Source organism: Polaribacter sp. SA4-10 (genome assembly GCF_002163835.1).
Classification (GTDB): Bacteria; Bacteroidota; Bacteroidia; order Flavobacteriales; family Flavobacteriaceae; genus Polaribacter.
The window spans coordinates 1,698,015-1,928,700 of sequence record NZ_CP019331.1 but is presented as its reverse complement, the minus strand read 5'-3'; the positions used below and the strand labels follow the sequence as shown (position 1 = coordinate 1,928,700).

Genomic DNA, 230,686 nt, shown 5'->3' with positions numbered 1-230,686 from the left:
CTTCAGAAATTACAGTTCCACCAGTTAAAATAGCGATGTCTTCTAACATTGCTTTTCTTCTGTCTCCAAAACCTGGAGCTTTTACAGCAGCAATTTTTAATCCACCTCTTAATTTATTTACAACTAAAGTAGCTAATGCTTGTCCGTCTACATCTTCAGCAATAATTAATAAAGGTCTTCCAGCTTGTGAAACAGGTTCTAAAATTGGAAGAATTTCTTGTAAGTTAGAAATCTTTTTATCAAATAATAAGATATAAGGATTTTCTAAATCAGCAATCATTTTATCAGCATCAGTTACAAAGTAAGGAGATAAATATCCTCTGTCAAATTGCATACCTTCTACAACATCAACATAGGTTTCCATTCCTTTTGCTTCTTCTACAGTAATAACACCTTCTTTACCAACTTTAGTAAATGCAGTTGCAATTAAATCGCCAATAACATCATCATTATTTGCAGAAATTGCAGCTACTTGTTTTATTTTTTCTGAAGAATTACCAACTTTTTGAGCTTGTTTCTCTAAGTCAGCAACAATAGCAGCAACTGCTTTGTCAATTCCTCTTTTTAAATCCATAGGATTTGCACCAGCTGCAACATTTTTTAAACCTTCTTTTACAATTGCTTGTGCTAAAACTGTAGCAGTTGTTGTTCCATCTCCAGCTAAATCATTCGTTTTAGAAGCAACTTCTTTTACCATTTGAGCACCCATGTTTTCTAAAGGGTTTTCTAATTCTATTTCTTTTGCAACAGTAACACCATCTTTAGTTACTGTTGGAGCGCCAAAAGATTTAGAAATAATAACATTTCTACCTTTAGGTCCTAAAGTTACTTTTACTGCGTTTGCTAATGCATCCACTCCGCGTTTTATTCCATCGCGAGCTTCAATATCAAATTTTATATCTTTTGCCATTTTCTTTAATTGTTTAATTGTTTAAAAGTTTAATCGTTACAAATGCTTACTGCAACTATATACTGATTAATCTTAAATGATTGCAAGAATATCAGATTCACGCATCATTAAATAGTCTGTTCCTTCTAACTTTAATTCAGTTCCACCATATTTACCATATAAAACAGTGTCTCCAACTTTTACAGTTAAAGGTTCATCAACTTTACCATTTCCAACTGCAACTACAGTTCCTTTTTGTGGTTTTTCTTTTGCATTATCTGGTATAATTAATCCAGACGCTGTTTTTGTTTCTGCAGGAGCAGGTTCTACAAGTACTCTGTCCGCTAAAGGCTTAATGTTTAATCCCATTTTTATTAATTTAGATTAATTAAATTGTTTTTGTTAAAAGTAAATAGTCAGAAATTATGCCAATGCTATAAAACTGACAATTTTTCTATGATTGAATTTTTTCTTAAATTTAAGGCATAAAAAAATGCCAACGTGTCATTTTCGTTGGCATTTTTTATATGATTCTAACTGATGATTATTTTAAACTATCATTAGTTGTTGGATTTGTATCTGTAGCTGGTATTGTAGTTTCAACTCCGTCTAAAGTATTATCCAATTTAAAATTATTATCTCCACTTCTTGGGATTGCAAAATTTGCTAATAAAATTAAAACAAACATTGCTATTGCTAATGTCCAAGTTGTTCTGTCTAGGAAGTTGTTCGTGTTTTGAACGCCTCCTAAAGATTGTGCTCCACCACCTCCAAAAGAAGAAGATAATCCTCCGCCTTTAGGGTTTTGTACCATAACTATTAATATTAATGCAATGGCTACAATCAAAATTAGAATTAAAAATGCGGTATAACTCATGATTTATTTTTTTGTAAAATTTGTACTCTTTTAATTTGGTCTGCAAAGAAACCACTTTTTTCTGGATATTTCAAACTTAAAATTCTATAAGCTTGTATTGCGTTTTGATATTTTTTTTGTTCGAGATAAACTTTTGCCAAAGTCTCTGTCATTAAAGCTGAATCGTGTGTGTTTTGTGCAACAGGAACCGTAATATTTTTATCCTTCGATAAAGGTTTTATTTTAGGGTTGTTTTTAATAAACGTGTCTATTATTGATGCTTTTTTTATTGTTTTCTCTTCAATCTTTTCAACGGTTCTTGCAATTGGCTTTTGTACGGATAATTGTAACCATTGATTAAATGAATTACTTTCTGTTGTTAAAAATGAAATTGGTTTTCCTATTTCTAATTTTTCTTCAACTTCTTCAATTGTTTCTGTTGGATTTATAACAACGTCTTCAGTTATTTCAAGAGTATTTTCTTTTACAACTTTTTTAGATATTTTTTCTAAAATCTGTTTGTGAATATCTTCTTTTTTAGAATTAAAGTCTTTCGCTGTAATGAAATTAAATAAAACAGTTCTGTCTGAAGTATAGGCTGCTGTAACTTTTAATTCATTATTATATTTAAAACTATTTTGGTTTCTTAAACCTTTTAAATAGAGTGCTCTTGCAGATTGAAAATAAGGAAATTCTTCTACTACAGATTTTAATTCAGCAGTTTCTAATTGCTGAATTTGTTGTTTTTTTTCTAATAAATTTATAAATATTGAAGTTTTCAAATTGTGTTTTTCTAATAATTTATCAATCTAAATAATTACCATTTTGCAACAGATGCATTAAAAATATCTTGTGTAATTCGTTCTAGAATTTCATCAAAAGCATTTTCTAAAACAGATCCAGAAAGTTGCGCATTTGCGGCAAAATCTGAATAAAAAGAAAATTCTTTTTCAAAATCATCTTTTTCATTTAGCTTATTTACAAATCTAACATTTACAGTTATTGTTAACCTGTTTTGTGCTGCTGTTTGATCTGCAGTTGCACTCATTGGTGTAATTCTGTATCTAGTTATTTCTCCGCTAAAATATAAATCTCCATTAGAATTTACTAATGTTAAATTTGTTTGACGTGTAAATAGGTCTTGTAGGTTTTGCGTAAAAGTCTGACTTAAACTTGGCTCAATCAAAGAGGCTTGGTTTTGAAAATAATCTACCTGTAATGTTTTTGCATCACCAGTATTTCCTCCTGTAAAAGAATAAGCTCCACAAGAAATTATTAGTATAGAACTGATAGATAAGAAGGCTATAAATAATAGTTTTTTCATAATTTTAAAAATATTCTCGTTACAATTTTTACAAATCGTATTGTTTAATTTTTCTGTACAAAGTTCTTTCAGAAATCCCCAATTCTTTTGCCGCTAACTTACGTTTATTGTTGTTTTTTTCTAATGACCTTCTAATCATTTCAATTTCCTTTTCTTGTAAGGATAAAGATTCATCTTCTTCTATAGTCTCAATAAAATCATACTCTTTTTCTTTGGAAGTGTTCTGAGGAATATTTAAAACTTCAAAATTATGCCCTTTTTCTTCTTGATCTTTGTATATTTTTTCTATTAATTGATGGTTTTCTTCTTGAACTTCTTCAACATTTCCACTCTTCATTAAATCTAATGTCAACTTTTTTAAATCGTTGATATCATTACGCATATCAAACAATATTTTGTACATGATATCTCTTTCTGTAGAAAAATCATTTTCCTTTTTACCACCAATTACTGCAGGAAAATTACCTTTATTATTAGGTAAATACTGTTTTAACTTAGGTCCCGTAATAATTCTAGTTTCTTCTATTACAGAAATTTGTTCTGCTAGGTTTTTTAATTGACGAATATTTCCTGGAAAACGGTAATTTAACAAAGCAGATATTGCATTTTCATCTAAACGAATAGAAGGCATTCTGTATTTCTGTGCAAAATCTGAAGCAAATTTTCGAAACAATAAATGTATGTCTTCATTACGGTCTCTTAAAGGAGGTAAATCAATTTCTACAGTGCTTAACCTATAATATAAATCTTCTCTAAACCGTTCTTTTTGAATTGCAGCTTGCATATTAATATTTGTAGCAGCAACAATTCTAACATCAGTTTTTTGAGTTTTTGAAGAACCCACTTTTATAAATTCGCCATTTTCTAAAACACGTAATAAACGTACTTGTGTTGTTAAGGGAAGTTCACCAACTTCATCTAAAAAGATAGTTCCTCCGTCTGTAACTTCAAAATACCCTTTTCTGTCTTGTATTGCACCTGTAAATGAGCCTTTCTCATGTCCAAATAATTCACTATCAATTGTTCCTTCTGGAATAGCACCACAGTTTACAGCAATATATTTTGCATGTTTTCTGTGTGATAATGAATGAATTATTTTGGGAATATTTTCTTTTCCAACACCGCTTTCTCCAGTAACTAATACAGAAATGTCTGTTGGCGCAACTCTTACCGCTTTTTCTAAAGCTCTATCAAGATGTACATCGTTACCAATGATTCCAAAACGTTGTTTTATAGCTTGTAAGTTTTCCATAAGTCCCCTTTAATTTCCCCATTAGGGAAAACACTCTTGTGTTATTAACTATATTTTATTTTTTTCTTTTCGCAACAGTTTCCTTCCCTTTGTTAAAAATTAAGGATGGCTTTTAATTATTATCAGAATATCCTAAAGCAATTCCTTTTAAGGTTGCAGAAGTACAATCTTCTACTTTTACCAATACAAAATCACCTAATTTATATGCTCCTTTATCAAAAACAGCTACTGTATTTTGTGTGTTTCTTCCTTTCCATTTATTGGGGTCTTTCTTAGAGGTACCTTCAATTAAAAATTCTTCAGTTTTCCCTAAATGTTGCTGAGTTCTATATAAAGCATGCTTTTGTTGCAAGTCTATTACTGTTTGTAATCTTCGTTTTTTTACATCAAAAGGAATGTCATCTTCAAGCTTTTTTGCAGCTAAAGTTCCTGGTCTTTCAGAATACGCAAACATAAATCCGAAATCATATTTTACATATTCCATTAACTCTAAAGTGTCTTGATGATCTTGTTCTGTTTCTCCACAGAAACCAACAATCATATCTTGAGATAAAGACATTTCTGGAACGATTCTAAAAATATTATCAACCAATTCTTTATATTCTTCTCTTGTATGCTGACGATTCATTGCTTTTAACATTGCGTTACTTCCACTTTGAACAGGTAAGTGAAGGTATTTACAAATGTTTTTATGTTTTGCCATTGTATGAATTACATCTAAACTCATGTCTTGAGGATTAGAAGTTGAAAAACGAAAACGTGTTTTTGGAAATTCTGTAGCGCACATATCTAACAATTGAGCAAAATCTGTTGCAGTTGCTTGAGCCATTTCAGTCGCTTTTTTGAAATCTTTTTTCAATCCGCCACCAAACCATAAATAACTATCTACATTTTGACCAAGTAAAGTAATTTCTTTGAAATTTTGATCAACCATAGATTGAATTTCTTCTAAAATACTCTTTGGATCTCGACTTCTCTCGCGTCCTCTTGTAAATGGAACTACACAGAAAGTACACATGTTGTCACAACCTCTTGTAATTGAAACAAATGCAGAAACTCCATTAGAATTTAAACGCACAGGAGCAACATCTCCATAGGTTTCATCTTTAGATAAAATTACATTTACAGCATCTCTTCCTTCACTAACTTCTTGTAATAAGTTAGGTAAATCTCTATATGCATCTGGCCCAACAACTAAATCTACAATTTTTTCTTCTTCTAAAAACTTCTCTTTTAAACGTTCAGCCATACAGCCCAAAACGCCTACTTTCATTTTTTTATTTACTTTTTTTACAGCATTGTATTTCTGTAAACGTCTTCTAATTGTAGTTTCTGCTTTTTCTCTAATAGAACAGGTGTTTACTAGCACTAAATCTGCTTCTTCTAAAATTTGAGTAGTGTTATATCCTTCTTTATCTAAAATAGCAGCAACAATCTCACTATCATTCATATTCATTTGACAGCCATAGCTTTCTATGAATAATTTCTTAGTGTTTTCTTTTTTATTTGCTGTTACTAGTGCTTTACCTTGTATTTTTTCTTCTATAATTTTCTCTACGGATTCCATGTGTCAATTTTCATTCAGATAGGAGGCAAATATACAACCAAAAAGTAACTCTTGTGACAAATTGGCAGAAAAAATACTGTTGTTATTGTGTTAAATATAGTGGGAAAATCAATCAAATAATTTTTTTTAAAAAAAAACTACATACTTTTGCAATCCAAAAACACATACCATAATTGTGTTAGTTACGACAAAAGAAAGATAAATGGCAAAGAATTTAGTAATTGTAGAGTCACCAGCAAAAGCAAAAACAATAGAGAAGTTTCTTGGAAAAGATTTTCAAGTAGAATCTAGTTTTGGTCATATAGCAGATTTACCATCAAAAGAATTAGGAATAGATGTTGAAGGAGACTTTAGCCCAAAATATATTGTTTCAGACGATAAAAAAGCAGTTGTAAAAAAACTGAAAAGCTTAGCTAAAAAAGCAGAGACTGTTTGGTTAGCAAGTGATGAGGATCGAGAAGGAGAAGCAATTGCTTGGCATTTAAAAGAGCAATTAAATTTAACGGATGATAATACAAAGCGTATTGTTTTTCATGAAATTACAAAGAACGCTATCTTAAAAGCAGTTGATAATCCTAGAGATATTGATTATAATATGGTAAATGCGCAACAAGCGCGTAGAGTTCTAGATAGGTTAGTGGGTTATGAGTTATCGCCAGTTTTATGGCGCAAAGTTAAAGGAGGTTTGTCTGCAGGAAGAGTACAATCTGTTGCAGTACGTTTAATTGTAGAAAAAGAACGTAGTATCTTAAATTTTAAATCAGAAACACATTATAAAGTAGTTGCAGAATTTTCAAACCTTGAAGGAAAAACTTTTAAAGCAATTATTCCAAAGAATTTTGATAGTAAAAAAGCAGCAGAAGATTTCTTAAAATCTTGTTCAAATGCTGATTTTTCTATTGCGGATTTAACAAAAAAACCAGCAAAAAAATCACCAGCAGCACCATTTACAACTTCAACCTTACAACAAGAAGCATCTCGGAAATTAGGTTTTCCGGTAGGTAAAACAATGCAAGTTGCACAACGTTTATATGAGGCCGGTTTAATTACTTATATGAGAACAGATAGTTTAAATCTTTCTGTTGATGCAAGAAATGCTGCCGAAGAAGAAATTACAAATTATTACGGAGCAGAATATAGTAAACAGCGTGTTTTTAAAACGAAGTCTAAAGGAGCTCAAGAAGCGCATGAGGCAATTCGTCCTACAAACATGAAAATGCATTCTATAGATGTAGAATATGATCAAACAAGATTGTATGATTTAATTTGGAAAAGAACAGTGGCTTCTCAAATGAGTGATGCTCAATTGGAAAGAACAAATGTGAAAATAGAAAATTCTGAAAACTCAAAAATATTCACTGCAAATGGTGAAATGATAAAATTTGATGGTTTCCTAAAAGTGTATTTAGAAGGAAATGATAATGAAGATGAAGAGCAAGCAGGGATGTTGCCAAATTTAAAGGTTTCTGAGAAATTAGAGTACACTTTTATGAATGCAACACAACGTTTTACAAGTCCACCTTATCGTTTTACAGAAGCTTCTTTGGTTAAGCAATTAGAAGAATTAGGTATTGGACGTCCATCTACGTATGCACCAACAATTTCTACTGTTCAACGAAGAGGTTATGTAGAGAAAGGTATAAATGAAGGAGTAGAAAGAAGTTATGAGCAAATTATTTTATCAAATGGAACTGTAAAAAGTCAATCATTGACAGAAAAAACAGGTTCTGATAAAAATAAATTAGTTCCAACGGATATTGGGAATATTGTAAACGATTTCTTAGTAGCAAACTTCTCTAATATTTTAGATTTTGGATTTACTGCAAAAGTAGAATCATCTTTTGATAATATTTCTGAAGGTACAGAAGATTGGATTTCTATGATTAAAGAATTTTACAATAACTTTCATGTTACTGTAGAAGATGTAAAGGAAAATGCTGAGAGAGAAAGTGGAGAACGTATTTTAGGAAAACACCCAGAGTCTGGAAAAACTGTTTTAGTTCGTTTAGGTAAATTTGGACCTATTGCTCAGATTGGAGCACCAGAAGATGAAGAAAAAGTATTTGCAAGTCTAAATACAGCCCAAAACCTGGGAACCATAACCATGGAAGAAGCATTAGAGTTGTTCTTATTACCAAAAACTCTAGGAACTTATGAAGGTGAAGAAGTAATTGTTTCTAATGGTAGGTTTGGACCTTATATCAGATTTGGAACCATGTTTGTCTCTTTAGATAAAGGTGAAAACCCTATGGAGGTTGATTTGCCAAGAGCTGAAGAGTTAATTGTTGCAAAACAAAAAGCAGATGCTCCAATTTATCATTATGAAGAATTGCCTGTTCAAAAAGGAGTTGGACGTTTTGGGCCATTTATAAAGTGGAATAATATCTTTATCAACGTAAGTAAAAAGTATGATTTTGATACTCTTTCTGATGATGATATTATTGAGTTAATTGAAATTAAAAAACAGAAAGAAATAGATAAAGTTATTCATAACTGGGAAGATGTTGCTATTCGTGTAGAAAAAGCAAGATGGGGAAGGTTTAATGTTATAAAAGGTAAAATTAAAATAGAACTACCTAAAACAACAGAAATAGAGAAACTATCTAAAGAAGAGGCTGTTAAAATGATTGAAGCTAAAACGCCAAAGAGAAAAGTAGCTAAGAAAAAAACTCCTGCTAAAAAAACCGCAAAAAAGAAATAAGGATTTAGTATATTGGTCGCCTATTAAAAAAATTCATGATCCAAGATTTTTTAAGCCCTATAGAAGAATCGATTGTGGCACATTTAGTGTTGCAGTCACCATTGTCATTGGGTAATAAAACTAGCATTCATACCTTAGAGGAAGGTTTTCCTGATTTAGAGAATGTTAAGATTGCTATTTTTGGAGTTCAAGAAGACAGGAATTCTCAAGATAATTTTGGATGTGGAGAGGATTTGCATTTAATCCGTAGAAAGTTATATCAATTATTTCCAGGAAATTGGCACACAAATATTGCCGATTTAGGAAATGTTTTAAAAGGGAATTCCGTTACAGATACTTATTTTGCAGTTTCAGAAATCATTACTTATTTACTAAAAAAAAATATTATTCCTGTAATTATTGGTGGAGGACAAGATATTACATACGTTAATTACAGAGCGTATGACTCTCTTGAGCAAACAGTAAATATTACAGCAGTAGACAGTCGTTTTGATTTGGGTAATTTAGAAGATGATTTAACTTCTCAGTCTTATTTAAGCAAAGTAATAATGCAAGAACCAAATAACCTGTTTAATTATTGCAATGTTGGGTATCAAACTTATTTTAATTCACAGGAAGAAATTCAATTATTAGATAATTTGTTTTTTGACGCATATAGACTTGGGGAAGCTAAAGTTTTAGAAAATATTGAACCCGCTTTTAGAAATGCAGATATTGTATCAATAGATATTGGTTCTGTAAGGCAAAGTGAAGCACCTGCTAATAATAATGCTTCTCCAAATGGTTTTTATGGTGAAGAAATTTGTGCTATTTCAAGATATGCAGGAATTAGTGATAAAGTATCTTCATTCGGAATTTATGAATTCAATTCTAAGCATGATACTAACAATCAAACAGCACATTTAATTGCTCAAATGATTTGGTATTTTATTGAGGGAGTGAATTTTAGGGTAAAAGATTATCCCTTTACAACAAAGGAAAATTATCAAAAATTTACAGTTTTATTGGAAGATGATGATCCATTAACTTTTTATAAAAGTAATAAAACTGGAAGGTGGTGGATTGAGATAAAAATATTATCGGATAATAAATACAAAAGACATGCGTTAATACCATGTACATACAAAGATTACATAGATGCAACAAAGCAAATTATTCCTGAAAGATGGTATAAGGCTATGAGAAAATTGATGTAATTTTTAAATTTTTAAAAAACAATACGTTAAAATGCAATCTTAACATTGTTTTTTAGCAAAAAAAATAATAGGTTTACGAACTTTATAGTAAAGATATTTTAGAATATGAAGAAAGCAGTAATATATGCACTTTTAATAACAGTTTTTTACAGTTGTGGCTCTAATGATAGAGGAGAATTGGTAGGTGTAAAGGCTAAGAAAAAATGGTTTTCAGAAAAACCATTTGGAACAGCTTTAATACCAGGAGGTTCGTTTACAATGGGTAAACAAGATGAGGATATTATTGGTACGATGAATGCGCCAACTAAAACGGTTACAGTTAGACCTTATTATATGGATGAAACTGAAGTAACCAATAATGAATATAAAGAATTTGTTTTTTGGGTAAGAGATTCAATTGTAAGAACTAGACTTGGTTTTCAAGCAGAATATGCAGCAATGGGTGCAAATCCAGGTCCAGATGGAGTGCCTCTTTCTGGAGGAATTCATGATTATGCTTTTGCAGCAACAGATACTACAGGAGCTAGTCCATATCAAAAATATATGTATGATAATTATTACAGTTTAGGTGCTGGTATCGATTCTATAAAACCTTTAAATAGAGAAACTGATTTGATTTGGGAAAAAGAAGAGTATCCAGATGTAGATTATGTTGAGGTAATGGATTCTTTATATATTAGTAGAGAAGAAGCTGTAGATGGTATTAGAACTTTTAATACAAAGTTTTTAAAATATAGATATTCTTGGTTTGATAGAGATAATGCAGCAAGAGAGGGAGGAGATAGAAAAGATTTCGTAAAAATAGAAATGTTAAATATTTATCCAGATACAACGGTTTGGGTAAAAGATTTTAATTATTCTTATAATGATCCAATGCATCAAGATTATTTTTCTCATCAATCTTATGGAGATTATCCTGTTGTTGGAGTTTCTTGGGGGCAAGCAAATGCTTTTTGTAATTGGAGAACTAAAAAGAAAAATGATTATTTAAGAGGACGAAAAAATGCAACTACGGTTCCAGATTTTAGATTACCAACAGAAGCGGAGTGGGAATATGCTGCACGTGGAGGATTAGAATTTGCAACATACCCTTGGGGAACTGGAGGTACAACAAGTGATAGGGGTTGTTTCTTAGCAAATTTTAAACCTGTAAGAGGTAATTATTCGGCAGATGGAGCTCTGTATACAATGGAAGCAAAATCTTTTAATGCAAACGATTATGGTTTGTATAATATGGCAGGAAACGTTTCTGAATGGACAAATACAGCATACAATTTATCATCATATTACATGGCTTCAACAATGAATCCAAATGTAGAGGATAGAAAAAACAAACGTAAAATTGTTCGAGGTGGCTCATGGAAAGATGTAGCATATTTCTTAGAAGTAGGTTCTAGAGATTATGAATATGCAGACACTGCAAGAAGTTATATTGGTTTTAGAACTGTACAAAATTATATAGGTACAACAAATAATTAATAAAAAAATAATTAATATTCCCCTAAAAAAGAAAATAAAATTATGGCACAATCAAGATCTTATAAAAAAACAATGAACTTCGTTTATGGAATGGGGGCAGCAGTAGTAATTATTGGTGCATTGTTTAAAATTCAACACTTCTCTATTGGGCCTCTTACTGGTGGTTTAATGCTTACAATTGGTTTAGTTGTAGAAGCTTTAGTTTTTGCAATCTCTGCGTTTGATACTCCAGAAGATGATTTAGATTGGTCTAAAGTGTATCCAGAATTAACAGAAGAAGGATTTACATTAGAAAAAGAAGAAGGAGCACAAGGAATGTTATCTCAAAAATTAGATGCTTTATTACAAGAAGCAAATATTGATTCTTCATTAATGACAAGTTTAGGGAATAGTATGAAAAATTTTCAAGGAGCAGCAGAAGGATTATCTGTTGCATCAGAATCTATTTCATCAACTAGCAAATACAATGAACAAGTGTCTATGGCAACTGTTCAAATGGAGTCTTTAAATAGTTTATATAAAGTTCAAGTAGAAAACACTAGCAAACAGACAGAATTAAATAGTGCTGTTGTAGAAAATACTGAAAGATTAAAAGAACAAATGGATACTCTAGCAAAAAACTTATCTTCATTAAACGGCGTTTATGGAGGTATGCTTTCAGCAATGTCAAGTAAATAATAATTAGTTCAACTAAATTTATAATAACTTAAAAAACTAATTAGAATGGCAGGAGGAAAAATGTCCGCAAGACAGAAGATGATAAACTTAATGTACCTTGTTTTTATTGCAATGTTAGCAATGAACATGAGTAAAGAAGTTTTATCAGCTTTTGGTTTTATGAATGAAAAGTTGACTGAAAATAATATTTCAACTACAGCGAAAAATAATGAAGCGTATGCTAATTTGGCAACAAAAGCTTCAGAGCAAGAAGCAAAGTTTGGCCCTTTAAAAATTCAAGCTGATAAAATTAAAAAATATTCAGCAGAGTTTTACAGCTATTTAGAGGAAATAAAAACAAAGATGACTGCAGATATTGAGGATAAAACTGATTTTGAAGCAATGGATAAAACCGCTTTTTTAGATGAGTATTTCTTTAAAGGTGATAAATTTACTACAGAAGGTAATGAGTTTATAGATAAAGTAAATGGATATAGAACAGATGTAACTAGTGTTTTAGGTGCAGATTCTAACTTTTCATCACTATTGAAAAACAGGTTTAATACTGAAGATGATACAAATAGAGATGGAAAAAAGATTAAATGGTTAGAATATCGTTATAAAGGATTTCCTTTAGTTGCTTCATTAACTAATTTAACACAAATGCAAGCTGATATTAAAAACACTGAAAGTGATATAGTATCAGATTTATTAGGAGGAAAATTAGAAGAATCTTTACGTTTAAGTAACTATAAAGGTATTGTCGCATTAGATAAAAACGCCTATTTTGCTGGTGAAAAAGTAACAGGTAAAATTGTTTTAGGTCGTTATGACGCAACGATGGTTCCAGATGCAGTTACCTTAAACAACAGGCCTTATAAAAACATTAAATCAGGACAAGTAATTATAGATATGCCAGCAGGTAATGTTGGGAGTCATGATATTAAAGGGAAAATAGCATTTACTCAAAATGGTGAAATTGTAGAAGTTCCCTTTGAAAGTTCGTATTCAGTAATACCAGAACCTAGTACTGCTGTTGTTTCTGCAGATAAGATGAATGTTGTTTATAGAGGTTTAAATAATCCTATTTCAGTTTCTTTGCCAGGTGTTAGTGATAATAATTTAAGAGTTTCAGCGACTGGAGGAAGTTTATCTGGAGGTAAAGGTAAATATAGTATTAAACCAGGAGCAGCTAAAACGGCTGTTATTAACGTAAGTGCAAAATTAAGTAGTGGTAAAACAGTAAACTCTAAAAAATCATTTAGAATTAAAGACATACCACCAGCAATGGGGTCTGTACGTAATCAATTTGGTACAGTAAGAATGCCAAAATCTGGTTTAGCAAATGCACCAATTGCCGCAGGATTACCTGATTTTGAATTTGATTTAAAAATAGATGTAAAAAGTTTTAAAATTAAAGTTCCAGGACAAATAACAGTTATTGTTAATGGTACAAGATTAAGTGCTGCTGCTAAAAAAGTGTTATCAAAAGCAAAAAGAGGAGATATTATTAATATTTATGATATTAAAGCTTCTGCAAATGGTTATGCACTGAAACAAGTATTGCCAGTTAGTATAGAGTTAACAAATTAGATTAAAAAAATAAAGTATGGTTAGAAATTGTTTAATAGTATTTTTCGCTTTGATAACAACTGGCAGTATAAATGCGCAAGCAAACTTATTGAATGCTCAGTCTGTTAATCAAATAGGAAAGAAAACCGAGCAACAATTGGCTGCAGATAATAATGGGCCAATTCCTTACGGATATGTGGACGATAGAGATGTTTTATGGTCTAAAGTTGTATGGGAGTTTATAGATTTAAATCAGAAAATAAATTTACCTTATTATTTTCCTATAGACACAACAAATATTTCTTTAGACAGAAGATCTTTGTTTGACACGCTTATTAAGGGAATTAAACAAGGTGAAATTAAAGAAGTATATTCAAATTCTTTCTTTACCTCAAAAATTACACAAGATGAGATTGATTCTCGTTTGTTAAATGTTCGTGACGAAAATGGATATTCAGATACATTTAGAATTCAAAGTCAAGATGTAGAAGGATATATGATTAAAGGAATGTGGTATTTTGATAAACGCCAAGGCGAATTAAAATACAGGTTATTAGCTTTAGCACCAATGGGTAAAGATGTGCAAACATTGGGAGTTGCAGATATTGAAGATGAAACTTTATATGAATTATTTTGGGTGTTTTTTCCTTCGGCAAGAGCTGTTTTACATGATGGAAAAGTATTTAATCCTAAAAATATAGCACAACCAATTTCTTTTGACCATTTATTAAATGCAAGGAGATTTGGCTCTGTAATTGTTAGAGAAGAAAACATTTATGGTAATAGAGCCATTGAAGATTATGTTAGAGGAAACTCTTTATTCCAATTATTGGAGGCAAATAAGATTAAAGAAAATATTAGAAACAGAGAAATGGATATGTGGAACTATTAATTAGTTCATCACAAAATTTATATTAAAACGTTTGCGAAAGCAAGCGTTTTTTATTTAGAGCTATTTCCTGCTTTCCACTTTGTCTTTGTAATACTGAAATTTAGTTGACCATAAAAAATGTTAAGAATATTAGTAGATATTTCATGGGTTACAATCAGGGCTAAGCACATTTATTAAATTTTATAAATACAACCATTTTTAAAGTAAACTTATTTATTTTTATCCCATGAGAGTAGAGTATATAATAGTTGGTTTAGGATTGGCAGGTTTAGCTTTTGTAGAAGAGTTAATTAAAGCCAAAAAAACGTTTATAGTTTTTGAAGATGATTCTCAAACATCCTCTTTAGTTGCAGGAGGAGTTTATAATCCTGTTATTCTAAAGAGGTTTACACCCGTTTGGAATGCTAAAGAACAATTAGAAGTTGCACTTCCATTCTATAAAAGTTTAGAAGAAAAACTAAATATAACTATTGATGAGAAGTTTGTTATTAAAAAAGCTTTTAAATCTATAGAAGACCAAAATAATTGGTTTGCTGCTTTAGATAAACCAAAATTGATAGCTTATTTAGACCCTAAAATAGATAGCCAAACTTATAATGGAGTTATGGCTGATTTTAGTTTTGGAAATGTAAATGAAACAGGTAGAATTGATACAAAAAAACTAGTAGAATCTTATAGGAATTACCTTAAAGGCAGGGCGTTAATAAGGTTTGAGAATTTTGAACATCAACAACTAAATCTTGATGAAGAATTAATAACATACAAGGATATTAAAGCTTCAAGAATCGTTTTCTGTGAAGGATATGGAATTACAAAAAACCCATATTTTAATTACTTACCATTAAATGAAGCAAAAGGAGAATTATTAACGATTCATGCACCAGAATTAAATATTGATTTTTTATTAAAATCAACGTTATTTGTGCTTCCTGTTGGAGACAATTTATATAAAGTTGGTGCTACCTTTAATTGGACAGATAAAACATCAAACCCATCTGAAGAAGGTAAAGAAGAGTTGGTAGAAAAACTTAAGAAAGTAATTAATGTTAAATACACTATTGTTTCTCAATCTGCAGGAATAAGACCTACAGTGGCCGGCAGAAGACCTTTGGTAGGTATTCATCCAAAGAACCCTCAATTAGTTGTTTTAAATGGTTTAGGAACAAGAGGAGTTATGATTGCGCCGACAGTTGCTAAAAACCTTTTCAATCACATAGAAAATGGCGAAAAATTAGATGATGAGGTAAATATTAAAAGGTTTAGCAAATAAGTTTATTCATTTTTCATTTCTACTTGTTTTAATGGAGTAAAATATTCTTTTTTTATTATTTTATTTCTAAATTTTTTTTTAAGAATCTAATTTTTACATGTTCATTTTTTACTGAAATAACTTTAATTAATAGCAACAATAAAAAAAGTTGGTACCATTTTTATTTATTTAACTACGGTAATAGAAAAGTAAAAAGTGATACGTATCAATACCTAATTAAATAAATGTTTATTTTTTAAAACCCATGTTAAAAGAGAGCCAGTATCTCGAGGTAAATCTAATTTTAGAATAATTTTACTTCTGTAATTTTCTATAGTCCTTGGAGAGGTAAATAATAGATGACCTATTTCTTTATTTTTTTTATGTTCAGAAATAAGCTTTAAAATTCTTTTTTCAGACATTGTTAATTCTTTAAGAACAGTAACTGATTCTTCTGTAAAACCAATATTATTTTTTAACTCTTTACTAAAATAAGGAATGTTATTAGATACAGACTCGATACAGTTTCCAATCTCTTCAATAGCAAATTCTTTTAAAATATATCCAAAAATTCCTATTTTTTTTGCTCTTAAATAAAAGTCTATTTCTTTGTGAAGGGTAATCAAAATAATCTTAGTTTCAAGATTATTTTTTTTACATTCTTTGGCAATTTCAATACCTGTTTTTAGAGGCATTTCAACATCTAAAATTGCAATGTCTGGTTGTTCTTTTTTAATATAATTTAATGCACTTTGTCCGTCTGTGGCCTTTCCAACAATGTTAATTTTTTTTTCTAATAGTAACTCTTCTAGTCCTTTTAGTAATAAAGGGTGGTCATCTGCTATAAAAATACTTGGTTTCATCTATTTGGGGGATTTGAATTGTGATAGTAGTTCCTTCGTCTTTAATTGAGTTAATCTTTATGGTTCCTTTTAAAAATTTTACACGCTCTTTAATGGTTTTTAAACCTAAACTTTTAAAGTCATTATATTTTTCAAAAAAATCAAAACCTACACCATTATCTCTTATACAAATAGTTACCCAATTTGTATTATTAATAAGTGTTACTTTGGCAGATTCTGCTTTTGCATGCTTAATAATGTTTGATAAACATTCTTGTACAATCCTAAACATGTTTACTTCTTGATTAGGGTTTAAAGATGATTTTAAATCATCAATATCACCAAAAATATAGGTATTTTCATAGCTTTCATCTAATTGACGAATTAGGTTTTCTAAAGCTCTAGTAATTCCAATATCTTCCAATTGAAAAGGATGTAAAGCTCTAGAGATACTTCTCACTTCTTCAATGGCACTGTTTACTAGCTCTTTAGTTTTATCATCACTTGTTAAAGAAACTTTATTTTTGATCAGTAGTAAACTTTGACCTAAACTATCGTGTAAATCTTTAGAAATTCTTTTACGTTCTGCTTCTTGAGAAAGTAATAACTTATGAGAATATTCTTCTTGTATTGCTTTTTTTCTTTTAAGATATATTCTATTTATGAATAAGTAAAAAATTGAGAACATTAAGAGTAAACCAATACTACCAAAAAGAATTAACCCTTTTTTGGCCTCATTTTCTTTTGCTAATAATATAATATATGCTTTTTGAAGATTAATTTCTTTTTCTTTACGCGTTGTTTGATGCAATGTCTCGTAATATAACAGCGCATTTGTTTTAGTTATGTTAAAAATAGAATCTTTAATTTTTGTGTAATTAATATAAGAAGTTAACGCTTTTTCTTTATCACCTATTTTATTATGAATTTCAGAAAGTAATTTCTCACTATCCATAACTCCTTCCACTATGCCATTTTTTATTGATATTTGATTTGCTCTTTCTGCATAGTTTTTAGCTTTGTTATATTTTTTTAATCCAACAAGATAGGTGGCTTTTGCTTTAAAAAATATGTATGAAGACCTGTTTCCTTTATTTAGTTTATTAAATTTTATTTCAGCTTCATCTAGATACTTTTTTGCTTTTATAAGGTTGCTTTGTGATGAATAAAAATTAGAAAGACTACTAAATAATAATACCTCTCTATCATTATTTATAAATTCATCTTTAATACCCTCCTTAACTATTGTATATGCTCTTAATAAGTATTCTTCTTGTTTATGAAAACTATCTATTTTTTTATATGTAATAGATTGATTAAAGTAATCTACATATATATCATTAATAAGGTTTTCTGTAATTTTCTTTTCAATTATTTTATTTCTTTGGTCTATAGCTTTTTGATTAAAACCATTAATACTGTAAATATTTATAATACCTGTAAGAGCATAAAACATATATTGTGTATCCCCTAAGTTTTCATAATATGTAGCTGCTAATTGATGATCTTGTATTGACTTTATATAATTACCAGTATCCAAATATTCGTAACCTCTATTTTGAAGAACATCTGCTTTATAAATAGAATCTTTACTATTGTCTTTGAAGCTATTTATGGCAAGGGTGTAATTTTCTATAGCTTTTTTGTGGTTTTTAGATGTAGAATAAGCATCACCTTTTTTGGAGTAAATATTTCCAATGAGAAAAGAATTAGTAGTTTTATTTTTATATAACGCTACTTTTTCTATAAGATTTAAAGCTCTTCCTTTTTGATTTAGGCGTTTGTCTATAAAGTAAAATGCTTTAATAGCAAAATTAATAGCACTTTCATATTCTTTTAATTCTATCGCTAAATCTACATATTGCTCTGTCCTATTAGCAAATTTTTCAAAGTTTTTTTGATTTTTTAGATCATGAATTAAACTATCTAATGAAGCTAATTTTAATTTCTTGTTTTTAGTTGTGTCAATAACTTTTAGATAGTAATCCTCGTTTTGTTGAGAACAAATTGAAATACTAAAAAACAGCAATATGATAAAAATTATTATAATTTTCATAAATATAGGGGATCACACAAATATCAATAAGATTACCTACTAATACTATAGCACTAATGTATGAAATAATAAGGTAAGTATATAAACAAATTGTTTGCTGCTAACTTACTGTTTTTTAGTGTGTTTAGAGTCGTGGCTCACAAACATATTTATCCAAATAATTCTAGATAAACGTAAATTAACTGGAGCTAAGATTAAAAGAGTAGCAATTATTGCAGAAAAAGTTTGTAGTAAAGTTAAACCAAAAATAAGTTTTGCAACTAAAAAAGTAATAATTGAAAGACCAACAGTAATTCCGTAATTAACATACATAGCTCCATAAAAAAAAGAAGGTTCTATCATGTATTTTAAATTACATTTCGGACAATTATCATGTAATTTTGTAACTTTTGAAGGGTTAAAAGTAAAGCCATATTTAAAGAAATCTCCTTCCTGACATCTTGGACATTTCCCTTTTAAAACGCTGTACAATTTTGTTCCCTTTTTAAACACGAGTAACTGTGATTTTTTAGTTAGTTTTGCAAATATCAAAATTACAATAAATTTATGTTAAACGTACACAACTTAGCAGTTTCCTTTATGGGTACTGATTTGTTTTCGGGAATTACTTTTAAATTAAACAAAGGAGATAGAATTGGTTTAATTGGTAAAAATGGAGCAGGAAAATCTACACTTTTAAAAGTTTTATCTAAGGATATAGAAGCCAGTGGAGGTACAATGGCTTTTGATAAAGATATACAAATGGGTTTTTTACGCCAAGATATAGATTTTGTTGAAGGAAGAACAATTTTAGAAGAAGCGTATCAAGCTTTTGAAGAAATTAAAGAAATTGAGTTAAAACTTGATCAAATTAATGAACAACTTGCTACAAGAACAGATTATGAAAGTGAAGGTTATACGCAATTAATTCATGATTTAACAGACCTTACTGAACGTTATGAACTTCTAGGCGGTTACAATTATCAAGGAGATACAGAGAAGATCTTACAAGGTTTAGGTTTTAAACGTGAAGATTTTGATAAGCTTACAGATACTTTTTCTGGAGGTTGGAGAATGCGTATAGAATTAGCAAAATTATTACTTCAAAATAATGATATTCTACTTTTAGATGAGCCAACAAATCACTTAGATATAGAATCTATTATCTGGTTAGAGACATTTTTAAAATCGTATTCTGGTGCAATTGTATTGGTTTCGCATGATAAAATGTTTTTAGATAATGTAACAAACAGAACTATAGAAATTTCTTTAGGGCAGATTTATGATTATAAAAAACCGTATTCTCAGTTCTTATTATTAAGAGGAGAAATTAAAGAAAAACAATTACAAGCTCAGAAAAATCAAGAGAAAGAAATAAAACAAAAGAAGCTTTTAATAGATAAGTTTAAGGCAAAAGCAAGTAAAGCTTCTATGGCGCAATCTTTAATGAAACAACTTGATAAAGTTGAATTAATTGAAGTAGATCAAGATGACAATCAAGCAATGAATGTTCGTTTTGCAATTTCTAAAGAGCCAGGAAAAATAATTGTTGAAGCAGAAAAACTATGTAAAAGCTATGGTGATAATCACGTTTTAGAAGATGTAGATTTATTAATAGAGAGAAATAGTAAAATTGCTTTTGTTGGTCAAAACGGACAAGGGAAATCTACTTTAGCAAAAATGATGGTTGGAGATATCCCTTTTAAAGGACATTTAAAACTGGGTCATAATGTTGAGATAGGGTATTTTGCTCAAAATCAATCAGAACATTTACCGCCAGAAAAAACAGTTTTAGAAATAATGGAAGACGCTGCAACTGATGGAAATAGAATGCGCGTTAGAGATATGTTAGGATCTTTCTTATTTGGTGGAGATGCTGTGGATAAAAAAGCAAAAGTGCTTTCTGGTGGTGAAAGAAATAGATTGGCATTATGTAAATTATTGCTGTCACCATTTAATGTATTAATAATGGATGAGCCAACAAATCACTTAGATATGGCTTCTAAAACAGTATTAAAAGAAGCTTTAAGAAGTTTTAACGGAACTTTAATAATTGTTTCTCATGATAGAGATTTTTTACAAGGATTAACCTCAACGGTTTATGGATTTAAAGACAAGGTAATTAAAGAATATTTAGGTGATATTGATTACTTCTTAGATCAACATAAAATGGAAAATCTTCGCGAAGCGGAAAAAAGAACGGTTGTAAAAGGTGTTAAATCTACTGATAAAAAAGAAGCATTCCAACTTTCTAAAGAGCAAGAGAAAGAACTTAAAAAATTAAAAAATAAGCTTTCTAATATAGAAGCTGAAGTTGCTGAATTAGAAAAAGAAATTGCAAAGATCGATTTAGAATTGGCTCAAAATTATGATGAAGTATCATCAAGACCAAATTTCTTTGAAAAGTACAAAGCTAAAAAAGCAAAATTAGATACTTTAATGGAACAATGGGAAACTGTTGAAGCTGAAGTTTCTAGTTTTTAGTGTTAACAGTATTGTTTTCTTTAAAATATTTTTAAGATTTTAAAGTTGCTGTATTTTTTATTAAAAAGTCCTAATAAATTAATTCTAGAGATAATTTATTAGGACTTTTTTCTTTTGAAAGAGTTTTTAAACTTTCTACTACTTAAAGTGTATTCACTTTTTTTTTAACTTGCACTTGGACAAAACATTAAGTCAGTAGGATTGTCTACGTCATATAAATACTGATACCCTTTAGATTCTTTTTTACAGAAAGGTTCTATAAGTGCTATCATTTTATTGAAACCGTCTAAAGTTAAAACGCAGAAAAAAGTTTCTTTGTCTTTTGTAAGAATCCCTTCATCAGATTTAAACAACCCAAAAATTAAATTACAATTTCTAGGATATATAAAATCTACCTCAGATAAATCCAATTTTTGTCTTTTTTCAATAATTGTATCTATTAAAAGATCTCTAAACTGAATTGCTTCCGCTTTGTTAAAGTTATACAGTCGAACAATATTTTGTTCATGACCATTTATATCATCAAGATAATCTATTTCCATTCTTTATTTTTAATCTTCTTAAGAAAAACACTTCAACAAACTCAGTGTGGCATTATTAATTTTAGTGTGCTTCCAACCAATTTTCTCCAATTCCCATTTCAACATCTAAAGGAACACTTAATTTAAAAGCATTTTCCATTTCGTATTTTATAATCGGTTTTATAAGCTCTAATTCGTCTTTATGAGCATCAAAAACCAATTCATCATGTACTTGAAGTAGCATTTTAGATTTAAAGTTTTCTTTTTCAAAACGAGTGTGAATATTAATCATAGCAAGCTTTATAATATCTGCAGCAGAACCTTGAATTGGTGCATTTACAGCATTTCTTTCTGCAGCTCCACGAACAACAGCATTTCTAGAATTAATGTCTTTTAAATACCTGCGTCTGTTTAAAACGGTTTCTACATAACCATGATCACGTGCAAAATCTACTAATTTAGACATGTACGTTTTTAGTTTTGGATACGTTTCATAATACGTTTCTATCAACTCTTTTGCTTCACTTCTTGATAAATCTGTCTGATTGCTTAAACCAAAAGCAGAAACACCGTATATAATTCCAAAGTTTACTGTTTTTGCATTACTTCTTTGTTCACGAGTTACTTCACTTAAAGGAACATTAAAAACTTTTGCAGCGGTAGAAGCATGAATATCTTCACCATTTTTAAAGGCTTCAATCATCGTTTCTTCTTCACTTAAAGCAGCAATAATTCTAAGTTCTATTTGAGAATAATCTGCAGCTAAAAGCACATAATTTTCATCTCTGGGAATAAATGCTTTTCTAACTTCTCTACCACGTTCTGTTCTAATAGGAATGTTCTGTAAATTAGGATTGTTAGAACTTAATCTTCCCGTTGCAGCAACTGCTTGCATATATTGGGTATGAACTCTTCCTGTTTTAGGATTTATTTCATTTGGCAACGCATCTACATAGGTGCTTTGTAATTTTTTGTATTGACGATATTCTTGAATATCTCTAATAATTTGATTGTCTTTTGCCAAATAGGATAAAATGTCTTCGCCAGTTGCATATTGACCCGTTTTTGTCTTTTTTGGTTTGTCAACCAATTTCATGTTTTCAAAAAGAACAATTCCTAATTGTTTAGGAGATGCAATATTAAACTCTTCTCCAGCTTGCTCATAAATACTTTTTTCAAGTCTATTTATATCCTCAGCTAAAGCAACAGAAAGTTCTTTTAAGAAATCAGTGTTTAAATTTATTCCTTCAATTTCCATCGATGTTAATACAGAAACCAATGGTAGCTCAACATCATTAAAAAGTTTAGTAACATTTCCTGTTTCTAATTCTTTGTTAAAATGTTCTTTAAGTTGAAGTGTAATATCTGCATCTTCAACAGCATATTCTGTTTGATCTTTTATAGGAACAACTCTCATAGAAAGTTGATTTTTTCCTTTTTTACCAATCAATTCTGTAATAGAAACAGGTAGATAATTTAGGTACGTTTCTGCTAACATATCCATATTATGACGCATATCTGGGTTTATCAGATAATGAGCAATCATAGTATCAAATAATTTCCCTTTTACAGGCATGTTATAGTTTGATAAAACTTTGATATCGTATTTTAAATTATGACCAATTTTCTCAATATTTGTAGCTTCAAAAAACGGGCGAAATTCTTCTAAAATTGTAGCGGTCTCTTCTTGGTTTTCTGGAAACGAAACATAATATCCTTTTCCAATTTCAAAAGAAAAAGCAATTCCAATTAATTCTACTTCCAACGCTTTTAAACCTGTTGTTTCTGTATCAAAACAAACCGATTTTTGTTGCATTAACTTTTTTAATAGTAATTTCCTTGATAAAGGAGAGTCTATATGTTGATAAAAATGACTGGTGTTTTCAATAGTTTTAAATCCTGATGCAACTTCTTCTTCAGTAACGGTTCCAGTTCCAGGAGCAGCAAATAAATCAAATTGGCCCTCAGAATTTGAAGCTGGTTTTTTAGGAGTTGATTTCTCAACTGCGCTCGAAGCAGCAGTTGAAGGTTTTTCAGAAGTTTTTGCAGTCTCATTACTTACTGTAAAAGTTCGTGTAAAATTCACCAACAAGTTTCTAAACTCTAGTTCATTAAAAATTTCTGTAACTTTAGGAATATCTGGTTGATTTAACTCAAAATCTTTCTCGTCAAAAGTTACGGGAACATCTAACATTATTGTGGCTAATTTTTTAGAAAGCAATCCTAATTCTTTTGCTCCTTCCACTTTTTCTTTCATTTTTCCTTTTAGCTCATGCGTATTTGCTAAAAGATTTTCCATAGAACCATAAGCAGCTAAAAACTTTTTGGCAGTTTTTTCTCCAACGCCAGGCAAGCCAGGAATATTATCTGCAGAATCGCCCATCATTCCTAAGAAATCTATAACTTGTAAAGGATCTGTAATTTCAAATTTTGCTAATACTTCTGGAACTCCCCAAATATCATAACCACCACCAAAACGAGGTTTGTACATAAAAATATTCTCAGAAACTAACTGAGCAAAATCTTTATCTGGCGTTACCATAAAAGTTTTATATCCTTCTTTTTCTGCTTGTTTAGAAAGTGTTCCAATTACATCATCTGCTTCAAAACCTTCTTTCACCATAATTGGTATGTGCATTGCTTTTAAGATTTCTTGAATATAAGGAACCGCAAGTTTTATTGCTTCAGGCGTAGCATCTCTATTTGCTTTGTAGGCTTCAAACATTTCAACTCTATCTGCACTTCCACCTTTATCAAAACATACTGCTAAATGATCTGGTCTTTCACGTTTAATAACGTCTAGTAAAGAATTCATAAAACCCATGATTGCAGAAGTATCCAAACCTTTAGAATTAATTCTTGGGTTTTTAATAAATGCGTAATATCCTCGAAAAATTAATGCGTAAGCATCCACTAAAAAAACTCTTTTTTGATCTGACATAGTAAATTATAGTATTAAGAATTTCTGTTCGAGCACAGTAGAGTGTTTTTTCTAACATAGAACTTCATGAGTTCTCGGCTGTGTTCGAACGGACAACGCAAATTACAATATCTTTCAAAAAGAATATAAAATTAAATAGAAAAGAACGTATTTTTACTCAAAATTTATAAGATGAATACTTTTTCAATCGCCATTCATGGTGGAGCAGGAACTTTAGTAAAAGGAATGATGACTTCTGAGTTAGAAGCGCAATATAAAATGGTTTTAAAATCAGCCATAAATGCTGGATATGTAGTTTTGGAAAATGGAGGAACTTCTATTGATGCTGTCGAAAAGGCAGTGGTTATTTTAGAAGATTCGCATTTATTTAATGCTGGAAAAGGAGCTGTTTTTACGGCAGATGAAACCCATGAAATGGATGCTTCAATTATGGATGGAAAAACATTAAATGCTGGCGCAGTCTCTTTAATTTCAGGAATTAAAAATCCTGTTTCGTTATCAAGAGATATCATGGAAAAAAGCGAGCACGTTTTTTTAGCAGGACAAGGTGCAATGCAATTTGCTAAAATGAACGGTTATAAAATTGAAGAAGATTCTTATTTTTATGATGAATTTCGTCATAAGCAATGGTTAGAAATAAAAGATACAGATAGTTTTCAGTTAGATCACGCTACCAAGAAAGATAGTAAATTTGGAACAGTAGGTGCTGTTGCTTGTGATAAGGATGGAAATATTGCTGCGGCAACTTCCACTGGAGGAATGACCAATAAAAAGTTTGGTAGAGTTGGAGATTCACCAATGATTGGAGCAGGGAACTATGCCAATAATAAAACGTGTGCAATTTCTTGTACTGGAAGCGGTGAGTTTTTTATTAGAGGAGTTGTAGCGTATGATGTTGCTTGTTTAATGGAGCATAAAGAGATGTCTTTAGAAGAAGCTTCGAATGAAGTAATCAATAAAAGGATTTTAGAAATTGGTGGAGATGGCGGTTTAATTGCGGTCGATGCTAAAGGAAATATTGCCATGCCTTTTAATACAGAAGGGATGTATAGAGCAAGTAAGTCTTCTAATGGCGAAGTTGATGTTTCTATTTATAAGTAGTTTGTCATTCAGAGGAAAGCATGGCTGAAGAATCTTTAAACTAGAAAGTAAAATTTCTAATAAAAAGAGATTCTTCACTTCGTACCTCGTTCTGAATGACATTTAGGGTTGTCAAGCCTGGTTATATGCTAGAATAACAGGCTAAAACCTTTTTAAATAAAAGGAGCATCAATAGCTAAAACGCTCACTTTTCTATTTTTAATAGAGTACATATCACTATTAGAAAGTACATGAATAGTAAGGTTTGCCATCGTCATAGGCGTGCCTTCATCAAGTATTTTTTCGTTATTGTGTGTTAGTTTATTTCCGTCGAAAACAATCACCATTCCAGAACCAATTACAGTACAATCACTACCGTTTTTAATAATCATTCCCGTATCTTCTGCTAAACCAATTCCAATTAAATTTGGATGTTTTGCAACCGCTTCAGACTGCCTCCCAAAACGTCCACGTCTAATAAAATGAGTGTCAATAATTAATTCAGGAATTAAATTTAGTCCTTTGTACATGGTTACAGCCCCTTTAATAAAAGCTTCAGATGCGCTTCCGCCAGCAATCATTTCATTGGCCATTGCCATTGCACCAGCACTTGTACCGGCAATTACAAAACCTTTTTCGTTTTTATATCTTTCGGCTAAGATTTTATGAATTGTTGTTCCGCCAATTTTTTTTGTGATTTTAGATTGATCTCCTCCAGAAAACATTACACAATGTGCGTTTTTAATCAACTCAATTGAAGCTTCCTTTTCAGAATCTTCTTTGCTTCTAATATCGAGCACAGAAATATTTTTACATCCTAAAGCAGTAAAAGCTTCTATGTAATTTTCTCCAACTTCAACAGGAATACTTGATGCGGTAGGAATTACTACAATATTTGCATCAACACCACCAGCTTCTTCTACAACATGATATAAAATACCTTCGCTAATAAATTCTTGGGTATACTGTTCGTTTTCTTCAATTCCTTTATCCTCATTGCCTCCAATAGGAATTAGTGTTCCGTTTATCATTTTAGTAAAAATCTTGGTGTTTTTTTATAGATGCAAAAATAAAGTAAATTTTACAGTAAAAAATGTATATATTTATAAACTTTCAAACTAATTAAAAGCTATCAAATATGAGAATAAGAGAGATAAATGCAATGAGAGGACCAAATTATTGGTCCGTACGTCGTCATAAATTAATTGTGATGGTTTTAGATTTAGAGGAAATGGAAGAAAGACCTTCTAATAAAGTAGAAGGGTTTTCAGAAAGGTTGAAAGCAATGTTCCCCACAATGTATTCCCACAGATGTTCAGAAGGTTGTGCCGGTGGTTTTTTTATGAGAGTTGATGAAGGAACTTGGATGGGACATATTATAGAGCATATTGCTCTAGAAATTCAAACGTTAGCAGATATGGATACTGGTTTTGGGAGAACCAGAGGGTATGGAGAAGAAGGTGTATACAGCGTTGTTTTTTCTTATATTGAAGAAAACGTTGGTAGATATGCAGCCAAAGCAGCAGTAAAGATTTGCGAAGCTTTAATTGAAGGAGAACCTTATGATTTGACTGACGATATTCAAGAAATGCGAGAATTACGAGAAAGTTCGCGCTTAGGACCAAGTACAGGTTCTATTGTAGCAGAAGCAGAAGCAAGAGGTATTCCTTGGCTTCGTTTAAATAAATATTCACTTTGTCAATTAGGTTATGGTGCTAATCAAAAAAGAATACAAGCTACAGTTACCAGCGAAACGAGTAGTATTGGTGTAGAATTAGCATGTGACAAAGAAGATACAAAATACTTATTAGAGCAAGCGGAAGTGGCTGTGCCTAAAGGAGATATTATTAAAAGAGAAAGTAGTTTAAAGGAGGCTTGTAGATATGTGGGTTATCCTTTAGTGATAAAACCAATTGATGGAAATCACGGACGTGGAATTACAGTAGATATTCAGAATTATGAAGATGCTTTAGAAGGTTTTAAACACGCAAAAAATAGTTCTAAAAGCGGTGCAATTATCGTCGAAAAATTTATCACAGGAGAAGATTATCGATTATTGGTCATTAATAATGTATTAGTTGCAGCTGCTAAAAGAACGCCAGCTCATGTTATTGGAGACGGAAACTCATCCGTAGAAACCTTAATAGATGAAGTAAATAAAGATTCTAGAAGAGGGTATGGTCATGAAAATGTATTGACAAAAATTACAATCAACGAGTTAACTAAGACAATTATAAAAGATGCAGGTTACACCTTAGAATCTGTGCTAAAAAAAGAGGAAATGCTTATCTTAAAAGATACTGCAAACCTAAGTACTGGAGGTACAGCAGAAGATGTAACAGATATTGTACATCCTGCAAATATTGCCATGGCAGAGCGCATTTCTAAAATTATAGATTTAGATATTTGTGGAATAGATATTATGTCAACAGATATTTCTAAACCACTTGCAGATACTGGAGGTGCCGTTTTAGAAGTAAATGCGGGCCCAGGATTTAGAATGCATTTAGCACCAACAGAAGGTTTGCCAAGAAATGTTGCAGCACCGGTAATTGATAAGTTATTTCCTCCGGGATCAACTTCAAGAATACCAATTGTGGCTGTTTCTGGTACAAACGGAAAAACGACCACTACGCGTTTAATTGCGCACATGGCAAAAATGAAAGGGTATAAAGTGGGGTATACAACAAGTGATGGTGTGTATATTCAAAACCGTTTGTTAATGACCGGAGATTGCACAGGCCCGGCAAGTGCAGAGTTTGTCTTAAGAGATCCAACTGTGAATTTTGCTGTTTTAGAATCTGCAAGAGGTGGTTTGTTAAGAGCAGGTTTAGGCTTTAAAAATTGTGATATTGGGATTGTAACAAATGTTGCAGCAGATCATTTAGGTCTAAAAGGGATTCACACTATTGAGCAATTAGCAAAAGTAAAAGCAGTAATACCAGAAACGGTTTTACCAGATGGAACCGCTATTTTAAATGCAGATGATGAATTGGTATACGCAATGCGTAAAAATTTAGATTGTAATGTTGCCCTATTCTCTTTGGATGAAAACAATCCTCATATTAAAGCACTTCAGAAAATAGGAGGAATTTCTGCAATTTATGAAAACGGATACATTACCATCTGTAGAGGAACTTGGAAAATTAGAGTTATAAAAGCAGTAAATGTGCCTTTAACTTATGGCGGAAAAGCAACTTTTATGATTCAGAATGTTTTACCAGCCGTGATAACTGCATATTTAAGAGGGTTTTCTATAGAAGATATGAAAATGTCTTTAGAAACGTTTATTCCATCAGCAACTCAAACTCCAGGAAGATTGAATTTGTTTAAGTTTAAGAACTTCCAAATTTTATTAGATTATGCACACAATGCTGCAGGAATGAGAGCTTTAAAGCAGTTTACAGATAATTTAGAGGCTACGGTCAAAGTCGGAATTATAGCCGGAATTGGAGATCGAAGAGTAGAAGATAACAATGAAATGGGCGGAATTGCTTCAGAAATGTTTGACGAAATTATTATTAGACAAGACAAACATTTACGAGGTAAAACGGAAGAAGAGTTGATTAAGATGCTAAAAGATGGTATTACATCAAAAGACAAAGACAAGAAAATAACAATTATTCCATCAGAAAGAGAAGCTATTTTATATGCGGTTAAAAATGCTAAAAAAGGTGCTTTAATTGTACTGTGTAGTGATGTGGTTCCTGATGCTTTAAATTTGGTAAAAGAGCTCAAAGAAAAAGAGGCAAACGAACTCTATGAGTTTAAGACAGAAGATATTCCTAATCAACATTAAAAATTAAAACTCCCATTTTGGGAGTTTTTTGTTAAAGTCTTATTAAATAAAATCGATACACTTTTAAAAGAGGTAAATTTGTAGAAATATATATTTATGCCACGTTGGATTTTTCCATTAATCATATTAACCGTAGTTATTGTTCTTGTAGAGTTTTATGCTTTTCAAGCCATAAAAACCATCAGTAAAAATAAAATCATACAATTCTCTTGGTTAATTGTTAGTTTTCTAGTGTATGTAAATTTCTTTTATATCGCATTAACGTATTCTAGGAGTGATGGTCAAACTCCGCAGTTTCAATGGGCCGTTGGTTTATTGATTACTTTTTTATTACCAAAAATTGTTCTTTTGCTCTTTATGTTTGGCGAAGATATTTTTAGAGGAATTCAGAAAACAATTTCAGTAGTTTCTAGTAGTGATACTGCCCCACTTGCAGGAAGAAGAAAATTTGTTTCACAATTAGCTTTAGGTATTGCTGCAATTCCTTTTGCCTCTTTTATTTATGGAATTGTTCAAGGAAAATACAACTACAAAGTTTTAAAATATCAATTAAGTTTTAAAGATTTGCCAGCAGCTTTTGATGGTTTTACAATCACTCAAATTTCAGACATTCATTCTGGTAGTTTCACCAACAAAAAGAAAATACAATATGGTGTAGATTTAATTAACCAGCAAAAATCTGATGTAATGTTGTTTACAGGAGATCTTGTAAATAACAAATCTGATGAAATGAATAATTGGATTGATGTTTTTGATAAGCTAGAAGCCAAAGAAGGTAAATATTCAATTCTAGGAAATCATGATTATGGAGATTATATGGATTGGGAAAGTGAAGAAGCTAAAGCGCAGAATTTTCAAGATGTAAAAGAGGTTCATAAAAAAATTGGGTTCGATTTATTATTAGATGAACACAGGTATTTAGAAAAAGACGGACAAAAAATTGCACTTGTTGGTGTAGAAAATTGGGGAAAAGGCTTTAACCAAGCAGGAGATCTAGAAAGAGCATCAGCAAATATTAAAAAAGAAGATTTTAAAATATTAATGTCTCATGATCCAAGTCATTGGGAATACAAAGTAAAAGAGAACGATTTTAATTATCAACTTACCCTAAGCGGTCATACACATGGTTTACAAATGGGAATCGAAATTCCTGGTTGGTTTAAATGGAGTCCATCAAAATACGCATATAAACAATGGGCAGGATTGTATGAAGAGTTTGGAAGATATATAAATGTAAATAGAGGTTTTGGTTATCATGCCTTTCCTGGTAGAGTAGGTATTTGGCCAGAAATAACCGTTATAGAATTGAAGAAAGCTTGATAATCTGTATATTTGTATATTAGTTATTTAATAATTTTTACGCTTCCCCTCTTAAAGATTTTTTATTATGACAAAATTTGGTGAATTAATTAGTGTTGAGAAACCTGTTTTAATCGATTTTTATACAGATTGGGATGAGGTTGAAAACAGTTTAGATACCTTAAGAAATGTTGCTGCCGCTTTAGGAGATAAGGCAAAAGTGATAAAAATTGACATTAAAAAGAATGAAATTCTTGCAGAAGCTCTGCGTGTAAAAGGAAATCCAACGTTTATGATTTATAAAGACGGTGAGATGAAATGGCGTCAAACAGGTTTGCAAGACGCACAAACACTTATAGGTTTAGTGCAACAGTACCTTTAATATTAGAAGCTATTTCCTGCTTTCATTACTCGCTTTTTTGTTCTGCTGAATTTAGTTCAGCACCCCAAAAAGAGCTTAAACATGCCATTCAATCAGGGCTAAACTTGTTTCTAAGTTTTCAGAAATTCCTATAAACTAAAATTATTTTTTAGCAACTATATGTCATTCCTGTGAAAACAGGAATCCATAATGAGTAAATTAATAATCTAAAAATTTGTTATTTTTAAAAGTGAAGTATAGATTCTTGCGTTCGCCGGAATGACAAGGTGCTTCTAAGTTTTCTATGTTCCTATGTGGTAAAATAATTTTTAACTTTGTGAAATTGAATTGAAATCTTCTTCCAACTAAGAATTGCACAAACTAAATCGCTTTAAAAACAACACGCTTTTTTAGCGTACTATTCTAGGACTTTAGATAACGTAAATTTCAATTTTTCAGCAGCTTTTATACTATCATGAAAAACAATAATACTTCCGTTTTTGGTGTTTTTTAAAACATTATCTAAACACTTTTTTTAGCAAGTATATGTCATTCCTGTGAAAACAGGAATCCATAATGAGTAAATTAATAATCTAAAAATTTGTTATTTTTAAAAGTGAAGTTTAGATTCCTGCCTTCGTAGGAATGACAAGGTGTTTCTAAGTTTTCTATGTTCCTATGTGGTAAAGTAATTTTTAACTTTATAAAATTAAATTGAAATATTCTACTAACCAAGAATTGCACAACCTAAATCGCTTTAAAAACAACACCTTTTTTAGCGTAATATTCTAGTACTTTAGGTAACGTAAATTTCAATTTTTCAGCAGCTTTTATGCTATCATGAAAAACAATAATACTTCCGTTTTTGGTGTTTTTTAAAACATTATCTAAACACTTGTCTTTAGAAATAGAGGTATCAAAATCTGCACTTAAAACACTCCACATAATAATCTTATAGTTGTTTTTTATAAGTTCTTTTGCCTGACTCTTTTTTATTTTTCCATAAGGCGGTCTAAATAGTTTCGAGTTCTGAGTTTTAAATTTTGAGTTTTTAAAATTATCAACTGTGCTCAAAATGACATTTTCACACTCTAAAGTGTTTTCAAGAAAAGTGGCGTTATTATTTTTCCAACCATTTAAATGATTGTTTGTGTGATTTCCCACAGAATGTCCATCAGAAATAATTTGATGAAAGATTTCAGGATGCTTTTTTATGTTTTTTCCAATGCAAAAAAAAGTAGCTTTTGCACTGTATTTTTGTAATTGATCTAAAACAAAATGGGTAATTTCTGGCGTTGGGCCATCATCAAACGTTAAGTAGATCTCTTTTTTATCCAAAGAAAAACGCCAAGTATAATTTGAGAAAAATCTCATAAAAATAGCTGGCGTTTTGGTAAAATATGTTTTCATTTAAAACTTAGTCTTCATCTGGCATTAGATGATTAAAAAGTTTTACAGTTTCAATAAATTCGTCTTGTAATTTACTTAAATAATCTTTGTCATTGCCTTCTTTTTCAACTTGACCAATAGCATTTCTGTACATGTACAAAGTAGTATCAATCTCATCAAAAATTAGCTCTGTATCTTCTTCTGCAAAAGTACTTAACCAAACTGCTTTTTCTTTAAATAACCTAATTAAGGTTTCTGCAGTTTGTTTTCCTTTTTCAATATTACCCAGTTTAAAATACATTTCTGGATACCCTAAAGACAAGCTATAATGATCAAAATCTTCAATTGGCATTTTTTTTAAGCTTAGATCTAATACTTCAATTGCTTTTAATGTGTCTCCTTCTTTTGCAAAAGCTTCAGATAAACGCATTAAACTATTACGCATAGAAATAGCATTTCTTTTGGTTTGTTCATCTAAATAAATTTCACCATCATCTATGTTTCTCCAATTCCATTTCTGAATATTTGTATACATTTTTTCTGGGTCAATTCTTCCCATATCAAACAAGCTTCTCTCTCCCATTGGTGTTTTAATAGGTACAAATTTATATGCCAAACCATCTAATTGTAAATAATCTTTTAACCAGATATATTCTTCATCTGCATTTGCGCCACCCGTAAAATAAATAGGATGCTCCCAATTATTATTGGCAATAATATCTAACATTAAAATTCTGTTTTTAAACAGCGCTCTATCATCAATAGTAATATCAATATAATCTAAAATTTTATCAGCATCTTTTTGAGCTACAATTCCGTTTTTTAAGACTTTTTCTTTATCAACAGGAATTCTAATGATATTAGTTGGGTAATATTTTTCTGCAATTCCATTTTCTGTTTCAACATAGGTTGCTTCACTATCAGAAGCAATCCATCTCATAAAGTTTTTAATGGTCATCACAGAATCCTTATATCTTGGATGTTCTACAGAATAGGCAACATCTAGCGTTCCGTATTTGTATTGATCGTGCGTTAATTGCGATGGAATAGGAGCTGCGTCATACGTTTTTCGTTTCATTTGGTCTATATACCAATCGGTCGCAAAAAGGCTTGTATTCACTAGTTTAATATCCGTTCTAATTCCTTCAACTTCTTGCATGTACCAAAGTGGGAACGTATCATTATCTCCAATGGTAAACATAATTGCATTTGGATCGCAAGATTCTAAATAAGCTTGTGCGTTTAAATGGGTTGTATATCTGTTAGACCTGTCATGATCATCCCAATTTTGGGAAGCCATTAAAGTTGGAACTGCTAATAAAGAGATTACAGAAACCGCAATTGCAACGGCTTTTTTATTGGCAAAATCTTTTAAATAGTCATACAAAGCAAGTACACCAAAGCCAATCCAGATGGCAAAAATATAAAAACTTCCTACAATAGCGTAATCTCTTTCTCTTGGCTCAAAAGGTCTAGGGTTTGTGTAAAAAATAATGGCAAAACCTGTAAACGCAAAGAATAAAAATAATGTAAAGAAGTTTTCTTTGTCCCATTTTATTTGATAAAACAAACCAATTAGTCCTAAAATAAGCGGTAGGAAATAGTATTTATTTCTTCCTTTATTTTCAGTTACTTGTGATGGAAGTTTTTTCTGAGAACCTAATCTAGCTTCATCAATAAAGTCAATTCCACTAATCCAGTTTCCGTTAAAAACATCTAGATTTCCTTGTTTATCATTCTGTCTACCCGTAAAATTCCACATAAAATAACGACCATACATGTACCCAAACTGATAACTCATCATAAACCTTATGTTTTCTGCAAAAGTGGGTCTACGTTTACTATTTGCAGGAATTCCAGCAATCGCTTTATACATTTTTTCTGATGCAGGGTTTACCATTCTCGGTATAAACCCCTTGTGCTTATCAGAGTAATTTGGTATTACATTTTTGTAATTGTTAACAATTACATATTTGCCATTTATTTGTTCATACTTAGGTTTATCATCTTTATATGGGTTTTCTGCATTCGGAGTTCTGTCATTAGAATAGTACGTATCATAAAACACATTTGCATCTCCATATTGTTCTCTATCATAATAGGCTAGTAATTCACGAGCACTAGAAGGATTGTTTTCATTAATGGTGGTATTTGCATTTGCTCTAATTGGTAACATCATCCAAGAAGAGAAGCCAATCATAATAAATAAAACAGATAGAATTAATGTGTTTGCTGTAATTTTTTGATGCTTACGTGTGTATTTTAATCCGAAGAAAAATAAGGCAATCAAGATGATAAAAGCAATAACACTTCCAGAATTGTATGGTAAACCAATAGAATTGATAAAAAATAACTCAGATGCACTAAAGAACTTTAATGTAAAAGGAAATAAAAATTTAAAAACAAACATTAACGTAATAACAGAAATTACCGTTGCAATGGCTGTTGTTTTTAGGTTGATGTTTTTATACGTTTTAAAGAAGTAGAGCATTACTATTGCAGGAATTACCAACAAAGAAAGTATGTGCACACCAAAAGATAAACCAACGACAAAACTGATTAATATTAACCATTTATTTCCTCTAGCAGTCTCAATTTCACTTTCCCATTTTAATCCTAACCAAAACAATAATGCCATTAAAAATGATGACATTGCATACACCTCTCCTTCCACAGCACTAAACCAGAAACTATCTGAAAAAGTATAGGCCAAAGAACCCACTAAACTACTACCTAAAATAGCAATATATTTTCCTTCTGAGATTTCTCCTGTTTTTAAAGCTAATTTTTTTGCAAGATTGGTAATTGTCCAAAACATAAACAAAATAGTAAATGCACTTGCTAAAGCAGACATGAAGTTTACCATTTTTGCTATTTCAGATAGCTCAGATGTAAACATTGCAAAAAAGGCACCCAACATTTGAAATAATGGAGCTCCAGGAGGGTGACCAACTTCTAATTTTACAGATGTAGAGATGTATTCTCCACAATCCCAAGCACTAACGGTTGGTTCTAGTGTTAAAGAGTAGGTGATTAATGCTATTGCAAATGCAACCCACCCAAGAATGATGTTCCATTTTTTAAAGTTTATTGATGTCATAGTTAATTAATAATCTGTGGGCGAATTTACTAATAAATCCTAATAAATAAGGGTGTTAACTATTATAATCAGGTATAAAAAATTGTTAAATAAAAAATTTATTAAAAAATGTTTGTGAAATTAAAACTTTGGGTTAAATTTGCACCCGCGTTAAAGCATTGGCCTATGGTGTAATTGGTAACACACCGGTTTTTGGTACCGACATTCAAGGTTCGAGTCCTTGTAGGCCAACAAAAGCAACTCTTAATCATTTGATTATCAGTTGCTTTTATCGTTTATAGCGTTTTGTGTGCTGGTATTGGTGGCGGAACTATTTTATGCTCTACTTTTTACAAACCGACTATTTATTTGATTTAAAAGGAGTTAAGTTAAAATAGCGCTTTATTAGAAGTGCTTAAATTGATTAGTGCTTTAAAAGTTACCGAAAACAAAATAGAATTATTTTATTTTTTTAAGTAGTTTCTCTATTTCTTCTAACTCAATGGCATCTTCTTTTTTGGTTTCTTCAAATTTTCTATTGGTATCAAATTCTGCGTATATTTTTCTAACTTTCTCTTCCATTTGTTTGCTAGAAATACTGCCTAAACCTTTTAAGACTTCTTTATCATTAAATTCTAATACTTTATCTACATTTTGTTTCCAGAAATTCATTGTAATATCGATACGGTTTTTGACTCTTAATTCTGCTGTTTCTAAAAAGATTACTACTAATCTGTTTAAGGAATCTAGTTCATCTTCATTTAGATAGTTTTTTGCAATAAAGATGTCTTGTTTTCTTACTGCATTGCCTTGCCAAGTTGTTAGTGCCATAGTATAGTAGGGTCTGTTGCACTGGCTCTTGCTACTACTAATTCTGTGGCTGTTTTATGTGTAACTGCCAATAGTAATTTGTTTTGTGTTTCGGCAAAAAACATTTGTGTGGCTTTGTCTGTTGCGTCGTAATCGCTGCATAATGCAAATAGGTCTCTTACTTTTTGATAGAATCTTTTTTCTGATGCTCTAACGTTTCTAATACGTACTAATAATTCATCAAAATAATCTGGTCTGCCATCTGGGTTTTTAAGGCGTTCATCATCCATTACAAACCCTTTAATCATGTATTGTTTTAGGTTTTGGTTTGCCCAAATTCTAAATTGTGTACCTCTTTTGCTACGCACTCTAAAACCAATTGCCAAAATCATATCTAAGGCATAAAAAGTTACCTTATACTCTTTACCATCTTGGGCAGTTGTTAAGTAATCCTTAATAACTGAATTGGACGGTAACTCTTTCTCTTTAAGTATGTTAGATATATGTATGCTGATGTTTGGTATAGAGGTGTCAAAAAGTGCTGCTAGCTGACTTTGGTTCATCCAAATAGTACCGTCTTTGGTGTATAAACTTACAGATGCTTTACCATCTGCAGTATTATAAATAATTATGTTTTGTTGGTTATTTTGCATTAGCCTTTCTTTTTTACGTGTTCTTTTTTTTTGCCATAGCAGCAGCATTTTTTTAGATTTATAAATGTAGAAAATTAATAGCTCACTTTAACTGTTTTTCTAGTCTATGATGAATTGAGTCTTTATCAACTAAATAGATTTAAGGAAATAGAAAGGGGTCAAGTTTGCAGGGGTTGGATGAATAATTACCGATTAACAAACATTTATGCTAAACTTAAAAAGTTGGATGAATGGTTGCGAAATAGGTTACGATATTGCATTTGGCATGATTGGAAAAAGCTAGAAAGAAAACGTAAAAAGGGCATTCAATTAGGCATAGAAGAGGGCCAAGCTTATGCTTGGAGTAGAACAAGAATGGGAGGGTGGGCAGTAGCCCAAAGCCCTATACTTAAAACTACAATTACTCTTTCTATACTTAAAAGAAAAGGTTATAAACCAATGATAGATTACATAAATAAGCAGCAAACTTCAATTTGGTGAACCGCCGTATACGAGACCCGCACGTACGGTGGTGTGAGAGGCGCACTGGCTACCTTTTGGCAGTCAGCCGTCTACTCGATTGGCAACTGGCTTTTATAGTGATGATAAATACCATAAATCATTCCTTTTTATTAAACCCATTTTCTCAAGTTTATTAGAACTTAATCCATATGCAAATTCAATGATTGCTGAATTACCATTTATTTTAATGTCTCCAATAATTCTCCCATTTTTGAACATATCAATTAGTTGCTGTTTTTCTTTTTTTCGTAACATTTCAGCAAAACAGATTTGATTTACATCTCTGTCATTTTCTCCATAAGGGTCACATAAATTTCTAAAATCCTCAAAGTTTTCCTTTTTTGCAGATTCGAAAATATATTCCATTACACTTCTTGGTTTTTTTTGAAATTCAAATGTTTTTAAATATTCAGATTGTGCAATTTCATTTTTTAGTTTCTTTTCATATTCACGTATTTCATTTAATTCCTGATATGCTTCTCTTAACTGTTTTTCCTTCGTTGATTTTGCACGACCAATTTGGAACATTTTTATTTTTTCAATATGTTTTTCTACTTTTTCATAAACATTTGGAAACCTCTGAAGTTTCATAGACAATTCGGTTATTTTCTTTCTTTTTCCAACATTTACCTTTTGTTCGTGAATTTTTTCTAATTCAATTTTTTTTCTCTCATTTTCAATTTTTAACTCTAATTTTTCTTTTTCAACCTTAATTTCTTTTTCGCTTTTTCCGCAAGAATTTAATGTTAAAATTATTACTAAAGTTAAAATGTAATTTATTTTCATAGTTATATTTATTATTCGTTTTTGCTTGTTGCCAACGGCTAGTATAAGAATAGTAGCCGAAAGCGGGCGACTTTCCTGTCAAGTTACAAGAAAGTTGAAGCGGGCTACAACCTTTGAAATTACTACTATCTCGGCTATTATTTTTATACATTGTTAGCGTTTCGTGCTTTATTGTTCATTATTATATTTAGAAAATATTTATTGTTTGTGCTTTTGGTTGCTCTCCTAATTTAATCCAATTATCGAAAATTATATATTTGAGAGATTCTTCAATCACAAAGAGCTTTTCTCCTAACCCAGATGTTGGAACTTTTTTTATGAAAGGATAAATGGTTAAATATTCAGCTCCAGCATATGAATTCGGAGCATATTCACTTCTAGATACAGGTATAATTGCACATTTATTTGTGTTTCCATCAACATATCCTAATTCCCACGGCATCCATTTCGAAACGGTAGCATTAGTTGAAATTGCAAGTAATAATGATCTAGAAATTTTTAATCTATTCTGAATTAATTTTGCAGATGCTTTTGTCACATTTGTTCTATCTAAATGAGGGTCAATAATCCAATCAACATAGACAGAATAACCTTGGTTAGTTAATTCAATATATAAACCTTCGACTTCATCTTTATCAAGAAAACTATGTGAAAGAAAAATATCAAAACTCGTATGAGTCTTTTTACTTTCATTCAGCACTTGTTCACTAAAAAGTACTGTCTTTCGTTGAGATAGATTTTTTAAATAATTACTTGTATATATAGACATAAAACATTTTTATTCTTTAATATTTATTACACTAATAAGCCATCAATTTCATAAGTGGGTTCTTGATCAAGTAAGGTATCTTCAAAACTTCTGATTTGGACTTCCTCCAATTTTAGAATTGTTGGTTTGACATTCTCATGACAATCAATGGCATCTTGAAACTTTAACTTTGTGAGTTCTTCTATTAAAGAAACGGGAACTTGATAATTCTCATCCTCCTTAAATTCAAGAAATGGTTTGAGCGAAGATATTTTCTCTTCTACTCCAAATTCTCGAAAACCAATTTCATTAATCAGATCGTCTTTTTTTAATGGATTAATTTGTCCCATAAGAAAACCTGCTTTATAAAGTTTACTATCATCCTTTAAATAATAGATTACCTTCCAAAATAAAATGGGGATTTTAAATATTGTTCCATCATGAAGCTTTACTTTGAATTCAGGATCTAAATTATCCAATACTGGGCCTGTAAAAACTGAGACTTTTGCAGGATTAGGAACTCGACCTTTAATAATAACTGAGTTTTCTAAATATTTCCAAGGTCCATTGTTTAAAGAATCATGTTGGGGAGCTGCATTAGGATAAAAGAATGTACTTATTGCTGCTTTTTGTGCATCCTCTTCAACTCCTTTTAAATCCCATTGAACATCTTCTCTTTTTGTCATGTGGCCTTTTTCAATGGCTGCTGCTTTAATTGTATTAAAACGCTTATAGTCGTTTGACGTTAGTTGCTCTCCGTCATTCAGTCTATTATCTTTCTTAAAATTACCCGACCTGTCAACTTTTCCGAATTTAGTTCTATAAATGTTACTAGCACTAATAATAGGAACCCTTCTGCTTTTACTCTGTATTACACTGTAATAGATATAATCTAATTCATATTTTGAAGTTTCATTATTAATTGCAATGTCATCAATAAACTCCTTGTAATCAGGCATTTTGACCACATTCCTCTCTCCCAAAAAATAAATATTATACCCCTTCATGTTTTTATATTTATATTCTATTTTCACTAACTAATCTCCAATAATGATGTCCTAAAGAAGTGAGTTTACACTTTTTAGAGTGCATCGCTGCAAAATACATATGCTCTTCACCAACTGGAACTATTAAACCTACACCTTCTAATTTTTGAAGATTTTTAAAAATTGCTACATTCTCTGGTTTAGCGAAAGGTTCTATTACTTTATGCTCAACATCATTTGAGTTGGTATCCTCAAATGAGGGATCTAATTGCAAGTTGTCTGAAGGAGAATGAAAATATTCAGTTAGTTTTCGAAGAGTGCTGAGTGGAACTTGAGGGATTACACTTCTTAATTCAACAAACTCAGTAACATTAGTTTTAAAAACAGGTCTTTGCTCGTGGGCACCTAGAGCCTGATCAATATATGCATACAAACCACCAGGGGAAATATGTCCTCTAACATCTGCTGCACCTCCTTTTAAGCCCTCTATTAAAAGATTCGTGAAAACACCATGACCATTTATTTCTTTTGATGGCTCATTTTTTCTAGAGGAAGTAAGTATTGTTGTTCCTGTTTCAATTGGTGTAATACTACCATTTTCATTAGGGTCTCCAAATTTTCCGGATTTACAACAATCAAGGATTATCACCTTGTTTCTTATTTTCGACTTGTTAGCAAAACCTAAAATATCATTCATAGCTATTCCTTCATTATAGCTTTCATGATCTGGTGTTACTATGAAGCCACCTAATTCATTTACATAACCATGACCTGCAAAATACAAAAGGCCCATATCTGCTTCAATATTAACATCAAAAAAAGCTACAATAAGTTTCATTAGCTCACCCCTTGTTTGAATGTCATCATAAAACTTTACTTCGAAATTCTTAGAATCAGTCCCATTAGTCTTTAGAAGGTTTGAAATATCTTTTGCGTCATTTATGGCCCCTTTGAGTGGTGCTGTTGGGTAATTGTTTATTCCTATTACTAGCGCTTTTTTCATATCTATTTATTTTTTCCTTCGGTCATACATTGGTCTATAGCAGCTGCGATTTTTGCCCAATCCCAAGCAATTGTTCTATTTCTTTGTAATCCTGTAGGCAAATTTGAAGATGTGCTAGCGCCATCAACATAAACTCCAAAAACAGGCACATTATGTTCCTTTGCAAAGGAAATTTCTTTTGCCACACCAGTAGCGGTGGACATACTTTTTCCAACTAGTACAATTAACATATTACAGTTGTTAATTTTTCCGTGAATTAACTTTTCCCATTCTTTTTGAGGTAGATGTGTTTTAGAACTCCAATCTTCTATGTTAAAAGGTGTTTTGGAATTTTTTGATTGTCCAACAAAATAAAGTTTTTGTCCACTATTATTGTCAAAATCAAAACTGATAAATGCTCTAGGGTTTGCCATAGTTCAATAGGTTATAATTGGTTAATAAATTTTTCTAAGTTATTCCAGTTCCATTCAATTACTCTTTTGCCTTTTAATTCTGTAGGAATAGCTCCTTTGTTATTTTTAAAAATATGCATTCCTATAATTTTTACTTCTTCTTCTCTAGCGCATTGAATTTCCCATCTTGCACCTCCAGCAAGATGTGTTTTTTTACTTAACAGTGCGATTACACCATCACATTGCTTAATTTTTGTTCTACATCTCTTCTTCCATTCACTTTGTTTCCAGGCTTTTTTTGCTGACATATCAATGAAGTAGAAGGGTGAGTTTTTCTTTTTTGCTTGTTCAACTAAATAATTTCTATATTGAATATCCTCAATGGCAAAACTTATAAAAACTTTTTTGCGCCTCTCATTGTTATTTTCTTCGGCTCCAAATAGCCATTCTAACAGTCCCATCTATCGTTTATTCTTTATCCAATCATTGTTACAGAGTTTCTTCGCATGAACGCTAACGTCTCGGCTATGGTTAGTGCGGGAATTAAAAAGCAATTAATTTCCGATTAAGCACTTAGCCAAAACTTTTTATTTTATCTTTTTTATTTCTAAAGCCAAATCAAAAGATTTGGCGGACTTGGTTAAAAGCACTAAACTTTGGGTTAAGCACCAAAACCCGTATTAATTATAACCATTGTTGTAGCTAGTTTTTTTTGTAAAAAAGGGTCAAATTGCTGGATGCCGTTTATGCCATTCTGTGGCTTGTTCAAATTCATAACCCAATCTGCATAAAATAGATTCACTAAATGGAGCTCCCATTAGTTGTAAACTATGAGGATATCCTTCATTCGATTTTCCACATTGAAATGTAATTGCAGGAGTTCCTGCAAGATTAGCAGGTGTAGCAAAGTGCATATTACCAGCTGCTTCATAAGGACTAAAAGCTTCCATACCTCCTCTTTGAATTTCATGAGTAATCCCTTCTGGTAAAGTTCCTGCAGGAGCCACTATAACATCAACATTATTAAATATTTTTAAAAATTCCTTCTTAAATGTCTCTTTAGCTAATTTGGCATCTTCGTAATCTTTTTTAGATACAGATTTACCATAAGCAAGGAAATCACGAAAATACGGTCCATACAAATCTTCTTTTGATGGATAATTAATTTTATGAGCAATCACAGCCTCTGGTGTGCAGACATTAAACCAAATTCCACCCAGAGCATTTTTGTCCCAAGGAATTTTAAATCTTACAATTTCTGCACCTAATTCCTCTAATTTATCAACTGCATTCAATATGCTGTCAACAATCTCCTTATCAACACCATCGGCAATATAACTTTCATCCAATCCTATTCTGAGGCCATTTATTCCCTTTGTTAGTTCAGCACTTAAATTTGAAGCAGGTTTATTTATAGAGTTTGGATCTTTTTCGTCATAACCACTAATTACATCAAACATAATAGCCGTGTCTTTCACACATCGAGTAAGTGGACCAACATGATCAAGAGAATCACTTAAAGGTAAAACACCATATTTACTAACTCTGCCAAAAGTTGGTTTGAGTCCAACAACGCCATTTGCCATTGAAGGAAAACGAATAGAGCCTCCAGTATCTGTACCAAGTGAACCAAAACATAGTCCAGCAGCAGTGGCTACACCAGAACCGCTTGAAGAAGCACCAGCCCAATGTTGCTCTTCCCACGGGTTTATGGGAATTTCAAAGTCACTATGATATCCTGCCATAGCACCTTCAGTAAGATTTAATTTACCCAGAATTATAGCTCCAGCGTTCTCTAATTTTTCAAAGACAGTTGCATTATATTCAGGAATAAAGTCCTTATAAAAAGAATGACCTCCAGTTGTTGGGGCATTTTTTGTAAAGATTAAATCTTTTACTGCTATTGGAACACCATGTAAAGGACCTTGATAATTCCCTTTTAATAACTGCTCATCAGCCATTTTAGCTCTTTTTAATGAATATTCACTCATAATAGTAATATAACTATGCAATCTTTTATCAATACTTTCTATACGATCTAACATTAATTGAGTCAATTCAACTGAGCTAATTGTTTTATTTTTAATAAGATCGGCTACCTCATAGAGGTTTTTAAAATGAATATTTGCTAAATTGAAATTCTTAGCTGAAGACATGCAACCAAAAGGAAGTGTAAGCCCAACAATACCTAATCCAATTAAGGAACACATTTCTCTTCTGGAAATACTATTTTTCGAATTATTCATTAGAAATTTAAATTTTAAGGTTAGTTTTTATTGTTTTTCATCAAATTAGCTACAACGTGCTTGTGTATGATTAGTAGGGGCTAAGTATAGTCTAATTGTTCAGAAATGCGAAATGATAAAAAATAATAATAATTTTAAAGTTAACAATACCTCCCCTATTAATTATACACGGTGTTGTGTTTAGTACTTATGGCAGACGATGTTTCAGTTTCAAAATTCGATATTATAATAGGAAAAACTAAATTAAAAATAGCTAAAATTCAAAATAGCTTAAATATTATTAATAAAGAATTAATAAATCTAAATAAACTTTGTGATGATGTCCGAAATTAGGTTTTCAAAAATTACAATACTTTGTTTATCTAACAGTTCTTTATCTTCATTAGATTTTTGAATTAAATCTTGTATTTCGTTTCCTAAAGGTTTCAATTTTAAATCAATCATTGATTCGAGTTCAAATAAAGATTCTATTGATTTTTCTAAATCTGTTCCAAAATTAAATTTAGGTTCTAGTTCTTTAATTATCTCTTGTTTACTTGTTTCGCACTTTTGCTTAATTAATTAAATTGTTTTCATAGTTTAATTTTTATTTATGTTTAAAAAATTTATTAGATAATGAATCAACTTGTTTTAATTTTATTGGTTTTATGGAGTTTTCCTTTTGTAATTCTTTATTTTCTTTTTCCGTTATTGATAAAGCTCCAAATAGACAAAGTGAAACTACAGAAAGAAAGAAAGAAACGTACAAAGTTTTGGTTGTTTTCTCGAAGAATTTCCCGAAAGGCACGAAGATGTCTTTGGCATTATCATTGTTTCCGTCCTCAATTAATTTTCTCCTTTTTTCAAGAGCCAGAATCCCATTATCTAAATTCTTTATTTTCTCGTACCAAACGATTAGAGAAAGTAGGATATTCAGTCCAAATAGAAATATTGAAGATATCAAAAGGAGGTAATGACCTTTATTCTCAAAAAATTTATTAAAAGCAATTGTTAAACCTAACAAAGTTGTAGATAAAACTAGAATTTGTTTTATAAAACTAAAAAATTCAGAATTTCTTTCTATTCTAATTTCGTTCTGTTTTTTATTTATAAAATCTATCATTTCCTTACTCATAATTTCCTTTTCACTCATTCCTTCTTCTTACTTAGTTACCTCTTCTTGTATTAAACACAACAATTGTATATGCGTATTGTTGATATATCACATATATGTTGTACGTTTTAAAATTATCTTTATTTGCTATTCGTAATTATTAATTGTTCGTGTGCTATTTCTAATGTATCAACAGCAACTTCGTTTCCGTCCGACTTAAGATCTGTGCTTGTAATTTTTGTAGGCCAAGCATTATTTAATTGCCATTGAATCGTTACTTTCCCATTTTCATCTAGTAACTTAATAAGAACTGTACGTCGCTTAATAGTATTCATTGAAATTTCTTTATGCCATTCCCAAAAAGTATTATCATTTACAAAAACGCCTCTTTTCATAGTAATATTTCCATATTTTACTATTCCTGGCATTTTTTCTGTAGAAAAAAGTTTGCTGTTGCCTTTGCGATATTCAATTATTTGATTTTCAACATCCATCCCAGAAAGTTCTTGAAAGGCAACGCCCTTGAGTTCAATTCCTAAGTCGACTTCAAACCTAAATTTAGGCATCGGCCATATTGCATCTTCATTACTACCATCGTCTGCCATAATAATTATTTTTTTTATTAGTCTAAATTGTTGCCAACAATTGTATATGCGTATTGTTGATATACGGCATATCTGTTTTACGTTTTAAAATTAACGTTTGTCAGCATTATGTTATGTCAGTATACTTAACCTATTTGGCAGGACATACTGATGTTTTACGCTTTATAACAATTTGTTTTATTAAAGCAATTATACATGTGGATTACCGCAAATATTCCTATTTCTTTTAAAGTGTTTTATGCTCGCGTTCCAAATGGAGCTGTTTATACTTAAAAAAGCAATAAGCCAAGTTACTCGTTTTAAGTATGAAAATATAGCGTATTAATACCTGTTTTAATGATGTAGATTTTAAAAAACACTGCTATCATTAATAGGTTGTTCCTTGCTATAATTGTCTAATGGTATGTTTTTTTTAATTTTAAAACTTCATCTAATGAACCCTTATAAGAATAGCGTTTTTTGTTTTCAGGAAACAAGGTGCTTACATCTAAAGAGGGGTGTGTTTCTTTTGTTTTAGCCGCTTTAATAGGTGAAAAACTTTCTAAAAACTCAAATATGGGAATTTCTTGTCTTTGTAGCCAACAAAAAAAAATCCTAACAATATAAATTGTTAGGATTTTTTACTTTTATAGAAGTACCGCATTTGATTATTTCATCAAATAAGCCTTTAAATTTTTAGACTTGGTAATTTTTATGGCGACCTTTTTATTTTTTTTTAAATCTTCCATAAAGACAATAATTTAAGTCTCTTTTTACACTTATTTACAAGCTCTTGGTGCTGTATTTTTGTCATTTTTGAAACCCAGCATTGTGTAATAATTGGAAGAAAATATGTTTACCTCGTATTGGAAAATCTTCCGCTACCGAATGGAAATAAACCTTTAGCACTTAATTTTTAAACAACAATGAGTATTATTGCTGTTTCAATTTAAATTTTATAATCAACCAGATTCCTTTATTTAAGATTACATTTACCGTAAATTTACCGTAAATTTACCCTAAATTTAGGATGTTTCTACCTATTCGAAGTTTAAATAGAATTAGTGCATACTAATAAAAAAAATACCCCAATAAAACACTCATAAATTAACGAAGTGGTCTCATTCTTCTTTATAAGAGTTGTTTATTTCACCAAGAACTATTATGAAGAAAATTACTTTTCTGCTCTTACTTTTTGTAATTCTTTTGTATAACCCTTTTGCTTTTTCTCAAACTAGTGTATCAGTAGATACGAGTGGAATAAATGCAACAAAAATCACAAAAAATAGCCAGGCTCACAGCTATCAATTATCAAAAAAAACAGCCTCATTGGTCCGTTTATTACCTCAAGTTTCAACAGCATCAGAAAGAGTACTAATTTTAGAAAATCTAAAAAACGAGAAATCAGCGAATAGCATACAAGAGCTAAAAGTTCAATTGACCAAAGTAGCGGGAGATGAAAGATTGGAAATGAAATTGAACGAAAGATTAGGTAGAGCGTCTAAATGGGTAAAAAATATAAATGATGCCTATCAATATTACACGAGGACTCTTTACTTGGCAGAAAAATTGCAAGAGAATAGGACCATCGCTATCGCATGTTTCGAAATTGCCAACAGCATCCGATTGGGAAATATAATAGATCGCCCATATGATTCTTATTTTTTAAGGGCCATCGAAATATTTGAAACCTTAAAGGATCCACTCAGTAAATCTTATCTGCTTTATGCAAAACTTCTGCTGGAAAAGGAGGACAACATAAGATTAACATATGCTAAAAAAGCTGTTGAGTTATTAAAACGGAATTTAAGCAGGTCTGATACATTGATGATGGAGTCCTTAGCGCGACATTTAAATGCAGTTGGTCTGTATCAGGAGGACGAGAAGGAAATTGAAACATTTAAAGAAGGTTTATTGATAGCCAAAGAAAGTGGTAATTATTTACTACAGGCCTATATCTTAAATAATATGGGGTATCATTTTCGTATGAAACAAGAATATGATAAAGCCATTCCATACCATTTAGAAGCACTTGATATTTCTATATTTGCTGGAATTAAGGGGTTAGCAGCGAACTCGTTTAATAACTTATCTGTTTGCTTTAGAAATAAAGGTATGTATAAAGAGGCACTGGAATTTTATCATTGTTTCTTTTTTTTTCAGTCAGAGATTAATAGCAATAATTTTTATGAAAACTTAGCGGAAGTACAGGTTACACATCATGTGAATAGCGTGGAATTAAAAAACGATGTATTACGTGCTGAACAAAAATTTCAGGGGAAACAAAGGTTGATTTTGAGCGTCACCTTATTTTTACTGCTACTGATTGTAGGGCTCATTTTTTGGAGCCGAAATAAAATCACAAAAACGAATAAAAAATTAGAAGCCTTAGACAAAATTAAATCCAGGTTTTTTGCGAACATCTCTCATGAACTAAGAACCCCTATTACTTTAATTAATGGTCCAATAGAAGCAGTGATTATGGGTGAGCATGGAAAAATTAATGCTGCTGTAACCAATCAGTTGACGGTGGTGAAGAACAATGGAAAAAATTTATTGAATTTAGTAAACGAAATTCTTGACTGGACAAAATTAGAGGCAGGCAAGCTAGAACTTGTCGAAAACCCTGTACAAATTTACTCATTTTTAAATGAGCTATTCGCAGCATATCAATCAGAGATTCATAGCAGAAAAATTAATTTCCATGTGGATTGCAGCTATGAGAAGGAGCTGTCAATAGCTATCGATGAATTGAAATTTGCTAAAATCATGAACAACCTTTTGTCTAATGCTTTCAAATTTACAGCAGACAATGGTAAAATCACCGTTTGTATAAAAGAGGAGAATGAAAAAATGGTTATTAGTGTAAAGGACTATGGACAAGGTATTCATCCCGATGATGTGCAGCATGTTTTCGAAAGATTTTATCAATCAGCACAATCAGATATTAAAGCCAGTGGAGGAACAGGAATTGGACTGGCGCTAGCACAAGAGTTGGCAAAGCTTCATAAAGGATCTATATGTGTAGTTAGTGAATTGGGTGTTGGAAGTGAGTTTATTTTTTCATTTCCACTCAAAAATGTAATTTTAGGGACCGCTGAAATCGTTGTTGATAAAGTAAACGTTCACATAATCAAAAGTAGTCTTGGTAACAGCATCACGAAATATGCAGCTATTTTCGAAATAGAAAAGCCAGTCCTGTTACTAACAGAAGACCATAAAGAGATGCGAGCATTTATTATATCGATAGTGAAGCCATTTTTTAGAGTACTTGAGGCTACAAACGGTTTAGAAGCACTAGAAATACTCGAAAACAACACCATTGATATTATTATTTCTGATGTGATGATGCCAAAAATGGATGGATTTGAATTGCTAAAAAATATAAAAGGTGACAAGAGATTCAAAAATATTTCCATGATCATGCTAACAGCAAGAGCATTAGAAGAGGATAAATTGTTTGCACTTAGATTAGGAGTAGATGATTACCTCACAAAACCTTTTAGTCCAGAAGAACTACTGGTGAGAACAAGGAATATTTTGGAGAATAGGATTGTTAGAAAGCAAGCAGTGGAAGAATTACCTTTAGATGTTGATAACAGAGATACTGTGGATGCAACATTCATTAAAAAATTAAAAAATCTAATAGAAAAGTATATTGACAGCGATGTATTAAATGTTTCATATTTGGCATCAGAAACGTTGCTCAGTGAGCGCCAATTGCTAAGAAAAGTAAAACTTCTTACCGGTTATACACCTGTGCAGTTCATTAAGGAAATACGCTTAATAAAAGCAAAATCATTCCTAGAAAACCGTCAAGTAAGTTCTGTAGCAGAAGCTGCTTATAAAGTTGGCTTTACTAAAGTTCAATACTTTTCAAATCAATATATAAAGAGGTTTGGGGAAAAGCCCTCTGATTCTTTTTCTACATAAACAAAATAACCAATTAAGATTAGGAATTTATCCTTGGGAAACGTGAAATATCTAATAAATTTGTCACTATTTTCTTAAGCTATATTTTTATTGTTTTTAATTATTAACGCTGTTTCCATTTCTACTGGCTATTTATAACCTAAGGCAGAATGTAGCCTCTTATAATTATACCATTTAATCTATAGGTTACTCTTGGATATTTGATAGTAAGAGGAGAAAACATCGTTTTCGGGTGGTTTGCTTACCACCTTTTTTAAGATGTCACGTTCCATCATTCCATTCTTTAATTCTTCCTTTAGTGCTTTGAGCTCTTGACCTGCTAGAGATGCTTCCTTCTTTTTAGAAAAATCTTCAGATTTTAACTTGTATTCTCGTTTCCAATGCCCAACCATACCCAAGCTTAAGTCATAATCCTCACCAACTTGTTTTGTTTTAATACCTGAATTTAACAGTTCTACGATTATAACTTTAAGTTCATTGTCATACTTTTTTACCATAAGTCAAATATAAAATTTATAAGCTCATAAAAATCGTCATATCAAAGGTAGACACTCCAACGAGACACTCTTTTTTGGAGGCAATTAATTAGGTCATGCAACACAAACCCGATGACAAAAAATAAAGTAAAATATATTTCCTCTTCATCTAGTAGTAAAAGAAAGTTTTGGTCTAAGAAAATAATTCTTTAAAAACTTCACTTTTTATCTTACAAAAAGATTAAAATGTCTGATTTAGGGCACAAGTTGGTCTGATTTGGGTACTATACTTGTCTTTATATTTGCAGTATCAGATAATTAAACCGCATATTTTTTTTTGGTCTAATTATGTATAACTCATTTTTTTTATAAAACAAATTAAACGATTATGAAGAAAGTTACTTTTCTATTTTTATCTAAAACTTTACGCAAGTCCTGTTATAAGGTTTTTATCTGCCTTGTGTTGTTCTCTCATTTTGCAGAAGTCAATGCTCAAACGCTTCCTACTATTAGTTCATTTACTCCATTAACAGGAGATGCAGGAGAAACGGTAACAATTACTGGAACCAATTTTAACACAATACCTGCTAACAATATTTTGTTTTTTGGAGCTACAAAAGCAACGGTTTCAGCGGTAACAGCCACTAGTTTAACGGTTACAGTTCCTGCTGGAGCAACTTACGGACCTTTAACACTTGTCGATTTATCTGTTAATAAGACTATAAATAGCAAAAAGTTTTTTACTCCTACTTATAGCCCTAGTAAAGGGGTTCTTACCCCTGCAGATTTTAGCACCGAGCAGAGTTTCTCAACAGGAACAACCGAGCCGAGCAAGATTGCTGCTACTGGAGATTTAGACGGAGATGGTAAGCCAGATATAATTATCGCAGAAGGTAGCGGAACAAATATAATGTTGATACTACGCAATACCGGAGGTAATGGTACTGCAAGTTTTGAAACTGCTCTTGGTATTAATACTGGCGGTTATAATACGAGTCTTGCAGTAGGAGATATAGATGCAGATGGAAAATTGGATATTGTAGAAGTCAATTATAATAATAACAGCTATGTGAAGGTTTATTTAAATACCACTGCAGCGATAGGCTCTATAAGTTTTGCAGATCCTATCAATTTGATTACGGGAGTTTCTGATTATAAACTTCAGAATGTGGCAATTAGCGATTTGGATGGAGATGGCAAGGCAGATATTGCTGTTGTATATAATGATAATACAAGTAATGATACAAGTAAAGTATTCCTGTTTCGCAATACTGGGAGTGTTGGAACAGTTAGTTTTACCAAATTTGAATTTGGTGCAGGAATTGGACCGAAAGGAATTATGATAGGTGATATAGACAGTGATGGCCTACCTGATCTTGCAATTACTTCAAAAGGAACTTCTATTCGAGTATTACGCAATACAAGTACAAGCGGTACTTTAAACTTTGTAAATAGTGGAGATTTTACAATCGGTGGTACTGAGCCCACTGATTTAGCATTAGGTGATTTAGATGGTGATGGTAAATTAGATATAGCAACAGTTAACTTCTATGGTGAGAATGTATCTGTATTGCTTAATACGAGTACAAACGGTACCGTTAGTTTTGCAAATAAAACAGATTTTGCAATCGGAAGTAGAGCAAAAAAAATTGCACTAGGAGATCTTAATGGAGATGGCAAACTAGATGTGGTTGTAACACAGAGTGGAGCAGCGGTGTTTATTTTAACGAATACAACAACTACAGCTGGAACAGTAACTTTTGATCCTAAGATAGATATTTTAAGTACGGGAACTTCACTACAAGCAATGATACTTGATTTAGATGGAGATGGTAAGACAGACTTTGCAACTGGAGGAAGTAAAAAAATAGTAGTATTTAGTAATGGAGATCCTCTTAAGAATGCAGATTTAGAGGCCTTAAGTATTTCAGAGGCTACATTAAGTCCAACATTTACACCAAGTACTACAGCCTATACGGCCTCCTCTGTAAGTAATACAATAACAAGCATTACAGTTACCCCAACCCAAACACAGTCAAATGAGACTGCAACCATACAAGTAAGAGTAAATGATGAAGCGTACACTGCCGTAGCATCTGGTGCTGCATCAGACCCTTTGGATTTAAATGTGGGGGCAAACACAATAGATGTAAAAGTTACATCTCCAGATGGTACAACTATAAAAAATTATGGGATCACCGTAACTAGAGAATTGCCTGTCCCTTCCTATATGGTTTCTGGTGCAGGTACGACAGCAGTAAATGGTCTATACGTATATTTCGGGAAAAACAACAGTAACAAGCAGGTTTGGCAATATGGTTCTTACTATTTAACAAGTAATGGTTATAATGCTTGGATAGGTACTAGTACTTCTTCCTATTATAGTTCACAATACTCTGCGAATGCTTATAATAAACCTTCTCCACTTGACTGGAATATGTCAAGAAATTATGGCGCTGATCCAGCTCCAATAATTGAATTAGCTGCACCAAAAGTAACGTACGCTTCTTCTACATTCATAGAGAATAGTACAAATAACGGTGCGGTTACTGCTACAACCACCATAACACATAATAACTACGAAAGCGCAACATTTACCGGTGCTGATGGTGAAGATTTTGTTACTTCTGGTAAGGCAGTGGTTACTGGAGTTCCAACAGGATTAACAGCTGTAATTACAAGAGACAATAACTTACAACTTACTTTTTCCTTGACAGGAAATGCAAGTGCTCATGCAAATGCTAATGACTTAAATAATCTTACTATTACTTTTCAAGATGCTGCTTTTAGCGATAGTGACGCTGCAAATACCACTAATTACGCTACAAACCTTAGTATAAATTTTATCGAGCAAATAAACGTTGGAAGTGGTGAAACTTATACTACCATTCAAAGTGCAATAGATGCTGCGGGTAATGGAGATGTATTGCTATTGGCGGCACAAACCTTTACGGAACAGAATATTACGATAACAAATAAGTCGCTTTCAATTATTGGTGTGAGCCCTGCGAGTACGATAGTACAAGCGCATGCTGTTGCTGGATCGGCAACGGATAGAGTTTTTAATATTACGCATAGTTCTTATGCTGAAACTAATTTTAATAGCTTCGAAAAACTAACAATTAGACACGGGAATGTTGCTAATAGCAATGGTAATGATAGAGGTGGAGCACTGTTTGTCTATCACACAACGTTAAAGTTAAAAGATTGTGCCATTGAGTCTAACAGAGTTGGAACTACTGGTTGGGGTGGATACGGTGTAGGTGGAGCAGGTGTTTATGTGCAAATATCAAACTTTATATCGGAAAATTCTACCTACTATGACAATCACCATACTTCTGAAAGTAGACCAGGAGATATGATGGGTGGAGGAGCAATCGCTTTTTTCCCTAACGATCAAGTTAATTACATGGAAATTACCAATTCCACATTTAGTGATAATAGCAGTGGTAATGCTGGAGGTGCTATTATGAATAGACCAACAGTTACAAATGACATTAGAATAACGAATTCTACTTTTGTAGGGAATTCTGCTCCATATGGTGGGGCTTACATGCAAATGGGATCTGGCGCTAATCCGCAGCCAATTTACCTAACAAACTCATTGTTTTATGGTAATACAGCTCCTTTAGGAGGGTCTCAAATGTACTCTGAACAAGCCACTAATTGGACGGTGAATAACTGTTTAATAGAAAATACTTCTTCTGGTGGCCTCGCTGGCGTATATACAGATTGTATTGTTGGAGAGGATCCATTATTGGGTACTTTAGCAGATAACGGAGGCTTTACAAAAACCTATAGTATCGGCGCTGGAAGTCCAGCAATAAATAGTGGTACAACAACAAGTCTGCTTTTAGACCAAAGAGGGTTTTCAATTGTGGGTACCAGGGATATAGGATCATACGAATATAGTGCTAGGGAGTCAAACACTTTTACTGCAAATGGTAATTGGTCTGAAAATGGTAATTGGTCAAATGGAAATCCATCTGAAAACCAAGATGTTATTATAGCAGATAACGTAAGTGTTACCCTAGATGTAGATGATATATCTATGTATAATTTTACTTTAAACACAGGAGCCTCTTTAGTAATTCCTAAAGACAAAGAATTAACAATACTCGGAAATTTTACAACGAATGGTTCTCTTTCTTTAGAGTCTGATGGCGCAGATAGTGGTGTTTTGCTTATAGAGGGTGCTACTTCAGGAACCATCACGTATAAAAGAGGTGGTTTGTTAGCAAATAAATGGAGCATTGTTTCGCCACCAGTTTCTGGTCAAGAGATACTTTCTTTTGCAGAAAATGCAGATAACAATATACGAACCAATACAACTGTTGCTCCTGTAAAATATGCGATTGCAAGCTATGATTCATCACAAAGTAACGATGCATGGAAATATTATACAGCAGCGACACCAGCAGCAGAAGAGTTTTTACAAGGTGAAAGCTATTCTATATCTAGAGTTACAGATGGTGAAGTTTCTTTTACTGGATCATTAAACATAAATGATATTTCTAAAAATTTAACGGCAAATCGCTGGTCTGCCATAGGAAACCCTTATACGACCTATTTAGCTGCAAACAAAAATGGAAATTCAAGTTTTTTAAATGATAATTTAGCTTCTTTACATGATACTTTTAAGGGTATTTATATTTGGGATAACGCACAAGAAAAATACATTGCTGTAACTGAGGTAGATACTAATAATAGATCTTTTGCACCAGGGCAAGGTTTTTTTATAAAAATGAAAGAAAATCAAAGTAATATTTCTTTTAATAAAGATAAAAGACAGTTGAAACCCGCTACAGGAACAACAGTCTTTGAAAAAAATCAAACGACAGTACCAGAAATAGTTGTAAGCGTATCTAACAGCAGTGTTACGGTAAAAACAAACATCAAATATTTTGATACGGCTACTACCGGTTTAGATCCTGGATATGATATTGGTAATTTTAACGGTGCTTCTTTAGATATTTTTACACACTTAATAGAAGATGGAAATGCTGTAAATTATACGATACAATCTTTACCAAAATATGGTTTTGAAGACGTGATTATTCCGTTAGGTATTAAAACGGATGCGGGAACGGAGCTTACATTTACTGCAGATTCTATTGATTTACCAACTGATTTACAGGTTTTTATAGAAGACCGCGTCTTAAATGTATTTACAGCATTAAATGACACTTCATCATATACCATAAATATTGATAGTGATATGAACGGTATCGGAAGGTTTTATATCCATACGGCCAAAACGGTATTAAGTACTAATAATGCGTTTGGATTAAATAATGTAATGCTCTATGTAAAAGATGCCACTACTTTAAGTGTTTCTGGTTTGACAGGTGGGCAAACAAAATTAAAATTGTATTCGCTTGTAGGAAAACAAATTTTAAAGACCACTTTCGAAGGATCTGGGGAGCGTGAAGTTTCTATACCAAGTCTATCTGTGGGTGTTTATCTTGTGCAACTGCAAACGAAAGAAGGGAAATTAATTAAAAAAATTATTTTAGAATAAATCAATACATAGTATGCAACAAATAAAACAGAGTACCGAAGCTATTTCAAGAAAAGAAGCTATAAAAAAATTGGGTAATTGTGGCAAATATGCAGCGCTAACAGCATTGGGAACATTTTTAATCTTAAGCCCGCTAAGTGCGCAAGCATCGTCACCAATAGCACCTGGGGAAGGTTTTTAGCCATTCTTTAAAATTAATAAAAAACAGTTTATTAATTTGTATAACAGCAAAAAAATCCTAACAATATAAATTGTTAGGATTTTTTTCTTTTATAGAAGTACCGTATTTGATTATTTCATCAAATAAGCCTTTAAATCTTCGTAACTAGTCGCTTTTATAGCCACTTTAGTATTGTCTATTATTTTTTTAATTTGCTCAGGGATTTCTACTTTAACGGGTAACGTTTTTTCTACAACATCTAAAAATTTTACGGGATGCGCTGTTTCTAGAAAAACACCAAACTCATTTTCTTTTAATCCGTATTTTTTTAAACCTAAATAACCAACAGCTCCATGAGGATCTGCAACGTAGCCAGAATTGGTGTAGATTTTTTTCATTGTTTCTCGCGTTTCATCATCCGTAAAACTATAAGAAGAAAAAGCCCTTTTAAGGGTTTCTAAGTCGTTATTAAACAATTCTTGTATTCTAATGAAGTTACTTGGGTTACCAACATCCATCGCGTTAGAAATAGTAGCTTTAGATAGTTTTGGTTTGTAGATTCCATCCACTAAATAATTAGGAACGGTATCATTTATATTTGTAGCTGCTACAAAGTGTTTAATAGGTAACCCTAATTTCTGTGCCATAATTCCTGCACAAATGTTTCCGAAGTTTCCACTAGGAACCGAAAAAATTAACTCTTTGTGTTTTTTATGTAATTCTTTATACGCAAAGAAGAAGTAAAACATTTGTGGCAACCAACGTGCAACATTTATAGAGTTTGCTGAGGTTAATGTTTTTGTAATCTCTTCATCTAAAAAAGCGGTTTTCACCATTTCTTGGCAATCATCAAAAACGCCATCAACTTCTAGCGCAGTAATATTCTGACCTAAAGTTGTTAATTGTTTTTCTTGAATATCACTTACTTTTCCTGAAGGATATAAAATAACAACCTTTACGCCTTTTGCTCCTAAAAATCCATTTGCAACAGCGCCTCCTGTGTCTCCAGAAGTAGCTACTAAAACAGTAACTTCGTCATCACTATCCTTATTGAAGTACTCTAAACATTGTGCCATAAATTTAGCGCCAACATCTTTAAAAGCCATTGTTGGTCCGTGAAACAATTCTAGAGAAGCGATGTTATCATCAATCTTTACCAAAGGAAAATCGAAAGAAACTGTTTTTGCAATAATGTCTTTTAGTTTTTCAGTCGGAATTTCATCACCTACAAATTGCTTGATTACTTCGTAAGCAATTTCATGATGTGTGTATTCAGAAATATTCGCAATAAATTCTTTTGAAAGTGGCGTGATATTATCTGGGAAATAGATACCTCTATCTTTAGCTAAACCTTCTACAACTGCGTTTTTAAAAGTTGATATTGGTGATTTATGGTGTAAACTGTAGTAGTTCATTCTTTAGAGTTTTTGGTTTTGAGTTTTAAGTTGCAGTGGAAACTAACCACTAAACATTTAAAACTAATAACTATTTTTAATTTTTATTCCTTCGTGATTTACTTTTGAAATAAACATTTCAAAATCAATTCCAGTATTTTTATAACTTTCTTCAATGCTTTTGTAAACGGTATTAGCAACTTCATCACCTTTACATAAGGCAAAAATTGTTGGACCAGAACCGCTAATTCCAGCACCTAAAGCTCCCGCTTTTAGTGCGCTATTTTTAACGTTATCAAAAAACGGAATTAAGCCTTTACGAGCAGGTTCTGCAATGATATCTACTAAAGAATTACTGATTAAGTTGTAGTTATCAGTATATAAACCACTAATTAAACCACCAACATTTGCCCATTGCGTAACTGCGTCTTTTAAGGCAATTTCTGTGGGTAAAACATCTCTGGCGTCTTTTGTTTTTATTGCTATTTGTGGATGAATTGCAACCACTCTCAACTCACTTGGTACAGGTAGTTTTATAATTTCTAAGGGTTCGTAACTTCTTACTAAAACGAAACCACCATAGATTGCTGCAGAAACATTGTCTGCAATAGGAGCTCCACAAGCAACTTCTTCCCCAAACATGGCAAATTTTGTCAACTCTAAATCAGAATATATATTTCCTAATAATTGATTTGCACCAAAAGCAGCACCAGCAGCACTTGCCGCAGAACTTCCTAGTCCGCTTCCGGGTGAAAACCCTTTATGAATTGTAAGTTCAATTCCGAAATCGGCATTTGCTTCATCCAAAACCTTTTTAACAACTGCACTTGCTGCATTTTCATCAACATTATAGGTTAAATCAGCACCCGTAATATTGGTTATTTTCACGCCTTTTTCAGTTGTTTTTGTAAACGTCATTTCATCTCCAATTGCATCAACAGCAAAACCAAGAGAATCGAATCCGCAAGAAACATTAGCAACCGTTGCAGGAGCGAAAATTTTTAAATAATCCATAATTTCAGTATTCAGTATTTAGTGCTCAGTTTTCAGTGTTTAGTTTTCAGTTTTTAGTGTTCAGTGCTCAGTGTTTAGTTTTCAGTTTTCAGTTTTTAGTGTTCAGTGCTCAGTCAGTTGTTAACTGCTTACTGCTACTGCCAACTGTCTACTGCCAACTGCGACTGCGACTGCGACTGCGACTGCGAAATGCCAACTTATTTATTCGCTATTCTAATTACATCTGCAAAAATACCAGAAGCAGTAACATCTGCACCAGCTCCAGCGCCTTTTATGATTAAAGGGTTCTCTGGATACCTGTCTGTAAAAAACAATACAATATTATCACTTCCTTCTAAATTATAAAAGGGATGATCTGAAGGAATGTGTTGTAAACCAACATTGGCTTTTCCATCAACAAATTCTGCCACATATTTTAAGCGACACTCTTTGTCATTTGCTTCTTTAAAAATGTTTTGAAAATGCGCTTCGTTCTTTGTAAGTGAAGCGTAAAAAGTGTCATTAGTATCAGTTTTTAAGCTGTCTTCAGGTAAAAAAGCATTGTTAGCAATGTCTTCTAATTCTAATTGATAACCACTTTCTCTCGCTAAAATTAAAATTTTACGAGCAACATCAACACCGCTTAAATCAATTTTAGGATCTGGTTCTGTGTATCCTTCTTTCTGCGCAGCTGCAACAACATCATGAAAAGTTGAATTTTCATTAAAGTTATTGAAAACAAAATTTAAACTTCCAGATAAAACTGCCTGAATTTTTTGAACGCGATCTCCAGAATTTATTAAATTTTTAAGGGTGTCTATAATTGGTAAACCTGCACCAACATTTGTTTCAAACAAGAAAGATGCATTGTATTTTCTAGAAACGTGTTTTAAAGTTTTGTAATTATCAAAACTAGAAGCACACGCTATTTTGTTACAAGTTACTACAGAAATACTATCGCGTAAATAGCTTTCATACACTTCAGAAACTTGCTGATTTGCAGTATTATCTATAAAAACACTATTTCTATGGTTTGCTTCTTTTACTTTTTGATAAAAAAGAGCTAACGTTGTAGGTTCTCCGTTTTCTAATGCTTCTTTCCAATTATTTAGATCGATACCATGATTGTCAAAAGCCATTTTTCTGGAATTTGCAATTCCGATAACTCTAATATTTAATTTCAGGTTTTCTTTTAAGAATTTCTTTTGTTGGTGTAATTGTGCTAAAAAGCGCTCACCAACATTTCCTACACCCGTTACAAATAAGTTTAACTGTTTTGTTCTTTCTTCAAAAAATTGCTCATGTAAAATGTTTAAAGCTTTTTTTGCATTGTATTTATTGATGACAGCAGAGATATTTTTTTCTGATGAACCTTGCGCAATTGCTCTAATATTTACATTATTCCTTCCTAAGGCGCTAAACATTTGTCCGCTTAAACCTTGATGGTTTTTCATGCTTTCACCTACAACAGCAATAATTGCCAAATCATTTTCTACAATAATTGGCTTTATTTTCTTCCTGTCTATTTCTATGCTAAAAGTTTCGTCTAAAAGTTCTTTTGCTTTTTTTGCATCGTTTTCATAAACACCCACACAGATAGAATGTTCTGAAGAAGCTTGCGTAATAAAAACGACATTAATTTTTTGAAGAGAAAGTGTTTCAAACAAACGTTTAGAAAAACCAGGAATTCCAATCATTCCACCACCTTCTAAAGTAATTAAGCTAATGTCTTCGATGTGAGAAATTCCTTTAACTTCATTTCCGTTTTCAGGATGCTTACAAATTAAAGTTCCAGCGCTTTCTGGGTCAAAAGTATTTTTAATTCTGATAGGGATTTCTTTTCTTAATGCAGGTTGAATTGTTGGTGGATATAAAACTTTTGCACCAAAATGAGACAATTCCATTGCTTCTTCATAAGAAATTTCTGAAATAGGATACGCTTGTTTTACAACTCTTGGGTTTGCAGTATACATGCCACTAACATCTGTCCAGATTTGTAATTCATCAGCATTTAAAGCAGCTGCATAAATGGAAGCGGTAAAATCAGATCCACCTCTTCCTAAAGTAGTTGTTTCTCCTTCAATATTAGAAGAAATAAACCCACCTAAAATAGTAACTTGATGTTTGTTTTCTTTAAAAAATGAAATAATATTTTTATTAGTAGCTTTAAAATTTACTTGTGCATTTAAATAGTCATCATTGGTAATTACTAAATCCCTACTTTCTTTATGATTCGCATCAAATAACTCTTTTGCAGCATTTGCGATGATGTAGGAAGAAAGTCTTTCGCCAAAACTAGAAACTTTAGCCAATGTTTTGTCAGATAATTCTTGTAATAAAAAAATACCTGAGTAAATAGACGCTAATCGATCAAATAAATAAGTAACCTCTTTATCAACTTCTTTTATGTTTTTGATAATTAAGTGATCAATTACTTCAAAGTGTACTTCTTTAATTGAATTTAAGGTTTTTTTAGCGGATTCAATATCTTCTAAAGCTTCAGTAGCACCCGCTAATAAATTATTTGTTGTTTTTCCAAAAGCAGAAACTACAACTGCAACTTTTTGGCTTTTTGAAGCTTTAGAAATGATGTCTAAAACCTTTTTTATGTTTTCTGAGTTTGCGACTGAAGAACCGCCAAATTTTAATACTTTCATCTTATTAATGATAAATAGTTACTGAAATTAATTTTTATATGCTTGTTCCGATGTTGTTTCGAAACAATAAGTGACCTAATTTTATATAAATAGAAATAACCCCTAAAGGGTGATCGTAGTAGATGTGCGAGTACTATTTTCCATAGAAATACCAACTATAGTACTAGTTTTAGAAGAATTTGTATTTAAATTTGAAATAATCACAAGGCAAAAATATTATTATTATTTAATTAGAAGACTTTAATTAGTCTTTATTTTGACTTACATGTTAATTTATATGATTTTAATGGAAATAATAGTGTTAAAATGTTAATTATCTATTTTTTACGCGCTCTATTCGATTTTTCTTTAATAATTAAAGCAATTGGTTTGTTTTCAATTTTACTTTCTAGCCAAGATAAAATATCTAAATAAAGAAAAGCTCTTTTTTCATACGGGTGGTTTTCGAATTTTTTTAGACGAGTATGTATTTTTTTAAATTCTTTTTTTATTTCATGCGGAAAAACATCACTTAAAGCTCTAATAGAGGTTATAAATTCTTTTTGAACTTCTTGTAAGTTCTCCATTTTTAATAAGAATTTATAAGTGTCTATAAACTGTTTTTCTAAATCATAATCTAAACCACACTCATAATGAGCAATAAGGTTTAAAACACGTGCAAAACATTGTAAATCTTCTGCAGAACCAAGGTTTTTAGAGCGTATTATTTTTTGTAAATAAGTAATACATAATTGGTTTTTACCCATTCCAAAATACAAACAAGCTATTTTATAATAGAGCATTACAACATAATGGTCGTCTAATCTATTCTGATATTTATTTATTTTATCGTTAATAATAGCAACCAGGTATTCTCCTTCAGAAAAAGTGCCTTCTAAGAAATGTAAATGGAGTTTATTAGAATATAAATAAAGGAAAATTAGTAGCTCTGTATTTGTATTTAAAGGTATTTTATTTTGCTCAATTTCACTTTCAAAATAAGCCAATTCATGTTTAAAAGTAGAGGATTTATGAACAAAGAAAGAAGCTTCTAATAAGTAATTTATCCCTTTTAAATAAAAAACAGGATGTAAAACAATAAGCTTGTTGTTTTCCTTAAATAAATCCACCCATTTTTTTGCATATTTATAACTCTGTAAAAAATCTTGCGTTAAAAAACTGAACCACAGATGTGCTTTATATAGCCATAATTTTTCTCTAAAACCCAGTGTTTTAAAATCGTATTTTGGCAGTTTACTATAGAAATATTCGTTAACAAATTCAAGTTCCTCATTATTTTTAACATAGCCGTTTTGTAATAAATGACTATATAATTGAAGAGATAAATTAGAGAGTTTGCTTGCAATTACATTTTGCTGACTTAATTCTTTTGCTTGTATAGAGAGTTGGCCCGCTCTATTGCTTAAACTTCTTGTAATATATTGTGTTTCAATTACTTTTTCGAGTTCAACAATTTCATAAGCAATGTTTTTTTCTTCATTATCTAAAGCCATATTTTTAGCTTTATCTAACAATTTTAAACTCTGTTTGTATAATCCTTTTTGGTATAAAACAGTTGCAAAATCTAATTGTTCTCTTATCTGAATTCGTATATTTTTATGCGCAGGATTTAAACGAAGACTAATTAAAATCTGTTTGTATAAATGTGCCTTTAGATTAGAAAGTTGTTGTTTAGAAACAATTCCACTACCAATAATTACTTTTTCATCATATACTTTTAGTTTTTCTAAAAACTTAAATAGTGAAAAGAATTTAGCGTCAATATTTCCACCTAACCTACCAACATATAAGTTAAATTGTCTCTTTTCAGACTTGGTTAAAGACTTAATTAGAACAAAAAGAGCATCATTTTGTTGATTGGCTGATGTAATGATTTTGCTCATAATAAACTGATTATTAGGTGATTATATTTTTTAAAAGTGAACTAGAAATCGTATAGACAACTAGGATAAATATACTTATTGAGTAAGCAATATATACATTTGAATTTATTATAAAGATAATCTTTTCAGAAATTATGCAAGACAATAAAGTACAAATATTTGATACCACTCTTAGAGATGGTGAACAGGTTCCGGGTTGTAAATTAGATACAACTCAAAAATTGGTAATTGCTGAAAGATTAGATTTACTAGGTGTAAACGTTATTGAAGCAGGTTTTCCGGTTTCTAGTCCAGGTGATTTTACTTCGGTTTCAGAAATTGCGAAAATTATAAAAAATGCGACAGTTTGTGGGTTAACTAGAGCTGTAGAAAATGATATTAAAGTTGCAGCAGCCGCTTTAAAATATGCAAAGTTTCCAAGAATTCACACGGGTATTGGTACAAGTGATTCGCATATAAAATTCAAATTTAACTCTACTAGAGAAAAAGTAATAGAACGTGCTATTGGTGCAGTTTCTTATGCAAAATCTTTTGTAGAAGATGTTGAGTTTTATGCTGAAGATGCAGGGAGAACTGATAATGAATATTTAGCAAGAGTTTGTGAAGAAGTAATTAAAGCAGGTGCAACTGTTTTAAATATTCCAGATACAACAGGATATTGTTTGCCTGAAGAATACGGAGCAAAAATAAAATATTTAAGAGAAAACGTGAGAGGAATAGAAAATGTAATTCTTTCTTGTCATTGTCATAATGATTTAGGAATGGCAACAGCAAATTCAATTGCAGGCGTAATTAATGGAGCACGTCAAATAGAATGTACCATAAATGGTATTGGAGAACGTGCAGGAAATACAGCTTTAGAAGAAGTTGTAATGGTTTTAAAACAACACCCTTATTTAAATTTAGAAACAAGTATTAATACAAAATTATTGTACGATACAAGTATATTGGTTCGTGAAAGTATGGGAATGCCAGTGCAGCCAAATAAAGCAATTGTTGGAGCAAATGCATTTGCTCATAGTTCAGGAATTCATCAAGATGGCGTTATAAAAAATAGAGAAACCTATGAAATTATGGACCCTGAAGATGTTGGTGTTACAGAAAGTGCAATCGTTTTAACAGCAAGAAGTGGTAGAGCTGCTTTGGCTTATAGGTCTAAGAAAATTGGTTACGAGTTAACTAAGGTACAGTTAGATGTTGCTTATTCAGCTTTTTTAGAAACTGCAGACAAGCAAAAAGAAGTAAAGGATGATGATATTCATGCTATTATGCACGTAGTAAATAAAATTTCAAAAATTGCTATAGCGTAAGTAAATAGCTTAAATTATACCTTTTTCTATTATTTCTGACAAACTTAAAGTCAGTGAATTAAAGTAAATAAATGAACTCTTTTCGTTAAAAAGAATTTAAATTTGCCCTTTTAAGGTAACATTTTAAAATATGAAATATACAATTGCAGTAATTCCAGGAGATGGAATTGGCCCTGAAGTAACAAATCAAGCAAAAAAAGCACTAAATGCCGTTGCGGATGTTTACAATCATGTTTTTATATTTAAAGAAGCTCAAATGGGTTCTTGCGCAATTGATGAAACAGGAGATCCATTACCAGCCGCAACTATAAAAATATGTAAAGATGCTGATGCCATTTTATTTGGAGCAATTGGCGATACTAAATATGATAACAATCCTTCAGCACAAGTAAGACCAGAACAAGGTTTATTAAGGTTGCGAAAAGAATTAGGTTTGTATTGTAATGTTAGACCAGTAAAAGCATATGAGCAGTTAATAGATAATTCTCCGTTAAAAAGAGAGGTTATTACAGGAACAGATATCGCTATTTATAGAGAGTTAACTGGAGGAATTTATTTCGGAATAAAAGAGTTAAGTGAAGACAAGCAAACTGCTTTTGACGGATGTACTTATACGGTAAAAGAAATTTCTAGAATTACTCATTTAGCATTTAAAGCAGCACAAAACAGAAAGAAAAAAGTAACCTTAGTAGATAAAGCAAATGTTTTAGAAACTTCTCGTTTATGGAGAAAAACGGTTTCTGAAATAGCAAAAGAATACAAAGATGTAACCATAGAATATATGTTTGTAGATAATGCTGCAATGCAAATGATTTTAAATCCAAAACAGTTTGATGTAATCCTTACAGAAAATTTGTTAGGAGATATTATCTCTGACGTAGCAAGTGTTATGGGAGGTTCAATAGGAATATTAGCATCTTCATCAATAGGAGACGAAAACGCTTTGTTTGAGCCAATTCATGGTTCTTTTTCACAAGCAGCAGGAAAAGATATCGCAAATCCGATCGCATCAATTTTATCAGCAGCACTGTTATTAGAACATTTAGGTTTGCATGAAGAAGCAGATGCAATTGAAAGAGCCGTAGAAAAATCATTAGTTTTAGGAATCACAACAGAAGATATAAAAGGTAAAACTTCATTTTTTGCAACTACTTCAAAAGTAGGCGATTTTATTGCAGATTATATAATGCATCAAGATGACAGTAATATGAATTTTAAGAATATTCATACCGGACAAAGTACTATTATATAGTGTTTTTTTAGAAGCTATTTCCAGCTTTCAGTACTCGCTTTTTACCTCTTAAAAAAGAGATAAAAGAGCTCAAACAGCCCCTTCAATCTGGGCTAAACTAGTTTGCCAACTAGAATAAATAAAAAATTTAAACTTTCAATAGTTGTAGACCAAATGAGAAAACAAATTTTAAATAGTATTTCATTTATTGTCATCGTAATAATTACGACAGGATAAGGAGGTGATATTTTTAATTTTAAATAGTACCTTCCTGTAAAAAGGAAGGTTTTTTTATGAAATTATTTTAGGGATTGAACATCATTTTTAAATATATTTAATTAATTGTTAATCAGTATTTTAAGATACTTTTTTAACACATGAGTTTAAAGCGTTTTATAAAAAATAGGTATTAAAAAAAAGGAAACAAACTAATTTAGTCACTTAAAGTAGTAATATATAGATGAATTTAAATAAACACAGTCGTAGATTAACTCAAGATGAATCTCAGCCAGCATCACAAGCAATGTTGTATGCAGTAGGTTTAACTGATGAAGACATGCAAAAAGCGCAAGTAGGAATTGCAAGTACGGGTTATGATGGTAATCCATGTAACATGCACTTAAACAACTTGGCTGCAGAGGTGAAAATTGAAAGTAAAATTGCAGGTTTAGTTGGTTTAGGGTTTAATACTATTGGTGTTTCAGATGGAATTTCTATGGGAACTTCTGGAATGAATTATTCATTAGCATCAAGAGATATCATTGCAGATTCTATAGAAACAGTTATGAATGCACAAAGTTATGATGCATTAATTTCTGTTGTAGGTTGTGATAAAAATATGCCAGGAGCAGTTATTGCTATGTTGCGTTTAAACCGTCCATCAATTATGATGTATGGTGGTACAATTGCATCAGGAAATTACAAAGGAAGAAAACTAAATATTGTTTCTGCATTTGAAGCTTTAGGGCAAAAAATGGCAGGAGAAATTGAAGAAGACGAATATAGAGAAATTATAAAAAGAGCAATTCCAGGAGCTGGAGCTTGTGGAGGAATGTACACTGCAAATACAATGGCTTCTGCTATAGAATGCATGGGCTTTTCTTTGCCTTATAATTCATCAATACCTGCAGAAAATCCTAATAAATTATCTGAAGCAGAAAGAACAGCTGCAGCAATAAAAAACTTATTAGAATTAGATTTAAAACCGTTAGATATTATTACTAAAAAATCTTTAGAAAATGCAATTGCAATTGTAAACGCTTTAGGAGGGTCTACAAATGCAGTATTACACTTTTTAGCAATAGCACACGCAGCAGACATTGAATTTACGTTAGAAGATTTTCAAAAAGTAAGTGATAGAACTCCGTTAATTGCAGATTTAAAACCCTCTGGAAAATACTTAATGGAAGATGTTCATGGAGTTGGAGGAACGCCTGCAATTATGAAATATTTATTAGACAATGGCTATTTACATGGAGATTGTATGACGGTTACAGGTAAAACATTGGCAGAGAATCTAGCAAGTGTTGAAGCGATGGAGTTTGATCATCAAGATGTAATTTATCCAAAAGATAACCCATTAAAATCATCAGGTAATATTCAAATAATATACGGAAACCTTGCAACGGAAGGTGCAGTAGCAAAAATCTCAGGAAATGAAGGATTGCTTTTTGAAGGAAAAGCAGTTGTTTATGATGGAGAACAAGCAGCAAATACAGGGATTTCAAACGGAGAAGTAGCAAGAGGAGATGTGGTCGTCATTCGATATGTTGGACCTAAAGGAGGACCAGGGATGCCAGAAATGTTAAAACCAACTTCTTTAATTATGGGAGCAGGTTTAGGTAAATCAGTTGCTTTAATTACTGATGGTCGTTTTTCTGGAGGAACTCATGGTTTTGTGGTCGGGCATATTACACCAGAAGCACAATCTGGAGGCACAATTGGTTTATTAGAAACGGGTGATACCATTAGAATTAGCGCAGAAGATAATTCAATAAATGTTTTAATTTCTGATGAAGAATTAGCAGAAAGAAAAGCAAGATGGGTTGCTCCAGCATTAAAACATAAAAAAGGAATTTTATACAAATACGCAAAAACAGTTGCATCTGCTTCAAAAGGATGTATTACTGACGCTTAATAATATATAGATATATGGAAACGCAAACCATAAAAAACACAAAAAAATCTACTAAAACTACAGAACGTATTTCTGGTAGCGAGGCAATTGTTAGATGTCTTATAGAAGAAGGAGTTAAGATTTTATACGGGTATCCTGGAGGGGCAATTATGCCTGTTTATGATGAGTTGTATAAATATCAAGATAAAATTCATCACGTATTAACACGTCATGAACAAGGAGCAACACATTCGGCCCAAGGTTATGCACGTATTTCTGGTAATGTTGGAGTTGCAATGGCAACTTCTGGACCAGGAGCAACAAATTTAATAACAGGTATTGCAGATGCACAGATAGATTCTACACCAATGGTGTGTATAACGGGTCAAGTTTCTTCTCATTTATTAGGAAGTGATGCATTTCAAGAAACAGATATTGTAGGTATTTCTACTCCAGTTACAAAATGGAACTGTCAAGTAACAAGAGCTTCTCAAATTCCTGAAGCAATTGCAAAAGCTTTTTACATTGCAAAAAGTGGAAGACCAGGACCTGTTTTGGTTGATATTACAAAAGATGCGCAATTTGAAGAGTTTGATTTTTTATATGAAAAATGTACTAAAGTAAGAAGTTATGTGCCTATTCCTAAAACAGATATAAAATCTGTTGAAGCAGCTGCAAAATTAATAAATGAAGCAAAAAAACCATTTGTGGTTTGGGGGCAAGGTATTATTTTAAGTGAAGCTGAAGAAGCACTTAAAGCCGTAATAGAAAAGGCAGGAATTCCTGCTGCTTGGACAATTTTAGGGGCTTCTGCTATTCCTACTTCTCATCCTTTAAATGTTGGTATGGTTGGTATGCATGGTAATTATGCGCCAAATGTGTTAACAAATGAATGTGATGTTTTAATTGCAATTGGAATGCGATTTGATGATCGTGTTACTGGTAAATTAGATGAATATGCAACACAGGCAAAAGTGATTCATTTTGAAATAGATCCTTCAGAAGTTGATAAAAATGTAAAATCGGATGTTGCTGTTTTAGGAGATGCTAAAGCAAGTTTAGAGTTAATTTTACCGTTAATAAATGAAAATTCTCATACAGAATGGCATCAAAATTTTAAAGATTTATATGCCATTGAATATGAAAAAGTAATAAAGGGCGACTTGTACCCAACCAAAGAAGGGTTAACAATGGGGGAAGTTTTAAAAGAAATAAATATTCAGAGTAAAGGTGAAGCTGCAATCGTATCAGATGTTGGGCAGCATCAAATGATTGCTTGTAGATATGCAGAATTCAACCAAACAAAAAGTAATATTACTTCTGGTGGATTAGGAACTATGGGCTTTGGCTTACCTGCAGCGATTGGTGCTAAAATGGCAGCTCCAGAACGTGAAGTAGTTTCAATTTCTGGTGATGGAGGTTACCAAATGACAATTCAAGAATTAGGTACAATTTTTCAGCAAAAAGCAGCTGTAAAAATAGTAGTTTTAAATAACGACTTTTTAGGAATGGTGCGTCAATGGCAACAGTTGTTTTTTGATAAACGCTATGCATCAACAGAAATGGTAAATCCAAATTTTGTTGCAATTGCAGAAGGGTATTATATAAAAGCAAGAAAAGTTACAAAACGTGAAGATTTAGCAGAGGCTGTTGCAGAAATGATGGCAAGTAAAGAAGCGTATTTCTTAGAAGTTTGTGTAGAGAAAGAGGGTAATGTATTTCCAATGGTTCCTTCAGGAGCAAGTGTTTCAGATATAAGATTAGAGTAATATGAATACAGAAAAACAATTATTTGCAATATCTGTTTATACAGAAAATAATATTGGATTGTTGAATAGGATTTCAGCAATTTTCCAAAGAAGACACATCAACATAGAGAGTATAAATAGTTCTCCATCAGAAATTGAAGGCATTTCTAAATTTACAATTGTTGTAAGTATGACAGAGGTAAATATTAAGAAAATTATTGGTCAAATAGAGAAGCAAGTAGAAGTTATTAAAGCCTACTATCATGATCTAGATGAGGTTATCTATCAAATTTCAGGATTGTTTAAAATTAAATCTGAATTATTGTTTGAAGAACGTCAAATTCAAAATATAATTAAAGAAAGTAATGCTAGAATTGTTACTGTAAATAAAGACTTTTTTGTTCTAGAAAAATCTGGTAAAAAAGAAGAAATAGTAGCGTTATACAATCAATTAAGTATTTTTGGTATTATGCAATATACCCGTTCTGGTTTAATTGCAGTTACTAAAGAAGAAATGAAAATATCAACATTGTTAGAAACATACAACAACTAAATAAATAGAAATGTCAAATTATTTTAACACATTAACATTAAGAGAGAAATTAGGTCAATTAGGGAAATGTAGGTTTATGGATGCTTCAGAATTTGAAGATGGTGTAAACGCATTATTAGGAAAGAAAATTGTTATTGTAGGTTGTGGTGCCCAAGGTTTAAACCAAGGTTTAAATATGAGGGATTCTGGTTTAGATATTTCTTACACGTTAAGAAAAGCAGCAATTGACCAAAAAAGGGAGTCTTTTATGAATGCTTCTTCTAATGGATTTACAGTTGGTACGTATGAAGAGTTATTGCCAAGTGCAGATTTGGTGATTAACTTAACACCAGATAAGCAACACACAAATGTTGTAAAAACGGTAATGCCATTAATGAAAAAAGGAGCAACATTAAGCTATTCTCATGGTTTTAACATTGTTGAAGAAGGAATGCAAATTCGTAAAGATTTAACGGTAATTATGGTGGCACCAAAATGTCCCGGATCTGAAGTTAGAGAAGAATATAAAAGAGGATTTGGAGTACCAACTTTAACTGCAGTTCACCCAGAAAATGATCCTGAAGGAAAAGGATGGGCACAAGCAAAGGCATATGCAGTTGCAACTGGAGGTAACAGAGCAGGGGTTTTAGAGTCTTCTTTTGTTGCTGAAGTAAAATCTGATTTAATGGGAGAGCAAACTATTTTATGTGGTTTGTTACAAACAGGAGCAATTTTATCTTTTGATAAAATGGTTGAAGAAGGAATTGAGCCAGGTTATGCTGCTAAATTAATTCAATATGGTTGGGAAACGGTAACTGAAGCTTTAAAGCATGGTGGTATCACTAATATGATGGATAGATTGTCTAATCCTGCTAAAGTTGAAGCTTTTAGATTATCTGAGGAATTAAAAGATATTATGCGTCCATTATTTCAAAAACATATGGATGATATTATGACAGGTCATTTCTCTCAAACAATGATGGAAGACTGGGCTAATGATGATAAAAACTTATTAACTTGGAGAGCTGCAACAGGAGAAACTGCATTTGAAAAACAACAAGTTACAAATCAAGAAATTTCTGAACAAGAATATTTTGACCATGGAACTTTATTAGTTGCTTTTGTAAGAGCTGGTGTAGAATTAGCTTTTGAGGCTATGACAGAATCTGGTATTATTGAAGCTTCTGCTTATTATGAATCTTTACACGAAACGCCATTAATTGCAAATACAATTGCAAGAATGAAATTGGCCGAAATGAACCGTGTAATTTCTGATACTGCAGAATATGGTTGTTACTTATTTGATCATGCTTGTAAGCCTTTATTAACTGATTTTATGAAAACAGTTGATACAAATATTATTGGTAAGAAGTTTACAGATTCTAATGATGTTGATAATAAAGAGTTAATTAGAATTAATGCGATTATTAGAAATCATCCAGTAGAAATTGTAGGTGCAAAATTAAGAGCTTCTATGACAGCAATGAAAGTGATAAAATCTGCATAAATAATAAATTTTAATTATTATAAAAACCTGTCAGATTTCAAAGCCTGACAGGTTTTATTTTTATATTCGGCCCATGCAAACAGAACAAATTTATTTTCCAACTTTAGAAGCGGTAAGAACCGCTTCTGAAAATTTAAAAGGTGTTGCTATACAAACCCCTCTAAGCAAGAATTTTAATTTATCAAAAGAATTGGAAGCAACTATTTTGTTTAAAAGAGAAGATTTACAAGTTGTTCGCTCTTATAAAATTAGGGGTGCATATAATAAAATGTCTTCTTTAAGCGATAATGAAAAACAAATAGGAATTGTTTGTGCAAGCGCAGGAAATCATGCGCAAGGAGTTGCTTTATCTTGTAAGCTATTGCAAATTAAAGGAACAATTTTTATGCCTTCTCCAACACCAAATCAAAAAATTAATCAGGTAAAAATGTTTGGTGAAGATTTTATAGAAATTGTTATTGAAGGAGATACTTTTGATGATGCTTTTAATGCAGCAAAATTAGAATGTGATGCAAAAAACAAAACGTTTATTCATCCTTTTAATGATGAAAAAGTAATTGAAGGCCAAGCAACAGTTGGGTTAGAAATTTTAAATCAAACTGATAAAAAAATAGATTATGTTTTTGTTCCAATTGGAGGAGGAGGTTTGTCATCAGGATTATCAACTGTATTTAAAGAAATATCACCAGAAACAAAAATTATTGGAGTAGAACCAGAAGGTGCACCTTCTATGCAAACATCAATAAGAAATAAACAAAATACCACTTTAGAAAAAATAGATTCTTTTGTGGATGGAGCAGCAGTTAAAAGAGTGGGCGATTTAAACTTTGCTATTTGTCAGCAGAACTTAGATGAAGTAATTACGGTTCCTGAAGGTAAAATTTGTCAGACAATTTTAGATTTATATAACAAAGACGCAATTGTAGTAGAGCCTGCAGGAGCATTAAGTATTGCTGCTTTAGATTTATTTGCTGATAAAATTAAAGGTAAAAACGTAGTTTGTGTTGTAAGTGGCAGTAATAATGATATTACAAGAACAGCAGAAATTAAAGAAAGGGCATTGTTGTTTGCGAATTTAAAACATTATTTTATTATAAAGTTTCCTCAAAGAGCCGGAGCTTTAAAAGAATTTGTAGCAGAAATTTTAGGTCCTAATGATGATATTACACACTTTGAATATACTAAGAAAACCAATAGAGAAAATGGTGCTGCAGTTGTTGGTTTAGAGTTAAAAACTTCTCAAGATTTAGCCCCTTTAATTAAAAGAATGAAAGCGCGTAATTTCTTTGGCGACTACTTAAATGATAAGCCAGATCTATTTCAATTTTTAGTTTAATCTTTTTTATCAATTAATAGTAACCAATTTTTTCCGAAATGCTTTTCGTGATTTAAAAAACTTTTTAAAGTAATTTGGTCTTATTTTTTGTTAATTTGAACTAGGTATTTTAAAATAAATTTATGAATCAAGTTCTAGTGTTTAGAATGAGATATAACAAAACAATTTATGAAAAAACAATTTACAGAGATTCCAGAAGTATATAAAATAAAATCACTTTTACATCAAAAAACGTATTTAGTTAATGGTGAGTTAAAAGAGTGGAAAGGTGATGTTACAGAAGTGTATTCTACAATTTCATCAACTAAAGAATACAAGCCAACTTTATTAGGTACTGTGCCAAACTTAACTGAAGACCAAGCTTTAGAAGCATTAAGTTCTGCTTATAAATCTTATGATAAAGGGCAAGGTTTGTGGCCGACAATGAGGGTTGTAGATAGAATTGAATGTATGGAGGAGTTTGCAGAGCAAATGAAAACCAAACGTGAAGAAGTTGTAAAGTTGTTAATGTGGGAGATTGGAAAATCGTTGCCAGATTCTGAAAAAGAATTTGATAGAACTGTAGAATATATCTACGATACGATTGAGGATTACAAGAAAATGGATAGAAATTCTGCTAAGTTTGAGAAAAATAGTGGAGTTCATGCACATATTAGACGTGGCCCCTTAGGCGTTGTGTTGTGTTTAGGACCTTATAATTACCCGTTAAATGAAACTTTTGCATTGTTGATTCCTGCTTTAATTATGGGAAATACGGCTGTTTTTAAACCAGCAAAACATGGAGTTCTATTATTATCTCCTTTAATGGAAGCTTTTCAGAATAGTTTTCCAGAAGGTGTAGTAAATATAATTTATGGTAGAGGTAGAGTTTTAGCTACACCTATAATGAAAACAGGTAAAGTAGATGTACTGGCTTTAATAGGAAACAGTAAATCTGCAAATGCTATTCAGGAAAATCATCCTTTTAAAAATAGATTACGTTTAGTTTTAGGTTTAGAAGCTAAAAATCCAGGAATTGTTTTACCAGATGCAGATTTAGATTTGGCTATTGATGAATGTCTGTCTGGAGCAACTTCTTTTAACGGACAACGTTGTACAGCTTTAAAAATATTGTACGTTCATGAGCATATTGTTGATAAATTTAACAAACGATTTGCAGCAAGAGTTGATGCATTAAAATTTGGAAACCCTTGGGAAAAAGACGTAAAATTAACACCTTTACCAGAACCAGGAAAGCCTGCATATATTCAAGAATTAATTGATGATGCCACTGCAAAAGGTGCAAAAGTAATTAATAAAAAAGGGGGTGAAACTACAGATAATTATATTTTTCCATCAGTTTTATATCCGGTATCTAAAGATATGAGAGTGTTTCAAGAAGAGCAATTTGGACCAGTCACTCCAATTGTTTCTTTTAAAAATATTCAAGAGCCTTTAGATGATATGGCAGAATCGAACTACGGACAACAAGTAAGTGTTTTTGGAAGTGAAGTAAAAACGTTAGCACCATTAATAGATACTTTAGTTAATTTAGTATGTAGAGTAAATTTAAACACTGCTGCACAAAGAGGGCCAGATGTATATCCGTTTACAGGAAGAAAAGATTCAGCAGTTGCTACCTTAAGTGTGCATGATGCTTTACGTACCTTTTCTATAAGAACTTTTGTAGCTTCTAAAGATACTCCTTATAATAATGCAATTTTGGCAGAGTTATTAGAAAAGAAAACATCTAATTTTATTAGTACAGATTATATTCTTTAAAAAAAAGAACTTATATAAATAAAAAAATCTCCATAATACACTGCCCTCAAAAAGTTAGATACTATTTGGGGGTATTTTTATGAAGTTTTGGGAACGTTAACGGTGATATGATGTCTGTTTTAATGGCTTATATCAGTAGTTGGTGTAGTTCTCGGTAAATAATTTTAGAAACAAACTAAACTATTTTCTAGACTTTAATGGTTAACATTGGTTTTAAAGCATTTTTAGATAGGCTTTTAGTAACGCTACCAGTAAATAAATGAGACAAGCCACTTCTACCATGTGTACATAAAGCAATTAGATCTGAATTAATGTCTCTAGAGAAATTTAAAATCCCTTTTTCTACAGAAGTATCATTGTAAATATTTATTGTGTGTTTAGGTAAATTATAGTCTTTAATAAAATTTTTCACCTTTTCTTGAGCATCATGTGTGCTTTCAAAATTTGAAGGAGTATTTACTTTTAATAAATGAATTTTACTGTTAAATTGGTTCGCAAAATCAATAACCTTATTAAAAACATCTTTATTTTCTTTTTTAAAGTTGGAAGCAAAAACCAAGTTTTTTAATTTGAATTTTTTATCATCTCTTTTTACTACAATTACAGGTATTGTAGAGGTTCTTACTACCTTTTCTGTATTAGAACCAATCATTATTTCTTCAAATTCTGATTGACCTTTTGAGCCCATTACAATAAGGTTTGCTTCAATTTTAGCGGCATATTTTTGAATGCCTTCAAAAGGGTTTTGTAGTATAATAGCGTATTGAATATCTATGTTTTCTGAAAAAAATTGCTCTTTAAACTCTAATACACGTGCTTTTATTTTTCTTAAATATAACATGCTTTCAGGAATGCTAAACCTGCTTGCTGTACCCATACCTACAACACCGTTAGGTAGTTCTATCATATGCAAAAGATATATTTTACTCTCAGATTTTTCAGCAATTCTTGCTGCCATTTTTGCTGCATATTCAGATGTTTTAGAAAAATCGATGGGAACTAGTATTTTATTCATCTTTTAAAAATTTTAAATTAAAAAAACTACATATCTAAAGTTACAAAAAAAAAATGAATAACACTCGTTTTGATAAACCATAAACATTTAGTATATTTGCACCGAAAATCACAATAAATGAAGAAATGAAGGGGACCGAAAGTCCCCTCTTTTTATATTTTAAGATGAACGAAACTAAGGTAAGAGATTTTATTGACGAGGCGTTAGCGCTTAATGAGTCATTGTATTTGATAAATTTTGAAATATCCACTAATAACAAAATTCAAATTGTTGTAGATGGAGATAATGGTGTTCCTTTAAGTGAGTGTATTAGGATTAGTAGAAGCGTAGATAGTAATTTTGATAGAGAAGAAGAAGATTTTTCACTTGAAGTTTCTACACCAGATATTGCACATCCCTTAAAAGTGAATAGACAGTATGTAAAAAATATCAACAGAATTCTAAAAGTTAAAACTGCAGAAGCAGAATTTGAAGGGACTTTGGTAGAAGCAGATGATGAAAAGATAGTTTTAAATTGGAAGGCTAGAGAACCAAAACCAATAGGTAAAGGAAAAGTTACTGTAAGTAAGGCAGCAACTATTTCATATAAAGAGATTATAGAAGCAAAAGTGAAGATTGTATTTTAAGCAAAAAATGTAATGGAAAATATAGCGTTAATTGATTCGTTTTCAGAATTTAAAGATAATAAGAGTATAGACAGAGTAACTTTAATGTCTATTTTGGAAGAAGTTTTTAGGGCTGCCTTAAAGCGTAAGTTTGGATCTGATGATAATTTTGATATTATTATTAATCCAGATAAGGGGGATTTAGAGATTTGGAGAAATAGAATTGTTGTTGCAGATGGTTTTTCTGAAGATGATAATGAAGAGATAGAGCTTGCTGAAGCAAGGTTAATTGAGCCAGATTTTGAAATTGGTGAAGATGTTTCTGAAGAAGTAAAATTAATAGATTTAGGAAGAAGAGCTATTTTGGCATTACGTCAGAACTTAATTTCTAAAATTTACGAACACGATAGTACAAATATCTTTAAGCAATTTAAAGAGTTAGAAGGAGAGTTATATAGTGCAGAAGTTCATCACATTCGTCATAATGCAATTATTTTGTTAGATGATGATGGGAATGAAATTGTATTACCAAAAAGTGAGCAAATTCGTTCAGATTTCTTCAGAAAAGGAGATTCTGTTAGAGGCGTTATTAAATCGGTAGAATTAAGAGGAAATAAACCAGCAATTATACTTTCAAGAACATCACCTTCTTTCTTAAACAAATTGTTTGAACAAGAGATTCCTGAAGTTTTTGATGGTTTAATTACTGTTGAAGGAGTTGCAAGAATTCCTGGTGAAAAAGCAAAAGTAGCGGTAGATTCTTATGATGATAGAATTGATCCTGTTGGAGCTTGTGTTGGGGTAAAAGGTTCAAGAATACACGGAATTGTACGTGAATTAGGTAATGAAAACATTGATGTTATCAATTATACTAAAAACGAACAACTATATATTTCTAGAGCATTAAGTCCGGCTAAAGTAACTTCTATGGAAATAGAAATGTACGATGAAGAAAAGAATGGTAAAAAAGGACGTGTAAGCGTGCTTTTAAAACCAGAAGAAGTTTCTAAAGCGATTGGTAGAGGCGGTGTAAATATCCGTTTGGCAAGTGAGTTAACAGGATATGAGATCGATGTTAAGAGAGAAGGTTTAGAAGAAGAAGATGTTGAGTTAACAGAGTTTGTTGATGAAATTGAAGATTGGGTAATTAAAGAATTCAAAAAAATTGGTTTAGATACTGCAAGAAGCGTATTAGAAACTAATGTTGAAGAGTTAGTTAAAAGAACTGATTTAGAAGAAGAAACTATTTTAGATGTTCAGAGAATTTTGAAAGAAGAATTTGAAGACTAATCTAGGTTATATAGGAGTATCGTAAAAAAGTATATTTTTACAAATTAAAGGCTAAAAAATAATATATGTCTGAAGGCAAAACAATGAGGCTTAATAAGGTTTTAAGAGAATTAAACATTTCTCTTGATAGAGCAGTAGAATATTTAGGAACTAAAGGTCATGAAGTTGAAGCAAGACCAACAACTAAAATTTCTGGTGATGTCTATCGAGTCTTACTAGATGGTTTCCAAACAGATGCTAGCAAAAAAGCTGCATCAAAAGAAGTTGGAGAAGAAAAACGTAAGGAAAAAGAAGCAATTCGTCTTGAGCATGAAGCTAAGTTAGAAAAGAAGAGAGCGGAAGAAGAGGTTAAGAGAGAAGTAGTTCTTAAAGCCAAAGCAGATAAATTAGAGTTTAAAACTGTAGGTAAAATTGATATTGATAACATTGGTGATAAAAAACCAGTAGTTAAAGTAGAAAAACCTGTCGTAGAAACTCCAAAGCCATCTCCTGTTTTAGAAGAAACGAAACCTGAAGAACCAAAAATTGAAGAAACTAAACCTGAAGAGCCTAAAGTTGTTACACCTGTTGTTAAGAAACAAGTAGAGCAGCCTAAAGTTGTAAGACAAGTTTCTGGTATAGAAAAAGAGGCTTTTAAAATAACAGAAAAACCTGTTGTTAAAAAAGAAAGTTTTTCTAAAGGTGAAAAAGCAACTGAATTACCAGATGAGGTTATTTCAGAAAATGCGGAAGCTATAAAGACGCAGTATAAGAAATTAGACGGTCCTAGAATTACAGGGAAAACAATTGACTTAAAGCAATTTGAAAAGCCAAAGAAAAAGAAACCTGAGGTTAAGAGAGATGCAAATGCTGACGCTAAAAAGAAGCGTAAACGTATAAGTAAGCCAGCAGGAGCTGCAGGAGCTAAAGGTAGACCAAGTCAAGGAGGAGGAGTTGGTAGGCCAGTCCAAGCAGGTAATAGGTCAGCTCAAGGTAATAGACCTGGATTTAGAGGAAAAGGAGCTCCAAGACCAGCAGTTGTTAAAAAAGAAGAACCTACAGAAGCAGATATCCAAAAACAAGTAAGAGAAACCTTAGAAAAACTTCAAGGAAAATCTTCTAAAGGTAAAGGTGCAAAGTATAGAAGGAATAAAAGAGATGCTCGAAGAGAACATTCAGATGCAGAGTTAGAAGCTGAAGCATTAGATAGTAGAATTTTAAAAGTGACAGAATTTGTTACCGTAAGTGAGGTAGCAACGATGATGGAGGTTCCTGTTACTAATATTATTTCTGCATGTATGTCTTTAGGTATGATGGTAACAATGAATCAGCGTTTAGATGCAGAGACATTAGTTATTGTTGCTGAAGAGTTTAACCACAAAGTAGAATTTGTTGGAGCAGAAGTAGAAGAGTCTATTGAAGAGGTAATTGATAAACCAGAAGATTTAGTAACACGTGCGCCAATTATTACAGTAATGGGGCATGTAGATCATGGGAAAACTTCGCTATTAGATTATATTAGAAAAGCAAATGTTATTGAAGGTGAAAGTGGAGGAATTACACAGCATATTGGTGCATATTCTGTAAATGTAGCAGGTCAAAAAATAGCATTTTTAGATACACCAGGTCACGAGGCCTTTACAGCAATGCGTGCACGTGGAGCTCAGGTAACAGATTTAGTTATTATAGTAGTGGCAGCAGATGATGACGTAATGCCACAAACAAAAGAGGCAATTTCTCATGCGCAGGCAGCAGGAGTTCCAATTATTTTTGCTATCAATAAGATAGATAAACCAAATGCAAATCCAGATAATGTAAAAACTCAATTATCTTCAATGAATTTATTGATTGAAGAATGGGGTGGAAGCATTCAATCACAAGATATTTCAGCAAAAACAGGAGAAGGTATTCCTGAATTGTTAGAAAAAGTTTTATTAGAAGCAGAGATTTTAGAGTTAAAATCGAACCCTAAGAAAAATGCAGTTGGTGCGGTAGTAGAAGCGCTATTAGATAAGGGTAGAGGTTATGTGTCAACAATATTAGTTCAAGCAGGAACTTTAAAAATTGGAGATTACTTGTTGGCAGGTAAACACAGTGGTAAGGTTAGAGCAATGTTTGATGATCAAGGAACCAATTTAACGGTTGCAGGTCCTTCAATGCCAGTATCTATTTTAGGTTTAGATGGAGCGCCACAAGCAGGAGATAAATTTGTTGTCTTTGATGATGAAAGAGAAGCAAAACAAATTGCTTCTAAACGTTCTCAATTACAACGTGAGCAATCTGTAAGAACTCAGAAAACATTAACATTAGATGAAATTGGACGTAGAATTGCGTTAGGAGACTTTAAAGAATTAAACATTATCTTAAAAGGAGATGTAGATGGTTCTGTAGAAGCTTTAACAGATTCTTTCCAAAAATTATCAACAGAAGAAATTCAAGTAAATATTTTACATAAAGGTGTTGGAGCCATTACAGAAAGTGATGTGTTATTAGCAACAGCTTCAGATGCAATTATAGTTGGCTTTAATGTTCGTCCGCAAGGAAATGCAAGAGTGGTTGCAGATAGAGAAGAAGTAGATATTAGAACGTATTCTATTATTTATGACGCTATTAATGACCTTAAAGATGCAATGGAAGGAATGTTATCTCCTGAAATGAAAGAAGAAGTTTCTGGTAATGTTGAAATTAGAGAAGTTTATAAGATTTCTAAAGTTGGTAACATTGCAGGTTGTATGGTGATTTCTGGTAAAATCTTTAGAGATTCAAAAATTAGAATTATTAGAGAAGGAATTGTAGTTCATGACGGAGAGTTAACATCATTAAAACGTTTTAAAGATGATGTTAAGGAAGTTGCAAAAGGATACGATTGTGGTCTTCAACTTAAGAACTTTAATGATATTGAAGAAGGGGATGTAATTGAAGCTTATAAAGAAATTGCTGTTAAAAAGAAGTTGAAATAAAAAGCTTTAATAGTAAAATTTAGAAGTATAGGTGTAAATAAGATTACCTTATAAAATAAAGAAAACCAAAGTGTAAAATTAATTTATACTTTGGTTTTTTGTTGTTTTATACTTGAGTGATGTATGTTAAATTTTGCTTCCACACCTATATAAAAACCATACAAAATTATTTTTCTCCCAATATTTTATGATATTTAACTTACATTAGTAACCAAACAACCTAATATCTTGAATACAACAAAATTAAAAGTAGTATTAATCTGTTTAGTTTTTTTTTCTAAACTCGTAATAATCGGACAAGAGTTGCCTCCTGTAAATGTTTTTACAACAAAGCAATATGGAGCAGAGAAGCAAAATTGGGCTATTTCTCAAGCTGAGAATAAATTTATTTATGTAGCTAATAATAAAGGTTTATTGGAGTATAATGGTGCTAATTGGCAACTTTATGAGACACCCAATGAAACAATAATGAGATCTGTAAGAGTTGTTGGGGATAATATATTCACAGGGTTTTATATGGATTTTGGGTTTTGGAAGAAAAATAATTTTGGAAGCTTAGAATACACGTCTATTGTAAAAAACAAGAATATAAAAATGCTTGAAGATGAGCATGTTTGGAATATCTTAGAATTAGATGGTTGGGTACTTTTTAAATCCTTAGAGAGAATTTATTTATATAATTTAGAAACGAATGTTATAAAGATTATTAATGCAGATAATAAAATAACTAAAATTTCTAAAATTGATGATGTTATCTACTTTCAAGAATTAAATAAAGGAATTTTTAAGATTGAAAATGGTATTCCAAAATTAATTTCAGAGAATAAGATCTTAAAAGAAAACATAGTAGTTGAAATTTTTAAAAAAGAGGATACTCTTTTATTTTTAACTCAAAAGAAGGGCTTTTTCTTTTTAAGAGAGAATAGGGTTGTTAATTGGGTTACACCTTCAGATGCAAACATTCTTAATAAAACAATCTATAGTGCAAAACAATTAAAAAATAAAGACTTTGTTCTTGGAACAATATCAGATGGTATTATCTATTTGAATAATAATGGGGAAATAAATTATAAAATTAATCATGTTTCAGGTTTAAGTAACAATACTGTGTTATCAGTTTTTGAAGATATCGATGATAATATATGGTTAGGTTTAGATAATGGAATAAACACTATTAATAATACATCACCGCTTAAAATAAGTAGCAATAAGAACCACTTTCTAGGAACTGTATACACCTCTATTGTTTTCGATAACACCTTGTATTTAGGAACTAATCAAGGATTGTTTTTTCAAAAAATGGACACAGATATGCCATTTAAACTTATTGAAAATACAGAAGGACAAGTTTGGAATTTAATACAGATTGATAATTCTCTTTTTTGTGGTCATGATTCTGGTATTTTTATAATAGATAAAGAAAAAGCGAATAAAATATCTAATATTCAAGGTGTTTGGGATGTTAAAAAATTAAACGAAACTACTTTAATTTTAGGTAGTTATGATGGATTATATGTTTTAACGAGGGCGTTTAATAATTGGAAAATTGCTAATAAAATAAAAGGATTTACGAACTCTAGTAGGTATTTTGTAATTGAAGATAAATTCAAAATTTTTGTAAATCACGAATACAAAGGAATTTTTAAATTAACTATAGATAAAAACTACCAGAATGTAATTAATATAAGTAAAGAAGAGTCGATAAAAAGAGGTACTGCTACTAGTTTAATTAAGTATAAACAGGATATTTTTTATGCTAGTAAAAAGGGTATATTTAAATATAATAAGCCAAAAGATACTTTTGTTATTGATACTATTTATAGTAAGTTAATTTCTAATGAAAATTTTTCTTCTGCAAGACTAATTTATAATGCTGTAAATGATAAATTATGGTCTTTTTCTAAGCAAGATGTAAAATTTTTAACTTCTGGTAAATTAAGTTCGAAACCAATTATAAAAAGTATCCCAATTTCAGAATCTTCGCCAAAAGGGGCCACGGGTTTTGAGAATATTATCCATTTTAAAAATAAGAAACAACTTATAGGTACTTCAGATGGTTATATAACTTTAGACTTAAATAAGATTAAAGAACCTAAAGACTTTATTATAGGGATTAATAAAATTAATAGTTTTAAACTAGGTCAACCTAAAAATCGAATTAATTTATCACAAAAAATTGAATTTGAAAATAAAGAAAATAATATTGAGTTTTCTTATAGTGTAACTAATTACAATAAAATTTTAACTTCTAAATATCAATATCAATTATTAGGTCAGAAGAAGCAATGGAGTATTCCATCTGAATCAAATTCTATACTATTTGAAAATATATCTTATGGAGATTATACTTTTAAAGTAAGGGGTATTGTAGGTAATAAGTTAAGTACTAATGAAGCTGTCTTTAGTTTTAGAATTCATAAACCTTGGTACCTTTCTAATTTTATGGTTACCATTTATGTTTTATTGTACTTATTACTTTTTTACTTGATACATAATATTACTAAAAGATATTATAGAAGACAAAGAGAGAAGTTGTTAGAAAATGCAAAAAAAGAGTTAGATATTAAAGAATTAGAGAGTTCACAAAAAATTATTAAATTAAATAATGATAAGTTAAGAAGTGATATAGAAAGTAAGAATAGAGAATTGGCTTCTTCTACAATGAGTATAATTAAAAAGAATGAGTTTTTAAATACCATAAAAACAGAGTTGATAAAAGGAGGTGAAATGAATATTGTAAAAGTTGTTAGAATTATTGATAAAGACTTAAACAATACAGATGATTGGGCTATGTTTCAAGAAGCTTTTAACAATGCTGATAAAAAATTCTTAAAAAAGGTAAAATCGAAACACCCAGAACTAACTCCAAATGATTTAAGACTCTGTGCATACCTTAGATTAAATCTATCTTCAAAGGAGATAGCTCCTTTGCTTAATATTTCTCCAAGAAGTGTAGAGGTTAAGAGGTACAGGTTAAGAAAAAAAATGGGCTTACCTCATGACTCTAACTTAACAAATTACATCTTAGAAATATAACTCCCCAACATTGATTTATTTTACCACTACATTACTACAACAAGGTTAAATATGTATACTTTTTAGTTAATTATTTACATGTTGTAAAGCCTTGTGTTTATTGTTGATCTGTTGTTTTTATTATATTTTTTTTTCCATGTATACTTTTTGTATTGGTTGAATTTATGATTTAATTAAGAATTAAATCTAATTTTAATAAAAAATACTAAATGGATAATTCATGAGAAAAAAAATCACATTATTACTCCTTTTACTTTTAACTTTTTGTGTTAATGCACAAACAATTAATGTAAAAGGTGTTGTTAAGGATTCTAAAACAGGTGACCCGTTGCCTGGAGTTAGTATAATAGTTAAAGGAACAATTGTTGGAGCTGAAACTGATTTTGACGGACTTTACAGTCTTTCAAAAGTAGAACAAGGTGCAACACTTGTATTTAATTATTTGGGTTATGCCCGAAAAGAAGTGATCGTTAACCAAGACACTATGAATGTGTCTTTGGAGGAATCAGCTGAGTCTTTAGATGAGATTGTTGTAGTTGGTTATGGGAAGCAGAAAAGAAAAGATGTTACAGGTTCTGTTTCTATTGTTGGGCAAGAAACTCTAGAGGTTTTAAAACCTATAGATGCAACAACTGCATTACAAGGAACAACATCTGGTGTAGCAGTAAACCTTTCTTCAGGTGCACCTGGTGCAAAAGTAAATATTTTAATTAGAGGTGTTAGTTCAAACACTAACAACCAACCTTTAACAATAGTAGATGGTTATGAAGGTGATTTAAATAGTATTAACCCAAATGATATTGAATCAATTACTGTATTAAAAGATGCGCAAGCAGCTATCTATGGTATAAAAGGAGCTAATGGTGTTGTTTTAGTAACTACTAAAATTGGTAAGAAAAATAAGAAAGCAACTGTTAAATATGATACATATGCTGCTTTTCAACAAACAACAAAAAAATTAGATTATTTAAATGCTACTGAATATGCTTTGGTTTTAAATGAAGCATATGCAGCAAGTGGTCAAACATTACCTTTTAATAATGTTGGTTCTTTAGGTAAGGGAACTAATTGGCAAGATCAATTATTTAATGATGCATTGTTAATGAATCATAATATTAGTGTCTCTGGTGGAGGTGAAAACTCTAGATATTTTATAAGTGCATCTCGCACGGAACAAGATGGTATTATTGCTAAAGAGAAATCTAATTTTATTAGAAATAACATCAAATTAAATGTAGGAGTTGATATTAGTGATAAACTAAATTTTTCTATAATTGCCAACTACTTTACAAGTGCCTCACAAGGGTTTGATGGTTCTTTACTATTTAATGGTTTAAATTATGCACCAACTTTTGGTTTAGAAGAAAACGATACAAATAACTTTTTAGGAATTGAAGTTGTAAATCCTTTATCATTACTAAAAAATACGTTTGGTGAAAATAATGGAAACGGAATAGAAGGAAATTTTAAATTAGAGTATAAACCAATTGAAGGTTTAAACGTAGTTTCACGTGTTGGATATAAAATTTATAATGAAAAACAACGTTCATTTACTCCAATACAAGAGTATGGTTCTAGTAAAGTATATAACAAAACACAAAGTTCTGTATATCAATTCAAAGCTACTTCTACAAGAGTAAATTGGGAAACATTTGCTACGTATCAAAAAACATTTTCACAAAATCATAATACAAGTCTTACTTTAGGAACAAGTGTGCAAAACGATTTATTTGATGGTATTTACACAACTGGTTTTGATGTACCAAACAACTTATATGAATTTGCAGATATTAGTTTAACAAATTCTCAAAGTGAACAAAGAAGTTTAAATACAGGAAATGGTGACATAAGACTTACTTCATATTTTGGTAGAATTCAATATGATTATAAAGGAAAATACTTGTTTTCTGGATTAGTAAGAAGAGATGGAGCTTCTGTGTTTGCAGAAGATAAAAGAGTAGATAATTTTTGGTCTGTAACTTCTGGTTGGAAAATTTCTGATGAGGAATTCTTAAAAGACAGTGATGTTATTAATTTCTTAAAATTAAGAGCAAGTTATGGTACTTTAGGAAACTTGGTTGGAGATAATTTATATAGATCTCTATTAAGTGGAGAAGGAACTTATGTTTTAGGAGGAGTTTTAGTAGATGGTTCCGCACAAGGTGGTTTGCCAAATCCAAATGCAACTTGGGAAACTGCTGAAAAATTAGATATTGGTTTAGACCTTAATTTATTTGATGATAAAATAACGATTGTTGCAGATTATTTTGAAGAAACAAGAAAAGATTTATTAATTCAAAATTTTCCAGTTTCTGGATTATTAGGTTCTGGTGCTCCAGGAGGTGCAAATCCAACTGTTAATGCGGGTACTTCTAAAAATACGGGTGCTGAATTAGCAATTAATTATAAAGCATATTCATCAGATGATCTTACTTTGAATTTTGGATATAATGTTACGTATATAAAAAATAATGTAACAGATGTTTTAGATGGTGCTTTTGTTGAAGGTGGTGGATTTGCAATTGGTAATCTTGCTCCATCAAGAATGGAAGTAGGACAACCAATTGGTTATTTTTTAGGTTTGGTAACTGACGGAATTTTTCAAACACAAGCAGAAGTTACTGCACACCCTTCTCAATCTGGTTTGGGTGCTTCTAGTACATCACCAGGAGATATCCGATATAAAGATATGAATGGAGATGGAGTTATAGATTTTGACGATAGAATTAATATTGGAAATCCACAAGCAGACTTTTATATGGGATTCAATGTTTCAGCAAAGTATAAAAACTGGGATTTTACAACCTATTTATATGCAGAATTAGGTAAAGACATGGTTAGAAATTTCGAACGTTTCTTACCTAATGTTAACAAACCTGCTTATTATTTAGATAGATGGACAGGTGCAGGAACAAGTAACTCAGTGCCAAGGTTAACAAATGATGCAACTAACAATAAATTGTTTTCAGATTTTTTTGTAGAAGATGCTTCATTCTTACGTGTGCAAAACATACAAATAGGGTATAATTTTACACAAGAATTATTAGAAAAAGTAGGGCTGTCTAAGTTAAGATTATATACATCAATCAATAATTTATTCACTTTTACTAATTACACAGGTTTTGACCCAACAATTAATGGGGGTGCAATTGGAGCTGGTATTGATTCTGGGAACTACCCATCTGCAAGACAGTTTTTATTAGGTTTAAATGTTACATTTTAAAAAATAAAAGATGAGAAATTACAATCAAAAAATAAAATTAGGATTCATCTTTATGGCAAGCTTATTTATATTAAGCGCATGTTCAGATGATTACTTAAACAATTCTAAAATTTATGCTGAAGATTCTGAATCTTTTTTCAATTCAGAAGCAGATTATTACAATGCCTTAGTGGCAGCTTATGATCCTTTACAATCTACATTTATTAATGTATTAATGGGAGAAATTGCATCTAACAACACACTTTGTGGTGGTGAAAGTGCAACAGATGTTCCTGGTTATCAACAAGTAGATGATATGACACATTCACCTATAAATGCACAACTTCAAAATCTTTGGAGCTGGATGTATGGAGGTGTAAATAGGGCAGCATATATTATAGAGTTTGAAGATAAAACCTTCTTTGAAGGTAAAGATATTATAATTGCAGAAGCTCGTTTTTTGAGAGCATACTATAATTTTGAATTGGTAAAATGGTTTGGAGATATTCCTATTAAGCCAGAAGGTCGTTTTGTTTTAGGTGATGAAAAAACAATTCCAAGATCGCCAAAAGCAGATGTGTATGCTTTAATTGAGGCAGATTTGCAATATGCAGTTGCTAATTTATCTTATACAGCTCCTCAACTAGGAAGAGCAACAAAAGGTTCGGCACAAGCTTTATTAGGGAAAGTATATTTATTTCAAGATAAGTTTGATGAGTCTGCTACTGTTTTAGAAAACTTAATTAACAACGGACCTTATATTTTAGAGTCTGACTATAATAAGATTTTTGAATTTGATGGAGAAAATGGTACAGGTGCAGTTTTTGAAGTTCAGTATACAGATATTGAAGGAGCTGGTTTTGGATGTTTACAATGTAGTGAAGGTAATGTTGCTGTAGGTTTTCAGGGAGTTAGAGGTTACCAAGGAACTTTATATACCTCAGGGTTTAGTTTTAATGTTCCTACTCAAGAAGTAGTAGACGAATTTGAAGATGGTGATAATCGTAAAGATGTTGCGATTTTAGATATAAACGCATGGTCAGATTCTACTGGTGCAGCTTTTACAACAGGTTATGAGCATACAGGGTATTACAATAGAAAATATATTCCAAGAGTAAGAAGTACAGATGCAGCAGGAGATTTAAACTTAACAAATCCTAATAATTATAGAGCAATTCGTTTTGCAGATGTTTTATTAATGGCAGCAGAATCTTTTAATAGAAAATCTAGTCCAGATGATACCAAAGCTAAAATTTATTTAAATAGAGTTAGAGAAAGAGCATTTGGTAATGCAACAAATAATATCACTACAAGTGGTACTAATTTAACGGCGGCTATATACAAAGAACGTAGAGTTGAATTAGTTGGAGAAGGTCATCAATTTTTTGACTTGGTAAGAACAGGAAGAGGAACTCAAATTGCAGGATTTGCATCTGGTAAGAATGAAGTGTTTCCAATTCCTCTAGAAGAAATACAATTTTCTCAAGGAAATTGGTCACAAAATCAAGGATATTAATATATATAAGTATGAAGAAACTTAAAACAATATACAAAGCATTAATAATTCTTTTTATTATTAGTGCATGTACAGAAGAAGATAGAAGTTTAGACTTCTTAGCTACTATGGTAGCTCCAACAAATGTTGCTGCAGTATATACGATTACGCAAGACAATACAGGTTTGGTTACAATAACGCCAACTGCAGATGGGGCAACATCATTTGATATCTTTTTTGGAGATACAACTACAGATCCAGAAAATATAGAAGCAGGTAAAAATGTACAACATACATATACAGAAGGAACTTTTGAAATTAAGGTTGTAGCATATAATACCAAAGGAGATACAGCAGAAGCAACACAAGCTTTAATTGTATCGTTTCAAGCGCCACAAAATTTAGTTGCTACTATAGAAAATGATAAATCAACATCAAAGAAAGTAAATATTACTGCAACTGCAGAATTTGCTTCTGTGTTCGAATTTTATTCTGGAGAAACAGATATTGATCAACCAGTAGCAACTGCTAATATAGGAGAGGCTGTTTCTTATCAATATACAAATCCAGGTACGTATTCTGTAAAAGTGATTGCAAAAGGTGGTGCTATTGAAACTACAGAATACACAACAGAATTTGAGGTGACTGAAATTTTAGCACCACTAAGCGCTGCAAATACACCTCCAAATAGAGAGGCTACAGATGTAATTTCTATTTTTAGTGATGCGTATACAGATGTAACTTTAGATGAACTACCAACAGAATGGTCATCATCAAATTTTGAAGCTACAACCGTTGAAGGCAATAATGTTTGGTTACTAACAAATTTAGATTTTGTAGGTATGGTAACAAATTATGCCAATGGTATAGATGTGTCAACTATGGAAAAATTACATATTGATTATTGGGTACCAGATGGAACTACAACTGAATTGTTTATAAAAATTGTAAACACAGTAGATGGAGGAGAAGATATTGAGTCTTTAGGAGCTACAGTTGGTGGTTCTTGGAGAGGTATAGATCTTGATATGACTGGTTTTGATGGAGGAGATCTTACTAATAAGGAAAAAATAACTCAAATATTAATAGATTCTGATGAAGTTGCTGGAGTAGTTTATATAGATAATTTTTATTTTTATAAAACGGCTTCTTCAACAGGTACACCAATTGTTTTTGATGACTTTGAAGGAAATGGAAATATTACTACTTGGGCAGGAGATGATTGCGGAATGAATACTGCTTTTGCAAATCCATTTAAAGATGGGTTAAATGATTCTGATACAGTTTTAGAGTATAATGATACAGGTGGTACGTATGCAAATGTGCGTTTTGATAAAGATGCTGATTTTGATTTATCTGGAGGTAATAGTGTATTTACATTAAAAATTTATGTGCCTTCTTCAAGTGTTACTGGTAGTCAAATCAATCAACTGTCTTTAAAATTGCAAGATTCAGATGCTAATCCTTGGGAGAGACAATCAGAAATTATTAAAACAATAGCTTTAGATACTTGGCAAACACTTTCTTTTGATTTTGAAAATGATGATGTATTAGGAGTTACCGATCCATTAAGTATTACTAATTTTAGAAGAGTAGTTTTACAGGTTAATTCAGAAAATAATAATGACAATGTTATTGCTTATTTAGATGATTTATCTTATGGTAATGAAATAGCTGGGGATACTGCTCCATTTGTAAAAGATAGTTTTGAAGGAGATGGTACAATTACAACGTGGGCAGGAGATGATTGCGGAATGAATAATGCATTTGCAAATCCATTTAAAGATGCTTTAAATGATTCTGATACAGTTTTAGAATACACTGATACAGGTGGTACTTATGCAAACGTTCGTTTTGATATTACACCAAATTACGATTTAACTGCAAAATCTAAATTTTCATTAAAAATTTATGTGCCGTCAACTAGTTTATCAGGTAGTCAAATAAATCAAATTTCTTTAAAACTTCAAGATGCAGATGCTAACCCTTGGGAAAGACAATCAGAAATCATTAAAGAAATTGCATTAGATACTTGGCAGGAAGTTACTTTCGATTTTGCAAGTGATACTGTATTAGGCGTTACTGATGCTATAAGTATCACTAACTTTAGTAGAGTTGTTCTACAAGTAAATTCAGAGAATAATAATGATACTGTAGTTGCTTACATAGATGATATTAATTATTTTAAATAAAATAGTACAAAGATGAAAAAATTTAAAAATATTTATATAATTCTATTTTCTTTAATGACTGCCTTTTACGGGTGTCAAGAAAATAGTTATCAATTTGGAGATGTAGTTTCTCCTTCAAACATTGTAATTAACGCAGAAATTGTTGGTGTTGATGCAGACAATCCTTATGGAGATGGAAGTGGTTCAGTAAATTTTACTGTAAGTGCAGATAATGGTTCTTCTTATGTTTATTATTTTGATGGAGCAGCAGAAGCTTCACCATCAGGAATTTTATCAAAGAGATTTTCAAAAGTAGGTGTAAATGTGTATACTGTTGTTGTAAAGGCAAATGGTACAGGTGGTGTTTCATCAACAAAAACAATAGATGTAGAAGTTTTTAGTTCTTTTTCTGATGTTGAAACTGAAAACTTTTTAAGTGGTGCTAATGTTGGCGACAGTAAAAAATGGTATTGGCAAGCAGATATAGATGTACATGTTGGTTTAGGCCCGGTTACAGATGATTATGGAAATGGAGAATTTGCTTATGAAGCATGGTGGAATGGTATTAAAGCATGGGATGCTGAAAAGGGATGTATGTATGATAATGAATTTGTATTTACAAGAACTACAAATGGTGTAACATTTGAGCAAACTGTAGGTCCTGCTTTTGTACCTGGTACTTATGCAGGAGACTTAGGTGTTGCAGGAGACCAATGTCATGATGAAACAGTTGCTACTTCAATGTTTGGGTTAAAAACAGTTTCTTTTGGTCCTTCAGTTTCAAAAGCAGCTTTAGAGGGTTCTTATGACGAAGAGCCATATAGAGGTACAACTTTCGAAATTTCGGAAGGTGGTTTTATGGGATGGTTAGTAGGTTCTAGTACTTATGATATAATTTCTATTTCTAATGATGAACTTGTGGTTAGAGTTATTCAAGCTGGAGATGGTTTTGCATGGTATCATAAATTTACTTCTACAAAACCTGTACAAGGTGCAAGTTATGAATTTAACACTTTAGCTTGGTCTGATGAGTTTGAAACAGATGGAGCACCAGATGCTACAAAATGGACATATGATCTTGGAGCTAATTCAGGCTGGGGTAATAATGAATTACAAACCTATACGGATACTGCAGAAAATGCTAAAGTAGAAGGTGGTTCTTTAATCATTACAGCGAAAGCTGATGGTAGCGGAGGATATACTTCTGCTAGGTTAAAATCTCAAGGTTTATATAACTTTACTTATGGTAGAGTAGAAGTAAAAGCAAAGTTACCAGCGTCTCAAGGTACTTGGCCAGCAATTTGGATGTTAGGTTCTAATTTCACTTCTGTAGGTTGGCCTCAAAGTGGTGAAATAGATATTATGGAGCAAACAGGTGGTGATAAAAACACAACACTTGGTACTTGTCATTGGTTTGATTCAGCAAGTTCTAGTAATGCAAGTTATGGTGAAACTACTTCAATAGCAAATGCATCTTCAGAATTTCATTTATATACTGTAGAATGGACGGAAGAAGCTGTAAAGATTTTTGTTGATGATATTAAGTTTTATGAGTTAACAAATGATTCAACTTTACCATTTAATGCAGACTTTTTCTTAATTCTTAATGTTGCAATGGGAGGATCTCTTGGAGGCACTGTAGACGCATCATTTACAGAAGATACTATGGAAATTGATTACGTAAAAGTATTTAAATAATAAGAGAACTTAGAAGAAAGAAAGAGGGTGAATTTTTAATGTAGTTCACCCTTTTTAATTTATAATACATATCCCTATAAATTTTTACTTATCAAGAAAAAAACATTAGAATTATTTACAATAGAAAGGTTTTAAAATTGACAACATTAGGTTAATAACCTATACATTGATACAACATTATTTAATACGGAAGTTTTTTTTAAAAGTATTGATAAGTATAATTTAACCTATTGTTAATAAAACACTTCAAAAATAATGATGTATACTATTTGTAGCGGTGTTTATTAATAATATCAGAAGTATATCTGCTTAAGTTTACAAAAACCTAACATAACTAACATAAAAAATTATGAAACACACCTTTTTAAGATTATTACTTTACTTATTTGCGTTAAATTCTTTCGCACAAGCAGATAAAGTTTCTGTAATTGATAATGAACAAGGAATGAAACTTGTTGTAAATGGTAAAGATTTTATGATTAATGGTATGAATTGGGATTATGTTCCAATTGGTACCAATTATGCATATAGCCTTTGGAACCAACCTGAAGAAGTGATTAAAGGAGCTTTAGATGAAGAAATGGGGTTATTAAAAAATATGGGTGTTAATACCATTAGAGTTTATACTGGAATTCAACCCAAATGGATAACCTATATATATGAAACCTATGGTATTTATACCATGTTAAATCATTCTTTTGGTAGGTATGGTCTTACGTTAAATGGGGTTTGGACACCAGTTACGGATTATAGAGACCCAGAAACAAAAAAATTCTTACTATCAGAAGCAACTGAATTGGCAAATACCTTTAAGAATACTAAAGGGTTACTTTTATTCTTACTAGGAAATGAAAATAATTATGGACTTTTTTGGGCAGGTGCAGAAACGGAAGATTTTCCAGATGAAAAGGAAAAACAGAAGGCGGTAGGAGAAAAGAGAGGAAGACCCATGTTTAAGTTAATGAATGATGCAGCAATTAAGATGAAATCTCTAGATGCTTCGCATCCAGTAGCAATCTGTAATGGAGATGTTTTATTTATTGATATTATAGCAGAAGAGTGCCCAGATATAGATATTTATGGTACAAACATGTATCGCGGTAAATCATTTGGAGATGCATTTAAAGTAGTAAAAGACAAATTAAATAAACCAATTTTGTTTACAGAATTTGGTGCAGATTCTTTTAATGCTCTAACCAACCAAGAAGACCAAAAAATGCAGGCCTTTTTTATGGTAGAAAATTGGAAAGAAATTTATCAAAATGCAGCAGGATTAGGAAAATCAAATAACGCTATAGGTGGTTTTACATTTCAATTTAGTGATGGATGGTGGAAATTAGGACAAACTAAAAATTTAGATGTTCATGACAATGGAGCTTCTTGGTCTAATGGAGGGTACTATTTAGATACAAAGAATGGAAGTAATAACATGAACGAGGAATGGTTTGGTATCTGTGCTAAGGGACCAACAAATTCTAATGGTTTATATACTTTATATCCAAGAGCAGCATATTATGCATTAAAAGAAGCACATGAAATTAATCCTTATCTATCAGGAATAAATTTAAATAAAGTTACCAATCATTTTGAGAACATTCAATTAATGGATGCAGTTCTTAGAGCTCGAGGAGATAAAGCCGCGCTAAACGGCGGTGGTGATAAAATTCGTTTAAGTAATTTAAGAGCAGAGTTTACAACATTTAATACTGGTGGTAGTTTAATTACAACACCTAGTACTGCAAATGAACAACAATCAAGCTACCCAAATCAATTAGGTTTTGATCATATGCAATCCTATTTTATAGGTATAGAAGGAAACCCTGCTCCTAATATGCGTGCAAATGTAAACTTTAACGTTCTTGGAAATGTAGCAGAAAATCCAATAGATGAAATTTTCTATGAAAATAGAGGCCGTTCTTATACTGTGAATACAGATCAAGGTAATGTTCAAATAACAGACCCTAATAGAGTTCAAGTATATAATTCAGAATTTGAATGGAATGCAGATAATTTTGATATGAGAGGTTTTTATAGAACTGGTCATTATCATTGGGGTGATGAAGGCGATTTCTTTGGCTTATACCCAGAAGCTAATTATGGACCTAATTTAGATACGTATAATGGAGAAATTTTAGGTATTGAAATTGATGGTAAAGGTGCTTTAAATGGTTTGAAAGCTGCTTTTGGACCTCAATTATGGTGGGGAGCAAACCCTACAGCCTTGTTAAAATACAGTAGAAATTTTGGAAAATGGGGTGTTACAGGTATTTATCATAGAGATTTAGATACAGATATTAAAATTGATCCAGAAACTGGCCGTAGAGTCTTAGATGCAAATCAATTAAGATCAGGTATTATTCCAGCATTTCCTACAGAGAGGTTTGCCCTTGCAATTGAAAGAAGTTTTGGTAATTTTAAATTTAATGTAGGTGCTCTTTGGTCAGGTAGCCCTTTAAACGGCAGCACATTTCAGGATGCTAGAGGTACTTCTGGTAATTATATTATATATAAAGATAAAATAAATTCAGAAGACAATTGGGGTAGTAAAGCTAAAATTACTTATCAGAAAGGACTTTTTAACTGGTATTTGCAAAGTGCTTATATGGGGTTAGTAGCTAATGGAGGAGCAGATCTAACAAAAACATTTACAGGTTGGAAATTAAAAGATAATGGAAGCGGAAATCAGGTGAATATTTTAACAGGTGCTACCTATACGATCTCAAACCTTCAGATAGCACCTAATTTTATATATCAAAAACCATTAATTGGAGCAATGCCTAATGACGTGGGTGGTACAGGTAGATTAAGAAATGTAATTGATGATCCTTTTGCTGTAAGAAACAACAGAGAAACTTTGGGAATGGAATGGTTGTTTACTTATGATCCTACTCCAGGAACTTGGATGTATGAATGGGACAATGACAGGACAGAAGATGCAGTATTCGCTATGAATTTAGGGTTTGTATATAGACACTTGCCAACAACACAAGATGCACATATTGGGTTTTTAGCAGATCGTTCATTCTTTGCTTTTCCAACGGCTGCTCCGGCAGAAGATTTATGGGAAATAAGTTCAAGAGTGGTGTCTAAAGTAAGTCCTAGTTTTGGGTTTATTGGTAATTTCTTTTATGGAAACGGACAAGCAAACGGGAATGATGAAAGATTGATTAAACGTTTTGGAGGAGATGTTAGAATGATCTTAAATAAATTAAAGGTTACTGCACAAGCAAAGTTTAATGATTGGGGGCCTTTTGACTACCACAAGGATTTTAACTTAACATTTCCAACACAATTAATGTTAGATGTATCTACTACTTTAGGAAAACCAGGTTGGTTTATTTTACCAAATACGAAGGTAGGACTCCGTGGTACATGGAGGTCATTAGATCAATATTCTCCAAGATATAGTCCTAGTATAGTTGAGGAATTTGCTACCTCACCAACAATTAGTCCTGTTGGGTTTCCTAATGGTTCAGAGTGGGAAATAAGAACTTACATTCACATTAATATTGGTAAATAATTTATAAAAGAGATATCATGAATACAATAAAAAACAAATATCTAAAATTAACATTTTTACTAATTTTAATGTTATCGATTGCTAGTTGTGAGAGAGAACTTTCAGAAAATGTTGAATTCACAAACTTCGGAACAACTGGAGAGATATACACAGATAATTTTATAGGAATGGGAAGTGATTTTTATTTCCCTTACGGTTCAGACGCAAACAATCCAGTTGGATCAAAACCAACAGCATGGTCTGTAGATACTAATGAGGGGTATGAAAGTGAATCTTCTATGCGTATTGATGTGCCAAAGGATACAGATCCCTTAGGGAATTATGCAGGGGCAATTTTAAGAATTGATGGTGAAGGTCGTAATTTATCAGGATATGATGCCCTAACTTTTTGGGCCAAGGGATCACAAACAGGAACTATTGGAGAAATAGGTTTTGGAGAAGATTTTGGTGAAAATAAATATTTAGCCACTATTACGAATGTAGATTTATCTACCAATTGGGTAAAGTATATAATTCCAATTCCAGACCCCTCTAAATTGATTAATGAAAGAGGGATGTTAAGATATGCAGTAGCAGGAATTAATGGTCTAGGTTTTACTTTTTGGATAGATGATTTAAAGTTTGAAAAATTAGGTAACCTTGGCCAACCACAACCGGAAATGGCAAATGGAGAAGATACAGAGGAAGGAAATTTTGTAGGAAACTCTTTTAACTTGTCTGATTATGGTTTAACACAAACATTTAATTTGCCTTCTGGGTTCAATCAAACAACGATTACGGCTCCTATGTATTTTGACTTTGAGTCAAGTGATATAGAGGTAGTTAGAGTTAGCGAAACGGGTATTGTATCTATCGTTGGTCCTGGTATAGCAAAAATAACAGCTTCTATTGCTGGAGTTAAAGCGAAAGGGTCTTTAACAATTTCTGCTTCTGGAGCTTTTCCGCTTGCACCTACTCCTCAAGAAAGTGATAGTAATGTGATTTCAATATTTAGTGATACCTACACGAATGTTCCTGTAGATTTTCATAATGGCTATTGGCAACCTTACCAAACAACATTGGGAGGAGAAACGATCATAGATGGTCAGAATATTTTAAATTACACGAACTTTAATTTTGTTGGAACTCAGCTTACAGAAGCGATAGATATTACAGAGATGACGCATTATAGTGTAGATCTTTTAATGTTAGAATTACCAGCAGACCTTGTTAATATAGATATTTTAATTACACTGAAGTCTGTAGATGGTACTTTTCAACAAAACCGTATTGGATCAAATTATCAATTAGATCCAAGAGCTCCAATTGTTTATCCTGCATCTTCATTAGTTGCAAGTGAATGGCAATCAATAAAGATTCCAATCAGACCAACTTCAGAAACTGGATTAAATAAATCAGCAATTAATATTATTATTATAGAAAACATAAAGTCTTCTCAGATAGAAACTTTTTATATGGATAATACATATTTCTATAAGTAATAATATAAAAACAAGAAAAAATGAACAAAACAAATAAAATCTTATTGGGTAAAAATGTAGTTTTATTAAAAACGCTCTTTTTAGGAATCCTTTTTATATTGATTGGTTGTAATCCAGATGAAACACAAACCGTTGCAGAATTTAAAAATATTGTGTTGTCTGATGAATTTGATACAGATGATTTTATAGATGGTGATATTTGGACTTTTGATATTGGGAATGGTACCAATGGATGGGGTAATAATGAAGAACAATTTTATACAAGTCGCACAGAAAATGTTTCTGTACAGAATGGTATATTAATTATTAAAGCTCTTAAAGAAGACTATAATGGTTCTGATTATACCTCTAGTAGAATTTTAACCAAAGGTTTAAAAGAACAAGCTTATGGTCGTTTTGAAGCGCGCATACAATTACCAACAGGTCAAGGAATGTGGCCAGCATTTTGGCTTTTAGGAGCTAATTGTGGTGATGGAAATAACGGTACTGAAGTTTGGCCAAATTGTGGTGAAATAGATATCATGGAATACCGAGGACAAGATCCAACAGTTGTTCATGGCAGTGTTCATGGTCCTGGTTATGCTGCAGGCAATGCGATTACTAAAAGTTATGCACTAGAAAACGATCGTTTCGATACTGGTTTCCATGTTTTTGGAATAGAGTGGGCTCCAGAATATATTAATTATTATGTTGATGATGTTTTATACAATCAAATTACACGCCAACAGGTGGAAGAAAAAGGAACTTGGGTATTTGACCAACCTTTCTATATTATTATCAATCTAGCAGTAGGTGGAGATTTTATAGGCGCACCAAATGAAGAAACTGTTTTTCCACAAAAAATGCTCATAGATTACGTAAGAGTATATAACAAATAATAAACATTTACAAACACACACATAAAATTATAAATATGAAATTAGTATTAAAAAACAGTAAACTTATTGCTTTCTTTCTTATAGCAATAACATACGTAGGTTGTTCAGAAGACGTTGTTAAACTACCTATGATTACTTCAGGTTTTACGTATACTTTAAATGAAAATACAGGTACGGTAGAATTTATTAATATTTCTGAGAATGCAACTACCTATTCTTGGGATTTTGGAGATGAAATACCAGTAGTACCCGCATCAACTTCTTCAGAAATTGATCCTATTAAAAGTTATACTAACGGTACCTATACCGTTATATTAAAAGCAATGAACGAGGCAGGAGCAATCTCTTACTTTGAAGATATCATTGTTATAAACATGCCGTTGCCTTTGGGTTTACCAATGACTTTTGATAACGATAATGTAAATTATAGTGCAACAGCTTTTGATGGTGCAGCCTATGAATTACTAGAGAACCCTGCACCAGGAGGGTCAAACGATGTATCTTCTATGGTAGCTTCTATTACAAATAGCGGGGCTACTTATGAAGGCCTGTTTTTTGAATTAGAAAAAGCAATTGATTTAACAACAAACAATACGATTAAAATGAATTTCTGGTCGGATGCGGCAGTAACTATTTTAGTAAAATTAGAAGAAGGAACTGCTTTTACAGAAGTTTTGGCAAGTCATACAGGTTCTGGATGGGAAGAGTTACAGTTTACGTTTTCCGATATTGCTAGCTACTCTAAACTAGTTGTTTTTGTAGACGGCGCTGGTACCACAGCAGGAACTTTTTATATGGATGATATTATTCAAATATCTTTAGGAGATGCTCCAGTGATCACATTAATTGGAGATGAAACAATTTCTTTAACAAAGGGAGATGCATATACAGAACAAGGAGCAACTGCTTCAGATACTGAAGATGGCGATATTTCTGGTGCCATTGTAATTGGAGGTGATACTGTAGATGTTGATACTTTAGCAACTTATGAAGTTACTTATACCGTTGTAGATTCAGACGGAAACATAACAGTAGCTACTAGAAGTATAGAAGTTTCATTAGGTGATGTACCTGTAATTACATTAATTGGAGACGCAAGTATTCGTTTAGCACAAGGAGATACGTATACAGAACAAGGAGCAACTGCTTCAGATACCGAAGATGGTGATGTTACAAATACTATTGTAATTGGTGGTGATACTGTAGATACGAATACTCCAGGAACTTATGCAGTAACTTACACGGTTATAGATTCAGATGGTAATACAGCTGTTGCAACCAGAAATGTAGAAGTATATGAACCAGGTGCTTGTGATTCAGAAACTACAGAATCTATGAGTGCAACAGATCTAAATGTAACTTTTATGTCAGACCAAACCGCAAATATAAGAAATGATAATGCTACTTTTGAGTATGTAGCAAATCCAGATTCTGATAATACAGTAAACAATTCTTGTTTTGTTGGTAAAGTGACAAAAGGCGGAGTTAACCCTTGGGATAACAATCAAATTGATTTTAATACTAAATTTGATTTAACTGCTAATGGTGGTTTTAAAATCAAGGTGTATTCGGCTATTCCAGGTTATAGCGTGTTATTAAAACTTGAATCAATTGCTGACCCAGGTCTTAATACTGAAATTGATTTAACAACTACCAAAACTAATGAATGGGAAGAGTTAACTTTTAATTTTAGCACGAATCATGATAATAAATATGACAGAATTGTATTAATTTTTGATTTAAACAAGTCAGCAAGTACCAATACATATTACTTTGATGATCTTAAGCTTTTTGAAAGAACAAGTGGCGGTGGAAATGGCGGTGGCGATATTCCTGCTGATGGAGATATTGCAAGTAATGGTGGTTTTGAATCTGGAGATCTTGAAGGTTGGACTTTATATGATAACGGTGGAACAGCTACTTTAGACAATACGGAAGCACAAACAGGAGATTGGTGTGTGAAGTTATTTGCAAGTGCTCCTAATGGATTAAATCCAACGTTGAAGCAGGAAAGAAAAGCTGCTGGCTCAATAGTAGTAGGAGATAAAGTACAAGTTACATTTAGCTATAAAGGATCACTAACAGGAGAGTCTGGTGCGGTCTCAATACAATCATTTGTGGAAGCTACAAACGGTGCGAGTCAAGTTGAAACTTTTGATGTGACCCCAACAGGTACATGGCAAACTTTTACAACTACTTATACGGTAACAGGAGCTATGCAAGGTGGTGATGTTAGTGGTGGTATAACTATGGAATTTGTTGCTATTTGTGGAGGCGTTGCAGGTTGTACTTCAACATTGTATTTAGATGATATTTCGTTAATAATAAATCCATAATAAAAACACAACACAAACTACAATATTGTAACATTGTAGTTTGTGTTTATTTATATAGTAACTATTTTTAGTTATCAATAAAGCTCAAAGTATAATAATAAGCCTCTTTAGAATAAATATAGAGGTTAAAAAAGGTTACCAATTTAATGACAAATAAGACCATTTTTTTAGGAAAAAATAAAGCAGACTTTCAAACGCAAGAAGTGAAAGGAGAAATGATAAATTTTGATAATGAAGTTTATTATAAAATTGCGAACAGTAATGAAATGAGACCATTTTTTATGAGTATTGTTTCAGACTCAAATCATTGGATGTTTATTTCTAGTAATGGAGGGCTTACAGCTGGTAGAAAGAATAGTGAGTATTCACTTTTTCCTTATTATACAGATGATAAAATTACAGAAGCTGCAGATGTAACTGGTAGTAAGTCTATTTTTCAAGTTTCTAAAAATGGAAATATTTATTTATGGGAACCTTTCTCTCAAAGACAAATTGGATTATATAAAACAAGACAAAATTTATATAAAAATAGTTTTGGAAACAAAGTTATTTTCGAAGAAGTTAATGAAGATTTAGAAGTAACCTTCAGATATCAATGGAGTTCTACGGATAAATTTGGTTTTGTAAAAAAATCAACATTAATTAATAATTCTTCAGATAAAATACAAATTACATTTTTAGACGGTTTACAAAATATTCTTCCTTCGGATGTAGAAACAGATTTACAAAACTCTCGAAGTAATTTAGTAGACGCATACAAGAAAAGTGAATTACAAGCAGAAGCTGGTTTAGGTATTTATGCCTTAAGTGCAATTATTGTTGATAAAGCAGAACCAAGTGAAGCTTTAAAAGCAAATATAGTTTGGTCTTTAGGTGTTGAAAATCCAACGTATTTATTATCATCATTACAATTAGATAATTTTAGACGAGGAAAAGAACTGCATCAAGAAGTAGATGTAAAAGCAGAAAAAGGCGCTTATTTTATTAGTACTGATTTAAACTTAGCAGCAAACGAAGCCAAAGAATGGAGTTTTATTGCGAATGTAAATCAAACTATTGGAGATATTCAAAGAATTTCTAAAGCAATTCTAAATGATAAAAATTTAGCTAAAAGTATTCAAGAAGATATTGAATTAGGAACTAAAAAATTAATTGCTTTAACGGGTGCTGCAGATGGTTTGCAAGTAACAAACGATCCTTTAGTGAATACAAGACACTTTGCAAATACACTTTTCAACTTAATGAGAGGCGGTACTTTTGATGATGATTATAAAATTGAAAAAGAAGATTTTATAAAATACATTGCAAAGGCAAATAAAAAAGTCATTAAGAAAAAAGAGGAATTGTTAAATGAGTTACCAAAGTTATTTACATTAAATACAATTCTTGAAATTGCAGAGAAAGATGAAGATAAAAACTTTAAAAGACTTTGTTTTGAATATTTACCATTAAAATTTAGTAGAAGACATGGAGATCCAAGTAGACCTTGGAACAAGTTTTCTATCAATACAAAAAATGAAATTGATGGTTCTAAAATTTTAGATTACGAAGGTAATTGGCGTGATATTTTCCAGAATTGGGAAACATTAGCACATTCATATCCTGAGTTTATAGAAAGTATGATTCATAAGTTTTTAAATGCAACAACTTTTGATGGTTACAATCCTTACAGAGTAACAAAAGATGGTTTCGATTGGGAAATTATTGAAGAAAATGACCCTTGGTCTTACATTGGTTATTGGGGAGATCATCAAATAATTTACTTATTAAAATTCTTAGAATTTATAGAAAACCATTATCCTAATCAATTAGAAAAACGTTTTTCTGAAGACATTTTTGTGTATGCAAATGTGCCTTATAAAATAAAAGACTACAAAAGTATACTTTTAAACCCTAAAGATACTATTGATTTTGACCATGAATTAGATGCTAAAATTCATCAAAAGAGAGAGGAATTAGGAGCAGATGGCGCTTTACTAAGAGATGAAAATTTCTTTATTTATAAAGTAAATTTAATCGAAAAATTATTAGCAACTGTTTTAGCAAAAGTATCTAATTTTATACCAGAAGGAGGTATTTGGATGAATACACAACGTCCGGAATGGAATGACGCTAACAACGCTTTAGTTGGTAATGGTGTTTCTATGGTAACGTTAAATTACTTAAATCGATTTATAAATTTCTTCGAAAAAGTAGTGACTAAATCTGCAACCGAAGAGGTTGAGATTTCATCAGAATTGGCAACGTTTTTTAATGAAGTTGTGGCAACTTTTAACCAAAATAAAGAGATCCTTTCAGGAAGTGTTTCAGATACAGAAAGAAAAACAGTTTTAGATGGTTTAGGTGAAGCAGGAAGTGTATTTAGAACTGCAATTTATGAAAACGGATTTTCTAGTGATAGAAGTACAATTTCTAAAACAGAATTATTAGCATTCTTTACAATTACAAAGCAGTATTTAGAGCATACGATTAAAGCAAATAAACGTTCAGATAATTTATACCATTCGTATAATTTAATGACGATAGAGAATGATAAAGAGGTATCTATTTCTTATTTACCAGAAATGTTAGAAGGGCAAGTTGCTGTTTTAAGTGCCGAATATTTATCACCAAAAGAAGCTTTAAAAGTTTTAGACGCAATGAAAGCTAGTGCGTTGTTTAGAGAAGATCAATACAGTTATATTTTATATCCAAATAAAGATTTACCACGTTTTGATAAGAAAAATGTAATTTCTAAAGCGGCTGTAAAAAACTCTAAATTATTAACACAATTGGTTAATGATGGAAATACTCAAATCATTAACAAAGATGTCTTAGATAATTATCATTTTAATGCAAACTTTAATAATGCAAATAGCTTAAAAGAAGCTTTTGAAGAATTACCAGCAACCTATTCAGATTTAGTAGAAAACGAATCTAGTTTGTTACTGGAAACTTTTGAAGAAGTTTTTAATCACAAAGCATTTACAGGTCGTTCAGGAACTTTCTTTGGTTATGAAGGTTTGGGTTCTATTTATTGGCACATGGTTTCAAAATTATTATTAGCGGCTCAAGAAAATTGCTTGTTAGCGGTAAAAAATAATGAAGATGAAGCTGTAATTGGTCAACTATTAGATCATTATTATGAAATTCAAGCAGGTATTGGTGTTCATAAATCGCCAGAATTATATGGCGCATTTCCAACAGATCCTTATTCTCACACACCAGGAGGAAAAGGAGCACAACAACCAGGAATGACAGGTCAGGTTAAAGAAGATGTGTTGAGTAGAATAGGAGAATTAGGTGTTTTTGTAAAAGAAGGAAAAATTAATTTTAATCCGAGATTATTAAGAGAAAGTGAGTTTATTAAAGCTCCAAAAACTTTTAAATATACTGCGATTAGCAAAGAAGAAAAATCAATTGATTTAAAAGAAGGTTCACTTTGTTTTACTTATTGTCAAGTACCAATTGTCTATAAAAATTATAAAGAAGAAGGTATAAAAATATTTTTTACTGACACACGTATTGAAGAAGTAAAAGATTTAATACTTGATACAAATATTTCAAAAATGATTTTTGAAAGAACAGGAGAAATAAATAAAATTGAAGTTTCAGTAAAAAAATAACAATGATTAATGACCAATAGCTTTCATAAGTATAAATTTTTTATTCCTTTATTATTTACTCTTTTTAGTTGCAAAAAAGCTGTAGAAACTAAAGTAGATAAAGAAATTATTATTGAGAAAAAAGTAGATTCTCTTTTAAAGTTAATGACTTTAGAAGAGAAAATTGGTCAAATGTCTCAAGTAAGACATTTTTGGGATATTTCTAAAAATGATGTTGCTACTAAGTTTATAGGTGCTGTTATTCATACACAAGGAGTAAATCCTGGAGAAACTGCTAAAGAATGGCAGCAGAAATTTATCAAATTACAAAAGCAAGCACTTTCTACACGATTGGGTATTCCGTTGTTGTTTGGTGTTGATGCAATTCATGGACAAAATACGTTTAATGGAGCAACCATTTTTCCACATAATATTGGTTTAGGAGCAACTGCAAACCCAAAATTAGTTGAAGAAGCTGCAGCAATTACTGCTATAGAAGCACAAGCAACAGGTTTTAATTGGGTTTTTTCACCATGTGTTGCAATTCCTTATAATGAAAAATGGGGGAGAGTTTATGAAGCATTTTCAGAAAGTACTGAGTTAACCTCTATTTTAACCAAAGCTTCTATAAAAGGGCATCAAGGAGACTTATCCGATGCTAAAACGGTGATGGCAACAGCCAAACATTTTATTGGAGATGGCGCTACAGAATTTGGTGTGGAAGGAGGAGAAACATCGCTATCTAATGACGAAATAAACAAAAGATTAATGCCTCCTTATAAAGTTGCTGTAAATGAAAAAGTTGGAGCTGTAATGGCATCATTCAATACTTTAAAAAGGAAACCAATGCATGCTAATAAAGTATATCTCATAGATACTCTAAAGCAGAAGATGAAGTTTGATGGTATTGTGGTTTCTGATTGGAAAGGGTATTCAAGATTTGGTAGAAATAATATTATTAATGCTGGTGTAGATATGATAATGGCTGTTGATGGTGATTTAGATTATTTTCAAAATAATTTAAAGAAGGCTGTTGATTCTAGTTATGTTTCTGAGGTAAGAATTAACGACGCAGTAAAAAGAATTTTAAGACAGAAGTTTAGGTTGGGCTTATTTAAAAATCCATTTCCAGATGCAACATTAGTTTCTGAAATAGGAAGTAAGACGCACAGGAATAAAGCAAAACAAGCGGTAAGAGAATCTTTAGTTTTATTAAAAAACGAGCATACTATTTTGCCTTTATCAAAAGAAACAAAGAAAATTGTGGTGGTGGGTGAACATGCAAATAATGCTGGTTTACAATCTGGAGGTTGGACAATTAATTGGCAAGGAACTTTAGAAAATTATAAAGGAGCTACCACTATTTTAGAGGGAATTAAAAAGCAATCAAAAGGTGATGTTGTTTATGATAAAGAGGCAACAGGAAACCATTTTGATGCAGATGTTGCAATTATAATTGTTGGCGAAACTCCTTATGCTGAATTCTTTGGCGATATTGGTCATGAATCAAATATTAGAAAACTAACACTTACCAAAGAACATAAAAAATATATAAAAACGTATTCAGAAAAAGGAATTAAAACGATTGTTGTTTTAATTTCTGGAAGACCTTTAGTGGTAACTAAACTAATAAAAAAATCAGATGCATTTGTTGCAGCTTGGTTACCAGGTTCTGAAGGAGATGGAATTGCGGAAGTTTTATTTGGTGATTTTAATTTCTCTGGAAAATTGCCTCATTCTTGGCCAAAAACAGTAAAAGATTTAAAAGGAAAATATGGACCTAATTTTTGGGACAAAAGCATAAAACCATTGTATCCTTTTGGATATGGTTTAAAGTATTAAATAATAGTAAAAAGAGTAAGAATATGAATTTCAAATTTAAAATTTTAGTAACGATTTTAGTATTGTTTATTGGTTTTGGATGTAGCTCTAAAAAGGAAAATAAATCAGTAAAGAAAGAAATTAAAGAAGAAATGACAGCAGCCAAAATTTTAGGAAACCCAGAATATTTAGCCATTTCTTATGGTGGATATAGAGAAAAATCAAGAGAAGATAATCAACCTACAATTCCACAGTTAAAAGAAGATTTAAAGTTGATGCACGCTATGGGTATTCGCATTATTAGAACCTATAATGTACAACCAAAGTTACCTCATGCAGCAAATATTCTAGAAGCAATAAGTCAGCTTAAAAAAGAAGACTCAAGCTTTGAAATGTACGTTATGTTAGGTGCTTGGATAGATTGTGTAAATGCTTGGACAGACAAAGAACCTAATCATGAAACTGAAAGCGAACAAAATGAAGGTGAAATTGATAGAGCAGTAGCTTTAGCAAACAAATATCCAGACATTGTAAAAGTTATTGCTGTTGGTAATGAAGCAATGATTAGATGGGCAACTAGTTACTTTGTGAGACCAAATGTTATTTTAAAATGGGTAAATCATCTTCAAAATTTAAAGAAAGATGGAAAGCTTTCTAAAGATTTATGGATTACATGTTCAGATGATTATACTTCTTGGGGTGGAGGAGATCCAAGTTATAGAGTAAAAGATTTAGAAGACTTAATTAAGGCTGTAGATTATGTTTCTATGCATACGTATGCGTATCATAACTCTCATTACAATCCTGGTTTTTGGAAAGTGCCAGATAGTGAACAGCATTTATCAGACAAAGAAAAAATAGATAATGCAATGTTACGTGCTTTAGAGTTTGCTAAAAGGCAATTTAAAGATGTTTCTGATTATGTAAAAAGTATCGATGCTACTAAAACAATTCATATTGGTGAAACGGGTTGGGCAACTATTTCTAGCGGTCATTATGGCAAGAATGGTTCTAGAGCAACAGATGAATATAAGCAAGGACTTTATTATAACCATTTAAGAGAATGGACGAATAAAGAAGGGATTTCTTGTTTTTATTTTGAAGCTTTTGATGAACAATGGAAAGATGCTAAAAATGCAAATGGTTCTGAAAATCACTTTGGATTATTCACTTTAAAAGGAGCAGCTAAGTATCCTATTTGGAATTTAGTTGATAATGGAAATTTTAAAGGTTTAACGAGAAATGGAGCGCCAATCATAAAGACATTTAATGGTGATAAAGAAACACTTATGAAGCTTGTTTTAGTACCTAATACAGACTATAATAGATAAAAATTAACACAATGAGAACGAACTATTTTTTTTCAATCCTTTTTTTATTAGTGATAATGAGTTGTAATCAAGTTGATAATAAATTGGTAGTAGCTGTTTATGAAACTTCAGAAAGTGGGAATAAACTAACAAAAATAACTGCATTTTTTTCTGATGAAAATACCTCAACAATTAAGCTGAATCCTAATGAACAATTTCAAAATATTACTGGTTTTGGAGGAGCTTTTACAGAAGCATCCGCTTATTTACTAAATAAAATAAGTAAAAAAAATAGAGATACTATTATACAAGCTTACTTCTCAGAAGAAGGCGCAAATTATTCGCTTACAAGAACACACATGAACTCTTGTGATTTTTCTTTAGGCCAGTATTCATATTCTCCTGTGGCAGATGATGTCAATTTAGAACATTTTACAATTAAAGATGATAAAGATGATTTAATTCCGATGATAAAAGATGCCATGAAAGCATCTAAAGATGGATTTAAAATATTTGGTTCACCTTGGACCGCTGCTCCTTGGATGAAGGATAATAATAAATGGGTTGGTGGAAAATTATTACCCAAATATTATGATACTTGGGCATTATTCTTTTCAAAATATGTAGATGCTTACAAACAAGAAGGAATTGATATTTGGGGTTTTACCGTAGAAAACGAACCTATGGGTAATGGTAATAATTGGGAAAGCATGCATTTTTCTCCAGATGAAATGACAAATTTTGTTCAGAATTATTTAGGACCACAATTAGAAAAAGACAAACATGATGTTAAAATTTTAGGGTATGACCAAAATAGAGAACATTTAAAGGAATGGGTAGATTCACAATTTCTAAATGAAGAATCTTCAAAATATTTTGATGGTACAGCAATACATTGGTATGCTAGTACGTACGAGGTTTTTTCTGAAGAATTACAATATGCGCATCATAAAGCTCCAAACAAATACTTAATTCAAGCAGAAGCTTGCGTAGATTCTCAAGTTCCTGTTTGGCAAGATGATGCTTGGTATTGGAAAAAAGAAGCTACAGATTGGGGTTGGGATTGGGCTCCTGAAAAAGACAAGCATTTACATCCAAAATATGCTCCAGTAAATAGATATGCAAGAGATATAATTGGTTGTCTAAATAATTGGGTAGATGGTTGGGTAGATTGGAACATGGTTTTAGATACAAAAGGAGGTCCTAACTGGTTTAAAAATTGGTGTATAGCTCCTGTAATTGTCAATCCAGAAACAGATGAAGTGTATTTTACGCCACTTTATTACACAATGTCTCATTTTAGTAAATACATAAGACCAGAAGCAAAAGTAATTGGTTTAGAAAATTCTGACAAAGAATTACAAGTTACTGCTGCACAAAATATAGATGGATCTATTGCTGTGATTGTTTTTAATGAAGGGAAAACAAAAAAGAGTTTCAAATTACTCTTAGGAGAAAAAGAAACACTTGTAAATATAAATGCACAAGCAATACAAACAATTATGGTATCAACCACTAAAAACTAAAAACTATGTCTAAAGTAAATACGTCTTCTAAAGTTCCTATGGGACAAAAAATTGCTTTCGGATTAGGAATGTTAGCAAATCAAATGTTTCCAGCTGCCATGGGTATTTTTATGGTAGTTTTAATTCAAGACTATGGTTTATCAACTTTGATGTGGGGGATTTTATTTTTTCTTCCCCGTCTTTTTGATTCCTTTACAGATCCAATAATGGGATTTATTTCTGACAATACAAGATCTATTTGGGGCAGACGTAGACAATATGTGCTCTTAGGAGCCCTCATTATGGGTATCGCATTTTCCTTTTTATGGCAATTATATATAGAAGATGGTGTAAGTTATAATTTCACATACTTTTTAATATGGTCCTTACTTTTTTATTTAGGACTTACTATTTTTTCTGTGCCTTACGTAGCTATGGGGTATGAAATGAGTGACGACTTTCACGAACGTACAAATATTATGGCAGTTGCGCAGTCAATAGGGCAATGGGCTTGGGTTATTGCACCTTGGTTTTGGGTGGTAATGTATGATGATAGTTGGTTTGGTACAACAACCGATACGACAAGAACTTTAGGTGTTTGGGTAGCTATTATTTGTGCTCTTTTAGCAATGGTACCTGCTTTTTTTATAAAAAGTAAGTCAACAAAGGATGATGAAAGTTTAACGCCTTTAACCTTAAAGACATTGGGAGGAAGTTTAAAACAGATTTTAGAAAATTTTAAAGAAGCTTTCAAGATTCCAGTTTTTAGAAAATTATGTTACTCAACCTTTTTAATTTTTAATGCTTTTAATGTTGTTGCTGGTTTTTCATTTTTTATTGTGGTCTATTATTTATTTAATGGTGATGCAGGAGCTGCAGGTCTTTGGCCTACATTATTAGGAAGTATAGGGGCTTTAGCAACAACTTTTATGGTAATACCTATAGTAGCTAAGATATCTAAAACAATGGGTAAAAAGAATGCTTTTTTAGTTTCACAAGGTATTTCTATTTTAGGATATATTATGCTTTGGTTCTTATTTATCCCTGGTAAACCCTATATGTTTTTATTTGCATTGCCCTTTTTCTCTTTTGGGATTGGAAGTTTATTTACACTAATGATGTCTATGACTTCAGATGTTATAGATATCGATGAGCTAAATACAGGTAAAAGAAGAGAAGGTGTCTTTGGTGCTATCTATTGGTTGATGGTGAAATTTGGTTTTGCATTTGCAGGCTTAGCAACAGGAGCTATTATGGCGTTAGTTGGGTTTGTACCGGATACAGAAAATACAGAAGCTTCAATTACAGGAATAAGAATATTCTACTCTGGTTTACCAATAGTTGGTACACTTACAGCAATGTGGATTATGCGTAATTATGATCATACAGAGGAAAAAGCTTTAGAAATAAGTGCAGAATTGGCAAAACGAAAAAAGAAAAATAAAAAGGCGTCTTCCGCTTATGGAGCGGGTCATTTAACTTCAATCTCGAATAGTAATTTAAAACTTGAAAATTTCACTGAAATTAATTTTACAGACAAAACTTTATCCGAAGTAAAAGGATTATTCAAAGAAAAATTGAAGAATAAAACACATGGACTTTGCTTTAGCCCTTATGTTGAAGGTCAGGACATAAATGATATTCTTTCTGAATCACAAATACGTATACGTATGGATATTATTTCACCTTATACAAAATGGGTGAGATCGTTTTCATGTGTAGAAGGAAATGAATTAATACCAAAAGTTGCTCATGATAAAGGACTAAAATCAATAGTTGGTGCTTGGATTAGTGATGATAAAGAACGAAATGAAAGAGAAATTAACAAGTTGATTGCACTTGCTAAGTCTGGTAAAGTTGATATTGCTGCTGTTGGTAATGAGGTATTACTTCGTGGAGAAATAACAGAGAAAGAGCTTATAGAATATATTAATAGGGTAAAAGAAGCGTTGGCAGGTTTAGAGATACCAGTTGGTTATGTAGATACTTATTATGAATATTATAAGCGTCCAGAATTAGTAAATGCTTGTGATGTTATTTTAGCGAACTGTTATCCTTTTTGGGAAGGATTTGGTATTGAAGATTCATTAACACATTTAAGAGAAATGTATGAAATTACGAAACAAATATCAAAAGGGAAGAAAATTATAATTGCTGAAACAGGTTGGCCAAGTCAAGGGCAAACTGTTGATGATGCACATCCATCTCAATTAAATGCTATGAGATACTTTATTCAAACTCAAGAATGGGCAACTGCTAAGAATATAGAAATATTTCATTTCTCTTCTTTCGATGAATCATGGAAAGTGCGTATTGAAGGAGAGTTAGGAGCTCGTTGGGGAATTTGGGATAAAAACGAAAAATTAAAATATTAGTAAATGTCATATAGAAACCAAGAATATCATATTTACACTGGTGTAAATGATGAAGAACAATCAGGAATTAATTTTGAAAAATATTCTACAATAGAATTAAGGCTTCTTTGGAAAGAAAGGCTTCAAAAAGGAATGCATGGAATCTGTTTTAGTATGTATGAAGATGGTCAAGAACCAGGAGATACTATTACAGAAGAACAGGTAGAAAGAAGAATGAACATTCTAAAACCATACACAAAATGGATTCGTTCTTTTTCTTGCATAGAAGGAAATGAACACATACCAAGAATTGCTTATAAACATGGGTTAAAAACAATGGTTGGTGCTTGGTTAGGAAATGATTTAGAAAAGAATGAAGAAGAAATAGATGCACTAATTAAACTTGGGAAAGAAGGATGTGTAGATATTGCCGCTGTTGGGAATGAAGTTTTGTATAGAAATGAATTATCAATAGAACAACTAATAGCATATATAAATAGAGTAAAAGACGCATTACCTAATGTTGAAGTTGGGTATGTAGATGCCTATTATAAATTTTCAACATATCCAGAACTAGTAGAAGTTTGTGATGTTATTTTAGCAAATTGTTATCCTTTTTGGGAAGGATGTCCTATTGATTACTCATTAAATCACATGCAAAAAATGTTTAAGCAAGCAAGTGATGTTAGTCAAGGTAAAAAAGTAATTATTACAGAAACTGGTTGGCCAAATCAAGGGGATAGTGAAGGAGGGGCAGGTTCATCAGATGAAAGTGCAATTAAGTATTTTATTAATACTCAAGTTTGGGCTTCAAATGAAAATATTGAAACCTTTTATTTTTCTTCTTTTGATGAGTCTTGGAAAGTTGGAGATGAAGGAAGTGTTGGTGCTTATTGGGGGCTTTGGGATAAGAATGAAAACTTAAAGTATTCATAATTTTAAAAAGGTTTCATATATGAAACCTTTTTTATTACCTTTATTTTTCATTTTTTTTTTAATTGACTCTAACAAATAAAATAGTAACAAAAACATGAAATTTAATAAATATATTTTTACGTTTTTTTTAAGTATTATACTCTTTAACTCTTGTAAAAAAGAACAAAGAGATAATAATCCCCAAGAGTTAATTGGTGGATTAGAATTACTTTCTTCAGATCAAACAGGGGTAGATTTTAATAACTCTATTAAAGAATCTGAAAAGGTAAATCATATTTATTACAGTCAAATTTATAATGGAGCAGGAGTTGCAGTTGGAGATATTAATAATGATGGTTTAGCGGATATTTTTTTCTGTGGAAACCAAGTGACCGATAAACTTTATTTAAATCAAGGAGATTTTAAGTTTAAAGATATTTCTAAAGAATCTAAAATTACCAGAAGTCCAGGTTGGTCTTGGGGTGTAACGATGGCAGACGTTAATAATGATGGTTACTTAGATATTTATGTGAGTAGAAATGGTGCGTCTATGAATACTTCAGACAGAACCAATAAACTTTTTATTAATAATAAAGATTTAACTTTTACAGAATCAGCGAAAGAGTATGGTTTAGATGATGCAGGATTTTCTTCGCAAGCTGTATTTTTTGATATGGATAATGATGGCGATTTAGATATGTATCAAGTTAATCAACTTCCAGATTCTAGATTATTTCAACGATATAAAAACATACCTAAAAAGAGGTTTCAATTGTATAAGGATAAATTGTACAAAAATGAAGTTGGAAAATACATAGAAGTATCAAAAAATTCCGGATTAATAGATAGACATACCTATGGATTAAGTGTAAGTGCCAGCGATTTAAATAACGATGGTTTCACAGATTTATATGTTGCAAATGATTATGACGATCCTGATTTTATGTATTATAACAATGGAGATGGAACTTTTACCAATGTAATTAATTCAAAATTAAAGCACATTTCTAGATTTAGTATGGGGTCAGATACTGGAGATATTAATAATGATGGAAACATCGATTTAATTACCTTGGATATGGCTGCAGAAGATCATTATCGTTCTAAAACCAATATGAAATCTATGAACCCCATAGAGTTTCAACAAATGATTGATAAAGGAGATCATTATCAATATATGTTTAACACTTTACAGATTAATAATGGACTTGGTGCGTTTTCTGATATTGCAAATATTGCAGGTTTAGGAAAAACAGATTGGAGTTGGGGAGGGTTATTAGTAGATTTAGATAATGATGGTTTTAAAGATATAGTTATTAGTAATGGTATCAAAAAAGACATTAGAAATAATGATTTTTTAACAGGTTTAAATAAAAAACTAAAAACTACTTCACAAGATTTTTACAAGATGGCAAAATTGGCGCCTTCAAACCCTTTGCCTAATTATGTTTTTAAAAATAAAAATGGTTATGAATACGAAAACGTTACAAAAAAATGGAGTTTTGATACGCCTACTTTTTCTCACGGTATTTCTTATGCAGATTTAGATAATGATGGAGATTTAGATATTGTGATAAATAATATGGAAACTTCTGCAGCTATCTATAAAAACAAAGCCAATGGTAATTTTTTAAAAATTAAATTTCAAGGTTCTGATAAAAATAAATTTGGATATGGTGCAAAAGTAAAAATTTATTATGATGATAATAAATCTCAAATTGCAGAAAACACCGTTACTCGCGGTTATTTTTCATCTATAGAGCCTAAAGTGTTTTTTGGTTTAGGTAAAATAAAAACAATTGATAAGGTAGAAATTACATGGCCTGGTGGTAAACAAAATACTATAGAAAAAGTAAGAGTAAATCAAGAATTAGTTGCTAAATATTCATCAGCAAGTAAAATTCAAAAAATTCAATTACAGCCAAAACCGTTTTTAAGTTTATTGAATGCTGAAGAATTAGGGATAACTTATAAACACAAGGAAAATGTTTTTGACGAATTTAAAAAAGAGATATTATTACCACACAATCTTTCTCAAAACGGTCCATTTACAGCAGTAGCAGATGTAAATGGAGATGATTTAGAAGATGTTTTTATTGGCGGAGCTTTAGGGCAAGAAGGTGTTTTATATCTTCAAACTAAAGAAGGTCAGTTTTATAAAAGTAACTCTCAACCCTGGATTAATGATAAAGCATCAGAAGATTTAGAAGGGTTGTTTTTTGATGCTGATGGTGATAAAGATTTAGATCTTTATGTTACAAGTGGCGGTAGTGAATACAACCAAGGTAATGTTTTACTAAAAGATAGATTATATATAAATGATGGATTAGGTAATTTTACTAAAAAATCAACAGCGTTACCAAATATTTACCAAAGTTCACAGACAGTGAAAACGTCTGATATTGATGGTGATGGAGATTTAGATTTATTTGTGGGTACACGATTAATTTCGGGAAAATATATTTTTCCAGCTACAAGTTATTTATTAATTAATGAAAAGGGAAACTTTAAACAAGCAGTTAAAAAAACGGCACCAGATCTCGAAAAAATAGGTATGGTAACAGACGCTGTCTTTTCTGATATAGACAAAGATGGCGATGATGATTTATTAGTGGTAGGTGAATGGATGAAAATTATAATTCTAGAAAATAACAATGGGAATTTTAAGGATAGTTCAGCGAAATTCGGAATTAAAGATGATAGTAGAGGTTTGTGGTGGTCTATAACTGCTAATGATATAGATAATGATGGAGATGATGATTATATCATAGGTAATTTAGGAAGAAACAATAAGTTTAAAGCCTCAATAGAACATCCTTTTAAGGTTTACGCCAATGATTTTGATAATAATGGAACAAACGATGTTGTACTAGCAAAATACTACAAAAATGATTATGTTCCTATGAGGGGAAAAGAATGTTCTACACAACAAATGCCTTATCTATCAAAGAAATATAAAGATTATCATAGTTTTGCTTCTTCAACCTTAATAGATATTTTACCTAAAGATAAACTAAATGATGCAGTTGTATATGAGGTTAGTAACTTTGAAAGTATAGTTTTAATTAATGAGAATAATATCTTAAAAAGAGTAATTTTACCTATACAAGCACAGGCTAGCCCAATAAAAGATGCGTTAATTGAAGATTTTAATAGAGATGGCTTTAAAGATATTATGTTAGTAGGTAATCATTATGGGGTAGAAGTAGAAACCACTCGGTATGATGCGGGTTCCGGATTATTACTTCTTGGAGATGGTGAAAATAATTTTAAAGTTACTTCTTTAGAAAATAGTGGGTTACATCTTTCTTTAGATTTTAGATCGCTAAAGATTATAAAAAGAAAAGTTGAAAAGGATAACTTAATCATTGTTACTAGTAACAATGATTCCTTAAAAGTAATGTCATTTTAAAACAGTTGTACCATTTTTTAATCAGCCCCTGGTGTTAAAAATAATATTTGAAACTAAGTTAATTAATTGTTTTGTGAATTATTTCTTTTAAACTATGTATAATGAAAATTTTGCATAGTTTTTTTATTTAAAACTTTACTTATTAATCTTACAGTATAATGTCTTCGATTAATAACAATACATTACCTATACATAATTAATAGTTAACCTTTTTTTTAAAAATAAAAAGAGTCTTACATCCTATTATTCATCGGTTTCTTTTAATAACTTATCGTTAATTTTAAAATGTATGTTTTTTGTAGTGGTATCACCTGGTTAATTTTATATATAATAAAGTTAATATTGTTGCATAACTTTAAATACACGGTCACATGAAAAAAATTACTTTATTATTTACGCTATTTTTAGCAACAATTGGGTTCTCTCAAACCTTACCCTTAGATTTTAGTGACGCTAGTCAGGCATTTCAATGGGATGCTTCAGGGGGAACAGGTGGAGATGCTATTATAAATACAACCTCAGAAAAGTTAGAAATTTTTGGTAATGGTAATGCATGGGATAATGCTTTTATAACTTTTTCAGGTACAGATGTAGTAGATCTTTCTAATGATGCTGCAAATACAATTACTTTTACAATACAATCAACAACAGCTTCAGCAGGTGAAGTGCATACTCATTTAATGAAATTGACGGGTGCAGGTGTTTATGAAACGGACTTTACTACTACAGGACAAGAAGTGAAAACAGTTTTTATTAATCCTCCTGCTTTAGGCGATTTAACAGAATTAAGAATTTTTGTAGATAAAGGTAGTGCTGATGGTGGAACCTATTTAGTAGATGATATTTCTCTTTTTGCAGATGCTGAAGCGCCTACAGCTTTTACAGCTACAGTAGGAACTATTGGAGCGTATGGAGTAGAACTGTTATTAAATGCAACAGATAATTCTGGATCAGTAACCTATGATATCAGTTATAATGGTGGAGCAAATACTGTTCAAACAACTGGTACTTCTGGGGTTGAAAAATCTTTTACAGTTTCTGGGCTTACCCCAGAAACAGCTTATAGTTTTGAAGTATCTGCAAGTGATGGTACAGGAAACGTGGCAGCTAATAACCCTATTACTGGCTTAGATGCTACAACAATAGCAGATACAAGTAATGAATGTGAAGGGTTTACTTCTGAAGCTCTTGAGGGATCATTTTCTGTTGGGATTAATTATTCATTTGTAACAAGTGGTACAGATGTGACCATTACATTTGAAATGTTAGATACCGATAAACCGGGTCTTAATCCTGAAGTATATATAGAGCCTTCTACATTTATAGCTATGGATCAATCTAATGCGCCAACTTATACAGCGACTTTAACTGATCAAACTCCTGAAGCAGATATCAGTTTTTCTTTTAGAGCTGCGTATGCTGGAGGTCTAGTAAGATCTAAAATTTTTACTTACACCGTTGGTGAAGATTGTGGTGGTTCTTCAGTAGACACTACTTTAGAAGACGCTACTTTAAGTAATTTAACAGTAAGTGACACAACAGTAAGTGGTTTTTCTGCAGGTACATTAACTTATGACATAGAATTGGCTTATGGTACTGTTGCAGTTCCAACGGTTGTAGGTACTCCTACTCAGTCAGCTCCTGCTAATGCTGTTACTACAGATGCTGCAGCATTACCAGGAACAAGTACAGTACTTGTAACTGCTAAAGATGGAACTACCACAAAGACCTACACTTTAAACTTTACCGTTGCAGGTCCTTCAGTAACCTTACCATTAGATTTTAGTGACGCTAGTCAGGCATTTCAATGGGATGCTTCAGGGGGAACAGGTGGAGATGCTATTATAAATACAACCTCAGAAAAGTTAGAAATTTTTGGTAATGGTAATGCATGGGATAATGCTTTTATAACTTTTTCAGGTACAGATGTAGTAGATCTTTCTAATGATGCTGCAAATACAATTACTTTTACAATACAATCAACAACAGCTTCAGCAGGTGAAGTGCATACTCATTTAATGAAATTGACGGGTGCAGGTGTTTATGAAACGGACTTTACTACTACAGGACAAGAAGTGAAAACAGTTTTTATTAATCCTCCCGCTTTAGGCGATTTAACAGAATTAAGAATTTTTGTAGATAAAGGTAGTGCTGATGGTGGAACCTATTTAGTAGATGATATTTCTCTTTTTGCAGATGCTGAAGCGCCTACAGCTTTTACAGCTACAGTAGGAACTATTGGAGCGTATGGAGTAGAACTGTTATTAAATGCAACAGATAATTCTGGATCAGTAACCTATGATATCAGTTATAATGGTGGAGCAAATACTGTTCAAACAACTGGTACTTCTGGGGTTGAAAAATCTTTTACAGTTTCTGGGCTTACCCCAGAAACAGCTTATAGTTTTGAAGTATCTGCAAGTGATGGTACAGGAAACGTGGCAGCTAATAACCCTATTACTGGCTTAGATGCTACAACAATAGCAGATACAAGTAATGAATGTGAAGGGTTTACTTCTGAGGCTCTTGAGGGATCATTTTCTGTTGGGATTAATTATTCATTTGTAACAAGTGGTACAGATGTGACCATTACATTTGAAATGTTAGATACCGATAAACCGGGTCTTAATCCTGAAGTATATATAGAGCCTTCTACATTTATAGCTATGGATCAATCTAATGCGCCAACCTATACAGCAACCTTAGCTGATCAAACTCCTGGAGCAGATATCAGTTTTTCTTTTAGAGCTGCTTATGCTGGAGGTCTAGTAAGATCTAAAATTTTTACTTACACCGTTGGTGAAGATTGTGGTACTTTAGGAACAAATGATTTTGATTTAGCGTCATTTAGTGCATACCCTAACCCAACTCAAAATAGTTGGACGGTTAAAACACAAAACGTTAATATGTCATCTATAAAAGTTTATGATGTACTTGGTAAAAATGTTTTATCATTATCTCCTAATTCATCTGAAACTGTAATTGATGGATCTAATTTAAAAACTGGATTATATTTTGCACAAATAAAAACAGAAAAAGGTGTTCAAAGAATAAAACTTGTAAAAAACTAGTTTAGTTTATTTAAAATGTTTAGAAAAGTGGGGTTTTATAATCCCGCTTTTTTTTTATGGAATTTTTTTCAAACTTGCTAGTATATATCATCTTTTAGGTAATATAGTAAAAAGTGTTACAATTAATAAAGTAAGTGCTTATATTCATATTTCAACTTTAAACTCGGGTATTTATAAATTAAAATATAACGTAAATAATATAGTAGGTACAATGAAATTCATAAAGAATAATTACAGAAACTTAGAATTTTTAAAGCACTCAAAATTTAATTTCGAGGGCTTTTTTTATTTACAGATATAAGTGGAATCAAATGAAATTAATATCTTTATAAAATAAAATAAAATAAAATAAAATCATATTCATATTGAAAGCTGCTACTAAAATTCTTCCTGTTTTATTATTAATGTTATTTATAATTAATAGTTGTAGCAAAAAGAAAAGCCTTAATGATAAAAAAAGTAATGCTTTAATTCATGAGACAAGTCCGTACTTATTGCAACATGCTTATAATCCTGTTAATTGGAAAGCTTGGAATACTAAAACATTAGAACTTGCGAAAAAAGAAAATAAGTTACTTGTTATTTCTGTTGGTTATTCTGCTTGTCATTGGTGTCATGTAATGGAAGAAGAAAGTTTTGAAAATGATTCTATTGCTAAAATTATGAATGATAATTTTATTAATATAAAAGTAGATAGAGAAGAAAGGCCAGATGTTGATAAAGTGTATATGAATGCTGTTCAATTGATGACAGGTAGTGGAGGTTGGCCTTTAAATTGCATAGCGCTTCCTGATGGAAGACCCATTTTTGGAGGGACTTATTTTACGAAAGAGCAATGGTCTAAAGTTTTAACCAGTATTTCTAAATTATATAATGAAGAACCAGAGAAAGCAATAAAATTTGCAGAAAATTTAACCAAAGGAATTCAAGAATCTGAACTTATTACCTTGAATAAAGAGGTTCCTAGTTTTAGTGATAAAGAAGTAAGTTTATCAATAGAAGTATGGAAAGAACAAATAGATACTGTTTTTGGTGGATTTAAAGGTGCTCCAAAATTCCCAATGCCAAATTCTTTAGAATTTTTATTAAGATACAGTCATCAATTTAATGATAAAAAAATAGAAGATTATTTAAATACTACACTTACCAAAATTGCTTATGGAGGAATTTATGATCACGTTTCTGGTGGGTTTTCTAGATACTCTGTAGATGAAAAATGGCACATTCCTCATTTTGAGAAAATGCTATATGACAATGCACAACTTGTTAGTTTATACTCAAAGGCTTATTTAAAAAATAAGAATGAGTTATATAAAAATATAGTTTTTGAAACTTTAAATTTTATAAAAGAGGAATTAACGGCAAAAAACGGAGCGTTTTATTCGTCTTTAGATGCAGATAGTAAAAATGAACTGGGCGTAAAAGAAGAAGGTGTTTTTTATGAATGGAAAGTTGAAGAATTAAAAAAGCTACTCGGCAGTGATTTTAACCTTTTCAAAGATTTTTATAATATAAATGATTACGGATTTTGGGAAAATGACAAATATGTTTTGATTAGAAATAAATCAAAAGTAACATTTGCAAAAGAACAAAAAATAACCATATCAGAATTAAATAGTAAAGTATCAAAATGGAGAAAAATTCTAAAAAATGCAAGAAATAAAAGAAGTAAACCCAATTTAGATGATAAAGTGCTTACTTCATGGAATGCGTTAATGGCGCAAGGGTATATTGATGCTTACAGAGCTTTTGGTGATGAAGAATTTTTAACAGCAGCATTAACAAATGCAAACTTTCTACTAAAACATCAATTAAAAAAAGAGTACAGTTTATATAGAAATTTTAAAAATGGCAAAAGTACTATTAATGCATATTCAGAAGATTATGCTACAGTAATAAATGCTTTTATATCTTTATATGAAGTTACTCTAGATGAAAAATGGTTAACATCAGCTAAAAACTTATTAGATCATTTATTTGTTAATTTCTTCGATAAAAAAAATAAAATGTTTCACTTTACTTCTAAAGAAGATGAAAATTTAATAGCTAGAAAATATGAAGTTGTAGATGGAGTAATACCTTCATCTAACTCAATAATAGCAAATAGTTTATTTAAATTGGGACATTATTATTCTGATAAAAATTATTTAGAAACTTCAGAACAAATGCTTAATAATTTAAAAGATGATGTTCAATTGAACCCTGCTAATTACAGTAATTGGTTAAACTTAATGACAAATTTCGTAAAACCTTATTACGAAGTTGTAGTTGCAGGAAATAATTCTTCAGAAGTAAATAAAGAGCTCATTAATAATTATTTTCCTAACATTCTAATAGCTGGAACTGCGTTAGAAAATAGTACATTGCCATTGTTATCATATAAATTTAATGAAGACAAAACTTTAATTTATGTATGTGTAAACGGTACTTGTAAAATGCCAGAAACAAATATGAAAAAAGCGTTAGAAAATATTAAGAAATAAAAGAATATTACTTCATATTATTAGGGTTTTATTTCCCCATAGAAATTACAATAATACCAATAAACTCTTTCTTAAACTTTATTAAAGCTTTGTCTGCTTCAAGTCTTGTTTTGTAATTACCAACTTGAACTTTCCATTCTGGAGTATTGTAGGTTAATTTTGAGTAAATACCTGGAAATTCAATTTTAAAGCGTTCTTGGTAACTTCTTGCTTTTTTTTCAGTACCATTATATAATTGAATTCTATATCCAAAACCATGAGTCTGATTATAAGACCTTTTTTTTGCTATTAAATTTTTAATTTGTGCGCTGCTGTTTGTGTTGTTCTGTGCAGAACAATTTGTAATACCTACATAAGATGTTAGTATAAAAGCAATTAAAAATAGTCTAATATTCATAGTATATAATCTTTCTGCAAAAATAACGACTTGTATCAGAATAAATTGGACAAAAACCTTATTTAGAATTATTATAAATTGAATTTAACGCTCTATTAGCTTTTTAAATTTTGAGAAGAAGTGGTACTTTTGTCAGACGAAAAAAAATGACTTTTATCATTTTATATTAGATATTTTTAAACAAAGTTTAAATATGAAAAGTGTAGAACTGCACAACAGACTAACCACGAGACTTTTAAGAAGTTTTATTTTTTTCTTAATTTTTGCATTTAGCTTATCTTCTTATTCACAAGATATAGATGAAGCGCGTCAAAAAGAAGGAAAAAAATTATTTAAATCTTTATGTGCTTCTTGTCATAAATTAGACAAGAAATTAGTAGGTCCTGCATTAGGTGGGATTGAAGAGCGTAGAGAGAATACTTGGTTAAAGGCATGGATTAAAAACAATGCAGAATTAAGAGCTTCTGGAGATTCAGATGCAAATGCGATCTTTGACGAGTATAACGGTTCTAATATGACTGCTTTTCCGCAGTTAACAGACCAGAATATAGATGATATTTTATATTACTCTACCGTTGGTGAAATCAAAAAGGTTCCAGCTCCTGGTCAAGTTTTAGCTGGTGGTCAAGTTTTAGAAAAAACGGGCCCTCCAGATTGGTTGATTTATTTCTTAGCAGGAGCAATTATTGTGGCGTTTTTAATGATTGCTAGTTTATTAAAACAAGTAAACGAATTAAAAGGGAATAAAAGACCAGATAATAATTCGGATTTAAGAAGAGATCTTCAAGAACTTTGGGTGGGTATTAAGAAGAATACTTTTTTGAAAGTGTTGGCAACAATATTTTTAGTCTTAATGGGTATTTATATTGTTTTTGGAATGATGTTTACTGTTGGTGTAGATCAAGGGTATCAGCCAATCCAGCCTATTGCATTTTCACATAAAATTCACTCAGGAGAAAATAAAATCGATTGTCAATATTGTCATTCATCAGCAAAACATAGTAAGCATTCAGGAATACCTTCTGTAAATGTTTGTATGAATTGTCACAAAGCGATTGCTGAAGTTGCTGAGGGAACTGAGATTCAATGGGATGGACAAACGTATGGTAAAGAGCAATTAGATCAAGAAATTGCAAAGGTTTATGATGCTGCAGGATGGGATCCAGAAGAGTTAGAATATACAGGTAAAGAAAAGCCAGTAAAATGGATTCGTATTCACAATCTTCCAGATTTTGTATACTACAATCACGCGCAACACGTAACAGTTGCAGGTTTAAAATGTCAGAAATGTCATGGTCCTGTTGAAGAGATGGATGAAATGTATCAATATTCTCCACTAACAATGGGTTGGTGTATTAACTGTCACAGAGAAACAAAGGTAGATTTAAAAGGAAATGAATATTATGCTAAAATTCACGATCAATTAGCGAAGAAATACGGAGTAGAAAAAGTTACTATTTCTCAGCTAGGTGGATTAGAGTGCGGTAAGTGTCATTACTAATTGAAGAAATAAAAGATTCAAAAATTAAAAGGTCTATAAAATTGAGATATTCAATTTTTAAAATCTTTCAATCATTAAATAAAAAAGTATAAATGGCTTCAAACAAAAAATACTGGAAAAGTGTTGAAGAACTAAAAGGTAGTTCTGTTGTTGAAACGCTGAATAAAAACGAATTTGTAGAAAATATTCCTACAGATGATTTTTTAGGTGATAAAGAAACACTTGAGAACTCCTCTACTTCACGTAGAGATTTTTTAAAGTATGTTGGCTTTACAACAGCAGCAGCTTCATTAGCTGCTTGTGAAGGACCGGTTATTAAATCGATTCCTTACGTTGTAAAACCAAACGATATTATTGCTGGTGTTGCAGATTGGTATGCTACTTCTATGGCAGATGGTTATGACTTTGCAAGTGTTTTGGTTAAAACACGTGAAGGTCGTCCGATTCAAATAATGCCAAATAAAGAAGCAAACGGAACAACAAGCGCTAGAGTGCAAGCCGCGGTTCTTTCTTTGTATGATGAGCAATTACGTTTAAAAGAACCAACTAAAAATGGTACTGCTATTTCTTGGGCGGAAGCTGATACAGAAATAGGACAAAAATTAAATAGCTTAAAAGAAGCTGATACTAAAGTTGTTTTATTAACAGGTACAATGGCGAGTCCATCAACAGATAAAATTGTTGGTGAATTTTTAGCGACGTATCCAAATGCAAAACATGTTGTTTATGATGCAATTTCTGAAGATGCTTCAGTAGATGCAATGGAAACAATGTACGGTAGAAGAGCTTTACCAAATTATAAATTAGAAAATGCAGAGACAATCGTTTCTTTTGGGGCTGATTTCTTAGGTGATTTTCACGGAGGTTTTGAAAAAGCGTATGTTGCTGGTAGAAAACCAGAATCAGGTAAAATGTCTTACCATGTTCAGGTAGAAAGTAACATGTCTCTTACTGGAGCAAATGCAGATAAGCGTATTGTTGCAAAACCATCTGATGTAGTTTTTGCTTTATTGAATTTATATAAAGAAATTACTGGAGAGTCTATAGCTTCTAATGCTACACCTATTGATGCAGAAATTAAGAAGTTAGCAAAATCACTTAAAAAAGCAGGTTCGAAAGGAGTTGTAATGACAGGTGTTAATGATAAGAACGCACAGTTAATCTCTTTAGCAATTAACAATGCTTTAAGTAGTGAGATTTTAGATACTAAGAATTCATTAAATATTCGTCAAGGTAATTTTGAAGAAGTTCAAAATGTAATTTCAGATATGAAATCTGGAAATGTTGGTGGTATTTTTACTGTGAATGTAGATCCATCATATTCATTACCAAATGCGGCTGAATTTACAGAGGCATTAGCAAAGGTAGATTTAAAAGTAGCTTTATCAGTAGAAAATAGTGATACAGTAGCTGCAATGGATTATGCATTGCCAGCGCCACACTTCTTAGAGTCTTGGGGTGATACTCAGTTTTCTGAAGGGGATTATGGTTTAATTCAACCTACCATTCAACCATTATTTAAAACGCGTCAAATTCAGGATACGTTATTAAAATGGTCAGGAAGTTCAACTTCATATTATGATTATTTAAAATCTTTCTGGTCTACAGAAGTTTTAGATGGATCTTCTTGGAACAAAGCTTTACATAATGGTTTTTACAATAAAACTATTTCTGAGACTAGAAATGCTATAAGTGAAATTTCAATTTCAGAAGTAGCATCCGCATTAAAGAAAAGTACAGCAACTTCAGGAATGGAGTTGAATTTATATATTAAAACTGGTTTAGGAGACGGTAAGCAAGCAAACAATCCTTGGTTACAAGAATTCCCAGATCCAATTACTAGAGCTTCTTGGGATAATTACTTAACCATGTCTATGGCAGATGCTAGAGAGTTAGGTTTTTCTAATCCTGTGAAAGATAATGGTGCTATTAATGGTGATTATGCCAAAGTATCTTTAAACGGCGAAGAAGTTGTTGTTCCAGTAATGGTGCAACCAGGTCAGGCAAAAGGTTCTGTAGGATTGGCTTTAGGTTTTGGAAAGACTTTTGGTTTAAAAGAAGAAATGCAAGTAGGTGTTAATGCATATCCTTTATATAAAGGGGGGAATAACATTCAATATAATGTTGCTATAGAGAAAGTAGCCGGAACGCATAAGTTTGCTTGTACACAAGTACAAAAAACAATTGCAGGACGTCACGATATTCTAAAAGTAGCAACTTTAAAAGAATACAATACAGTAGCGCCTAAAGATCATGACAATGGTTGGAACAAGCCGGCGTATGTGTCTTACGACCATAAAGAAGTTGAAGCTAAAACAATTGATTTATGGGAGGAGCACAACAGAGAAATTGGCCATCACTTTAATTTATCTATAGATTTAACATCTTGTACAGGTTGTGGTGCTTGTGTTGTTGCATGTCATGCAGAAAACAATGTACCTGTTGTAGGTAAAAATGAAGTTAGAGTTGGTAGAGATATGCACTGGTTGCGTATTGATAGATACTATTCTTCAGAAGTTGAAACTCGTGAGGAAGCTAAGGAAATGGGGCTAAGTGGAGGAGACTTATATAAAGCTTTAGAAACGGAAGCAGAGAATCCTGAAGTTACTTTTCAACCAATGATGTGTCAGCACTGTAATCATGCTCCTTGTGAGACGGTTTGTCCAGTAGCAGCTACATCTCATGGTCGTCAAGGTCAAAACCAAATGGCATATAACAGGTGTGTAGGTACAAGATATTGTGCAAACAACTGTCCATATAGAGTTCGTCGTTTTAACTGGTTTCAATATTCAGATAATAAAGAGTTTGACTTTAATATGAATAATGATTACGGTAAAATGGTGTTAAATCCAGATGTTGTAGTTCGTTCTAGAGGAGTTATGGAAAAATGTTCTATGTGTATTCAAATGACACAAGCAACTATTTTAAAAGCTAAAAAAGAAGGAAGAGCTGTAAACACAGACGAATTTGAAACAGCTTGTTCATCAGCATGTACAACAGGAGCTATGGTTTTTGGAGATATAAATAACGATAAAGACGAAGTAGCAGCATTATCAGAAGATAAAAGGGCTTATCACGTATTAGATTATCTACAGACAAAACCAAATGTAGTGTATCAAGTGAAAGTTAGAAATACAAACCAAGCGTAATTAAAATTTAAGCTATAAAAATATGTCTCATTACGAAGCACCCATAAGGGAACCTTTAGTATTAGGTGATAAAAGTTACCACGATATTACCGAAGACATTGCGAAACCTATAGAAGGTCAAGCAAATAAAAACTGGTATATCGCATTTTATATTTCTTTGGCAGCAATGCTTTGGGGATTTGGATGTATTTTCTACACGGTAGGAACAGGTATTGGAGTTTGGGGATTAAACAAGAACATTGGATGGGCTTGGGATATTACCAATTTTGTATGGTGGGTAGGTATTGGTCATGCAGGAACATTAATCTCTGCAGTACTTTTATTATTCCGTCAAAAATGGAGAATGGCAATTAACCGTTCTGCAGAAGCAATGACAATCTTTGCTGTTTTTCAAGCTGGATTGTTTCCAATTATTCACATGGGACGTCCATGGAATGCATTTTGGGTATTACCGCTTCCAAATCAATTCGGATCATTATGGGTGAATTTTAACTCACCTTTATTATGGGATGTTTTTGCAATTTCAACGTATTTATCTGTATCATTAGTTTTCTGGTGGACAGGTTTATTACCAGATTTTGCAATGATTAGAGATAGAGCTGTAAAACCTTTTCAGAAGAAAATATATGCTTTATTATCATTCGGTTGGTCTGGTAGAGCAAAAGATTGGCAACGTTTTGAAGAAGTATCATTGGTACTTGCAGGTTTAGCAACACCATTAGTACTTTCTGTACATACAATTGTATCTATGGATTTTGCTACTTCAATTAACCCAGGTTGGCACTCAACAATATTTCCACCTTATTTTGTAGCTGGAGCAATCTTTTCTGGATTTGCAATGGTACAAACCTTATTAGGAATTATGAGAAAAGTTACTAATATGGAAGATTATATTACACGTATGCACGTAGAATATATGAATATTGTAATTATCCTAACTGGTGGAATTGTAGCTGTGGCTTATGCAACAGAATTTTTCATTGCTTGGTATACAGGATCTCCTTATGAGAACTATACGTATTTATCTGTAGGTGCTGCAACAGGACCTTATGCATGGGCATTTTACTCGTTATTATTCTTTAATATCTTAACACCACAGATATTATGGTTTAAAAAGATTAGAAGAAGTTTTATATGGTCTTTTATCATTTCAATATTTATTAATATTGGTATGTGGTTTGAGCGTTTTGATATTATAGCAATTGTATTAAGTAAAGGTCACTTACCATCAACTTGGTGGCGTTTTGAACCAACATTTGTAGATGTAGGTATTTTTATTGGTACGATAGGATTTTTCTTTGTATTATTCTTATTATATGCAAGAACGTTCCCTGTTATCGCGCAAGCGGAAGTAAAAACAATATTAAAATCTTCAGGTGAATATTACAAGAAGAGAAGTGAACAAGGAATCCCAACTAAACCTGCAATTGTTGTTTTAAATGCAGAAAGTAAGAAGGAAGATTCTGATAACAATTTAAACGGATAATTATGGAATCATCAAAAGTTATTCACGCGTTTTATAATGATGACGAAATTTTGTTAGATGCAGTAAAAGCTGTGAAAGCAAAACATCATCATATTGAAGAAGTATTTTGTCCTTTTCCAGTTCATGGTTTAGATAAAGCCATGGGATTAGCACCAACTAGACTTGCTATTACAGCATTTTTCTACGGAATTACCGGTTTAGCTTTTGCTATCTGGATGACAAACTACATGATGATTGAAGATTGGCCACAAGATATTGGTGGTAAACCAAACTTTTCATGGTGGACAAATATGCCTGCCTTTGTACCAATTATGTTTGAATTAACAGTGTTTTTTGCAGCGCATTTAATGGTACTTACTTTTTACATGAGAAGTAGAATTTGGCCATTTAAAGAAGCTGAAAATCCAGATCCAAGAACTACAGATGATCATTTTTTAATGGAAATCCCTGTACATAATAATGAAGAGGAATTAACATTATTATTGTCTCAAACAGGAGCAGTAGAAATTAATATCGTAGACAAGCACTAATATATAGATAATGAAGAATTTTAAATTAATTATCGCTTTAGTAGTTTTTGCAAGTAGTATATCTTGTAATGACAAAAAAATAAGACAGTTACAATACATGCCAGACATGTATGAATCTGTACCTTATAATGCAGATGGCGCAGAAGGTTTAGGTGGCGAACCTGTAAATAGTAAACCTGTTACTGGTACAATTGCAAGAGGAGGAACTCCAGCTTATGATATTCCAGATACTACGGAAGGTTATGAGGAAGCTAAAACAACTTTAAAATCACCTTTAGATGCTACTGAAAAGAATTTAGAAAATGGTAAGAAGATGTATGCAATTTATTGTGTTTCTTGTCATGGTAAAAAAGGAGATGGAAATGGTTATTTATCTACCTCAGATAAATTTTTAGGAATTCCGAATTATAAAGACAGAGATATCACAGAGGGAAGTATTTATCATGTATTAATTCATGGTAAAAATTTAATGGGCTCGCACTCATCTCAATTAACGTACAAAGAACGTTGGCAAGTAGTACAATACGTAGAACAATTACGTATAGATTTATTAAATTAATTAATTACAAAAAGATAGAATACGAAAGATATGTATCAATTCTCAGGTAAATTAAAAACAGTATCATTAGCACTAATTTTATTAGGTGCTTTAGGTATAGCCTATAGCTTTTTATCAGCACCAAAAACAATTGAAGACGCTAAAGAAATTATAGCGAATCAAAGTTCCCATGGAGATAGTCATGGAGCATCTCATGCTGATGTAACTATAGAAGAACATAAAATCGAAATGGTTGAAGAAGCACATGCTAATGACAAGGATAGTCATCAAGAAGTAGCTGATGAAAATCACGGTGAAATAAAAGAAGCTCATACAGAAGCTGGTTCTCATGATGTAAATCATGAAGATGAACATGCAGAACATGTATTACATCAATTACAAAATAAACCTTGGTCTGCTTTGTATGTAGCATTGTTTTTCTTCTTAGGAATCTCTTTATTAGTACTTGCTTTTTATGCATCACAAAGAGTAGCACAATCAGCTTGGTCTGTTGTTTTATTTAGAGTAATGGAAGCAATAACGGCTAATTTAGTACCAACATCTATTGCAATGTTGTTTGTAATTGGTGCAGCAGTTATGCATTACAATCATATGTTTCCTTGGATGGCAGATGGAATTTTTGATACTACAAGTCCTAATTATGACGCAATAATAGACGGTAAATCTTGGTGGATGAATGTACCAGGTTGGGCTATTAGAAGTGTTGTATATTTAGCAATATGGAATGCTTACAGATTTATTATTCGTAAAGGTTCTATTGCAGAGGATACTGCAAATGATGAAAATAAGACGTACAAAAGAAACTTTAATGCATCAGTTATTTTCTTATTCCTTTTTATGATTACAGAATCATTAATGTCTTGGGATTGGATTATGGGGTTAGACCCACACTGGTTCTCTACATTATTTGGATGGTATGTTCTAGCGAGTTTATTAGTTAGTGCATTAACCGTAATTGCATTTGTAACAATCTATTTAAGATCAAAAGGGGCTTTACCTTTAGTAAATGATAGTCATATTCATGATTTAGCAAAATTTATGTTTGGCTTCTCTATATTTTGGACCTACTTATGGTTCTCTCAATTTATGTTAATATGGTATGCAGATATTCCAGAAGAAACTACTTATTTTGTAGCTAGATTTAATGAATATAAATTACCTTTTTTAGCAATGGTTGTTATGAACTTTGTTTTTCCAATATTATTACTACTTAATAGTGATTTTAAAAGTATTCCTTGGTTTATTGTAATTGGTGGTTTGGTAATATTAGGAGGGCATTATGTAGATGTTTTTGTAATGGTTATGCCTGCAACTGTTGGTGCTCAATGGTCATTTGGTATACCAGAAATTAGCGGCTTATTGTTTTTCTTAGGTATCTTTATTTATACCGTATTTAGTGCATTTGCAAAGGCGAATCCTGCACCACAAGGAAATCCATTTTTGAAAGAGAGTGCGCAATTTCACTATTATAATATTGAACACAGAGGAGAAGGATCAGTAGATCATTAATAAATAATTAAATTAAAATAATTAAGACGAGATAAATATGCTAGCTCTATTTTATATTTTTATAGGTGTCGCAATCGGTGTAAGTTTCTGGCAATTAACCAGAATAATGAACTTAAGAGGCGTAATTGCTACTGATCAGGATAATGCAACACAAGGAAAATTTGCCCTTGCTTTTTTGGCTTTTTTCTACGCAATAATGGTTTATTGTTTAATAGCCATGAATGTTATTATGTTACCAGAATCTGCTTCTATTGAGGGAGAACATGAAGATAAATTATTTAATATTACATTTTGGTTAATTGGTATTGTACAATTTTTAATGCAATTTTTTATCTTTTACTTTACCTTTAAGTATAGAGGTTCTAAAGATAAAAAAGCAAAATTTTATGCAGATAGCCATAAATTAGAGCTTATCTGGACGATTACTCCAGCAATTGTTTTAGTTGTTTTAATGGGATATGGCCTATGGCAATGGAATAATATAATGGATTTATCTGATGATAAAGAAGCTGTTGTAATAGAAGTATATTCTCAACAATTTAGATGGGATGCGCGTTATGCAGGTGAAGATAATACCTTAGGTTTAGGAAATGTAAACTATATCGACATCAACAGCTTAAACACAATGGGTGTTGACATGACTGATAAAAACTCATTAGACGACATACAAGTAACTGAGTTGTATTTACCTAAGGGTAGAAAAGTTCATTTTAAATTCCGTTCTCAAGACGTATTGCATTCCGCATATATGCCTCACTTTAGAGCACAAATGAATTGTGTTCCAGGGATGGTTACAGAATTTGGTTTTACACCTAAATTTACTACTGAAGAAATGAGACTACAACCCGAAGTGATTGCAAAAACAAAGGGTATTAACAAAATAAGAAGCGCTAAAGGAGAAGACCTTTATGAGTTTAATTATTTGTTATTATGTAATAAAATTTGTGGAGCGTCACATTACAACATGCAAATGAAAATTACTGTTGTAGAAGAAGACGAATACAACAAATGGATTGCAGAGCAACCAACATTGGCTTCAGTTATTAAAAAAATTAATTAAGATACTACAAATAAATATTATGTCAGAACATCATCATAAAGAAACATTTGTAACAAAATATATTTTTACCCAAGATCATAAAATGATTTCCAAACAGTTCTTAGTAACTGGTATGTTTATGGGAATTATTGGTGTATTTATGTCTATGTTATTCCGTATGCAAATTGCATGGCCAGAAACATCGTTTTCTATTATAGAAGCTTTTTTAGGGCACCATCAAACAGATGGAATAATGAACCCAGACATTTACCTAGCAATTGTAACAATTCATGGTACAATAATGGTATTCTTTGTTTTAACTGCAGGATTAAGTGGTACATTCTCTAACTTATTAATTCCATTGCAAATTGGAGCTAGAGATATGGCTTCTGGTTTTTTAAATATGGTTTCTTATTGGTTATTCTTCTTATCAAGTATAATCATGGTTATTTCATTATTCGTTGAAGCAGGACCTGCATCTGCAGGATGGACAGTTTATCCTCCATTAAGTGCATTACCACAAGCAATTCCAGGTTCTGGAGCAGGTATGACTTTATGGTTGGTTTCTATGGCCATATTTATTGCTTCTTCTTTAATTGGATCTTTAAACTATATTGTTACTGTTTTCAATTTAAGAACAAAAGGAATGAAAATGACAAGATTGCCATTAACAATATGGGCATTCTTTGTTACAGCAATAATTGGTGTTGTTTCGTTCCCTGTACTATTATCAGCTTCTCTATTATTAATTTTTGATAGAAGTTTTGGAACTTCATTTTACTTGTCAGACATTTTTATTTCTGGTGAAGTATTGCATTACCAAGGAGGATCACCGGTATTATATGAACACTTATTCTGGTTCTTAGGACATCCAGAAGTATATATTGTATTATTACCAGCTTTAGGTATTACATCAGAAATTATATCTACAAATTCTAGAAAACCAATTTTTGGATATAGAGCAATGATTGGTTCTATTATAGCAATTGCATTTTTATCTACAATTGTTTGGGGTCACCATATGTTTATCTCAGGAATGAATCCTTTCTTAGGATCTGTATTTACATTTACAACACTATTAATTGCAATTCCATCAGCAGTAAAAGGATTTAATTATATTACTACTTTGTGGAAAGGGAATTTACAATTAAACCCGGCAATGTTATTTTCTATTGGATTAGTTTCAACATTTATAACAGGAGGTTTAACAGGATTAGTTTTAGGAGATTCAGCCTTAGATATTAATGTTCACGATACGTATTTCGTTGTTGCACATTTCCACTTAGTAATGGGTGTTTCTGCAATTTTTGGAATGTATGCAGGTATTTATCACTGGTTCCCAAAAATGTATGGTAGAATGATGAATAAAACATTAGGATATTGGCATTTCTGGATTACTATTATTTGTGCTTATGGAGTATTCTGGCCAATGCATTTTATCGGTTTAGCTGGTTTGCCAAGAAGATATTATACAAATACAAACTTTCCAATGTTTGATGATTTAGCAGATATTAATGTTGTAATCACACTATTTGCATTAGTAGGAGGAATTGCTCAAATTATATTTATTGCTAACTTTTTTATCTCTATTTATAGAGGACAAAAAGCAACGAAAAACCCATGGAACTCTAATACATTAGAATGGACAACTCCTGTTGAGCATATTCATGGAAACTGGCCAGGTAAGTTACCAGAAGTTCATAGGTGGGCTTATGACTACAGTAAACGTGTAGACGCTAAAGATGATGATAGTGATTATTTACACGGACAAGATTTTGTTTTACAAACAACTCCTTTATTAGAGGGTGAGGAGCCTTCTTAATATAAAAAAAATATAATTAATATAAAAACCTTTCCATTTTCGGAAAGGTTTTTTACTTTGTAACAAAACTTACAAAAAATGTAATTTAAAATCATTTATCTTTGTAGTTATGAACGAAAACTTGAATCCTGAAAATAGTAACTTTACAAATGAAGAATTAGATGTAGAAAAAAAATTACGTCCTCTTTCCTTTGATGATTTTACTGGACAAGATCAAGCTATTGATAATTTAAAAATATTTGTTGAAGCTGCAAATCAACGGGATGAAGCATTAGATCATACACTTTTTCATGGACCTCCAGGATTAGGTAAAACAACTTTAGCTCACATCTTGGCAAATGAATTACAAGTAGGAATTAAGGTTACTTCTGGTCCTGTTTTAGACAAACCAGGAGATTTAGCTGGTTTGCTTACAAATCTAGATGAGCGTGATGTTTTATTTATTGATGAAATCCATAGATTAAGCCCTATTGTAGAAGAATATTTATATTCTGCAATGGAAGATTACAAGATTGATATTATGATTGAGTCTGGCCCAAATGCTAGAACAGTTCAAATTAATTTAGAACCATTTACTCTAATTGGTGCAACAACTCGTTCAGGATTGTTAACAGCACCAATGAGAGCTCGTTTTGGAATTAGTAGTAGATTACATTATTATAAAACAGAATTACTAACTACAATTATACAAAGAAGTGCTTTTATTTTAAAAGTAGCAATTTCTATGGAAGCTGCAATTGAAATTGCAGGTAGAAGTAGAGGAACACCAAGAATAGCAAACGCTTTATTACGCAGAGTTAGAGACTTTGCACAAATAAAGGGAGACGGAAACATTAGCATAGGAATTGCAGAATATGCTTTAAAAGCGTTAAATGTAGATGCCCATGGTTTAGATGAAATGGATAATAAAATCTTGTTAACTATTATAGATAAATTCAAAGGCGGACCTGTAGGATTAAGCACAATTGCAACTGCGGTTAGTGAAAATACAGAAACGATAGAAGAAGTGTATGAACCTTTCTTAATTCAACAAGGTTTTATTATGAGAACACCTAGAGGAAGAGAAGTAACAGAATTAGCATACAAACATTTAGGAAGAACAAAAGGTAAAAATCCAGGAGAACTTTTTTAAGTACATGAAAATAAAAAAAATAATACCAATTTTAGAGTGGCTTCCAAACTACAATTCATCTCGTTTTAAAGGAGATTTTGTTGCTGGGGTTACGGTTGGTATCATTTTAATTCCACAAGGAATTGCCTATGCTTTAATTGCAGGTTTGCCGCCAATTTATGGTTTGTATTGTGCTTTAGTTCCTCAATTAATATATGCTATTTTTGGTTCCTCAAGACAAGTAGCAATTGGTCCTGTTGCAATGGATTCTTTAATTGTAGCAACCGGAGTTTCTACGTTAGCTTTAGCAGGTTCTGGTAGTTATATTTCTATGGCTATTTTATTAGCGTTAATGGTTGGAGCAATTCAATTTTTAATGGGAGTTTTTAGCCTAGGTTTTATTGTTAATTTTTTATCTAAACCAGTAATTACAGGTTTTACATCTGCTGTAGCTTTAACTATTGGTATAAATCAATTCAGAAATTTATTAGGCGTAGATTTTGTTCAAAGTGATCAAATACAAATTATTTTAGAAGATGTTTGGTTTCAAATTTTAGATTTTAATGAGCATACAACTATTATAGGATTCATATCTGTAGTTGTAATTATTATCTTTAGAAAAATTAATAAGAAGATTCCAAATGCACTTATTGTAGTAATATTTGGAATTTTAACTATGAAATATTTTGGAAAAAGTTTTTCTGATGTTTCAATTGTAAAAGATATTCCTTCAGGTTTACCAAAATTTGGCATTCCAGAATTTGACCTCGATCAAATTAGAGAATTATTACCAATTGCTATAACTTTAGTAATGGTTGGTTATCTAGAAACCATTTCTATTGGTAAATCTTTAGAAGCAAAACAAGATGAATACAGAGTAAGACCAAATCAAGAATTAATAGCTTTAGGTTTAAGTAATATGGTAGGTTCTTTGTTCAAAGCATATCCTACAACATCTAGTTTTTCGCGTTCTGCAATCAATCAAGAAAGTGGAGGAACAACTGGTATGTCTGCATTAATTTCTGTTTTAATGGTGGTTTTAACACTCTTATTTTTAACACCTTTATTTTATCATTTACCAAAAACAGTGTTAGCAGCAATTATTATAGTTGCAGTATTTGGTTTGATAAATTTTAAAGAAGCAGCATTTTTATGGAAAGCTAATAATTTAGATTTTTGGTTAATGATGGCAACTTTTCTTTCAACTTTACTATTAGGAATAGAATATGGAATTATAGTTGGAGTAGGGTTATCATTAATAATTTTAATCTTTAGAACATCTAGACCCTATGTTACAGAATTGGGAAAAGTTCCTGAGTCTGATTTTTACAGAAATAAAAATCGTTTTAATGAGGTTTTAATTGAAGAAGATGTGTTGGTTTTTAGGTTTGATGCACAATTATTTTATGCAAATTCTAATTATTTTAGAGATAAATTAGACGATATGGCAGCAGAAAAAGGAAAGGCATTAAAATTGATAGTTCTAGATTCAGAAAGTATTAATAGAATTGATAGTACAGGTGTAGAAATGCTAAAAGAACGAATTAAATATTATCATAAAAGAGGAATCTCATTTTATTTTGCGGGAGTTAAAGGGCCTGTAAGAGATTTATTGTTTAAAGGTGGACTTTTAGAGATTATAGATATTAATCATTTTTTTATGCGTGATAATGATGCAGTTAATTTCTATAAAACGGGTAATAGAGACCATCAAGAGAAATACTCTAAGTATATACACCAATCATACAAATAACAAATAATAGTCATGATTATAGAACAAATTTATACAGGATGTTTAGCACAAGGTGCATATTATATAGAAAGTAATGGAGAAGTAGCAATTATAGATCCATTAAGAGAGGTACAAGATTATATAGATAGAGCAGAAAAAAATAATGCAAAAATAAAATACATTTTTGAGACACATTTTCATGCAGATTTTGTGAGCGGACATGTTACACTTGCAGAAAAAACGGGAGCTAAAATTATTTTTGGTCCAACCGCAAAAACAAATTTTGATGCTATTATTGCAGCGGATAATCAAGTTTTTAAGGTAGGCGATATTACAATAACAGTTTTGCATACTCCAGGTCATACGTTGGAGAGTTCTTGTTACTTATTAAAAGATAAAAATGGTAATGATTATGCTTTATTTAGTGGCGACACCCTTTTTTTAGGAGATGTTGGGCGTCCCGATTTAGCTCAAAAAGGAGCTGTTTCTGAAGAAGATTTAGCGGGTTATTTATATGATAGTTTGCGAAATAAAGTGATGACTTTAGCTGATAATGTAATTGTATATCCTGCTCATGGTGCAGGTTCTGCTTGTGGAAAAAACTTAAGTAAAGAAACTGTGGGTACAATTGGTAATCAAAAAGAAACTAATTATGCCTTAAGAGCAGATATGAGTAAAGAAGAATTTATTAAAGAAGTTACTGATGGTTTACTTCCTCCACCAGCATATTTCCCTCTTAATGTAAAATTAAATAAAGAAGGATATAAAGATATTGATGATGTTATTAAAAATAGTGCAAGACCTTTGTCTGTTAAAGATTTTGAACTAATTGCAAATGAAACTGATGCACTAATATTGGATGTAAGACATCAATCAGAATTTGTACAAGGATTTATTCCTCAATCAATTTTTATAGGTTTAGGAGGAACATTTGCTCCTTGGGTTGGCGCATTAATTAAAGATATTACACAACCAATTTTATTAGTTACGCCTGTTGGAGAAGAAGAAACAGCGATTACACGTCTTTCTAGAGTTGGTTTCGATAATGTTTTAGGGTATTTAGACGGTAGTTTTAATTCTTGGAAGAAAGCAAATAAAGAAATAGATACTATAAAATCTATATCAGCAGCTGTTTTAGAAGAAGAAATAAAAGAAAATGTACCGGTTTTTGATGTTAGGAAACCAGGCGAATATGAAAGCGAGCATATTAAAGATGCAGAAAGTACTCCTTTAGATTTCTTAAATGATCATATTGCAGAATTCCCAAAAGAGAACACTTTTTATGTGCATTGTGCAAGTGGTTATCGTTCTATAATTGCAGCTTCTATTTTAAAAGCTAGAGGTTTTCATAATGTAATTGATGTTACAGGAGGTTTTGTAGCAATTAAAAATACTGGAATAGAAAAAACAGCTGCAGTTTGTCCATCAACTTTAAAATAAAAAAATGAAATATTTAATAGGTGTAGTTTTAGTGACTTTATTTTTTGTGAATTGTGATAAACAACAAGAACTAAAATCAATTTCTATAATTGAATTAAAAGCTTTATTAGAAAAAGAAAATATTCAGTTGTTAGATGTAAGAACAGAAAATGAAGTAAAAGAAGGGTTTATAAAAACAGCGATTTTCGCAGATTTTTATGATGATAATTTCTACACGAAATCAACAAAGCAGTTAGAAAAGAAGAAGCCAGTTTATATTTACTGCAGAAGTGGGAATAGGAGTGGTAAAGCACTTAAAATATTACAAAAAAAAGGGTATGATGCCTATAATGTTTTAGGCGGATATTCTAAATGGAAAACAGAAAATTAAAAAAAATGAAAACAGATATTCAAATAGAAAATTTAAAATGTGGTGGTTGTGCTGCTACAATTAAAAAAGGTTTATTAGCATTAGATACGATTACTGATGTTGAAGTTGATGTTGAGAACTCAATAGTTTCTATTTCTTCTGAAAGTGATGTTTTAGAAAATGTTAGAGAAAAATTATCGAAACTAGGTTATCCAGAAGTTGGTGAAAAAAACACCGTTTTACACAAGGCAAAATCTTTTGTAAGTTGTGCAGTTGGTAAAATGGAATAAATTGTTCTAAAGTCCTTTAATACTTCTTTATTTAAGAAGTATCCTATTTTTCTACTCCGTCTATTTTACCCCAACCAACCTTCTCTATCTAAACTTCTATATTGTATTGCCTCTGCAATATGATCTGGAGAAATATCTTCAATATTCGCTAAATCTGCAATGGTTCTAGAAACTTTTAGAATTCTATCATAAGCTCTAGCTGAAAGATTTAGTTTTTCCATAGCAGTTTTTAACAATGTTTTACTTTCCTCAGAGAGTTTACAGAATTTCCGAATCTGTTTTACATTCATTTGTGCATTATAATGTACGTTTTCAAAGTCTTTAAAACGCTCAGATTGTATTTCTCGTCCAGCAGTAACACGCTTTCTAATTTCTACACTTCCTTCCCCTTTACGTTCTTCAGAAAGTTTTTCAAAAGGGACTGGTGTTACCTCAATATGAATGTCGATTCTATCTAATAAAGGGCCTGAAATTTTACTCAAATAACGCTGCATTTCTTGTGGAGACGAAGTCATAGGAGAATTTGGGTCGTTAAAAAAACCAGACGGACTTGGGTTCATACTTGCCACCAACATAAAACTACAAGGATAAGTAACTGTAAATTTTGCTCTAGAAATAGTAACATCTCTATCTTCTAAAGGTTGTCTTAAAACTTCTAAAACACCTCGCTTAAATTCTGGTAATTCATCTAAAAATAAAACACCGTTATGCGAAAGGGATATTTCTCCTGGTTGTGGATACTGACCTCCACCAACCAAAGCTACATCAGAAATTGTATGATGAGGACTTCTAAAAGGACGTTGATATAACAATCCGTTATTTTTTGTTTTACCAACAACTGAATGAATTTTTGTTGTTTCCAACGCTTCATGTAAAGTCATTGGAGGCAAAATTGAAGGCAAACGTTTTGCTAACATTGTTTTTCCTGCTCCTGGAGGACCAATTAATATTACATTATGGCCACCTGATGCAGCAATTTCCATACAACGCTTTATAGATTCTTGTCCTTTTACATCAGAAAAATCAAATTCTGGAAAGTCTATGTTTTTGTAAAATTCAGCTCTAGTGTCAATTATAATTGGTTCAATTTTTTTATTCTCATTAAAATGATTAATAACTTCTAGAATGTTTTCAACTCCAAGAATTTCTAAACTGTCTACAATTGCTGCTTCTTCTGCGTTTTGTTTTGGTAAAATAAGATATTTAAAACCTTCTTCTCTCGCCTTAATTGCTATTGGTAAAGCACCTTTTATAGGCTGTAAACTTCCATCTAAAGAAAGTTCACCCATAATAACATACTCATTTATATTGTCAGATTTAATTTGATTTGACGCAGCAAGAATTCCTACAGCCAGTGTTAAATCATAAGAAGCACCTTCTTTTCTAATATCAGCAGGTGCCATATTAATGATTATTTTTTTACCAGGAAGTTTGTAATTATTGTTGTTAAGAGCAGCAGAAATTCTGTAAGAACTTTCACGAACTGCATTATCTGGTAAACCTACCAAATGATAACCAATACCTTTATCAATATTTACTTCAACGGTAATTGTGGTGGCCTCAATACCAAAAACGGCAGAACCAAAAACTTTAACAAGCATACTTTTTTCTTTAAAGATAAAGAAAAAAGTATGAAATGTTATTTGTAGCTTTTAAGCAGAATTTCTACTTGCATTAATATTACCAAATAAAGAACGCATTACAATTTTTTCGTACACTTCTATTTCTTTAATTGACCCATTAGATTTTTGAAGCTCTTGAATTTTTTTAAGAGCATATTGTTGAATTGTTAAAAGGGGTAAAACAATTTTTTCTCTTACTTCAATAGAAGCTTTTCCAACCGGAAAATTTTCCATTAACTCTTTATGACCCGTAAGTTTTAAAAGTAATCTTTTTGTAGTTTCATATTCCGTAAAAATCAACTTCCAAAACGCTCCAAATTCTTCATCATCAGCCATATATGCTGTTAACCCAAAGAAAGATTTTGTTAAACTCATCATACTGTTCTCTAGTAATGTTCTAAAGAAATCTGAAGCGTTGTAAAATTCGATAATTTCATCAAATCTACCAGCATCTTCATATTTTTTTAAAGCTGTACCAACACCAAAGAAACCAGGGACATTTTGTTTTAACTGACTCCAACTACCAACAAAAGGGATGGCTCTAAGTGCAGAAAAATCTAAAGTATCAGAATTTGAACGTTTACTAGGTCTACTACCAATGTTCGTTTTTGCATAGTATTTTAACGTACTCATTTTTTCTAAATACGGTAAAAACCTTGGATGATTTTTGAAATCTACATACGTTTTGTAACTGATAGAAGCCATGTCATCCATTAATTCTCTATGCGTATCATTTAATTGGTCTTTTGTAAAAACCTCGTTTTTAATTCCAGAACTAATTAATTGCTCTAAGTTGTATTGAGAAGAGTTTTTTGTTCCAAAATTAGAACTAATTGTTTGACCTTGAATCGTTAATTGAATTTCTTTATCTTCTATTGTTGGTCCTAAAGAAGCATAAAATTGATGTGTTTTTCCACCTCCACGTGCAGGTGGTCCTCCACGTCCGTCAAAGAAAATAACTTCAATATCAAATTCTCTAGAAACTTTAGTAAGTGCTTCTTTTGCTTTGAAAATACCCCAGTTTGCCATTAAATAACCTCCATCTTTTGTTCCATCAGAAAAACCTAACATTATTGTTTGTTTGTCTTTTCTTTTAGATACATGATATCTATAGGTTTTGTTAGCGTATAGAGTTCTCATTACATCTTCTGCATTTTCTAAATCTTCTACAGTTTCAAAAAGCGGAATTACATCTACTGGTAATTCATTTTCAAATCCACATAAATTTAACATAGCAAATGTTTCCATCACATTTAGAGCCGTTTGATTGTTACTAATAATGTAACGATTTGCTCCACGTTCTCCGTTTCTTTTCTGAATTTCTTTTAAGGCATAAATAGATTCAATTGTTTTAACAGCATCTTCATCAGTTAAAATACTAGGGTCAATAGTTCCTTTTACAACCGCTAAAATTTCTATTTGTTCTTTTTCTGAAAGGCTTAAATAATTTTTAGGGAAGGTAGTGTCTCCTGTTTTATGTAAATCTGCTATAATTTGTGTAAAAGCTTGATGGTGTACTCTACTATCTTGTCTTATATCTAAAGTAGCAAAATGGAAGCCAAATATTCTTACTTTGTTAATAAAATCATTTAACTCTTCTACAAATAAAGATTGATGATTGTTTACTATAATTTCTCTAGCAGCATATAATTCTTCTAATAAGATTTTTTGAGAGAAATTAACTTTGGCATAACTTCTTACAACGTGTTTATATAATCTTTTTTCTATTCTAGCTAAAATTTCATGAACACCGTCAAAAGTGAATCTTCTTTTTAATCGTCTTACATCTCTGTAATAACTTCTTAATGCAGTTTGTCTTAACCTTTCTGCAACATCTAAGGTTATCTTAGTAGTTACAAATGGGTTACCATCTCTATCTCCACCAGGCCAAAAACCAAGATCAATAATTTCATTTTCTATTGGTTTTCCATCATAAATATGATCTTGTATATAGTTATATATTTTAGGAATAGAATGATAAAAAACATGCTCTAGATACCAAACTAAACTAACAGCTTCATCAAAAGGAGATGGTTTCTCTTTTTTGTAAAAAGGGGTTTTTCCTAACTGTGCTAATAATTTTTTTATTAAAAGTAAGTCATCATTCTGAATCGCTTTGTCTAAATCTGTAATAATACCTAAAACGGTACCTGGATAAAATTGAGTTGGGTGGGCTGTTAAAACAATACGTACTTTAAAGTCTTCTAAATGTGCTTTTAGTTCGTCTTTTTTATTGTTTAAGTAGGCAAATTCCTTAGAATTTCTAAGAGTTCCATAGCCATCCATATTATTTACTACAGGATAAGCAGCGTCTTCTACAGCATCAAATAAAACGACTTGACGTTCTATAAACTGAATAAAACGAAAAAGTAAATCTGTTTTCTCTTTTTCTGTAGGATTTTCTTGATATTTTTCAAAAAAATGGTCTACAATTTCTGTAGGATTTTTCTCTAATTGAAAACCTTTCTCACATACTTTGTGCAAAAGAGGTAATAAAACCCCAGTATCATCTATGGTGTCAAATGGAAGCGTTGTGAAAATACTGTTATAAATTTGATATTTAGAAAGTACATTCTCATTAAATCTTTCAAGCTTAGGTAAATTACTCATTTTATTATGGTTTTGCGGATTAAAATTACAAAAAAGCAAAATCATAAAACCTACCTTTTTACGAATAATCTTGTAATTATTTACGAAAACGATAGAAATATTAGCTGTTTTAAAGAGAATGTTTAATTTATCTCTCTACTTGAACTTTTTGTAAGTTATAAATTTTTAAATGGTTGCGATTAGTTTAAAAAATGATGCTATTTTCACCTAGTAGTATTACTTCTTTTTAAAAAGTAATAAACTTTCTTTTAGCCAATTGTAATACGTATCTCTGTCTGTATATTGTTGTGGCACATTTAAAATTTCTAAATCAGCATTCATTAAAACATAATAAGGTTGTGATGCAGTTTTGAAGTTTATTGCTTGAAATGTTGCCCATTTATCACCTACAGTGTTAATTTTTTTAATTTTTCCATTGGCTTTTAAATAGTTGAATTGTTGCTCTTTTGGAAGCTCTTTTTCGTTATCATCTACATATAGAGAAATTAAAATATATTCATTTTTTAATAGATTATAAATAGCTGGTTCACTCCAAACATTCTCTTCCATTTTTCTACAGTTTACACAAGCCCAACCCGTAAAGTCTAATAGAATTGGTTTATTAGCTTCTTTTGCAGCAGCCAAACCTTCATCAAAATCTTTATAACAATTTAAACCTAAAGGACAATCTGATGCTTGCTCGTAAATACTGTAAAATTGCGGTGGTGGAAAACCACTTAATAAATTCTGATTCCATGTTGGGTTTTTCATTACACCAGGTACTAAATAAATTACAAAAGCGATTGTTAAAACGCCAAATGAAATTCTAGAAAATGATAATTTTTTTATTGGTGAATCATGTGGAAATTTTATTTTTCCTAATAAATATAAAGCCAAACCTATAAATATGACAACCCAAATTCCTATAAATATTTCTCGTTTTAAAAGATCCCAATGTCCAACTAAATCTGAGTTTGATAAGAATTTAAAGGCTAAAGCTAGTTCTAAAAAACCTAAAATTACTTTTGTTGTGTTTAACCATCCACCCGATTTTGGTAAAGAATTTAAAAGGCTAGGAAATAGTGCGAATAAAGCAAAAGGTAATGCTAAAGCCATTCCAAAACCAGTCATACCTGCAGTTAATTGCATTGCACCTCCATCCGAAGTTAAAGAACCGGCTAAAAGAGAACCTAAAATTGGACCTGTACAAGAAAAGGAAACAATTGCCAATGTTAAAGCCATAAAGAAAATACCTATTATTCCTCCAATACTAGAAGCAGAATCCATTTTATCTCCCCAAGAACTTGGTAACGTAATTTCGTAAAAACCAAAAAACGAAAACGAAAAGAAAATTAATACTACAAAAAAGAAAATGTTTAGCCAAATATTAGTAGAAATTGTGTTTAAAATTTCTGGATCTAAACTATCTAAAAAATGAAAAGGTAGACTTAATAAAATGTAAATTATTACAATAAATAAACCGTATAAGACAGCATTTGTAATTCCTTTGCTTTTGCTTTGAGATTGTTTTGTGAAAAAGGAAACCGTTAAAGGAATCATTGGGAAAACGCAGGGCGTTAATAAAGCGAGTAAACCACCAATAAAACCTAAAAAGAAAATATTAAAAAGTGTATTTTTAGATTCAGATTTGTCATCAGAATTTGCTTTTAAAAGAGCGGTATTTTTTAAATCTAATTTTAATTTTTTTGTGAGTGTCTTGCTTTTATCATCTAAAATAATTGCTTTTTGTACAACTGTTTTTCCATTTAAAGAAAACGTAAAATCTTCTTCTATTTGAATACAAGCTTCTTTACAAACTTGAGCAAATAAATTTAATTTTACAGTTGTAATCTCTTTATTTGTAAGTTGAATTCTTTGAGTTATTGTTGCTTTTTCTTTAAAGAAAATTTCATCCTTTTCCCAAATTTCGGTATATTCTTTATGAGTTTCACTTTCTTTTGCTTTTCCAATTAAATTAAAGTTATTTTCTTCTTCAGAAATTGAAATAACTAACGGAAGTGAAGCATCTTCTGGATTATATTGAGAATATAAATGCCATTTATCTAGTATTTTTGCAGTAAAAATTAAATCGAATTGAGTGTCGGAAATTTTTTCTACAGATGTTTTCCAAACAACAGGGTTTTCTTCAGTTTGTGCATTAATTGAAATCGTAAATAGTAAAATAAGTAGTGATATAATATTCTTCATTATAAAGCGGTTATTTTTAAAATATTTTTGCTTGTATTTGTTGCTAAAAATCGGTTGTCTTGTCTGTAACTAATTACCCAAATAATTTCGTTATCAGCGTTAGCAAGCAACCAAATGTTCTCTTTATCTAGGAGAGATAATTTTTTGTCTTTAAAATAACGACTTATTTTTTTAGTCCCATTCATTCCTGTTGGGCAAAAATAGTCGCCATATTCCCATTTTCTTACAATTAAAGGAAATTTTAACAAGTCTTTATCAACATAGATAGTCTTGTTATCTATATCTATTTCTTCACTAACAATATTTAAACTTAAAGCAATTGGTTTTTTAATTTTCCTTGTTGATGCTAGGATCTTAAATTGATTTATAGCTTCTAAAGCTGTATTAATTTTTGTTAGAATAATAAACTCTCTATCTTTAATTAAACGATATTCTTTAGAAAATAATTGTTTGCCAGATTGTGCCGTAATTAAATCTACAACATCATTCCATTCTGTAAAACCATAATCTTTTAAAATCTGATATAAATATGCTTTTTTATGGGGTGTTTTATCGAACTCTAAAATGTCAATTTTAAGAATTCCATTTGGGTCTTTTTTAATTATTTTTGATGAAATTTCAGCTACTTTTTCATCAATAATTTGCTGACTTTCATTTAAGTAAGTTAATGTATTCTGAAAAGAACTTAATAAATTTGGATTTATCTCTCTAAGAATTGGAAGTACTTGGTGTCTTACTTTATTTCTAACGTATTTTATAGATGCGTTGGATTTATCTTCTCTCCAAGTAATATTATTTTTTATAGCAAATAATACAATTTCATCTCGAGAAAATGCTAATAATGGCCTAACAATTTTACCATTAATAGGAGGGATTCCTGTTAAACCTTCTAAACCGGTGCCGCGAGATAAATTGATTAAAAATGTTTCTAAATTATCATTGGTATTATGCCCAGTAATAATGTAATCGTATTGGTATTCTTTTATTAATTCTTTAAACCAATTATAACGTAAATCTCTTGCCGCAATTTGTATGGATTTTTTGTTTTCTTTTGCGTAATTTTCTGTATCAAAATGAGTGGTAAAAACTTTTTTGTTAAGTATTTTTCCAAGTTCTTTTATAAAAACCTCATCCTCATCACTTTCATTTCCTCTCAAGTTAAAATTGCAATGCGCAAAAGAAATATCAAAATTTGAAAGATGTAATAAATGACTTAAAACAATACTATCAATTCCGCCAGAAATAGCAATAAGTAATTTTTTGTCGCTTAAAAACGAAAAATCACTATTAATATGTTCTTTGAATTTTTGTAACATTTTGTTTAAAAATAGGTTATTTTAATGTAATTAAAAATGAGGATTAATAGCTTTTGTTATAACGTTAAATGGGGATTATATTTTAGTGTTTAACCAATTAATAATAGCTGCCATAAACTCTTCTTTACACAAGTCATTATGCAATTCATGATAACCACCCTCATATAATTTTAAAGTCGCTTTTTTTGTATTTTTGGCAAATTCTTCAGTTCCTTTATAATCAATAATTTTATCACCAGTTCCATGTAATAGTAACATTGGTGTTTTTAATGAACTTGCATTTTTAATCGCCCAATCTCCAGTATCAATAAATGTTAAAGAAAAATTAGGACTAATTTTATCATGTACTAATGGATCATTAATATATTTTTCAACCTCTTTTTTATCCCTAGAAATATCATTAGGGTCTAATTCATTACCCATCGTAATTGAGGGTGCAATTTTCTGCAATAATTTTCCCATCCCTAATTTCCAAGCTGGTGGCTGAAAAGCCAGTTTTAAAAACGGACTTGTTGCAATCACTCCTTGTAAAGAATTTTCTTTTCTAAGTACGTAATTTAGAACGGCATTTCCTCCCATAGAATGGCCATACAAGAAAATAGGTGTATTAGGAAAAATAGTTTTTGCTTTTTCAATTACTTTAGAAACACTCTCTAAAACGGCATCAAAACTAGGGTTATGACCACGCTTTCCAGAAGTTTTCCCGTGTCCAAAATGATCAAAAGCAACAACGCTAAAATCATTTTTCAATAAATTTGGAACAACAAAATCTGCATATCTTGCAGAGTGTTCTCCCATTCCATGAACTAAAACTACAACAGCTTTTGTGTTTTCTGCTTCCCAAAATTGACCATAAAAATCTGTTTTATAAATAGTAAAAGTAAATTCTTTATGTGTCATGATTTTAGGTTTAAATAATACTGTTTTTCTTTTTTAACCAAACTCTAATAGCTGTTTTTAAGGATTGCTCAGGTCTTGGTAACGGAATCGTTTTACCAAATTGTTTGCTTCTTTTAAATTTAGAAAATGTGATTTTTAGCTTTTTCCATTCTGCAGGATACACTTCTAAAAATTTATTAAACATTGCTTGTTCAGTAATTCTCTCTGTGAGTTGAGAAAGTACATTTTCAAATTTTTCTTCTTGATCTGTAATCATAGAGTAAATATAGTTAAATCTTACTTTGAATTCAATAAAACATGTCTCATTGCTTTGGCTTTAAGCAAACATTCTTCGTATTCTTTTTCTGCGGTAGATTTTGCTGTAATTGCTCCTCCAACGGAATAAGAAATGTATTTTTTTTCTTCGTTATATAAAATGCTTCTAATAACAACATTAAAGTCAAAATCGCCAGTAGGAGTAAAGTACCCAACAGTTCCAGAATATAAACCACGTTTGGTTTCTTCTAGTTCTTCAATTATTTTCATTGCAGAAAATTTTGGGGCACCAGTCATACTTCCCATAGGAAACGTTTCTCTAATAATGTCTATTGGATGTGTATTTTCTTCAACTTCTGAAACCACTGTAGAAATTAATTGATGCACTTGTTTAAACGAATAAACTTTGCATAGTTCTTCCACTTTTACGCTTCCTTTTTTTGCAATTTTAGATAAATCATTTCTTACCAAATCTACAATCATTACATTTTCTGAGCGTTCTTTTTCATCGCGAGACAAATCAAATGCAATTTTATCATCATCAATTGTGCTTATTAATCTTTTTGCTGTTCCTTTTATTGGCTGAGAAATAATTTTTGTTCCTTCTTTTTTGATATACCTTTCTGGCGATGCCGATAATAAATATTGATGTTCCATTTTTAAAAATGTAGCAAAAGGAGGTTCTGAAATTTCATTTAAATGTTGATAAACTTCCAGCGGATTTATGGTTGCATTTTCAGCATAAAATTCCTGACAAAAATTAGCTTCATAAATATCTCCACGATGAATATGTTCTAATACTTTAGTTACTTTTTTATGGTATTCTTCTTTATGAATTCGGAGTTTTATTTTAAGATCAGCTTTATTTTTTAATTCCTTTTTTTCTGAGTGAAAAGACAGCTTTGAAATAACTTCAAAATCATTTTCAATTTCATCATCAACCATTTTTAAGTATTGAAATTCAACAGAATTTCCTTTAATAAAAACAAGTTTTTGTGGTTGAAAGAAATACAAATCAGCAAAACCTAAACCATCAAAATTTTTGGAAGTAAGTTGTTCAATATCATTTTTTACATCATAAGAAATATATCCAAAAATATAATCTTTTGTAATTGTCTGATATTCTTTTAACTTCTCAAAAGCATTAAAATAATCTGTTTTTATAGCGGTAAATTCATCTGCTGCCAAAGCACAGTCAAAAGAAGAGTAACTTTTATTGTATTGGTTAGAATCTAGCCATATAACTGTTTCATACTGTTGTGACCATGTTAATAAATTAGATTTAAATTCATTAATTTTATCAATAGAAAAAGTTTTGATTGTTCTTTGCATAATTTCTACAAAAATACAAATCTTATTATTTAGAAAGCGGAATTTTTAAACTGATTCCAGTTTGTATATCTGGCGCATTATTTACGTATAAATCTTCTTTTATATATAGAGAAAATTTGTAGTTTTTTCTACCATAAGTATATAGGATAGTCCAAGCAGAAAGGTGTTCATATAATTTTTGAAACCCGTATTGCCAACCAGCGTGTATTTTTTTATACAAGCCAATATATTGTGTATAATCTGCTTGTTTTCTATTACTATAACTTGTTTGTCTTTGGTAATTAACACCAAAGGAATGATAATTCTTTTTTTGAGTATATTTTGTGAACTCAATTTGTGGTTCTAAGGTTCCTAAAAAAGTATTATCTCCTAATTCTACAACATCATTAAAGTTGATAAAATTTTTTCTTAAAACGCTAATTCCAAGCCCTAAGCGTACATCGTATTTGTCTTTTATATTCCATTTTTTAATTGCATTTGCAGACAAACCAATATCAATTGATGGATTAAATTTTGAGGTATTTATTCCTAAATGAGAACCGAAGTTCATCTTAAAATCATCATTTTTTTTATTGATGAATTCTGGATAGTAAAAATGGTTAAGCTCAATTCCAGCAAAAATAAAATCGCCATTTTTCAACTCCATTTTACGGCCATTTCTGTCAGTATATTTTACGTTTACTTTATTTAAACCACAATACCTTCTACCATAAGGATCTTCTCCTCCAGCAATATTGCTATGAAACCACTCTAAAGTTTCATCATTTGAAAATACAGAAAAAGGATAATGACCTTGTGTTACTAAATAAGTTCTTAATGAAATTCCTAGCTCGTGATTTTTAGCAATTCTTGTATTAAAATCAACTCTAAAACCTTTAAAAACAGCATCAACAACAATGTTCATATACTCTGCAGGCGTTGTTTGCTGGTCTACAAAATTAAAATTTCTATTGTACCAGGCTAGTTCGCTTAACTGTTGTCTAACTAATTTGTCTTTAGGTAAATAAGCTTCTACAAAAGGATGAAAATTATTACCACTTTCTATTGTAAGTTCTATTGTTGATCTCTTAGGTGGTCTAACTTTAAAGTTCTGATTTATTCTTGCGCTAAAAATTCCAAAATGATGTGTTGTTAGAATACTTTGTTTATCGATACCATTTTTTAATATAATTGTATCTTTTTCTTGAGCATGAAAGAAAATGGAAAATAATAATAAGATATGGAACATTTTTTGTTTCATATTATAAAAATACGCAAAAGTTTAGAAAAAAAAAAGCAATCCAAATAGGATTGCTTTTTTTTTGTGTTGTAAAAATATTACATTTTTTGTAACCAATTTTTTACATCAACTTCTGCTTTAATAATATCTTTTAAATCAGAAATAGCTACACGTTTTTGCTCCATTGTATCTCTATGTCTAATGGTAACACAATTATCTTCTAAAGTGTCATGATCTACTGTAATACAAAAAGGAGTTCCTGCTGCATCTTGTCTTCTATAACGCTTTCCAACAGCATCTTTTTCATCATAAAAAACATTGAAATCCCATTTTAAATCATCCATAATTGTGCGAGCAACTTCTGGTAATCCATCTTTTTTAACCAATGGAAAAATTGCTGCTTTAAAAGGGGCTAAAACTGCTGGTAATTTTAAAACCGTACGTGTTGTTCCGTTTTCTAATGCTTCTTCAACTAAAGAGTTAGAGAAAACTGCTAAAAACATTCTATCTAAACCAATAGAAGTTTCTACAACATAAGGCACATAACTTTTATTTTCTTCATGATCAAAATACTGTAATTTCTTACCAGAAAATTTTTCATGTGCTTTTAAATCGAAATCTGTACGAGAATGAATTCCTTCTAATTCTTTAAATCCAAAAGGGAAATTAAACTCAATATCTGCTGCTGCATCTGCGTAATGTGCTAATTTATCATGGTCATGAAAACGATAATTTTCAGCGCCCAATCCTAAAGATAAGTGCCATTTTAAACGTGTTTCTTTCCATTGATCATACCATTCTTTTTGAGTTCCTGGTTTTACAAAAAATTGCATTTCCATTTGTTCAAATTCACGCATTCTAAAAATAAATTGCCTTGCAACAATTTCATTTCTAAAAGCTTTTCCTGTTTGCGCAATTCCAAAAGGAATTTTCATTCGCCCAGTTTTTTGAACATTTAAAAAGTTCACAAAAATTCCTTGAGCTGTTTCTGGACGTAAATATAAATCCATTGCAGTTTCTGCAGAAGCACCTAATTTTGTTCCAAACATTAAGTTAAACTGCTTAACGTCTGTCCAGTTTCTAGAGCCAGTTAAAGGATCTGCTATTTCTAATTCTTCAATTAATGCTTTTACATCTACTAAATCTTCGTTTTCTAAAGAGGTGCCCATTCTTGCAAGAATAGTATTTATTTTTTCTTGATAACCAACAACTCTTCCGTTAGTAGAAATAAACTCCTCTTTATTAAAAGTGTCTCCAAAACGCTTTTCTGCTTTGGCTACTTCTTTATTAATTTTTCCTTCAATTTTAGCGCAATAATCTTCAATTAAAACATCTGCTCTATATCTTTTCTTTGAATCTTTATTGTCAATTAAAGGATCGTTAAATGCATCTACATGACCAGAAGCTTTCCAAGTTGTAGGGTGCATTAAGATAGAGGCATCAATACCTACAATGTTCTCATTCATTTGAACCATTGCTTTCCACCAATAATCTCTAATATTTTTCTTTAACTCAACACCATTTTGAGCGTAATCGTAAACCGCGCTTAAACCGTCATAAATTTCACTAGATTGAAATACATAACCATATTCTTTTGCGTGCGATAGTACTTTTTTAAATTGATCTTCTTGTTTTGCCATAATGGCGACAAAGATAAACGTTTACACAAGTTTTTCAAGAAAAAGTTAAACGACTTTTTTACAGCGGTAAACAAAAGCTGGAGGAAGGTTTAATGGCTCAAAATCTAAGGAAATAGATTTGTTAAAAACTGTTTTTAATTTTTTAAAATAGGTTAAACTATATTGAAATTGAATATAAGTTCCACCATTTTCTAATACTTGAAACGACTTGTCTAAAATTTCTGATGAAACTACTTCTGGAATAATAGTAAGAGGCAAACTTGAAATAATATGACAAGTTTTTGAAAAACCTAACTTATTAAGTTCTTCTTCTATTTTTTCTGCAGAAGACTTAATAACAATTAGTTGTGTGTGTTTAATTTCTAGTAATTGACTGTAGAAAGTCTCGTTAATTTCAAAACAAATTAAAGTTGCATTTGGTGGTAAGTTGTTTAAAATATGCTTTGTAATAGCACCACTTCCAGGACCTAATTCAACTAAAACTTCAACTTTAGAGAAATCAATTTCTTTTAACATCCTATTCGCTAAAAAACGCGAACTAGGAGTTACAGTGCCTAGTGTTTTAAGGTTTTTTACAGCTTCTTTAAAGAACTTTATCCTGCTTGTCAATTGTAATTCTATTTTTTATTATTTACCTTTCTCAAAAAAACGTGAGGTAAAGATGCAAATTTTAAAAGACTTTTTCCAACTATTCTATCCCAAATTATGTGCAAATTGCCAAAATCAATTAATAATTAATGAAAAGGTTTTATGTACTTTTTGCAGACATGATTTGCCGTTAACCAATTTTGTAAATTATCGTGATAACAAAATTGCGCAAAGTTTTTACGGGAAAATAGCAATTGAAAAGGCTAATTCTTTGCTCTTTTACAGGAAAGAAGGAATTACAAAAAGGTTAATACATGATTTAAAATACAAAGGAAATCAAGAAATTGGAACTTTCTTTGGGAATTGGTTGGGAGAAATTTTGAAAGAAAATAAGCAATTTTCTGATGTTAATTATATTATTCCTGTTCCTCTTCATCAAAAAAAATTAAAACAAAGAGGGTTTAATCAAGTAACAAAATTTGGAGAAGCTTTAAGTAATTTTCTAGAAGTTTTATTTATTGAAGATATATTAATTAGAACTTCTGCATCAAAAACACAAACTTTTAAAGCCCGCTTTGAACGTTTTAATAATTTAGAAACAAAATTTTTACTCAATGATCATTTAATCTTTAAAGACAAACATGTTTTATTAATTGATGACGTTATAACTACGGGTGCAACTTTAGAGGCTTGTGCAAAAGAACTACAAAAAACAGCGGGTATTAAAATCAGTATTTTAACAATGGCGTATACTGAATGAGTTTTATGATTTTTAAATGGAAAATTAATTGTTAATTTGTAACAAATTTGCTTTTGTGAAACACATATTTAGATTCTTTTTTTACACAATTATTTTAGCAATTATTTTTAATTGCGCAAGAACAGGTAGGCCAGATGGTGGCCCAAAAGATGAAGAAGCACCCTTATTTGTTACTTCTAATCCGCCTTATGAAACTTTAAATTTTGATAAAAAAGAAATTAAAATTTATTTTAATGAGTATGTCAAACTTAAAGATATAAATAAGCAACTGGTGGTTTCTCCACCATTAAAAAGTCCTGCATTAATAACGCCTCAAGGATCTGCAAGTAAATTTATAAATATTAAAATATTAGATACTTTAGTTAAAAATACTACCTATATTTTTAATTTTGGAAATGCCGTTGAAGACAATAATGAGGGTATTCCATTAGAGGGGTTTAAATATGTTTTTTCAACAGGAAACTATATAGATTCGTTAAAATCTAAAGGAACAATTAAAGATGCTTTATTAGATAAAACGCCTGATAATATTAATGTTTTATTATATAAAATTGATAGTTCTTTTACAGATTCAATTATATTCAAAAAGAAACCAAATTATGTTACAAATACTTTAGATACCACAAATTTTAACTTTTCTAACCTTAAAAAAGGGAAGTATTTAATGATTGCATTGAAAGAAACTTCAAATGATTACTTATTTAACCCAAAAACAGAAAAAATAGGTTTTTATTCTGATACTATTTCATTACCACAAGATAGTATTATAGAAAAACCAATTATGTTATTTAATGAAATACAGCCCTACAAGTTTAAACGAGGAAAAGAACTTAGTAAAGGTAAAATTGCTTTTGGTTATGAAGGAGAAGTAAAAGATTTTAAAGTTAAAATTCAATCTGAAGTTCCAGAAAATTTTAAAAGCATTTCAAAGTTTGAAATAGATAAAGACACTTTAAATTACTGGTTTACACCTTTTGAACTAGATTCATTGAATTTTATTGTTTCAAATGCCAGTTTTTTAGATACTGTAACAGTAAAACTAAGAAAAAAGAAAATAGATTCTCTAATTGTTAACTCTTCTATAAGTGGCTCATTTCACTTTAGAGACACGTTCTTTTTAAAAACCAATAACCCAATTGTAAAAATAGATACAAGTAAAATTAAATTAACAGATAAAGATACAATTTCAGTCCCTTTTTCTAGTTTTATTTCTTTAAAGGAAAATAAAATAGGGCTTTTTTTTGATAAAAAACAGAAAGACAGTTATAATATTAAAATTTTTCCAGGCGCACTCGCTGATGTTTTTGAGCAACAAAATGATACCTTAAACTTTAATTTAAGAACCAAAGATATTGAAGATTATGGTAGAATTACGTTAAATATTGTAAATACAGATGCTGAAAATTTAATTATCGAACTTCTTTCTGGAAAAGATAAGAGTAATCTTATAGAACGAAGGTTTGTTAAAGCGTCAGAGACATTACAGTTTGACCTCCTAGAACCTAAAGAATATAGTCTTAGAGCTATAGTAGATAGTAATAAAAACAATAAATGGGATACAGGTAATTACCTTAAAAAATTACTTCCTGAAAAGATTATTTATTTTAATACTACTTTAAAATTAAGAGCAAATTACTACTTAAATGAGACTTTTATTGTTATAAATTAACAAGTAGTTTTATTATTAGAGTAATTTTAATATATTTGTAACTTACTTTAAGACCCCTAAATCTTGAGAACACATATTACAATAATTTTTGTAATTGTTTTTTTTCTAGAAGTTAAAGCTCAACATTTTACTCATGACATAGGGGTGTTTGTAGGTTCTACTAGTTTACAAACAGATTACGGACAAAGAGAAAACTTTGGAAGCAACTTTAGAAACAATGGCATGGCTATTTCTGTAGCTCATTATTTGCATTTTTTTAATAAAACTCTTCGTTGGGACCCAAATAATGGTATGTATAATCATATTATGGTAAAAACAGAACTTCAATTTTTAGGTAAGAATAAACTTGAGCATCATGGAATTTATGCCGCTAGTCAAAGTTATTCAGGAGAACAACTAAGAGCGATGAAAGGAACTGCTAGAATGATTAATTTTGGTGTAAACATGGAATACTATTTAAGACCTTTAGAGGAGTTTTTTTATCCTTATTCAGAGATGGTTTTGAATCCATTTTTTACATTTGGAATTAAATACTCTTTCTATACAAACAGTTTAAAATCTGATCTAGGTGATTGGAAGGAAGATAGAAGTGTTTTACCACAAAAATATACTTTAGAAAATTCATTGGCAATAGGTTCTGGTCAAGCTTTTTCTTTAAACCTAGGAATAGGAACAAGAATTAAAATAACTAAAAAGTTAGACATTTCTGCCTCGTATAGTTATGAATATTTCTTTTCTGATAAAATTGATGGTTTACAGGCAAGTGTTGTTGAAAATAAAAGCAATGAATGGTTAATTAATATGCAGTTAGGATTGGTTTATCACCTCAATTTTAATACTCCACTATTCTATTAAGACACCCTTAGATTCGCTGAATAAATCTAATTATTTAGTAGATTTAAAAAGAGAGCCATTTACACTCTTTGTTTGTGGTTAATTTTATCTATTCAAGGCTTGCTCTAAGTCTTTCAATAAATCTTCTTCATCTTCTATACCTACACTTAGTCTAATTAAAGAATCTGTAATTCCTATTTTTAAACGTTCTGGTTCAGGAATTGAAGCGTGTGACATTGTTGTTGGATGATTTGCTAAACTTTCTACACCTCCTAAAGATTCTGCTAACGTAAAAAGATGAGTGTTTTCTAAAAATTTAAAAGTAGCTTCTTTGCTTTTATCTTTTAAATGAAAAGAAACCATTCCTCCAAAATCTTTCATTTGTTTTTTTGCAATTTCATGGTTTGGATGACTTTCAAAACCTGGATAATAAACCAATCCAACTTTTGGGTGATTCTTTAAGAAATTAGCAACTGCTTTTCCATTTTCACAATGACGTTGCATTCTAAGGTGTAATGTTTTTATCCCACGCAATGCCAAAAAAGAATCCATTGGGCCAGCAATTGCTCCTGCAGCAAACTGAATAAAATGAATGTCATCAGCTAATTTTGCATCTTTAACTATTAAAGCTCCCATTATTAAATCTGAGTGTCCTCCTAAGTATTTTGTTGCAGAATGCATTACAATATCTGCTCCTAAAGTTAAAGGTTGTTGTAAATAAGGAGTTGCAAAAGTGTTGTCTACAGAAATTAATATGTCAGAGTTTACGTCTTTCACAGCAGTTGAAATTGCCTCAATATCTGCAATTTTCATTAATGGATTTGTTGGTGTTTCTAACCAAACTAATTTCGTTCTTTCATTAATTGCATCTGTAACATTTGTAACAGAATCCATATCAACAAAAGTAAATTCTAATCCGTATTTTTTGAATAATTGAGTAAACATTCTGTAGGTTCCTCCATATAAGTCATCTCCAGCAATAACCTCATCTCCTGGGTTTAATAACCGTAAAACACAGTCTATTGCAGACATGCCTGATGAAAATGCAAAACCATGAGTTCCGTTTTCAATTGCTGCAAAACTATTCTCTAATGCAGTTCTTGTTGGGTTTGCTCCTCTAGCATATCCATATCCTTTATGTACACCAGGACTAGATTGTGCAAATGTAGATGTTTGAAATATTGGAGGCATTACTGCGCCTGTAGCTTCTTCTGGTTTTTGACCTCCGTGAATTGTTTTTGTGTTGAATTTCATTTTATAAATTGTTAGTCAATCTTAAAATAGATTACATTTTATTAAGTGAATTTTTTTATTAATTTCCCAACTGTTAATCCTTGAATAAGTATTGAAAACACAACAATTATATAGGTCATTACTAAAAATAAATCACGCTCCATTGTTTGGGTTAGGCTCAAAGCTAAAGCAATAGAAATACCTCCTCTTAAGCCACCCCAAGTCATAATTAAATTTGTTTTCGGAACAAAATCTAATTTTTTCGCATAGAGTTTTATTGGTAATAATAACGAAATATATCTTGCAATTAATAATAACGGAATTGTTATAAAACCAGCCAAAATGTAACTTGCATCTAAGGTTAAAACTAGAATTTCCATTCCAATCATAACAAAAAGAACCGTATTTAAAAGAACGTCTATTAATTCCCAAAATTTATCTACATACACTTCTGTAACGTCACTCATAGAAGATTTTCTAACTGTATCTGTACCAATAATTAAACCTGCTGTAACGATTGCTAATGGTGCCGATAAGTGGAGCTTTTGGGCACATAACGTTCCTCCCATAACGGCAGCTAATGTTATAATAACTTCTGTGTCATAATCATCAATGCTTTTTAGTAATCTGTAAGTTACCCAACCAATAATACCTCCAAGAATAATACCTCCACCTACTTCAACTAAAAATAATTCTGCGATATGACTTACAGATATTTCGCTACCACCTTTTGCTATTTGATAGATTGTTAAAAAGATTACAACTCCAACTCCGTCATTGAATAATGACTCTCCAACAATTTTTGTTTCTAATTTTTTTGGAGCGCCAACTTTTTTCATAATTCCTAAAACAGCTATAGGATCTGTAGGTGAAATCAATGCTCCAAACAATAAGCAATAGATAAAATCAACATCAAGATGTATTATTTTAAGTGCGTAAAAAACAAGTATACCTGTTAAAAAAGTAGATATTAAAGTTCCTAAAGTTGCAAAAATTAATACTGGTTTTCGTTGAATTTTTAATTGCTGAAAATTGGTATGTAAAGCTCCTGCAAATAGCAAAAAACTTAGCATAATATCTAAAAGAACTGTTTTAAAATCAATACTTGTAATGAGTTCTCTTTCTTTGATAAGTAAGGTGTCATCAAAATAACTTAAAGCAAAAACGGCTAATGTAAACAGTATGGTTATCAGCATTAAACCTATAGTATTTGGCAGCTTCAAAAACTTTGTATTAATATATCCAAAAGCTGCTGACAGCACTATTAGAACGGTTGCTATTAAGAAATAATCCATAGAAAATTTATACTAATTTTTTTATACACATAATAATTCCTAAATGTATTCCTTCATGAAAATTATTGAAACTAATTGCCGTTTCTATTGAATTTAAAACGAAACCTGTACTTGTTGGGTATTCTGTGTAATTTTCAAAAATACCTGCTTCAAAATCTTCCTCTAAGGTGTCTGGTAAACCAGCTAATAAATCTTTTACTTCTTCAAACTCTTCTTCCGTAAAATTTTTTGTAGGTAAAGTGCCTTTTTTATGTTCTTCAATTAATTCATCTGGACATAAACAGTCTAAACCTGATAATTTATAATGTAATAATTGTTGAGTAATAACTATATGTGCAACATTCCAAGCAATATTGTTTTTAAACCCTGTTGGAATCGCATGTAATTGCTCAATTGTTAATCCATCGATAACTTTTAAAATTAGCGCTCTAGATTTTTTTAAAACATCAAATTGTGTCGTCATTTTTTATCTTTAAATTCGCAGTAAATATACAGATAAATACAATGAAGAAAGTCTACTTTTTACAAACTTGCGATACTTGCAGAAGAATTTTAAAAGAAGTGAATACAGCTGGTTTTGATCGACAAGAAATAAAAGCAAAACCTGTAACTGTAGCTCAATTAGAGGAAATGTATACGCTTTCTAATAGTTATGAAGCCTTGTTTAATAAACGTGCAAAGTTGTATAAATCTATGGATTTAAAAAGTCAAATTATTTCTGAAGCAGAGTATAGACAATACATTTTAGAGGAATATACTTTTTTAAAGCGACCTGTTTTTATCGTTGAGGATGAAATTTTTATTGGAAATAGTAAAAAAGTAATAGAATTATTAAAAGAGAAGATTGGATAAAACAATCTTCTCTTTTAATAATTAATTGGAAGATATATTTATATCTGATGAAGACATCATAGCTGATAACTCATCTTTTGTTATTTTGGTCTTTAAGCCAAATAAAACGAGTTTATCATCATCACTATTTGCTCTTATAATAATTTCTCTTATGTAATTGTTTTTTTTAATAAAATATAATTCAGCTTTACTGTCTTTATCTTTTACTCTAACAAGAGTTTTTAAGTTGTTTTTTCTTTTGAATTTGTTAAAATCTTTTGAGATAGTATGATCTTCATTATTAAAAATCATTAATTTAAAGTCACTAGATTTTTTAATTACATTCATAATATCTCCATCATCTTCATTGTCTAAAAAAGAACCTGCTAAAGAAGCTGATAAATTGATTGAAAAAGTTGATTTGTCTTTATTGGTTTTATAGAATTTGTTAAAAGCTACTTCTTGTGCTGATACATTTACTATAAATGATGCGAAGAAAATTGTTGCTAATCGTTTCATGTTACTAGGTTTTCTTTTGAGACGATTACAAATAGAGTTTGTTACAGTTTGTTATTTTTAAAACCTATTTTGATTGATATACCTTAATTAAGTTTTCTGCTTCTTTTTTTGAACTCCAATTTTTTAGAATTTCTTCTCTAGCTTCTTTTCCTAAGAGAGGAATTTCTTTAGTTATTAATTTTTTTAGCAGTTTTTCTAATTCAGCAATAGTACCAGCTTCAAACAAATAGCCATTTTTTTTATGTGAAATTAAAGAAGAATGAACGCCAACATTTTTTGTTGCAATTACTGAACACCCACAAGACATTGCTTCTGCTGTAACTAGAGAAAATCCTTCAGAAAAACTGGGCACAACTGCAATTTTTGCTGCTTGATAATATGAAATAATATCAGAGGTTTCATCAATAAAATAAACTTGATTTTCTATCGAATACTTTTTTGTAATTTCTTTTAATGCGTTTAAAAAGGCAGGTTTATCAACTTTACCAACAATTACCAGCGCCCAATTTTGATGTTCTTTTAAAACTTTTGCAGCTTCAACTAAAACGACTTGTCCTTTTGCTTTACGCACTCTACCAGCACATAAAATGATGTTTTCTTGCGTAATATTTTCTACGCTAATATTTGCTTTTGGAGAGAATAAATTGACATCTACTCCGTGGCCAACAATTGTGTTTTTAATACCTAAATTTTTACTCATATTTTCTATGAGCGTTACAACTTTATCTGCTTTCTTTAACAGTTTCATTGTTAAGCCAGACGGAACCGTTTCTGCATGGCGCGTTGCAATCAATTTGAATTTTGCTCCTAAAAAACGGAAGAAAAGCATCCTCATTATTTCATTGTTTCTATGACAATGAACAACAACTTCTCTATCAGAAAATAAGATTGATTTTAATTTTGATGTTGTAATTTTATTCCCTTCTACATTATATCCATAAATATACGTTTCATATGTATCGATAAAAAAAGGCAGTACATTTTCTATACTTCTAGTAACACCCGTTCTTCGCTTATGAAAATGCGTATGGATTAAAATAGGTTTCAAATTTTGATTTTTAAGCAAACCTACGTTCAATTATATTCATAAAACGAGCTTCTAGTTCTTCTTGTTTAGACCAATTATAATCTGGCTTTACCATTTTATTGATAAATTTTTTAGCCTCTTTCTCAGTTTTGAATGTGTTTAGTTGAGAAACTACTCTATTAAAGTCTTCTTGACTGCCTTCAAATAAGTTTTTCACAAAAATAATTCTGTCATTTAAACCTATCTGAATATTTGTTTGCAATCTATCATTTAAAGATTTTACAGCAACGGTTTCAAATAAATCAGCCATTACATCAACAGGAATTGTGTCTTTTAACTCTTCTTCTAAAGTAGTTATTTTAATTCCTGCAACATCTTTTACATCGTCTTTAAAACGAGTGCTAGCTTCTTTATTGGCATTTATGATATCTTCTAAATCATCAAAAGGTTGTTCTAAAATTTCTTCTGTTGAAACTTGTAAAGAGTGGTCTTCTAAATTATAAATACCTGTTTCTGCATCTTCTATTTCAATAATTTCCTCAAGAATAGTATTTTTAACTGCTATCGCTTTTTCAACTTTAGAAATTAGTTCTTCTTTGGTCTCTTTTAAATTAGGAGTTGTGTTTACATATTCTTCAACAAACGCTAAAAGAGATAATTTCTCATAAATTTCTTGCGATTTTTCTTTTAAAGCGAGCACATTGTCTTTATTTTTCATCTGTAAAATGCTGTGTGCTAAACTAATTAAATCACTTTCTAGTTTTTTGTGCATAAGTTGTAAGTTGAAGTTAATTTTTCCTAGTTAATTTTAATAAATTTGTTGAAAACCAAAGTAACACATAATTTAAATTATTAAAGCCTTAAAATTACAAAATGTTTCTTGAAAATACAGTAAATCATACAGAACAATTTGGTTGGATAGAAGTAATTTGCGGCTCTATGTTTTCTGGTAAAACCGAAGAATTAATTAGAAGATTAAAAAGAGCACAGTTTGCAAAACAACGCGTAGAAATCTTTAAACCTGCTTTAGATACACGTTATGATGAAGAAGAAGTTGTTTCTCATAATGATAATAGAATTCGCTCTACACCGGTTCCTGTGGCATCGAATATTAGGTTACTTGTAAATGATGTAGATGTTGTTGGTATTGATGAAGCTCAGTTTTTTGATGATGAAATTGTTGCAGTTTGTAATGATTTAGCAAACAGCGGAGTTAGAGTAATTGTTGCAGGTTTAGACATGGACTTTAAGGGAAATCCTTTTGGACCAATGCCCGCTTTAATGGCAACTGCAGAATATGTAACTAAAGTGCATGCCGTTTGTACACATACAGGAAATTTAGCACATTATAGTTTTAGAAAAGCGCAAAATGACAATATTGTTATGTTGGGTGAAACGCAAGAATATGAACCTTTAAGCAGAGCTGCATATTTTAAAGCAAAGCAAAAGCAACAACAAGAAATTACTTCAAAAGAAGAAAAACCTACAGATGAATAATCATGTAACTGTCTTAGAAATTGATGGAAATGCATTATTGCATAATCTAAATTATTTTAAAAAAAAGCTAAAACCAGCAACTAAAATTTTAGCAGTTGTTAAAGCTTTTGGCTATGGAAGTGATGGAGTGCAAGTGGCAAAGTTTTTAGAAGATAAAGTAGATTATTTTGCTGTAGCTTATTCTCATGAAGGTATTGCGTTGCGAGAAGCAGGTGTAAAAACACCTATTTTAGTATTACATCCACTGGTTCAAAATTTACAATCTATAATTGATTTTAAGTTAGAACCAAATTTATACAGTTTTACAATTTTAAATGCTTTTTTAAAATTAGCAGACGAAACTCCGTTAATGAATTACCCAATTCATCTAAAATTTAACACAGGTTTAAATAGATTAGGTTTTTGGCATACTGATATTCCTAAGATTTTAAGTATTTTAAAAGAAACAAATCATATAAAAGTGCAGTCTTTATTTTCTCATTTAGCAGCGAGTGAAGACTTAGAAGAGCAAGATTTTACAATAAATCAAATTAATAATTTTACTGCTATCGTTCAGCAATTTTATAATCATTTAGCGTATGAACCAATGTTGCATATTTTAAATACTTCTGGAGTTGTTAATTACCCAAAAGCACAATTTGATATGGTAAGAATTGGTATTGGTTTATATGGTTTTGGAAATGATAAGTTAGAAACTTCTAAACTTAAAAATACACATAATTTAAAATCTATAATTTCTCAAATTCATACTATAGAACCAGGAGAAACAGTTGGTTACAATAGAGCATTTGTAGCTAAAAAGCAGACAAGAACAGCAACAATTCCTATTGGTCATGCAGATGGTATTTCAAGAAGGTTAGGAAATAAAAAAGGTTATGTAATCATAAATAACCAAAAAGCACCAATTGTTGGGAATGTTTGCATGGATATGATTATGGTAAACGTTTCAAAGATTGATTGTAAAGAAGGTGATGAAGTTATCATTTTTAATAATCAAGAAATGATACAAAATATTGCAGACGTTTCAGAAACAATTCCTTACGAAACACTTACGGCAATTTCTCAACGAGTTAGGAAATTGCTAAAGTAATTTTTTTTTATTATTTTAGTAACCTAATAATTAATTAAAAACACACAAAAATGGGAATGCTTAAAGAGTTTAAAGACTTTGCAATGAAGGGAAACCTTGTTGATATTGCAGTAGGTTTTGTTATGGGTGCAGCGTTTAAACAAGTTGTTACCTCTTTTACAGGAGGAATTGTTTCTCCGTTAATTGGCTTATTATTTAATGCTGATTTTAAAGATTTAAAATATATTGCTAAAGAAGGTGTGGTAGATGATGCCGGAAAGGTTGTTGGTGAAGTTGCCATTTTATATGGAGATTTCTTAACAAATGTAATCGACTTTATAATTGTTGCTTTTGTAATGTTTATGATTGTAAAAGGTTTGAATAGTATGAAGAAAAAAGAAGCTCCAGCGCCTGCTCCAGCTCCAACAGGACCAAGTCAAGAAGAATTGTTAGCACAAATTAGAGATTTGTTAGCTAAAAAATAATAAACGCTTCATAGTGTATTTAAAATCCTGAGCAATTGCTCAGGATTTTTTTTATGAAAATTTTATTCGCTATCTTTTATAGTTAGGCATTTTCTTTTTTTAAGATTGGTTTTTATATTCAAAACAACTAGTGCGTACTGTTTTTTTTTATTGCAGTGTTAAGAATTATAAAGAGTGAAGAACAATGTAATAGTAGTAAAAATAAATTTAAAGAGCTTTTAAAAAATCATTTCTATCAATTTCTCTGGCGCCTAAACTAGCTAAATGTTCATTATAAATTTGGCAATCTATTAATGTGTAGTTCTTGTTTTTTGCAAGATGAATAAAAGCTAATTTAGAAGCATTAGAAACTTTGCTAAACATACTTTCTCCACAGAAAACAGTGTTTATCTCTAGTCCATACAATCCACCAACTAGTTTATTGTTTTGCCAGACTTCAATAGATTTTGCAATTCCTTTTTTATGTAAATTGATGTAAGCTTGTGCCATATCATCCGTAATCCAAGTTCCAAAACCATCACTTCTGTTTATGTTTTTACAGTTGTAAATGACTTCTTCAAAAGCCTTGTTTTCAGTAATTGTAAAATCATTTTTTTTGATGATTCTCTTCATCGATTTTGAAATCTTAATTTCATCAGTAAATAAAACCATTCTTTCATGGGGGCAATACCAAACAATGGGATCTCCTTCAGAAAACCAAGGGAAAATTCCGTTTTTGTAAGCGTAAATTAATCGTTCTTCAGATAAATCTCCACCTAAAGCAATAATGCCGTCATCTGTAGTAAGATCATACGGTGGGAATTCAATTTTTTCTGTGAGCCAAATCATCTTGTAAAAATAGACAACAAAAAAATGGCATCAAAAATTGATGCCATTTATATTCAAAATATTGTTGGCAGAAATTTGATAAATTAATGTGTTTGATACTGCTAGTTCATTAACAGATAAAGTTTTTGTTTTGTAAATCTCAATTTCTTTAAGAAAAAATGAGATTCTTGTTTTAATTGAACACCACCAACTGTTGCTGCTTTTATTAAAATTGTGTGTGAATACTAAAAAGAAATAGTAGAATTAAATAGTTTTTTTTCTTTACAATTTCATTTTAAGACTTGCTTTTATTGAAAGTAATTTTGTTTTCATGAGGCGCTGAATTTGGTAACCTAATCTAGTTAACCAAAAAGTATAAAAAATAATAATACAAAACAAACTTCTAAAAACGTTAATCTAATTTTATTGTAGTCTATAATAACTTTTTAGTTCTTATTTTTGCAATCTGTTTCAAATAATATAGAAACTAAAAATGGCAAGAAAGAAAAGAATAAAAACGAAAGGCGAGAGAGCAAAGTTATTACATAGCTACTTTTCTAGAACTGGGTTTTATATGTTTGTATGGGGAAGTTTAAAAAAAGCTTTTTTTCCCATTACTATAATTGTTTTACTATTATTTTTATTGAACAGGTATGTTTATAATATTAATGATGGATTACAAATTATTACAGAAACATTTTCTAAGTTAGGTGTTTTTACTACTTTCTTTATTTCTGAAACAATCCTTGGATTAATTCCTCCTGAAATATTTATTGCTTGGACAAAAAAAACGGCTGATCCTGTTTTAAATTTATCCATTCTTGCAGCCTTGTCTTATATTGGTGGACTTTTATCTTATTATATAGGTAAAATGATTTTAAAAATTAAAGCTGTAAAAGTTTATTTAGAGGTTAAAATGGCTAAAAATTTAAAAAACACCAGTAAATGGGGTGGTTTTTTAATAATTGGAGGAGCATTACTTCCTATTCCTTTTGCTATCACTTGTATGGCAGCAGGTATGATTAAATACCCTTTTAAAAATGTAATTCTTTTTGGTTTATTTAGATTTGCAAGATTTGCTGTTTATGCTTGGGCAATTTTTCAAGTTGTAGACTAAAAAATAATTACATTTGCAGTATGGGATTAACAAATAACGATATTTTAAAGAAACTTCGTGTGGCGCACAAATTGCGTGATACAGATATTGTAGAAATTTGCGCTTTGGTAGATTTTAAAGTAAGTAAAGGAGAATTAGGCGCTTTATTTAGAAATGAAGAACATCCAAAATATGTAGAATGTGGAGATCAAATTTTACGTAATTTCTTAAACGGATTAGTTATTCACTTACGTGGTCCGATGCCTAAAAAAGAAGAAAAGAAAAAATAATATTTATTTTTATAACAATAAAAAAGAGCGCAAATTGCGCTCTTTTTTATTTATTTAATATCTACTATCTAGAATGGTAAATCGTCTGGCTCTTCATCTGAAACAGATGCTGCTGGTTCAAATTTATCTACTGGAGGTAAATTACTTGGAGCAGATTGTGCTAAACTTTCTATTCTCCACCCTTGAAGCGAGTTAAAATATTTAGCTTCACCTTGAGGGTTAATCCACTCTCTACCACGTATGTTGATAGAAATTTTTACATCTTGCCCTACAGCATAACTATTTAATAATTCACATTTGTCTTGCACAAATTCTATCATAATCATTTGTGGATACTGCTCATCAGTAGTTACAACTACCTCTCTTTTTCTAAATCCACCAGTTCCAAACGTTTGTACTTCTCCTATTAACTTTACTTTACCAATAACTTCCATAATTTCTATTTTAATAAAAGTACTTTCCAAGCACTTTCTACATCGTTTTTACTTAAAAAATCTTTAGCAAATGTATGTTTTTTTGTGAGTTCTAATCCTATAAAGTGTGTATGTTCTTTACCAAAGTTATTAACAGTTTCTGTTGTTGGTAGTTGCTCTACGTTACCCAACATACCTAAATTGTTTCCTGTTAAAACAGTGCTGTTTCTTATTTCTACGGGTATCTTATCAACACCAATACCCAATGTTGATATCGGTTTTGGAATCTCGAAAAAGCCATCTCTAGCTCTGGTGTAATAGCTTCCACCAGCTCTTGCAACCAAATCAATTTTATACTGATCTATGTTTCCGTTTTCGTCTAACACATTTTCAGAAATATGAATTTTCACAACTTCACAAACAATTAAATTACCTGCTCCACCTTTATCACCCGTAAAAATGACATCATTTACTTTACATTCAAACTGTACTGGAGATTCTGCAACTCTAAAAGGTTTTATTTTATCAGATTTTAACATTGTAAAACCAGCTTTTTCAAACTCATTTACACCTTCAGGATATTCTGTACTACTCAAAGACATTTGTTGTACAATATCATAATTTACAACATTTATAACAACCTCTTTCGTTGCTAAAGCATTCTCTAATGTATGTTTTGTGGTGTTATCTCTAACTCTTCGTGCTGGAGAAAAAATTAATATTGGTGGGTTTGAACCAAAAACGTTAAAAAAACTAAAAGGTGATAAATTAGGGTTTCCTTCTGCATCAATTGTACTGGCAAAAGCAATTGGTCTTGGTGCAATTGCGCCTAATAAATAACCATGTAATTCTCCTGTTTTTATTTCTTTTGGATCTATAGAAAGCATTCTCAAAAAATTTAGGTACGTAAAGATACTATGAATTCTACAAATGAGTTATATAGTGGAATAGTTTATATTTGTTTTCATGAATTTTTATACAAACACACTTTTATTTAAACGAATTTCCATACTTGTTTCGTTTATAATAGTCTCCTTAATCTTATGGAATACCTCTGTTTTCTTTCAGAAATTTAAACAAGAAGAACGTATTAAAATGGAAATTTTAGCAACTGCTCAAAAAGAAATTGCTACAAATACAGATTTAAATGCCAATGTAGATTTACCCTTAAAAGTAATTGAGAATAATAACAATATTCCAATGATTTTGGTTGATGAAAACGGTAAAATAGAATATTTTCAAAATCTAGATTCTATAAAGGCTTTAAAATCTGAGTATTTAGAGGAGCAATTGGCGAAAATGAAATCTGAAAATGAACCTATTGAAGTTAGTTATAATAGAAAAAATAAGCAATTTATTTATTATAGAAATTCAGATTTATTAAATAAACTCACCTACTATCCTATTGCTTTAATTCTTATTTTATTACTGTTTTTAAGTGTTATTTATATGTTTTATAGCTCTAATAAAGTTGCGGAGACTAATAAATTATGGACAGGAATGGCAAAGGAAACGGCACATCAAATAGGTACACCTTTGTCTTCTTTATTAGGTTGGATTGCCATTTTAAAAATGGAAAAGGTAGATGATAAATATGTTGAAGAAATTGAAAAAGATGTACATAGATTAAATACGATTGCAAATCGTTTTTCTAAAATTGGCTCAACGCCAGAACTTAAAAGAAAGAACATTGTTGAGGTTACTAAACAAGCTTTTGATTATTTAGAGTCTAGAAGTTCTAAACAGATTTCATTTTCTTTTTCTTCTCAGGAGAATGAAATTTTTACAAAATTAAATGCAGAGCTTTTTGGTTGGGTAATAGAAAACTTAATAAAAAATGCAATTGATGCTATGCTAGGAAAAGGGCAGTTGGCAGTACGTATAGAAAATAGTGAGAAAAAAGTTAAAATTATAGTTTCTGATACTGGAAAAGGAATGCCAAAAAAACTCTTTAAACAGATTTTTAAACCTGGTTTTACGACAAAAAAAAGAGGTTGGGGTTTAGGTTTGTCGCTCTCTAAACGTATTGTAGAAGATTATCATAAAGGAAAAATAATTGTAGAAAAATCAGAAATTGGAAAAGGAACTACTTTTCAGGTTTTGTTAGATAGCGTTTAGTTTTTTTGTTATTCTTGCGAAAGCAGGATTCTATAATTGGTTTTTATAAAACTCTTGTCTTCGTAGTAATCACAAACCTTTTTAAAAAATTTTAGCCCTGATTGAACGGTTTGTTTAAGCTCTTTTTGGGGTGCTGAACTAAATTCAGCAGAACAAAAAAGCGAGTAGTGAAAGCAGGAAATAGCTTCTAAAAAGAAAAATAGTTAAAACGCTATATAAAATTACTAGCAATTCTTTCCGCCAAAGCAGCAAACTCTTCATTTGTCAACTTTACTTTTTTAGCAAATTGAATATCTGCCATTTCATTTAAAGGAATTAAATGTACATGAACATGAGGCACTTCTAAACCAATTACACTCATTCCAACACGCAAACAAGGCACCGTTTTTTCAATTGCTTTTGCCACTTTATAAGAGAAGTCCATCAATTCTAAATATTCCTTTTTAGGTAAATCAAACAACTTGTTTTCTTCCTTTTTTGGAACAACCAATGTATGTCCTTTTGCATTTGGATTGATGTCTAGAAAAGCAATAAAATCATAGTTTTCAGCTACTTTATAACTTGGTATTTCACCTGTAATTATTTTTGTAAAAATGCTCATAGAATAGTTTTTAAAGTTTAGTTGTTGATTTTTAGTTCAAGTACCAATATAAAAAAGAATTCGGATTTTGACAGTGTCAAAATCCGAATTTATAATGAAATAAGTCTTTATTTCTAATTTAATGAAGCAATCTTTTAATAGAAAAAGAGATTACTTCGTTCTTCTTCTTCTTAGTAATTGCGTTATCTAGAAATAGCAATAACTTCAAATTTCATAATTCCATTAGGAACTTGAATTTCTGCAGTATCACCAACTTCTTTACCTAATAAACCTTTACCAATAGGTGAATTTACAGATAGTTTTCCGTTTCTAACATCCGTTTCAGAATCTGCAACTAACGTGTAAGAAAACTCCATTCCGTTTGTGCAATTTTTTATTTTTACAATAGAATGAATTAATACTTTAGAAGTATCTAATTGAGATTCATCTATAATACGTGCATTAGAAATTACATTCTTTAATTTTGCAATCTTAAACTCTAAATGAGATTGCTCTTCTTTTGCTGCATGGTATTCTGCGTTCTCACTTAGATCCCCTTTATCTCGTGCATCTGCAATTTCGATAGTTACTCTTGGTCGTTCAAATTGTTCTAATTTTAACAACTCATCTTTTAATTTCTTTAATCCTTCTGCAGAATAATAGGATATTTCGCTCATAGTTACTATAATTTAAAAATCCCATTACCCTTTACAGGAATGAGATTAGACTACAAATATACAAAATATTTGTAACTTGCAAGCGTTTAAATATAAACGAAAAACATTAAATGATAAAAAAAGTAGTATTTATAATTATTTTTACAACGATACTATCTTGTGAAGATAACACAAGAATTAATGATTGTTTTATGGGCATATCTGTGTCAGAAGTTTTAAATACGAGACTTCCAAGCTATCAAAATTTAACAATAAATGGTACTAGTGACACCTATTTAATTAACGGTAGGTCAATTTATATTATAAGAAATAATGCTTCAAACTTCGTAGCTTTTGATTTAGAATGTCCTGATAGAACTTGTAAAACATCCTTAGATATTTCAAACTTACCAACTATAACGTGTATTTGTCATAATAAAAACTATAATTATTTAGAAGGTGGTAGGTTAATTGGAGAAGAAGGGTGTGGTATGCTAATGTATTCTGTTAACTTAATTAGTAATGATGCAGTACAAATAAGAAATTAATTTTATAGATTAGTTAAAATGAGTTGTGTATTTTTGCTAAAACACAACAATATTCAACGTGAAAAACTATTTTTCTTCAGATTTTAAACTAGGTGTTCTAGGTGGTGGACAATTAGGTAGAATGCTTTTAGCAGAAACTCAAAAATTAGACATTTATACCAGTATTTTAGACAGTAATAAAAATGCACCTTGTGCAGCAATTTGTAACAAATTTATTGTTGGAGATTTATTGGATTTTGATGCTGTTTACAGTTTTGGAAAAACAGTAGATTTACTTACCATAGAAATTGAAAATGTAAATATCGATGCGTTAGATAAATTGGAAGAGGAAGGTTTAACAATTTTTCCGAAGCCAAAAGATTTACGTATTATTCAAAGTAAAGCAAGACAAAAAAATTTCTATGTAGATCATCAAATTCCTACAGCAGAATTTTCTCATTATGCCTATTTAGAAGAATTAAAACATTCTTATGAAAACAATATTGTAAACTTTCCTTTTGTTTGGAAAGCTGCACGTTTTGGGTATGATGGCACAGGAGTTAAAATTGTTAGAACTATTGAAGATCTAGAAAATTTACCAAATGTAGAATGCATTACAGAAAAACTAATTCCGTTTAAAAATGAATTAGCAGTGATTGTAGCAAGAAATGCAGACGGAGAAGTAAAAACATATCCTGTTGTAGAAATGGAATTTCATCCAGAAGCAAATCAAGTAGAATATGTAATTTGTCCTGCAAGAATTGATTTTAAAGTTGCAGAAAAAGCGAGAGAACTTGCATTAAAAGTTGTAAAAGAGTTAGATTTTGTGGGCTTATTAGCTGTTGAAATGTTTCAAACAATAGATGATAAAATCTTAGTAAATGAAGTGGCTCCAAGAGCTCATAACTCTGGGCATTATTCAATTGAAGCAAGTTATACAAATCAGTTTGAACAACATATTCGTAGTATTTTAAACCTTCCTTTAGGGAATACAGATAGTAAAGTTGCTGGAATTATGGTAAACTTGGTTGGTGAAGAAGGTTTTTCTGGTGATGTAATTTATCAAAATATAGAAGAAATTCTAAGTATTGATGGGGTTACGCCACATATTTATGGAAAAAAAGAAACACGCCCTTTTAGAAAAATGGGACATGTTACTATTGTAAATAGTGATATTGATAAAGCGAGAGAAATAGCACAAAAAGTAAAAGAAACAATTAGGGTAATTAGTAAAAATAATTAACAGTGAACAGTAGTCGGTTATCAATGATAACTGATTATTGATAATTGAAAAAATATGGTAGGAATAATAATGGGAAGTGATTCTGATCTTCCAATAATGCAAGAAGCAATTGATATTTTAGAAAGTTTTGATATTCAAATAGAAGTTGATATTGTTTCTGCGCACAGAACTCCAGAAAAATTATTTGAGTACTCTAAAAACGCTCATAAAAGAGGCGTAAAAGTAATTATTGCTGGTGCTGGAGGTGCTGCTCATTTACCAGGAATGGTAGCTTCTATGAGTCCGTTGCCAATAATTGGAGTTCCTGTAAAAAGTAGAAATTCTATAGACGGTTGGGATTCTGTTTTATCAATCTTACAAATGCCTGGTGGTGTACCTGTTGCAACGGTAGCTTTAGATGGTGCAAAAAATGCGGGTATTTTAGCTGCACAAATTATTGGAGCTTCAGACAAATGTGTTCTCGATAAAATTATTGTTTATAAAGAAGGTTTGAAATTGAAGGTAGAACAAGCTTCTAAAAGAGTTAGAAAATAGTTTGCTACTCACAATAAAAAGATAAAAAACGCTCTCTATAAAGCGTTTTTTATCGTGGTAATTAAAATAGCATTTTTTTAAACTATTAATGGTAACTACAAGTAGATATCGTAAGCTGTTTGTTTATAGGTTAGTGGCACTTTTTTGTTATAGGCAGCTATTTCAAAGTAAAACTCACTTCTCTTTTATCGTAGTTTATAATTTAATTCATGGTATTCACATCATGTAAATGCACACGTGCCTCTCCAATTAGTGGAAAGTTGTTAGCGAGTTCTTTTAATTCATATTTTAAAAATGGTTTGAGTTAACCAAGAACTTTACACGCTAATTTTAAAACAACAGAAAACTTAAATTTCAGTATAAATACTGACTTTTTTTAATGTTAAAAACAGGTTCTTTGCATTATTGCATTGTGTATTAATACATTTTGTAATAGAGAACTTCCCCCACACCTTTAAATAAATGAATCAAACTGAATTTATTTAAAGTTAACTTATAAATATATTTTATACTGGGGCCCATGAATTTCTTTAAAAAAAACACGCTTGTAGCGTGTGTCTTATTTGCTACTCAATTCGTACATTCACAAAATGCCATAACCTCTTCAGGAGGTGAAGTTATTAGTGCTGGCGGTACAGTAGTTCACACTATTGGTCAAGTGTTTTACGCCAATTTAACAAGTGACAATGGTATTACAATTCATGAAGGGTTACTACAGCCCTATGAAAAAAAAACCTATACTTTTAACACTGCTTGGTCACCAATCGACCCTACTGCTCTTTCCTTTGCAGAAGATGCCATTGTTGTAACTACAGGAGATGTTACCTTTTCTAATAGCAATACTTACTTCGATACTTTAACGATTGACCCTGGGGCTTCTTTAACAGTAGCTGCCGGTGCTATGATATCTGCTAATAGTGCTACCACATTAAATTCAACATCGAGTTCCTTCTCAAGTCTAATTGTTAAGGGCTCCATTAATGGTACGGTAAACTATAACCGCTACACTGCATTAATTGGCTCAGCAGAGGGCGGTACAAACGATTTAATTTCATCGCCAGTTGTAGGTCAAGTTTTTGGAGCTTTTGCCACTGCAAATACAAATTTAGCAGCTTCCGGCAACTTAAGAGCTTTTGCGCCTTATAATACAAGTGCTGGAGCTTATCAAAATTATGATACTGCTAACAATGCAAACACAATAATATCGTCAGGTATAGGATATAGAGCAGCCACCACAGACGGCAGCACGTTAAAATTTACGGGAACCGTAAGTACAGCTGATGTAAATGTATCGATTTCAGATGACAGTGCAGGAAATGCATGGAACCTTATAGGAAATCCATATCCTTCCTACATTGATTTTAACAGTTTCTTTACTGATAATAAGGGTCAATTTAACACTGACGGTGAATACCAAGCCGTATATGGTTATAATGGTGACGGTACCTCAAATGGTTGGACGGTCTGGAACTCAGCCACCATAGCAGATCCCGCGATTACAGAATTAATAGCACCAGGGCAAGCCTTTTTTGTAAAGGCTAAAACAACAGGAGGTAGTGTTACATTTACAACCGCCATGCAAACCACAGGGAATGCAGATGATTTTATTAATGGAAAGCAAACAAATTTGGAGGTTGCTTTATGTAAGGTTCGTTTAAGCAGTGGAACTGATAAAGCAACTACCGATATTTATTTTATAGAAGGCACCACTAGAGGTTTAGACATCGGTTATGATGCCGCTACGTATTCTCAGAGTTCTTCTGGTTTTTCAATCTTCTCTAATCTGGTGGCTGACAATTCAGGCTCAGCAATGGCCATACAAAGTTTAGACTATGCAGATTTTAATGATGTGGTTGTGCCTTTAGGTATACATGCAAAATTAGCAGCGTTAACCATTAGTATAGATGCGCTTGCTACCACTTTACCAGCAGATATAAATGTGTATTTAGAAGATCGAGTAACAAACACTTTTACCTTGTTAACTAACAAAGAGTACACGTTTACACCTTCGGCAGATTTAGAAGGAGCAGGACGCTTCTACCTACATTATACCGCTAAAGCTTTAGACATAGAAAACAATAACTTTAATTATATACAGATTTATACTACTATTTCTCCAAGAGAAATCATGATTAAAGGAAGCTTAAACTCAGATGCTACCGCCGTTTTATATGATGTAAATGGCCGTTTAGTATTAAGCCAGAAACTAAAACAGACAAGTACTACGCATCGCATAGATGCATCAAGACTTAGTGTTGGTTTGTATCTTATAAAGGTATCTAATGATCAGGAAGTGAAGACTCAAAAATTATTTATTCAATAGAAAACAGCATGAAAGAAAACACAGATAACGACCTTATTTCTCGCAAAGAAGCGGTGTTAAAAATAAGTAAATACGCAGCATTAACCGCTTTGGGTACTTTAATAATTTTAAGTCCACAAAAAGCACAAGCAGGTTCACCACCAGAAGCAGGTGGCGATCCTTTTTAATTAAAATTACAAGAAATTTCTAGTACAATAACATCGTAAAAACAGCTCCATAAATAACTATAAGGAGTATTTAAAACTCTAAGAAAAATCATGAATAAAATAAGATTCACACTTTTAGCAGCCCTATTAATTACAGTAAGTATTTTTGGGCAATCACCAGAACAAATAAGTTACCAAGCGGTTGTACGTGATGCCGCTAATGCCATTGTTGCCAACCAAGTTGTAGCTATGAAAATAAGTGTTTTGCAAACCACGGAAAACGGAACAGCAGTTTATGAAGAATTACAAACACCAACCACCAATGCAAATGGTTTATTAAGTATTTATATAGGTGCAGGGACTACACTTAGTGGGGTTTTCTCTAATATTGTTTGGTCTACCGGATCTTACTTTGTAAAAATAGAGATCGACGCAACGGGGAATGGTCTTTACACAATTACAGGTACCACCCAATTAGTAAGTGTGCCGTATGCTTTGTATGCAAAAGCGACTGCTGCTGGAACATTAACAGGAACTGCCTTAAATGCAACTGTAATAGGTTCCTCTTTAACCTCCGTTGGAACTTTAACCGATTTAACCGTTACAGGGACTTCAGAAACAGGCTTGGTTAAAATTACAGGAGGTTCACCTGCTGTTGGTAAAGTATTAAAATCTGATGCAGATGGTTTAGCAAGTTGGGAAGTAGCACCTGAAGGGCAGTCTTCTGGTACAACAACCGGAGATATGCAATACTGGAACGGTACAGCATGGGTAGTGGTAGCTGCTACACCAAATGAAGCCGCTACACTACAAATGATAAGTGGCGTGCCAACTTGGGTTGGAGGAACACCACCACCACCACCAGCAGTTGGTGATGATTTTCAAGGAGGAAAAATATTTTATATATTCCAAGCTGGAGATACAGGTTATGTTGCAGAAGAAACACATGGTCTAATTGCTGCACCTTCTGATCAGTCTGCCCCTGGTGTTACGGATTGGTTCAATGGCTCAGGAGATTTTACTCTTCGAGGTACTTCTACGGCATTGGGATCTGGAAATGCAAATACCGATGTAATAGTTGCTCATCATGGAACTGGCCCTTATGCTGCTTATTTATGTTATAACTTAACAAGTGATGGATATGATGATTGGTATTTACCTAGTAAGGATGAACTTACTAAATTATACGAGAATAAAGCGGTTATTGATGGAATGTCTGGTAGTGTATACTGGAGTTCCAGTGAACGTCAAGCAGACCAGGCCTATGTAAGAGTTTGGACTGGATATGACGGGTATGACACGAAAAATAGATTGCGTACCGTACGTGCTATACGATCATTTTAACTATTTAATTATTTAATTTAATGCCGCGTAAGCGGTCGATAATAAAAAACACAAAACCACGATCACTTTTAAAAATGTGGTCGTGGTTTTTTTATGTTTAATAAAAATAATTACCGGTCATTACAAGGGAAGTATGACCGAAGTAATCTCATGAAGCCATACAAAAACAAAATAAACGTATTGAGCATATGCCAAAACCTAGTGCAGCAGAAAAGCATTTTTTTTAGAGTTCTTGTTATGCGCCTTGCAAACGATATCGTTTTCAATAACACGCATGCAGCCCAAAAATATTTAGGGTAAAGCAGATGGTAAGATTAACGTTCGTCTGCTTTAAAGGCGCCACGCATGTGCAAAATCCATTGTGCTTCATTCAGCGGCGAAACTCCTTTATAGCTTCTAATTTTGTCTGCGGTAGTGGTGGTTTTTTGATAGCCATCAAGTTTTAGTTTCAGGCGTCCTTTTCCGGAGGTAGTGGCATTAAATTTTATGGCATAATTCATCGCAGCAGTAACAGATACGCTTCCGCGCATCACAAAAAAATCCTCCTCAAAAACGGGCGCAGCGATTGTTGCCTGCATTTGATTTAAATCACTAGAAATAGGTCCTAATAAATCTTGATTTGCTTTAATTTCAAAAGCATACATGGGTTCTAAAAGTGTAGACCCAGCATTTTCTATTCCCCTAAGGACGCCCATCGGTGTTGCCAATAAAAAATCTCCAGGATTTGAGTGCACCGTATGTTCAGAGCCTTCGATAAGTGTAATGGATATATCGGTAACTTCATACCCGTGAATGCCCTGTTTTAAAGACCAAGGAATGGCGCGTTTAACTTCATTCAGATATTTAGTGCTAATATCAGTTGTGCGTACGTTCGATTTAAATGAAACGCCACTTCCCAAGGGTGCCGGTGCTATTAAGAAAGTCATAATTGCCCAACATGGCTTTGGCATCCAATAGCGCACATAGCCTTCTGCCGCTTTGGTAGGTGTTTCTTTATAAATTACCTTGGGTTTGTGAAAGCTTGCTTCAATGCCCCATCGTTGACTTAAATTTTCTTTGAGTACTTCTGTTTGAATGGGACCTAAAATTTTTAAGTGAAACTCTTTTTCTTCTTTAAACCATTTGAAATCTAATATAGGATCTTCAATATTGAGAATTTCTAAAGCTGCTCCTAATTTTTGATATTCTTGAATGTTGGCGGCAATTACCTGCACGTCTAGCACCGCCTCACTAATTTTAGCATAGTGATCTTCTAAGTTTTCTGTACCTAAAACATCTCCAGGAAGTATCATTTCTGACGTGGTGATTACTCCGATTTCTCCGGGATGTAATGTTTTAATTTGGACTAAACTGCCAAGATGCCGTTTAAAAATTTGATTAATTTTAATGTTTTTATCGAGCTGTTGCGATCGAATAAAGTCTTTGCTTTTTAATGGGCTTCCGTAAGATTTTATAGCGGCCAATCTTCCTTTTTTTTCATCAAATGTTACTTTAAAAACTTTTGCAGCTGCCGTTGGAAAGCTATTTTTTGGTGCTGGTATTAATGCTACAATGTTGTTTAATAAGGCTTCGATGCCCAAGCCTAATTTTGCACTTCCAAAGAGCACCCCATAAAGCGCTCTTGCTTTTATTTGTTGTTTTCCTTTCTCTAAAATAGCTGCTAAATCGCTGGTGTCTTCTTCGAGATATTGCGCGAGAAAAGAATGGTCACAGTCGGCTAGGTTTTCTAGAGAGCTGTCTAGTATTGTAGACGTTATATGCGCATCACAATTTATAAAAGGCACCAATTTAGGCGCGTCTGGAAGTGAAATGTCTGGATAATTCAGGGCGAAAAGCTTTGCACCCAAGTCTTTTTGAAAATCTAAAAAAACGGCATCGATTACAACGCCAGCGCGGTCTATTTTATTAAAAAAAATAAGGACCGGTAGTTTGCGTTCTGTCAAGCTTTCCCAGAGGTTTAGCGTATGTGCTTGCACGCCTTCCTTTGCAGAAACTACCAGTATTACGGCATCTAAGATAGAAAGAGATCGATCTACCTCCGCAGAAAAATCGATATGGCCTGGAGTATCTACGAGTTGAAACAAACGCTGTTTCCAAGTAAAATGAACAGCAGCGGATTTTATAGAAATTCCTCTGCTTTTCTCCATGGTTAAGCCGTCTGTAATTGCCGAACCTTTATCTACACTTCCCAATGCTGTTGTGCTTCCTGAATGATGCAGTAGTGCCTCGGTAATTGAAGTTTTTCCGGCATCTACGTGGGCTAAAATACCGATGGTTATTACTTTTTTAGGAGACGACATGTTTTCTGAAGCTGTTTATTTTTAAAGATTTTGTTGTTTTTGCGTTGGCTTTTAATGGACGTATCTTGTGCAGGTTAACCCGCGTTTTTATGCATTAGAAAGTTGCATTTTAAAGCGTTAAAGTTAATAAATAAAGTACAGATAGCAAGCCGGCAAGTAGCAAGCGCTTTTAGTTTTGTAAGTGTTTGAGAACTAGTACGTCATTTTACCTTTGGTTGCAATTGCCTTTTTTTGTGTTTCATTTAAAAGAAGAAAAAGGATAGGACGCTTCCGCTAAGCGCTTTTATTCTTTATACCTTTGGGTCTTGAAAGTACAAAAGCATTCCGTAGTATGAAAATAACCAATGCCTATCAAAATAATCTAAAGAACACCGATGTACTTATTCCTTTAGGCCAAATAATCTATCTTAAATAAACTTTTAAACGCTTATTATTCTTTGTAATTTTGTTTTAGAAACAGAAAGCAATGATTGTACAAGGAAATATAGTTGACATACAGCACAAACGAATTTACAAAGGAGAAGTTTACGTTGAAAACGGGAAAATTGTTTCTGTAAAAGAAACAAATCACAACCAAGAAAATTTTATACTTCCCGGTTTTGTAGATGCACATATTCATATAGAAAGCTCGATGTTGGTTCCATCAGAATTTGCTAAAATAGCGGTAATTCATGGAACCGTTTCAACGGTTTCTGATCCGCATGAAATTGCCAATGTTTTAGGTGTAAAAGGAGTTGATTTTATGATTGAAAACGGAAAAAAAGTTCCGTTTAAATTCAACTTTGGAGCACCAAGTTGTGTGCCTGCAACCTCTTTTGAAAGTGCTGGCGCAATTATAGATGCGGATGATATTAATTTAATGATGGAAAACCCAGACATTAAATATTTGGCAGAAATGATGAATTATCCAGGTGTTTTGTTTGATGATGAGGAAGTGTTAGCAAAAATAAAACACGCAAAAAATAATAATAAACCAGTAGATGGTCACGCTCCAGGTTTACGAGGAGATGATGTTACCAAATATATTGCTGCAGGAATTTCTACAGATCATGAGTGTTTTACTTATGATGAAGCGTTAGAGAAATTGCAAAAAGGAATGAAAGTACTTATTAGAGAAGGAAGTGCCGCAAAGAATTTTGAAGCTTTAATAGCTTTATTACCACAACATTTCGAAAATATGATGTTTTGTTCAGATGATAAACATCCAGATGATTTGTTGGTTGGTCATATTAATCAATTGTGTGAAAGAGCAGTAGCAAAAGGAATTGATGTTTATAAAGTATTACAAGCAGCTTGTGTAAACCCTGTAAAGCATTATAATTTAGAGGTTGGTTTGTTGCAAAAAGGAGATGCTGCAGATTTTATTTTGGTTGATAATTTAAAAGAATTCAACGTTTTAGAAACGTATATAAACGGTGAGTTAGTTGCTAAAAACGGAGAAAGTTTTGTAAAATCGGTTCCTTTTGAAGTGTTGAATAATTTTGATACTGATATTAAGAAAGTAGAAGATTTTAGATTCATATCTACCGCTGAAAAAATTAGAGTTATTGAAGCTTTAGATGGCGAATTAGTAACCAATCAAATAGCAGTAGATTCTTTAATTATAGATGGGAATTTAGTTTCAAACACTGTAACGGATGTTTTAAAAATGACCGTTGTAAATCGGTATAAAAATGCGGAACCTTCCATTGCTTTTATTAAAAATTTCGGAATCAAAGAAGGCGCCATTGCAAGTTCTGTTGGTCATGATTCTCATAATATTATTGCGATTGGGGTTTCTGATGAAATGATTTGCAAAGCCGTAAATTTAATTATTGAAAACAGAGGCGGCGTTTGTGCAGTGACTTCATCTGAAGAAAAAATAGTTTCATTACCAGTTGCAGGAATCATGTCTGATAAACCTGCAGAAGAAATTGGAAAAGCGTATGCAGCATTAGATGCAATGGCAAAACAAATGGGAAGTACATTACGAGCGCCTTATATGAGTTTGTCTTTTATGGCGTTGTTGGTAATTCCGTCTTTAAAGTTATCTGATAAAGGGTTGTTTGATGGAACTTCCTTTAAATTTACTTCTTTGGAAATTGAATAAAACGCATCATTGTGAGAATGCTTTGTCATTCTGACGTTAGGAAGAATCTCATTTTAAAAAAGAAATTTCTCAATTGCTTAAACAAGCTCATTTCGAAATGACAATAGTGCTTTGTCATTCCTTTGAAAAAAGGAATCCATATGAAGTAGATTTTGAGTGCTTTTTTTTAGTGAAAACAAATAGTTAGCAAGTAAATAAGTATAGCCCTGAATGAAGCCGTTCAAACATCTTTTGATATATTGTTATTTTAAACAAGCGTCACTACTAGGAACGAAGTAATCTCTTTCGGATTTAGAGATTTCCACAGTTTACAAAAAAGTAAACTTCGCAATGACAGTAATAAAAAGATATAGCGGAAAGCAGGGAAAAACTTAAATTCAACAACAACGTTTTTTTTATCATCAAAAATCACTTTTTTTTAGTAAAAATAGCAAGTTAGCAAACAAGTATAGCCCTGATTGAACGGTTTGTTTGAGTGTTTTTTTTTATGCTGAAATAAATTCAGTATAAGAAAAAAGCGAGTAGTGAAAGCAGGAAATAGCTTCTAAAACTCAAACTCAAAAACAGCATCTTCTTCATTATCAAAAATTACTTTTTCACCAATATATTTAAAATTAAGGTTCTTTAATAATTTTTGAGAATTCTCATTATTTGGTTTTGTAAAAGCATACACTTTTTTCTGTTTAAACGTATTGCGTACATATTCAATAATTAATTTTGTGGCTTCAGTTGCATAACCTTTTCCTCTAGCTTCTGGTAAAAAACCATAACCAATATCTACATATTCTAATGCATCTCTTTGCAATGCTGTAGAAACACCAATAGCTTCGTTGGTTTCTTTTAAGAGTACCGTAAAAAACCCTAATCCGCCTAATTTTGAATTTTCTGACTTCATTTTCTCTAAATAAGCGGCAGTTTCATCAACTGATTTTAAATTCTTATCAGAAATAAACTTTATCCAATCTGGGTTGTTAAACAATTCAAAATAAAAAGCAGCATCATTTATTCTAATATCTCTAATGATAAGTCTTTCACTTTCTAATTTCATTCGATAAAAATAAACAGATAAAATTAAAAATGTACTTTTGTGCAACTAAAATTTTAAAATGAGTTTACAACAAGATTTAGAAAGTAGAAGTGGAAATAAATGCGAATTATGCGCATCAACTAATAATTTATCAATTTATGAAGTGAAACCAACATCTACAGTTGGTGGAAGTGGAGTAGATGGAAGCTTGTTAGCTTGTGAAACTTGTATAACTCAAATAGAGAACCCAGAAGAAACAGCTGCAAATCACTGGCGTTGTTTAAATGATTCTATGTGGAGCGAATTTAGACCCGTAAAAGTGGTTGTTTGGAGAATGCTTTCTCGTTTAAGAAATGAAGGCTGGCCAAAAGACTTGCTAGACATGATGTATTTAGAAGATGATGAATTACGTTTTGCTAAAGAATCTGGAGATCATTTAGATGAAAGTGAAAAAATTATTCACAGAGATGCAAATGGCGCTATTTTACAAGCTGGAGATTCTGTGGTTTTAATAAAAGATTTAAAAGTAAAAGGTTCTAGCTTAGTTGCAAAACAAGGAACGGCAGTTCGTAGAATTTCTTTAGATCATGAAAACGCTAAACATATTGAAGGCAAAGTGGGGCCAACTCAAATTGTAATTATTACAGATTTCGTTAAAAAAATGGCAGAAAAGGAGTAGTTTTTTGTGAGCGTTACCTTTTAGGTCTCGCTTTATGCACTCGCTTTTTTGTTCTGCTAAATTTAAAACTACAGTTACCTCAGTTAGATAGTTTATTGCAAGAGAGCGTTTAAAATTTAGCAAAGATTCATCCAGTTATTTAAAAAAGGAATTCCAGTAACCACAAAATAGAGACTTCCCATAAGGATATTGGTTAAACACTAATTGTATGTTTTAAACAAAAAGCATTACATTTATAGAATTAGTGTTTTTATAACCCTTAGTATAAATAAATATCAATTAAAATTGATATTCTACATATGAATAACTTTAAAAAAAAAATACAAGGACTTGGAAGCGTTGAAGGTTTTGAGGTAAAGAGTCATAGTTTTCTGTTATTTTTAATTGGTCCTACTTTATTTATTTATTCGTATTTTATTAATAATTATGGGGATGAAACTTTAAGAATAGAAGGAGCCAGAGAAGTTTCTGCCTTGCTGTTTTTAATAGCTAGTATACTGCCTTTTATTTTTAAAAAAACTATAAATTCTTTTTACGGATGGATTGTCTTTTTATTAATGTTGGGGTTTACACATTATTTAATAATTAACTTACACCTTAATAATTTTAGCATTCGATTTATTTTAGGATTCTATGCAGTCGTTTTTGGATCTATTATATTGTTTAGTACAAGAATATTTGTGAATATTTATTTTGTGACTGTATATGCGCATTTATTGCAAAAATTAATGATATCTGAAGTAGATGATATCACTTATAAAACAATTTTAAGCTCTTTTTCTTTAATATTTGTTTTTGGTATGATTCTTCTAAATAACGCTACTAGGTATAGGGAATTTCTTTATCGCAATAATAAACTCTTAGAGAAAGGCAAAATTAAAAGAACTTTAGACTTAAAAAAAAGAGCGAAAGATTTAGAAGAAAAAAATGAAGATTTAGAAGATTTTGCGCACGTAGTTTCCCATGATTTACGGACACCGTTAAGAAACACATTGGCCTTATCTAATTGGGCCAGAGATGATGTAAGAAATAATAATATGACTAGCCTTAATGAACACTTAAGGTTATTAGAAATGCAAGTTGTTAAAATGGATTCTATTTTAGAAGGGGTTTTAAATTATTCTTTGCAGAATAAAGTTTCAAATAGCAATGAGGAGGTAGATACAGATCTTTTAATAAAAGACTTTATCCTTTTAAATAAAAAAAATAATTGTAATATAACAGTAAAAAAGAGGCTTCCATTTGTGAAAATTAATAAATCTCAAATGAGTCAAGTTTTTCAGAATTTAATTCACAATGCAATTAAATATAATGATAAGGATGTTTGCGAAATTGAGATTGACTTTACTCAAGATAACAAGTTTTATACTTTTTCAGTAAAAGATAATGGTATTGGGATTGATAGTAATTATCATGAGAAAATATTTGAATTATTTCAAAAATTAGAAATAAAGAAAGGGGTAGATTCTACAGGTATAGGTTTGTCTTTAGTAAAGAAAATAATTAGTAGAAATAAAGGCAAAATATATTTAGAAAGTAAGGTCAATAAAGGAACTACTTTTTATTTTACGCTACCAGTTTAATTCAACATTCCCTCAAGTGTATCCTTTAATTCTTGCAAACCAATTTCAGTAATAGCAGATATAAATATAGCGACAATACCTTCTGGTAATTCTACTTTTATTTCAGTTTGTAGCTTCTCATCTAACCTATCTGTTTAAGAAATCGCTAATAATTTGTCTTTGTATAATAACTCAGAGTTCTGTTTTTTTAGTTCATCGAATAAAATTTCATATTCTTTGTTGCTATCATCACTATCGGTAGTACCTTCAATAATTCCAGCGATATTGGCAATTACAAATATTTGTTAACTTTTATGTACTGCAGTTCCTAAGTTCGGTTATAAGGTTGTAAAAGCATAATCTGTAACTTTAGGTTTTGCAGATGTTAAAACTGATTATAGAGTTCCTTTACTTCTTTACTTCTTTACTAAAGACATAAAAGTGAGCATCCTACTCTTACTAATTTTTTAGATACAATTTTCAAAAGAGTGTTTCTTTCCTTTATAGAGATTAAGGGAAGCTTATTACAACATTTTTTGTTGTTTTTTATAAAAAGAATCGGCTTGCAATTTCATTAAATCGCGAGCCATTTTTTGTTTATAGGCATATAACTCTTCCTCTTCGGTAATAGTATTATATACTTTTTTGTTGATGTTTATATCTGCTTTTAGCATTTCTTCTCTTTGCTGTACTTGTTGTTGTACCCAAGTTTTTACAGCGGTTTCATTATTTTCTAATTTAAAATCATATTCACCTCTTGGTGAAATTAATTTTGCAAATATTGGAGATGTTTCAATTGCTAAAAACAATAAGAAGATAAAGAACGATGGCAACCACGGTAATTTACCTAAAGCATTTATTCTTGCCATTAAACCGTCAAAATTTGCAATGATGGGTTGTGTTTTTGTTTCGTATACTTCTTGTTTTTTTTGTAAGTCTATAATTGCTGTTTCCTTGGTGCTTATTTTATCTGCATTGCCTTTTTTAAGTTGATTCAATTCTGCTAAAGTAGCATCATGTTTTTCTCTTTTTTCTTTGTAAACTGGTCCTTTTCCTAATAATTTTGTTCCTTTTCTGCCTTCTGCTTCAGAAATATACGTTTCATACAAAGCATTCGTTTTTGCTTCTTGAGTTGTAATTTCTTGTTTCAATACACCAATTTCTGAATTTATCTTAGAAATTTCAGGCGTAAATTGTTCCGCAATCTGCGTTTTATTATCCAACTTCATTTGGTTTTTTTCTGTCAATAAAACCTGATTTATTTCCTTCTCAAATAACTTTAATTCTAAAGGTTTAGAAATAACAATCGCAATAATAACTGCCAAAATAATTCTTGGTGAAGCTTGTAAAAACTCTTTCCATTTAGAATCCGATTTTTTAATTGTAGAAACAATAAATCGGTCTAAATTAAATATTAATAATCCCCAAATACTTCCAAAAAAGATTGCTGCGTACAAATTATCAAAAACAGTAAATAGTGCATAACTTCCAGCAATTGTAGCCATAATAGCGGTGAAAAATATAGTAGCACCAATACCAACATATTTATTTTGTTCGCCATCAGAACAATTATTTAGAATCGTTTTATCTACTCCAGAACAAGTAATAAAGAATTTTTTAAGCACGGTTTTCTATTTGGTTATATAGTTACAACGTGTTTGTACAGAATTTGTTACAAAAAAAAACATCGAAAGCTCGAAGTTTTTTTAGTTGAGGTTGGTTAGATTACTCTTTTTTACTAGTTATATAAACAGATCCAGTGCCATCTTTATTTTTTTTAACATCGACGCTTTTTATGTTTTCAGTGTTCAATTTATCCATTTCTTTTTTTGAAATTATCTTTCCGTCTAAGTAATAAGTTGGTTCCTTTTTTTGTTCTGTATCAATTGCTTTAACGGTAATTGTTTTTTTACTTGATATATAAACAGATCCAGAGCCATCTTTGTCTTTTTTAACATTTATACTTTTTATTTTATCAGGGCTCAATTCTTTCATTTCTTTTTTTGATGTAAGCTTTCCATCTATGTAATAAGTCGATTTTCCTTTTTTATCTGGATCAATTCTTTTAACAGTAATTGGAGGTGGAGGAGGTGGAATTACATCAAAAACATTCTCCACAGAATTTTTTTGTTTTTCAGACATTACTTTATACAAATACTGCATTTTTAGTACATCTTTCTGTTTAAACATTTTATCCTTTTTCCCTTTCGCTAATAATTTGTTGTATTCTCTTATTTCAGATTTTGTAGCAACTATTTTTTCATATTTTATTTCTACATTAGAAGGAATTGTGTCTTTACTTTGTTCTAAATTCAGTTCATTAACTTTTAGGTCAGAAATTGATATTGAATTTTCATTTTTTGCTTCAACTCTTTTAGCAAAGAGGAATATGAAACCTGCTAATAAAGGAATAATAGCGAGTTTTTTTAATACTATTTTTGAGTTTGAACTCTTTGTTGTCATCATTGTTAATCTTTTTTTAGTAAGTGAATAATTCAAATTACTGGCCAAGTAATATTCGTTGTTCCAAGCAGCTTTACCTAATAGTAAATGCTGGTATTGAGATGTGTTTTTATGTTGATTAATAACCTTTTCGTCGGCTATAAATTCATGGTTTAATTGTATTGCTTTTTTAAGAATGATAAATAATGGGTTTATCCAAAAAAGGATGAAAATAAATTCCATTATTAATACATCAATAGTATGTTTTTGAATAACATGCGTTAATTCATGTGTTAATAATTCAGGCTCAATTTTATCTGAAATGTATTCTTCTTTATTGATAAAAATATAGTTTAAAAAAGAATGTGTTAAGATTTTATCATCCACTAAAACAAGTGTAGCATAATCTAGTTTTTGATGTTGATTTCTTTTAATTTTAGTAATTATTTTAAACAAGTTTTTACCAAATCTAAAAGCAAAAACACTTGAAATTATAAAGTATATACTAGTTAATATTAATGTGTAATTTATGCTTTTTTCAATAGGAGTTTCTAATGTAGAAAAGCTCATTGAATTTGTTGATGTTACTATTTTAGGGATAGCTTCAATATAAATAATAAAAGCAGGAGCTAAAAAAGAAAACAAAACACTACCTAACAAAAAGAAACGATTGAATTTGTGCATTTTTTCGCGTTCTAAAACAAAGTGATAGAAAGCAAGCAAAAGCGCTAAACAACCAGCAGATTTTAAAAGATAAAATATCATTATTGTTGTTTTTTAATTTGATTGTCTATTATTTTTTTCAATTCCTCTAATTCTTCATTAGAAAGATTAGTTTCTTTTGTAAAGAAAGAAGCAAACTGACTTGCAGAATCATTAAAGAAGTTTTTAATTAGACCATTTACATGTTTAGAGAAATAATCTGTTTTCTTTATTATTGGAAAGTATTCTCTAGACTTACCAAACAATTTATAATCTATAAAACCTTTATCAGAAATTCTTTTTAGCAAAGTAGCAACTGTTGTTGTTGCTGGTTTTGGTTCTGGAAAATCTTCTAATAATTCTTTTAAAAATGCTTTTTTACGTTTCCATAAATATTGCATTAATTGTTCTTCGGTTTTAGATAATTGCATCGTTTGTCTTTTTTACTCTACAAACATAGAATAAAAAATTGAATTCTACAAACGTAGAGTTAAATTTTAAAACTTCATTGTAGTATATTTGCCCAGTTATAAAGAGAAAACGAACAGAAAAAAATGAAAAATAAGATTCTATTAATAGCAAGTATTGTACTTTTTAGTTCCTGTGCGACTAAAAAATTCAAAGAAAAATGGTTTGCAAAAGAAGCGCCAGTTACTTTTAAAGCACGATTTGAAACTACAAAAGGGAATTTTGATATTGAAGCAATCAGGGATTGGTCGCCAAAAGGAGTAGATCGTTTTTATCAGTTAATAAAATATGGATATTATGATGATGTTGCTATTTATAGGGTCGTACCTAGTTTTGTAGCGCAATTTGGAATTCACAATGATTCTTTAATTAATAAAAGTTGGCAAAAAGGAATTGAAGATGAACCAGTAATTCAAAAAAATGATGCAATGACACTTGCATTTGCAAGAGGAGGAATAGAAACAAGATCGAATCAGATTTTTATCAATTTAAAAGATAACTATCGTTTAGATAAATTAACTTATTCTGGTGTTTCTGGTTTTCCTGTAATTGCAAAAGTAATTGAAGGTAAAGAAAATGTGTTGAAATTTTACAATGGTTATGGCGATAATTTAGGGAGACAACAAGATAAAATTAATAAAGATGGAAATACTTTTTTAAGGGAGAAATACCCAAAAGTAGATTACATAATAAAAGCATATTTAATAAAATAATAAAAGCTGCATTTAATAGCTTTTATTATTTATTTTTTTTGTGTAGATATAAAAATTTGGATCTACTTTTATTTCTGATTTTTCAGATTCTAAATCCATTTCCTTCAGTTCTTCTGTAGGATAAATCCATTGTTCTTTATTATTTATTGTAACTTTTATTGGCATCTTAAAAGCAGCTACAACATTTGTCCATTTGTAATTTAAAACCTTGTTTTTAATAGAATATTCTAATGTTGGTATTTTAATATCTCTTAAATATTGATTAAAGAATGGCGTTAAATCAAAACCAGTTTCTGAGCTTAAAAAATCTTCAATTTGTACAGTTGTAACTGTTTGATGATAAAATGTTTTGTTCATTTTTCTTAAAATAGAACGCCATTTTTCATCGTTATTAATTAATTGTCTTAAAGTATGAAGCATGTTTCCTCCCTTGTTGTACATGTCTCCAGAGCCTTCTTTATTTACATCGTATTGGCCAATAATGGTGTTTTTATTTGCAATAGATTTCCTTAAACCTATTACATATTCTGAGGCTGCTTTTTTGCCGTAGTAATAATCTAAAAATAAATTTTCTGAGTAATTGGTAAAACTTTCATGAATCCACATGTCTGCAATATCTTTGTTGGTAATATTATTAGCAAACCATTCATGTCCAGATTCGTGAATTATAATAAAATCGAATTTTAATCCCCAACCAGTCTCAGACAAATCACGTCCTAAATATCCTTGCATATATTTGTTTCCATACGTAACAGAACTTTGGTGTTCCATCCCTAAATATGGCACTTCTACCAATTTATAACCGTCTTTGTAAAAAGGGTAAGGACCAAACCAATGTTCAAAAGCTTTCATCATTTTTGGCGCATCTTTAAAATGCTCTTTTGCTTTTTCTAAATTGTCTTTTAATACATAATAATCCATATCTAAAGGGCCTTTTTCTCCATAGAAAATTTCAGAAAAATGAGCATAATTACCAATATTTACATTTACACCGTAATTATTAATAGGATTGTCTACAAACCAATTATAGGTTTTTGTAGTTCCATGATCCTCTACACTTTCTAATCTACCATTAGAAATATCCATTAAATTACTGGGTACAGTAACACTAATTCGCATGTTTTCTACTTCATCATACATATGGTCTTTGCAAGGCCACCAGACACTTGCTCCTAAACCCTGACAAGAAGTTGCTATAAAATGATTTCCATTTTTATCTTTTTTCCATGAAAAACCTCCATCCCAAGGAGCTCTAATTGCTTCTTTAGGATTTCCTTGATAATAGACAACAATAGTTTCAGTCTTTCCTATATGTTGATTTTTAATCAATTTTATAAAATGTGCATTTCCATCATGAATCACTTTTAATTCTTTACCATCTTGTGTAACTTTTGTAATTGTTAAAGATGCTTGTAAATCAATTTGCATTGTTTTATAAGCGCTTAAAACTTTGTACTTAATGGTGTTTTTTCCTGAAATGTGTTTTTTATTTGGTGCTACTTTAACTTCTAAATGATAATAGGTTAAATCCCACCAAATTCTTTCTGGTGTAATGGTGCCTCTTAAACTATCTTGTCTTGTAAAGTTGCTTTTCTCACTTAACAATCCTTGAGAGTATGAATTTAAAGAACAGAGTATTGTAAAACAAATTAGAAGGTAAAAGCGATATTTCATGATGATTAAATGTGTTATAAATTGCTTTTTTTACTTGCCAAAATATTTTTTTGACAAGTTGCTTTTTGTAGTTTTTTAGAACTATTATTTCAGTTTAAAATCTTTTGCAGGTTTGGCATTTAAAAGATGTGTTACAAAATAATCCCAACGTTTACGTGTCATGTATTTTGTCATATCTCCATAACCATGTCTTTTATTTGGAAACAAAATCATGTCGAAATCTTTGTTTGCTTTAATCAATGCCTCTACAACCAACATTGTGTTTGAAGGTGGCACATTATTATCCATAGCTCCATGAGTAATTAATAATTTTCCCTTTAAATCTTTTGCAATTAATTGATTTGCTTGATTATCATAATTAGTTGTTCCATCACCTTTTCCTTCTAAGTTACCTTCAACTAAAAGCCCTTGCCATTTTTCTCCCCAATCTGCTTCATAATTTCTATTATCATGATTTCCTGCTCCAGAAACTGCAACATCGTAAAATTCAGGATACGCAAAAACAGCTCTTGTAGAAGCAAAACCACCACCAGAATGGCCCCAAATACCAACGCTCTCAATATCCATTCCTTTATACTTTTGTGCAAGCTGTTTAATTGCAGTAATATTGTCTGGCAAACCATTATCTCCCATGTTTCCATAATAAGCGTCATGAAAAGATTTTGATCGCATTGGAGTTCCCATTGCGTCTACTGCAACGACAATAAAACCTAATTCTGCAACTGCTTGAAAATCTCTCCAAACGGGTCTAAAGTTATAATTACCAACACTACCAGATTGTGGACCTGGATAAATGTAATTTAAAACAGGATATTTTTTACTTTCAACATAATGACTTGGTAAAAATAGTAATCCATATAAATCTGTTTTTTCATCTCTTGCTTTTACAGAGAATTCAACTGGTTTTTGCCAGTTATTCGCCTTTAATTCAGAAATGTCAGCAGTTTCTAAATCCATTATTTTTTCTCCTTTGTTATTTCTTAAAACTGAAATTGGTGGAGTAGTGGTTGTTGAATAAGTATCTATAAGTGTTGAATTATCATCAGAAAAAACAACGATATGTGTTCCTTTACTTGGTGTTAAATTGATGTTATTTGAACCATCAAAGTTTACTTTGTAATAATAATTATGATATGGGTTTCCTGTTTCTTTTCCTCCAGCAGTAAAATAGATTTGTCTATTCTTTTCATCGATACTTTTAATTTGTTTTACAAGCCAATCTCCAGTAGTAATTTGATTTTTTAATTTTTTAGTTTCTAAATCATACAAATAAACGTGTCCCCAGTTTGTTTTTTCTGAATACCAGATAAACTCATTAGAATCAAATAAAACCTTCCAGTTTTCTGCTTTTACTCCAGACTCATAATAAGTATCTACTTCTTCTTTATGAATTGATTTTACAACTCCAGTTTTAGCATTTGCAATTTGTAAATGTGCTACTTTATGATCTCTAGAACCAGAAACAAAAGCAAATTTTGTGCCTTGTTTATTCCATTGTGCGTCTAATAATTCGTTTTTTCTACTTGCAATATGATCTGTTGTTGATCCTCTTTGAAAATCTTTATCCATTTTTAAACGAACCATTTTTGGAGTGGTTCCTAAATGGATAATTACACGTTCTATTGTAAAAATGTTATCATCTCCAGGTAATGGATGTTTCCAAGCTTCTAATTTGGGATGCCCAACATTAGAAGATGTTAAATACATCATACCAACACCTCTTGCATCTTGTTGAAAAGTGGCAATTTTATCTGAATTTGGAGACCATTTTAAAACAGCTCCATCACTTTTGGTCCAACCAGCATTGTTAGTTGCGTATCCATAATTTTGAACACCATCAAAAGTAAGCTGTGTCTTTTTATTCGTTTCTATGCTGCGTACCCAAAGGTTAAAATTGTCTATATATGCCGCTAGCTTTCCGTTGGGGGAAACATTTTCATTTCTTGACGTTTTTTTAAGTTTAGGAGTCACTTTAGATAAGACATTACTCGCTATATTAAAATTAAATATTTGTTTGTGAGTTGTAAAACGAATACTTTCTATATTATCAGTAAACTCAAAATCATAAATGGGTAAATTACTTGCTTTTATTTCTGTATCTAATTCTTTGGATAAAATTTTGGCCAATTCTTGATGATTAAAGGCCTCTTTTTTTGTTTTTGCCTCTATATCAACAAGAAGATATTTTTTACCTTCTTTATTTTTTGTTGAATAAATTAGTTTGTTATTATCAATAAATGTGCTTCCAGAAACTTTATTATAAACTAAATCATATAAATCTCTATCCATATGTTTTGCTGCCGCTTCATACTCTGCAACTGTAAATTGTTTTTGCTCTTTTGTTTTTGAACAAGAAAAAATGAATGTGGTTATGCCTAAAAATACAACAAATTTTAAATAATTTTTTTTCATTTGTACGTTTGTTTTATTTTGATAACTCCGTAAAATATTTATAAAAATTAGGAATGGTTTCAATTCCTTTTAGGTAATTGAAAATTCCAAAATGTTCATTTGGAGAATGAATTGCATCAGAATCTAAACCAAAGCCCATTAAAATAGTTTTGCTTTTTAATTCTTGTTCAAACAAGGCAACAATAGGAATGCTACCTCCACTTCTTTGCGGAATTGGAGTTTTACCAAATGTAGTTTCATACGCTTTACTTGCAGCTTTGTACGCAATATTGTCTGTTGGCGTTACATAACCTTGCCCTCCATGATGAGGTTTTACAACAACGGTAACAGCGTTTGGAGCAATACTTTCAAAATGGGTTTTAAATAATTGGGTAACCTCTCTCCAATCTTGATTTGGTACTAAACGCATTGATATTTTTGCGTATGCTTTAGAAGCAATCACTGTTTTTGCACCTTCGCCAGTATAACCTCCCCAAATTCCATTTACATCTAAAGTAGGGCGAATAGAATTACGTTCGTTGGTAGAATATCCTTCTTCACCAAAAACTTCATCAATTTTTAAAGCCTCTTTATATTTATCTAAAGAAAACGGTGCTTTTGCCATTTCTGCTCTTTCTTCTAAAGACAATTCTTCTACATTATCATAAAACCCAGGAATGGTAATATGATTGTTTTCATCATGTAAAGAAGCAATCATTTTTGTTAAGATATTAATAGGATTTGCAACGGCGCCGCCATACAAACCAGAATGTAAATCTCTGTTTGGACCTGTAACTTCTACTTCTACATAACTCAACCCACGCAAACCTGTTGTAATTGATGGAATGTCATTTGCAATCATTCCTGTATCTGAAATTAAGATAACATCGTTTGCTAACTTTTCTTTGTTCCTTGGCACAAACCACGCTAAACTTTCTGAGCCAACTTCTTCTTCACCTTCAATCATAAATTTCACATTACAAGGTAAATTCCCTGTTGAAGTCATGTATTCTAGTGCTTTAACATGCATATACATTTGTCCTTTATCATCACAAGCTCCACGCGCAAAAATGGCTCCTTCAGGATGAATTTCTGTTGATTTAATCACAGGTTCAAAAGGAGGAGAGTCCCATAAATCAATAGGATCTGCTGGCTGAACATCATAATGACCATAAACAAGAACAGTTGGTAAACTTTTATCGATAATTTTTTCTCCATAAATAATAGGATATCCTGGAGTTTCACAAATTTCGACTAAATCACATCCTGCTTTTTCTAAACTTTTTTTAACAAAATCTGCCGTGAGTAAAACGTCTTTTTTGTAAGCAGAGTCTGCACTAACAGAAGGAATTTTTAAGATTTGGATCAGTTCGTCTATAAACCGATTCTTATGAGTTTCAATATATGTTTTTATGTTTTTCATGGTATAAATTTATTCTGACTCAAATGTAGAAAAATTATAATGAACTGCTTTGAAGTTTGCAAGTATTGTTTATATTTGCATCCCATTAAATTGGATAATTTGCAGGCGTGGTGGAATTGGTAGACACGCTAGACTTAGGATCTAGTGCCGCGAGGTGTGAGAGTTCGAGTCTCTCCGCCTGTACAAAAAAAAGCTTCTCATTTTGAGAAGCTTTTTTAATTTTTAGAAGTTTGTTAAGATTACAAACAGTCTTTAATCATTTTAACTGCCTGTTCTGCCGTAATATCTCTCTGTGGCGATCCAAACATTTCATAACCCACCATAAATTTCTTTACAGAAGCACTTCTTAATAATGGAGGATAAAAACTCATATGCCAATGCCAATGCTTATTTGCATTATCATCTGTTGGTGCTTGGTGAATACCACTAGAATATGGGAAAGAAGTATTAAAAAGTTTATCGTACGCTTTTGTTAAAACTGAAATTGCTTCAGCATATTGCAAAGTTTCTTCTTTATTCATTTCTAAAATGTTAGCCTGATGTTTTTTAGGAACAATCATTGTCTCGAAAGGCCAAATAGCCCAAAAAGGAACTAAAACTATAAAGCCATCATTTTCAAAAATAATACGTTCTTTCTTTTCTAATTCTTGTGCTAAATAATCACCTAATAAGCTAGTTTTATTCTTGTTATAGTAGTTTAATTGTTGTGTGTTTTTTTTATCAACTTCATTTGGTAAAGTAGACTGACTCCAGATTTGTCCATGAGGATGCGGATTGCTACAGCCCATTACTGCACCTTTATTTTCAAAAATTTGAATATAGTTGATGTTTGGATTCGCTCCTAATTGGGTATATTCTTTTTGCCAAGCAAAAACAACTTTTTGAATTTCGGAGGAAGACATATCTGCTAAACTTTTTGAGTGATCTGGACTAAAACAAATTACTTTACAAATTCCTGTTTCGCTTCGTGCTTTTAAAAGTCCGTCATTTACCTTAAATATTGGAAAATCGTTTTGTAAGGCCGCAAAATCATTTGTGAAAACAAACACATCTTTATACGCTGGATTTACTTCTCCATTAATTCTGGTATTTCCTGCACATAAATAACAAGAGGCATCATAAGTAGGTCTTTTTTCGTTATTGATGGCTTCACTTTGTCCCTGCCAAGGTCTTTTAGCTCTGTGTGGAGAGACTAAAACCCACTCTCCTGTAAGAATATTATATCTTTTATGTGAATACTCTTGTAAATTTGTGTTTTCCATTTTACACTATTTTTTAATTCTTACCTTATTAAATGTGTACCTTTTGAAAGCTTAATAAAATAAACAGAACATTCTTTATTAAATTCTTTTTTATATGCTTTAGAAGCTTCTTCTGCAAAACGATTAGCTTTATCTTTAGTGACTAAGTTGATTGTGCAACCACCAAAACCACCACCCATCATTCTTGCTCCTAAAACACTTTTGTTCTCTTTTGCTTGATTTACAAGAAAGTCTAATTCATTGCAACTTACTTTGTATTTAGTCGTCAACCCTTCATGAGATTGATAGATTAAAGCGCCTAAAGTTTCTAAATTTCCATCTTCTATTGCTTTGACTGCTTTAAGTGTTCTTTCATTTTCTTGAATTACATACAACGCTTTTTGATAGTTTGCAGGTATAACTTTATCAATAATTCTTTTTAAATCGGCCTCAGTAGCATCTCTTAATGCTTTAACTCCTAATAATTCAGAAACTCTTTCACAAGCAGAACGTCTGTCATTATAAGCGCTATCAGATAAACTATGTTTAACGTTTGTGTTTATTAACATTAATTGATGCTCCTTAAAATTGATTTCGTAAGGTTTAGATTCTATAGTTCTACAATCTAAGAGTAAAGCATTGTTTTTAACGCCAAACATACTCGCATATTGGTCCATTATACCGCATTTTACACCAACATAATTGTGTTCTGCTTTTTGTGATATCAATATCATTTCATGCTTTGTTAGACCAAGGTTAAACAATTCATTTAAACCAAAAACAACACTGTTTTCTAGAGCAGCAGAAGAAGACATGCCTGCTCCTCCAGGAATATTTCCTTTAAAGACAATATTAAAATTGCCAATAACTTTATTCCTATTTTGAATTTCTGCAACGACACCAAAAACATAATTCTCCCAACTTCCTTCTTTTGATGGTTTTAATTTATCTAGTTCAAATTCTATCGTACTATCTAAATCTAAAGCAACAGCTGTAGATTTTTTTGAATCACTTTTTTGAATTGCTGCTGCAATACCTTTGTCTACAGCTGCAGGAAAAACAAATCCATCATTATAATCTGTATGTTCTCCTATAATATTTATCCTTCCAGGAGAAAAAATAAGCAAAGGCTCCGTTTTAAAAGTATTAATAAATGTGTTCTTGACATCTGTTATTATTGCCTTACTCATTATTGTTTATTAATTATTTTCAAACCCCATTTTATAGTATAAAATTCATCTGGATTTAAAATTTCTAAACCTATTTTATTATTAAAGCTATCAGAAACACCTGTTGTTGGTTCAATAGCGATCGTATTTAATTTAGGAGGCGTATATACTTGAAGAACATTGTTTTTTGCCGATGAATCAATAAATAATTGATATTTTGGAGTATTAAATTGAATTTTATTAGAATTTAAGAGCCAACAATCGTCTAACTGTTTGTCTTTGATTTCTAAATTTTCTTGAACTTTTATTTCTTCAATGCCGGTTGTAATATTTCGTTCTCCTATTATTAATTTTTGATTGCTAACAAAATTTAATTTGCTTTTTTGTAAATTATCACTTAAAAAATAAGGATGCCACCCAATTGTATATGGAAATGCTTCCGAATCTGTATTTTTTACAGAAACAACTAAACTTAGATTGTCTTTTGTAAAAATATATTTTAGTTGAATACTATAGGTAAAAGGAAAACCGATAGATTTATTTTTTTCAATATATTCTAATGTAATTGTTACCCAATCTTTATTTGTCTCCTTATTTATAACACTAAAAATTTTATTATAAACTAAACCGTGTAAAGCATTGTTTTCTTCTTTTTGATTTATTTCAAATTGATAATTTTTTCCATTAAAGGAGTAACTTCCATCTTTAATTCTATTAGCAAAAGGAAATAGAATTGATGATGCATAGGTGTCTTTATAGTTTAATGGCGATAAATCTTGAATTATGACTGTTCCATTTAAAGTTAGTTTTTGTAAGCTAGCTCCATCATTAAGATATATTTTACCATACAATAATTGATTAGAATCTTTAATTTCTAAAATATTTAAATCCTGGTTATGTATAATATTGTACATTAAAATTTAATTGTTTTAAAGAGAGTTTCTAATAATTATATTATTAGGGTTCTCTATTTTTAGTTGTTCTTTATTTAAAATCATTTCCGCTAAACGTTTCCCCATCATTTTAAAATCTGTGGAAATAGTTGTAATACCACCTTCTACAATTTCCTTTAATAGGGTTTCATTATAAGAAATAATACCAATGTCTTTTTTAAGAGATAAACCTTTACTTTTCATTTTTTTTATAACTTGAAGCAAATTCTTATCTTCAGGAATAACATATAATTCACCTTTTTCAAGGTTTTTATTTTCAAGAGAATTTATAACCTCAAAAGGGATGTTTTTTTCTTTGGAAAATAGAATAAACCCATCTTTCATTCCTTTTGGTTGCTTTTCTTCTGAAAAAACTAAAACAAGCTTTTTATAGTTTTCAATAAGATGAAATGCTTTAGTAAGGTTGTTAAAAATAGCTTTTTCAAAATCTTGATAAATGGCAGGATACGTTAATAAATCTTCATGTATTTGATCTAATATGTATACTTTATCCTTAGGAAGGTTTTGTATTATTTTATTTGTATTTTTTAAGTTTGCAGGCATAATTACATAGTAATTGTAATCTCCAGAATTATCATGAATTAATTTATTAAAGCTATTTTCATTAAAGTGGTGAAAGAAAATATCTACTTGAATATTTGATGCTAAGTTTTCTGAAAATGAATTATATAAATCTTCTTTAAATGAGTTTAATTCATCAAAAAGTAAAAATATTTTTTGCTTTACATTAATGTCTTCACTAGAAACATAATACCCTTTACCAACAACAGATTGTATAATGCCTCTGTTTTTCAACTCATTAAAAGCACTTAAAACGGTGTCTCTAGAAAGCGTATGCTTGTTTTTAATAAAGTTGATAGAAGGTAACTGATCTCCTTTTTTTAAGACACCAGAAAGAATAGCCTCTTCAATTGAATTGATGATTTGTTTATATTTAGGAATCCCTATTTTTTTTTCTAATTTGATCATAACTAATACAAATGTATAAATTATAATTAAAAAAACCTACCTCACCCTACCGGTTTGTAAAAACATTTAACATGAAATACATTTTTTTAATTTATATGTTTATATTTGGTAAATTAAAAATTAACTAAACTAATTACAATGCAGATTTTAACATTTTTAGGGTTTACTTTATTGGTGGCCATTATTTCTTATTTTGCTACAAGAAAAACAGAAGAATCTTCTTCCGATGGATATTTTTTAGGAGGTAGGAGTTTAACAGCAGGAGTAATTGCAGGTTCTTTACTATTAACAAATTTATCTACAGAACAGATTGTAGGTTTAAATGGTTCTTCTTATCAAAGCGGTTTATCTGTAATGGTTTGGGAAACTTTAGCGGCGATAGCAATGGTTGTAACTGCGTTGTTTTTATTACCAAGATATTTAAAAGGAGGCTTAACAACGGTACCAGGTTTTTTAGCAAAAAGATTTGATGTAACTACAAAAACGTTAACATCAGTTTTATTTTTATCTGGTTATGTTGTGGTTTTATTACCTGTGATTTTATATTCGGGGTCACTTGCAATTAGCGGAATGTTTAATGTTCCAGAATTATTAGGAGTTACACATACTCAATCTATTTGGATTTGTGTTTGGGGTATCGGAATTATAGGGTCAATCTACGCTGTTTTTGGAGGACTAAAAGCTGTTGCGGTATCAGATTCAATAAATGCTATTGGTCTACTAATTGGGGGTATTTTAATTCCTGTGTTTGGTTTGATGATGATTGGAGATGGTAGCATTATGGACGGATTAAATATATTAACTACAGAAAACCCAGAGAAATTTAAATCAATGGGTGGCCCCACTGATCCAGTTCCCTTTTATACCATTTTTACAGGAATGATGTTGGTTCAATTATTTTATTGGGGAACAAATCAGCAGATTATTCAAAGAGCTCTAGGTGCAAAAAATTTAGAAGAGGGTCAAAAAGGATTATTGTTAGGGTCTTTTATAAAAATACTAGGGCCAATTATTGTTGTTTTACCAGGAATTATAGCTTTTCATATGTTTGAAGGGAATCTAGATAATCCTGATAGTGCTTATCCTATGTTGGTAAACAAAGTTTTACCAGATGCATTTGTTGGCTTTTTTGCAGCTGTTTTGTTTGGTGCAATTTTAAGTTCTTTTAATAGCGTTTTAAATAGTTCTGTTACTTTATTTGGGATTGATATTTACAAAGAACATATTAATAAAGAAGCAGATGAGAAAACAATAGTAAAATATGGTAAAATGTTTGGTATTGTATTAGCAATAGCGGCTATGTTTATAGCACCTTTAATAGCTAATGCAGGAAGCCTTTTTGCTTATTTACAAGAAATTAATGGTATTTATAGTATTCCAATTTTAACAATTATTGTTGTCGGATATTTAACAAAACGTGTTCCAGCAATTGCGGCTAAAATTGGTTTAGTTTCAGGGTGTTTGTTGTATATAATTAGTCAATTTTTTATGCAACCCTATTTTGTTGATACGGCTTTAGAAAGTGCAAAAGCAAACGGTATTACAGATGCTGCTGAATTAGCTTTAGTTGAAGCGCAGGCGTACCCTCACTTTTTAGATGTAATGGCTATTTTGTTTGTATTAAATGTGGTAATTATGTTAATCATTGGAAAGATAAAACCAAGAGCAACTGATTTTGTTCAAGAGTACACACAACAAGTAGATATTAAACCATGGAAACATGTAAAGTCTGCAGGTGTTAGTATTTGTATAATTGTTATTGCTATTTATATTTATTTTGCTTAAATATCTTATTAAACTTAGGTAAAAGAGAACGCTTCTAAAATTAATTTTAGAAGCGTTTTTTTTATAATATCTAAATTAGAGGATTCTAATTTATTGTTTTTTTAAAGAGATGGTTTTAAAATCTTCAGTCTTTTCTGCATAATCAAACATGTCATTTGTTTCTTTTGGAGGAACCGTTAACTTTCTTTTTGTTAAATCGATCCAAGCTCCATACACTTTTATTATTGCAGATAGTTTTCCTTCTTCATTAAAAACTTCATGCGTAAGTTTCCAACGTTCGTTATTTTTAGATAAACCAGATAATTTAAAATTTACAGTGATATTTTCTCCTAAATGGATTTCTTTTCTAAAGGAAGTTTTCTCAGTAAAAAGAATAGGTCCAATATTGTGTTTGGTAAATTCATGTATAGAAAAGTTATGTTTGGCAAAATAACGCACTCTCACTTCTGCAGCATAATCATTATATGCTGTGTGACGCATATGTCTATTTGGGTCAAAATCTGACCATTTTGTGGCAAAGGTTACTTGAAAACTCATATAGTAAAAATAAAAAGCCTGATAGCATAAACAATTCTATCAGGCTTTAATTAAAAATATTCTTTTATTAATTCTTCACAATCTCTGAGGGTGTTTTAAGTTTTAATTCACTTAAAACATTTAGCGCTTCAGAAACATACATGTCTTTAGATAAATTTTTATGCCAAGCAACCCTTTTATCAGCTAAAATAGTGTCCTTTTTTAATAAAGGAAGTTCATAATTTGGTGAAGCAAATGTTAAATCTGACTTATAATCAAAAACAGTTTTAAATTTTTTAGCTTCTTTTTCTTGCGTTTCGCTTTCTTTAGAAAATGATTTATAATTTAAAGAATAAGAAGTGTCGTCTTGATTTTCTTTTAACCATTTTGCATATTCATTTATCAATTTAAATTTAGGGTCTGCAGCAATTCTCTCTTTACTTTTATAAATAACATCACTAAAGTTGATATAAGAATTTGTTTGTAAATATTTTGCTTGTGGTACTTTATCCCAAATTAGTGCGCCTTCTAAATCTTTCTCTCCAAATTTCATGTAACTGTATTTACTTGGTATTGCAATATCAGAATAGACACCTTCAATTTGTGTAGAACCACCATTAATTCTATAGAATTTTTGAATCGTCATTTTTAGGTATCCTAAGTCTTTTTCATACTTTGGATAAAACTGATTAATTGGTAAAACATTCTGAACAGTTCCTTTTCCATATGTTTGATTTCCACCTATAATTATAGCTCTTCTATAGTCTTGCATTGCAGCAGCAAAAATTTCTGATGCAGAGGCAGAAAGCTCATTTACCAGAACAACTACAGAACCATCCCATTGTATTTTTGGGTCAATATCATTTTTTACCATTGGATTTTCTCCTCTGTATTTTACTTGTACTATTGGTCCTTTATCAATAAATAGCCCAGCAATTTCAATAGCAGTTTTTAAAGAGCCACCGCCATTATTTCTTAAGTCTATAATTAACCCAGTAACACCTTCGTTTTTTAATCTTTCAATTTCTTTTTCCATGTCTTTTGCAGAATCACGGTAGCTTTTATCTTGAAAGTCGATATAAAATCTTGGTAAATCAATAATTCCGTATTTTTTACCATTTTTTTCCACAGTACTAGACTTTACAAAAGTTTCTTCTAACTGAACAACGTCTCTAATTATTGAAATTATTTTTGTAGAGCCATCTAATTTTTTCTTTACGGTAAGTCTAACCTCTGTACCTTTTTTTCCTTTTATAAATTTAATTGCATCGTCTAAACGCATACCAACAATATCTAAAGGTTCTTTATCTCCTTGTGCAACCTGAAGAATAATATCTCCGGCTTCTAATTCACCTTGTTTCCAAGCAGGTCCACCAGAAACTAATTCAAAAACGTGTGTATAAATTCCTTTTTTTTGTAAACGAGCTCCAATACCTTCTAGTTTTCCAGACATGTCTTGATCAAAGCGTTCTTTTATTCTTGGTGCCATATAAGTTGTATGTGGGTCAAAAGCACCAACAACACTATTTAAAAAAGTAGAAAACCAATCTTCATGTTCGAGTTCTTCTATTCTTAAATACAACTCATCCATGTTTTTTAGAACTTCTGCTCTTGCTTCTTTTTCTAAAACCCTAAATGATTTATTTTTAAAGTTTTTGTCTTTTTTAACTTTTTCTTCTTGCTGCTTCAATTCTTCTTGAACCCTGCTCAAAGTATTTAGTTTTAATTGCTTACGCCAATAGTTTATTAGCTCGTTTTCATTTTCTGCAAACTTAGCTTTGTCAAAATCAATGTCTATCGTTTCTTTCTTTTTAAAATCAAAAGGTTGTGCTAATAAAGCTCCGTAGTAAGATTTTGCATTTTTAATTTTATCAGAAAAATGGCTATAAACTAAGTTGTAAAAAGAAACATCATCAGCTAATAATTGATTATCAATTTCATATTTATACTTAGAGAATTCTTTGAGATCCTTCTGTGTAAAATAACGTTTATTTGGATCTAAACCATCTATGAAACTTTTAAAAACATGTTCAGAAAAATTATCATTTATGTCTTTTTCAACAAAATGACCTCTTGTTAAAATATTTTTTAATACGTAAATTAAAATTTTATCTTTTTCTGGATCTGGATCAGATTTTGTTGTTGCCTGTGCTGTAAAACTGCTAATTAACAAAATAAGTGCTAAAATAGAAGTAGAGAATTTATATTTTGTGTTCATAGGTTTATTGTCGTTATTTTTACTGAGTCCTAATTTTTTCTTAGTAGCTAATTTACTAAAATTATGCCAAACTTAATTTTAGTACAATGTTACACAAAATTGAAATGAAAAATTCTTTAGAAAATGTTAAAAAGAAAAATCGCTTAAAATAAATTACATTTGTATTTAAAATGAATAATATGCAGGAAAAGCCATTAATTTTAGTTACAAATGATGATGGAATTACAGCTCCAGGAATTAGAGCTTTAATTAGTATAATGAACAAAATTGGAGATGTAGTTGTTGTTGCACCTGATAGCCCACAAAGTGGAATGGGCCATGCAATAACTGTTGATAATGTTTTGCATTGCAATCCAATAACGATAGATGATGGTCCGCAGTTAGAATATACTTGTTCTGGAACTCCTGCAGATTGCGTAAAAATGGCAGTCAGTGAAATTCTAAATAGAAAACCAGATTTGTGTGTTTCAGGAATTAATCATGGTTCAAATTCATCAATAAACGTTATTTATTCAGGAACAATGAGTGCTGCTGTAGAAGCTGGTATAGAAGGAATTCCTGCAATTGGTTTCTCTTTACTTGATTTTAAATGGCATGCAGATTTTAAGCCCTCAGAAGAATATGTAAAAAAGATTACTTTAAACGCCTTATTAAATGGTTTGCCAGAAGGCATTGTTTTAAACGTAAATATTCCTAATTTAAAGAAGGAAGAAATTAAAGGAGTTAAAATTTGTAGACAAGCAAATGGGTATTGGAAAGAAAATTTCGACAAGCGTAAAAGTCCTTTTGGAAAAGAATATTATTGGCTTTCTGGCGAGTTTGTAAATAAAGATAAAGGACAAGATACAGATGTTTTTGCATTGGAAAACGGATACGTTTCTGTTGTTCCTGTTCAGTTTGATTTAACGGCACATCACATGATTCAAAAATTAAATTCTTGGGAACTGTAAAAAAAGACATACTTATTGGAGTTTTAGTTTCTCTTTTTGCAACTTTTGGAGGCATCTTCTTGTATTTAGAATATATTTCTCGTTTCGGATTCTATGAAACAATAGACTTAATAAAAGAAGGGAAATTATATGGAAAAGTGTTGTCTTTAGCTGCAATTCCTAATCTTTTTGTATTCTTTATTTACATAAAAAAGAAACAAGATAACAAAGCAAAAGGCGTCTTATTAGCAACACTATTAATTGCGATTACAACATTAATACTAAAGTTTTTCTAGGATGAAATATTACATTGTTGCTGGCGAAGCTTCAGGAGATTTACATGGTTCTAACTTAATGAAAGCTTTGTATAAAGAAGATACAAATGCAGAGGTACGTTTTTGGGGTGGAGATTTAATGAGTGAAGTTGGAGGTACGCTCGTAAAGCACTATAAAGAAAGAGCTTTTATGGGGTTCATTGAGGTGCTAATGAATCTTACTAAAGTTTTAGGTTTTATTAAGTTCTGTAAGAAAGATATTGCAAAATTTAATCCAGATGTTGTTGTTTTTATTGATAATTCTGGTTTTAATTTACGAATTGCAAAGTGGGCAAAAGAGCAAAATTTTAAAACTAATTATTATATTTCTCCACAAGTTTGGGCAAGTAGAGCAAGCAGAGTAAAAGATATAAAAAGAGATATCGATAAAATGTTTGTTATTCTTCCCTTTGAAAAAGACTTCTATAAAAAATACAATTATAATGTTGAATTTGTTGGACATCCTCTTATTGACGGAATTGCTGATAGAAAACAAGTAAGTTTGACTGCATTTAAAAAAGAACACAACTTAAATGATAAACCAATAATTGCTTTACTACCAGGAAGCAGAAAACAAGAAATCACAAAAATGCTTTCGGTAATGCTCTCTCTGGTTGATGATTTTTCTGACTACCAATTTGTAATTGCAGGAGCGCCTAGTCAAGATTTTTCTTTTTATCAGGAAATTATAGGTAATAGAAAAGTGAATTTCATCAACAATAAAACCTACGATTTATTAAGTGTTTCCTATGCAGCTTTAGTAGCTTCAGGAACTGCAACTTTAGAAGCTGCATTATTTAAATTACCACAAGTTGTTTGTTATAAGGGAAGTACTATTTCTTATCAAATTGCAAAAAGAATTATCACCTTAAAATTTATCTCTTTGGTAAATTTAATTATGGATAAAGAAGTTGTAAAAGAATTAATACAGAACGATTTTACAAAAGCCAACTTAAAAGAGGAACTAACAAATATATTAGAAGAAAAATACAGAGAGAAATTGTTTTTTGAGTATTACGAATTAGAAAAAATTTTAGGAGGAAAAGGCGCTTCTGAACATGTAGCAAAACAAGTTGTTGCTGATTTGAAATTAGTTTAAATGAAAAAAATATTACTTCTTTTTATTGCTTTTTCTTTTGTAATGAGTTCTTGTTCTTCCTCTAAAAAAGTAGTAAAAAATACCACTAAAAGAAAACTTTCTAAAGTTGACAAAATTGTTGCAAATGCAATGAATTATAAAGGTGTTAGATATAAGTTTGGAGGAACAACAAAAAGAGGAATGGATTGTTCTGGAATTATTTATGTTGCTTTTGGAAGTGAAAATGTTCAGTTGCCTAGAATCTCTAGAGATATGGCAAAAAGAGGAAAGAAAGTTTCTTTAAGTACAACAAAAAAAGGTGATTTATTATTTTTTAAAACCAGTAAAAGAGGTCGCGGCATAAATCATGTTGGGTTAGTTGTTTCAGTTAATAAAGGGCTTATAAAATTTATTCATTCAACATCTTCAAGAGGCGTAATTGTTTCTTTACTTTCAGAAAAATACTGGAAAAAAGCTTTTGTTAAAGCAACTAACATTCTGTAAAAAAAGCACTTAAATATTTTTCGCTAACTTTAACCTGCTATGAAAAGGTTATTGAATTATTTACCCTTGCATTTTGTTGTGCTAATGATTGTTGGAATTATAGTTCAATTTCAAACCCAATTTTGGAAATTTGGGTTCTTTACTATTTCCATTTTATCTACTTTTTTAGTTGTACTGTTCTTGTTGATTAAAAATAGAAAATTTACGACAGTTATAAGTTTAGTTCTATTCTTTTTTGTGGGTGTCTTTTCTGTTTTTTTAAATGATGATAGAAATTACAATACCTATTATAATAATTATTTAGAGAACAATTCTTCCGTTATTTTTATGGTGAAAAAAGTTTTAAAACCAGGATTTTATTATGATAAATATGAAGTGGATGTAACGCAAGTGAATGCGAGAAAATCTATTGGTACCGTTTTGTTAAATATTCAAAAAGATAGCTTGTCAGCGAAACTAAAAGTTGATGACAGAATTAGTGCGAAACCACTATTTGAAGAATTAACTCCGCCTTTAAATCCAGGTCAATTTGATTATAAGTTTTACTTGTCTAAACAGGGGATTCATCATCAAATACTCTTAGAAAATAATCAGTTTTTAAAATTAGAAACAAGTAGCGCTTCGTTGGTGGGTTTGTCAGCAAGACTTAGAAGTTTAATTCAAGAATCACTTAAGGAATATCACTTTAAAAAAGACGAATTAGCCGTAATTAACGCTTTATTATTAGGGCAAAGACAAGACATATCTAAAGAACTAATAACGGATTACCAAAGAGCAGGAGCAATTCATATTTTGGCAGTTTCTGGTTTACATGTAGGAATCATATTACTCATTTTAACTCAGCTATTTAAACCATTAGAAAGATTAAAAAAAGGCAAGGTTCTAAAAACGATATTAATTGTTTTGTTATTATGGATGTTTGCATTTATAGCCGGCCTTTCTGCATCTGTAGTAAGGGCCGTTACCATGTTTACTTTTTTAGCGTTTGGACAATCATTTCAAAGAAAAAATGTGGTTGCCTTTTCTTTAATTGCTTCAATGTTTTTTTTATTGATTGTAAAACCAATGTTTTTATTTGATGTTGGGTTTCAGCTAAGTTACCTGGCAGTTTTTGGTATTATTTGGGTGCAACCAAAGTTGTATGAAGTTTGGAAACCAAAATTTAAAATTATTGATAAGTTTTGGCAATTATTTACAGTTTCAATTGCTGCTCAAGTAGGAATATTACCTCTTAGTATTTATTATTTTCATCAATTTCCGGGACTTTTTATTGCTTCAAATTTGGTGATAATTCCATTTTTAGGATTCATTTTAATTGGCGGTGTTTTTGTAATTGTTTTATCGCTTTTTAATTTGCTGCCACAATTTTTTGCAACTTTTTATGGAGCTGTTATTTCTTTGATGAATCGTTTTGTAAGTTGGATTTCTCTTCAAGAAGAATTCCTGTTAAAAGAAATTTCTATTTCTTTTTTGATGATGATTTCATGGTACCTTTTTATTCTTTTAGGAGTGCAGTTTTTTATCAACCAAAAAGCTAGAAAACTTGTTTATTTTCTAATGTCAATTTTGTTAGTTCAGGGTGTTATTTTATTTGAGAAGAGTAAAAATACTCACCAAAAAGAAGTGATTATTTTTCATAAAAGCAGACATGCAGTAATTGGAAAAAGAGTAGGAGGTAAGTTGTTTTTACAACACGATTTAGATAGTTTAAATTTTATAAATGATAGTAGTTTGAAGTCTTATAGAATTGAAGAGGTTAATGAAGTTAAGCAAACAGATTTTAATCATTTATTGCAATTTTATAGCACTACTATTTTACTAATTGATAGCTTAGGAAGTTATCAATTAAAAGGTTTACAAAAGCCAATTGTTGTGTTGCAATATTCGCCAAAGATTAATTTAAAAAGGATGATTAAATTATTAAAACCAACTCAAATTATTGCAGATGGATCTAATTACAAAAGTTCAGTTTTAAGATGGAAAATTACATGCAGAGAAGAAAATGTTCCATTTCATTACACAGGACAAAATGGCGCTTTTATAATTGAAAAATGAAGCTATAAGTTGCTTTTAAAATCGTTATTAAACTCCTTCCATTTCTGTGTTTTATAGCGTTCTTCTGAAAAGTAAACTAATATTTTTTCCATAACATTTTTGTCTAAATAACCAGGAATTCTGTCTACAACTTCTTCTTCTTTTGATAAAAATAGAGTTGTTGGGTAGGATAATTTTCCGTTCATTAAAGTTGCAGAAAGTTGATGATAACCACGTCTTCCTTCCTTTTGAAATTTAAATGTATGTTCATTAAAAATAATATCTTTTTTTCCTTCACCATCTAATTTTACGGCGTAAAAGTTTTTATTTATATAATCTGCAATTGTTTTATTAGAATACGTATTCAAATCCATTTTTTTGCAGTATCCACACCAATCCGTATAGATATCAACTAAAATAGGTTTAGGGTTTTCTTTATTAAGCTTTATAGCTTCTTCAAACCCTAACCATTTAACACTTTCTTGGGCATTTGTACTCAAAGAGTAAAAAATAATTGAAATAAGTAATATAAGTTTCTTCATGTTTTAATTGTAACAATTGTTGTGCCGAATTTACAAAAAATAAAAGCATCGAAAACTCAATGCTTTTATTTTTATAGTAAGGGAATTAAATTTATTTAACTCCGTGCATTAATTTTTTAATTACTGGGTGCATTACTGCAGAGAAAATAGCTAATCCTAATGATATAAATGTTAATAACCAAAAGAAGCTACTGAGCCCTTTTTCTTGAGCAATTGCTTCAGAAGATTCGGCAAATACACCTGCTAATTTCATTCCAATAGCCACGGCTAAGTACCAAACACCAAACATAAAAGCAATCATACGTGCAGGTACTAACTTAGAGACATAAGAAAGTGCTACTGGAGAGACACAAAGTTCTCCCATTGTGTGGAATAGGTATACTAAAACTAACCAAATAATACTTACGGATGCTGTTTTAGCTCCAGCATCAATTCCTCCAGAGCCTATTGCAATAATTGCCATTCCTAGACCTAAAAAACCCATTCCAATTGCCCATTTCATATTCGCATTTGGGTTGTATTTACTTTCCCACCATTTAGAGAACAAGGGTGCTAATGTAATTATGTAAAGTGAATTTAATACAGAGAACCATGATGCAGGGATTTCTGTTTTATCTTGTTGAAATTGTTGTATTAACATTCCAATAGCGATTATCCAAATAATTAGAAAACTGAGTGCTAGAAATAAATTAGACCATTTATATTTTTTAAACGTTTTTTGAAAAAGCAAATATAAGACCCAAGTTATTATTCCAAGAGGAATTAACGTCATTAATGAATTTACAATTTTAAAAATTAGACCTGCACTTCCTTCTAAAACTCTATCGGTATAATCTCTTGCGAAAACGGTTAATGAACTTGGTGCTTGTTCAAAAATAGCCCAAAAGAAGATTGTTATAAATGCAAAGAACATTACGGCTAACATTCTATCTCTTAAAACTGGTGTGTATTTTGGAATTCTAATTATAAGAAGAAGAATAAAAAGAATAAAGGCGGCTATAATTGCTATTGTAGAGCCTGAGTACCCGGCAAATTCGAATGGAAAAACATTGTACTTTCCTTCAGAGATTTTTGAAATAGGATCATTAAAAATCCATAGTAAACCTAATAAAGAAGAAATTGCAATTAATGCTTTTTGGAACCCTGTAAAAGGATTTCTTTTTTCATCATCATTTGTAATTTTGTTAGCGTTAATTAAGGTATCACTAACATCTTTGTCTTTTGGTTTTAAACCAATATCACCAAAAATATTCTGAGCATACCAAAATTGTAACAATCCAAATAGCATAAAAATACCTGCAACACCAAATCCCCAAGACCAACCAATTTTTTCACCTAAATAACCACATAAAAGTATTCCTAAGAAGGCTCCTGCGTTTACTCCCATATAGAAAATGGTAAAAGCACCATCTTTCTTTTCTGGTTTTTCTGCATACATTTCAGAAATAATAGAAGTCATATTTGGTTTAAAAAAACCACTTCCAATAACTAATAACCCAAGTCCTACGTATATAAAAAATGAAGTCTCTAGAGCCATACAAGCATGCCCAAGCGTCATAAGTAAAGCACCAATAACTACTGCTTTTCTAATACCTATTACGTTATCGGCAAAATAACCACCAACCATAGTTGATAAATATACTAAAGAAGTATAGGTCCCAAAAATAGCGAAAGCCCATTCTCTTGGCCAACCCCAACCATCATCTAATAGAGATGCTGTAAAGAAAAGTACTAATAATGAACGCATTCCATAGTATGAAAAACGTTCCCACATTTCAGTAAAGAATAAAACGAATAATCCTGTTGGATGCCCTAAAACTTTGTTTTTAAAAAGACTTTCGAGATTTGTGCTCATAAAATTTTTTTTAGAATTATTTAGTAATAAAAAACCTCATAAAGATTTAGTTTATGAGGTTTTTAATATGTTATTTTTAATTGTCTGCTAATTCAAAACCTTCTGCTTCTTCATTATTAGTTCCTTTCATGTCTTCAGCACCATGTGTTAATCGTTTTAAAGGTTTTAAGACAGCAATAATTAACAATCCAAAAATTGTACAAGTAATTGCTATTCCTGTAAATACCTCAAAATCTCCAGCATTTTCAGAAAGCCCTCCAATAAAACCAGCAACTTTATTACCTAACCCTGTTGCTGCAAAATAGGCACCCATCATTAATGAAGCATATTTTAGTGGAGCTAGTTTTGTTATAAATGATAATGCAACTGGAGAAGCACATAACTCCCCAATAGTATGGAAAAGATAAGCTAAAATTAACCATATCATTGCAGATTTTTCTGCAACTTCATCTCCATTCATAATTACTTCAGAAGCAGCTTTACTCATAAAGAAAAAACCAAAAGCCATAATGATTACACCTATTGCCATTTTAAATAATGAAGAAGATTCTTTTCCTTTACTTTTCCATTTATGCCAAAATCCACCAATAGCAGTTCCTAGTACTATAATAAAAAAAGCATTTACAGATTGAAAAACAGCTGCAGGAATTTCATTCCCGATAAAAGGTAAAGAAAATGATAAAATTCTATTTGTTTTTTGTTCAGTGTATAAACTCATTAATCCCCCTGCTTGTTCAAAAGCACCCCAAAAAACAATAATAATAAGAAATGATAAAAACATAACTAGCATTCTATCTTTTTCAACTTTATTTAAAGGTTTCTTTAATAGATCTTTATTTGGAGAATCAGCTTTTCCAATAAAGTCTCCAACACTTCCTAAGTATTTTAAACCATACATATATACTATTTGACCTAATGCCATTCCAATTCCTGCCAAACCAAATCCATAATGCCAACCATATTTTGCAGCTACAGCACCAACAATTAAGGCTCCTAAAAAGGCACCTAAATTAATTCCAATATAGAAAACGTAAAAACCTCTATCTCTCCTATCATCTCCTTGTTTGTAAAGTCCTCCAACCATAGTTGATATGTTTGGTTTTAAGAAACCAACACCAATAACAATAAAAATAAGACCCGTAAAAAATGCCCATTGTGCATTTACAGCTAAAATTCCATGTCCTATGCACAGCAAAATACCTCCTAACATTACTGCTTTCTTTTGTCCTATAAATTTATCAGCAACCCAACCTCCTGGAATTGACGTTAGATAAACAAACATGGTATAAGTTCCATAGAAAGAAAGAGTTTCACCATTAGACCATCCAAAACCTGATTGAGGATCTCCCATTATAATGGGGGCAGCAAGATATAATGTTAAAATAGCTCGCATTCCATAATATGAAAAACGTTCCCACATTTCCACAAAAAATAATACATACAATCCTACAGGATGCCCAAATAATTCTTTTTCATGGGGTTTTTTTACTAAGTCATTCATAATTTTTATCCTTTTATTTCTATTGATTTATCTTTGTTTTTATTTAAGTTTTCTTGAATGAAGTTTGTCATTTTTGTATATAAATTCAATCGTGTTCCTCTTCCTTCGTAAATTCCGTGAGTTCTGTCTGGAAAAATAGCCAAATCAAATTGTTTATTGGCTGTTACCAGTGCATTTACCATTCTGTATGTATTCTGAACATGAACATTATCATCTCCTGTACCGTGAACTAATAAATATTTTCCCTTTAGTTTGTCTGCATAATTAATTGGTGAATTATCATCGTAACCACTTGCATTTTCTTGCGGAGTTTGCATATATCTTTCTGTATAAACAGAGTCATAAAAACGCCAAGAAGTAACAGGTGCAACTGCAATTGCAGTTGTAAAAATATCATTTCCTTTTAAAAGACAATTTGTACTCATAAAGCCTCCATAAGACCAACCCCAAATACCAATATTGTTATTGTCGATATAACTACGCGCTGCTAATTTTTTTGCAGCAGCAATTTGATCGTCAACTTCATATTTACCTAATTCTTTTTGGGTCACTTTCTTGAAATCTCTTCCTTTTAATCCTGTTCCTCTTCCGTCTACACAAACTACAATTATTCCTGTTTGCGCTAACATGTTATGCCAGTAGTCATTACTTCCGTTCCAGCGATTTCCAACTTGTTGTGAACCCGGACCAGAATATTGAAACATTAATAATGGGTATTTTTTATTATCATCAAAATTTGCAGGTTTAATCATCCACATATTTAAATCGTTTCCATTAATATTAATCGTTGAAAACTCTTTAGGACTCATTTTATATTCAGACATTTTTTCTTTTAAACTAGCATTGTCTTTTATCACTTTTAACATTTCTCCTTCACCAGAATATAAAGCGTAAATTGGTGGAATTTCAGTTGAAGAATATGTATTTATAAAGTAGTGTAAGTTTTTACTAAAAGCAGCGCTGTTTTGTCCAGATTCATTGCTTAAAAGTTGCTTGTTTTTTCCGTCTAATCCAATAGAATATACACCTCTGTTTACTGAGCCATTTTCTACAGATTGATAATAAATTGTTTTCTTATCTTTATTAAAACCATAGTATTTAGTTACTTCCCAATTTCCTTTTGTAATCTGATTTATCAGTTTTCCTGTTGATGAATAATGATAAATATGATTATAACCGTCTTTTTCACTTGTCCAGATAAAACTATGATCATTTAAAAAAGTTAAGTTGTCATGTATGTCTACATAAGCGTTATCTTTTTCGTTTAATAATAGCGTAGAGCTTGTTCTTGATGCATTTACTTTAAATAGTTTTAAATCATTTTGATGACGATTTAAAGTTGTTGCAATTAAAATGTTGTCTTCGTTAGACCATTTTATTCTTGGAATGTATTCGTAATTTCCTAAGCTAATTTTTTTAGAGTTTCCTGCATTTATAGTATACATGTGCAAAGAAACAGTTGCATTTTTTTCTCCAGCTTTCGGGTATTTAAAAACTTCTTGTGTTGGGTAGTTTTCTTTACCAACAATATCCATAGAAAAAGTTGGAACTGTAGTTTCATCAAAACGTAAAAAAGCGATAAAATTACTATCATTACTCCATTTAAAAGCTTTTACAAAAGCAAATTCTTCTTCGTAAACCCAATCTGTTGTTCCGTTAATTATGTGATTTTTTTTACCATCTTTAGTAATTTGAGTAATTGCATTTGTAGCGAGATTTTTAACAAATAAATTGTTGTCTTTTGCGTAGGCAATTTTTAAATTATCTGGAGAAAAAGTGGGTTCTTGAATTTCTTTTCCAATTAAAGAAAGTTTTTTAGAAGCAATGTCATAGGCATAAAAAGTACCAGTAAAAGAATGTCTATAAACCGGGTTAAAATCAGTTCCTAAAATTAATTTTGTTTCATCATTATTAAAAGAATAGGAAGAAAAACCATCTAAATTTTTTAAATCTTGACTATTAACAACCGTTTTAATTTTTTCTAAAGTTTTATAACTATAAACATCTACAGTAGTTAATTTTGTTTCTTTATCAGTATTTAATAAAGAGTAAAAATCACCATTCATAGAATTTAAAGCATTCATTCTTTCTGATGAAAAAGTGCCATTCCAAATTTCTTTTAGCGTAATTTCTTTAGTTCCCGTTTTATAACTTGAAGTTGTTTGTGAAATTGCCACACAACTTATAAATAAAGAAATAGTTGTAATAATGATTGATTTTTTCATGGAATACTCCGTATTTAATAATAGTTTGCCAAGTTTACGGAAAAATCAGTAAAAAACGGCTTAAAAAATGATAAAAATTAAATATACTATAATGTTTTATATGATTGATTTATATTTGTTGTTGATAGTTTATAGAAAGACAGATGAGCAAAATTATTTCGGGGTTTTCAAAGTTGACCAAAGAAGAAAAAATAAAATGGTTAGCAGCAAATTACTTTAAAAATCAACCAGAAAGTGTAGGTATTATTAAGCAATATTGGAATATTGATAATGATTTACAAGAACTTCATGATGATTTTATAGAAAACACCATTTCTAACTTTTACATGCCTTATGGTATTGCACCAAATTTTGTGATTAATAATAGGACATATGCTATTCCAATGGTTGTAGAAGAAAGTTCTGTAGTTGCTGCAGCTTCTTTAGTCGGTAAGTTTTGGAGTACAAGAGGAGGTTTTAAAACAACTGTAATTGGTACTACAAAAATTGGTCAAGTACATTTTATGTTTGCTGGCGATAAAACTGAATTAGAAAATTATTTCAATAAAAATAAAACGGATTTATTTGCCGCAACGGCTTCCATTACTAAAAATATGGAAAAACGTGGAGGTGGAATTCTAGATATAAAATTAGTTGATAAAACGTATAAATTACCAAACTATTATCAACTTCATATAACTTTTGAAACAAAAGATTCTATGGGAGCAAACTTCATAAACTCTTGTTTAGAAGTAATTGCAAAAAAGTTTGAAAGGGAAGACATTGAAATTGTGATGAGTATTCTTTCTAATTATGTCCCAGAATGTTTAGTAAGAGCAGAAGTAAGTTGTAAAATTGAAGAATTGGGTGGTGAAAATCCACAGAAATTTGCAGAGAAATTTTATCAAGCAGTACAAATTGCCGAAGTAGAACCTTATAGAGCAGTGACTCATAATAAAGGAATTATGAACGGAATTGATTCTGTAGTTTTAGCAACAGGTAATGACTTTAGAGCCGTTGAAGCGGGTGCGCATGCATACGCATCTAGAAGTGGAGAATACAGAAGTTTGTCTCATTGTTCTATTAATGATGGGATCTTTAAATTCTGGATAGAACTTCCACTGGCTTTAGGAACCGTTGGAGGTTTAACAGCTTTACATCCAATGGCAAAATTATCTTTAGAAATGTTGCAAAAACCATCTGCTAGCACTTTAATGCAAATTATGGCTGCTGCTGGTTTAGCTCAAAATTTTGCAGCTTTAAGAGCATTAACAACTAAAGGAATTCAGCATGGACATATGAAAATGCACTTGCAAAATATCTTAAATCAGTTAGGAGTAACAGACGCAGAAAAAATAGAAATTACTAATTATTTTGACAAAAGAACGGTTTCTCATAGTGCCGTTGTTACAAAATTTAATGAATTAAGAAAACTAAGAATTCATTGGGTAGATTTTTTAAATATTGATGCGGTTAGAAGCAAATTATCAACGTTAAAAGTTGATGATAAACCTGTTTTCGGAAAAATGAATGGGCAACAAATGGTTGAACATTTAAGCGCCGTAACACAGATTGCTAATGGAAATTGGGACGTAGAAATATTTGTTTCTGATGATAAAACGTCACGTAGAAAACCTTTTTTAAATACAGAAAATGAACTTCAAGCTGGTTTTAAAGCCTCATTTTTGTCTGAAGAGCCAAGTGATTTAAAATTTGAAAGTATAGAAGATGCAATTGATGATTTAATAGGTCAAATTCAGTTTTTTGTAAAAGTTTTTGCTGAAGATAAAAACAACACTGTAGTTCATCCATTTTTTGGTGAATTAGATTATGAGTATTGGAAGAAATTTCAAGTAAAACATTTTACACATCATTTTAAACAATTTAAGTTGGTATAATGAACTTTTATTCAAACGGAAAATTATTATTAACAGGAGAATATGTTGTTTTAGAGGGGGCAAAATCTTTGGCTGTTCCAACAAAATTTGGACAAGATTTAATTGTTGAAAAAATACGTGAACCTCAATTAATTTGGGGTAGTTTTACAAACTCTGGAGAATGTTGGTTTGAAGCAGTTTTTGACTTGCAAAAACTACGTTTGGTAAATTGTAGTTTTAATTCTGATAAAGAAGGAAATGCAGAGTTTATAGCAGAAACATTACTAACAATATTACAAGAAGCTAAAAAGTTGAATCCAGATTTTTTGCAAACTAAAAATGGATTTGTAGTAAAAACAAACTTAACATTTCCAAGAGATTGGGGTTTAGGAAGTTCATCAACATTAATAAATTCTATTGCTTCTTGGGCAAATATAGATGCTTTTAAACTCTTGTGGAATTCGTTTAAAGGAAGTGGTTATGATATTGCTTGTGCTCAGAATAATTCGCCTATTTTTTATCAATTAGAAAATAAAAAACCGATTGTTGAGCAGGTAGCGTTTAATCCATCTTTTAAAGAAAATTTGTTTTTTGTGCATTTAAACAAGAAACAAGATTCTAAAGAAGGAATTGCGAAGTTTAGGGAAACGAAACAGCACATAGAGAAAGAAATAAAAATGATTTCAGAAATTTCTGATGCATTTTTAAGTGTAAAATCATTGGAAGATTTTAATAGATTAATTGTTGAGCATGAGAAAATCATCAGTTCAATTATCAAAGTAAAAACAGTAAAAGAAAATTTATTTCCAGCTTATTTTGGAGAAATAAAAAGTTTAGGAGCTTGGGGAGGAGATTTTGTTTTAGCAACAGGGAACTCAACAACTCCAGCTTATTTTAAAAATAAAGGATTTGAAACAATTCTTTCATATTCAGAAATGGTTTTATGAACAAAGTAATAATTATTGGAGGAGGAGCAGCAGGATATTTTACAGCAATAAATGCGAAAGAAAATAACCCTGAATTAGATATTACAATTCTTGAAAAATCGGGTGATGTTTTACAAAAGGTTAAAATTTCTGGAGGTGGAAGATGTAATGTTACGCATGCGTGTTTTGAACCTAAAGAACTGGTTAAGTTTTATCCAAGAGGAGAAAAAGAATTATTAGGACCTTTTCATCAATTTATGACAGGTGACACTTTTGAATGGTTTGATGATAGAGGAATTCCTTTAAAAATTGAAAGTGATAACCGTGTTTTTCCAGAAGCAAATACAAGTCAGGCAATTATAGATTGTTTTCAAAAAGCGGTTGATAACTTAGGGATTAAAGTGTTAACAAATCACGGAGTAAATTCTGTTTATCAACAAGATAATAAATGGGTTATTAACACAAAAGAGGAAACTTTTAAAGCAGATAAATTGGTAATAGCTGCAGGAAGTAGTAAGAAAATTTGGGAATTGTGTGAAACGCTAGATCACTCTATTATTCCTCCTGTTCCCTCTTTATTTACCTTTAATATAAAAGATAAAAGATTAACAGATTTATTGGGAACTTCTGTGCCAAATGCTACTGTTAAATTAGTGGGTACAAATTTAGAAACTTCTGGGCCTTTACTAATTACGCATTGGGGAATGAGTGGACCAGCAGTTTTAAAATTATCTGCTTTTGGTGCAAGAATTTTAGCAGAAAAAAATTACCAATACAATGTAGAGGTAAATTGGTTGTCTAGATCTACCAATCAAATTGTAAATGTTTTACAAAATTTAAAGAAAAAAGAACCAAGAAAAACGATTATTTTAAAATCGCCTTTTGAAGATATTTCTAAAAGACTTTGGGAACGTTTTGTATTGTATTCTCATATTAAGGAAACTCAAAACTGGGCAGATCTTAGTAATAAACAGATAGAAAGTTTAGCAAACGAGCTTACTAAAGGTGTTTATAATGCAAATGGAAGAACAACTTTTAAAGATGAATTTGTAACTGCTGGAGGAATAGATTTAAAAGAAATTAATTTTAAGCGTTTTGAAAGTAAGCTTCACAAAAATTTATTTATTGTTGGTGAAGTTTTAAATATTGATGCTGTAACTGGTGGGTTTAACTTTCAGAATGCTTGGACTGGTGGTTTTATTACAGCGAAAGCGTTAGCTGAAAATTAGTTAATTAGAAAGAAAATTTTAGATGCTAAAAACCTTGTACAATTTTTTCTAATTCAACTTTGTTGAGTATTGCAATGTTTTTTCCTTTAAACTCTATGATGTTCTTCTTTTTAAATTCTGATAATAATCGAATGGCAGATTCTGTAGCGGTACCAATTAGATTTGCAATTTCTTCACGGGAAAGTTTCAGATTAATAACATCTTCATTTTTATTATGAAATATAGTATTTAATTTTAAGAGAACTTCAGCAAGTCTTTGTTTTACCGTTTTTTGAGCCATATCAACAATAACATTATCTGCTATTTTTAAAGAAGTAGCCATGTCTTTTAAAATGCTTAAAGTAAAATCTGGATTTTTTTCTAAGTCGCTAAGTATTTCTTCCTTTGGAATAAAACAAACTTTCATATCATTTAATGCAACCGCTTTTAGATTAGAAACTTCATCTGAAACTAAACTTCTTTGCCCCAATAAATCTCCGTGTTTAAGCAAGTTTAAAATTTGATTTCTACCGTTTTCACTCATTTTAGAAATTTTACAAACACCTTCTTTAATGCAGTAGATTCCATTTATACGTTCACCTTCTTCAAAAAGAGTTTCTCCTTTTTTAATTTTTCTAGTAGTTTTACAAGAAGATATTCTTATTAACTCCTCTTTAGTGAGGCTGTTAAAGGAATTAAATCGCCGAACAATACAATGTTGACATTTGCTCATAATTACTGTGTGATTTATTGTGCAAAGATAATTTTACACAGAAATTTAAAAGCTGATTAATATCATATTTTAAAGCGAACTCTTATTGGTAATTTGTTGGAGGCAAAATAGTAAATATGAAAGCTACACAATGTTACCACTGTGGCGATTCTTGTGATAAAAATTTAATTCAATTTAACGATAAATCTTTCTGTTGTAATGGTTGTAAGACTGTTTATGAAATTTTTTCTGAAAATGATTTAACGTGTTATTACAATTATCAAGACAATCCTGGAGCAATTCCAACTGACATTCAAGGAAAATATAATTTCTTGGATAATACGGAAATTGTAGATAAACTATTAGATTTTAATGATGGAAATACACAAATAGCAACTTTATACCTACCACATATTCATTGTAGTTCTTGTATTTGGGTTTTAGAAAATTTACATAAATTAAATACCAATATTTCTTCTTCTCAAGTAGATTTTCCTAAGAAAACAGTTAGCGTTACCTATAATTCAGCTACTACATCTTTAAAAGAAATAGTATTACTATTAAGTTCTATTGGCTATGAACCCTACATTAGTTTAGAAGACTATGAAGCTGGAAAAAAGAAAGTTGATAGAAGTTTAATCTATAAATTAGGAGTTGCTGGTTTTGCTTTTGGAAATGTTATGTTTTTATCTTTTCCAGAATATTTTGAAGTAACAGGTTTTTGGATAGAACACTATAAAGGTGTTTTTAGGTGGTTAATGTTTTTCTTCTCTCTTCCAGTAGTTTTTTATGCAGGACAGGATTATTTTATTTCTGCATTTAAAGGAGTAAAGGCTAAAATATTAAATATTGATGTTCCCATTGCATTAGGGATTTCAGTTTTATTTATTAGAAGTACAGCAGAAATTATATTTGATTTAGGAACAGGTTTTTTTGATAGTCTAACAGGGTTGGTTTTTTTCTTGCTTCTTGGGAAATTTTTTCAACAAAAAACCTATAATTTTTTGTCTTTTGAAAGAGATTATAAATCGTACTTCCCCATTGCTGTTACAAGAATTACAACAAATTATAAAGAAGAGAATGTTCAGATTTATGACATTCAAAAAGGAGATAGATTACTCATTAGAAACCAAGAATTAATTCCTGTAGATGGAATTTTAATGAACGGAAATGCAGAAATAGACTATAGTTTTGTTACAGGTGAAGCCGTGCCAGTTAGTAAAAAGTCTGGAGATAAATTATTTGCAGGAGGTAAGCAACTTTCAGGAATTTTAGAAATGGAAGTTTTGGCTTCTGTTTCACAAAGTTATTTAACGCAATTATGGAGTAATGATGTTTTTAAAAAAGACGAAAAATCGCACTTTAAAACAATAACAGATAGCATAAGTAAGCATTTTACGATTGTTGTTTTATTAATCGCCTTTTTATCAACTGCATTTTGGATGTATTTTGATGCTAGCAAAGCATTAAATGTCTTTACCGCAGTTTTAATTATTGCGTGTCCTTGTGCTATTGCATTGGCAGCACCATTTACATTAGGAAATATGTTGCGCATTTTTGGAAAACAGAAATTCTATTTAAAAAATGCAACTGTTGTAGAGCAATTAGCAGCAATAGATACATTGGTTTTTGATAAAACGGGAACACTAACTACGAATAAAGAAAATACAATTTCTTATACTGGTATTGCGCTAAATGAACAAGAAGAAATTATATTAAAAAGTACATTAAGAGCCTCAAATCATCCTTTAAGTAGAATGTTATATGCTTTTTTTGAAGAGGTTGAAACTGTTGTGATTCCTTATTATAAAGAATTTGTAGGAGAAGGGATTGAAGCAAATTATAATAATTTAAATCTAAAATTAGGGTCTTCAGCTTTTGTGATAAAGAAGGAAGAAAATTTCTCATTTGATACTGCAGTTCATGTTCGTTTTAACAATGATTATAAAGGGAGATTTACTTTTAAAAATGCATATAGAGAAGGAGTAAAGCCGCTATTTAATTCTTTAAAAAATGAATATAATTTAGCGGTAGTTTCTGGTGATAATGAAGGCGAAAGAATTTACTTAGAAGAAAATCTTCCAGAAGGAACAGCCCTATTATTCAATCAAAAACCAGAAGATAAATTAAAGATTGTTGCAGAATTTCAAAAGGAAGACAAAAAAGTAGCCATGATTGGAGATGGTTTAAATGATGCAGGTGCATTAGCACAAAGTGATGTTGGTATTTCCTTATCAGAAAATATAAATGTTTTTTCTCCTGCGTGTGATGCAATTTTAGATGCAACAAAATTCAATAAAATAGAGGTTTATATTAAAGCATCAAAAAAAGCGATACAAATTATAAAATACTCTTTCATACTCTCTTTATGTTACAATATAGTTGGTTTATATTTTGCTGTAACGGGTCAATTAATTCCTGTGATTGCAGCAATTTTAATGCCTTTGAGTTCAATTAGTATCGTAATATTCACAACCATTTCAACAAATTTAGTTGGAAAAAAAATCAAATAATTATGAGTGTACATATAGAAGCAAAAAAAGGTGAAATTGCAGAAACGGTATTATTACCTGGAGATCCAATGAGGGCAAAATGGATTGCAGATTTTTTCTTAAAAGAGGTTGTTAAATACAATGATGTTCGTGGAATGTTAGGTTTCACAGGAACTTATAATGGAAAAAAAGTATCGGTTCAAGGAACAGGAATGGGAATTCCATCTACACTTATTTATTGTCATGAATTAATTACAGAATATGGTGTAAAAAACTTAATTAGAGTTGGTTCTGCAGGTTCTTATCAAAAAGAAGTAAAAATTAGAGACATTGTTATCGCAATGGCAGCCTCTACAAATTCGGGTTTAAATACCATTCGTTTTAATGGAGCAGATTATTCTCCAACGGCAAGTTTTAAGTTGTTTAAAAAAGCGATAGAAATTGCTAATAAAAAAGAAATAAAGGTGAAAGCAGGAGGTGTTTTGAGTTCTGATGAATTTTATGCTGATGATTTTGATAGTTATAAAAAATGGGCAGAATATGGTGTGTTGTGTGTAGAGATGGAAACTTCTGGGTTGTATACCGTTGCAGCAAAACATAATGTAAATGCATTGTCAATTTTAACAATTTCAGACAGTTTAGTAACAAGAGAAAGAACAACTGCAGACGAAAGAGAAAGTACATTTAAAGAAATGGTAGAAATAGCTTTAGGAACTTTATAGATGAACAAATCATTAATTCAAAAATACAATATTCCAGGACCTAGATATACGAGTTATCCAACAGTGCCTTATTGGAATAAAGAAGGAATTGATAAAGAAGATTGGATACACTCTTTTCAGAAATCATTTATAGAAAGTAATGCTACAGAAGGTGTTAGTATTTACATTCATTTACCCTTTTGCGAAACTTTGTGTACATTTTGTGCGTGTCATAAACACATCACTAAACGTCATGAAGTAGAAGAAGAATATATAGAAGCCGTATTAAAAGAATGGAAATTATATGTTGATTTGGTTGATGAAACGCCAATTATTAAAGAATTGCATTTAGGTGGAGGAACTCCTACTTTTTTTTCAAAAGAAAATTTAGAATACTTAATGGATGGAATTTTTTCACTTTCAAATAAACATCTAGATGCAGAATTTAGTTTTGAAGGTCATCCAAATAATACAACAAAAGAGCAATTGCAAACTTTGTTTAATTGTGGTTTTACAAGAGTAAGTTTTGGCGTGCAAGATTATAACGAAAAAGTACAAAAAGCCATTCATAGAATTCAGCCCTTTGAAGCAGTTGAACAAGTTACAAGATGGTCTAGAGAAATTGGGTACAATTCTGTAAGTCACGATTTAATTTTTGGGCTTCCATTTCAAACAAAAGAGAACGTAATTCATACTATAAACAAAACAAAAGAAGTACAGCCAGACAGAATTTCATTTTACAGTTATGCACATGTTCCTTGGGTAAAAGGAGTTGGTCAACGTGGTTTTAATGATGAAGATTTACCAAAGAATGATACAAAAAGAGAACTCTATGAAATAGGAAAAGAACTTTTTGCAGAAATGGGTTATGTAGAAATTGGCATGGATCATTTTGCTTTAAAAACAGATAGTTTGTATAAGGCAACCATCAACAAAACATTGCATAGAAATTTTATGGGGTATACTGCTAATAAAACGCAATTAATGATTGGCTTAGGAATGTCTGCAATTTCAGATTCTTGGTATGCATTTGCTCAAAATGTAAAAACGGTAAAAGAATACCAAAAGAGTGTAAATCAAGGAGAACTGCCAATTTTTAGGGGACATTTATTATCTGATGAAGATAGAGTTATTAGAAAGCATATTTTAAATATTATGTGTCATTTTTATACTTCTTGGGAAGAGGATTCAATGAAAATAAATAATCTAGAATCATATTTAGAATTATTAGAAGAAATACAACAAGATGGATTGGTTAAAATTGAAGAAAACTGGTTGTCTGTGCCAGAGAAGGCAAGACCATTTGTAAGGAATATTTGTATGGCATTTGATTTACATTTATTAAAAAATAAGCCAAAAACTCAATTGTTTTCAATGACAATTTAAAGAAATAAAAACAACATGATAATTATCATGTTTTTAGAAAACGACCAATAGTACTTTTGAAAAACTAATTATCAGGCAAGATATGAGCGTAATATACCTATTACTTACACTAAGTATTTTAGTGGCAATCATTTTTTTTATAGCATTTATTTATTCCGTTAAAAGTGGGCAATATGATGATTCATATACACCCTCTGTACGCATGCTATTTGATGATGAGCTCGTAAAAGAAAAAAAAGAAGAATTAACTAGAGACTAAATTTTATTTTATGGAAATGCAACAATTTTATTACGACAATAAAATCGTTAAGAATTTTATCTATGCTACTTTACTATGGGGAATAGTAGGTTTTAGTATCGGATTAATGCTCGCTTTTATGTTTTTATTTCCCAATTATACAGAAGGAATTTCTTGGTTAAGTTTTGGGCGTTTAAGACCATTACACACCAATGCAGTAATTTTTGCTTTTGTTGGAAATGCAATTTTTGCAGGAGTTTATTATTCGCTTCAAAGATTATTAAAAGCTAGAATGGCAAGTAATTTTTTAAGCAATTTTAATTTTTGGGGTTGGCAGTTAATTATTGTTGCAGCTGCTATAACATTACCTTTAGGATACTCTACATCAAAAGAATACGCAGAATTAGAGTGGCCAATAGATATTGCTATTGCAATTGTTTGGGTTGCATTTGGCGTAAATATGATTTGGACAATAATGCAAAGGAGACAGCGTCATTTATATGTTGCAATTTGGTTCTACTTAGCAACTTTTGTAACGGTAGCAGTGCTTCATATTTTTAATAGTTTAGCATTACCAGTAACTTTATTTAAAAGTTATTCTGTTTATGCAGGTGTTCAAGATGCACTAGTACAATGGTGGTATGGACATAATGCGGTAGCATTTTTCTTAACAACACCTTTTTTAGGGCTGATGTATTATTTTGTTCCTAAAGCAGCTAACAGACCGGTATATTCATATAGATTATCAATTGTTCACTTTTGGTCTTTAATTTTCATATACATATGGGCAGGGCCACACCATTTATTATATACAGCATTGCCAGATTGGGCGCAAAATTTAGGTGTTGCATTTTCTGTAATGTTAATAGCGCCTTCTTGGGGAGGTATGATTAATGGGTTATTAACCTTACGTGGTGCTTGGGATAAAGTAAGAACAGATCCTGTTTTAAAATTTATGGTGGTTGCAATTACGGGGTATGGTATGGCAACTTTTGAAGGACCAATGCTTGCTTTAAAAAATGTAAATGCAATTGCGCACTATAGTGATTGGATTATTGCGCACGTTCACGTTGGTGCTTTAGCTTGGAATGGCTTCTTTACTTTTGGTATGTTGTACTGGTTAATACCTAGAATGTTTAAATCAAAATTACATTCAATAGCATTAGCAAACTTCCATTTTTGGATTGGTACTTTAGGTATAATCATGTATACTTTACCAATGTATGTTGCAGGTTTTGTACAAGCCTCTATGTGGAAACAATTTAATCCAGATGGGACTTTAACTTATGGAAACTTCTTAGAAACTGTAAATGAAATTATACCAATGTATTGGATGCGAGCTATTGGTGGTACTTTATATATTATTGGGGCATTTGTAATGTTATACAATGTAGTTATAACAGTAAGGTCTGGTAGTGGAGTAGAAGATGAATTAGCAGAAGCGGCTCCATTAACAAAAGTTTCAAAACACAGAACTAAAGGAGAAGGTTGGCATACTTGGTTAGAAAGAAAACCAATAAAATTAACAATTTTTGCTACAGTTGCAATATTAATTGGAGGTGTTGTTCAGATTGTTCCAACATTACTAGTAAAATCTAATATACCTACTATTAGTAGTGTAAAACCTTATACACCATTGGAATTAGAAGGAAGAGATATTTATATAAGAGAAGGTTGTGTTGGTTGTCACTCACAAATGATAAGACCTTTTAGAAGTGAGGTAGAGCGTTATGGAGAATATTCTAAAGCGGGAGAATTTGTATATGATCATCCATTTTTATGGGGAAGTAAACGTACAGGTCCAGATTTACATAGAATAGGGCAAAAATACTCAGATTCTTGGCACTTAAATCACATGTATGATCCACAAAGTACATCGCCAGGTTCAATAATGCCCTCTTATAAATGGTTAATTAGAGATGAATTAGATACGTCTGATACAGAAGAAAAATTGAAAACGATGGTTCGTTTAGGTGTGCCTTATACTGATGATGAAATAGCAAATGCACAAGAACATATGTTAGCTCAAGGAACAAAAATTGAAGAGAACCTATATTCAGATCCAGATTTTGCAAAAAATTACGAAGCAGATAAAAAGTATGCACAAGAAAATGGTGAAGCTTTTATAGAAATGAAGAACAGAGAGATTGTTGCATTAATTGCTTACATCCAACGTTTGGGTACAGATATTAAGGTAAAAGACGAACAAAAAACATCTAAAAACTAGGAAACATGTTAAAATTTGTAAAACACCATATGGAAAGTATTATTGGCATTGAAATTTACCCAATAATATCACTTCTAATATTCTTTACTTTTTTTGTCGCCTTATTTTGGTGGGTTTTTACCGCAAAAAAAGAATATATAAATTCGGTGAGTCAATTACCCTTAGATAATTAAAATATAATAAAATGAAAAAATATTTTCAATCTACAGCATATGTAATTTTTGTAATTGTTACGTTTTTAGCCCTTGCAAAGTCGTTTATGGTATATGAGAATCCATTAAATATATATGAAAATCCATTGGTTTGGATTGCGCTTATTGGTCTTATTCTTGTAATCGTTTTAAAAGAAATGGTAAGTATTATTTCTATAAGTAAAACACAAGAATTACTAAATGAAAAAAATGGAATAATTGCCGAAGAAAATAAAAATGTTTGGATTAGTAAGCTGTTAAAATCTTGGACCAAAGCAAAAGATATTGAAGAAGAAGGTGAAATAGTTCTTGATCATAATTATGATGGAATTAAAGAATTAGACAATTCTTTGCCGCCTTGGTGGGTATATATGTTCTACGCTACTATCGTTTTTGCAGTTGTTTACCTTGTAAGATTTCAGGTTTTAGATGGAGACACTCAGGTGGTTGAGTATCAAAAAGAAGTAGCTGAAGCAAAAGCAGCATTAACTAAATATAAATCTACAGCTACTGATTTAATAACTGCAGAAAATGTAACGTTATTAACAGGTGAAAAAGATTTAAATAGAGGTAAAGCAGTCTTTAAATTAAATTGTACTTCTTGTCATTTAGCAGATGGAGGAGGTTCAATTGGACCAAATTTAACAGATGAATTTTGGATTTTAGGCGGAGGAGTTAAAAATGTATTTTCAACTATTTCCAATGGAGGTAGAGATGGTAAAGGTATGATTGCTTGGAACAAAATTTTAAAGCCTGCAGACTTGGCAAAAGTTTCTAGCTATGTAATTTCCTTACAAGGTACTACACCAGCAAAAGGGAAAGCAGCACAAGGAGATAAATGGGAAGAACAATAAGTAGTTTATAAAATAGTAAGTTATTTTTACTTAGGCGATTATGGAAACACCACAAAACGAACAGTTTAGAGATAGTATCGCTACCATAAATACTGAAGGTAATAGATCTTGGGTGTTTCCTAAAAAGCCAAGTGGTAAATTTTATAAATATAGATCTTATGTAAGTTATTTTTTACTTGTATTTCTGTTATCTGCACCTTTTGTAAAAATTAATGGAAATCAATTTTTACTGTTTAATGTACTAGAAAGAAAGTTTACTATTTTTGGGTTCCCTTTTTGGCCACAAGATTTTTATCTTTTGGTTCTTTCAATGATTATAGGCGTTGTTTTTATCATTCTTTTTACCGTAGTTTTTGGACGTATTTTCTGCGGATGGATTTGTCCGCAAACAATATTTCTAGAAATGGTCTTTAGAAAAATAGAATATTGGATTGATGGAGATAGAGGGAAACAAATTAGACTAAGTAAGCAAAAATGGAACGCCGAAAAAATTAGAAAAAGAGTATTAAAATGGGTGATTTTCTTTATAATTTCATTTATAATTGCCAACGTATTTTTAGCGTACTTAATTGGTGGAGATACCGTAATTAGTTACATAACAGGTGCTCCTTTTGATAATGTTAAAACACTTATTTCCTTAACTATTTTTACAGCAGTTTTCTATTTTATATTTGCTTGGTTTAGAGAGCAAGTTTGTATAATTGCTTGTCCTTATGGTAGGTTACAAGGTGTTTTATTAGATAATAAAACACTTAATGTGGCGTATGATTATGTCCGTGGAGAAGGTGATAAAGGGAGAGCTAAATTCAGGAAAAATGAAGATAGAGCTTCTGTAGGAAAAGGAGATTGTATTGATTGTAAACAGTGTGTAGTTGTTTGTCCTACAGGAATAGATATTAGAAACGGAACTCAATTAGAGTGCGTAAATTGTACAGCTTGTATTGATGAATGTGATCATATGATGGAGCAAGTTGGGTTGCCAAAAGGCTTAATTAGATATGCTAGTGAAGATAATATAGCAAAAAAGATTCCTTTTAAATTTAATGCTAGAATGAAAGGTTATTCTGCTGTATTATTTATTTTAGTTGGTGTTTTGGTTGGGATGTTATTTTTAAGAAATGATGTAGAAGCTACAATTTTAAGGTTACCGGGAGAATTATATCAACATAAAGAAAACAATATTATTAGTAATGTTTATACCTATAAAGTTATAAATAAAACTACTAAAGATATTGAAGATATAAGCTATAAAATTTTATCTACAAAAGGTGAAATAAAGTTAGTTTCTAATCATAATTTCATTGTCCCAAAACAAGGTTCAGCAGAAGGAACTTTATTTATTGAGATAAATGCATCTGCATTAAAAAAAGATAAAGTAAAATTAGAGATAGGTGTTTTTAGTGGTGATAGATTGATAGAAACTACCATCACAAATTTCTTGGGACCAAGAAGTTATTAATAGAAAAATAAACAGAGATATGAAAATTAATTGGGGAACAGGAATTGTTATTATAATTGTAAGTTTTATGGGGTTTATCTCCTATTTTGTAATTTCTATGAGTATCAAAAAGGAATTTAAACATGATTTAGTAACTGAAAAATATTATGAAAAAGAACTCGGATATCAAGATCAAATAAACGCGACCAAGAATGGATTTGAATTAGAAGAAAATATTACAGTTTTAAGTTTAAAAGAGGGTTTAAGAATAAATTTTCCTAAAAAGTTCATCCCTACAGAAATTCAAGGGAAAGTGTTCCTATATAGACCGTCTAATAAACTTTTAGATTTTGAAATACCTATTTCTTTATCTAAAACATATTTGCTCGTGCCTGAGAAACGTTTATTAGAGGGTCGTTGGAACATTAGTGTTTCTTGGAGCTATGAAAATAAAGAATACTTTTTTAATAAAGAATTGAATCGCTAATGTTTCTTTCTGCATTCATATTTGGCCTTTTGGGTAGTTTTCATTGTATAGGAATGTGTGGTCCAATAGCCTTTATGTTGCCTGTGGATAGACAAAAACCCGTTAAAAGATTTCTTCAAATTACAAGTTACCATTTGGGTAGGTTGTTTACTTATAGTTTAATAGGTTTATTGTTTGGTTTTTTAGGGAAAGGGTTTTATCTCTTTGGCTTTCAACAACAATTATCAATTTTTGTGGGGGCTACTATGATTCTGATTGTCTTATTTCCAAAGTTTTTTAAGCGTATTAATTTTTCTAAAGAAATAAGTAAAATTATTTTTAAAGTAAAAAATGCACTTGGAAAAGAATTAAAAAAGAAGGGAAATGATACTTTTTTTACAATTGGTTTTTTAAATGGATTTTTACCTTGTGGATTGGTTTATATGGCAGTTTTCGGAGCTTTAACAGCAACCAATGCCTTTTCAGGTAGTTTATATATGTTTTTATTTGGATTAGGAACTATTCCTTTAATGACAGCTGTAGTTTATCTTGGTAACTTCTCAAAAGGTAACTTTAGAAAAAAAATCCAAAAAGTCATTCCTGTAGTCGTAGTTTTTATTGGTGTTTTATTTGTTTTAAGGGGTTTGGGTTTAGGTATTCCTTATGTTTCTCCTGCTCCTTTTTTAGATCTAGTTACTTCAAATAATGCCTGTCACTAATTTAAAGTAATAAGAAGCTTCTTCTTATTTGTTTTATCAATGTTAAAACTATATTTAGCGTAGCTTTTTTTATAAAAAAGCAATATATTTGGTATATTAAGAATAATATAATTCCAATGAAAGTCCCTATTATAAAACTCTTTTTTTTGTTTGCATCTTTTTTTGTCTTAAAAAGTTATTCGCAAGAAACTTTACCTATTTATACAGATTATTTATCTGATAATGTTTATTTACTTCATCCCTCTGCAGCAGGAATTGGTAATTCAAGTAAGTTGCGTTTTACTGCTAGGCAACAATGGGCAGGAGTGCCAAATGCTCCAGCTTTACAAACAGTAAGTTTTCATTCAAAATTTGGCGAATACTCTAATGCAGGTTATGGTTTTGTTTTATTTAATGATAAAAACGGTTACCATTCACAAAAAGGTATACAAGGAGCTTATTCTTATCACTTACCTTTAAGTGATGGTGAATTTTTTCAGCAACTTTCTTTTGGTTTAGCATTTACATTTGTTCAGAATCAATCAGACCAAAGAACTTTTACAGGAGATGATAAAGTTGCATCAATAATAGAGAGTACAAGTTATTATAATGCAGATTTTAGTGTTGCTTATCATAGAGGAGGTTTTTCTTCTTACTTTACAGTGAAAAATTTACTGCTAAGTGCTAAAAATAATTTAAATCAATCTGAACCTTTAGATTTAAGAAATTATATTTTTTCTGCTGGTTATTTTTATGGCGAAGATAATTATATTCAATTAGAGCCTTCAGTTATGGTTCAGTTTAAGGAAAGTACTGGAGAAAGAACTGCAGATATAAACTTAAAAGCATACAAAACAATTTCAAAAACAAGAATTTGGGCTGCGGTATCTTATAGAAAAAATTTTGATGTAAATGCAATTGAGAACTCTCAATATATCTCTCCAATTATAGGATTAAACTATAATAACTTAATGTTCTCTTATACGTATACAAAACAAATGAATGACATTGTTTTAATTAATTCTGGTTTTCATCAAGTTTCTGTAGGAATTGATTTATTTACTAAAAAGCCAAGAGGATCAGCTTGTCCTAATATTAATGCTGTCTTTGTAGGGTATTAAAAATCTTCTTCAGAAATTTTTAAATTATTTTTATCACCAGAAATAAGTATTTCTAAAACCTTTTTATTTTTATTGATATAAAATTGGTGCACACCTGCTGTATCACTTTTATTTAATAATTGATTTGTTTCTAAAATAGTTTTTGTCTGTCTTGCTACAGCTTCGCCAGAATCTATAATTTGTATTTTATTGCCAACAAGTTCTCTAATTTGAGGAATTAAATAAGGGTAATGAGTGCAACCCAAAACCAAGCAATCTACTTTTTTATCAATCATTGGTTTTATAAAAGAAGACAATAGTTTTGTCATCTTTTCTGAATTTAGATTGCCGCTTTCAATCAATTCAACTAAACCTTTACCAACTTTTTCTATTATAGTAATTTCTTTATTTATGGTGCTAGAAGTTTTTTCAAATAGCTCACTATTTAGCGTTCCTTTTGTAGCAAGTATACCAATGGTATTTGTTTTTGTTTTTAAAGCAGCAGGTTTAATAGCAGGCTCAATACCAATAAAAGGAATGTCATAATTCTTCCTTAAAAGTTTTATTGCATTTGTTGTGGCAGTATTGCAAGCAATAACTATTATTTTACAATTCTTACTTAATAAAAATTGTGTATTTTTTATTGATAAATCTATAATCTCTTGTTCGCTTTTTTCTCCATAAGGCGCATTTTTGCTATCAGAAAGGTAAATAGTACTTTCTGATGGTAAATGGGTAATGATTTCTTTCCAAATTGAAGTTCCTCCAACACCAGAATCAAAAATACCTATAGGAAACTTGTTTAAACTCATAGATTGTAAAAGTAAAAAAACCTACTTTAAAAAGTAGGTTTTTTATATAATGTTAAAAAGGTATTTTTTTAGAATCCTAATTTTGCTTTTACATCGTTGAATAAGTCTTCTCCTTTTTTTACTAATAATCCTTTACCAACAGAAGCGTCAAGTACATATAAGATACCTTTAGATGCAGCAACACCTTCAATAGCTATTTGAGCTTTTTCAATAATTGGACCTAAGTCATCACTTTGTTTTTTCTGCATTTCTTGATAAGCAACTTGTCTTGCTTGCTCATACTTTGCTCTATCTTGTTGTACTTCTAAAGCTCTCTTTTCATTAGTGTCTTTAGTTTGTGTGTTTTGCTCTGCAGTATATTTTTTCATTTTTGCATCAAGCTTCTTCCCCATACCTTCAATTTCATCTTGGTATGTTTTACCTAATTTTTCAATAGAAAGTTTAAGTGCTTTTGTTTGAGGCATTTCTGCTACTAATTTTTCAAAGTCTATATGACCCATCTTTTGTGCATTTGCAACACCACCAATTCCTAATGTAAATACAGCAATTAATAGTAACGTTTTTAAATTTTTCATTCTTGTTTTTGATTTAATTATTATTCTTGTCTTTTCTTGCTTGTTCCCTTTTCTTTCTTAAAGCTTCTTTTTTTTCTCGTAACACTTTTCTTTGCTCTTCTCTCTTTTTTAATAAGGCTTCTCTCTTATCTAATAAAGCTTTTTTCTTTTCATCAATAGCCTTCTTTTTTAATTCTCTAGCTGACAGTTGTTTTGCTATTTGAGCTTCTTTCTTGGCTAAAACTTGTTTTTGCTTATCTGTAAACTCTTTTTTTGGAGCTACCTTTTTAGCATTCTTTTCGTCTATTAATCTTGTCCTATTTATGATAGATAAAACAAGTTCGCTAATATCGTATTTTTTATTGGAAAATAGCATTACTAATTCACTTGATTTGTCAAAAACAAAATCATATTTTTTTCTTTTCACAATACTTTGTATCGCATTGTAGACTTGGTCTTGTATTGGTTTTACCAATTGCTTTCTAACTGAAAACATATCACCTTTAGGGCCAAAGTAAAGAGATTCTAATCTTCTCAGTTCTTCTTGTTTTATAGTGATCTCTTCTTCTTTCTCTTCAATTAAATCTTTAGTAAGAATTGCTTTTTCGTTTGCTAAATCAGATTTTAAAACTTCTATATGTCTTGCTTGTTTGTCTAAGTTTTTTTTCCACTTCGTTACTTTAGCATTTAAAGTGTTTTGAGCGTCTAAATATTCAGGAACATTTTCTAGAATGTACTCCATATCTATATAAGCAATAGTTTGACCTTTTTGTGACCAAGAAGGTGTTACACTAAGTAAAAGAACGACTACTAAAAATATATTTTTCATTTGTATAATGTATTTAGAAAAAATCGTGCCAAAAAAACTATGACATTACAAATGTACAGTTTTCCTAGAATTGTCTTCCAATAATAAAATGTGTTTGCCAACCAGATTTTACGTTTTGGCCTGGTAAAGGATCAAAACCATGTGCAAAATCAATACCTAATAAACCAAAAGCAGGCATAAATATCCTAACACCTAATCCAGCTGAGCGCTTTAACTCAAACGGGTTAAATTCACTAAAATTGTTATAAGAATTACCAGCTTCTACAAACCCTAATGTATAAATAGATGCTGATGGAGAATCTGTAATTGAATAACGTAATTCCATTTGGAACTTTGTAAAGATTGTTCCTCCATTTGTGTCTGATAATCTGTTGTTTTCATACCCTCTTAAACCAATAGTTTCTCTACCATCTAATTGAAAAGCAGCAATACCATCACCACCAACATAATAACGTTCAAAAGGAGAATGACCTAGCTCTTCATTATAAAAACCTAGATAACCAAATTCAGCATTATTCATTAATACTAACTTATCTGTAAAAGCAGTATACCATTTACCTTTAAAGTTTAATTTGTAGTATTCTAACCATTTATATTTTTCTTCTATATCTAAAGAACTGTAATCTTTTGACTCAAATAAAGAGTATGGAATTGTTGCTTTTACACCTATAGAAAATTCTGATCCATACGTTGGGAAAATTAAACTTGGCCCTGCAGAATTTCTGCTAATATTTGCACTATAAGATAAGTTGTTTAATGTTCCTTGACTTAAGAAATCTCCTCCAACACTAAATCCATAATTGTTTAGTTTAAAACTTTGATATGCTATTGTTTGAGATAACTGAAAATAATCATCAGGCCATTTTAACCT

At 31.0% G+C, this 230,686-nt stretch carries 173 protein-coding genes, 2 tRNA genes and 3 pseudogenes (2 of these 178 only partly in view); 101 read left to right on the top strand and 77 right to left on the bottom strand.

Going from position 1 to position 230,686, the window contains the following annotated elements:
• From groL to miaB, 7 genes are all read right to left on the bottom strand, one after another.
• Nucleotides 1–910: the 5' portion of a chaperonin GroEL gene (gene groL / locus BTO04_RS08275; protein WP_087564053.1), read on the bottom strand. 722 nt of this gene lie to the left of the window's left edge; only the first 910 of its 1,632 coding nucleotides appear in the window; the start codon lies at nt 908–910; its stop codon lies beyond the left edge, outside the window.
• 72 nt (nt 911–982) lie between these two features.
• A complete protein-coding gene (gene groES, locus BTO04_RS08270) occupies nt 983–1,258 on the bottom strand; it encodes a co-chaperone GroES (protein WP_087564052.1) in 276 nt (91 codons plus the stop codon).
• Between the two features lie 175 nt (nt 1,259–1,433).
• Nucleotides 1,434–1,766 (bottom strand): preprotein translocase subunit SecG, encoded by a 333-nt coding sequence (gene secG / locus BTO04_RS08265; protein WP_087564051.1) that lies wholly within the window; start codon nt 1,764–1,766, stop codon nt 1,434–1,436.
• Complete coding sequence (locus tag BTO04_RS08260; protein ID WP_087564050.1) at nt 1,763–2,527, bottom strand: hypothetical protein; 765 nt, start codon at nt 2,525–2,527, stop codon at nt 1,763–1,765. The genes secG and BTO04_RS08260 overlap by 4 nt, the downstream gene beginning before the upstream one ends.
• 35 nt (nt 2,528–2,562) lie before the next feature.
• Nucleotides 2,563–3,069 (bottom strand): LptE family protein, encoded by a 507-nt coding sequence (locus tag BTO04_RS08255; protein WP_087564049.1) that lies wholly within the window; start codon nt 3,067–3,069, stop codon nt 2,563–2,565.
• 28 nt (nt 3,070–3,097) lie between these two features.
• Complete coding sequence (locus BTO04_RS08250; RefSeq protein WP_087564048.1) at nt 3,098–4,321, bottom strand: sigma 54-interacting transcriptional regulator; 1,224 nt, start codon at nt 4,319–4,321, stop codon at nt 3,098–3,100.
• A 112-nt stretch (nt 4,322–4,433) separates the two neighbouring features.
• Entirely contained in the window at nt 4,434–5,888 is a 1,455-nt protein-coding gene (gene miaB / locus BTO04_RS08245; protein ID WP_087564047.1) for a tRNA (N6-isopentenyl adenosine(37)-C2)-methylthiotransferase MiaB, read from the bottom strand.
• Nucleotides 5,889–6,090: 202 nt separating this feature from the next.
• On the opposite strand from miaB, the gene topA reads away from it, so the two are divergent.
• The 7 genes from topA to BTO04_RS08210 all read left to right on the top strand — a co-directional run bounded on the left by topA (nt 6,091) and on the right by BTO04_RS08210 (nt 15,655).
• Nucleotides 6,091–8,589: a type I DNA topoisomerase gene (gene topA, locus BTO04_RS08240; protein ID WP_087564046.1), complete on the top strand. Its 2,499-nt coding sequence runs from the start codon at nt 6,091–6,093 to the stop codon at nt 8,587–8,589.
• Nucleotides 8,590–8,624: 35 nt separating this feature from the next.
• Nucleotides 8,625–9,785 (top strand): formimidoylglutamase, encoded by a 1,161-nt coding sequence (locus BTO04_RS08235; protein ID WP_087564045.1) that lies wholly within the window; start codon nt 8,625–8,627, stop codon nt 9,783–9,785.
• A 105-nt stretch (nt 9,786–9,890) separates the two neighbouring features.
• A complete protein-coding gene (gene gldK, locus BTO04_RS08230) occupies nt 9,891–11,264 on the top strand; it encodes a gliding motility lipoprotein GldK (protein ID WP_087564044.1) in 1,374 nt (457 codons plus the stop codon).
• A 42-nt stretch (nt 11,265–11,306) separates the two neighbouring features.
• On the top strand, nt 11,307–11,942 hold the full coding sequence (gene gldL / locus BTO04_RS08225; protein WP_087564043.1) for a gliding motility protein GldL: 636 nt from the start codon (nt 11,307–11,309) through the stop codon (nt 11,940–11,942).
• A 45-nt stretch (nt 11,943–11,987) separates the two neighbouring features.
• Entirely contained in the window at nt 11,988–13,514 is a 1,527-nt protein-coding gene (gldM, locus tag BTO04_RS08220) for a gliding motility protein GldM (protein ID WP_087564042.1), read from the top strand.
• Nucleotides 13,515–13,530: 16 nt separating this feature from the next.
• Nucleotides 13,531–14,385, top strand: coding sequence for a gliding motility protein GldN (gldN, locus tag BTO04_RS08215; protein WP_087564041.1), 855 nt, complete (start codon nt 13,531–13,533; stop codon nt 14,383–14,385).
• A 226-nt stretch (nt 14,386–14,611) separates the two neighbouring features.
• A complete protein-coding gene (locus BTO04_RS08210; protein WP_087564040.1) occupies nt 14,612–15,655 on the top strand; it encodes an FAD-binding oxidoreductase in 1,044 nt (347 codons plus the stop codon).
• A gap of 212 nt (nt 15,656–15,867) precedes the next feature.
• Here BTO04_RS08210 and BTO04_RS08205 read toward each other — a convergent pair whose 3' ends face one another.
• From BTO04_RS08205 to BTO04_RS08195, 3 genes are all read right to left on the bottom strand, one after another.
• The gene (locus BTO04_RS08205) at nt 15,868–16,497 is read right to left on the bottom strand and encodes a response regulator transcription factor (protein ID WP_087564039.1); all 630 of its coding nucleotides are present in this window, start codon (nt 16,495–16,497) and stop codon (nt 15,868–15,870) included.
• Nucleotides 16,469–18,532: a sensor histidine kinase gene (locus tag BTO04_RS08200; RefSeq protein WP_087564038.1), complete on the bottom strand. Its 2,064-nt coding sequence runs from the start codon at nt 18,530–18,532 to the stop codon at nt 16,469–16,471. The genes BTO04_RS08205 and BTO04_RS08200 overlap by 29 nt, the downstream gene beginning before the upstream one ends.
• Nucleotides 18,533–18,637: 105 nt before the next feature.
• Nucleotides 18,638–19,024, bottom strand: coding sequence for a DUF983 domain-containing protein (locus tag BTO04_RS08195; protein ID WP_087564037.1), 387 nt, complete (start codon nt 19,022–19,024; stop codon nt 18,638–18,640).
• A gap of 54 nt (nt 19,025–19,078) precedes the next feature.
• Between BTO04_RS08195 and BTO04_RS08190 the strand changes: the two genes are divergently transcribed.
• Entirely contained in the window at nt 19,079–20,995 is a 1,917-nt protein-coding gene (locus BTO04_RS08190; RefSeq protein WP_087564036.1) for an ABC-F family ATP-binding cassette domain-containing protein, read from the top strand.
• A gap of 164 nt (nt 20,996–21,159) precedes the next feature.
• Here the strand turns inward: BTO04_RS08190 and BTO04_RS08185 are convergent, their stop codons facing one another.
• Together BTO04_RS08185 and polA are read right to left on the bottom strand one after the other, a co-directional pair.
• Entirely contained in the window at nt 21,160–21,537 is a 378-nt protein-coding gene (locus tag BTO04_RS08185) for a hypothetical protein (protein WP_087564035.1), read from the bottom strand.
• Nucleotides 21,538–21,598: 61 nt separating this feature from the next.
• Nucleotides 21,599–24,457, bottom strand: coding sequence for a DNA polymerase I (gene polA, locus BTO04_RS08180; RefSeq protein WP_087564034.1), 2,859 nt, complete (start codon nt 24,455–24,457; stop codon nt 21,599–21,601).
• Between the two features lie 171 nt (nt 24,458–24,628).
• Between polA and BTO04_RS08175 the strand changes: the two genes are divergently transcribed.
• A complete protein-coding gene (locus tag BTO04_RS08175) occupies nt 24,629–25,558 on the top strand; it encodes an isoaspartyl peptidase/L-asparaginase family protein (RefSeq protein WP_087564033.1) in 930 nt (309 codons plus the stop codon).
• Between the two features lie 152 nt (nt 25,559–25,710).
• Here BTO04_RS08175 and BTO04_RS08170 read toward each other — a convergent pair whose 3' ends face one another.
• On the bottom strand, nt 25,711–26,568 hold the full coding sequence (locus tag BTO04_RS08170; protein WP_087564032.1) for a cyanophycinase: 858 nt from the start codon (nt 26,566–26,568) through the stop codon (nt 25,711–25,713).
• A 107-nt stretch (nt 26,569–26,675) separates the two neighbouring features.
• Between BTO04_RS08170 and cphA the strand changes: the two genes are divergently transcribed.
• The 3 genes from cphA to BTO04_RS08155 all read left to right on the top strand — a co-directional run bounded on the left by cphA (nt 26,676) and on the right by BTO04_RS08155 (nt 31,017).
• Entirely contained in the window at nt 26,676–29,336 is a 2,661-nt protein-coding gene (cphA, locus tag BTO04_RS08165) for a cyanophycin synthetase (protein ID WP_087564031.1), read from the top strand.
• 96 nt (nt 29,337–29,432) lie between these two features.
• Nucleotides 29,433–30,656 (top strand): metallophosphoesterase, encoded by a 1,224-nt coding sequence (locus BTO04_RS08160; protein WP_087564030.1) that lies wholly within the window; start codon nt 29,433–29,435, stop codon nt 30,654–30,656.
• 67 nt (nt 30,657–30,723) lie between these two features.
• Nucleotides 30,724–31,017 carry a co-chaperone YbbN gene (locus tag BTO04_RS08155; RefSeq protein ID WP_087564029.1) on the top strand — a complete coding sequence of 98 codons (294 nt, stop codon included), beginning with the start codon at nt 30,724–30,726 and terminating at the stop codon, nt 31,015–31,017.
• Nucleotides 31,018–31,743: 726 nt separating this feature from the next.
• On the opposite strand, the gene BTO04_RS08150 is transcribed toward BTO04_RS08155, so the two are convergent.
• Nucleotides 31,744–32,406, bottom strand: coding sequence for a polysaccharide deacetylase family protein (locus BTO04_RS08150; RefSeq protein WP_087564028.1), 663 nt, complete (start codon nt 32,404–32,406; stop codon nt 31,744–31,746).
• A 7-nt stretch (nt 32,407–32,413) separates the two neighbouring features.
• Complete coding sequence (locus BTO04_RS08145) at nt 32,414–35,485, bottom strand: DUF2723 domain-containing protein (protein WP_087564027.1); 3,072 nt, start codon at nt 35,483–35,485, stop codon at nt 32,414–32,416.
• A 159-nt stretch (nt 35,486–35,644) separates the two neighbouring features.
• Here BTO04_RS08145 and BTO04_RS08140 point away from each other — a divergent pair.
• Nucleotides 35,645–35,716: transfer RNA gene (locus tag BTO04_RS08140), tRNA-Gln, on the top strand.
• A gap of 207 nt (nt 35,717–35,923) precedes the next feature.
• Here BTO04_RS08140 and BTO04_RS15735 read toward each other — a convergent pair.
• Nucleotides 35,924–36,927, bottom strand: a pseudogene (locus BTO04_RS15735) (virulence RhuM family protein).
• Between the two features lie 141 nt (nt 36,928–37,068).
• Here BTO04_RS15735 and BTO04_RS08130 point away from each other — a divergent pair.
• Nucleotides 37,069–37,407: pseudogene (locus BTO04_RS08130) on the top strand (group II intron maturase-specific domain-containing protein); the annotation flags it as partial.
• Between the two features lie 93 nt (nt 37,408–37,500).
• On the opposite strand, the gene BTO04_RS08125 reads toward BTO04_RS08130, so the two are convergent.
• The 10 genes from BTO04_RS08125 to BTO04_RS08085 form a co-directional block, all read right to left on the bottom strand.
• Nucleotides 37,501–38,214, bottom strand: a complete 714-nt coding sequence (locus BTO04_RS08125; protein ID WP_087564026.1) for a hypothetical protein — start codon at nt 38,212–38,214, stop codon at nt 37,501–37,503.
• A 187-nt stretch (nt 38,215–38,401) separates the two neighbouring features.
• A complete protein-coding gene (locus tag BTO04_RS08120; RefSeq protein WP_087564025.1) occupies nt 38,402–38,983 on the bottom strand; it encodes a toll/interleukin-1 receptor domain-containing protein in 582 nt (193 codons plus the stop codon).
• 26 nt (nt 38,984–39,009) lie between these two features.
• On the bottom strand, nt 39,010–39,969 hold the full coding sequence (locus BTO04_RS08115; protein WP_157662443.1) for a DNA/RNA non-specific endonuclease: 960 nt from the start codon (nt 39,967–39,969) through the stop codon (nt 39,010–39,012).
• Between the two features lie 10 nt (nt 39,970–39,979).
• Nucleotides 39,980–40,951: a caspase family protein gene (locus tag BTO04_RS08110; RefSeq protein ID WP_087564023.1), complete on the bottom strand. Its 972-nt coding sequence runs from the start codon at nt 40,949–40,951 to the stop codon at nt 39,980–39,982.
• Nucleotides 40,952–40,953: 2 nt separating this feature from the next.
• A complete protein-coding gene (locus BTO04_RS08105; RefSeq protein ID WP_087564022.1) occupies nt 40,954–41,364 on the bottom strand; it encodes a TIR domain-containing protein in 411 nt (136 codons plus the stop codon).
• Between the two features lie 11 nt (nt 41,365–41,375).
• Nucleotides 41,376–41,804 carry a TIR domain-containing protein gene (locus BTO04_RS08100; protein ID WP_087564021.1) on the bottom strand — a complete coding sequence of 143 codons (429 nt, stop codon included), beginning with the start codon at nt 41,802–41,804 and terminating at the stop codon, nt 41,376–41,378.
• A gap of 264 nt (nt 41,805–42,068) precedes the next feature.
• Nucleotides 42,069–43,589 carry an amidase gene (locus BTO04_RS08095; RefSeq protein ID WP_087564020.1) on the bottom strand — a complete coding sequence of 507 codons (1,521 nt, stop codon included), beginning with the start codon at nt 43,587–43,589 and terminating at the stop codon, nt 42,069–42,071.
• 300 nt (nt 43,590–43,889) lie between these two features.
• Nucleotides 43,890–44,033 carry a hypothetical protein gene (locus tag BTO04_RS15185; RefSeq protein WP_157662442.1) on the bottom strand — a complete coding sequence of 48 codons (144 nt, stop codon included), beginning with the start codon at nt 44,031–44,033 and terminating at the stop codon, nt 43,890–43,892.
• A gap of 142 nt (nt 44,034–44,175) precedes the next feature.
• Entirely contained in the window at nt 44,176–44,721 is a 546-nt protein-coding gene (locus BTO04_RS08090; protein WP_087564019.1) for a hypothetical protein, read from the bottom strand.
• Nucleotides 44,722–44,822: 101 nt separating this feature from the next.
• Nucleotides 44,823–45,287 carry a phage tail protein gene (locus BTO04_RS08085; RefSeq protein WP_087564018.1) on the bottom strand — a complete coding sequence of 155 codons (465 nt, stop codon included), beginning with the start codon at nt 45,285–45,287 and terminating at the stop codon, nt 44,823–44,825.
• A gap of 1,143 nt (nt 45,288–46,430) precedes the next feature.
• Here BTO04_RS08085 and BTO04_RS08080 point away from each other — a divergent pair.
• The gene (locus tag BTO04_RS08080) at nt 46,431–49,199 is read left to right on the top strand and encodes an ATP-binding protein (RefSeq protein WP_087564017.1); all 2,769 of its coding nucleotides are present in this window, start codon (nt 46,431–46,433) and stop codon (nt 49,197–49,199) included.
• Nucleotides 49,200–49,450: 251 nt separating this feature from the next.
• Here BTO04_RS08080 and BTO04_RS08075 read toward each other — a convergent pair.
• A pseudogene (locus tag BTO04_RS08075) lies at nt 49,451–49,696 on the bottom strand (transposase); the annotation flags it as partial.
• A gap of 442 nt (nt 49,697–50,138) precedes the next feature.
• On the opposite strand from BTO04_RS08075, the gene BTO04_RS08070 reads away from it, so the two are divergent.
• A complete protein-coding gene (locus tag BTO04_RS08070; RefSeq protein ID WP_198342044.1) occupies nt 50,139–55,196 on the top strand; it encodes an FG-GAP-like repeat-containing protein in 5,058 nt (1,685 codons plus the stop codon).
• A 13-nt stretch (nt 55,197–55,209) separates the two neighbouring features.
• On the top strand, nt 55,210–55,377 hold the full coding sequence (locus BTO04_RS15340) for a hypothetical protein (RefSeq protein WP_198342043.1): 168 nt from the start codon (nt 55,210–55,212) through the stop codon (nt 55,375–55,377).
• A gap of 110 nt (nt 55,378–55,487) precedes the next feature.
• On the opposite strand, the gene thrC is transcribed toward BTO04_RS15340, so the two are convergent.
• The 4 genes from thrC to BTO04_RS08050 form a co-directional block, all read right to left on the bottom strand.
• Nucleotides 55,488–56,771 carry a threonine synthase gene (gene thrC, locus BTO04_RS08065; RefSeq protein ID WP_087564015.1) on the bottom strand — a complete coding sequence of 428 codons (1,284 nt, stop codon included), beginning with the start codon at nt 56,769–56,771 and terminating at the stop codon, nt 55,488–55,490.
• A gap of 63 nt (nt 56,772–56,834) precedes the next feature.
• Nucleotides 56,835–57,764: a homoserine kinase gene (locus BTO04_RS08060; protein WP_087564014.1), complete on the bottom strand. Its 930-nt coding sequence runs from the start codon at nt 57,762–57,764 to the stop codon at nt 56,835–56,837.
• Between the two features lie 197 nt (nt 57,765–57,961).
• Nucleotides 57,962–60,400 (bottom strand): bifunctional aspartate kinase/homoserine dehydrogenase I, encoded by a 2,439-nt coding sequence (thrA, locus tag BTO04_RS08055; RefSeq protein WP_087564013.1) that lies wholly within the window; start codon nt 60,398–60,400, stop codon nt 57,962–57,964.
• A gap of 317 nt (nt 60,401–60,717) precedes the next feature.
• The gene (locus BTO04_RS08050) at nt 60,718–62,283 is read right to left on the bottom strand and encodes a hypothetical protein (protein WP_087564012.1); all 1,566 of its coding nucleotides are present in this window, start codon (nt 62,281–62,283) and stop codon (nt 60,718–60,720) included.
• Nucleotides 62,284–62,417: 134 nt separating this feature from the next.
• Here BTO04_RS08050 and BTO04_RS08045 point away from each other — a divergent pair, with 134 nt between their 5' ends.
• The 8 genes from BTO04_RS08045 (at nt 62,418) to BTO04_RS08010 (ending at nt 73,824) form a co-directional block, all read left to right on the top strand.
• Nucleotides 62,418–63,593 (top strand): 2-isopropylmalate synthase, encoded by a 1,176-nt coding sequence (locus tag BTO04_RS08045; RefSeq protein ID WP_087564011.1) that lies wholly within the window; start codon nt 62,418–62,420, stop codon nt 63,591–63,593.
• Between the two features lie 130 nt (nt 63,594–63,723).
• Nucleotides 63,724–64,845, top strand: coding sequence for a 3-isopropylmalate dehydrogenase (leuB, locus tag BTO04_RS08040; protein ID WP_087564010.1), 1,122 nt, complete (start codon nt 63,724–63,726; stop codon nt 64,843–64,845).
• Between the two features lie 439 nt (nt 64,846–65,284).
• The gene (ilvD, locus tag BTO04_RS08035) at nt 65,285–66,961 is read left to right on the top strand and encodes a dihydroxy-acid dehydratase (protein WP_087564009.1); all 1,677 of its coding nucleotides are present in this window, start codon (nt 65,285–65,287) and stop codon (nt 66,959–66,961) included.
• A gap of 14 nt (nt 66,962–66,975) precedes the next feature.
• Nucleotides 66,976–68,709, top strand: coding sequence for a biosynthetic-type acetolactate synthase large subunit (gene ilvB, locus BTO04_RS08030; protein WP_087564008.1), 1,734 nt, complete (start codon nt 66,976–66,978; stop codon nt 68,707–68,709).
• Between the two features lies 1 nt (nt 68,710).
• Nucleotides 68,711–69,241: an acetolactate synthase small subunit gene (gene ilvN, locus BTO04_RS08025; protein WP_087564007.1), complete on the top strand. Its 531-nt coding sequence runs from the start codon at nt 68,711–68,713 to the stop codon at nt 69,239–69,241.
• A gap of 10 nt (nt 69,242–69,251) precedes the next feature.
• Nucleotides 69,252–70,727, top strand: a complete 1,476-nt coding sequence (gene ilvC / locus BTO04_RS08020) for a ketol-acid reductoisomerase (RefSeq protein WP_087564006.1) — start codon at nt 69,252–69,254, stop codon at nt 70,725–70,727.
• Between the two features lie 73 nt (nt 70,728–70,800).
• Nucleotides 70,801–72,063, top strand: coding sequence for a threonine ammonia-lyase IlvA (ilvA, locus tag BTO04_RS08015; protein ID WP_087564005.1), 1,263 nt, complete (start codon nt 70,801–70,803; stop codon nt 72,061–72,063).
• Nucleotides 72,064–72,231: 168 nt separating this feature from the next.
• On the top strand, nt 72,232–73,824 hold the full coding sequence (locus BTO04_RS08010; RefSeq protein WP_087564004.1) for an NADP-dependent glyceraldehyde-3-phosphate dehydrogenase: 1,593 nt from the start codon (nt 72,232–72,234) through the stop codon (nt 73,822–73,824).
• Between the two features lie 187 nt (nt 73,825–74,011).
• Here the strand turns inward: BTO04_RS08010 and BTO04_RS08005 are convergent, their stop codons facing one another.
• Nucleotides 74,012–74,839: a universal stress protein gene (locus BTO04_RS08005; protein WP_087564003.1), complete on the bottom strand. Its 828-nt coding sequence runs from the start codon at nt 74,837–74,839 to the stop codon at nt 74,012–74,014.
• Nucleotides 74,840–75,003: 164 nt separating this feature from the next.
• On the opposite strand from BTO04_RS08005, the gene rimP reads away from it, so the two are divergent.
• The 22 genes from rimP to BTO04_RS07895 all read left to right on the top strand — a co-directional run bounded on the left by rimP (nt 75,004) and on the right by BTO04_RS07895 (nt 119,945).
• Nucleotides 75,004–75,465, top strand: coding sequence for a ribosome assembly cofactor RimP (gene rimP, locus BTO04_RS08000; RefSeq protein WP_087564002.1), 462 nt, complete (start codon nt 75,004–75,006; stop codon nt 75,463–75,465).
• Between the two features lie 12 nt (nt 75,466–75,477).
• Nucleotides 75,478–76,734: a transcription termination factor NusA gene (nusA, locus tag BTO04_RS07995; RefSeq protein ID WP_087564001.1), complete on the top strand. Its 1,257-nt coding sequence runs from the start codon at nt 75,478–75,480 to the stop codon at nt 76,732–76,734.
• Nucleotides 76,735–76,799: 65 nt separating this feature from the next.
• Nucleotides 76,800–79,673, top strand: a complete 2,874-nt coding sequence (gene infB, locus BTO04_RS07990; RefSeq protein ID WP_087564000.1) for a translation initiation factor IF-2 — start codon at nt 76,800–76,802, stop codon at nt 79,671–79,673.
• Nucleotides 79,674–79,901: 228 nt separating this feature from the next.
• A complete protein-coding gene (locus BTO04_RS07985) occupies nt 79,902–82,709 on the top strand; it encodes a triple tyrosine motif-containing protein (RefSeq protein WP_087563999.1) in 2,808 nt (935 codons plus the stop codon).
• Between the two features lie 220 nt (nt 82,710–82,929).
• Nucleotides 82,930–85,932: a TonB-dependent receptor gene (locus BTO04_RS07980; RefSeq protein ID WP_087563998.1), complete on the top strand. Its 3,003-nt coding sequence runs from the start codon at nt 82,930–82,932 to the stop codon at nt 85,930–85,932.
• A gap of 10 nt (nt 85,933–85,942) precedes the next feature.
• Nucleotides 85,943–87,427: a RagB/SusD family nutrient uptake outer membrane protein gene (locus BTO04_RS07975; RefSeq protein WP_087563997.1), complete on the top strand. Its 1,485-nt coding sequence runs from the start codon at nt 85,943–85,945 to the stop codon at nt 87,425–87,427.
• Nucleotides 87,428–87,438: 11 nt separating this feature from the next.
• Complete coding sequence (locus BTO04_RS07970; protein WP_087563996.1) at nt 87,439–89,598, top strand: hypothetical protein; 2,160 nt, start codon at nt 87,439–87,441, stop codon at nt 89,596–89,598.
• A gap of 12 nt (nt 89,599–89,610) precedes the next feature.
• Nucleotides 89,611–91,275, top strand: coding sequence for a family 16 glycosylhydrolase (locus BTO04_RS07965; RefSeq protein ID WP_087563995.1), 1,665 nt, complete (start codon nt 89,611–89,613; stop codon nt 91,273–91,275).
• A 349-nt stretch (nt 91,276–91,624) separates the two neighbouring features.
• Nucleotides 91,625–94,795 (top strand): glycoside hydrolase family 2 TIM barrel-domain containing protein, encoded by a 3,171-nt coding sequence (locus tag BTO04_RS07960; RefSeq protein WP_087563994.1) that lies wholly within the window; start codon nt 91,625–91,627, stop codon nt 94,793–94,795.
• Nucleotides 94,796–94,812: 17 nt separating this feature from the next.
• Nucleotides 94,813–96,276, top strand: a complete 1,464-nt coding sequence (locus tag BTO04_RS07955) for a hypothetical protein (RefSeq protein ID WP_087563993.1) — start codon at nt 94,813–94,815, stop codon at nt 96,274–96,276.
• A 20-nt stretch (nt 96,277–96,296) separates the two neighbouring features.
• The gene (locus tag BTO04_RS07950) at nt 96,297–97,154 is read left to right on the top strand and encodes a family 16 glycosylhydrolase (protein WP_087563992.1); all 858 of its coding nucleotides are present in this window, start codon (nt 96,297–96,299) and stop codon (nt 97,152–97,154) included.
• Nucleotides 97,155–97,189: 35 nt separating this feature from the next.
• Entirely contained in the window at nt 97,190–99,490 is a 2,301-nt protein-coding gene (locus BTO04_RS07945) for an immunoglobulin-like domain-containing protein (RefSeq protein WP_087563991.1), read from the top strand.
• A gap of 146 nt (nt 99,491–99,636) precedes the next feature.
• On the top strand, nt 99,637–103,095 hold the full coding sequence (locus BTO04_RS07940) for a hypothetical protein (protein WP_087563990.1): 3,459 nt from the start codon (nt 99,637–99,639) through the stop codon (nt 103,093–103,095).
• A 9-nt stretch (nt 103,096–103,104) separates the two neighbouring features.
• Nucleotides 103,105–104,916 (top strand): glycoside hydrolase family 3 N-terminal domain-containing protein, encoded by a 1,812-nt coding sequence (locus tag BTO04_RS07935; protein ID WP_087563989.1) that lies wholly within the window; start codon nt 103,105–103,107, stop codon nt 104,914–104,916.
• Between the two features lie 23 nt (nt 104,917–104,939).
• A complete protein-coding gene (locus BTO04_RS07930; RefSeq protein ID WP_087565362.1) occupies nt 104,940–106,226 on the top strand; it encodes a glycosyl hydrolase family 17 protein in 1,287 nt (428 codons plus the stop codon).
• 11 nt (nt 106,227–106,237) lie between these two features.
• A complete protein-coding gene (locus tag BTO04_RS07925) occupies nt 106,238–107,731 on the top strand; it encodes a glycoside hydrolase family 30 beta sandwich domain-containing protein (protein ID WP_087563988.1) in 1,494 nt (497 codons plus the stop codon).
• Nucleotides 107,732–107,736: 5 nt separating this feature from the next.
• Nucleotides 107,737–110,085 carry an MFS transporter gene (locus tag BTO04_RS07920; protein ID WP_087563987.1) on the top strand — a complete coding sequence of 783 codons (2,349 nt, stop codon included), beginning with the start codon at nt 107,737–107,739 and terminating at the stop codon, nt 110,083–110,085.
• Between the two features lie 3 nt (nt 110,086–110,088).
• A complete protein-coding gene (locus BTO04_RS07915) occupies nt 110,089–111,000 on the top strand; it encodes a glycosyl hydrolase family 17 protein (protein WP_087563986.1) in 912 nt (303 codons plus the stop codon).
• Between the two features lie 94 nt (nt 111,001–111,094).
• Nucleotides 111,095–114,391 carry a CRTAC1 family protein gene (locus BTO04_RS07910; protein WP_087563985.1) on the top strand — a complete coding sequence of 1,099 codons (3,297 nt, stop codon included), beginning with the start codon at nt 111,095–111,097 and terminating at the stop codon, nt 114,389–114,391.
• Nucleotides 114,392–114,762: 371 nt separating this feature from the next.
• Nucleotides 114,763–117,462, top strand: a complete 2,700-nt coding sequence (locus BTO04_RS07905) for a T9SS type A sorting domain-containing protein (RefSeq protein ID WP_087563984.1) — start codon at nt 114,763–114,765, stop codon at nt 117,460–117,462.
• Nucleotides 117,463–117,499: 37 nt separating this feature from the next.
• Entirely contained in the window at nt 117,500–117,763 is a 264-nt protein-coding gene (locus tag BTO04_RS15730) for a T9SS type A sorting domain-containing protein (RefSeq protein WP_087563983.1), read from the top strand.
• A gap of 64 nt (nt 117,764–117,827) precedes the next feature.
• On the top strand, nt 117,828–119,945 hold the full coding sequence (locus BTO04_RS07895) for a thioredoxin domain-containing protein (protein ID WP_368356219.1): 2,118 nt from the start codon (nt 117,828–117,830) through the stop codon (nt 119,943–119,945).
• Nucleotides 119,946–119,973: 28 nt separating this feature from the next.
• Here BTO04_RS07895 and BTO04_RS07890 read toward each other — a convergent pair whose 3' ends face one another.
• On the bottom strand, nt 119,974–120,342 hold the full coding sequence (locus BTO04_RS07890) for an SPOR domain-containing protein (RefSeq protein ID WP_087563982.1): 369 nt from the start codon (nt 120,340–120,342) through the stop codon (nt 119,974–119,976).
• Between the two features lie 193 nt (nt 120,343–120,535).
• Here BTO04_RS07890 and BTO04_RS07885 point away from each other — a divergent pair, with 193 nt between their 5' ends.
• The 13 genes from BTO04_RS07885 to BTO04_RS07825 all read left to right on the top strand — a co-directional run bounded on the left by BTO04_RS07885 (nt 120,536) and on the right by BTO04_RS07825 (nt 136,859).
• Complete coding sequence (locus BTO04_RS07885; protein WP_087563981.1) at nt 120,536–121,843, top strand: cytochrome c3 family protein; 1,308 nt, start codon at nt 120,536–120,538, stop codon at nt 121,841–121,843.
• 92 nt (nt 121,844–121,935) lie between these two features.
• The gene (locus tag BTO04_RS07880; protein ID WP_087563980.1) at nt 121,936–124,992 is read left to right on the top strand and encodes a TAT-variant-translocated molybdopterin oxidoreductase; all 3,057 of its coding nucleotides are present in this window, start codon (nt 121,936–121,938) and stop codon (nt 124,990–124,992) included.
• Between the two features lie 22 nt (nt 124,993–125,014).
• Nucleotides 125,015–126,478, top strand: coding sequence for an NrfD/PsrC family molybdoenzyme membrane anchor subunit (gene nrfD / locus BTO04_RS07875; RefSeq protein WP_087563979.1), 1,464 nt, complete (start codon nt 125,015–125,017; stop codon nt 126,476–126,478).
• Nucleotides 126,479–126,480: 2 nt separating this feature from the next.
• A complete protein-coding gene (locus BTO04_RS07870; RefSeq protein WP_087563978.1) occupies nt 126,481–127,008 on the top strand; it encodes a DUF3341 domain-containing protein in 528 nt (175 codons plus the stop codon).
• A 10-nt stretch (nt 127,009–127,018) separates the two neighbouring features.
• On the top strand, nt 127,019–127,567 hold the full coding sequence (locus tag BTO04_RS07865) for a cytochrome c (RefSeq protein ID WP_198342042.1): 549 nt from the start codon (nt 127,019–127,021) through the stop codon (nt 127,565–127,567).
• A 30-nt stretch (nt 127,568–127,597) separates the two neighbouring features.
• A complete protein-coding gene (locus tag BTO04_RS07860; RefSeq protein WP_087563977.1) occupies nt 127,598–129,076 on the top strand; it encodes a quinol:cytochrome C oxidoreductase in 1,479 nt (492 codons plus the stop codon).
• 37 nt (nt 129,077–129,113) lie between these two features.
• Nucleotides 129,114–130,136, top strand: a complete 1,023-nt coding sequence (locus BTO04_RS07855) for a cytochrome c oxidase subunit II (protein WP_087563976.1) — start codon at nt 129,114–129,116, stop codon at nt 130,134–130,136.
• 19 nt (nt 130,137–130,155) lie between these two features.
• Nucleotides 130,156–131,937 (top strand): cbb3-type cytochrome c oxidase subunit I, encoded by a 1,782-nt coding sequence (locus BTO04_RS07850; RefSeq protein ID WP_087565359.1) that lies wholly within the window; start codon nt 130,156–130,158, stop codon nt 131,935–131,937.
• 109 nt (nt 131,938–132,046) lie between these two features.
• Nucleotides 132,047–133,069, top strand: coding sequence for a Holliday junction branch migration DNA helicase RuvB (gene ruvB / locus BTO04_RS07845; protein WP_087563975.1), 1,023 nt, complete (start codon nt 132,047–132,049; stop codon nt 133,067–133,069).
• A 4-nt stretch (nt 133,070–133,073) separates the two neighbouring features.
• Complete coding sequence (locus BTO04_RS07840) at nt 133,074–134,801, top strand: SulP family inorganic anion transporter (protein ID WP_087563974.1); 1,728 nt, start codon at nt 133,074–133,076, stop codon at nt 134,799–134,801.
• Between the two features lie 12 nt (nt 134,802–134,813).
• The gene (locus tag BTO04_RS07835; protein WP_087563973.1) at nt 134,814–136,220 is read left to right on the top strand and encodes a rhodanese-like domain-containing protein; all 1,407 of its coding nucleotides are present in this window, start codon (nt 134,814–134,816) and stop codon (nt 136,218–136,220) included.
• Nucleotides 136,221–136,224: 4 nt separating this feature from the next.
• Nucleotides 136,225–136,590: a rhodanese-like domain-containing protein gene (locus tag BTO04_RS07830; protein WP_232455872.1), complete on the top strand. Its 366-nt coding sequence runs from the start codon at nt 136,225–136,227 to the stop codon at nt 136,588–136,590.
• 5 nt (nt 136,591–136,595) lie between these two features.
• Nucleotides 136,596–136,859 (top strand): heavy-metal-associated domain-containing protein, encoded by a 264-nt coding sequence (locus BTO04_RS07825; RefSeq protein WP_087565357.1) that lies wholly within the window; start codon nt 136,596–136,598, stop codon nt 136,857–136,859.
• A gap of 65 nt (nt 136,860–136,924) precedes the next feature.
• Here the strand turns inward: BTO04_RS07825 and BTO04_RS07820 are convergent, their stop codons facing one another.
• From BTO04_RS07820 to BTO04_RS07775, 10 genes are all read right to left on the bottom strand, one after another.
• Complete coding sequence (locus tag BTO04_RS07820; protein WP_087563972.1) at nt 136,925–138,460, bottom strand: YifB family Mg chelatase-like AAA ATPase; 1,536 nt, start codon at nt 138,458–138,460, stop codon at nt 136,925–136,927.
• Between the two features lie 51 nt (nt 138,461–138,511).
• Nucleotides 138,512–141,091 carry a phosphoenolpyruvate carboxylase gene (locus BTO04_RS07815; RefSeq protein ID WP_087563971.1) on the bottom strand — a complete coding sequence of 860 codons (2,580 nt, stop codon included), beginning with the start codon at nt 141,089–141,091 and terminating at the stop codon, nt 138,512–138,514.
• Between the two features lie 216 nt (nt 141,092–141,307).
• A complete protein-coding gene (locus BTO04_RS07810) occupies nt 141,308–143,278 on the bottom strand; it encodes a protein-disulfide reductase DsbD (RefSeq protein ID WP_087563970.1) in 1,971 nt (656 codons plus the stop codon).
• Nucleotides 143,278–144,594 carry a tRNA lysidine(34) synthetase TilS gene (gene tilS / locus BTO04_RS07805; protein WP_087563969.1) on the bottom strand — a complete coding sequence of 439 codons (1,317 nt, stop codon included), beginning with the start codon at nt 144,592–144,594 and terminating at the stop codon, nt 143,278–143,280. Before tilS ends, BTO04_RS07810 begins: the two co-directional genes overlap by 1 nt.
• Before the next feature lie 75 nt (nt 144,595–144,669).
• Nucleotides 144,670–145,494: an alpha/beta hydrolase gene (locus BTO04_RS07800; RefSeq protein ID WP_087563968.1), complete on the bottom strand. Its 825-nt coding sequence runs from the start codon at nt 145,492–145,494 to the stop codon at nt 144,670–144,672.
• Nucleotides 145,495–145,504: 10 nt separating this feature from the next.
• Nucleotides 145,505–145,750, bottom strand: a complete 246-nt coding sequence (locus BTO04_RS07795; protein WP_087563967.1) for a hypothetical protein — start codon at nt 145,748–145,750, stop codon at nt 145,505–145,507.
• A gap of 20 nt (nt 145,751–145,770) precedes the next feature.
• Nucleotides 145,771–147,081 carry an aminodeoxychorismate synthase component I gene (gene pabB, locus BTO04_RS07790; RefSeq protein WP_087563966.1) on the bottom strand — a complete coding sequence of 437 codons (1,311 nt, stop codon included), beginning with the start codon at nt 147,079–147,081 and terminating at the stop codon, nt 145,771–145,773.
• Between the two features lie 25 nt (nt 147,082–147,106).
• Entirely contained in the window at nt 147,107–148,309 is a 1,203-nt protein-coding gene (locus BTO04_RS07785; RefSeq protein ID WP_157662441.1) for a hypothetical protein, read from the bottom strand.
• An 89-nt stretch (nt 148,310–148,398) separates the two neighbouring features.
• Nucleotides 148,399–149,940: a glycine--tRNA ligase gene (locus BTO04_RS07780; RefSeq protein ID WP_087563964.1), complete on the bottom strand. Its 1,542-nt coding sequence runs from the start codon at nt 149,938–149,940 to the stop codon at nt 148,399–148,401.
• A gap of 45 nt (nt 149,941–149,985) precedes the next feature.
• On the bottom strand, nt 149,986–150,549 hold the full coding sequence (locus tag BTO04_RS07775; RefSeq protein WP_087563963.1) for a class I SAM-dependent methyltransferase: 564 nt from the start codon (nt 150,547–150,549) through the stop codon (nt 149,986–149,988).
• 52 nt (nt 150,550–150,601) lie between these two features.
• On the opposite strand from BTO04_RS07775, the gene BTO04_RS07770 reads away from it, so the two are divergent.
• From BTO04_RS07770 to BTO04_RS07760, 3 genes are all read left to right on the top strand, one after another.
• Complete coding sequence (locus tag BTO04_RS07770) at nt 150,602–151,288, top strand: ComF family protein (protein WP_087563962.1); 687 nt, start codon at nt 150,602–150,604, stop codon at nt 151,286–151,288.
• A gap of 55 nt (nt 151,289–151,343) precedes the next feature.
• Nucleotides 151,344–152,957 carry an Ig-like domain-containing protein gene (locus BTO04_RS07765; RefSeq protein WP_087565356.1) on the top strand — a complete coding sequence of 538 codons (1,614 nt, stop codon included), beginning with the start codon at nt 151,344–151,346 and terminating at the stop codon, nt 152,955–152,957.
• Nucleotides 152,958–153,020: 63 nt separating this feature from the next.
• Nucleotides 153,021–153,812, top strand: coding sequence for a hypothetical protein (locus tag BTO04_RS07760; RefSeq protein ID WP_087563961.1), 792 nt, complete (start codon nt 153,021–153,023; stop codon nt 153,810–153,812).
• Nucleotides 153,813–153,896: 84 nt separating this feature from the next.
• Here BTO04_RS07760 and BTO04_RS07755 read toward each other — a convergent pair whose 3' ends face one another.
• The 3 genes from BTO04_RS07755 to BTO04_RS07745 are packed head-to-tail and all read right to left on the bottom strand — an operon-like array spanning nt 153,897 to nt 156,782.
• Entirely contained in the window at nt 153,897–155,045 is a 1,149-nt protein-coding gene (locus BTO04_RS07755; protein ID WP_087563960.1) for a cystathionine gamma-synthase, read from the bottom strand.
• A gap of 41 nt (nt 155,046–155,086) precedes the next feature.
• Nucleotides 155,087–156,319, bottom strand: a complete 1,233-nt coding sequence (locus tag BTO04_RS07750) for a sodium:proton antiporter (protein WP_087563959.1) — start codon at nt 156,317–156,319, stop codon at nt 155,087–155,089.
• Nucleotides 156,320–156,326: 7 nt separating this feature from the next.
• The gene (locus BTO04_RS07745; RefSeq protein WP_087563958.1) at nt 156,327–156,782 is read right to left on the bottom strand and encodes a DinB family protein; all 456 of its coding nucleotides are present in this window, start codon (nt 156,780–156,782) and stop codon (nt 156,327–156,329) included.
• Nucleotides 156,783–156,823: 41 nt separating this feature from the next.
• Between BTO04_RS07745 and BTO04_RS07740 the strand changes: the two genes are divergently transcribed.
• Nucleotides 156,824–157,171, top strand: coding sequence for an arsenate reductase family protein (locus BTO04_RS07740; protein WP_087563957.1), 348 nt, complete (start codon nt 156,824–156,826; stop codon nt 157,169–157,171).
• A 21-nt stretch (nt 157,172–157,192) separates the two neighbouring features.
• Here the strand turns inward: BTO04_RS07740 and BTO04_RS07735 are convergent, their stop codons facing one another.
• From BTO04_RS07735 to BTO04_RS07725, 3 genes are all read right to left on the bottom strand, one after another.
• Nucleotides 157,193–157,669: a DUF4252 domain-containing protein gene (locus BTO04_RS07735; protein ID WP_087563956.1), complete on the bottom strand. Its 477-nt coding sequence runs from the start codon at nt 157,667–157,669 to the stop codon at nt 157,193–157,195.
• Between the two features lie 64 nt (nt 157,670–157,733).
• On the bottom strand, nt 157,734–158,717 hold the full coding sequence (locus BTO04_RS07730) for a glycosyltransferase family 4 protein (RefSeq protein ID WP_087565355.1): 984 nt from the start codon (nt 158,715–158,717) through the stop codon (nt 157,734–157,736).
• A 10-nt stretch (nt 158,718–158,727) separates the two neighbouring features.
• On the bottom strand, nt 158,728–159,468 hold the full coding sequence (locus BTO04_RS07725; protein WP_087563955.1) for a hypothetical protein: 741 nt from the start codon (nt 159,466–159,468) through the stop codon (nt 158,728–158,730).
• Between the two features lie 101 nt (nt 159,469–159,569).
• Between BTO04_RS07725 and BTO04_RS07720 the strand changes: the two genes are divergently transcribed.
• From BTO04_RS07720 to mscL, 3 genes are read left to right on the top strand one after another with little or no spacing between them, the layout of a single operon-like run.
• On the top strand, nt 159,570–160,193 hold the full coding sequence (locus BTO04_RS07720; RefSeq protein WP_087563954.1) for a thymidine kinase: 624 nt from the start codon (nt 159,570–159,572) through the stop codon (nt 160,191–160,193).
• Nucleotides 160,186–161,283 carry an alanine racemase gene (alr, locus tag BTO04_RS07715; RefSeq protein WP_087563953.1) on the top strand — a complete coding sequence of 366 codons (1,098 nt, stop codon included), beginning with the start codon at nt 160,186–160,188 and terminating at the stop codon, nt 161,281–161,283. Before BTO04_RS07720 ends, alr begins: the two co-directional genes overlap by 8 nt.
• 56 nt (nt 161,284–161,339) lie before the next feature.
• Nucleotides 161,340–161,747, top strand: a complete 408-nt coding sequence (gene mscL / locus BTO04_RS07710; protein WP_198342138.1) for a large conductance mechanosensitive channel protein MscL — start codon at nt 161,340–161,342, stop codon at nt 161,745–161,747.
• 207 nt (nt 161,748–161,954) lie between these two features.
• On the opposite strand, the gene aat is transcribed toward mscL, so the two are convergent.
• Entirely contained in the window at nt 161,955–162,575 is a 621-nt protein-coding gene (gene aat, locus BTO04_RS07705; protein ID WP_087563951.1) for a leucyl/phenylalanyl-tRNA--protein transferase, read from the bottom strand.
• 472 nt (nt 162,576–163,047) lie between these two features.
• Between aat and BTO04_RS07700 the strand changes: the two genes are divergently transcribed.
• Both BTO04_RS07700 and BTO04_RS07695 read left to right on the top strand, forming a co-directional pair.
• A complete protein-coding gene (locus tag BTO04_RS07700) occupies nt 163,048–163,671 on the top strand; it encodes a YqaA family protein (RefSeq protein WP_087563950.1) in 624 nt (207 codons plus the stop codon).
• A gap of 20 nt (nt 163,672–163,691) precedes the next feature.
• A complete protein-coding gene (locus BTO04_RS07695; RefSeq protein WP_087563949.1) occupies nt 163,692–163,940 on the top strand; it encodes a DUF1456 family protein in 249 nt (82 codons plus the stop codon).
• 68 nt (nt 163,941–164,008) lie between these two features.
• On the opposite strand, the gene BTO04_RS07690 is transcribed toward BTO04_RS07695, so the two are convergent.
• Both BTO04_RS07690 and BTO04_RS07685 read right to left on the bottom strand, forming a co-directional pair.
• On the bottom strand, nt 164,009–164,374 hold the full coding sequence (locus tag BTO04_RS07690; protein ID WP_087565354.1) for a DUF3127 domain-containing protein: 366 nt from the start codon (nt 164,372–164,374) through the stop codon (nt 164,009–164,011).
• A gap of 5 nt (nt 164,375–164,379) precedes the next feature.
• Nucleotides 164,380–165,240 (bottom strand): flavin reductase family protein, encoded by an 861-nt coding sequence (locus BTO04_RS07685; RefSeq protein ID WP_087563948.1) that lies wholly within the window; start codon nt 165,238–165,240, stop codon nt 164,380–164,382.
• Between the two features lie 79 nt (nt 165,241–165,319).
• Between BTO04_RS07685 and BTO04_RS07680 the strand changes: the two genes are divergently transcribed.
• Nucleotides 165,320–166,471, top strand: a complete 1,152-nt coding sequence (locus tag BTO04_RS07680) for a HAMP domain-containing sensor histidine kinase (protein ID WP_087563947.1) — start codon at nt 165,320–165,322, stop codon at nt 166,469–166,471.
• 211 nt (nt 166,472–166,682) lie between these two features.
• Here the strand turns inward: BTO04_RS07680 and BTO04_RS07675 are convergent, their stop codons facing one another.
• Together BTO04_RS07675 and greA are read right to left on the bottom strand one after the other, a co-directional pair.
• Nucleotides 166,683–167,072: an HIT family protein gene (locus BTO04_RS07675; protein ID WP_087563946.1), complete on the bottom strand. Its 390-nt coding sequence runs from the start codon at nt 167,070–167,072 to the stop codon at nt 166,683–166,685.
• A 182-nt stretch (nt 167,073–167,254) separates the two neighbouring features.
• Nucleotides 167,255–167,728 (bottom strand): transcription elongation factor GreA, encoded by a 474-nt coding sequence (gene greA / locus BTO04_RS07670; RefSeq protein WP_087563945.1) that lies wholly within the window; start codon nt 167,726–167,728, stop codon nt 167,255–167,257.
• Between the two features lie 110 nt (nt 167,729–167,838).
• Between greA and BTO04_RS07665 the strand changes: the two genes are divergently transcribed.
• The 6 genes from BTO04_RS07665 (at nt 167,839) to BTO04_RS07645 (ending at nt 173,824) form a co-directional block, all read left to right on the top strand.
• Nucleotides 167,839–168,255, top strand: coding sequence for a Rieske 2Fe-2S domain-containing protein (locus tag BTO04_RS07665; protein ID WP_087563944.1), 417 nt, complete (start codon nt 167,839–167,841; stop codon nt 168,253–168,255).
• Nucleotides 168,256–168,313: 58 nt separating this feature from the next.
• On the top strand, nt 168,314–169,477 hold the full coding sequence (locus BTO04_RS07660) for a 5-(carboxyamino)imidazole ribonucleotide synthase (RefSeq protein WP_087563943.1): 1,164 nt from the start codon (nt 168,314–168,316) through the stop codon (nt 169,475–169,477).
• A gap of 54 nt (nt 169,478–169,531) precedes the next feature.
• Nucleotides 169,532–170,011, top strand: a complete 480-nt coding sequence (gene purE / locus BTO04_RS07655; protein ID WP_087563942.1) for a 5-(carboxyamino)imidazole ribonucleotide mutase — start codon at nt 169,532–169,534, stop codon at nt 170,009–170,011.
• 520 nt (nt 170,012–170,531) lie between these two features.
• Nucleotides 170,532–172,334, top strand: coding sequence for a T9SS type A sorting domain-containing protein (locus tag BTO04_RS07650; protein ID WP_087563941.1), 1,803 nt, complete (start codon nt 170,532–170,534; stop codon nt 172,332–172,334).
• Between the two features lie 8 nt (nt 172,335–172,342).
• Nucleotides 172,343–172,501 carry a hypothetical protein gene (locus tag BTO04_RS15335; RefSeq protein ID WP_198342041.1) on the top strand — a complete coding sequence of 53 codons (159 nt, stop codon included), beginning with the start codon at nt 172,343–172,345 and terminating at the stop codon, nt 172,499–172,501.
• 90 nt (nt 172,502–172,591) lie between these two features.
• The gene (locus tag BTO04_RS07645; RefSeq protein ID WP_087563940.1) at nt 172,592–173,824 is read left to right on the top strand and encodes a DUF1566 domain-containing protein; all 1,233 of its coding nucleotides are present in this window, start codon (nt 172,592–172,594) and stop codon (nt 173,822–173,824) included.
• 314 nt (nt 173,825–174,138) lie between these two features.
• On the opposite strand, the gene BTO04_RS07640 is transcribed toward BTO04_RS07645, so the two are convergent.
• Nucleotides 174,139–176,124, bottom strand: coding sequence for a translation factor GTPase family protein (locus tag BTO04_RS07640; protein ID WP_087563939.1), 1,986 nt, complete (start codon nt 176,122–176,124; stop codon nt 174,139–174,141).
• A gap of 466 nt (nt 176,125–176,590) precedes the next feature.
• Here BTO04_RS07640 and ade point away from each other — a divergent pair, with 466 nt between their 5' ends.
• A complete protein-coding gene (gene ade, locus BTO04_RS07635; protein WP_087563938.1) occupies nt 176,591–178,213 on the top strand; it encodes an adenine deaminase in 1,623 nt (540 codons plus the stop codon).
• A gap of 544 nt (nt 178,214–178,757) precedes the next feature.
• Here ade and BTO04_RS07630 read toward each other — a convergent pair.
• Nucleotides 178,758–179,261, bottom strand: coding sequence for a GNAT family N-acetyltransferase (locus BTO04_RS07630; protein ID WP_087563937.1), 504 nt, complete (start codon nt 179,259–179,261; stop codon nt 178,758–178,760).
• A gap of 58 nt (nt 179,262–179,319) precedes the next feature.
• On the opposite strand from BTO04_RS07630, the gene BTO04_RS07625 reads away from it, so the two are divergent.
• A complete protein-coding gene (locus BTO04_RS07625; RefSeq protein WP_087563936.1) occupies nt 179,320–179,919 on the top strand; it encodes an alkylphosphonate utilization protein in 600 nt (199 codons plus the stop codon).
• Between the two features lie 299 nt (nt 179,920–180,218).
• Nucleotides 180,219–181,502, top strand: a complete 1,284-nt coding sequence (locus BTO04_RS07620; protein ID WP_087563935.1) for an ATP-binding protein — start codon at nt 180,219–180,221, stop codon at nt 181,500–181,502.
• Between the two features lie 503 nt (nt 181,503–182,005).
• On the opposite strand, the gene BTO04_RS07615 is transcribed toward BTO04_RS07620, so the two are convergent.
• The 3 genes from BTO04_RS07615 to BTO04_RS07605 form a co-directional block, all read right to left on the bottom strand.
• Nucleotides 182,006–183,106 carry a DUF4407 domain-containing protein gene (locus tag BTO04_RS07615; RefSeq protein ID WP_087563934.1) on the bottom strand — a complete coding sequence of 367 codons (1,101 nt, stop codon included), beginning with the start codon at nt 183,104–183,106 and terminating at the stop codon, nt 182,006–182,008.
• A 100-nt stretch (nt 183,107–183,206) separates the two neighbouring features.
• Nucleotides 183,207–184,688, bottom strand: coding sequence for a M56 family metallopeptidase (locus tag BTO04_RS07610; RefSeq protein WP_087563933.1), 1,482 nt, complete (start codon nt 184,686–184,688; stop codon nt 183,207–183,209).
• Nucleotides 184,688–185,056: a BlaI/MecI/CopY family transcriptional regulator gene (locus BTO04_RS07605; protein ID WP_087563932.1), complete on the bottom strand. Its 369-nt coding sequence runs from the start codon at nt 185,054–185,056 to the stop codon at nt 184,688–184,690. Before BTO04_RS07605 ends, BTO04_RS07610 begins: the two co-directional genes overlap by 1 nt.
• A 123-nt stretch (nt 185,057–185,179) precedes the next feature.
• Here BTO04_RS07605 and BTO04_RS07600 point away from each other — a divergent pair, with 123 nt between their 5' ends.
• On the top strand, nt 185,180–185,806 hold the full coding sequence (locus BTO04_RS07600; RefSeq protein WP_087563931.1) for a peptidylprolyl isomerase: 627 nt from the start codon (nt 185,180–185,182) through the stop codon (nt 185,804–185,806).
• 12 nt (nt 185,807–185,818) lie between these two features.
• On the opposite strand, the gene BTO04_RS07595 is transcribed toward BTO04_RS07600, so the two are convergent.
• The 3 genes from BTO04_RS07595 to BTO04_RS07585 all read right to left on the bottom strand — a co-directional run bounded on the left by BTO04_RS07595 (nt 185,819) and on the right by BTO04_RS07585 (nt 191,294).
• Entirely contained in the window at nt 185,819–187,480 is a 1,662-nt protein-coding gene (locus tag BTO04_RS07595) for a M1 family metallopeptidase (RefSeq protein ID WP_087563930.1), read from the bottom strand.
• Between the two features lie 84 nt (nt 187,481–187,564).
• The gene (locus tag BTO04_RS07590; RefSeq protein WP_087565353.1) at nt 187,565–189,892 is read right to left on the bottom strand and encodes a DPP IV N-terminal domain-containing protein; all 2,328 of its coding nucleotides are present in this window, start codon (nt 189,890–189,892) and stop codon (nt 187,565–187,567) included.
• 13 nt (nt 189,893–189,905) lie between these two features.
• A complete protein-coding gene (locus BTO04_RS07585) occupies nt 189,906–191,294 on the bottom strand; it encodes a dipeptidase (RefSeq protein WP_087563929.1) in 1,389 nt (462 codons plus the stop codon).
• A 101-nt stretch (nt 191,295–191,395) separates the two neighbouring features.
• On the opposite strand from BTO04_RS07585, the gene BTO04_RS07580 reads away from it, so the two are divergent.
• Nucleotides 191,396–191,477, top strand: a tRNA-Leu gene (locus tag BTO04_RS07580).
• A gap of 56 nt (nt 191,478–191,533) precedes the next feature.
• Here BTO04_RS07580 and BTO04_RS07575 read toward each other — a convergent pair.
• Genes BTO04_RS07575 through BTO04_RS07560 form a run of 4 tightly spaced genes read right to left on the bottom strand, consistent with a single transcriptional unit; the run spans nt 191,534 to nt 195,626 of the window.
• Nucleotides 191,534–192,556 carry a UDP-glucose--hexose-1-phosphate uridylyltransferase gene (locus BTO04_RS07575; protein ID WP_087563928.1) on the bottom strand — a complete coding sequence of 341 codons (1,023 nt, stop codon included), beginning with the start codon at nt 192,554–192,556 and terminating at the stop codon, nt 191,534–191,536.
• Nucleotides 192,557–192,576: 20 nt separating this feature from the next.
• Entirely contained in the window at nt 192,577–193,725 is a 1,149-nt protein-coding gene (gene galK / locus BTO04_RS07570; RefSeq protein WP_087563927.1) for a galactokinase, read from the bottom strand.
• On the bottom strand, nt 193,725–194,618 hold the full coding sequence (locus tag BTO04_RS07565) for an aldose 1-epimerase (RefSeq protein ID WP_087563926.1): 894 nt from the start codon (nt 194,616–194,618) through the stop codon (nt 193,725–193,727). The genes galK and BTO04_RS07565 overlap by 1 nt, the downstream gene beginning before the upstream one ends.
• Nucleotides 194,619–194,633: 15 nt before the next feature.
• The gene (locus BTO04_RS07560; protein ID WP_087563925.1) at nt 194,634–195,626 is read right to left on the bottom strand and encodes a GntR family transcriptional regulator; all 993 of its coding nucleotides are present in this window, start codon (nt 195,624–195,626) and stop codon (nt 194,634–194,636) included.
• Nucleotides 195,627–195,764: 138 nt separating this feature from the next.
• Between BTO04_RS07560 and BTO04_RS07555 the strand changes: the two genes are divergently transcribed.
• Nucleotides 195,765–197,411 carry a solute:sodium symporter family transporter gene (locus BTO04_RS07555; RefSeq protein WP_087563924.1) on the top strand — a complete coding sequence of 549 codons (1,647 nt, stop codon included), beginning with the start codon at nt 195,765–195,767 and terminating at the stop codon, nt 197,409–197,411.
• Nucleotides 197,412–197,501: 90 nt separating this feature from the next.
• On the opposite strand, the gene BTO04_RS07550 is transcribed toward BTO04_RS07555, so the two are convergent.
• Nucleotides 197,502–197,948 (bottom strand): thioesterase family protein, encoded by a 447-nt coding sequence (locus BTO04_RS07550; RefSeq protein WP_087563923.1) that lies wholly within the window; start codon nt 197,946–197,948, stop codon nt 197,502–197,504.
• Nucleotides 197,949–198,015: 67 nt separating this feature from the next.
• On the bottom strand, nt 198,016–200,145 hold the full coding sequence (locus tag BTO04_RS07545) for a carboxy terminal-processing peptidase (protein WP_087563922.1): 2,130 nt from the start codon (nt 200,143–200,145) through the stop codon (nt 198,016–198,018).
• A gap of 179 nt (nt 200,146–200,324) precedes the next feature.
• Between BTO04_RS07545 and surE the strand changes: the two genes are divergently transcribed.
• The 5 genes from surE to BTO04_RS07520 are packed head-to-tail and all read left to right on the top strand — an operon-like array spanning nt 200,325 to nt 205,025.
• Nucleotides 200,325–201,095 (top strand): 5'/3'-nucleotidase SurE, encoded by a 771-nt coding sequence (gene surE, locus BTO04_RS07540; protein ID WP_087563921.1) that lies wholly within the window; start codon nt 200,325–200,327, stop codon nt 201,093–201,095.
• Entirely contained in the window at nt 201,083–201,370 is a 288-nt protein-coding gene (locus BTO04_RS07535; protein ID WP_087563920.1) for a hypothetical protein, read from the top strand. Before surE ends, BTO04_RS07535 begins: the two co-directional genes overlap by 13 nt.
• A 1-nt stretch (nt 201,371) precedes the next feature.
• The gene (lpxB, locus tag BTO04_RS07530) at nt 201,372–202,487 is read left to right on the top strand and encodes a lipid-A-disaccharide synthase (protein ID WP_087563919.1); all 1,116 of its coding nucleotides are present in this window, start codon (nt 201,372–201,374) and stop codon (nt 202,485–202,487) included.
• Nucleotides 202,488–202,970 carry a C40 family peptidase gene (locus BTO04_RS07525; protein WP_087563918.1) on the top strand — a complete coding sequence of 161 codons (483 nt, stop codon included), beginning with the start codon at nt 202,488–202,490 and terminating at the stop codon, nt 202,968–202,970. It abuts the gene before it with no gap.
• A gap of 39 nt (nt 202,971–203,009) precedes the next feature.
• On the top strand, nt 203,010–205,025 hold the full coding sequence (locus BTO04_RS07520) for a ComEC/Rec2 family competence protein (RefSeq protein WP_087563917.1): 2,016 nt from the start codon (nt 203,010–203,012) through the stop codon (nt 205,023–205,025).
• Nucleotides 205,026–205,027: 2 nt separating this feature from the next.
• On the opposite strand, the gene BTO04_RS07515 is transcribed toward BTO04_RS07520, so the two are convergent.
• The 4 genes from BTO04_RS07515 to BTO04_RS07500 all read right to left on the bottom strand — a co-directional run bounded on the left by BTO04_RS07515 (nt 205,028) and on the right by BTO04_RS07500 (nt 211,127).
• The gene (locus tag BTO04_RS07515; protein WP_087563916.1) at nt 205,028–205,546 is read right to left on the bottom strand and encodes a DUF255 domain-containing protein; all 519 of its coding nucleotides are present in this window, start codon (nt 205,544–205,546) and stop codon (nt 205,028–205,030) included.
• Nucleotides 205,547–205,637: 91 nt separating this feature from the next.
• Nucleotides 205,638–207,401 (bottom strand): peptide MFS transporter, encoded by a 1,764-nt coding sequence (locus tag BTO04_RS07510; protein WP_087563915.1) that lies wholly within the window; start codon nt 207,399–207,401, stop codon nt 205,638–205,640.
• A 76-nt stretch (nt 207,402–207,477) separates the two neighbouring features.
• Nucleotides 207,478–208,902 (bottom strand): peptide MFS transporter, encoded by a 1,425-nt coding sequence (locus tag BTO04_RS07505; protein WP_087563914.1) that lies wholly within the window; start codon nt 208,900–208,902, stop codon nt 207,478–207,480.
• A 5-nt stretch (nt 208,903–208,907) separates the two neighbouring features.
• Nucleotides 208,908–211,127: a S9 family peptidase gene (locus tag BTO04_RS07500; protein WP_087563913.1), complete on the bottom strand. Its 2,220-nt coding sequence runs from the start codon at nt 211,125–211,127 to the stop codon at nt 208,908–208,910.
• Between the two features lie 143 nt (nt 211,128–211,270).
• Here BTO04_RS07500 and BTO04_RS07495 point away from each other — a divergent pair, with 143 nt between their 5' ends.
• Genes BTO04_RS07495 through BTO04_RS07485 form a run of 3 tightly spaced genes read left to right on the top strand, consistent with a single transcriptional unit; the run spans nt 211,271 to nt 215,138 of the window.
• A complete protein-coding gene (locus tag BTO04_RS07495) occupies nt 211,271–213,004 on the top strand; it encodes a hydroxymethylglutaryl-CoA reductase, degradative (RefSeq protein ID WP_087563912.1) in 1,734 nt (577 codons plus the stop codon).
• Nucleotides 213,004–213,930, top strand: a complete 927-nt coding sequence (locus BTO04_RS07490) for a GYDIA family GHMP kinase (RefSeq protein WP_087563911.1) — start codon at nt 213,004–213,006, stop codon at nt 213,928–213,930. Before BTO04_RS07495 ends, BTO04_RS07490 begins: the two co-directional genes overlap by 1 nt.
• Nucleotides 213,927–215,138: an NAD(P)/FAD-dependent oxidoreductase gene (locus BTO04_RS07485; RefSeq protein ID WP_087563910.1), complete on the top strand. Its 1,212-nt coding sequence runs from the start codon at nt 213,927–213,929 to the stop codon at nt 215,136–215,138. Before BTO04_RS07490 ends, BTO04_RS07485 begins: the two co-directional genes overlap by 4 nt.
• 25 nt (nt 215,139–215,163) lie before the next feature.
• On the opposite strand, the gene BTO04_RS07480 is transcribed toward BTO04_RS07485, so the two are convergent.
• The gene (locus BTO04_RS07480) at nt 215,164–215,850 is read right to left on the bottom strand and encodes a Crp/Fnr family transcriptional regulator (protein WP_087563909.1); all 687 of its coding nucleotides are present in this window, start codon (nt 215,848–215,850) and stop codon (nt 215,164–215,166) included.
• 116 nt (nt 215,851–215,966) lie between these two features.
• On the opposite strand from BTO04_RS07480, the gene BTO04_RS07475 reads away from it, so the two are divergent.
• From BTO04_RS07475 to BTO04_RS07425, 11 genes are all read left to right on the top strand, one after another.
• On the top strand, nt 215,967–218,342 hold the full coding sequence (locus tag BTO04_RS07475; protein ID WP_087563908.1) for a heavy metal translocating P-type ATPase metal-binding domain-containing protein: 2,376 nt from the start codon (nt 215,967–215,969) through the stop codon (nt 218,340–218,342).
• Between the two features lie 2 nt (nt 218,343–218,344).
• A complete protein-coding gene (gene deoD, locus BTO04_RS07470) occupies nt 218,345–219,043 on the top strand; it encodes a purine-nucleoside phosphorylase (protein ID WP_087563907.1) in 699 nt (232 codons plus the stop codon).
• Nucleotides 219,044–220,408 carry an oxygen-independent coproporphyrinogen III oxidase gene (gene hemN / locus BTO04_RS07465; RefSeq protein WP_087563906.1) on the top strand — a complete coding sequence of 455 codons (1,365 nt, stop codon included), beginning with the start codon at nt 219,044–219,046 and terminating at the stop codon, nt 220,406–220,408.
• Nucleotides 220,409–220,490: 82 nt separating this feature from the next.
• Nucleotides 220,491–220,667, top strand: a complete 177-nt coding sequence (gene ccoS, locus BTO04_RS07460) for a cbb3-type cytochrome oxidase assembly protein CcoS (RefSeq protein WP_087563905.1) — start codon at nt 220,491–220,493, stop codon at nt 220,665–220,667.
• A 10-nt stretch (nt 220,668–220,677) separates the two neighbouring features.
• Nucleotides 220,678–222,873, top strand: a complete 2,196-nt coding sequence (ccoN, locus tag BTO04_RS07455) for a cytochrome-c oxidase, cbb3-type subunit I (protein WP_087563904.1) — start codon at nt 220,678–220,680, stop codon at nt 222,871–222,873.
• Between the two features lie 5 nt (nt 222,874–222,878).
• Complete coding sequence (locus BTO04_RS15505) at nt 222,879–223,046, top strand: CcoQ/FixQ family Cbb3-type cytochrome c oxidase assembly chaperone (RefSeq protein WP_087563903.1); 168 nt, start codon at nt 222,879–222,881, stop codon at nt 223,044–223,046.
• Nucleotides 223,047–223,057: 11 nt separating this feature from the next.
• Nucleotides 223,058–223,918 (top strand): cbb3-type cytochrome c oxidase N-terminal domain-containing protein, encoded by an 861-nt coding sequence (locus tag BTO04_RS07445; protein WP_087563902.1) that lies wholly within the window; start codon nt 223,058–223,060, stop codon nt 223,916–223,918.
• A gap of 40 nt (nt 223,919–223,958) precedes the next feature.
• Entirely contained in the window at nt 223,959–225,377 is a 1,419-nt protein-coding gene (gene ccoG, locus BTO04_RS07440) for a cytochrome c oxidase accessory protein CcoG (RefSeq protein ID WP_087563901.1), read from the top strand.
• Between the two features lie 19 nt (nt 225,378–225,396).
• On the top strand, nt 225,397–225,843 hold the full coding sequence (locus BTO04_RS07435) for a FixH family protein (RefSeq protein ID WP_087563900.1): 447 nt from the start codon (nt 225,397–225,399) through the stop codon (nt 225,841–225,843).
• The gene (locus tag BTO04_RS07430) at nt 225,843–226,541 is read left to right on the top strand and encodes a sulfite exporter TauE/SafE family protein (protein WP_087563899.1); all 699 of its coding nucleotides are present in this window, start codon (nt 225,843–225,845) and stop codon (nt 226,539–226,541) included. The genes BTO04_RS07435 and BTO04_RS07430 overlap by 1 nt, the downstream gene beginning before the upstream one ends.
• Nucleotides 226,542–226,657: 116 nt before the next feature.
• A complete protein-coding gene (locus BTO04_RS07425; RefSeq protein ID WP_087563898.1) occupies nt 226,658–227,641 on the top strand; it encodes a type IX secretion system membrane protein PorP/SprF in 984 nt (327 codons plus the stop codon).
• Here the strand turns inward: BTO04_RS07425 and murI are convergent.
• The 4 genes from murI to bamA form a co-directional block, all read right to left on the bottom strand.
• A complete protein-coding gene (murI, locus tag BTO04_RS07420; RefSeq protein WP_087563897.1) occupies nt 227,638–228,432 on the bottom strand; it encodes a glutamate racemase in 795 nt (264 codons plus the stop codon). The genes BTO04_RS07425 and murI overlap by 4 nt on opposite strands.
• Before the next feature lie 68 nt (nt 228,433–228,500).
• Entirely contained in the window at nt 228,501–229,007 is a 507-nt protein-coding gene (locus BTO04_RS07415; RefSeq protein ID WP_087563896.1) for an OmpH family outer membrane protein, read from the bottom strand.
• A gap of 13 nt (nt 229,008–229,020) precedes the next feature.
• On the bottom strand, nt 229,021–229,815 hold the full coding sequence (locus BTO04_RS07410) for an OmpH family outer membrane protein (protein WP_087563895.1): 795 nt from the start codon (nt 229,813–229,815) through the stop codon (nt 229,021–229,023).
• A gap of 64 nt (nt 229,816–229,879) precedes the next feature.
• On the bottom strand, nt 229,880–230,686 hold the 3' portion of the coding sequence (gene bamA / locus BTO04_RS07405) for an outer membrane protein assembly factor BamA (RefSeq protein ID WP_087565352.1). It continues 1,698 nt past the right edge of the window; only the last 807 of its 2,505 coding nucleotides appear in the window; the start codon falls outside the window, past its right edge; it ends in the stop codon at nt 229,880–229,882.

Coding starts and splice junctions, on each gene's coding strand:
- groES (WP_087564052.1), bottom strand. CDS start 1,258: ATGGGATTAAACATTAAGCCTTTAGCGGACAGAGTACTTGTAGAACCT.
- secG (WP_087564051.1), bottom strand. CDS start 1,766: ATGAGTTATACCGCATTTTTAATTCTAATTTTGATTGTAGCCATTGCA.
- BTO04_RS08255 (WP_087564049.1), bottom strand. CDS start 3,069: ATGAAAAAACTATTATTTATAGCCTTCTTATCTATCAGTTCTATACTA.
- BTO04_RS08250 (WP_087564048.1), bottom strand. CDS start 4,321: ATGGAAAACTTACAAGCTATAAAACAACGTTTTGGAATCATTGGTAAC.
- miaB (WP_087564047.1), bottom strand. CDS start 5,888: ATGGAATCCGTAGAGAAAATTATAGAAGAAAAAATACAAGGTAAAGCA.
- topA (WP_087564046.1), top strand. CDS start 6,091: ATGGCAAAGAATTTAGTAATTGTAGAGTCACCAGCAAAAGCAAAAACA.
- BTO04_RS08235 (WP_087564045.1), top strand. CDS start 8,625: ATGATCCAAGATTTTTTAAGCCCTATAGAAGAATCGATTGTGGCACAT.
- gldK (WP_087564044.1), top strand. CDS start 9,891: ATGAAGAAAGCAGTAATATATGCACTTTTAATAACAGTTTTTTACAGT.
- gldL (WP_087564043.1), top strand. CDS start 11,307: ATGGCACAATCAAGATCTTATAAAAAAACAATGAACTTCGTTTATGGA.
- gldM (WP_087564042.1), top strand. CDS start 11,988: ATGGCAGGAGGAAAAATGTCCGCAAGACAGAAGATGATAAACTTAATG.
- gldN (WP_087564041.1), top strand. CDS start 13,531: ATGGTTAGAAATTGTTTAATAGTATTTTTCGCTTTGATAACAACTGGC.
- BTO04_RS08210 (WP_087564040.1), top strand. CDS start 14,612: ATGAGAGTAGAGTATATAATAGTTGGTTTAGGATTGGCAGGTTTAGCT.
- BTO04_RS08205 (WP_087564039.1), bottom strand. CDS start 16,497: ATGAAACCAAGTATTTTTATAGCAGATGACCACCCTTTATTACTAAAA.
- BTO04_RS08200 (WP_087564038.1), bottom strand. CDS start 18,532: ATGAAAATTATAATAATTTTTATCATATTGCTGTTTTTTAGTATTTCA.
- BTO04_RS08190 (WP_087564036.1), top strand. CDS start 19,079: ATGTTAAACGTACACAACTTAGCAGTTTCCTTTATGGGTACTGATTTG.
- BTO04_RS08185 (WP_087564035.1), bottom strand. CDS start 21,537: ATGGAAATAGATTATCTTGATGATATAAATGGTCATGAACAAAATATT.
- polA (WP_087564034.1), bottom strand. CDS start 24,457: ATGTCAGATCAAAAAAGAGTTTTTTTAGTGGATGCTTACGCATTAATT.
- BTO04_RS08175 (WP_087564033.1), top strand. CDS start 24,629: ATGAATACTTTTTCAATCGCCATTCATGGTGGAGCAGGAACTTTAGTA.
- BTO04_RS08170 (WP_087564032.1), bottom strand. CDS start 26,568: ATGATAAACGGAACACTAATTCCTATTGGAGGCAATGAGGATAAAGGA.
- cphA (WP_087564031.1), top strand. CDS start 26,676: ATGAGAATAAGAGAGATAAATGCAATGAGAGGACCAAATTATTGGTCC.
- BTO04_RS08160 (WP_087564030.1), top strand. CDS start 29,433: ATGCCACGTTGGATTTTTCCATTAATCATATTAACCGTAGTTATTGTT.
- BTO04_RS08155 (WP_087564029.1), top strand. CDS start 30,724: ATGACAAAATTTGGTGAATTAATTAGTGTTGAGAAACCTGTTTTAATC.
- BTO04_RS08150 (WP_087564028.1), bottom strand. CDS start 32,406: ATGAAAACATATTTTACCAAAACGCCAGCTATTTTTATGAGATTTTTC.
- BTO04_RS08145 (WP_087564027.1), bottom strand. CDS start 35,485: ATGACATCAATAAACTTTAAAAAATGGAACATCATTCTTGGGTGGGTT.
- BTO04_RS08125 (WP_087564026.1), bottom strand. CDS start 38,214: ATGAAAATAAATTACATTTTAACTTTAGTAATAATTTTAACATTAAAT.
- BTO04_RS08120 (WP_087564025.1), bottom strand. CDS start 38,983: ATGTCTATATATACAAGTAATTATTTAAAAAATCTATCTCAACGAAAG.
- BTO04_RS08115 (WP_157662443.1), bottom strand. CDS start 39,969: ATGAAGGGGTATAATATTTATTTTTTGGGAGAGAGGAATGTGGTCAAA.
- BTO04_RS08110 (WP_087564023.1), bottom strand. CDS start 40,951: ATGAAAAAAGCGCTAGTAATAGGAATAAACAATTACCCAACAGCACCA.
- BTO04_RS08105 (WP_087564022.1), bottom strand. CDS start 41,364: ATGGCAAACCCTAGAGCATTTATCAGTTTTGATTTTGACAATAATAGT.
- BTO04_RS08100 (WP_087564021.1), bottom strand. CDS start 41,804: ATGGGACTGTTAGAATGGCTATTTGGAGCCGAAGAAAATAACAATGAG.
- BTO04_RS08095 (WP_087564020.1), bottom strand. CDS start 43,589: ATGAATAATTCGAAAAATAGTATTTCCAGAAGAGAAATGTGTTCCTTA.
- BTO04_RS15185 (WP_157662442.1), bottom strand. CDS start 44,033: ATGATTGATTTAAAATTGAAACCTTTAGGAAACGAAATACAAGATTTA.
- BTO04_RS08090 (WP_087564019.1), bottom strand. CDS start 44,721: ATGAGTGAAAAGGAAATTATGAGTAAGGAAATGATAGATTTTATAAAT.
- BTO04_RS08085 (WP_087564018.1), bottom strand. CDS start 45,287: ATGGCAGACGATGGTAGTAATGAAGATGCAATATGGCCGATGCCTAAA.
- BTO04_RS08080 (WP_087564017.1), top strand. CDS start 46,431: ATGAAGAAAATTACTTTTCTGCTCTTACTTTTTGTAATTCTTTTGTAT.
- BTO04_RS15340 (WP_198342043.1), top strand. CDS start 55,210: ATGCAACAAATAAAACAGAGTACCGAAGCTATTTCAAGAAAAGAAGCT.
- thrC (WP_087564015.1), bottom strand. CDS start 56,771: ATGAACTACTACAGTTTACACCATAAATCACCAATATCAACTTTTAAA.
- BTO04_RS08060 (WP_087564014.1), bottom strand. CDS start 57,764: ATGGATTATTTAAAAATTTTCGCTCCTGCAACGGTTGCTAATGTTTCT.
- thrA (WP_087564013.1), bottom strand. CDS start 60,400: ATGAAAGTATTAAAATTTGGCGGTTCTTCAGTCGCAAACTCAGAAAAC.
- BTO04_RS08050 (WP_087564012.1), bottom strand. CDS start 62,283: ATGAGCAAAATCATTACATCAGCCAATCAACAAAATGATGCTCTTTTT.
- BTO04_RS08045 (WP_087564011.1), top strand. CDS start 62,418: ATGCAAGACAATAAAGTACAAATATTTGATACCACTCTTAGAGATGGT.
- leuB (WP_087564010.1), top strand. CDS start 63,724: ATGAAATATACAATTGCAGTAATTCCAGGAGATGGAATTGGCCCTGAA.
- ilvD (WP_087564009.1), top strand. CDS start 65,285: ATGAATTTAAATAAACACAGTCGTAGATTAACTCAAGATGAATCTCAG.
- ilvB (WP_087564008.1), top strand. CDS start 66,976: ATGGAAACGCAAACCATAAAAAACACAAAAAAATCTACTAAAACTACA.
- ilvN (WP_087564007.1), top strand. CDS start 68,711: ATGAATACAGAAAAACAATTATTTGCAATATCTGTTTATACAGAAAAT.
- ilvC (WP_087564006.1), top strand. CDS start 69,252: ATGTCAAATTATTTTAACACATTAACATTAAGAGAGAAATTAGGTCAA.
- ilvA (WP_087564005.1), top strand. CDS start 70,801: ATGCAAACAGAACAAATTTATTTTCCAACTTTAGAAGCGGTAAGAACC.
- BTO04_RS08010 (WP_087564004.1), top strand. CDS start 72,232: ATGAAAAAACAATTTACAGAGATTCCAGAAGTATATAAAATAAAATCA.
- BTO04_RS08005 (WP_087564003.1), bottom strand. CDS start 74,839: ATGAATAAAATACTAGTTCCCATCGATTTTTCTAAAACATCTGAATAT.
- rimP (WP_087564002.1), top strand. CDS start 75,004: ATGAACGAAACTAAGGTAAGAGATTTTATTGACGAGGCGTTAGCGCTT.
- nusA (WP_087564001.1), top strand. CDS start 75,478: ATGGAAAATATAGCGTTAATTGATTCGTTTTCAGAATTTAAAGATAAT.
- infB (WP_087564000.1), top strand. CDS start 76,800: ATGTCTGAAGGCAAAACAATGAGGCTTAATAAGGTTTTAAGAGAATTA.
- BTO04_RS07980 (WP_087563998.1), top strand. CDS start 82,930: ATGAGAAAAAAAATCACATTATTACTCCTTTTACTTTTAACTTTTTGT.
- BTO04_RS07975 (WP_087563997.1), top strand. CDS start 85,943: ATGAGAAATTACAATCAAAAAATAAAATTAGGATTCATCTTTATGGCA.
- BTO04_RS07970 (WP_087563996.1), top strand. CDS start 87,439: ATGAAGAAACTTAAAACAATATACAAAGCATTAATAATTCTTTTTATT.
- BTO04_RS07965 (WP_087563995.1), top strand. CDS start 89,611: ATGAAAAAATTTAAAAATATTTATATAATTCTATTTTCTTTAATGACT.
- BTO04_RS07960 (WP_087563994.1), top strand. CDS start 91,625: ATGAAACACACCTTTTTAAGATTATTACTTTACTTATTTGCGTTAAAT.
- BTO04_RS07955 (WP_087563993.1), top strand. CDS start 94,813: ATGAATACAATAAAAAACAAATATCTAAAATTAACATTTTTACTAATT.
- BTO04_RS07950 (WP_087563992.1), top strand. CDS start 96,297: ATGAACAAAACAAATAAAATCTTATTGGGTAAAAATGTAGTTTTATTA.
- BTO04_RS07945 (WP_087563991.1), top strand. CDS start 97,190: ATGAAATTAGTATTAAAAAACAGTAAACTTATTGCTTTCTTTCTTATA.
- BTO04_RS07940 (WP_087563990.1), top strand. CDS start 99,637: ATGACAAATAAGACCATTTTTTTAGGAAAAAATAAAGCAGACTTTCAA.
- BTO04_RS07935 (WP_087563989.1), top strand. CDS start 103,105: ATGACCAATAGCTTTCATAAGTATAAATTTTTTATTCCTTTATTATTT.
- BTO04_RS07930 (WP_087565362.1), top strand. CDS start 104,940: ATGAATTTCAAATTTAAAATTTTAGTAACGATTTTAGTATTGTTTATT.
- BTO04_RS07925 (WP_087563988.1), top strand. CDS start 106,238: ATGAGAACGAACTATTTTTTTTCAATCCTTTTTTTATTAGTGATAATG.
- BTO04_RS07920 (WP_087563987.1), top strand. CDS start 107,737: ATGTCTAAAGTAAATACGTCTTCTAAAGTTCCTATGGGACAAAAAATT.
- BTO04_RS07915 (WP_087563986.1), top strand. CDS start 110,089: ATGTCATATAGAAACCAAGAATATCATATTTACACTGGTGTAAATGAT.
- BTO04_RS07910 (WP_087563985.1), top strand. CDS start 111,095: ATGAAATTTAATAAATATATTTTTACGTTTTTTTTAAGTATTATACTC.
- BTO04_RS07905 (WP_087563984.1), top strand. CDS start 114,763: ATGAAAAAAATTACTTTATTATTTACGCTATTTTTAGCAACAATTGGG.
- BTO04_RS07890 (WP_087563982.1), bottom strand. CDS start 120,342: ATGAATATTAGACTATTTTTAATTGCTTTTATACTAACATCTTATGTA.
- BTO04_RS07885 (WP_087563981.1), top strand. CDS start 120,536: ATGAAAAGTGTAGAACTGCACAACAGACTAACCACGAGACTTTTAAGA.
- BTO04_RS07880 (WP_087563980.1), top strand. CDS start 121,936: ATGGCTTCAAACAAAAAATACTGGAAAAGTGTTGAAGAACTAAAAGGT.
- nrfD (WP_087563979.1), top strand. CDS start 125,015: ATGTCTCATTACGAAGCACCCATAAGGGAACCTTTAGTATTAGGTGAT.
- BTO04_RS07870 (WP_087563978.1), top strand. CDS start 126,481: ATGGAATCATCAAAAGTTATTCACGCGTTTTATAATGATGACGAAATT.
- BTO04_RS07865 (WP_198342042.1), top strand. CDS start 127,019: ATGAAGAATTTTAAATTAATTATCGCTTTAGTAGTTTTTGCAAGTAGT.
- BTO04_RS07860 (WP_087563977.1), top strand. CDS start 127,598: ATGTATCAATTCTCAGGTAAATTAAAAACAGTATCATTAGCACTAATT.
- BTO04_RS07855 (WP_087563976.1), top strand. CDS start 129,114: ATGCTAGCTCTATTTTATATTTTTATAGGTGTCGCAATCGGTGTAAGT.
- BTO04_RS07850 (WP_087565359.1), top strand. CDS start 130,156: ATGTCAGAACATCATCATAAAGAAACATTTGTAACAAAATATATTTTT.
- ruvB (WP_087563975.1), top strand. CDS start 132,047: ATGAACGAAAACTTGAATCCTGAAAATAGTAACTTTACAAATGAAGAA.
- BTO04_RS07840 (WP_087563974.1), top strand. CDS start 133,074: ATGAAAATAAAAAAAATAATACCAATTTTAGAGTGGCTTCCAAACTAC.
- BTO04_RS07835 (WP_087563973.1), top strand. CDS start 134,814: ATGATTATAGAACAAATTTATACAGGATGTTTAGCACAAGGTGCATAT.
- BTO04_RS07830 (WP_232455872.1), top strand. CDS start 136,225: ATGAAATATTTAATAGGTGTAGTTTTAGTGACTTTATTTTTTGTGAAT.
- BTO04_RS07825 (WP_087565357.1), top strand. CDS start 136,596: ATGAAAACAGATATTCAAATAGAAAATTTAAAATGTGGTGGTTGTGCT.
- BTO04_RS07820 (WP_087563972.1), bottom strand. CDS start 138,460: ATGCTTGTTAAAGTTTTTGGTTCTGCCGTTTTTGGTATTGAGGCCACC.
- BTO04_RS07815 (WP_087563971.1), bottom strand. CDS start 141,091: ATGAGTAATTTACCTAAGCTTGAAAGATTTAATGAGAATGTACTTTCT.
- BTO04_RS07810 (WP_087563970.1), bottom strand. CDS start 143,278: ATGAAGAATATTATATCACTACTTATTTTACTATTTACGATTTCAATT.
- tilS (WP_087563969.1), bottom strand. CDS start 144,594: ATGTTACAAAAATTCAAAGAACATATTAATAGTGATTTTTCGTTTTTA.
- BTO04_RS07800 (WP_087563968.1), bottom strand. CDS start 145,494: ATGACACATAAAGAATTTACTTTTACTATTTATAAAACAGATTTTTAT.
- BTO04_RS07795 (WP_087563967.1), bottom strand. CDS start 145,750: ATGATTACAGATCAAGAAGAAAAATTTGAAAATGTACTTTCTCAACTC.
- pabB (WP_087563966.1), bottom strand. CDS start 147,081: ATGCAAAGAACAATCAAAACTTTTTCTATTGATAAAATTAATGAATTT.
- BTO04_RS07785 (WP_157662441.1), bottom strand. CDS start 148,309: ATGTTCCATATCTTATTATTATTTTCCATTTTCTTTCATGCTCAAGAA.
- BTO04_RS07780 (WP_087563964.1), bottom strand. CDS start 149,940: ATGGCAAAACAAGAAGATCAATTTAAAAAAGTACTATCGCACGCAAAA.
- BTO04_RS07770 (WP_087563962.1), top strand. CDS start 150,602: ATGCAAATTTTAAAAGACTTTTTCCAACTATTCTATCCCAAATTATGT.
- BTO04_RS07755 (WP_087563960.1), bottom strand. CDS start 155,045: ATGAAATTCAACACAAAAACAATTCACGGAGGTCAAAAACCAGAAGAA.
- BTO04_RS07750 (WP_087563959.1), bottom strand. CDS start 156,319: ATGGATTATTTCTTAATAGCAACCGTTCTAATAGTGCTGTCAGCAGCT.
- BTO04_RS07745 (WP_087563958.1), bottom strand. CDS start 156,782: ATGACGACACAATTTGATGTTTTAAAAAAATCTAGAGCGCTAATTTTA.
- BTO04_RS07740 (WP_087563957.1), top strand. CDS start 156,824: ATGAAGAAAGTCTACTTTTTACAAACTTGCGATACTTGCAGAAGAATT.
- BTO04_RS07735 (WP_087563956.1), bottom strand. CDS start 157,669: ATGAAACGATTAGCAACAATTTTCTTCGCATCATTTATAGTAAATGTA.
- BTO04_RS07725 (WP_087563955.1), bottom strand. CDS start 159,468: ATGCACAAAAAACTAGAAAGTGATTTAATTAGTTTAGCACACAGCATT.
- BTO04_RS07720 (WP_087563954.1), top strand. CDS start 159,570: ATGTTTCTTGAAAATACAGTAAATCATACAGAACAATTTGGTTGGATA.
- alr (WP_087563953.1), top strand. CDS start 160,186: ATGAATAATCATGTAACTGTCTTAGAAATTGATGGAAATGCATTATTG.
- mscL (WP_198342138.1), top strand. CDS start 161,340: ATGCTTAAAGAGTTTAAAGACTTTGCAATGAAGGGAAACCTTGTTGAT.
- aat (WP_087563951.1), bottom strand. CDS start 162,575: ATGATTTGGCTCACAGAAAAAATTGAATTCCCACCGTATGATCTTACT.
- BTO04_RS07700 (WP_087563950.1), top strand. CDS start 163,048: ATGGCAAGAAAGAAAAGAATAAAAACGAAAGGCGAGAGAGCAAAGTTA.
- BTO04_RS07695 (WP_087563949.1), top strand. CDS start 163,692: ATGGGATTAACAAATAACGATATTTTAAAGAAACTTCGTGTGGCGCAC.
- BTO04_RS07690 (WP_087565354.1), bottom strand. CDS start 164,374: ATGGAAGTTATTGGTAAAGTAAAGTTAATAGGAGAAGTACAAACGTTT.
- BTO04_RS07685 (WP_087563948.1), bottom strand. CDS start 165,240: ATGCTTTCTATAGATCCAAAAGAAATAAAAACAGGAGAATTACATGGT.
- BTO04_RS07680 (WP_087563947.1), top strand. CDS start 165,320: ATGAATTTTTATACAAACACACTTTTATTTAAACGAATTTCCATACTT.
- BTO04_RS07675 (WP_087563946.1), bottom strand. CDS start 167,072: ATGAGCATTTTTACAAAAATAATTACAGGTGAAATACCAAGTTATAAA.
- greA (WP_087563945.1), bottom strand. CDS start 167,728: ATGAGCGAAATATCCTATTATTCTGCAGAAGGATTAAAGAAATTAAAA.
- BTO04_RS07665 (WP_087563944.1), top strand. CDS start 167,839: ATGATAAAAAAAGTAGTATTTATAATTATTTTTACAACGATACTATCT.
- purE (WP_087563942.1), top strand. CDS start 169,532: ATGGTAGGAATAATAATGGGAAGTGATTCTGATCTTCCAATAATGCAA.
- BTO04_RS07650 (WP_087563941.1), top strand. CDS start 170,532: ATGAATTTCTTTAAAAAAAACACGCTTGTAGCGTGTGTCTTATTTGCT.
- BTO04_RS15335 (WP_198342041.1), top strand. CDS start 172,343: ATGAAAGAAAACACAGATAACGACCTTATTTCTCGCAAAGAAGCGGTG.
- BTO04_RS07645 (WP_087563940.1), top strand. CDS start 172,592: ATGAATAAAATAAGATTCACACTTTTAGCAGCCCTATTAATTACAGTA.
- BTO04_RS07640 (WP_087563939.1), bottom strand. CDS start 176,124: ATGTCGTCTCCTAAAAAAGTAATAACCATCGGTATTTTAGCCCACGTA.
- ade (WP_087563938.1), top strand. CDS start 176,591: ATGATTGTACAAGGAAATATAGTTGACATACAGCACAAACGAATTTAC.
- BTO04_RS07630 (WP_087563937.1), bottom strand. CDS start 179,261: ATGAAATTAGAAAGTGAAAGACTTATCATTAGAGATATTAGAATAAAT.
- BTO04_RS07625 (WP_087563936.1), top strand. CDS start 179,320: ATGAGTTTACAACAAGATTTAGAAAGTAGAAGTGGAAATAAATGCGAA.
- BTO04_RS07620 (WP_087563935.1), top strand. CDS start 180,219: ATGAATAACTTTAAAAAAAAAATACAAGGACTTGGAAGCGTTGAAGGT.
- BTO04_RS07610 (WP_087563933.1), bottom strand. CDS start 184,688: ATGATATTTTATCTTTTAAAATCTGCTGGTTGTTTAGCGCTTTTGCTT.
- BTO04_RS07605 (WP_087563932.1), bottom strand. CDS start 185,056: ATGCAATTATCTAAAACCGAAGAACAATTAATGCAATATTTATGGAAA.
- BTO04_RS07600 (WP_087563931.1), top strand. CDS start 185,180: ATGAAAAATAAGATTCTATTAATAGCAAGTATTGTACTTTTTAGTTCC.
- BTO04_RS07595 (WP_087563930.1), bottom strand. CDS start 187,480: ATGAAATATCGCTTTTACCTTCTAATTTGTTTTACAATACTCTGTTCT.
- BTO04_RS07590 (WP_087565353.1), bottom strand. CDS start 189,892: ATGAAAAAAAATTATTTAAAATTTGTTGTATTTTTAGGCATAACCACA.
- BTO04_RS07585 (WP_087563929.1), bottom strand. CDS start 191,294: ATGAAAAACATAAAAACATATATTGAAACTCATAAGAATCGGTTTATA.
- BTO04_RS07575 (WP_087563928.1), bottom strand. CDS start 192,556: ATGGAAAACACAAATTTACAAGAGTATTCACATAAAAGATATAATATT.
- galK (WP_087563927.1), bottom strand. CDS start 193,725: ATGAGTAAGGCAATAATAACAGATGTCAAGAACACATTTATTAATACT.
- BTO04_RS07565 (WP_087563926.1), bottom strand. CDS start 194,618: ATGTACAATATTATACATAACCAGGATTTAAATATTTTAGAAATTAAA.
- BTO04_RS07560 (WP_087563925.1), bottom strand. CDS start 195,626: ATGATCAAATTAGAAAAAAAAATAGGGATTCCTAAATATAAACAAATC.
- BTO04_RS07555 (WP_087563924.1), top strand. CDS start 195,765: ATGCAGATTTTAACATTTTTAGGGTTTACTTTATTGGTGGCCATTATT.
- BTO04_RS07550 (WP_087563923.1), bottom strand. CDS start 197,948: ATGAGTTTTCAAGTAACCTTTGCCACAAAATGGTCAGATTTTGACCCA.
- BTO04_RS07545 (WP_087563922.1), bottom strand. CDS start 200,145: ATGAACACAAAATATAAATTCTCTACTTCTATTTTAGCACTTATTTTG.
- surE (WP_087563921.1), top strand. CDS start 200,325: ATGCAGGAAAAGCCATTAATTTTAGTTACAAATGATGATGGAATTACA.
- lpxB (WP_087563919.1), top strand. CDS start 201,372: ATGAAATATTACATTGTTGCTGGCGAAGCTTCAGGAGATTTACATGGT.
- BTO04_RS07525 (WP_087563918.1), top strand. CDS start 202,488: ATGAAAAAAATATTACTTCTTTTTATTGCTTTTTCTTTTGTAATGAGT.
- BTO04_RS07520 (WP_087563917.1), top strand. CDS start 203,010: ATGAAAAGGTTATTGAATTATTTACCCTTGCATTTTGTTGTGCTAATG.
- BTO04_RS07515 (WP_087563916.1), bottom strand. CDS start 205,546: ATGAAGAAACTTATATTACTTATTTCAATTATTTTTTACTCTTTGAGT.
- BTO04_RS07510 (WP_087563915.1), bottom strand. CDS start 207,401: ATGAGCACAAATCTCGAAAGTCTTTTTAAAAACAAAGTTTTAGGGCAT.
- BTO04_RS07505 (WP_087563914.1), bottom strand. CDS start 208,902: ATGAATGACTTAGTAAAAAAACCCCATGAAAAAGAATTATTTGGGCAT.
- BTO04_RS07500 (WP_087563913.1), bottom strand. CDS start 211,127: ATGAAAAAATCAATCATTATTACAACTATTTCTTTATTTATAAGTTGT.
- BTO04_RS07495 (WP_087563912.1), top strand. CDS start 211,271: ATGAGCAAAATTATTTCGGGGTTTTCAAAGTTGACCAAAGAAGAAAAA.
- BTO04_RS07490 (WP_087563911.1), top strand. CDS start 213,004: ATGAACTTTTATTCAAACGGAAAATTATTATTAACAGGAGAATATGTT.
- BTO04_RS07485 (WP_087563910.1), top strand. CDS start 213,927: ATGAACAAAGTAATAATTATTGGAGGAGGAGCAGCAGGATATTTTACA.
- BTO04_RS07480 (WP_087563909.1), bottom strand. CDS start 215,850: ATGAGCAAATGTCAACATTGTATTGTTCGGCGATTTAATTCCTTTAAC.
- BTO04_RS07475 (WP_087563908.1), top strand. CDS start 215,967: ATGAAAGCTACACAATGTTACCACTGTGGCGATTCTTGTGATAAAAAT.
- deoD (WP_087563907.1), top strand. CDS start 218,345: ATGAGTGTACATATAGAAGCAAAAAAAGGTGAAATTGCAGAAACGGTA.
- hemN (WP_087563906.1), top strand. CDS start 219,044: ATGAACAAATCATTAATTCAAAAATACAATATTCCAGGACCTAGATAT.
- ccoS (WP_087563905.1), top strand. CDS start 220,491: ATGAGCGTAATATACCTATTACTTACACTAAGTATTTTAGTGGCAATC.
- ccoN (WP_087563904.1), top strand. CDS start 220,678: ATGGAAATGCAACAATTTTATTACGACAATAAAATCGTTAAGAATTTT.
- BTO04_RS15505 (WP_087563903.1), top strand. CDS start 222,879: ATGTTAAAATTTGTAAAACACCATATGGAAAGTATTATTGGCATTGAA.
- BTO04_RS07445 (WP_087563902.1), top strand. CDS start 223,058: ATGAAAAAATATTTTCAATCTACAGCATATGTAATTTTTGTAATTGTT.
- ccoG (WP_087563901.1), top strand. CDS start 223,959: ATGGAAACACCACAAAACGAACAGTTTAGAGATAGTATCGCTACCATA.
- BTO04_RS07435 (WP_087563900.1), top strand. CDS start 225,397: ATGAAAATTAATTGGGGAACAGGAATTGTTATTATAATTGTAAGTTTT.
- BTO04_RS07430 (WP_087563899.1), top strand. CDS start 225,843: ATGTTTCTTTCTGCATTCATATTTGGCCTTTTGGGTAGTTTTCATTGT.
- BTO04_RS07425 (WP_087563898.1), top strand. CDS start 226,658: ATGAAAGTCCCTATTATAAAACTCTTTTTTTTGTTTGCATCTTTTTTT.
- murI (WP_087563897.1), bottom strand. CDS start 228,432: ATGAGTTTAAACAAGTTTCCTATAGGTATTTTTGATTCTGGTGTTGGA.
- BTO04_RS07415 (WP_087563896.1), bottom strand. CDS start 229,007: ATGAAAAATTTAAAAACGTTACTATTAATTGCTGTATTTACATTAGGA.
- BTO04_RS07410 (WP_087563895.1), bottom strand. CDS start 229,815: ATGAAAAATATATTTTTAGTAGTCGTTCTTTTACTTAGTGTAACACCT.